This window comes from Aquimarina sp. KJ22-3 (genome assembly GCF_055808215.1).
In genome coordinates this window covers 2,479,874-2,710,559 of the sequence record NZ_CM147859.1, presented here as the reverse complement: position 1 = coordinate 2,710,559, position 230,686 = coordinate 2,479,874, and the positions used below count along the sequence as shown (strand labels likewise).

Sequence of the window (230,686 nt, the reverse complement as noted above, 5' to 3'; positions counted from 1 at the left end):
CGAAATGTTCCATCTGGATTCGCCAAAGGATTGATCCATACTTCACTAGTATCCAAAAGGTTTTTGATCTCTGCGTGACGAGGATGAGAAGTATCCTTATATGCTGTTAATAATAAATCAATTAGATTAAGCATCATTGGATATCCTGCTATTTCGTCTCCATGCATTGAAGAGGTGTACATGACCCTGGGTTCTTGTTCATTACTATCTACATTATCCGATAATTTTACAAACAACAAAGATTTATCACCTTCGGTTGTGGCTCCTATATTTTCAACTTTACATAAGGTGGGATTGTTTGTTGCAAAATCGTTCATGATGCTCACATAATCTGCATATGTTGGATAGGCTGTTAACGGAAATGTTGCTGCCTTTACTGTGAGATCAGAAGTCATCGTTCTATACCCAATCACATTATCCTCTGGATTTACCGAGAAAGGGATTTTTTTAGCTAAAAAAGAAGCGAATTGATTAGCATCAGCCATTACTTTAACCGTTCTTGTAAGATCATCGTAATAAACAATTGCTAGTTCTTTGGTAATCGTATTGAGTTCTGATTTGTTGGAGATTACAAAATCAAAAATAACTTCTCCTTTAGTATTTAAATACGTTTCAGCGAGTTGTTGGTCATTTTGTTGCCCGAATAGTGTGCTACTTACGGTAATTACCACCATAAGCAACAGAATTACACTTTTTTTCATGGTTTTAAGAGTGAATTAAGTGAGTTAAAAATTGGTTTTAATTGTGTAAAAATATTGTTAATACTAAAGGTACTGTGAATTCTTCAGAATAAAAAATATGATTTAAACGATTGACTTTAAAACAAATACTACGAATAAGTGTAAACATCAAATCTCTGGCAAAAAAATATCCGATCAAAATAGTTATCTTAGAAGAGTCTAATTACCTCAGATTTTTGCATGTCTTATAGGGCGATGCTGATAACCAACTTTTGAAACACATATATTATGGCTTACGACGATATTTTTCTTATTGCAGTACAAGAACATTTACTATTTCATAAGATCATTGAAGACGATGAATCGGTAACAAACCGTAACTTAAAAAACCATATTATTGACTTTCAAGATAAGGCTGGTATTTATACCGATGGTATCATCGGCCCAGAAACGCTTTGGGAGCTTCAGTATCCTTATGTAACCAATACCAATAAATTAAATTGGGTTCGATGCGATGCTGATAAAATTGGAGGCATCGAAGGCTTTGATCATTTTATATTACGAGAAGATGCTGCAAGGCAATACGACTTACTAAGACGAGAAATTGTAGATCGTGGCGGTAAAATTACCAGTAGTGGGGGTAAAAGATCATTAACCGCAGGTGTAAGCAGCCATAGATCTGCCAAATCGATGCATTATCCGGGGCTAGCATTCGATTTATCTGTTAACTCTGGTTTTTTCTCTCCAAAGACAGACCCTTTTGTAATGGTAAAAAACAAAGGTGCTAATCCTGAAAGTTATTGGCAAGTATATTGTCGTGCCAGCGGAGGGGATCTTATTGAAATTGAAGCTACCTATTGGGATAGCTGGGGATCTGGTAAGGATAAAAAAGTTAAAATTAAGGATCGGTTTGTTGATTTTACGAGTACCGCAAAGAAATATGGTTTCTATCCAATCCCGCCTAGAAGAGGATACACCAGACCAAGCAACAAAAAATACCTAAGCTCAGAATGGTGGCATTTTCAGGCGAATCCTCTACTTATTCCTGGGTTTTCGCAGTTTGGTATAGAGTTATTAAAACTGGAAGACTACAGCGCTTCATTTATCAAAATGCAAAATCGTAGTATTTGGGAAAATCGAAAATCTATTTTTAGAAAAACCTGGTGGTAAAGAAATTTTTGTTGAATTATCGTATGTGACTCCCTGCATTGACATCGATGGTGGCGCCTGTAGCGTGATCCATTAAACCACTGCACATCAATCCTACCAAGGCGGTAAGATCTTCGGGTGTGGTGAGTTCATTCAATGAAATTTCATTTAATATTTTCTCTTCTCCATATATTTTTATAAAATCCTCCGCCATTCGTGTTTTTGTAAAACCAGGTGAGAGTACAAAAGACTTGATATTATCCTTTCCAAAAGATCGGGCCACGCTCCTGGCTAAAGAAACGAGTCCTCCTTTTGAAGCTGCATACCCCAAAAATTCTTCGGTTTCTCCCCTAAAGACTGCTCTACTCCCAATAAAAATAAACCTTCCCTCTCCGTTCTTTTTAAAATGATCAATCCCAAGCTTGGTCAATAATCCAACAGCATGTAAGTTAATATCTATCGTTTTTTTCCAGATACTCCACCACTCTTCTGTATCCAAATTGGTAGAATGTGCTTGAAATACGCCCGCATTCAGAATTACTACGTCAATGTTACCAAATGTGCTTTCTACGGTCTCAAAAAGGGATATCACCTCATTTTCATTTACCAAATCTGCTTGAAAAGCCTTAGAATTAGTGTTATAGCTACTTACCAAAGCTTCTGCAGCACTCCTATTCGTATTATAATGCACAGCTACAGTAGCTCCCATCTTCATCAAAAACCCTGCAATAGCCTTACCAATTCCATCTGATGCTCCCGTGACCAAAATTACCTTCTGATCGAGATCAATTTGTATCATAAAATATATTTCCTATAAATATACTAATGGAATAGCAAATTCCTTATAAAAACAAAGACCAGATTTTACTTTAAATCTGGTCTTCGCAATTCAATGGAAAGGTACTTGGTCTAATTCGCTTTTTCTTGAAATGCTTTTAAATTGTTTTGAAACAACTCTAATTGGTCATCATTGTTTTTGGCAGCTGTTTTTACAGCCTTTTGATAATTAATTAATGCTAAATCATTTTGGTTGTTTGTTGCTAATGCTTCTGCATAACTATCATAAACATTTGCTGAATCCGGAAATAATACGGTGTTTGCATTAAATATTGCAATAGCAGTATCTTTTTGACCTCTTAGCAAATATGAATATCCTAACCCATTGATTTCAAACTCATCCAGAATTCCTGAGGTGATTAAATATTCCAATTGTTTAATCAATTCTTTATTATCCTTTTCTAGTTTGGTAATAGCGTTCTCCAAAGGTTTGAAAAGTGTATTACTATACGTTATGGCATCTTGTTTGGCTAGTTCTTTAGCCTTCTTTAAGGCTTCATCTGCATTCATTTTTATATCAGGAGTCACTCCTGTTCCTTCCCAATTGGTTTTGGTAACCGTATTTACGGTTCTGGCAAAAGGAATACGTATTCCAAAATCTGTCCCGTCAATACCATGATATCTGGTAGGGTGTGCTCCACCACCGGTCACTTCACCAATAACGGTGGCTCTTTTTCTACTTTGCATAGTATAAGAAAAGTCTTCTGCCCCAGAAAAAGTATCTGCACTTGTTAGTATATAAACAGGAACGTTCGGCCGTTTTAGTCCTTTTGTATCCACTACCCACATTTCTTCAGAATGATTGTTGGCTCTAGAATATATCGTATTCAGTAATAATTTCTCATTAAAAAAATAGCTGGACAAATAGTTCACAGTTACTGGGCTTCCTCCTCCATTTCTTCTCATATCTATAATTATAGCATCGGCAATTTGCATTTCACTCATTACCTGATCTATCTTAGAAGTATGAAAAGGAGCTCCCCCGAAATAGGCCAAATCTATATATCCAATATTTCCTTTCATCAATTTAAAACCTCTTAACATAGGAGTCCTATACCGACTAAAATTATCTTTAAAAGAAAGCTCTTCTTTACGTGATTTACGTGGTTCTTTATTCCAGATAAAACGAAGATGTTTGTCTTTTGTTATACTTCTCATTTCTTGGGTAAGCAAGCTGGCAAAATCACTAGGTGTCTTTCCCTCAAAACTACCATTCTTCATTAATTTATCAAGATGGGCATTGGTTTCTTTTGCTTTATCCAAAAATATGTAGTTCGCTTCCAATAGCTCTTGAACTTTCTCTACTGTTTGGTGATATGATGTCTGTCCGTAATTGATTGATTGATATAAAAACGCTATTAAAAGTGAAGCTAGTTTTGCAAGCGCAAGAATTCTTTGCATAATATTGTTTTTTAGGTTAATACTATTGATTTGTTGTACAATTGGTAATGATTTTATCTAATATTTTTTCGACTTGATCAATTTCTTCTTCTGTTATTCCTTCCAGGGCAGTTGTCCGATTCTTTATAATAACAGGAGGCAACTTTTCTAATATTTTTTTCCTTTGTTAGTAATTTCGATGTTATATCTCCTCCTATCTTCACTATGGGTCGATCTAACTAAATATTGTTTCTTCACCATCAAGTCTATCATACGGGTCATAGAGGCATTATCTTTAAATACCAATGCAGCAATTTCTTTTTGCGATAGCTCTGGGTAATGTTTTAGAAATAGTAAGATCAAACCTTGATCTACCGTGATGTCACTTACTGTCTCTGATATTCTTTTCTGAGCATACTTCCTATACTCTTTTATAGCGCGTTCAATTTTATAAAAAACTACCTGAGTCGGAATTTCAATATTCATATACATCTATTTGATACAAATATATTTGATATATCAAATAAATAGATATACTCTAAGATTATTTTAACACTAAACCTATTAATATCCAGTTCATACATCAAATTACACAACCAAATTAAGACATAATATTAACAGCATTCCTAACTATAAATACCTTAAAAAAATGTATATTTAAGCATAGACCTTTTCTTGTCAGGAAGCATCACTTTTTTTGGCAAAACATACACACATATTACATTTCTTACTTCATCTTCAACTCTAAAATCAAAACTATGAGTATTTCTCAGGCATCCCCCAAAAGCAGGATAGAAAAGCCTAATTTTAAAGACCAATACGACAATTACATCAATGGTAAATGGACTGCGCCGGTAAAAGGACAATATTTTGACAATGTCTCTCCGGTCGACGGTACCAGTTTTACCAAAATTGCCAGATCCACTTCAGAAGATATCGAACTTGCTATTGATGCTGCATGGCAAGCGGCACCCAACTGGAACAACTCTTCGGCTACATTTAGAAGCAATTGTCTCTTAAAGATTGCTGATGTAATCGAAGAAAACCTAGAAACCCTTGCACGGGCAGAAACCTGGGACAACGGAAAAGCCGTGCGAGAAACCCTGGCTGCGGATATGCCACTAGCAGTTGATCACTTCAGGTATTTTGCTGGTGTAATTCGCGCAGAAGAAGGTTCTGCCAGCGAGTTAGATGATCAAACTGTATCTATTAATATTCCTGAACCTTTGGGTGTGGTTGGACAAATCATTCCATGGAATTTTCCAATCCTAATGGCCACCTGGAAAATTGCTCCTGCACTCGCAGCGGGTAACTGTATCGTTTTGAAACCTGCCGAACAAACTCCTGTGGGTATTATGATATTGATGGAACTCATAGAGGGTATCCTACCTGCTGGTGTATTGAACGTTGTAAATGGTTTTGGTCCAGAAGCAGGTAAGCCTCTTGCCTCTAGCCCTAGAATCAATAAAGTTGCTTTTACAGGAGAAACCACTACTGGGCAATTAATTATGCAATATGCATCTAAGAACATCACACCGGTTACCCTAGAATTGGGTGGAAAATCTCCGAACATTTTCTTTGAGAGCATTATGGATGCTGATGATGATTTCTTTGACAAAGCTATAGAAGGGGCCGTAATGTTTGCATTGAATCAAGGAGAAGTATGCACTTGTCCGTCCAGAATATTGATACAAGAAAATATTTATGATCAGTTTATTGAGCGCGTTATCGAGCGTACAGAAGCTATCAAACTTGGTCATCCACTAGATCCTCAGACCATGATGGGAGCTCAGGCGTCTAATGATCAATTCGAAAAAATACTCAACTACATCAATATTGGTAAAGACGAGGGGTGTGAAGTACTAACCGGAGGTGAGGAAGCATATATTGAAGGACTTGAAAAAGGATACTATGTAAAACCGACCTTACTTAAAGGAAACAATAAAATGCGTGTTTTCCAGGAAGAAATATTCGGTCCGGTAGCTTGTGTAACTACGTTTAAAAATGAAGCTGAAGCCATAGAAATCGCCAACGATACTTTATATGGACTTGGAGCAGGTGTTTGGACACGGGATATGCATCAGGCTTATCAAATATCCAGAGCGGTAAAAGCCGGTAGAGTTTGGGTAAATTGTTATCATAATTATCCAGCACATGCTCCTTTTGGAGGATATAAGAAATCTGGAATCGGGCGAGAGAATCATAAAATGATGCTCAGTCACTACCGTCAAACCAAGAATATGTTGATTTCTTATGATAAAAAAGCATTAGGCTTTTTCTAAACTATTAAAAAATGATAAAAAGGGTTCTTATTAGTGATGCTGCTATAGCCATAGTAGATACCCTGAAAAAACAATACGGGGAGTTGATGTTTCATCAAAGCGGAGGTTGCTGCGATGGCTCCTCCCCGATGTGTTTTGAAAAGGGTGAATTATTGATCAATGAAACCGACATTTGGCTGGGAACTATCCATGACTGTGATTTTTACATGTCTAGTGATCAGTTTGAATATTGGAAACACACACAACTTACTGTAGATGTTGCTCCCGGCCGAGGTGCTAGTTTCTCTCTGGAAATCCCCCTTGGTGTTCGTTTTGTGATTAAATCAAGAATATATGATGAAACAGAGATGAATCAGCTAAGCCCCATCAAAAAAGGAAATGAAGTGAATCAAGATATTAACATCCCCTAGGGATGGCATAGATGATCACATCAAATTCTATGGTGTCTGATATCACATCATCTCCTAGATTATCATAAAAACTTCCGGAACCGTATTTGATATTCCATCGTGTTCGATTAATCGATATTTTGGAAGTAAATACGGTTTGTCCTTTTATGACATTAAATTCTCCGGTAAATTCTATGGGTTGTGTAATTCCTTTTATGGTCAGCTCTGCTTCAATGTTAAATTTTGGGTGCAACGAATAATCAATCCGATTGATTTTCAATTTTGACAATGGGTATACCGAAGTCTCAAAGAAATCTTCATTTTTTAAATGATCTACGAGCATTTCATTATATTTTCCATCGGTATTGGTAATCGTTTCCATATCCATTAGGAACTCCCCTCCTGTGATCATTCCTTCGTGCATCACCCAATTTCCTTTTTGAATTTTACCGTACCAAAATGTTTATCCAGCTTTAATGCATAAAAGCCTGTCCATTTAATACTACTTTCCAGGGTATCAATAGGTATCACTTGACCTTTTTCAGGCAATATGGATTGTTTTTGTACAATATCGATCAACTCCACCTCATACACCAATGTTGAATCTGGGTGTGGAAAACGAACTTCACCAGTCCTTTTGCTTAAAGCTGGTGGTACTATAAGTTTACGTACCTCTCCTACTTTCATGCCTACTACGCCTTCATCAAGACCTTTTATTACCTGATTACCTCCTACCAAAATTTTTAAGGGTTCTCCATTATCCCTTGAGGAAAAGACTAACGAGTCATTCTGATATCTTGTGGATTCGTGGATCAAAATTTCTTGTCCAGAAGATACAGAAGCTCCCATACCTTGTTTCAGGATCATATATTGAAGACCAGATGTGGTAGTAATGTATGGATTAATAGTACTGCTTTTCTTACATGCAGATATCAATACCCCCATAATTATCGTATACAATGCTATTTTTAAATTCTTCATGTTTTCCGTGTTTAGTTTCATTTTTTATTATAATTTGATTGAGAATTTTGAACGCCTTTTCAATATAAAATTGGAAAGGTGTATACTTTTCAAATCAATTGTAAAAAAGTGTAACCAAATTGTAAAAACATATTCATTGACGCTCTATACATTTCATAAAAAACTAATTATCAATAGATTAATATTTATCCTGTTTTTTTTATCGGGAATATTGATCAATCATGCACAAGAAGAAACTCAGTATATCCCAGAGAAAATTAAAATTAGTTTACGCCAATTGGGTAATGAGTTGCTATTGTCTAATCAAGACTCGGTATCCAGAATACTACCAATTACAAAAATCAATGATCAGGAATATCGATTATCTTTTCAAGAAAACCTTTTTATAGATCCGGATGTATTAACCGAAAAGTCGAAAAATCTAATTTCAAATTCTGTCTTGTGGAAAGATCACATCATTGAGGTTATCGAATGCCGTTCTTCTGAAGTGGTATACAGTTATCAGATCAGTGGCGTGCGGGAACAGAATATAGTTCCGTGTATAGGTCGTAAAATACCTAAGAATTGTTATGAAATTCGGGTTATCTTTCCTAAAGCACAGCTAGTTTCTACGAATAATGCAGATGTTAATACTACGCCTGTATTATGGATACTAATTGGTATAGGGTTACTATTTGCCATACTATTAGGGATAAAGTATACGATTTTAGATAAAAAGAAGGATACTCAAAGAAAGCTTCAATTAGGTAACACTTCTTTTTTCTATGATCAACAATTACTCAAATACAATAATGAGGTTACCAAACTTACTACTAAAGAAGCGGAACTGCTTAAGATTTTTGCGGATACCCCTAATCAAATTATCAAAAGAGAACTACTGATCAAATTGGTGTGGGAAGATCAAGGGGTCATTGTTGGACGTAGTTTGGATATGTTTATTTCGAAACTAAGGAAAAAATTGAATGGAGATACTTCTGTCAAAATCACCAACATTCATGGTGTAGGTTATAAAATGGAAATATAAATAACACCATCTAACTATTCTGGTAATGTAGCGACAAGAATCCACATCTGTTTATCCTTTTCATTTTTCCAGTTCCCAAAATTGGCTATTTCTTCTGAAATCGCGAAGCCAGCTTCTTCTAGTTCAGCTTTTACATATTGTGATGATAAGGTATGCGCATCTGTTTGTTCGTCTCTAGACTTATCGCGCATATGTTTCTTCAATTTCTCAAGAATAAGAATATGTCCTCCTGGTTTCAGTGCTTTTTTTACATGTTTGAGGATGGTCATATAAGATTCCATTTCATGATAGGTATCCATAATGATTACGCTATCTAGTTGTCCCAATGGCAATTTTGGGTTGTCATAATCACCCAAAACCGTTTGAACGTTTGTCAATTTTCTGTCTTTAAGATGTTCATCTAATCGTTCCAATCGGTTCTGTCGAACATCTACTGCATATACTTTACCCAAATTTCCGACTTCGTTTGCAAGACGAATGGATAAATATCCTTCATGACATCCAATATCTGCTACAGCACTTCCTTGATCTATTTGAGCCAACTTCATCAATTCATTTACCTTCATCCAAGTATCTCTTTTTGCCCAATCAGACTCTTTATATTGAGCAAAACAGAAATTTCCTAAAGTCATAAAGAACAAAAGCAGTATTCCATATCTCCAATTTTTCATATACTTATTTTATAACAAAAGTTTTGCATTCTAAAATGTAACATTTAATCGTTTTGCTTGTATATACTTTATGAAAAGTTTGTGTTTATCATGCTAACTATGTTCGAATATATACAAAGGACAACACTTACTACAAACTTTTAAAAGCCTCTTACTCCCCTATTTTCGGGGAATTTCACCCAAAAATTGTTAATTAATGTTAAAATAGTACCTTTTTATGCATAGTACTGTAACAAAATCAAAGTTTCGTTGTCTTATAGGTAAACAACAATCATAAAACAGTACAACATGAGAACTTTAGACAACAATCAAATTAGTAAGAAATTATCAGGAACAAGAGGATACATCTGGAATACGAAAAGAAGATACAGATAATCATCATCAAAAATATTTATCAATCAAAAAACCATCATAACATGAGAACTTTAGACAGCAATCAAATCAGCAAGAAATTACCAGCAACAAAAGGATATATCTGGAATACGAAAAGAAGATACAGATAATCATCATCAAAAAAACAATCATTCATCAATCAATCAAAATATATACATCATGAGAACTTTAGACAACAATCAAATTAGTAAGAAATTACCAGCAACAAAAGGATATATCTGGAATACGAAAAGAAGATACAGATAATCATCATCAAAAAACAATTATTTATCAATCAATCAAAATATATACATCATGAGAACTTTAGATAACAATCAAATCAGCAAGAAATTACCAGCAACAAAAGGATACATCTGGAATGCTAAAAGAAGGTATAGGTAATTATTTCAACAACAACAATCAAAAAAATCTGCCATGAAGACATTAAGAAATATAAGAAAGAAAATAAGTATTGCGGTTAGAAATCCCAAGACTATTTTAGATCAGACATCGAATGAGTATGCATACGAATATGTGATGCAAAAACGAATCAAATTATATGTATAAAAGTAAGTTGAGTTTAGTTAGTTAGTTATTAAAAAAGCTGAATGCTATAAAAACATTCAGCTTTTTTTATGCTCGACAGTTAATACATTCAATATTACTCTGTTTTGTCTGATTCAAACTTTGCCCCTACTGGTGCTCTGTATCCTTCAAAAGGAAGTTTCAATAACTTTCCGATTTTGGCATTAGAATCTACATCAGGATACGTATCTACACCGTATACCAAGTCTTCATTCCGAATTTTAGCAAAAGTACCGAATACTCTATCCCAAATTGAGAAAATGTTCCCATAATTAGTATCTGTATACGGCAGTACGTAATGATGATGTACCTTATGCATATCTGGTGATACAATAATCCAACTTATTACATCATCTAATTTTTTGGGTAAGGATATATTGGCATGATTAAACTGAGACAACACTACCGATATGGATTGATACAACATAATAATCCCTACCGGTGCACCAACGATAAATACTCCTAAAGTGGTAAATATAAAACGGATCAGACTTTCACCCGGATGATGTCTATTTGCGGTGGTAGTATCTACATGATTATCGGTATGGTGTATCAAATGAAACATCCAAAGTGGTTTGATCATGTGTTGTACATAATGTGCCAACCACGCTCCTATCAAATCTAATAAGGCTACACCCAGCAAAATAGTTGCCCACAAGGGTAATTCTAACCATTGCAATATGCCAAATTGATTTTCTACAGTCCAATCACTGGTCTTTAATAAAATAAAAGCCAAGAAAAAATTGACCAAAATGGTGGTTAGCGTAAAGAAAATATTAGGCCAGGCATGTTTAAACTTTTTATAATTAAATTTAAACAATGGTGCTGCATATTCTATCAACCAAAAAAAGGCGATCCCTCCTACCAATATCAGGCTTCGGTGCGATGAGGGAATAGTTTCAAAGTAATTTATAATCTCTTTCATAGGCACAAAATATTCTATTTTTCCGGATTTGACAAAACTTTAATCAACATTATAGTTCTAAAATCATGTGTTTTAAGCAAAAAAGCAACCAGAAAGTTGCATTTCAATAAAATTGATTTATATTTGCAACTATATAGTTGCATTTTTAATTAAAATCAAATTACAATGAAAGATTTCATCATCAAAGAACACACTTTTACCCATACCATAGACAAGGTATGGAATGCTATTACCAAGGCCGAGGAAATATCCACTTGGTTCATTAAAGCAGATTTTAAAGCTGAGGAAGGATACCAATACACCTTCTACTCTTCTGGAGAAGACTGTACTCAAATCTCTGGTGTCGTGAAAGAGGCTGATCCTTATACCTTGGTATACACTTGGGTAGTGCAAGACACCGAAGTAGAAACCCTTGTAAAATGGCAATTAGAAACTACTGATAGCGGAACCAAATTATACCTCAAACACTCCGGAATATCTAATTATCCAGGAGATACCGCAGTAAAGATGTTTAGTAGTTTTGACGGTGGTTGGACGAACTGTGTTAACGAACTAGAAAAATATCTAATTCAAGAAGTACATGCAGGATAAGATCACTAAGATATTGAAAGCGGTTTCAGACCCTACTCGACGAGAAATTTTTCATGCGTTGGTAGTTGCTGCTACCGCATTACCGATTACACAAATTTCTAGCCAGTTTGATATGAGCAGACAAGGAGTTACAAAACATCTTAAAACTCTAGAAACAGCAGGGTTGGTACATATCGATACCCAAGGAAGAGAACGGTTTTGTTATGCAAATGCTAATCCGCTGAAAGAAATCAATCAATGGTTACATTTTTATGAACAGTTCTGGGATAATGCCATCACCGATCTTGGTAATTATCTGGACACCAAAAACGAGCAGTAAAAACAGATTCCATTTTTAAGAGAGTTGTTCTCTAATCCAGGCTTCTGCGGTAACAAGGTCATCAAATGTCATGATTCCATCTTCGAAGAACATATTTTCTATTCGAACACTGGATTCCTGAACTCGATTAAAAACCACAACAGCAAATGCTTCTAGATTAGGGAACACTTCTTTTATTTTGGTGTAATCTGTAGCTTCTATAGAATATGAATTGATTCTGTGCGATATATATCCAAAAGGACGACCCTCAAAATGTAGATTAGTTAGCCTAGAGAGTTCTTTGGCTTTTTGATAATCAAAAGAGACTCCTTCTGCCACCTCAATGATTAAGTAATTGTCATAAAAAGTCACTTTTCCAACTTCAAGATTGTATTCTTTAATCGCATTTTCTTTATTCATGCAGCGTGACTTTGTTTTCTAGAAACAAGATACGCAAAAAAGATAGAGTGTAACAACTATTAATCAACTTCACTTATTTCTTTGATCAAGTTTTCTGCCGCATTAATACTGCTGTTGTAAGATCTCATTACCCACTTTGCAAAGAAGATTACAAAAGCGATTGCTAATGGAATTGCTACTACGAATGGCCATACAGATTTGGAATCGGCTATCAGATCTTTGTTATTCAAAACTTTAGCACTTACGGGAAGAATGGCAAACATTAGAACAAAACTCAAATAATATCCCCATTTAGCCACAGTTTGAAATCTTTTCTTCGCTTTTGTATAAGACAAAAGAGTTTGTTGATAACTATTTTTTGCGATATCTATACGCTTCATTCTATGAATAGATCGTAAAGATAAAACGGGCAAGATTAAAAGAATCGCTATAGATATCAATCCAGATAACATGTTGTACCAATTATCCAGTCTACTGAAATTGGCTAATATCAACACAATAGTTCCATAACAAATTACTGTTCCCAAAATTTCCGGAATAGCAATCTTGTTGATTTTACTTCTATATTTTTCTTTAGTCATCATAATGATCATTTTATTGGTTAACTTTTTTTGCGTTTCCAACTGGTCGCTAAGTTCAGACCAAACAGCCTGCATTTCTTCTAGTTCCATACTTCTTTATTTTATGATCTGTGTTTTCAGTTTTTGTTTGATTCGGGAAATCCTAGTCCCTACATTGGTTGGCGACAATCCGGTAATTAATGCTATCTCCTCATATTTTTTACCTTCTAACAACAAAAGCATTAATCCTTTTTCTAGTTCATTAAGTCTTTTTATGTGTGAGTATACTAGTTGTAATCGTTCTTCAAATACTTCATCATAAGGTTCTGTTTTACGTTTGACCAGGGAATCCATTGGTATTTGAATACCACGTTTTTTCTTTTTTGAATCTGGTAATTGCTGTATTTAAGGCTACGCGATACATCCAGGTACTAATTTTGGCTTCTCCTCTGTAGCTATCATATGCTTTCCATAATTGATACACAATTTCCTGATATAAATCTTTCTTGTCCTCATGAGTATCGGTATATATGGAAGTAATCTTATAGATTACTCCTTCATGTTTTTTAACAACCTGAGTAAATTCACTCTCTTTTTGCATTTTGAGCTCGTATTTATACCATTAGTACAGCATCCTTCTATAAAATCACAAATACCATCAAAAAAATAATGAAAAGTTGAAAAAGAGGCATAAAAAAAGAGCATAATACTATGCTCTTTTCTTTTGATATTATTGATTTTATATCTTATTGATCTTTCACTACAATCAATGAAGCTTTTACACCAGTAGTAAGATTCCATTCATTACCAGTAATTAAATTACCCAATTCATCATACAACTGAAACTGAGCTGTATTAGGTCCTGATTCTCCCTGATTTAAAGCTTGTATGTCAATTTTATTAAACCCTTTGATTAAATTAATTTTAATCCCCTGAAAATTGGCCGTTAAAAATACTCGAGGAGCGATAACATCGTCATTTACAAAAATTCGAACAATGTCACCATCTACTTGCTCATGATCTCTATATACGAGACTTACAAATTTTCCATTGTTTCTGAAGTCTCCCAAATATTGATCACTTTTATACTCGTCCTTGATATCTTTATCTTTTCCAAACCATTTGGGAGTATCCTCTGCCTGAGGTGCTAGCAGATTATTATTGGTATTCATGCTAAAGGTTTGTTTTTTTTGCCTGATATCAGAACCGTCTTCTGGCTTTTTGGAGAGCGTGAATCTATTATTGGGATTTGCATTAGGTTTGGCAGTAGACAATCGATATTTGTCAGTATTTAAATCTCCTTGATCAATACGTAAACCTGAAGTCTTCTCTATCTGGGCATTTACATGAATGCCTATTCCTAGAAGCAAAAGAAAAAAGAATTTCATTTTCATATCCATAATGCATTAAAATCTTTTAAAGTAAATATACTTATTATAAACCTTAAGTCTGTTAATTCGTTGCAAAACCTACAATTTTCTTGCCATTTTATAAAAAACCCATTTCAAATTTGTAAGATAAACCTTATATAGCTTATTTTAGTTATACTAAACAAATAACAATGACTTACTACGTAATCGGTGGAATTCTGCTTGTTATCATCGCCTATTTACTGGTGCAATGTATTAAAGTAAAGAGAACTCTTGGGAATAAAAACAAAGAATTACTGCAGTTGCAAGAACAAACGCAAAAGCAGTATGAGGCGCAACAAAGTTACATTTCATTGCTAAGTCAGGAGTTAAGAGTCCCATTATATGGTATCATGGGGCTTACCCATCTTATAGAAGAGGAAAATCCCAAACTAAAGGACAATAAAAAAATAAAGTCTTTAAAATTTAGTAGTAACTATTTACTAATGCTGATTAATAACGTACTGCATATCAATTATATGGATGCAGAAGAAATTGAACTTCAGAATACCATTTTTGATGTAAAGGAAATCACGCAAAACTTGATTCATTCGTTTAGTTATGCTACAGAGAATAGTGATAATAAGTTAGAATATCATTTTGATCCTGAGATTCAGAATCAGGTAGTTGGCGACCCTACCGTGTTAACTCAAATACTTATGAATCTTTTAAGTAATGCGCTTCGCTTTACAGAAAATGGTAGTGTTCACTTTTCGGTAGATCTAATTAAAAATCAGGAAAACACCTATACCATATCGTTTAAAGTTCATCATAACGGGTTTGAAATTTCAAAAGAAGATCAAAAATCTATTTATAAGGAGTTTATGAACATCGATCAGGCCAAAACCTCTTATCTGGGCACTGGATTAAACTCTAGAATTGTAAATAAGTTGGCCAATTTACTGAACGGTGAAGTGATTAAAGAAAATAACGCGAAGACTGGTTCAGAATATGCTTTTGTAGTAAACCTACCTATACATCAGACTGAAAAGACCGCTGAACAGCCTGCTACTTCAAGTATGGCCTCTAAAGACGAAGAAACGTCAACTATACCAGAACAAGTAAGAGCTTTGGTGGTAGATGATAATAAACTGAATCTCCTGGTTGCAGACAAAATGCTTTCCAAAGAGAACTTTAATTGCACCACTATCGATAATGGTTTTGATGCCATCGAACTGGCAAAAAATAATACCTATGATGTAATCTTAATGGATATTAACATGCCGAAGCTTAATGGAATTGGCACTACAAAACGAATTAGAGAATTCGATCCCAAAACACCAATCATTGCGCTTACTGCCGTTGATGTTACCCAGTTGAATCGACAGATCTTACATGCTGGATTGAATGATTATATTCTGAAACCTTACAGTAAAGGACAGTTGTTAGAAATTATAGACAAACACTTGAAGGATACCAGCCCTTCATAACATACAACTTATTGCACCTCGCTGTTTACCAAAATAATTTGCTGTCCAATTTTAAGAACAGAATTACGCCTTATAGCATTCATTTTACAAATTTCTGAAAGTGGTAAGCCGTGCCTATTGGCTATGGCGTAGAGTGTATCTCCTTTTTTGACGGTATACACTTTCTTTTGGTCTTCTTTAAATTTGTCCAAACCTTCTAATGAAGTAATTAAGTCGATATTACTCTTTCTTGTGGATCTATGATATCGAGCTACTGCCCATTTACGTGTTATAAAAACGGTCTCGGCTCGTACCTTGGTGTCTGGAGAAAAATCAAAGACATATTCTGGGTGTATGGCTTTTCCTCGATATTTGACTTCCAAATGCAAATGACTTCCTCTAGAATTTCCTGTGATACCGCCAATACCAATGGCCTCACCTTTTTTAACTTCCTGATTCTCTTCTACCAAATATTTAGATAAATGCGCATATACTGTTTCTAATCCATTGTTGTGTCTTACTACCACAGTTTTTCCATGTCCCCCATGATATCCTATATAACGTATCTTACCATCAAGGATGGTATTTACACTATCCCCGACCACTAAGTCAATATCAATACCTCTATGAGGCCTTCCCCTACGCCAGCCATATCGAGAGGTTACTACCATTTTACGATTTACCGGGGCGGCAAAATTTTCATCCTTAAAATGAAGTTCTAATGGGAAGTCCAAAAGTTCATTACCATAAGGATTAAAACGAACATTGTCCCAATGATCTTCATATACATTATATGCAACGTCATCTTCAATATCATTTGAGATGCTATCTGCAGTGATCATTTTATGTTCTGGAACTATCGGTAAATAGATGATCTTACCGTTACTGGCTAGCGGTTTGTACTTTATACTATGAATTTCTTGCTGACTGTATAGACCCTGTAAGGATAACAGAGTTATGGACACGGTTAGAATATAATAAGATACTCGCCTATTATTAATTATAAACATTAATGTTACTTCTTTTTTCTAGTTTATAGGTAAATCTGGGCTATGAGGTATCTTTTACAACAAATGACCGTAAAAATAATACAACGTTGCAATATAAGGATAATTTAAAATAGAATTAAATTCTTTCATTTTTTCGTCATTCTTATTACTCTTTTGAAAATCAAAATTTTAAATAAATCCAAAAATACTCTGCAACCATAAAAGAATTACGGGACTACATTTTAAAGGGTATTTATTAACACTTTTTAAGAAATTGATGTGAAAAAATTAGTAATCGTAGGAGCAATAAATATGAGTTGAACCAGTTAAAAAAGCATAAAATATTAATTAAATAACCATGAAAAAATCATTCACATTAATCGTTTTCTCAGGAGCTTTATTATTAACCTCCTGCGTATCAAAGAAAAAGTATGTGGCTTTAGAACAAGAGTTACAAGACACCCGTAGCTCTTTGCAAAAGACTGTCGTGGAAAAAGAGGAATTGGAGGAAAAGTTTGCAAAAATCGAAGCCAGAGTAGCAGATTACAATTCCAAAATCAACTCGTTAAGAGAGTCTAACGATGAAAAAATGGTGATGGTAGATGATATTGCAATGATATCTAATGTTACCAAAGAAAAAATGAAGCAAACTTTAAGCAAAGTGGATGCTCAAAAACTTCAGGGAGCTACTTCCTTAAAAGATTCTATGAACTTGGCAGTTTCATACAATCTTAAAAATTCGCTTGATGATAATTTAAAAGAAGATGAAGATATTTCTATCGATATCGACAATACGGTAGTAATGATTTCTATCTCTGACAAAATGTTATTTAATAGCGGAAGTTTCAGAGTGAGTAACAAGGCAGACGGAATTTTACAAAAACTTGCAGACGTTATTAATTCTGAACCTAGCTTAGAGGTTATGGTTGAAGGACATACCGATCCTAGAACCATTAGCACTGCAGTACTTCAGGATAACTGGGATTTGAGTGTTAAAAGAGCAACTTCTATTGTAAGAAAATTACAGACCAGCTATGATGTAGATCCATCAAAATTAATTGCTTCAGGAAGAAGTAGTTACAAGCCTATCGTAGAAAATGATACTGAGGAAAATATGGCCATCAACCGACGTACCAGAATCGTTCTTTTACCGAATATGGATAAGTTCTTTGCATTATTATCTGCTAACTAGACACACACTAACTATTGACATATAAAAGGATAGCTAACCAATAGCTATCCTTTTTTATACCCAATTCGTAAAAAAACAAATCGAAATTAAACCTTTTTACCACATCATAGTCAAATACATGTTGAATCAAATAATTAGACTATGAAAAATGCAATTACAAAAAGTTCGGTTATAGCTACGCTACTGGTAATCCTATTTGTTGGTAGTAGTTTTACAACAAAAATAGTACGTTGGGAACACCTGGGATCAAGAACGGTAAATTATAGATTGGATAAAGATGTGATCAAGGTAACCGCAAGAGAGGGAGGATTTACCAAACTAAAAGTAAAAGTAACAGGAGGTTCTTTAAACATGCATAAAATGGTCGTTCAATACGGTAACGGTAAAAAAGACATCATTCCGCTACGATATAATTTTTCAAGAAAAAGCGCAACGCGACTTATCGATTTAGAAGGAGGAAAAAGAGTGATAAGAGATATTACATTTTTTTACGACACCAAAAATTTATCGAGAAAAAGAGCAAAAGTACACGTCTTTGGCAGACATTAAAATATCACTAAACTTTATGACAAACACCTGTATATGTTTAGCGTATCAGGTGTTTTTTTATTGTATTTGGTAGTAACCACATTTAAGATAAGCTCCTTCTGGAAAAGTAATTGGATGATCCACGTCATGAAATGTTTTCTCCAGTACTTTAAATGGTTTACCCGAGGCAGTAATTTGTTCTTCTGAAATCCTGAAAAAATCTACAGCCTTTACTCTTGAAGAACAAGAGGCTAATACCAAAATTCCATTACGGGCCACCAATTTGGCTCCCAAAGCAGCCAGTTTTGCATAACTTTTCTCTGCTCTTTTGATTTCGCTTTCTCTCTTGGCAAAAGAAGGAGGATCGATTACTACAATATCAAATTGCTGTCCCTGATTAATAAAATCTTGCAACCCTTCAAATGCATCCGCTACCACTATATTGTGCGTCCCGGTATGAGTATTTAAAGATGCATTTGCTTTAGCCATGTCCAAAGCGTGTTTACTGATATCCAAACTAGTAACACTTTTGGCGCCTTGACTCAAAGCATGAACCGAAAAACCACCAGCGTACGAAAAAACATCTAGCACAGTTTTTCCCTTTGAAAGCTCCCCTACTCGTTTTCTATTATGTCGATGGTCCAAAAAATATCCTGTTTTGTGCCCTTTGATCACGTTAGCAGAAAAAAGCACCCCATGTTCTCTAAATACGACCACCTCGTCTTCTAGATCCCCATAGATAACCTGACCATCATGTAAGTCATAAGTTTCTCCTTTGGATTGAATCAATCGATTGAATCGCATTACTGCTGTTTGAGCTCCAGAGACTTTAATTAACTCTGGAATGATCCAATTGAGATAAGGAAACCAAATATGGGAATATAATTTGATAACCAAAACCTGATCATAAACATCTGCAATAAACCCCGGTAACCCATCATTTTCACCAAAAAGTAATCGATAACTATTGGTATCGGTAGCCAATAATGGTTTACGCATATCAAAGGCAGCTCTTATTTTGTCTGAAAACCAAGCGCCATCGATCCGAGCAGATTTTTTAAACTGAATCAATTTTATACGAATAGGAGAATAAGGATCGTATAAACCACATGCCAAAAAGTTATTTTTTTTGTGATCATAAATAATCGCCAGATCACCAGGATCTCCAGCTACATTCTGCTTTACAATACTATCTTCAAAAACCCATGGATGTTCTTGCCTCACCTTTTTCTCTACAGCAGGTTTAAGTTTGATCGCTATCCTTTTGGTATCTAATTGTGGTGTAATATTCATACATTGACAAGAATAAGAATATTTTGGTAGCTATCATACAATAAAATTAAGTTTCTTATCCTATAAAGAGAAAGCACCTATCCCAAGAAATATCAGGATAGGCGCTCTGCAGATGTATCGTTAAAACTATCTAGGGTTTAGGTATATACTAACTTTAATAGCCTTTACTTACTAGACGAAACAATCCCGATTTCGTTACATCAAAAACTAAAAAAAAATAGGTTTAACATATTTATAAAATTAAATATGTATATTTGATTCATGGATAATGACAAAATATTGAATATCAACAAGGCACTATCTAACCCTACTCGATTGGATATTTTGAGATGGCTAAAAGATCCTGAAGCTAATTTTCCTCCACATCAGGAATTAGGACATTTTGATGATGGTGTTTGTGGACAGTACATTCAGGATAAGTCTGGTTTATCTCAGCCTACTATCTCTCATTATTTATCAGGTATGCATAAAGCTGGTTTGTTGATAACCACGAGGCATGGAAAATGGACCTACTTCAAAAGAAATGAGAAGATGATAGCTGAGTATTTGAATTCTCTACGAGAGTTATAAAAAATTTGAAACAACATATTTATAAAATTAAATATATAATTATGAAAATATTAGTGATCGGTGCCACGGGCACCATAGGAAAAGAAATTTATCATTCGCTAAAAAAACAATACAAAGAAGTATATGCAGCTCATCGCAAGAGCACTTCCCTCCAAGTTGATATAACCGATAGCCAATCCATTAAAACCCTATTTGAAAAACTTCCTAAATTAGATATCGTCATTAATGCAGCAGGAACCGCAACCTGGAAATCTTTTTCGGACCTTACAGAAGAGGATTATTATATCGGAATAAAAAGTAAATTAATGGGGCAAGTTAATTTGGTCCGTATAGCTCAGGATTATTTAAACAACAATGGAGCTATTACGCTAACCACAGGAATCCTTGCAGAGCACTATGAACCCAAAGCTACCGCATTGTCATTAGTAAACGGGGCTATTCATAGCTTTGTACAAGCTGCATCCAACGAGTTAAAAAATAATATTAGACTTAATGTTGTAGCTCCCGGTGCAATTGCTGGAGATTTTCCAGAAAACCAAAAATTTGCAGGCTACTACCCTGTAGACATACAGAAAGTCATCGAAGTATACAAACAAACCATAGAAACAAATAGCACAGGTCAAATCTTAAAAATTTACGAGTAATGAAAATTCCTATCTATCAAATCGACGCTTTTACCAAAACATTATTTGGTGGTAATCCAGCTGCAATTTGTCATTTACCAGAATGGTTAGATGATGAAACACTATTAAACGTTGCCAAAGAAAACAATTTGGCGGAGACCGGGTATTTTGTAAAAAAAGAAGATCATTTTGAAATACGCTGGTTTATGCCATACGAAGAAATTGACCTTTGTGGTCATGCAACTCTGGCAGCGGCATATGTTATCTTTAATCATATCGACACGCATCTCGATGAAGTTACTTTTTCATCAAAAAGTGGTATTCTGAAAGCAAAAAAAGAAGAAAACGGAAGTATAACTTTAGATTTCCCAGCTAACCCACCACAAGAAATTGATATCCCGAAAGAAGTGTATGACGCATTTGATATAACACCCTTGAAAGCTTTTGCAGGTAGAGATTTAATGATCACCGTTTCTTCTGAAGCCGAAATACAAAATGCAACTCCTGACCTTTTCAAACTGAAGGGACTCCCCTATTTGTGTACCATTATTACTGCAAAGGGAGAACAAGCAGATTTTGTTTCCAGAGTATTTGATGCTAATCCAGAGATCCCTTTGGAGGATCCAGTAACCGGTTCGGCACACACTATGCTTGTTCCTTATTGGGCAAACATATTAAACAAAACTGAGTTAAAAGCAACTCAATTATCCGACAGAAAAGGAGAATTACAATGTAGATTAGAAAACGACCGTGTATTCCTTACCGGATACGCTGTACCGTATTTAACAGGAGAAATTGAAGTGAATTCAAAATAACACACATGAAAACAATAGGCTTAATTGGAGGAATGAGCTGGGAGTCATCAGCTATGTACTACCAACTTATGAATACATACACAAAAAATATGCTTGGCGGTTTACACTCTTCCAAGAGTATATTACTAACCGTTGATTTTGCAGAGATCGAACAATTGCAACGTCAAGGAGACTGGGAAACTCTTAATCAATTAATGGTTGACGCTGCAAAACAATTAGAAAACGCTGGAGCTGATTTTATCATACTTTGTACCAACACCATGCATTTAACTAGTCCTGAGATTATCAGCAATGTTTCCATTCCATTTTTACATATTGCTACGACAACTGGTGAGAAAATAAAAGCTTCAGGATTACAAAAAATAGCGCTGCTTGGGACTAAGTTCACTATGGAAAAAGATTTTTATAAAAATACTTTGCAACAGGATTTTGGTCTGGACGTAATCATTCCTAACGAAACGAATAGAGAAATTGTTCATAACATCATATACAAAGAACTAGTACTAGGTAATATTCTTGATGAATCCAGAGAAACCTTAAAAAAGATCATCAAGACCTTAGAAAACCAAGGTGCGCAAGGTGTAATTCTAGGATGTACAGAGCTTCCTTTATTGATCAAACCAGATGATGTCGACATATCTGTATTTGATACCACAAAAATCCATGCTGAGCGTGCTGTAGAATTAGCACTAAACAACTAGATACAAGCACCTATGGCCTTACTAAAAAACCATCAATGGATCTATACCAAACGTCCGCAATCTATAGTTACTAACGAGCACTATACATTAAAAGAATCAACTATAGATACTTCAACCATTAAAGAAGGTGAAGCTCTGTTGCAATCAAAATATTGGAGTGTAGATCCCTATATGAGAATTCAGCAATCTCAGCATAATACCTGGGAGGCACCACACCCTTTAGACACCGTACAAGGAGGTGCTGTGGTAGGTCAAGTCCTTGCGTGTAATGATTCCAAATCCAATATAAAAGCTGGAGATTGGGTATTATCCTATACCGGTTGGCAGGAATATGCTATTGCTAAAACAAGTGAACTAAGGAAACTGGACCCCAACGAAGTTCCAGTAACCACTGCTCTAGGAATATTAGGAATGCCAGCACGCATTGCATACTTTGGATTGATCGAAGCCGGAATACCAAAGAAAGGAGAAACGGTAGTAGTATCTGGTGCCTCGGGAGCTGTGGGGCAAATTGTTATTCAAATTGCAAAAATCAAAGGATGCAAAGTGATTGGTATTGCTGGATCAGATGAAAAATTAGCGTATTTAAAAAACGTACTCGATGTGGATCAAGTGATCAATTACAAAAAACATCCATCTCATCAGAAAATCAAAGAAGCAATTAAAGAGGTATGTCCAGAAGGCATTGATATCTATTATGACAATGTAGGTGGTTTTATTACAGATGCCATCTTTGAATTAATTAACCACAAAGCAAGAATCATTATTTGCGGACAAATATCTCAGTATTCGGGAGGATTAGATACTCCTGAAATGGGACCACGATTTTTGCACCACATATTATACAAACGCGCGACTATTCAAGGTGTATTAGCTCGAGATTATACTGACAGAATGGATGAAATGCTAAAAGAGATGACACCTTGGGTTAAAGATGGACGCTTGAAATATCAAGAAACCATACTAGAGGGTTTTGAAAACCTACCCAATGCTTTGAATATGTTATTTCATGGAAAAAATAAAGGAAAACTTATGGTGAAGTCTACAACTTAATCATCCATAAATAGTTGATTGATCTTGGATCTTAGTTTCCGCTTATAATCATCTTCTAACCAATCCCTGTAGTTCTTGGTACTTTTACTAATACAATAAGAATATCTTCGTACCCTATATTCAATATCTGAAGCCAACAATTTACTGAGGATTCTTGCATCAAAAACATCCTCGCTATTCTCTACACACATACGAGCATGTTGTTCGATCGATTTTTCTAAAACCGTCAAGCTACGTAGATTGTATTTTTTTGTTTTGGAATATTCTTCTTCTATATCAAAGTCAAAATCTGTGGTATTTGCAAATTCTTTTCGGATATCATCGGGCATGACATATTTGAAATTTCTTTCAATTTCTTCATCGCCAATTAGATTATCGTAGTAAAAATCAGGAGATCTAAAGATTGATTGCCAGTCCACATCAGAATTCCATAATCCAAACCTCGCTGTATTATTTCCTAAATCAATGATCGAGAACTCAGGTTTTGTAGGGAGTATTCGAGATCCCCTACCAATCATTTGAAAATATAGCGTGAGTGATTTTGTTGCTCTATTTAGTATAACAGTTTCTACGGTAGGTTCATCAAAGCCGGTAGTCAGAATACTTACGGATGTTAGAATAGCGTCATTAGTTTCTTTAAACCATTTCAAGATATCTTCCCGTTCTTGCTTGCTATGCGTGTTATCCAGATGACGTACGGGGTAACCTGCTCTTTTAAAGGTATCATACACATAAATCGAAGTATTGATCCCGTTGTTAAAAACCAAGGTCTTTTTACCTTTACAGCGCTCCTCGTATGCTCTAAGCAGTTTATCCTGCATCAGCATATTGGTATACAATTCTTCAGAGGATTTTACGGTGTAATCTCCGTTCATCCCTATTTTTAAGGATCCCAAACCTACGTCATAGGTATACGTAACTGGCTTAGCCAAAAATCCATTTCCAATCAAAGAATTAATGGTATCCCCAACGATAAGTTCGTTATAATTATCTTTCATCGGTAGCTTCATATTGGAGCTTAAAGGCGTCGCCGTTACCCCAAGAATAAAGCAATTTTTGAAGAATCTAAATAGCTTTCTGAAGGAATTATAATGCGCCTCATCAATGATCACCATTCCGATATCATTCAGCTCTAATTGATCATCGTTTAAGCGATTGTTCAGTGTTTCGACCATGGCCACAAAACACATATACTCATCCTGATCATATAACTGCTTTACAGAACTATTAATGATCTTATTTTTTACCCTAAACTCGCTGAGCATTTTAGAGGTCTGACCACATAGCTCTATACGATGCGTGAGTACCACCACCTTTTTCTTGGTACTTTCAATGTATCGTCTTACGATTTCAGAAAAAATAACCGTCTTCCCTCCTCCTGTTGGTAGTTGGTACAAAAGATTATATTTCTCAGGAAATTCTTCTAAACGACTAAAGATTTTATCGATATCTCTTTTTTGATAATCGTATAAGACCTTTTTTCCTGTATTTTTTGTTTCGGTGGGGGAAAATCCCATGCAGCTTTGGTTAAAAATAAGCTACAAAATTAAGCACTTTATCAGGTTATACGAAACAAATCTTAAAATATATTTCTTCACGATTACTGCTATGAAATGTTAATTATTGATAATTCTTTCATTTAGAAGTATCTCATGTTTTAATTTTATTGCCCAAACAATATCTAAATAGCACGTGGAAAAAGATCTAATTCCTGTTCAGGCGTTACTCATACCAAAACCCATTCTATATACTGGCAAAATACTGAATTGGATTTCTCCTTTTCTAGCCTCCCGATTTGCAGCTCGCATTTTTCTCACTCCGTTCGGTTACGAAATGCCAGAACGAGAAAAAAGCATGTATGAGCAAAGCAAAAAAGAGTTAGTTCGAGTAAACTCCATCAATCGAGACATTATGGTGTATCATTATGGAGACGCTCCCAAAAAGATACTTTTGGTACACGGATGGTCTGGTAGTGGAACACAATTATCAAAAATTGCAGATCAATTATTAGCTAAGGGATATAGCACAGTGAGTTTTGATGCTCCCGCTCATGGAAAATCTCCAGGAAAAAGAACCCTTTTACCACATTTTATTGAAGCGATCCATTACCTCGAAGAGCAATATGGTCCTTTTGAAGCCGCAATTGGTCACTCTCTGGGTGGTATGTCTTTATTGCGAAGCACAAAACATGGACTCAACATTCAAAAACTAGTTATTGTAGGTACTGCCAATAGTATAACGGCAATCACCAAAAACTTTGCTAAAAATCTACAGTTAACAGAAAAAGTAGCTAAACTGCTTAAATCTTATTTTGATCATCGATATGGGGAGGATCTTAATAATTATTCTGGAGCTGTTTCGGCAAAAGGCATCAAAATTCCAACGCTTGTGGTTCATGACAAAAACGATGTGGATGTACATTATAGTTCGGCTCATGAGATTACCGATGCCTTAGAAAATGGAGAGCTATTGTTAACCGAGCAATTGGGGCATCGCAAAATTCTTGGAGACCAGAAAGTCATTTCCCAAATCGTAAAATTTATTTTGGAATAGTTGTTGATACGTTATTGAAAACGAATTTGTACGACTATTACTAAAACTTTATTTAATTTTAATTAAAAAATATGAAACGATTATTTGTATTATGTTTTGTAGCTTTAGTAGTAGGTTGCGCAGGTAACGCTCAAAAAAATGTCAAAAAGGAAAAGAAAGTATATGCTGTTTCTAAAACCAATGAGGAGTGGAAAGAGATTTTAACACCAGAACAGTACTATATTTTGAGACAAGCAGGAACAGAGCGACCCTATTCTAGTATATTGAACAAAGTATATGACGATGGGACCTTTCACTGCGCCGCTTGTGATACGCCTTTGTATGAAAGCAAGTATAAATTTGACAGCGGTACAGGTTGGCCAAGTTTTGACAGAGCAGTAAAAGGAAATATTGAAAAAGACGTTGACTATAAAATAGGATATGCAAGGGTAGAATTAAAATGTGGAACCTGTGGTGGTCATTTGGGACATGCGTTTAATGATGGTCCTCGAGAAACCACTGGATGGAGGCATTGCATCAATGGAGATGCCTTAGTATTTGTACCAGAAAAAACCAAATAATGAAAAAATACCCTGTAGAGAAAACCGAGCAAGAGTGGAAAGAACAACTTTCTGATGATGAATATGTTGTATTGCGTCAAAAAGGAACAGAAAGACCATTTACCGGTAAGTACAACATGCATTTCGAAAAAGGAACGTACACTTGTATGGCTTGTAGTGCTCCCCTATTTCATAGCAACACTAAATTCGACTCTGGGTGCGGATGGCCAAGTTTTGATGAGTCGATAGAAGGAAGTATCGAATATATAAGAGATACTTCGCATGGGATGATAAGAACCGAAATAGTATGCACAAATTGTGGAAGCCATCTGGGTCATGTCTTTGATGATGGGCCAACAGCAACCGGACAACGGTACTGTGTAAATTCGGTTAGTATCGATTTTGACAAAAAATAATTTACAACAAATAAACACTTAGAATTTATGAAAAAGATTATTGCATTACTTTGTTTCTCTACCTTATTAATTACTTCTTGTACCAGTGATGATGATACAGATTTTGATACTATTGGAAGTACTTTTGAAATTACCAGAAGTTTTAATCCTGCTAATAACTTCACCGTAGAGGCAGTTGTACCCGACAATGTAGATGTATTCGACGCTGATGTGGCACTTGTATATATATTAGATCCTACAAGATCTACTGCACAAGTAGATGTGTGGGAGCCACTACCAAGAACATTCTTCTTCTCACCGAGTGGTTTTGCTCAGTTTCAATTTAATTTCATATTCGATGCAGAGCAAAGTATCGCTAGTATAGAAATATTCTTAGAAAGCGACGACCTGGGAGCATTAGCAGCAGACATTACCGACAATCAGGTATTTAGAATTGTAGTTGTACCTTCTGCATTTGCAGAGAATCCTCCTGTAGATTTAAACAACCTAGAAGCGGTAAAAACAGCTTTAAAACTAGAGTTCTAAAGATTTGATATAAAACTAATATATCACAGAACACACGATAAATCGTACAAAAAATTAACACTATCCTTGGGATAGTGTTTTTTTTATGCTTAAATACATGAAAACCTTGTTTTAAGGAAAATCTAATTCCTTTTTAGAATCGCCGAATTATCCTTAAATTCGTGACTTCAAAAAAATCGACATTTATGAGCACATATGATATCATTGTTTTAGGTAGTGGTCCTGGAGGTTATCCTGCCGCGATTAGAGCTTCACAACTTGGGTTTAAAACCGCAATTATAGAAAAAGAAAGTTTAGGTGGTGTATGCCTAAATTGGGGATGTATTCCTACCAAAGCTTTATTAAAAAGTGCACAGGTTTTTGATTACTTAAAACATGCATCAGATTATGGGCTTACTGTAGAGAATTTTGACAAGGATTTTGGAGCGGTTGTAAAACGTAGCCGAGGAGTTGCTGAAGGAATGAGCAAAGGAGTTCAATTCCTAATGAAGAAAAACAAAATTGATGTAATTGAAGGTTTTGGTAAACTAAAATCAAGCAACACCATCACGGTTACAGATGCAGATGGTAAAGCAACAGATTATCAAGGAAAACACCTAATTATTGCTACAGGTGCAAGATCAAGAGAACTTCCAAACTTACCACAAGATGGTAAAAAGGTGATTGGTTATAGAGATGCGATGTCTTTACCAGAACAACCAAAGAAAATGATTGTAGTTGGATCTGGAGCTATTGGTGTTGAGTTTGCACATTTTTACAACGCAATGGGAACCGAAGTAACTATTGTAGAGTTCCTACCTAATCTTGTTCCTCTTGAAGACGAAGAAGTATCAAAGCAGTTCGAAAGAAGCTTTAAAAAATCTGGAATCAAGGTAATGACTAATTCTTCTGTAGAAAGCGTAGATACCAGTGGAGATGGCGTAAAAGCTACTGTAAAGACTAAAAAAGGAGAAGAAGTTCTGGAAGCAGATATCGTATTATCAGCTGTAGGAATTAAAAGTAATATCGAAAACATAGGTTTAGAAGAATTGGGTATTGCTACTGATAGAGATAAGATTGTAGTAAACGACTGGTACCAAACTAATATCCCTGGTGTATATGCTATTGGAGATGTGGTTCCTGGTCCTGCCCTAGCACACGTTGCTACCGCAGAAGCAATTACTTGTGTTGAGAAAATTTCTGGAATGCACGTAGAGCCTATCGATTACGGAAACGTTCCTGGTTGTACCTATGCTACTCCTGAAATCGCAAGTGTTGGAATGACAGAAAAGCAAGCCAAAGAAGCTGGTTATGAATTGAAGATCGGAAAATTCCCATTTTCTGCATCTGGAAAAGCAAGTGCTGCAGGTACTAAGGATGGATTTGTGAAAGTAATTTTCGACGCCAAATATGGAGAATGGTTAGGATGCCACATGATTGGTGCTGGAGTAACCGATATGATCGCTGAAGCGGTTTTAGGTAGAAAATTAGAAACTACAGGACACGAAGTGTTAAAAGCAATTCACCCTCACCCAACCATGAGTGAAGCAGTAATGGAAGCCGTTGCTGATGCTTACGACGAGGTGATTCATTTGTAATAGATTTTCAAATTATCATAAAAAAAACCTCAAAGTCTTTACTTTGAGGTTTTTTTATTTTTTAAAACTATTATTTAGGAATCAAATCACAATACCAAAAAGAGGTATCCCAATTCTTATCTGCATCATCTTTAAAACAGTCATCGTCATCTTGATCAGATGCGGGCTCATAGCCACGCAGTACCTTCTCTCCTATTTCAAAATCTATCGGTGATTTAAATATGGGACCATCATACACAAAAGTATGAAACTCTCCATTCTCTCCACAAGGATCTACTTCTGAAGGTAATTCTTCAATAAAACTGTGATCCAATACTCTACCACAAAAATGTTCATCCAGATATTTTGCATTTACACAAACGGTGATCGCCTTAAAGCCTAGGTCAATGAATTCTCGAAGTAGTTCTTTGGTATCTTGCTTCCATAATGGAAAAGAAGCCTGTATTCCTACTTCATTTAATTGTTCTTCACGATATTTCCTTAGATCTTCCAAGAAAATATCTCCAAAAACACAATGAGAATATCCTTGCTTTTTCAGCTGTTCTACCTCTCTTCTCATGGTGTCGGTGTAGATTTGCATAGACACTCGAGCAGGAAATTCAATTTTATGTAAAGGAATCCCTATACTTTCCACTTGTCGATCCAATAATTCTACACGCAAACCATGCATAGAAACTCTGTTATAATCTCTATTTACCGTAGTGATCAATTGTGAGATGTCAAATTCTTTGTTTTGAAGCACATGGTATAGTGCGAGGGAAGAATCCTTCCCACTGCTCCAATTAAAATACGTCTTATACATATGTTATTTTAAAAAGCTTTGTATGGCTAATTCATAACTCTGTAACCCAAAGCCTAAAATGACTCCTTTCGCATTTGGCGAAATATAAGATTGATGCCTAAACGCTTCTCTCCCAAAAGTATTGGATATATGTACTTCTACTACGGGAGTAGCAATGGCCTTAATCGCATCTCCAATCCCAATAGAAGTATGTGTATAGGCGCCGGCATTAAGAATTACACCATCAACAGTATCGTCGGCCTCCTGAATTTTATCGATCAATTCTCCTTCAATATTGGATTGGTAATATGACAAGTCAATCGAAGGGAACTGTTCTTGCAATTGCTTAAAGAAGCCTTCAAAAGTTTGGTCTCCGTAAATACCAGGCTCTCTTTTCCCTAGTAAATTTAAATTTGGTCCGTTGAGTATTAACAATTTCATTCTTGTACTGCTGGTTCTTGTCTTCTATTGTTTTTAGTCTTAAATAAATAGCCTACAGATAGCTGGACTAAAGAAGTATTGGTGGATACATCCAGCACATTGGTATCAATCACATCGCTAAGTCCTAGATTATAATGAGCTTGAAGAAACAATCCGCTTTCGAATTTATATCCTACACCTGCAATCCACCCAAAATCAAAATTATTAAAAGAATCAAAAAACTCTTCTGGAGTATCATCATCAGATTCTGTAGCATTAGCTAAAGTAGCAAAACGAGGACCTGTTTCTAAGCTAAAATGATTTCCGAAATAAAACTTTGAAATTAAAGGAAGGGTTAGGTAATTCAAGCTGATCTTGTTTTCTTCACCATTTTCTTCAATGGTATATCCTTGTGCAGAGTATAGTATTTCTGCTTGTATATAAATTTGCTGTGTAATCGGAAACTCGACTACAGCTCCAAGGTGCATTCGGATTCTAGCATCGGTATCCTCAATATCTCCACCGATATTGGCATAGTTAAGTCCGGCTTTAAAACCTGCTCTGGTATACAAAGGTTCCTCATCCTGTGCATAGGATGAAAAAGTAGCAAACAGTACAATTAGGGGCAAAAAGAATGTTTTCTTCATTTTTTTATTCTATAAAACGTACTCAAATGTAGTTTTATTTTTAGAACTATATACATCTATAAAAGAAAAAAGCTTCTCGTTGCTGTGTTTAAGAAGCTTTTTAATCTTTATTTTCTTACGTATTATAAGAACATATATCCCAGAGAAAACTGAAAAGTTCCGTTTTCGATATCAGAATTATTAAATTCTACTTTTGAAATATCAGTAACACCAAGATTGTATCTTGTATCTATAAAGACACCTATTTTCCATTGATACGCTAATCCAAAACTTAATCCAAAATCAACATCTGATAAGAATGATTTAATATCCTCATCCAATGTTTCTGTAATACCCCCAAAACTATCCACAGATTCTCTTCTGGCAGACAGTAAAAACCCTACTTGCGGCCCTGCTTGAAAATTAAAACTTTTGCCAAGATAAAGTTTAAGCATGACCGGAACATTAAGATAATTAAGCTTAAAGATTGCTTCAAAATCAGAGGTTACAGTTTCTCCTCCTTGAGAAGAATATACCAATTCTGGTTGAACTGATATCTTATTTAGTACTGGAATTTCGGTCAACACTCCTACGTGAAAACTTGTTCTATAATCAGTAGAGCCTCGAATCTCTGACAAATTAACCCCTGCTTTACCTCCAAAACGAATTTTTTCTTCTTGAGCCATAAGATGACATGAAATACCAAATAACCAGATTGCTAAAAAAACTTTTTTCATTATTATTTATTGATTTAGTTTAGAAAGCAAATCTACTTGCAAAATAGTACTACAAATAGTATCATTGTTTCATTATCGAGGAGATATGTTTCTCAAAATGAACTTCAAGGAACATATGTTAAAGGTATTAAAGAAAAAGGCGTTATGAATCACATAACGCCCTTTATACTAATCTTTTTCTAAGGATTAGAATTTATACCCTACAGAAACCTGGAATACTGAATTTTGAACATCAAATACAGATTCATCAAAAATATTGGATAATCCTAAGTTGTAACGACCTTCAAAAAACACTCCCATATCCAATTGATATCCAGCTCCAAAGTTAAGACCAAAATCTACCGATTTTAATTCATCTTTGATATCATTATCAAATGGTTGTCCCAAATCTGTACCTTCAGAATTTGCAGATAACAAGAACCCGATCTGTGGACCAGCCTGGATACTAAATCCTTTTGCTGCATAAAACTTAGCCATTAAAGGAATGTTTAAGTAATCTAATTTTGTTTTAGATTCAAAATCATCCTCATCTACCTGGGTTCCCTGAGAAGAATACAATAATTCTGGTTGAAACGCGAATTTTTCAGAGATTGGGATTTCAACAAGCCCACCAATATGGAAACCGGTACGATTATCTGTTCCTTCATTATCTCCTTTTACATTATTGAAGTTTACACCCGCTTTGGCTCCAAAACGAATTGACTCTTCTTGTGCGTTCATACTAACCCCGATAAATGCAATTGCGATAAATGCTAAAATTTTTTTCATAATTAATGTTTGTTTATTTAAAATTTACAGAACCTGATAAAACAAAGACCTTGCCATTTTTATTTTTACTCAGACAATTCACTTCAAATTTGTTAACTAAACAACTCGGATTTTAATCCCTTTCAGTTTGTGTAAAGATGCTTTTCTTTATTATTTTTATCCTAATGAAATGGGAACACGCCTTAAAGGATTATCAACACTATCTTCGAATAGAAAGAGGACTTTCAGAAAACTCAATAATCAATTACACACTGGATATCAGACGCTTATTATCCTTTCTTGAAAATTCTAAAATAGAAACCTCTCCACTATCCATAGATAAAAACATCTTACAACAGTTTGTTTTTGAAACCGCAAAATTGGTGAATGCAAGATCTCAAGCAAGAATCATCTCTGGGTTAAAAAGTTTTTTTAATTATTTAGTGTTTGAAGATTATCGGGAATCCAACCCAATGGAGTTGATCGAGTCTCCTAAAACAGGAAGAAAACTACCCGACACCCTATCTGTGGAGGAGATCGATTTGATCATTTCACAAATTGATTTAAGTACACCCGAAGGAGAACGCAATAGAGCCATTATAGAAACTTTATATGGTTGTGGACTTCGGGTTACCGAACTCATCGAATTGAAGTTATCTCACCTCTTTTTTGACGAAGGATATATAAGTGTAATAGGAAAAGGAGATAAACAACGATTTGTACCTATTGGTGAGACCACTCAAAAATTCATCAATATTTATCACAAGGAAATACGCAATCATATCAATATTCAGAAAGGCCATGAAGATACATTATTTCTAAATCGAAGAGGAAAACAACTAACCAGAGCCATGATTTTTACAATTATTAAGCGTTTGGTAGAAAAAGCTGGTATTCATAAAAAAGTGAGCCCTCACACCTTTAGGCATTCTTTTGCCACTCATTTATTAGAAAATGGAGCAGATTTAAGAGCCATACAGTTAATGTTAGGTCACGAAAGTATTACGACTACAGAAATATACATGCATGTTGATCGTAGTCATTTAAGCGAAGTAATGAATAATTTCCATCCCAGAAGATAATTTATGAAAGTGATTTGTTTAAGGTTTATAGCACTCTTTTTTATTCTCTTAAATCAATCGCTGTACGCTCAAAATCTAAATATTGATGGCGGAATCCTACTGCAGGCAGAGATTACACTCGGAAACCAGAATCAATGGTTAAAACTTGGTGTATTTGGATTTGGGACTATGAATTATGGTGATCTTTCTATAGAAAGCGGTGTCTCTTTTACAACCTATCAATTCATAAAAAGACACACCAAAAAAACTTCTGGATTGGCCTATTCTTATGAGTTTTTCAGTTTGGGAGGTATTGGTAAAAACACTAATTTATTAGGATCAGCGGTTTCTAACACAAATACTGCGATCATCTTCAATCCCGCAGGAAAAGGAGGTTTTAACGGATTAGGTTTTGGTTTCAGTAAAGATCATTTACCCAAAGAATTAAAATCCTATGGGTTAAAGAGAGGTGCACTACTAATGCGCTTCAGTAATGCTAATCATAATATTCATTTTGCATTTATGAATGATTTTAAAATCGGATGGTTTAATGGTGCAGGAACAGATTATGGAGTAACCGGTAGTTTAAACGTTGGATTTACCAAAATTGAAAATCCAAATACCATTTATCAGGTCGGTTTGGGTATAGATATATTTACTGCTCGTCCCGATTATAGCAGATCACCAAGAAATCCTGTGAACTCCGATGATGGACGTAAAAATGTTTGGTATACCTTACCTCCTTTCAAAGATTTATTTTATGGCAATCTATACGCATATGGAACGTATCAGGATGAATATTATAGTGTACACTCCAAACTAGGGATCAACAGTCAAAAAGCAGGTGCTTTTATTCAAAACACCTTACACGATGGTATAGGTTTGAATCCTCGTTTCCCATGGGCAGTGGATACCAAAGACAAAATTTATATAGAAGTTTCAGGAAACGCTTTATACAAAAATGTAACGAATGATTAAAGTTAGGCATACATATCTTTTAGTTCTTGGGATATTATTCTTACTAAGTGGTTGTAATACCTACAAAAGCTTCTATAAGAAAACGCACTATTCCATTACTGAAAACAGTAAGCTAAAAAAGATCTATAGACTTGATTTAAGTGGTCAAAACTTAAGTGCATTACCCAAAGAAGTCCAGAAATTATCAAACCTAAGAATGTTGAACATCAGTAATAATCCAAATCTGGATCTTGAAGAAGTATTCAAAACAATCACTGAGAATAAAGAACTAAGCATTCTAATTATGGACAATATGGATATTGATCGATTACCCGAATCCTTAGGAAAGCTCACTAATCTATCTCAACTATCATTGGTAAACAATCCAGATCTTGATTGGAAGCAGTCCTTTAATGTATTGTCTACACTTCCATTAGATTTTCTCAATCTGAAACAAAATAATATCAAAACGCTACCAGATAACATAGTAGACCTTAAATCGATTAAAGATCTGAATTTATCATACAACCATTTGGAAGGAACTCAAAATTTTGAATTCTTAGCAAAACTTCCAAAACTATATTCGCTATGGTTAGATCATAATGAAATAAAAGAACTCCCAGAAACTATAGGGGAACTTGATCAAGTACGTTTCTTATATATTGATCATAATGAATTATATCAGCTACCTGCGGCCATGAAAGACATGAGAAAGGTATGGGTGATTCATGGAGGATACAATAAGTTCGAAGAGTTGCCTCCGGTTTTTACCGAAATCCCTGGATTGTTTATGGTACATATGAATAACAATCAAATAAGCATGATTCCTGAGGTTTATAGCACTGAAAAATATCCCTTAGCGGGATTACTACTGGACAACAATCCAATCTCTGGGAAGGAAAAAGAAAAAGCCCAAGAGTTATTCAAAGGCTTTTTCCTGTTATCATTTGAGCAAAAATAAATATTTATATTTTGATCATTTTTATTCTTGTGCCTGTTGCTGTGGCTGCCTAAACAACTCCAAATAAGCCTGACCAATATTGTTCACGATATCTCCAGCAATTAACGCTTCAAAGCCATTTTTTTGAGCGATCAGGTCTCCAGCACTACCATGTAAATAGGTACCTAACACCGCTGCGCGAATTGGATCATATCCTTGTGACAAAAGTCCAGTAAGCATTCCTGTTAGCACATCTCCACTACCAGCGGTAGCCATACCAGGATTCCCAGAATTATTAACATACATTTGATCTTCATATATAATAATAGAGTTAGCTCCTTTTATTATAAGAACACAACGATGCTTAGCAGAAAACTCCTGTGCTTTTCTTATTTTGTCAAAATCATCTTCCCACTTCCCTATAAGCCGTTCCAGCTCTTTAGGATGTGGTGTAATGATGGTTTGCAAAGGAAGATGTTCTAAAAGTTCAGGTCTTTTGGCCATACAATTGATAGCATCAGCATCAATAACCATAGGAGCTTTATTTTCCTTCAAAAACTCTTCAAACGCTTTAATCGTTTTCTCATCGGTTCCCAATCCCATTCCTATACCAACTGCAGATGGTTCAAAATCCAAATTGATCTCTTCCAACTCATCATCACTATCGGTAATCACCATGGCTTCTGGTACTGTAGTTTGTAATACGTCATATCCACACTCGGGTATATAAGCGGTAGCCAAACCTGCTCCCATTTTTAAAGCGGCTTTGGTGGCCAATACCATACTTCCTATCTTACCATAACTTCCCCCAATCAATACACAATGTCCAAAAGTACCTTTATGACTATATTTATGTCGAGAACGATATAAAGGAACTACCTCATTTTTGTTAATCAATTCTGCAATACCGGGTGTCTGATGCAAAAAATTTCGATCTAATCCGATATCAATCACCTCTATTTCCTTGGTATAACCTCCAGTTTGCGGTAAGAAAAAGACCAACTTAGGTAACTGAAAAGTGACTGTTACATCTGCAAAAATAACTCCTTCAGGATCATCAGGTTTTTTGTAATCATACAGACCAGAAGGAATATCAACAGAGAGCGTAAAACAACGTGCATTATTGATATGCTTAATAAGCTGGGTCACCCAAGGTACCAACGGTCTATTTAACCCAATCCCAAAGATAGCATCGATCACCATATCCTGATATTGAACAGTGGGAAAATCTTCTTCAGATTTAATCTGGAAAGGCCATTCTTTTGCTATTTCCTTTAATCGATCATAATTCACCAGAAAATCTTTGGATCGATTCTCACTAAAATTAACAATGTAGGTTTTTACATTATAACCATGTTCTACTAATAATCTTGAAATCACCAATCCATCTCCTCCATTATTTCCTATACCACAAAACACATGGATAGGTATTTGTGCTCCCTGTAATCGATGATGCAAAAGATTAAAAATTTGACCTGCAGCCCGTTCCATTAATTCTAAAGAAGTTATTTTCTCTGATTTTATGGTAACTTCGTCTGCCATACGCATTTGTGATGCTGAAAATATTTTCATGAGCTTGCTTTGCTTATTTTTTTTGAGAATTCTACAACGAAACTATACCTATATTATTGAATTAACAAAAGTTTAAGGATAGTTCTAATTTAATTTTCTCTAAAAGTAAAAAATTATACATTTGAACTTATAATATAAAGCAAACTAATGTTAAGTACCGTTTACATCTCGGCTTCATGGATTAGGTTAGAAATGATTACCCTTTCTGGGAGAACTTCTATCACGGGTACTATTATTACCCCTAGGGGTTAATACATTATATATCACCACAGAAAGAGTACGTAGTTTATTAAGATTAAGCTACCGAAAATTAAGCTTTATCACTTTTATTTCAATCTAAAAAACATATTATGAACGTTCTAAAATTTGGAGGTTCGTCTGTAGCCAATGCGGCTACCATAGAAAAGGTAATTCATATCATTGAAAACCAATCTTCTACCACACCTTTGTATGTGGTAGTATCTGCGATGGGAGGAATTACAGACCTATTATTACAGGCAGGAGAAGAAGCCTCAAACAATAATGAAGCATATAAACAAACGCTTGCTACTATCGAGCAAAGGCATTTTGATGCCATAAAAGAATTAATTCCTATCACTTCTCAAAGTGCTATTATCAGTAAAGTAAAATCTGAACTTAATGCGCTAGAATCTCTTTGTGAAGGAGTATTTCTATTAAGTGAATTGTCTGAAAAAACTGCTTCGGTAATTTCAAGTTTTGGTGAAATGCTATCTTCTTATATTATATCCGAAGCAGCTAAAGTAAAAGGACTTGATATTGTTTTGAAGGATTCGAGAGAGCTGATTGTCAAAACAGTAAACTCAAAAGTTTCTATAGATTATACAGAAACCAATCAAAGGATTCAAGATTTTGCTTCTGTTACAAAACATAAGGTATGCCTGTTTCCCGGATTTGTGGCTAGAACACAGGATGGAGAACCCACTACTCTAGGAAGAGGAGGATCCGATTTTACTGCTGCAATTCTGGCTGCTGCAATGGATGCCAATGAGTTACAAATCTGGACAGATGTAAGTGGGATGTACACCGCTAATCCAAAATTGGTAAAACAAGCCAAACCAGTAGCACATATTTCATATCATGAAGCTATGGAGCTCTCTCATTTTGGAGCGAAGGTGATTTATCCACCTACTATTCACCCGGTATTGGATAAAAATATCCCTATAGTTATCAAAAACACTTTCGAACCCGAAGTTAAAGGGACATTAATCACAAGAGAAGTCTCGGACCGGGAAAAACCAGTTACAGGGATTAGTCATATTGACAACATCTCCATTATCTCTTTGGAAGGTAGTGGTATGGTCGGCATTCCAGGTTTTTCAAAACGTTTGTTCGAAACGCTTTTCCTTAATAACATCAATGTGATTCTCATCACTCAGGCATCCTCAGAACATTCTATCTGTTTGGCGATAGAAGCATCTGAAGCTTCAAAAGCCAAAACAGTTTTGGATACTACTTTTGAGTTTGAGATCGCAAAAAAGAGATTAGATCCTGTAAAAATTGAAAACAAGGCAGCCATTGTCGCACTGGTTGGAGATAATATGTATTCTCATCAGGGATTGAGTGGTAAAATGTTTAGCACATTAGGTAAAAACAATGTCAACATTAGAGCCATTGCACAAGGAGCTTCAGAAAAAAATATTTCTGTGGTCATCGAAGAAAAAGATATCAAAAAAGCATTGAATACACTACATGAAAGATTCTTTGAGGTAAAAACAAAACAATTAAACTTGTTTGTTACTGGTGTCGGAAATGTAGGAAGTAAATTATTAGAACAGCTAGATCAGCAGAAAAAATATCTTAAAGATAAATTAAGACTAAAAATTAGAGTGGTCGGTATGTCGAATTCTCGAAAAATGATTTTTGATGAAGGAGGTATTGCTTTAGATCAATGGGAAGAAGCGCTTGCCAACGGAGAAAAGGCAGATGCTAAGGCATTTTTTGAAAAAGCAAAGGAAATGAACCTACGAAACTCTATATTCGTTGATAATACAGCTAACCCAGACATTGCAAAAATTTACAAATATTATCTGGCCGAAAGTATGGCGGTGGTGACCTGTAACAAAATTGCTTGTGCCGACGAGTATAACAACTACGAAGAGTTGAAAAACTTGTCCAGAAAATTCAATGCTTCGTTCCTATATGAAACCAACGTAGGTGCTGGTTTACCGATTATAGATACACTCAATAATCTTATTGCTTCAGGAGATAATATTCACAAAATACAGGCTGTTCTATCAGGAAGTCTCAATTTTGTTTTCAACAATTACAAAGAAGGTGTTACCTTTCATGATATAGTAAAACAAGCACAGCAAGAAGGATATACCGAACCTGATCCAAAAATTGATCTAAGTGGTGTTGATGTAGCTCGTAAAATTCTGATTCTAGCCAGAGAAAGTGGTAAAATCATGGAACTGGAGGATATTGAAAACGATTCTTTCTTACCTGCTGATAGTTTGGAAACCAAAAACGTGGAAGATTTTTTCACTTCCCTAACTGAAAATGAGTCTCATTTTAAATCTATTCTTGAAGAGGCAAATGAAAAAAATAGCCGATTAAAATACGTAGCACAATATGAAGATGGAACTGCAAAAGTAGGACTACAGTTCATTCCTGCCGATCATCCATTTTACAACCTTGAAGGTAGTGATAATATTGTTCTTTTTTATACAGACAGGTATCCTAAACAGCCTCTTATCGTTAAAGGAGCAGGTGCCGGAGCAGATGTAACTGCTTCGGGAATTTTTGCAGATATCATTAGAATTGGTAAAAAATAGTGAATATGAACAAACGTATTAAAATATTCGCTCCTGCTACTGTAGCCAACCTATCCTGTGGATTTGATGTGTTAGGATGTTGTTTGGATACTGTAGGTGACGAAATGGTGATTTCCCTGCATGAAGATCCAGGTGTAAAAATCACCAAAATCGAAGGTGCTGATCTCCCTATCGAGACACACAAAAATGTAGCAGGTGTTGCTGTCGAAGCTTTGCTTAAAAAGTACGGTCAATCCCTGGGAGTAGATATAGAGATTTATAAAAAAATAAAAGCAGGAAGTGGTATTGGGAGCAGTGCTGCCAGTAGTGCCGGAGCTGTTTGGGCGGTTAATCATTTGCTAAGCAATCCTTTTTCGCCTCAGGATCTTGTTGCCTTTGCTATGGAAGGAGAAAAATTGGCAAGCGGTAATGCACATGCAGATAATGTAGCCCCTGCCCTGTTAGGCGGCTTTACCCTAGTACGTAGTTATTCTCCTCTCGATGTGATTAAATTACATACTCCAGAAGATTTAATGATAACCGTAATTCATCCACAGATTGAAGTAAAAACTTCAGATTCTCGTTCTGTAATTAAATCTAATATCACCCTCAAAGATGGGATTCGGCAGTGGGGAAATGTTGGTGGGTTTGTAGCTGGATTGTATACTGAGGATTATGACCTTATTGGTCGTAGTCTGGAGGATGTTATCATCGAGCCATTGCGATCCATTCTGATACCTGAATTTAATGCAGTGAAAGAAGCTGCAATGAGTAAAGGAGCTCTTGGGTGTGGGATTTCAGGATCTGGACCTTCGATCTTTACGCTTAGCAAAGGAACTGAAACAGCTAATCATGTTGCTACTGCAATTCGAGAAGTGTATGATACCACGGGACTTGCGTTTGATATTCATGTTTCAAAAATCAATGATAAAGGCGTTAAAATAATCGATTCATAATGAAAGAAATAAAGAAAATAAGTACTGGAGCTCCCTGGGAAGATATTGTAGGATATTCAAGAGCTATTAAAATAGGAGATATTATTGAAATTTCTGGAACTACAGCCAGTGGAGCAAATGAATATGAGCAAACTGTAGGTATTATCAAAATTGCCGAACAAGCATTAAAGGATCTTGGAGCAGACCTTAATAATGTGGTACGCACTAGGATGTACTGTACCGATATTTCAAAATGGGAATTGATAGGAAAAGCACACGGAGAATTTTTTAAAGAAATACGACCTGTTGCTACTCTTGTAGAAGTAGCTAAACTCATTGATCCCGAAATTTTGGTCGAGATAGAGTTTTCGGCCGTACTCAACCATTAATCGACAAACAAATGTTATATTATAGTTTAAATCATAACGCACCAAAAGTTTCTTTTTCTGAAGCTGTTATCAAAGGTTTGGCGCCAGATAGGGGCTTGTATTTTCCAGAAAACATAACTCCCCTGCCCGATAGTTTTTTTGAAACTATTGATACGCTGGATAACATTGAAATTGCTTTTCGGGCGATCCAACAATTTGTAGGTGATGAAATTCCTGAAGAAGAACTCAAAGATATTTTAAAGGATGTTTTGAGTTTTGATTTCCCTGTTGTAGATATTCAGGACAACATAGGAACATTAGAATTGTTTCATGGGCCAACCATGGCATTCAAAGATGTGGGTGCTCGTTTTATGGCTAGGTGCCTGGGTTATTTTAATCAACATAATAAAAACAAGGTTACTGTTTTGGTGGCGACTTCCGGCGATACAGGAGGAGCCGTAGCAAAAGGATTCTTAGGAGTTGAGGGAGTCGAAGTTGTAATTCTCTATCCTAAAGGAAAAGTAAGTGACATTCAGGAAAGGCAGTTAACGACTCTTGGCCAAAACATTACTGCATTAGAAGTTGATGGCGTTTTTGACGATTGCCAGGATATGGTCAAAACTGCATTTCTAGACACTAGTATTACTGATAGTGTTCAACTAACTTCAGCAAATTCTATCAATGTAGCCAGATGGCTTCCACAATTGTTATACTTTTTGTTTGCCTACAAGCAGGTAAAACACAAAGGAAAAGAAATTACATTTTCGGTACCTAGTGGTAATTTTGGAAACATCTGTGCGGGTATTGTCGCCAAAAAATTAGGTCTTCCGGTAAAGCATTTTATAGCTTCTACCAATATCAATGATACCGTTGTTTCTTATTTACAAACAGAAAAGTACGAACCTAAACCTTCAAAAGCTACCATATCAAATGCTATGGATGTAGGTAACCCTAGTAATTTTATTAGAATTCAAGAGTTATTTGGCAACAACTTTGAAGTACTAAAGGATTCTTTCTCCGCCTATAGTTTTGATGATCTGCAAACCAAAGAGGCAATGAAAAGTGTATTTGACACTAGTGGATATATCACCGATCCACACGGTGCTGTTGGGTATTTAGGTTTAAAGGAACATCAATTAAATGGAACTGATTACGGTATTTTCCTAGAAACCGCTCATCCGGTAAAATTCCTTGATATAGTAGAAGATACCTTGGATGTTACTGTAGAAATTCCTGAGCAGATTCAGAGTGTACTAGACAAAGAGAAACAAAACATTCCTATAGATAGTTATCAAAAACTAAAAGAGTTCTTACTTAAGTAAGAACTCTTTCGTTATAAAATTTTCCGATCTTTCTTATTCCGTGGCTAATGCCTTCATTACATTATAGGTAATCTCTGTAGTTGACGCCAAATATTTAAAATTCACTGTCGTATACTTGTCCTCACTTTGTCTAACAAAAGGAGAATTATCTGCGTTTTTCAATTCTGCGGTAAGGGTAACGGTTTCGTAACCGAAGTTAGAAAAGAATCTACTTTCCGGAGTAGCTACTTCACGCTTATACACCGGAACCGGAGATTCGATACGATATAAGGATTCTAAGCTAATGTTAGACGCCAACAATTCAATCGCACGATCTTCATCATTATCCCATCCCATATAATCCGCTCTGTGCATAGAGTGTATATTATATCCATCGGTTTGTAATTTTTTGGTAAACATTCTTGTACCAATCATATTGCTTTTCCAATGATCGAAGAATACTACCATAAAATTTTTGTTTCTAGTCTCCAGCTCAGCTATTTTTTTGGCAACATAGTAAGCTATAGCTACGCCAGTAGCATTATGAACCGCACCAGGGCTATTTTCTACCGTATCGTAGTGCGCACAAATTAACACCCATTCGTCACTACCATTCGTTGCAGGAATTTCAGCATAAACATTGTTTCCGTTATATTGATTTCCCTTTTTATCCTGAACGTTATAATTTTCTTTCACTGGCTTTAAACCAGCTTCTTTTAAAGAATTTAGTAAATAGTCGGCCGTAGCTTTTCTCTCGGCATTCGTAAATCTACTGCTTAGCTTCTTTTTACCCTTGATAGGTTCGTGACCAGTAAGTTTGGCTACGATATCCCTCTGGATATTAATGATCTCGGCTTCTCTTCTATCTTGTTCAGTTTGAGCTGGGGCTACCTGAACTACGAAAAAGAGCAATAGTAAAAATGTTTTATAATAATTCATTTTGTAGGTTTTGTATTCCATTTGCTTTAACACAAATTTATGAAAATTCTATAATAATACAATTTAGTACTTTTAGCACTAAAATAATACTTCAAAAATGAAATTGACAAAAACCATACCTTTTTTTATATTTTTTTTATTATTCTTACAATGTAGCCCAGAAAAATCTGTCAAAAACAAGCTTTCTGCACCTGATGGTTGGAGAAGTGAAATCCTTCAACTTCCCTTAGATTTTGCACCTTCATTAGCATATACCGGTGTAGAATATGTACAATTTGCTCCCGGATGGGGAACCAAAGGAGCAAAAGACTATTTTTCTTATGTTTTTTTGTGGGAAATTGATCAAGATCCAACGTTATCTGCCAAAAAAATAGAAAAAGAACTTGAAATCTATTACGATGGCCTCATGAATATCGTTGCAAAATCGGATGTCAATGAGAATCAAATTCCTAAATCAAAGGCCTTTTTTGAAAAAATTAGCACAACTACGTTTGTAGGCAAAGTTTTGACCTACGATGCTTTTATCACAAAACAACCCGTTGAACTTTTCATCATCGTGAATCACACACCTTGTCAAAAGGAAAACAAACACTTGGTTCGTTTTGATATTTCACCACAACCTACAAATCATCCGGTATGGAAAAAATTAAATAACGTAGGTGTTAATATCAAGTGTGAATAATAGTTTCAACATAGAAGAAACTTTATTTTAAGATTTTTCTTGATTTTCTAATAAAAAACGTAAATTTTTACATTCAAAAATCATCTGCAATGAATGTTTGCTTTTTAATGTATCCATGGGAAGAAATAGATCCAGAAAAAGACACTTCCCTAACGCTTATTCATGAATGTGCGAAACGTGGTCATGGTGTTGCCCTTGCCACTCCTTATAACTTAACAATCCGAGATAGTGTAACCTATTCGTTTTGTAAAGTGATCAATAGGACCGAAAAGATTTCTTCTTCGATGAAATCCTTTCATGCCAAAACCACTTTTAGAGATGAAATGCTACCGCTGGCAGGATTTGATGTCATCATTTTACGTAGTAATCCTCCTCTGGATATGATCATGCTTAACTTTTTGGATTCGGTAAAAGATGATGTTTTTATCATGAATGATATCGACGGTATCCGTAGATCCAACAACAAGCTATATACTGCAGCGTTTGATGATTTGGAAACTCATTTTATTCCTAAAACTCACGTTACCAAAAATAAAGAGTACCTTATCAAGATGATTAAAGAAGCTCCAAACGATAAAATGATATTGAAACCATTGAATGGTTTTGGTGGTTCTGGAGTGATCCTGATCGAAAAAGGAGCAATGAGTAGTATCAGATCTTTGTTGGATTTCTATATCGATAACAAAGATGGATCCAGTAATTATGTGATTCTTCAGGATTACATAGAAGGTGCAGATCAAGGTGATGTACGTATATTGATCCTCAACGGGAAACCTATTGGGGCTATGCGCAGAATTCCAGGGGAAGATGATCACCGATCTAATGTAACCGCTGGAGGTTCTGTAGTAAAACACTCATTAACGAAGACAGAAAAAGAACTTTGTAGAAAGATTGGTCCCAAATTAGTTAAAGATGGATTGTATTTTGTAGGGATCGATGTCATTAATGGAATGTTGGTTGAAGTAAATGTGATGAGCCCGGGAGGAATTACTTATATCAATAAAAAATATAAAGTACGACTACAAGAAAAAGTAGTTGATTTTATCGAAGATAAGGTAGTGCAACGCGTAAACAGATTCGATCGCAAAGCGAAACTCAGAAAAACTGTAGATGATGCTTAAACTATCCATCGAGGATATTATTGAAAAAATACATCGGGAAGAACCTTTCCATGCTGTTGCCAACGACTATTCTTTTACTTTGAAAATTGAGGCTTATGACTATTATGTTTGTGCCGCTGTGCATGATGGGCATCAATTTCGAAAAGAGCTTTGGGAATACTGCTTACATTCTGAATACGATCGTTGGTATGAAGAGGATCCTGCTACCCGACAAATGGTGCAAAGTCACCCTATTGTTATTGCTGGATGTGACTCAAGATTTGAATATGACCTAAACAGATCTCCTGAAATTGCGGTTTATGAGGATGCATGGAGCAAAAAACTTTGGAAAACCCCATTACCTGCAGAGTTAAAACGCAGATCTCTTGAAAAGCATCATAATTTTTACAAAGTTGTTCAGGCTTTGATTTCAAAAATCGAGTCAAAACACGGAGCTGCAATCGTTTATGATATGCACTCCTACAACTGGCAGCGATGGGATCGAGAAGTACCTATTATCAACTTGGGAACCAAAAATATTGATCACACCAAATACGATGCCTTTGCACAATCCTGGTGTACTGCATTGTCTAACATTAAACTACCGCATATTGAGAAAACATCCGCAGCCATAAATGACACTTTTCAAGGAAATGGTTATTTTCTAAAATACATCACGGCAAACTTCGAAAACACCCTGGTGTTGGCTACAGAATTTTCGAAAATATATTGCGATGAACTGAATTATGTCCTATATCCTGAAGTAGTTCACGCTATAGAAACACAGTTAAAAACCATACTCCCCGATCACGCAAAATCATTTTTTGACCGATTCATTGATTAAATGCTAACCTATTTGTTAATCTGCATTTTTTGCAGTTAGTTTGTGATTCTCGAATCCTTAAAGAATCAACGACAAGATAATGATTGAAGATGTTGTAGCTACCTATAGTGATCTTTTTAAGATCGATCAAAATTTGGATCGTCTGGTCAAGAATATTGAATTACTCAATTTTCTTAATCCTCTGAATATTGAGCAGGAAAAAAAACTGTTTTTTACCAGCAAATACCGAAAAAATCCAACTTTTAAGTATCGCAAGATCAAGTTTAATCCTTACAAATTACAGCGCTTATTTTTTGATCAAAAATTAGAGCGTATCGAGGATAAACAGATCAGAAAGTTATATCAGGATATTATTTATGAATATTCTGGCCTTATACAATGCATAGAAACTATTGGGAGTGGAAAGAATTTTTACTACAATTCCTTAAAAGTGTTTGGAACACCTAAGGAACGTGATGTAGAAAATGCCCGCTTTATTCTTCATTTTGAAGACGAACCCATGCCCGAAAGTATGATCAAGAAGTACTCTGTTGACGAAGCTGAAAGTTATTTTAATGAATTTTCTAAGCGGTATGATTTTGATTTTAATATCAAAAAATCTACTCATATCTCGGCTTCTGCTATGGTACTAAACGCATCAGAAACATTAGTATTAAAAAGGAATTACAAATTCAGTGAAAACGAGTTAAAGGTTTTGGCCAATCATGAAATTGGAGTACATATGGTCACTACTTTTAATGGAAAAAGTCAGCCGCTAAAAGTTTTCTCTAATGGTTTTGTAAACAATACGGAAACTCAAGAAGGACTAGCGGTGTTGAGCGAATATATGTCGGGTAGTTTGACTTTGAAGAGAATGAAAGAACTTGCCTATAGAGTTATTGCTGCTGATAGTCTAATCAAAGGATACGATTTTAAAGGTACTTTTGATTTGTTATATAGTCAATATAAATTAGATCGCGAAGCTGCCTGGCAGATCACACTCAGAGTGCATCGAGGAGGCGGATTTACCAAAGATTACTTATATCTTACCGGATTGAAGAAAGTATATGATTACTACCACTCTGAGCAGGATATGAATCTATTACTTACCGGTAAAGTGACCTTAGAAAATAAAGATAGTATCTTACGTTTACAGGAACTAGGGCTTGCCAATCGCAGTAAGCATGTTACTGACTCTTTTGCTCAAAACTTGAATACTAATAAAAAGCTGGATTTTATTCTAACCAATCTCAAATAGTATATCATCTATCTCCTAAGTTTTATGAAGCAAATACCATTGTAAAGCAATGACTGTTTTTGCATCATTGATGGTTCCTGACAATAAAAGTTCTTTGATTTCGGGGATACTGTATTTGTGCAGCTCAATATCTTCATCTTCATTTGTGTTTCCTCCTCCTTCACCAGTTTTATCATTTTGATCCACCTCTGCGTAATACAGAATCATACGTTCATTAGTAATTCCGGGTGAGGTATAACAAGTAACCATATACTCAAGATTTTTGGTTACGTATCCTGTTTCTTCATATACTTCTCGAATAGCACATTCTTTATGATCCTCTCCTTCTTCTATTCCTCCAGCTGGAATTTCCAGGACCCAACCATCACCATGATGAATGCTGGGATATCGAAATTGTTTAACGAGAATGATTTGTTTCGTATCTTTTTCAAATAGTAATACCGTTGCAAAATCTCCTTTATCCAAACATTCTCGATCGTAAGTAACACTGCTTGCTCCGTTAAAACGGTCGTGTTTGATCCAGGCTTTTTTTATTCTCAAAAAATCCTGGTAAACAGTCATCTCCTTTAGAATATGAAATTTCATATTTTAAAAGTACAGATTAATTCATCCAGAGATCTAAAAAAATCTTTGTTTTTTAAAAGCATATGGATAAAGCAATGCTTTAATCATCAAAATACTTTGATAATGAGTCCAATGTTTTTTACAAAACAATTGAACTCATTACAAAAGGCTAACACAAACTAAACAATTATATAATTCAGTTTATTAATTAAGGCTTAATTACAATGGATTTTGCCTTAATAGAGGGTTAGCATCCAATGCGCGTTGTGGAATAAGCCACTGCCATCTGTTATCTCCAGCAGGAACGTCGAAAACGACTGCCAGAGTTGTAGAATGGTTTGCACCATTTCTATTAAGCGCGGCATTTGTTCGTTTTAGGTCATAAAACCTAAAACCTTCTCCCCATAATTCCCAACGCCTATGTAGTAAAATTTCGTCAACCAAAGCTGTTCCTGTATTTGCTGATCTTATATACGCTGGGTCTCGCTCGGCACCAATCTCCAAGAGAACATCAGCAGCTGTAGGATCATTTAATCTAGCTTTTGCTTCAGCTTCGATCAAATACATTTCAGAAACTCGCATGTAAGGAACATCCATCCTACTATCCCCTACACCTTCAGCAATAAATTTTTGACTGGTAAATGGTCGTTTACGATGTCTTGAGGAAATTACGATTCCAGGAGGTAATACATCATGATCTCCTGTGGGATCAAATAAAGATTTTCGCACATCGGTATCCGACATGGTATCGTACAAAAGACTATTAATAGCCTTTGGATTACCTCGTATGTTAGAAGAACTGAAGTTTCTAGAAATAAAAGCCCCAAAATTACCAAAGGTGTCACTTTGATCTTCTACGATATGACTTCCCCACATCCACTCATCGCTTTCATAATCACTGAAATTATTAAAATAGTCGTCTCTTGACATCAACTGATACCCAGCTCTAGCCGTTTCGGCAAAATCTGCAGCAATCGAATAATTTCCTTGCACCAATGCCACTCTTGCCTTTAATCCCTGAGCTACACTCTGATCCAAATGAGATTTGTTTGGTCTGCCATACCCTTCCAGAAGTACAATAGCTTCATCCAGATCTTCATTGACTTGAGTATACACTTCTTCGACGGTAGAACGAGGCAGTGGTTCAAAAGCAGTAGTTAATACAATAGGAACTCCCATTTGATCATTTACCTGCCCTGCTTGATATCGAATTCCGTATAACTGAACAAGTTGAAAATGTGCCCAAGCTCTATAGACCAAGGCCTGTCCTTTGGCTGCATTTCTTTCTTCGTCAGGTCCTGTTGCATTATCAGCTCCATTGATTACCGTGTTTGCGTTCCTTATAATTCTGTAATAGGTTCTATACGGAAATAAATCATCTGCATCTGTAGCATTAGTATGATCATTCCATTGATACGCATTGATGAACCAACCATTGGCTCTTGAAGTCATTACAAAATCATCTCCGAGTACTTCATTTTGTAACATAAGCGCACCTACTCCTGTTCTTCCTTGCGAACCATACCTAATGTATAGCGATCGATGTATACCATTAACAATCGTAAATAAATTGGTAGTTGTCGCTGTGGCTTCTTCTATAGAAACCGATTCTGTGGGTGTTTCATCCAAGAAATCCTCTGAGCAAGAATTAAATACAAGACCGGATAAAACCATAATGAATATCAATAATCTTCTATATGTTTTCATGATTTCTTTTTTTAAAATGTTGCGTTGAATCCTAATGAAATTACTCTAGATGGAGTAAATCGGTTTGATGTAGTACCATTAAATCTTTGACCAGGTTCAAGGCCTTTGCGTTCGTTAATTACAAAAATATTTTCTCCGCTTACGTATATTCTGGCATTTGCTAATCCTAATTTGTTAACCAAATCCTTGTCAAAATTATATGCCATATTCACTTGTCGTAGTGCAAGAAAATCGGATTTGACCAACCATCTATCAGACGCCGCACCAAAAGCAGCAGTTTGATTTGCATCTAACCTAGGTACATCGGTAATATCTCCTGGTCGTTGCCAACGTCTCAAGATATCAGTACTTAACGCTACTCCAAACTCACCAGATTCCATAAGATTAGCGTAGTTGGTATCATAAGTTTGTCCTCCTATTTGGTAGGTAAACGTAAATCCAAGATCAAAATTCTTATATCTAAACGTATTGGTAAATGCTCCAAACAGATCTGGAATTGCAGTTCCTACAAAATCCCGTAACGCCTTATTTTGATTTGTGGTTACAATGGTTCCATCTGCAGCCGTTCGAACATCACCATCACCAACAGCACCAAGTTCTGGGTCTAACACAAACAAACCAGAACCATCATCAGGATCTACACCATACCAATCTCTAAGGAAAAACGCGAAAATATCACCACCTACGACTAATTTCTTAGTACCATTAATGATTTCTTCTTGTGGTAATTCTGTAATCTCATTGGCTATTGTAGCCGCATTTATGTTTAATTTCCAATCAAAATTTGCACTATTGATGATCCCAAAATTCAAATCAAACTCCCAACCATTATTGACCATGCTTCCGATATTATCCGGTTTAGTATCCAAACCTGAAGCAGTTGGAATAGGCACTAAAAACAATAAATCTTTTGATTCTCTTCTATAATATTCGATCGTTCCCGAAACTCTGTTGTTCAAAAACCCAAATTCTAATGCAGCATCAGATTGGATATTGGTTTCCCAGGTAATATCAGGATTACCAGTGGTAGCCGATAATATACCTCCTTCTAATTGATTATTAAATCCAAGATCAAATAATCCTTGACTAATATAAAAATCGCTTACTCCAGCTGCATCCAGTAGGTTATCGTTACCTACTTCTCCATATGAAGCTCTAAGCTTTAATAAATTAATCCAATCTACACTACTAACGAATGCTTCTTGATCCAGTCTCCAGGAAGCACCAATTGAAAAGAAATCCCCCCATCGGTTACCCTCATCAAATCTTGAAGAGGCATCTCTTCTGTACGAACCGGATAAATAATACGTATTCCGATAGTCGTAGTTAAAACTCCCGAAATATCCCTCTCGTGTTAATCTTCGAGTGTTGGAGTCTACATCTTGAGTGGTTGTAAAATTGATCAATTCTATATTACCATCTACTACCTGTCCTCGCCTATTTGCGGTAAAAAAGTTTCTTTCAGTATCAAAACTTTCATGTCCCAAAAGAACGCTTATCCCATGTTCTCCAATGGTTTTATTGTAGCGTAAAAGTTGATTATAATTGATGGTTGTGTTTGTAATTTCATCTTTTTCTGCTACTCCATCCGGAGCTCCATCACCTACTATTGGATTGTTAAACTGGATATTACTGAAAAAGCGTTTATCCATAGCGGCGTTAAAAGTAAATGTAAAATCATTCAGGAACTTAAACTCTGTGTATGCTCTGGCATTTACAGAGAATATTTTATCAGAATCCCTATTCAATATCGTTTCTTGAATTACATTTCTTCCCGCAGAACTTCCTACTCTACTGTTACTACTATCAAATTGTCTGTCTCCATTTTCGTCCAAAATAAATGCTCCTGTATCGGGATCATGTAAAAACACAGGGTAAATAGATGCAATCAGTCTGGTAGTACGGAACGGATTTACTAAACTCGTATTTCCGGCATCATTAGCATTATTAGATTCTGAAGAAGCTACAGATAAATTAATCCCAGTTTTAAAATTTTTATGTAACTGACTGTTGATATTAATTCTTCCTGTAATTCGTTCAAAATTCGAATTGATGATATATCCGTCCTCTTCCAAATAGCTTAAGGACGCAAAGTAATCTGTAGTTTCACTAGAACCGCTATATGAAAAATTCAAGTTTGAGCGATATCCTGTACGTACCAAAAGTTCTTGCCAATCCAGATCATCATACCGTAAACTTGCATTTGGATTGATATTACCATCTGGTAATACGATTTGATTGTTGGGCACATTAAATGGATTGATCCCCAATTCATCAAAAATCTCATCGGTAGCTTGTTGATTCGCTTCTGCTACAGGAGTAGTACCAGAAATAGACAGGCTATTTCGTAATGCTTCCCACATAGCTTCATAATATTGGGCAGGATCCAGCCTATCATATTCTCCGATACTTCTTGTACTTACACCTTGACTTATATCTATTGAAAAAGTGTCTTTACCTTTTTTACCTTTTTTGGTAGTAATAATTACCACCCCGTTAGCGGCTCTACTACCATACAATGATGTTGACGCAGCATCCTTAAGTATAGTAACGTTGGCTATATCATTTGGGTTAAGGCTGGAAAAATTACCAACGAATTCCACTCCATCTACGACGATCAATGGACTGTTGGACGCATTAATAGAACCAAAACCTCTTACTCGTATAGCAGGACTAGATCCGGGTTGCCCGTTTGCCGGAGTAATTTTTACACCAGCAGCTGCCCCATCTAATACCGTAAGCACATTGGTTACTGGTCTTCTTTCTATATCCTCTGATTCGATCTGAGTAATTGATCCTACTACCGAAGATTTACTTGCGGTACCGTATGCAACCACCACTACTTCATCCAATGTGCTAACATCTTCTTGAAGCGTTACATCTATCTTATTTTTATCTATACTAATTTCTTGAGTAACAAACCCTACGTAAGAGAACACCATAGTTTCACCAAAATTAGCATCCAGTTCGTAATTCCCATCAAAATCGGTTAACGCTCCTCTGTTCGTTCCCTTTATCGCCACATTAACACCAGGTAGAGGAACACCATCGGATCCTCTTACTGTCCCTCTAATTCGATTTTGAGCGAAGCTGAAATTAGTAGGGATTGCAGAACGTTGTATCGAATTTTCTGCATTCTTCTTGATGTAATCCAATACCTTTTTGAAGGTTTCTTCTGAAGTTTTTCCATCATGCGGAAAAAGCACTATTTGATTTTTATAGATGCTGAAATCAATATTTGTCCCTATAAATAAATCGTTTAGGATTCTTTTTACCTTTTCGTTATTCACCGTAAGTGATACCTTTTTGGAGATATCTATCAAACTGTTGTTATAAAAGAAACGAAATTCACTCTTTTCTTCAATTTCTTCGATAGCTACTTTTAACGTTGCTTCTTTTAACGAAATCGAAATATTCTGGGAATAAGTATTGAATGAAAATAACTTCGATAGGGTAATACAAATAAGTAGCGAGTAGATTTTCATAATTCTTATGAGATGTTTTCTCGACAAGAAAACTCCCGAATGGTTTTTTTCATAATTTTGTTTGATTTTAATTATTTCAATTCTGAGTTTAATTAAATGACCGATATGAAGAGGGTGCTGCAACACCCTCTTTTTTTCTTATTCTGAGTTTAGCATAATTTTATTGTTTTTACGTTTATAATCTATTGATGAAGAAAGTTTGATCAACTCCAGAACATCTTCTAAACTTAAGTTGTCAAACTCTCCGGTATATCGATAATGCAATAACGAATCTGATTCTATTACAAATTCAACATCATACTTTCGCTTTAGATCCAGTACCACCTGTTTTAGTGGAGTTTTATCAAACACTAATTTTCCTTGTTTCCAGGCAACTATTTTATTAGAGTCTACTTGATCTACTTTGATATCACTTTCTTCTTTATGAAATGTAGCTCTTTGAGAAGGAGTTAATACAACAAGTGCTTCAGTCTCTTCCTGAATCACCTCTACTTTACCAGAAACTAAAGTTGTTTCTATTTTATCATCCTTGGGATATGATTTTACATTAAAAGAAGTTCCTAGTACTCTTACTTTTAAGTGATCTGTTTGCACTATAAAAGGTTTTGTGACATCTCTTTCAATATCAAAATATGCTTCCCCTTTTAAGGTTACTTGTCGCAAGGTATCTGTAAAGTTTTCGGGATAAGAAATCGAACTTCCCGAATTTAATATTACTGTAGATCCATCTGGTAAGTTGATGGTTTTCTGTCCACCATAATTTGTGGCAATATTTTTTACCACAACAGTAGAAATTTTATCTTGATTAACGATCAGACCATCATTCTGAAAATAAGTATAAGATTGCCAAATCAACAAAGGGAGCAATACCGCTGCAACGGCTGTTTGATACAATACATTTTTCCTCTTATTTCTTTTGGAAGAAAATTTCTCATACCCCAACTCTACATCTTCGTCATCCAAACGATCAAGATTGGAAGCGACGTATTTGGCTTTAAGAATAGCATAACGTTTTTGGTGTTCTTTGTTTTCTCTAATCCATTTCAAGATTTCCTTTACTTCTTCTGGACTAGCTTCACCTTTTATATATTTTATGAGTTCCTTTTCCTGCATCTATATATGTGTTATATATATAAAGACGAGAAAAAAGTAGTACCCCCTATTCAAAGTTTAAAAAAAAGATAAAAATTCGCGAAGATGCAATCTCATATGCTTTAAAGCCTTCGACATATGGTTCTCTACAGTTTTGATAGATATCTCCAATTCTTCAGAGATTTGTTTGTTTTTCAACCCTTCAATTCGGCTTTTCACAAAAACTTTTTTGCACTTTTCTGGTAGCAAATCGATTCCTGCTTGTATTTGAAGTTCTAATTCTTTTTCGATGATCGTATTCGAATCGAGATCTGATAATGCCAGATGATTGATATAAGCCTCAATTTGTGAGGTATTATTAGCCAAAGCACTTAGCTTTCCTTTTTTGGATCTTAAATAATCTAAACATTTATTTTTGGTGATTTTGAAGAGGTATCCATTAATATTTGAAGAAATATTTTTTCTTTTTTTCCACGCTTTTACAAAAACATCTTGTACAATCTCCTCGGCATCTTCTTTGTTGGAAATATAGCTACTGGCCACGAATAACAATTTGGCATAATAAAGCTCAAAAAGCACTTTAAAAGCCTCTTTGTTTCCTTCATTAATACTTTTAATAAAGTAACTGTTTCTTATGTGTATTTCCCTTTCCAACGATACAATAATACATCATAAAGGTAAATATTTTTTTGTTTTCTTAACATTTTACCAACAATCATTTAATAAAAGATGTTCAATTTTCATGAATCCTATTATTATTTAATTTGATTTATGGGAAATCAGCAAAATTTTAAGCCAAAAAACGTTTTGGTTGTAAAATCAATGTAGAAATAATTTGCAAATATTATGTTTTTTGAAGGTATCTTGTATCCTAATCGACCCTTATATACTTAAATGCACATCCTTCAATACAAGGGTAATAAATAATTAGATTTAATGTAGTACGCTCAAAGGTAAGTGTGATCACGTCATCCACACAACCAATTTCCAAAGTATTGGTTTCAAACGAAAACGTACCAGTACTTGTCTCCGCAGATTCGGAAAAAATATTACAAAGTGATCCGTTTTCTGATACCACACTACCTGTTTCAAAAAAAGTGATGGTTTGATTACTTTCTACAGGTTGGAATGTTCCACTACCATCTCCAGGATCAACCAATGCTTCGACCAATTTCCATTTCCCTATAACTATTGCTTCAGGGTTCTGATTGTCATCGTCGTTTGAGCAGGAAACAAAGGCAACACTTAATAATAGAATGATGATATGCTTTTTCATGATATTGATCTTTTATAAAAGAGATGATCTATAAAGAAAAAGGTTGCTTATTGTTCCTTTGTTTTTACTTTCTGTCTTTTATTCGGTACATGAACTTTAATCCGCTCCAATCTTCATCTACAGCAGCTACTTTAACATCTACCAATCCAATATTCAAGAGGTACTCTCTAATAGGATCTCTTTTCAGATCCGTAGTAATTTTAGAACTACCTTTTGGCCAACTCACCCAAAGCATCCCATTTTTTTAAAGCAGATTTGTATTGAGGTATGACTTCTTTAAGTGTTTCTAAAGAGATACAAAAAACATGTATAAAATCAGCCACCTCTTCTGCAACAGCATCAAGTTCTGTCACATCTTCGGGAAAATCTGCGAAAAGCTTATAGTAGTATTTAGGAGCATTATACAACAATATAGTATTCCCCTTTTTAATACCAAGTTTCTTTGCGAGGGGTGTTCCAGAATATCCTGCTGTTGGCATGATCAAACAGTTTAAGGGTTAGATATGTTTTCTAAAGATATTAAAAGTTTGGTTAGGGTGGTTCAAAATACATAATCATTGAGATAGTTGTAAGAAAATTGCGAATATCATAAGTAGCAGTAAAAGCAGAGCACTTTAGTTAACAATTTATCAAGATTATAACAAAAAAGCATTGTGTAGCTACCCAAAGTTTTTTACATTCGGCCTTCAATTAAATAAGCTGCTAACAATGAAAAATACTGCATTAACAGAAACTCATATTGCTCTTGGCGCCAAAATGGTTCCTTTTGCAGGATATAATATGCCTGTATCCTATGAAGGTGTGAATATAGAACACGAAACTGTAAGAAATGGGGTTGGCGTTTTTGATGTTTCGCACATGGGAGAGTTTTTGATCACTGGACCCAATGCATTGGATCTTATACAAAAAGTAACCTCTAATGATGCATCAAAGCTAATTAATGGTAAAGCACAATATAGTTGTTTACCCAACGATCAAGGTGGTATTGTTGATGACTTAATCGTATATAAGATAGCAGACGAAAAATATTTATTGGTGGTTAACGCTTCCAATATCCAAAAGGATTGGGATTGGATCAGTAGTCATAATAGTATGGGAGCGGAAATGCGTGATTTGTCTGAGGATTACTCCTTATTGGCCATCCAAGGACCAAAAGCAGCTGCTGCCATGCAATCTCTAACCTCTGTGGATCTCGAAGCTTTGAAATTCTACACTTTTGAAGTAGCCGATTTTGCTGGTATCGAACATGTAATCATTTCGGCAACGGGATATACAGGAAGTGGAGGTTTTGAAATCTATTGCAAGAATACCGAAGTAAAACAAATCTGGGATAAAGTGCTAGAAGCCGGAGCTGATTTTGGAATCAAACCAATTGGATTAGCTGCTAGAGATACACTTCGTCTGGAAATGGGATACTGTCTTTATGGTAATGATATTGACGACACCACCTCTCCTATTGAAGCTGGTTTAGGGTGGATCACCAAGTTCTCCAAAGATTTTATCAATGCTGAAGAATTAGGAAAGCAGAAAGAACGAGGAGCTGAGAAAAAACTAGTAGGTTTTGAATTGGATGAAAGAGGAATCCCAAGACAAGGATATGATATTGTAGATGGCAATGGAAACGTTATCGGTAATGTAACCTCAGGTACAATGTCTCCTTCTTTGGGTAAAGGGATAGGACTAGGATATGTACCTACTATTTTTGCCAAACCTGATAGCAAAATTAATATTCAGGTTCGTAAAAAGGCAATTCCTGCTACGGTAGTTAAATTACCTTTTTACAAAGGATAATTATATAATAAAAGTAATAGGATTAAGTTTCAAGGTTACAGATATGTAATGTTTGAAACTTAATTTTTTTAGCATCATTTCATTTTGAAAAAAATTCTGATCATAGGAGCCAGTGGTTTTATAGGAAATGCTCTATACAAAGAGCTTAATTCCTATTATGATACCTATGGAACCTATTGTAAGGACAATACGTTCTTTGAAAAAAATCAGAAATTTTTCCAATATGATATGGAATTAGAGGATATTTCTATTCTCCTGGATAATTTAAAACCTGCGATTATTATTTCTGCGATTAGAGGAAATTTCAATTCGCAATTGGATGCTCATCAACGGATCATCAACTGGATCAAAACGCACCGTTCAAGATTAATTTTTATGTCGAGTGCTAATGTATTTGATTCTTTTAGTAATTATCCTTCTTACGAATTTGATAAAACGCTAAGTAATAGTGTGTTTGGTAGATTTAAAATTAAGATCGAAAATGCTTTGATGCGTCTTCCTACTTCCAAATATGTAATTGCCAGAGTGCCTATGATCTTTGGACCTGCTACTCCAAGAATTCAAGAGCTAAAAACTTTATACGATCTTAAAGCACCTATAGAAGTCTTTCCTAATGTGATTATTAATGCTACTACTATTTCTAAACTGACTCAGCAAATCCATTATATCATCAATAGAAATAAAAAAGGGATCTTTCATCTTGGGAGTAATGATTTATCATATCATTTTGATTTGATCAAAGAATTATGCGAGTCTATGGTTCTAGAAAACCCTGTTTTTAAACAGGTATACGATTCTAATAACGATAGATATCTTGCTGTACTGCCTAAAGACAACAAACTCCCAAAAAACCTTCAAATAACTACGCAAGAAGTTATTGAATCCGTTATTGTAAAATAATATATAACAAAATACTAAAGCGCAAAAGCTACTAAATTATTCGTCGTATCTTTGTATTATGATTGAAGAAGGGAAAAAGATTATTCTGTTCGACGGTGTCTGCAATTTGTGCAACGGAGCTATTAATTTTATCATCAAACGTGACAAACACAAAGTGTTTGTGTATGCTTCTTTGCAAAGTGAAATCGGTCAAAAACTAATTGCCGAAAGAAATATTAATACCCAGGAAATAGATTCTATCCTCTTGATTGATCCAGGAATAGCCTATTACCATAAATCTACCGCAGCACTACAAATCGCAAAACACCTAAGAGGTGGGTATCCACTTTTGTCGGTATTCTTTATATTACCCAAATTCTTAAGGGATTGGGTATATGATATTATTGCCCGAAATAGGTACAAATGGTTTGGTAAAAAGGATAGCTGTATGATTCCTACTCCTGAGCTTAAGGCACTGTTCATCGACCAATAAGAACAAGAGTAACCTATTCGTTGACTACTCTGTAAGAAGATGAGCATCTTCTTTCTGCTTCTCTATAGCAGCTTTCTCCTCGTTTATTTTGTTCATATTATCTATATGTATATAGGATAAACAAAAGATAGCAAAGCAAATTAATAATACCGGTAGTAGTAACCTTTTCATTCTATTTTGGGATTAAAACAATTTGGAACAAAAAAAGACCTTACTTTTTTTACGGTATAAAAGTAAAGCCAATATTTAATTCCCTTTTCGACTTTTAGTATTCGTAGAGAATGAATTAGAATTCGTCAATCTAGCTAAGTCTTTGTACTTGGATTTATAGTAAAATCATGTAAACTACTAAATACAAACAGGTTATACCTTAGCTAATATTAGTTAAATTTTTATTCATCCAGTATATATTAAATAACGTGATACTGGACGAATATAAAACGTTAATAAGCCCTACTCATTAATAAGAATGGTATCCTTATCTATTCATTTCGTTTCTGGAGTAGTGGTATTTAATTGTTCTGTTCCATTTTCAGAATTTATTTTCTTTCGCAACTCTTCAGATTGCGCATCAAGCTTATTTACATTGTCTATATGTACAATACTCAAACATATAACAGCAAATGCAATAAGCGCTAAAGGAAGTAACAGCCGTTTCATAATTATTTTTGTTTATTAGTGTGATAAAGTGATGTTTCAAAAGTATAGATTAGGTAAACACGATGTAAGGGGAGTTTAACTAAAATTGGGGAGGGAAAATCCCCCTACTCTATTCCATATTTTCTTGATCGTTTAAGCGATGATCATGTTTACTCAATAAAAATACTACTTCACTCATTTTACATTTCATACGGGTATAGATTAGGATACATTCGTATAGTAACCAAAAATTATACCACTATGAGAGCCATATTACTATCCATATTACTTTTGATTGCTAACCTTACGATGGCAAATACTGGAAAAAAGACGGCATCAACTATTGAAGAAGTCACCGTATATCTCACTGGTGCTCGAATAAAAAGAACCGCTGACGTTTCTTTAAAACCAGGGACTAACGAAATTTTACTCCATGATCTATCTCCTACAATTAATGAGAATAGTATTCAGATTTCAGGACTTAAAAACGTTTCTATATTGTCAATAAATTTTGGAATTGACTATTTGGAAAAAAGAAAAACTTCAGAAGAGTTAACTGCCCTTCAAACGCAATTAGAACAATTATTACTTGAAAAAAACAAGCTAGAAAATATCATAACTGGACTTGGTCAGGAAAAAAATTGTTGGAAAACAATCAGCGTATCGCTAGTACAACAGAATCTCTTTCTTTGGAAAAAGTAAAAGAAATATCTGCCTATTATAGAGATAGAGCAATTGAAATTCAGAATGAAACCTATACGCATACACAAAAAATAGATCGTCTATCTGATGATATATCCGCAATTACCCAACAAATTGACAAGTTGGATGACGATACCAAAGAACAACGGGGAGAGATCAAGGTGAAACTAGATGCTCCGGTAGCTACCACACTGAGTCTTGTGATACAATACAATGTTACCCAAGCGGGATGGTTTCCGTTATATGATATCAAATCCCAAAGCATAAAGGATCCTATCAAAATGGCCTACAAAGCCAATGTATATCAGCAAACAGGAACTCCTTGGAATAATGTAAACATTATACTATCCACAGGTGATCCAAACACTAATAATATCAAACCTAACGTTTCGCCAAAATACTTAAACTTTAGCTATGGTAGTAACCGACAACAAAATGCAATAAAACGATATGGTTATCAATACAATCCAACTGTAAAAACCATTACCGGAATCGTTTTGGATGATGGTGGATTACCTTTACCTAGGGTGAACATTGTAGAAAAAGGCACCTCTAACGGAACACAAACAGATTTTGATGGTCGTTACACCCTTGCTGTTACTGGAGGAAGGGAACTTTCTTTCTCGTATGTTGGTTTCTCTTCACAATCCCTTCCTATTTATTCTTCGGTTATGAATATTTCTCTTGAAGAAGATATCCAAGCTTTAGACGAAGTAGTAATTACAGGGTATTCCACTTCTGGGTCATCTGGTCGTTATTCTCCAAGATCTAGTTATACCAGAAAAAAAGAAAAAAGAATATTATAATGAAGTAGTCGAAGTGAAAGAAGAAGGAATTACCAACACTCGATTCAAAATCAAGAAAAAATACAGCATCCCATCTAATGCTGATATTACGATAATAGAAATCGATAATTTTGAAATCCGAACAGATTACAATCATTATGTTGCTCCAGAATTAAACGAAAATGTATTTCTAACTGCAAAACTTGCCAATTGGGAACAGTTCAATCTACTTGCTGGAGAAGCCAACATCTACTTTGAAGGCAGTTATGCAGGCAAAACAAATATAGATCCATTGAATACTACAGATACTTTGACTGTCTCTTTAGGTGTTGATCCTAATATTGTGGTAAAAAGAGAACAACTTAAAAACTTCAAAAGCAAAAACTTTACTGGTAATAGTAAAATTGTAAATCGAGCTTATAAAATCACCATCAAAAACAACAAAAAAAGCAACATAAATATCACGGTTGAAGATCGTATCCCTGTTTCCCAAAATAAAGATATCAAACTGGATGAAGTTCAAACAGATCAAGCGGTTTACGATTCAAAAAAGGGAATATTGACCTGGAAGCTGGATATGCAACCTAACCAAAAACTGGAAAAACAGTTTTCATACCAGGTAAAACATCCACGCAGCAGAAGAATTAGTCTTTAACGTTGAAATGTAAAACGAAAACCGTCTCTAAAAGTCTCATCTACGATAAATTGATTGCTGGTGAGTTCAAAATTACCGATGTTACGTCCATCAACCAGTATTTCTTGATTACCTCCTTGAGCAGTAATGATCGTATACGTATAGGTCCCTGAAGGGAAAGAATCCTCCAGCGTGGTATCAGTATTGTTATTGGTAATAGTGATGGTTTGGCTACTTTCTTCAAAATCCCAAGTAATTAACCCACTTTCGAAATCATGATCTGTACCCACAAAACCACCTGTAACATTTATCAAATTCCAGACTCCATCTATGCCTGTTAGTGGGATTATAACATTAGTATCATCATCCCCACTGCATCCTAATACAATGGCTAATATCGTTATATAGAGTGCCCTTTTCATTTGTAATAAGTTTTGGTTAATTCTTTCTATATAACTGTAGATGAAGACCTTTTAGTGTTCGTTGCGTTATTAAATGTTAAAAATTAGAGTGAATTAGATACTTTTTCTTTTACAAATGCGGTTCCGAGATGATGCACCTCTTCTATCAATGCTATCAAATCATCCTTGGTTGTTAATGGATTCATCATCGTTGTACGTAAGTATTTTTCTCCATTTATGGTAGTCTGTACTACATAAAATTTACCCGATTGAATAAGAGCCTGTCGTATGTTATTATTCAATGTATTTAAATCAATATTAACCTGTCCCGGAACATATCTGAAATTTACAATATTTGCTTGTGGATGATGAGCAAGTTCAAAACTTTCTTGTTTGTCTATCATTTCAGAAAATGTCTCTGCCAGATCATACAGTGTATTTACATTTTGAGTAAAAGCTTCTTCTCCGTATGCTTTCAAAATCGCATAAACTTTTATAGACATCATCAATTTGGTGCACTCAAAAGTTCGCTTCCCAGAATTATACCATTCTTGAGAATGCTGAGAATCCCATAAATATTGTGCTTTTTGTTCAAAAGTGCGATACGAGTCTCTTGAATTTTTAAATACCAGAGCAGTATTTAATGCAGGAGTCATCAACATCTTATGAAAATCCAAAACTACAGAATCTGCTTTTGCAATTCCTTTTACCAAATGCTTGTATTTTTCTGAAAAAATAACTCCGGCACCATGGGCTCCATCTACATGAAACCACAGGTTATGTGTATTCGCAAAATTTCCTAAAAATTCCAGATCATCATAAGATCCCGTTGCGGTAGAACATGCGCAACCGATAATAGCAATAACATGCAATCCTTTCGATTGAGCTTCTTCTAAACAATTGGCCACCTTTGAAGTATCGATACTATAATCACGGTTTACTGGCACCTTGATGATGCCTTCTTCTCCTAACCCTAAAATCCTTGCTGCTCGATCTATACAGTAGTGTGCTTCTTCTGATACCAGTATCGCTAACTTTTCCTGATGTCCTTTTTCCCATACTGAAGAAGGTGCTTTTGCTTTTCTAGCTGCTAGCAAAGCGGTAAGATTAGCTAAACTTCCTCCCGAAGTAAGCAATCCCGAGGCATTTTGATCGTATCCTATTCGCTGAGCTACCAAATCGGTTACAATTCGTTCTATAGCATTAGCCGCCATCCCCATCTCATAAACCCCTGTGCCATTGCTCATTACATCAGAAATTAATCCTGATAAACTTGAGATAAATGCAGGTACTGCTACCTGATGACCAATATATCTTGGGTGATGTACATTGATCGATTGAGACAAAATATTCCCAAACATATCCATAACTCCGGTATCCGAAGAGAAATCCTTTTTCCAATAATCTAGAACCACTTCAGGATCTTTATACGGTAGTACCGGGTGTTCTCTGTCACTTTGTACTTTTTCCAAATGATCTGCAAGCAAATCAATAAGCTCATGCCCTATTGTTCTAAAAACTGATGGGTCATACACATTCTCCAAAATATTTTTTTTCATAGCAAAAATCTTTCCCATTAGACATCTATTCGTTTTCAAAATTAATCATCATTATTTATAATAAAAAATACTTAATTTTGATAGAATAATAACAAAAATGCATTAATGAATATTCAAACTTTGCGAAATATTATCGTATTGGCAGAAAAATTAAACTTTACACGAGCTGCAGAGGAACTCAATATTGTTCAACCCGCTCTAAGTAGACAGATCAAGCTGTTAGAAGATGAAGTTGGAGCTATATTATTTAAAAGAGATAAACGTAATGTAGCGCTTACTCCGGCAGGAGAATACTTTGTAAAAGAATCGAAAAAGCTCATTGCCAATGCAGATAGGATGACTAAACAGGCTGCATACATTCATCATGGAGATGTGGGAGAGATTAGAATTGGTTTTACACACTCTATTATGCAAACCATATTACCTAACATATTGAAAACCATGAATGCTCAAATCCCTGGAATCAAAACCGTTTTACGAGAAATGAATAACCGGGATCAGTACTTAGCGTTGCAACAAAATGAATTGGATATAGGATTTGCTACCAATCCCCTGATCCCTTTTAATCTAACCAGTAAAGTATTACACATTGATAATTTTGCCGTGCTCTTGCCAGAAGATCATCCTGTAACGATATCCAACTATACTAATTTCTCTGTATTCTCTACTGATCAGTTTATTTTCCCATCAGTTGCCGATGGCCCCAACTATGTACATATTCTGGAATCTATATGTATAGATGCAGGTTTCAATCCTAAGGTAGTTCATGAAACAGATTCTGCTAGTTCCAGTTTTAGATTAGTTGAAGCTGGGTTAGGAATATCTTTAGAGCCTATATCCTCACTACATGACCACAATTTCCCAATAAAAAGTATTGAATTGGATAACATTACGCAAAAAGCCAAATTGACCATGATATGGAATCCTGAAAGAGAATCAGAATATCCTACCTTGTTTGAACTTTTAAAAAATTGGTCGGTAGATTAGTTACTTTCCTTTATTCTCCAGGATAATTATCATCCCAATCTTTAACATGCGGATCTCCTAGTTTACCAACCGACTTAGCTACAATCATAGATACGGTAGCATCTCCAGTTACATTGATAGTTGTACGAAGCATATCTAACGGTCGATCTACCGCAAAGATTAATGCTAATCCAATCGGTAATTTATCTGAAGGAAATCCAATAGCCTCCAAAACGATCACCAACATCACCATACCGGCTCCAGGTACTGCAGCTGATCCTATAGAAGCTAGTAAAGCAGTAAGTACAATAGTAATTTGATTGCTGAATGTTAACCCTTCTGGCCACAACACCTGCATAATAAAAACAGAGGCTACAGCTTGATATAAACTAGTACCATCCATATTAATAGTTGCTCCTACTGGCAATACAAAACTGGAAACTTCCTTATCCACTCCGATATGTTCTTCTACTCGTTCCATGGTAACAGGAAGCGTAGCAGCACTAGAACTGGTAGAGAACGCTAGTAATTGTGCTGGACTTATTTGTTTTAAAAACCAAAAAGGAGATTTTTTGGTAATAACAGCAACCAAAATACAGTAAAAAATAATCATTAAGGATAATCCAAATAATACGACTCCTGCATACTTCAATAACGCTAATAAGATATCCGGATCATCAGAGGTAACTACCACATTGGCCAACAAAGCAAACACTGCGTATGGTGCTGTAAGCATGATCAAGTCGACCATTTTTAGCACAACTTCATTCAAACTATCAAAAAACTTCTTTAGTGGCTCGGATTCTGACGGTTTTACCAACAACATACTTATCCCTAAGAAAATAGCGAAAAATATCACCTGAAGCATTAACTTGTTATTACTCATCGCAGCCACCGCATTTTGTGGTACCATATCCACTATAAATTGCAACGGACCACTTTCCTTCTGTCTACCAGCTTCAGCAATACGCTCAGAAATCTTTGAATTTCCTGCATACTCATTGGTTAACTTTTCGATAGTAGCTTCAGTAATTCCATCCCCGGGTTTTGCCACATTTACAATCAACAATCCTATCGTAATCGCTACCACAGTTGTTAGAATATAAATCACGATGGTTCTTCCACCTATCGCCTTGAATTTTGAAATATCTTTCAGATCAGAAATCCCTTTGATTAATGATGCTAAAATTAAAGGCACTGCAATCAATTTTAAAAGGTTCACAAAGATAGTTCCCAAGGGAGCTATCCAATCTCCTGTAAATCCTTTACCCCAAGAAACAGTTGTCATTATAAATCCGAATACTATCCCCAATAGCATTCCAATCATAATTTTCCAGTGCAGTGCTAGCTTTTTCATAAAAGTCATTTGTATAAAGTGGGTCGAATATATGAATTAAATACAAAAAAAGGTAACCCTATTGAGTTTACCGTAATTAATAATACTGTTATTTTGTATTTACTTTTTTATTGTGCGATTCATTAACCAATAATCTACCAATACCAAAGCGGCCATTGCTTCTACAATGGGCACCGCTCTAGGCACTACACAAGGGTCATGCCTTCCTTTTCCTTGCATGGTCAATGTATTTCCATCTTTATCAATAGTTTCCTGATCTTGCATAATGGTAGCTACAGGTTTAAATGCTACATTGAAATAGATATCCATCCCATTAGAAATCCCTCCTTGAATACCACCAGAGAGGTTAGTTTTTGTACTACCATCTGTATTGAACAAATCGTTGTGTTCACTTCCTTTTAAGGCAGCTCCATCAAATCCACTACCATACTCAAAACCTTTTACAGCATTGATCGAAAGCATAGCTTTACCCAATTCTGCATGTAACTTATCAAAAACAGGTTCTCCCAATCCAACAGATACTCCGGAGATCGCACAACTTACAATCCCACCAACCGTGTCTCCTTCTTTTCGTATCTGTTTGATGTATTGTTCCATTTCACCAGCCATTTCTGGATCGGGACAGCGAACAATATTACTTTCTGTTTGTGATAAATCTAATTCGGTATGACTTTTTTGTAATTTCAAAGTACCTACACCACTTACATATGCATTAATAGATACATCCGATAAGATTTGCTTTGCAATAGCTCCAGCTACTACTCTACTTGCGGTTTCTCTTGCCGAAGACCTTCCTCCTCCTCTGTAATCACGAATCCCATACTTTTGGTCATAGGTATAATCTGCATGCGAAGGACGATAAGAATCTTTGATATGAGAGTAATCCTTGGACTTTTGATTCGCATTTTTAATCACGAAGCCGATAGGTGTTCCTGTAGTAACACCTTCAAAAATACCAGAATAGAACTCCACGGTATCCGGTTCTTTCCGCTGTGTTACGATTGCAGATTGTCCTGGTTTTCTTCTGTCTAATTCTTGCTGAATTGCTTCTAAATCTAATGTAACACCTGATGGGCAACCATCAATAATACCTCCAATTGCAACCCCATGAGATTCACCGAAAGTAGTGAGCTTAAAAAGGTTTCCAAATGTATTTCCTGCCATGCATTTCTTATTTTCAACAAATGTAATTGTTAATCTCTAAAAACCCGCTAGTAATATGACAGAAAAAATGGGTAATGTCTATTCTAAATTAAATCAATTTCAATTTAGCTTTATTTTTTTTGAAAATCTGACATTAGATGAGTCTCAAAAGGGATTAGTATGCCGATACCTACACTAGTTTTTAGAACAAATACCAACAAATCATAGCAGTAAACAGTCCTGTTAAAGCAATCAAAGTGGTCATTACTGTCCAGGAACGGAAAGTTTGTTTTTCTGTGAGTCCCAAATACTGTCCTACTAACCAAAACCCACTATCATTTACATGCGACAAAATTGTAGACCCAGAAGCTACAGCAATTACTGTAAGTGCAATCTGAGCCGGACTGAAATCACCCGAAGCAATTACAGGTGACATAATTCCAGCACTGGCAATCATAGCCGTGGTTGCTGATCCTTGTAACACTCTGATTAATGAAGCAATGATAAATGCAAACAACAAAGGATGTATCGCTGCATCTTGTAAGGTAGACGCCAATAATTCTCCCACCTTGGTATCCACCAAAATTTGTTTGAATGCTCCTCCTGCTCCAGTTAATAGTATAATTGCCCCAGCCGGTTTAAAAGATTCCATAGAAAGTTTTAGGAGTGCATCTTTACCTACAGCTCTCCGAACTCCCAGTACATACCATGCCAATAAGTTAGCTATCAATAAAGCAGAAAAAGGATGTCCTAATAAAGACACTATATAAATTACTTGTTTGGGTAAAGACTCGTGATCAAACCAGTCTCCCAACAACAAAGTTTTTATGACTATCAAAAGAATAGGTAATACAATAATGCCAATTATAGTAAAAGGATTAGGAGATGTAACCTCCTCATCGGCTACCAAATTCATCTCTGGGGGTACTACTTCTATTCGTTTCGAAATATAATTTGCAAAGAGAGGCCCTCCAATTATCGCTGCTGGGATACCCACGATAAAACCAAATACAATAACCCATCCCAAATTTGCACCTAATATATCTGCCACTGCAATTGGGCCAGGTGTTGGAGGTATAAAACTATGGGTAATCGCTAATCCTGCTAACAAAGGGATCGCGTACAACAATAACGATTTCCCGGTCTTTTTTGCTATAGCATATACTAGAGGGATCAGAATAATGAATGCAACATCAAAAAAAACAGGAATAGCCACAATAAAACCTGTAACCATCAAAGCCCAGGAAGCATTTTTATCTCCAAACAATTTCAGGATATAGGTAGCTAATCCTCGTGCACCTCCAGAGTTTTCTAGCAATCCTCCAAAGAGTGCTCCCAAACCCACTACTGTCGCTACAAACCCTAACGTATTTCCCATCCCATTTTTGATACTCTCAAAAATCACATCTGGGGATAGTCCTGCACCAATCCCTACTATTATGCATACAATCAACAATGCAATAAAGGCCTGCATTCTTAATTTTAATATCATAAAAAGTAATGCAAAAACACCTATACCTACTGCAATCAATAAATTGTAATCCATGTGTTATATATTTTTCCAATCTGTATGAAAATAAACTCCCTCTTCATTATCCACCCGCTGATACGTATGAGCCCCAAAATAATCTCTCTGCGCTTGTAACATATTGGCAGACATGGTTTCCGATGTATAATTCAACAAATAATTAGCTGCAGCCGATAATACTGGCAAAGGGCATTTCATACCAATCCCTTTTGACACCACTGTTGTCAATGCATCTATACTTTTGTCAAGAGTTTCTACAACTTTTGGAAGCATCAATAGTGGAGTGTTGTTATTATCTTTAAAAAATAGTTTGAGGTTCTCCATCAGATCGCTTCTTATGATACATCCTCTAGTCCATATTCTGGCAATTTCTGAGAAGTTTAGCTCCCACTTATTTTCTTTAGCGGCTTGTTTCATCAAGTCAAAACCAATAGCGTGATTAACCAAACTAGCTGCATAATACGCCTGCTCCAACATCTCCACAATAGATGGATCAGTCTTTAATGTACTAAAAGATCTAGCATATACTTTTGATGCTTCAATACGTTCTTCTTTTTTTGCTGATAAACACCTAGTCATTACCGCTTCAGAAATCGTAGACACCGGAATACCATAGGTTAATGCTGCTTGCGTGGACCATCCTCCTGTACCCTTTTGCCCTGCCTTGTCCAAAATCTTATCGATCAAGAAATCTTCTCCTTCCTTTTTCTGAAGAATATCTGCTGTAATTTCTAAAAGATAGCTGTCTTTGTTATTGGATCTCCAGGACGTAAAAATTTCATGGATGGCATCAGGTGAATTGCCTAAATGAAATCGAAGAAAATGATAAATTTCGGCCAACAATTGCATCTCTGCATATTCGATCCCATTGTGCACCATCTTTACAAAATGACCGGCTCCATCCCGACTAATATAAGAACAACACGGATTTCCTTTTTCATCTTTGGCGGCAATGGCTTCCAGAAATTGACCACAATTCTCATATCCTTTTTCAGAACCGCCAGGCATAATCGACGGACCATAAAGCGCACCCTCTTCTCCTCCTGATATTCCGGCTCCAACATATAAAATTCCTTTTTTTCTGAGTTTTGCTTCTCTAGTCAAGGTGGCTTTGTAATGTGAGTTTCCCCCATCAATTACACAGTCATTTTCGTCTAACAGAGGTAACAACTGTTCTATCACCACATCAACCGCTGGTCCGGCATTGACCATCATTAAAATCGTTCTGGGTTGTGCTAATGACTCTACAAACATTGACAAATCATCAAACCCTTGTGGGATATTGGAATGCTCACTTACAAAGTTCTTGGCAATATCTTCTTCTTTCCCTGCCAGATGACGATTAAAAACAGACAAACGAAATCCCTTGGATAATATATTTGTTGCCAAACTCTTGCCCATCACGCCTAAGCCGATTACTCCTATTTCTGATTTTTGCATCTTAAGTTTTGATTCTATTTCCTCTACAATTTTTTGTATCTCCTGATCAATATCTACTGAAATTCCATCTTTCCAAACTTCTAAAGTATCAAACTGCGATTGCAGCATTTCTGAAGTAAAAAAATGATTTTTTCTGGATTGCATTCGCTCAAAAATCAGCTCATAACTCCCTTTCAAAAAAATCCATTTCACGGCTTCTGGAACAACAGAAGCTAATATGTTACGATAACTCACCTTGAGAGCAGAGCAAGCCAAAACCGCACCCTCATTAGTACTCCATTTTGAAATGTTATTTGCCAAACCCTGTAACCACGGAGCTCTATCATCATCATTAAGGGGAAAACCTTTGGCCATTTTTTGAATATTCCTTTCAGGATGGAAATCATCAGCATCATAAAATGGAACTTCCATTTTCTTTGCCAACGCTGACCCTATTGTTGTCTTTCCGCTTCCAGAAACTCCATAAACGATATACACTGGTTTTGTAATCATATCTCTATTTTCCCCTTGTCAAAAAGTTGAGTTACTTTCTAGATAAGAGTTCATTATTTGAGTTATATAGACGAATTATCTAAAATTAAATAGTATCCATCGAATGTTAAGAACTTTTTGATAATAATTTTTACGTAATGTTTACGTAATACGAGGTTTAAATCTTTAATTACTGGTAACAATCTCCTTATAATTGGTTAATTATACTTTAACTCAAGAATGTTTTATTTGCAGGAATAAGTCCTGTTTTATGAAAAAACGTGCTGTTGATCTTGTTGTTATTTCTGATGTTCACTTGGGCACCTATGGTTGTCACGCCAAAGAACTTCTTCATTATTTGAACAGTATCAAACCCAAAATATTGATTCTAAATGGGGATATCATCGATATCTGGCAATTTAGGAAACGTTATTTCCCTAAACCTCATCTCAAGGTGATTAAGAAGATCATTTCGTTTGCCTCAAAAGGAACTGAAGTGATCTACATTACAGGAAATCATGATGAAATGCTCCGAAAGTTTAGTAATACCGAGATGGGAAGCTTTAAATTAGTAGACAAATTGGTTTTGGAGCTTGATGGAAAACAAGCTTGGTTTTTTCATGGTGATATTTTTGATGCTTCTATCCAAAATGCAAAATGGTTGGCAAAATTAGGAGGATGGGGATATGACATGTTGATTCTTTTAAATCAATTGATCAACTGGTTTTTGGTAAAATTCGGAAAGGAGAAATTCTCATTATCAAAGAAAATCAAAAATAGTGTCAAAAAAGCAGTAAAATACATCAGTGATTTTGAAGATGTGGCCGCAGAATTGGCGGTAAAAAACAACTACGAATTTGTAGTTTGTGGGCATATTCATCAACCACAAATGAGAACATATACAGATAAAAACGGATCGTGTATATACTTAAATTCCGGAGATTGGATAGAGAATTTAACTTCTTTAGAATATCATGACCAAGAATGGAAGTTAATTCATTACCAACAAGAATTAATGGAATCCTATGAAGAGCCTCAAGAAGAGATTGAAAATATCGGATTGGACTTGGAAGGATTACAGCCCTCCTTTTTGATGAACTCAATTTTGAACAAAAAAATATAAGCTTTACAGATTTCTAATCACACAACGTCTTACTAATACATCTAAATCTTATGAAAACTCTAAAAACCTTGCTACCTGTTGTGGTGGCACTACTCTTGTATTCTTGTGACTACCTCGATGACTATACCGGAGGTCCAATATCTGTTCCACCCCAATTAGTCTTGGAAGAAAATACGCAATACGAATTACCTTTTGATGTGCTAACTACAACTACCGAAGGTGTCGAGATAAGAAATGGAGGATATGGATCTGGTGCTACCGCCCATCCGACAAAGAAGGGAGAATTTTATGCCATTACCGATCGTGGTCCCAATACCGATTTTCTTGATGGAAAAAAATTCCCTGTAGCCAGTTACACTCCAAGAATTGGGTTATTTGCTGTTACAGCTGAAGGCAATATCATCCTCAAAAAAGAAATCTTATTGAAAGACCCCAACGGAAACCCAATTTCAGGAATCCCTAATCCCGAAGGGAAAGGTGCAACCGGAGAAATCCCTTACGATATTGATGGAAATCAATTGCCATTTGATGATTTTGGGTTGGATGCCGAGGGTATTGTAGCCCTACACGACGGTACTTTTTGGATTTCTGATGAATACGGCCCGCATATCGTACATTATTCTCAGGATGGTGTTGAGCTGGAACGTATTTCCCCTATCGGTATTAATGAAGGGAATGGAGGACGGAAAATACCTGCAGTATTTGGTAAACGAAGACCAAATCGAGGAATGGAAGGTTTAGGAATCACTCCAGATGAATCTACATTAGTGGGTATCATGCAATCTACAATGTACAATCCTATACGAATCAGAACTGACCTTACTCGTATTTTGTTTTTTGACTTACAAACAGATGCAACCAAACAGTTTCTGTACAGACAAGAAGATGCTAATTTGTCCAATTCTGAAATTGTTGGCCTGTCCAATACAGAATTCTTGGTCATAGAAAGAGATGGGAAGTTTTCCGGAAGTGGACCAGCACAAAAGCATATCTATAAGATTGACGTTTCTAATGCCACCGATGTTAGTGCAGCAAATGATAGTGATGAGTTTGGGCTCCTAATTAACGAGAAAACTCTGGAAGAGTCAAGCTGGGAAGAACTGGAAGCCGCAGGAATTCAAACAGTTTCCAAGGTTCTGGTTGCGGATTTGGTGAATAAAACTGGATATCCTCACGATAAGCTTGAGGGCATTTGGTTAATCGATAAGCATACATTAGGATGCATTAATGATGATGATTTTGCCGTTACCGATGATGACGATAATGGCATTATCGAACAAAAAATACTTCCTGGTACTACACCTACCATAGACGCTAGTTCACTCTATATGATTAAAGTTAATTTTTAATCAGAGCATCATACAATATAGAGACGGGATGCAGTGCTTCGCGCTGTGTTCCGTCTTTTATTTGATGTCTACAACTTGTCCCGACAGCAGCAATAAGCGTATCTTTTGGAGCCTTTCTTACTGCTGGGAGTAAGGTTTGCTCCCCAACTTTCATACTGATTTCATAGTGCTCCTTTTGATAACCAAATGATCCTGCCATACCACAACATCCCGAAGGGATAATAGTTACTTTGAAGTTTTCTGGTAAATTCAAAGCTGTGAACGTATGATGTACTCCAGACAAGGCCTTTTGATGACAGTGTCCATGTAACTTTACGGTTTTATTTTCTGTTGAAAATTGATTTTGTTTTATATTTCTTAGTTCAATTTCCGAAGCTAAAAATTCATCGATCAAATACGTATTTGAAGCTAGCTGTTTTGCCTTGTTCTTATCTTTCGCTAATCTGGGATATTCATCTCTGAATGTAAGAATAGCAGAAGGCTCAATCCCAATCAATGGAGTGTCTTGGGATACAAAAGGAGCAAAAAGTTCTATATTTTGATTGGCAAACTTCTTGGCATGCTGTAATAACCCTTTTGAAATATATGATCGGCCACTCTCCTTATGATCTGCAATTTTGACCTCATAATTCAGTTTTGTCAGTAATTTTATTGCATCAATTCCTATTTCCGTATCTAAATGATTCGTAAACTCATCTACAAAAAGGTATACAGATTTGATGGGATTTTCTGGTTGTAAACTTTTAAGGTTTTGATCACACCATTTCCGTAAAGACAACTTGCTCAGTACTGGGAGTTCCCGTTCTTTAGCAATTCCAAATGCAGATTTCAAAATTCCCGAAGTGAAACTATTAGTAAAAAAGAAATTAGTGATACCCGTACTTATTCGCCCTAATTCATTCAAACGATTATTGTGCGCAAATAGCTTTGTTCTTAGGGATGTTCCATTTTCTTTTTGGTATTGATATTCGAATTCTGCCTTTAGTGCAGCTACATCTACATTAGAAGGACATTCACTTGCACATCCTTTACAACTTAAACATAAATCGAATACTTCTTTTAATTCCTTGTGATCAAAGTTGTTCTCTTTGTTACCAGTAGTAAGAAACTCTCTTAGCGCATTGGCTCTTCCCCTAGTTGTATCTTTTTCATTTTTTGTAGCCCGATAACTTGGGCACATCGTCCCTCCAGCTTCTACCGATTTCCTACAATCTCCACTCCCATTACACTTTTCTGCGGCTCTTAGAATTCCTAAGGAATCTGAAAAGTCAAGCAATGTATCTATATCTGGTTCCTTTCGATCCACTTCGTAACGCAACTTTTCATCCATTGCATATGCATCAACAATCTTTCCCGGATTAAAAATAGCGTTAGGATCAAATAGTTTTTTGATTCGCTTTACGATTTCAAAATTATCATTACCAATCATATAAGGAATATAACTGGCTCTTACGATACCATCTCCATGTTCTCCACTCATCGATCCCTGGTATTTTTTCACCAAAGTAGCAACATCGTCGGTAATTTTCTTGAAGAGTGTTACATCTTCGCTTTTCTTCAAATCCAATATGGGGCGTAAATGCAATTCTCCTGCCCCAGCATGGGCATAATAAACCGCCTGCTGATCATAAGATTTCATCACTTCGGTAAACTCAGAAATATATGAAGCCAAATCAGGAATGGCTACTGCAGTATCCTCTATGCAGGCTACGGCTTTTTTATCACCAACAATATTACCCAACAACCCCAGACCTGCTTTTCGAAGTTCTAAGGCTTGGTCAATTTCTTTACCTCTCAATATAGGATTTGCATAGCTAAGCCCAGAATCTTGAATTTCAGCAAGCAGTTGTTTTTCCTGGATTTCCAGATCATCTTTGCTATTACTCCTCAACTCTAACATCAATATCGCTTGCGGATCACCATCGATAAAAAATCGGTTTTTCAATTGCTCGATGTTATTAAGTGTACAATCAAGAATCGTTTTATCCATCATCTCACAAGTAAATAACTTATGTTGCATAACAGGGCTAACCGCGTTCATACAATCCTCGATGCTATTAAAGTGTGCAGCGATCATAGAGGATTCTTCTGGCGGGAGCTCATCCAACTGTAATGTAATTTCTGTAGTAAAAGCCAGTGTTCCCTCACTACCCGATAACAGCTTACACATATTAAAGGGTTGGTTATTATCAGAGAAAACTTCAGATTCAATCAATTCATCGATTGCATATCCTGTATTACGACGGTGAATCTCGGCCTTTGGAAAATTGGCTTTGATTTGCTCTTGTATTGCTGTAGGAGAAAGTTCATCATAAATAGTCTGATAAATAGAACCTTCAAATGAAGACAATTGCCTTTTTGCATGAAACTCTTCCAAAGATATATTAGAAAAAGAAGCCTCACTACCATCTGACAATATGATCTTCATTTCTAGCACCTTATCACGAGTAACACCATATTGTATGGAGGTGGTGCCACTACTATTATTACCCACCATTCCTCCTATCATACACCTATTAGAGGTTGAAGTATTGGGACCAAAGAACAGTCCATATGGTTTTAGATATCTATTTAAATCATCTCGAATTACACCTGGTTGAACGGTAACTGTTTTGTTCGCTTCGTCTACCGCAACTATTTTGGTAAAATGCTTGGATACATCTACCACTATTCCTTCTCCAACACATTGACCGGCAAGAGAAGTTCCTGCTGTTCTGGGAATAATGCCTATTTTATGTTTTTCGGCAAAAGTGATTATCTTTTTTATGTCGGCTACCGTCTTTGGAAATGCTACGGCCATTGGTATTATTCTATATACTGAGGCGTCTGTAGCATATAACCGCTTGGAGAGTGAATCAAATCTAAACTCTCCCTCCAGTGTATTCTGAAATTGGTGAAGTAATGCCTTATTGATCATAAACATCTTTCTTCGTTAAAGCTTCTAACGATACGGGTCTTTTGAAATTGGTATCAAAACAAATAAAACTATCAGTTCCTGCTACTCCATCGATATGATGAACTTGCTCATATAGAATTTTTCTTAGGTGGTGGTTATCATATGCAAAAATAAGAATGAAAATAGCATAATTACCAGATACAAAATTACATTCTAAAATTTCTGGTATTTTTTTTAACCCTGCAACCACTTGTTCAGCATATCTGGCCTCTCTAAGACGTATACCCACATATGATTTTGTTCTGAAACCGATCTTTTTTTCATCCACGACAAATTCTGCCTTGGCAATGACTCCTTGTTCTTTTAGCTTTCGAATGCGCTGATGTACAAGCGAATTAGAAATTTTTAAGTCTTCTGCTATCTGAGAGAAAGGTTTTCTTGCATCCTCTCTGATCTGTAACAAAATTTGCTGATCGATATAATCAAAATGATGCATGACAGTATTGTTTTATAGATGAAATTATTCTAAACAGAGTCATTTTTAAATCGTTTACTGTTATTTTAACACAAAAATAAACCTAACAAGATTAAATAGACTACATATAACACTAATTAAAGTCAAAACTAATAATTTTACATCAAAAAACAAGACGTTATGGATACTACTGATTTTTTTAATGAATTATGGAAACAATATACTACCAAGACTCCCTCTGCCCAAAAGGTAAAATCACTATTAGAGCAGGAAGGGAATACCGTTTTTAATGATCATATTGCAATACGAACTTTCAACGATCCCAGAGTAAACATCGATGTACTCTCTAGTGTTTTTATACAAATGGGATATATCTCAAAAGGAGAATATCGTTTTGAAGCTAAAAAGTTATATGCAAAACATTTTGAACATCAAGAGCATCCAAATGCTCCAAAAATTTTTATCAGTCAATTGTTGTTGGAAGAATGCTCTTCTCAATTACAAAACACAGTTAAGGAACTACTAGATGAAGTAGATCAAGAAGTATTCTTGCAGGATGATCTGATTCTGAAAGGTAGGGTTTGGAAAACTCCTTCGTATGCTACCTATACTACATTGCTTGAAGAATCTGAATATGCCGCATGGATGTATGTTAATGGTTTTTGTTCAAATCACTTTACCGTAGACGTAAACAAATTGAGTTCTTTTCATACGCTAGAGCAGGTAAATCATTTCTTGAAAGACAATGGTTTCCAGATGAATACTTCGGGTGGAGAAATCAAAGGTTCTGCAGATCAACTTTTGGAACAATCCAGCATACTGGCGGATAAAATTGAATTCGAGTTTGAAGAAGGAAAGCAAAACATCACTTCATGTTATTATGAATTTGCTTATCGCTACCCAAAACAAGACGGAACGCTATTTACCGGATTTATAGCAAACTCCGCTGACAAAATCTTTGAAAGCACTGACATGCTACTACAAAAATCGTAATAAATGTCGACAAAATACATTAAAAGTAGATATGGAACGTTATATTTGATATCATAAATCTAAAAAACCTATTTAACTATGACAAAACGTATTTTATTTATTGTAGCTTTTATTGTAGCGTCGATAAGTACAGTTCAATCACAAGAAATTTCTAAGCATGCATTAGGTTTGAGGTTGGGAGATGATGATGGTTTTGGTGCAGAAATATCTTATCAATTAGGCTTAAGCGGAAACAATCGACTTGAGTTTGATTTGGGATGGAGAGATTTCGATTTTGGAGATGCTATCAAATTTACAGGGCTATACCAATGGGTATTTAATCTGGACAAAGGATTTAATTGGTATGTAGGTCCTGGTGGAGGATTTGTATATGTAGATCTGGATGATAATTTCCCTGGTGGAGATGATAGTGATACCTATCTATTTATCGCAGGTGACATCGGTATAGAATACAACTTCAATATCCCGATACTCATATCTCTTGATTTTAGACCAGAAATAGGTTTTGGAGACAATGATGATGATCTGGATTTTGACCTAGGGTTAGGAATCCGTTATCAGTTCTAATAGAAAAGAATATAACAAAACAATATAAATCGTTCCTAAGTCATTGCTAATGCACCTTCGTATAAAGCAATGTATTTAGGAACGATTTCGTTTACATCAAATGTTTTTGCTTCTTTGTATGCATTCTCCTTAAACTGTTCTAGTACATCGTCATCTTTAAGAATTTTAATCGCGTTTGCTGACATTTCTTCAACATCACCAACATTACTTAGGTACCCTGATACCCCATGACGATTTACTTCTGGAATTCCTCCAGCATTACTTGATATAACAGGCACTTTATTCACCATAGCTTCTAAGGCCGCTAAACCAAAGCTCTCTCGTTCTGAAGGTAGCAAGAATAGATCCGAAAAGCACAAGATCTTATCAATCTCATTGCTATTACCGAGAAAGATCACCTTATCCTTAATACCCAGCTCTTTACACTTCTGTTCTGCCGGTTTACGCTCTGGTCCTTCTCCAACCATCAACAATTTGGCTGGCATTTCTTTTTGAATATTATTAAAGATATCTATGATATCTGTAATTCTTTTTACTGGTCTAAAATTACTAATATGGGTCACAATACGTTCCTCTGGTGCTGCCATAACCTCTCTTTGGCAATCGGTAAAGCTAGTTTTTTGTTGGCTTACATCAATAAAGTTTGGAACTACCTTAATATCCTGTTTGATATTGAACAAACGCAAAGTATCGTCTTTCAAACTTTGCGAAACCGAGGTAACGATATCACTATTGTTAATACTGAAAGTAACTGCTGGTTTATAGTTTGGATGATTACCTACTAATGTTATATCGGTACCGTGAAGCGTGGTTAGCATCGGGATATAAATTCCTTCTTCCTCTAGCATCTTTTTGGCCATATACCCTGCATAAGCATGTGGTATTGCGTAATGTACATGTAGAACATCTATATTATGTTTCTTAATGATACCCACAAGCTTACTGGATAAAGCCAACTCATAGGGTTGATATAAAAATAGCGGATAGGTTGGAACATGAACCTCATGAAAATGAATGTTAGGATTTAACAAATCCAAGCGTACAGGCTGTTTATAGGTAATAAAATGAACTTCATGGTTCAATTTTGCCAAGGCAATACCTAACTCGGTAGCCACTACTCCACTACCTCCAAAAGTAGGGTAACAAACAATCGCAATTTTCATAGGGTCAATTTCTTTGCCGCACAAGGTACAAGAAATTTAGTATAGCCCATTGTTAAAGTAGTTGTAAAACTTATTTGACCTTGACACGGAGCATTTGTACGAATGAAACTAAGCTTTTGTGTGAGAAACATTATTTACAAAAACTAAAATAAAAAAGCAGATCATAAGCCGGATTCTGTCACCGTCAAAAGACGGGCCTTATCATTTATCTAGGCCAGTAATTACTTACTAGCTCCAACCGCCTACCCTCCAACATTGGGCGCGCAACCCTCAAAAGTTGGTTTACATGGCGTTGCACCGCATAGAGTTTACCTGATTTCACTACAGCATTACCTGTACATTCTTTCTGTTGCACTTGTCCTCGTCTTACAACGGACGGGCGTTACCCGCTATGCTGCGCTATGGTGTCCGGACTTTCCTCGACAGCGTCGCGATAAGGTGATCTGCTTGCTGCAAAAATATTATAAATTCAATAAGTACAACAGCTGTTAATAACTAAATATAAAAACCAAATCCTGAAATGTAATTTATGCTTGCAATTTTTAACTTTGTAACGATGGAACACTTTATAGTATCTGCACGGAAATATAGACCTCAAACCTTCAAGGATGTTGTAGGGCAGCAGGCTATTACCAATACTTTGCTGAATGCTATAGAAAACAACCATTTGGCGCAGGCTTTGCTATTTACTGGTCCAAGAGGAGTTGGTAAAACCTCATGTGCAAGAATATTGGCAAAAACAATCAATCAAGATGGAAACGAACATCCAGATGAAGATTTTGCATTCAATATTTTTGAGCTTGATGCCGCTTCCAACAACTCTGTAGACGATATTCGGAATCTTATTGATCAGGTACGTATTCCTCCACAAGTAGGAAAATACAAAGTCTATATCATCGATGAGGTTCATATGTTATCCCAAGCTGCTTTTAATGCGTTCCTAAAGACATTAGAAGAACCTCCAAAGCACGCTATTTTTATATTAGCTACCACAGAAAAGCATAAGATCATTCCAACGATTTTATCGAGATGTCAAATCTTTGATTTCAAAAGAATCACGGTAACTGATGCCAAAAATCATCTGATGCAGGTTGCAGCTCAAGAAGGAATTAATGCCGATGAAGATGCGTTGCAAATTATTGCGCAAAAGGCGGATGGGGCGATGCGAGATGCGTTGTCTATTTTTGATCGGGTTGTTAGTTTCAGTGGTAAAAACTTAACCAGACAAGCGGTAACCGAAAATTTGAACGTACTGGATTACGAGACCTATTTTAAGGCTACCGATTTGATTTTACAAAATAATATTCCTCAATTACTTATTGAGTTTAATCATATTCTAGCTCAAGGATTTGATGGGCACCATTTTATTGCAGGATTAGCCTCTCATTTCAGAGATCTTTTGGTCTGCAAAAATCAAGCTACCATTAATCTTTTGGAAGTAGGAGAACAAACCAAAACAAAATATCTGGAGCAATCTCAAAAAGCATCACACACCTTTCTTATAAAAGGAATTGAATTGGCCAATGATTGTGATCTGAAATATAAAACCAGTCGTAATCAAAGATTACTGGTTGAACTATGTTTGATGCAGCTTGCCTCTATCCTTACTCCGGATGGAGAAAAAAATGACAAACCCTACATAATTCCTCCTTCTTATTTCAAAGAAAAAGGTATCCAACCCATAAAAATTAATCAAGAGATTAAAGAGAAGGTTGAAACGAAGCCTGTTCCTAATACAGACCCGGTACCTGAACCCATTCCTGTTGCAGTAGAAACAACAGATAGTAATATTCAGGAAAAAGAAAATGTTCAAACCATAGATCGAGAAGTAAGTAGTACAGAAAGTGACATGGTTACTCAAACACCTGCCGCTGAAACTAAAAATAATCTTTCTATATCTTCTCCTCGTAAAAAGACTTCGGGATTATCCTTGAGTAGTATTCGTAAAAAGAAAGAACATCAGGAAAAGAAAGTAGACAGTATTGTAGATCCGAACTCTTTACCGCATGATGAGTTTACAGAATCTGAAATGAAAGATGCCTGGATCGAATATGGTAAATTGCAAGATAAGAAGGGAGAACGTATTATCGGTTCTATGTTTGCAATGAATGTACCAAGTATGAATAGTGAAGGTAAAATTCAGGTAGAGCTTCCAAATCAATCTATGAAAGTAGATTTGGAGAATGCGCTCCCTGGTTTATTTCAGTTCTTATACAGGAAATTAAACAACTATAGCATCGAACTTGTTATTCATGTTAATGAAGAAGCTTCCAAAAAATATGCTTTTACCCCTCAAGACAAATACGAGAAGTTAAAAGAGAAAAATCCACTTATTGATAAGCTACGATCTCTGTTTGACTTAGATCTTTAGATCTACAACTACTCCCTTTTTTTAAATCCACTTTTTTTAGAAGTTCTACAGGATAAGTATCTTTGCTAATACATTTATGGCCCCATATGTCCTGATGGCTAATTAAAAAATAAAAAGATGCTAGGTTTAAAACTTCCTACCGATCCAAGATGGGTAAACATTGTTGAAAAGAATATTGAAGAGATCTTAACGGATCATGCGTTTTGCGAGCAAAAAGCGGCTTCTACTGCAATTTCTTTAATTGTAAGTTTTCCTGAATATACTGACTTGGTTCAAGAAATGACCAAATTGGTAAAAGAAGAAATTAGTCATTTCAAAATGGTACATGATAAAATTATTGCTCGGGGATGGACTTTAGGTAGAGATAGAAAGGATGAGTATGTCAACAAATTACTGAAGTTTTTCCCTAAAGGAGGAAGTAGAGAAACTCACTTGGTACATCGCTTATTATATGCTGCGCTTATTGAAGCCAGAAGTTGTGAGCGATTCAAATTGCTTTCTGAAGAACTTGAAGATCAAGAGCTAGCCAAGTTCTATAGAGACCTTATGGTAAGCGAAGCCAATCATTATACGATGTTTCTGAATTTTGCCCGTAAGTACGGAAAACGAGAAGAAGTAGATAAAAAATGGCAAGATCTCCTCGAATTCGAAGCAGAAATCATGAAAGATCTCGGTACCAAAGAAACAATACATGGTTAAACAAAAAAGAGACTTGTTATTTATAAGTCTCTTTTTTGTTTATATCGTCTACAATTTATTATAATTTATATCCAAAGGAAAGTTGTATAACACTGTTATTCCCATCTGCTCCTCCGGTTACACCCTCATCATCGAAAACATTAGACAACCCAAAGTCATAACGAAGATCTGCAAAGAAATTCTCGGTAATGTTGACTCCGATTCCGGCAACCGCAGCAAAATCAAAAGTATTGAAGTTGGCATCTATACCAGCGTTGTCTTCCCATTCCCATATTTTAAGCCCTACCTGAGGCCCAATATGAACATTAAAAATGTTTGTAAAATTGTACTTGAAGAACAAGGGAAGTTTTAAATAATCCACACGAAGTGCTTCATCATCATTTCCTTGAGAAGAATACTGCAATTCTGGTTGAAAACTTATTCGATCCTTGATAGGATATTCGGCCAGAAAACCAACCACAAAACCGAATCGATTATCTTCCAGGTTTTCTGGAATATCATCAGAACTGATTGAACTAAGATTTGCTCCCAGACGAACTCCATACGTTTTTTCTTGTGCTAATACTCCTGAAAGAGTGAATAAAAAGATACCAACGTAAAGTAAAGTTTTTTTCATAGTAAATATGTGTTTAATTACAATATCAGGGGGAAATCTGGCAGTAAATATACAGATTTTATGGAATTATTTGTCTTTCAATTTTTCATTGTACAAGGATTTAATGATCCCATCCGATAATCCGATCTTTGGAACGTAAATATCTTTGGCTCCGCTCCATTTCATAGCGGACAGATAAATTCTTGCTGCGGGCACAATTACATCGGCTCTATCCTGATTCAAATTAAGCTCCCATATCCGTTCTTCGTAAGTCAACGAATTCAAAAGTTTGTAATACGAACTGAGATATAAGAATGATAAGGGTTTCCCCATGCTTTTTCCGCTATTCTTGAAAATATTATTGATATTCCCTCCAGAACCGATCAAAGATATCCGTTGATAATCTTGGGTAATGTCTTGTATCCAATTTTGGACTTCATTCCAGGTTTGATCCGGAACCAAATTGTTGAGCAATCTTACCGTCCCTAATTTGAAGGATCTTGAAGTCACTGTATTTCCGTTATGATATAGCGTAAACTCTGTACTCCCCCTCCTACATCAACATAGAGATAAGAAGCATCAGTATTGATCAATTGATGAAGATCTGTCATGGCAATAATTGCGGCTTCATCTTTTCCATCAATAATATCGATTTGAATTCCAGTTTGATCTTTTATCAATTGCACAAGTTCTTTCCCATTTTCTGCTTCACGCATTGCGGAGGTAGCACAAGCCTTGTATCGCACTACTTTGTGCGTTTTCATAAGCAATTGATACGCTTGCATGGTATCAAGCATTCGGGCAATATTTGCTTCAGAAACTCTTTTATCTTTAAATACATCAGCTCCTAATCGTATCGGAACACGAACTAAACTAGTTTTTTTGAATCTAGTGGCCTTTCCTTCTTCTTCGTGAACACTGCTTATTAATAATCTAATTGCATTCGAACCGATATCAATGGCTCCGTATTTCTCTATTGTCAACAAAATAATTAATTTCCTAGTTTCTGTAAATAGTAATCATAGGTAGCAACCTGTGATCTTATTTTTTCTTTTTCGTTTCGAATGTAAGCATTATCCTGATCTTTAGAAAGAATCCTGGCTTTTACATTATCGTTCCAGGAGATATCAAAAGTTTCCATAAGTTCTAATTTGATATCTTCGTCGTAGATAGGACATGAGATTTCGACTCTTCGATCTAGATTTCGAGTCATCCAGTCTGCAGATGAAATATACACTTTAGGATCCCCTCCATTCTCAAAAATGAGTAATCGTGGATGTTCCAAAAATTTATCTACTATACTGATAGCTCTTATATTCTCGCTCATTCCGGGGATACCTGGGATTAAGCAGCAAATTCCGCGAATAATTAAATCTATTTTTACCCCAGCTCTACTGGCTTCATATAACTTATCAATCATATCATAGTCACTAAGACTATTGAGTTTCAATCGTATTCTTGCTGGCAATCCATTTCCACTATTCGTGATTTCGTTATCAATCAATTTTACCAAAGAGGATCGCGTGTAATGTGGGGATAACAAAAGGTGTTTGTATCTATTGACTTTGTAATTGATTTCAAAAAACTTAAATACCCGATTGGTTTCCTTAAGAATTGCTTCATTTGTGGTAAACAAGGTATAATCTGTATATATCTTGGCTGTAGACTCATTAAAATTACCGGTACTTATAAAACCGTATCTCTTGGTTTTCCCTTTTTCTTCGCGTTCTATAACACAAGCTTTACAATGCACTTTAAGTCCGGTAACTCCAAAATTAAGATGTACGCCTTCTCGTTGCATCTGTTCTGCATATCTAATATTGGCCGCCTCATCAAACCTGGCTTGCAGTTCAATTTGTACCGTTACCTTTTTCCCATTTTTTACAGCATTAATCAAAGAACTGGCGATATGAGAAATACTAGCCAGTCGGTATATAGTAATTTTTATACTTTTTACTTTAGGATCAATAGCGGATTCTCTTAAAAACTTTACCGTGTAAGAAAACGTATGGTAAGGGGTGTATTGAAGAAAATCCTTTTTCGCAATTTTATCTAACAAACTACCTTGCAATGGTAGACCAGGAATGGTAAGAGGTTGCATGGTTTGATAAGTGAGTTCAGGATTTCCCAAATCAGGAAAGCGCATATAATCTCTTCGGTTGTGGTATCTACCTCCAGGGATAATACTATCGGTATTATCAATTTCCATTTTCTCCATCAGGAATTCTAACGTATCCTTTTCGATCTCTTTATCATAAACGAATCGAACAGGTTCTCCATCCCTTCTGGATTTTACACTACTAGATATTTTTTGGATAAAACTTTTACTAAGATCATTATCAAAATCTAACTGCGCATCTCTTGTGATTTTAATCATATGTGTAGATGCACTTACATAGTCAAAAATGCTGAAGTTAATGCGCATACAGTACCTAATCAAATCGTCAAGAATGATAATATACTGTTTCCCATCTTTTTCTGGTAAGACCACAAATCGGTCCATGTTTTTAGGGATTTCTATAAGTGCATATATCTTCTCTTTGGTCGTTTGTTGTAAAATCTTGGAAATCCTTCCTTCTTTGGGAATTCGTTCTTTCAATACAAGTTTTACTGCCAAATACGCAACACTATCCTTTAGATGGGGAAACTCTTCAAGGTCATTCAAAATATAGGTCACCAAAGCGGGACTTACTTTACTCACAAAGTAATTACGAATAAACTGATCTTGATCCTCATTCACTTGATCTTCGTTAATAATAAAGATATTACGAGATTCCAGCTTTTTGCCAATGGTATCAATGGTTTTTAAACTCTCTGCCTGTTGTTTAATTACGATCTTAGTGATTCTTTCCAACAGATTACTTGCCGTGGTTCCTTTCAAGACATTCTTACCATCTTTTCCAGCCAAATCGATCCTTTTGATCGTAGCATAGCGTACTTTAAAGAATTCATCTAAGTTATTAGAAAATATCCCGATAAAACGTAAACGTTCCACCAAGGGAACACTATCATCTGCAGCTTCTTGTAATACTCTTGCATTAAACTGCAACCAGCTTAACTCTCTATTAATATACTGATTGTTAAATAATTCCATATTTATCGTAAAGATTTAGGAAAAACCATAAGAACGATTTTTCCTACAGAAATTTGATCCCATTGCTCCTCTTCAAACTCAATACCAACAGCTCCAGCGGTAGGTAGGTTATCAATACTTTGATCCCCTAATAAATTTACTATCGAAGTGAATGCATGGTTGTGACCAAAAATAAGAAGCGTATTGATCTTATTCTTGCAGTTTTTAATTACTTCCAAAACTTTATTTCCACCAAAATCATAAAGATCTGGTTCTAAACGAAATACATCTTTATCGATCGACAGATTATCCAAAACAATTTGTGAAGTCTTATATGCCCGTTCCGCAGGGCTACTTAGTACCAAATCTATAGGTTTTACAAGGGTTTTCAGATGTTTCCCAATTAATTCGGCATCTCTAATCCCTCTATTACTTAATGGCCTTTGGTCATCAGGAACATCGTAATCCCAAGAAGATTTGGCATGTCTAATGATATATAAAGTTTTCATGATTTCTATACTATAAGTGGCAAAAATGAGTTATGTAATACAAGTTTACTAATTCGCATTCAATAATTGCTATAACCTAGAATAAAATAACCGTTAAATCAAAAAATTAATTTGATCTGTTTTATTGTGATATAACGATGAATTGCTGTTAAAAGACAAGAACAAGAAGTAATAAGGTGCGATAAACAAGTGAATATGAAGTCGATAGAGGGCTGGTTTTGATCGATAAAAATTGTATTTACATCGAAAACCTGTGTTTTTTCTTATTTATGTAAATGTTAAAATTTAAATTTACATACGGTTTTCCCTTAATTAGGAGTGCTTCCCCCAAGCAAAACTCGCACGAATTAAGTCAAAATGCAAGGGCTAAAAAACTAGAAAAGTGGAAAAAGAGATTATGAAGAAAGGAAATCTTTTTGGATTACGAAGCTTAAACCTACTAATGGTTGCTGCAATTTTTTGCGGTTCATCTATGTACGGACAAGTAGAGGTTCCTTTAGAAAAAAGGGCCGAATTTACTTTCAAGGGGGATTTTAAGTTTGTTTCCAATACAATATTAGGAAAAGTCAGTAATGACGATGGCACTGGGGTTTTTGATCCCAACAAAAGCTACAATGATGGTGGATTGAATAATCAATTCAGAATGGGATTTATCGATATCGATAATGACCCTTCCACTTTTAATTCCAGTAGTGCGGATCTTATTATTGACACAGAATGTAGCACCATAAGGCACGTTGGTCTTTATTGGACTGCTTCGTATGCCGACGAAAATCGAACTGAAGATATTACTTCTATAAAAATTAAGTATCCAGGTCAAAGTGAATACGCTACTATTACGGATGGTAAAATTATTCATGATTATTACAACGATTCTGAAGCATTGTTTAAGCAGTATTCTTGCTATAAGGATATAACAGAAGATGTACTAAACTTAAAGAATCCGCTAGGAACCTATACCTTAGCTAATATCCCTGCCACTACTTCTGAAGTAAATGACGATGCAACTCTTGGAAATGGATTAGCGGGAGGTTGGACTATGGTTGTAATTTACGAAGACCATGCCAAACCTAGAAAAAGATTTTATGTATATGATGGTTTCGTAAATATAGATTCTAAATCCAAACCCGTTGCTTTTTCATTCAACAACTTCCAAACAATACCTAATGGTGCAGTTCATGGAAAAATTGGTGTAATTGCTTACGAAGGAGATAAAGGAATTCGTGGAGATCGTTTTCAAGTAATGTCTAATGAGACGAACAAATACAAGAGTCTTGCAGATGGTACAAATCCTATGAATAATTTCTTTAATGCGAATATTACTGAGAATGGAAGAAATGTTAAAACTAGGGTTCCTGCTAGTCAGAATACGCTTGGTTATGATGCTGACTTATTCGATATTAAAAATGTAAGAAATAGTATTATAGGTAATAATCAAACGGAAGCTAAATTTAGATTAAAGACCGATAACGATGGATACTCTGTAATGGCAGTAGCTTTTAGTGTAGACATCTACGAGCCTGCTATACATATCATTAAAAGGTCTAAGTTTACCGATAATAACAGATATATTCATCCAGAGGATGTATTAGCGCCTAAGCAAGAGATAACATATCACCTTACTATTCATAACGAAGGTAATGATGATGCGAAGAACACTATTATTAAAGATGTTCTTCCCAAAAATGTTATTTTTTCTGAAAAGTCTTTAGAACTACCTAAACGTGTTAAGGCGAAATTCGATAAGAACACCAGAACTATTTTGTTCACTATCCCTAATAAAATGGTGAAAATAGATAGTGAGCCTTTCCATATATCTTACAATGTAACAGTAGATACTAGTTGCGAATCTATTGAAACCATAGACGACATTACCGTAGTTGACCAACCTGTTACTGCAGAGTTTAATGGATCATTGAATGAAACAATAAAGTACTCTAAAGGATATAATCACATTAACAAATGTGACTTGCCAGATTACTATCAGTTCAAATTGGCAATCGACATAAGTACACTAAATTGTCCTAACGCTAGCAGCCTTGTTGCTATACCAAAGAAGAAACTAGATCACGACATTGCTCAGGTTACTCCTGGGGATTTTGATAAAACAGACAAGTCTTCGAATACTAAAAGTGGAGGAATTACACCTGGTGATATCGTGCAAAGCTCTACTCCACCAAAAACAGATTTGGAAGCAAATTCAAAACTAGATAAGACCATAAATGATCTTATTAATTTGAATGAGATCTATTTCGAATTTGATAAATGGGATATTACTGAAAGAGCAGAACTAGAACTAAATAAAATTGTTGAATTGATGACCAAGGACTATCCAGATATGGTGATCAAGATCGAAACTCATTCAGATAGTAGAGGTAATCATGATTATAACCTTGATTTATCCCAAAAAAGAGCAGAGTCTATTTACAACTATTTAGTAAGTCAAAACGTTTCCAGAAATAGAATTTTATCTTATGTTGGATTTGGAGAAACGCGTCCAGTTAACGATTGTCTTGATGGTCAAGATTGTAACGAAGAAGAGTATCGTAAAAACAGAAGATCAAATTTTGTAATTATGGATTAAATCATGGAGAAAGTCTTTTGGTAATCCACTGGTCACTTTCTTTTTGATAACGTATGCGATCGTGTAAACGATTTGCTCTACCTTGCCAAAACTCGAATTCTGAAGGAATAATTTGATAACCACCCCAAAATGAGGGTTTAGGAATGTCTTTCCCTTCAAATTTGTTTTCCAATGATTGCAATTGGTTTTCTAGTACCGTTCTTGAATTGATGATTTCGCTTTGTTGTGAAGCCCAGGCCCCTAATTGACTGCCTCTTGGTCTTGATCTGAAATAGGATTCACTCTTTTCTTCGGATACTTTTTCTACCCTCCCCTTTATGATTACTTGTCGCTCCAGGTTAGGCCAAAAAAAGGAAATACATACTTTATTATTACTATCCATGGCCTTGGCTTTCTCAGACTCGTAGTTGGAGTAAAAAATAAAACCGGTATGATCAAATTCTTTTAATAAAACTACTCTTGCTTTTGGGAATCCATCTAGTCCCAATGTAGTTAAAGTCATTGCATTGGTCTCCTCAACTCCTCCACTTTCTTCTACCTCTTTAAACCAATCTGAAAACAACTGAAATGGTGAATCCTGAAGATTTTCTTCCTCCAGTGTATGTTTTTCATAAGACTTACGATAGTTGGTCAGATCCCGATTCATAGTAACAATTTATAAGCGCAAGTTACCTATTTTATAGAATCAGTACTAACAACAATTCTTATTATTTCTTTAAAATTCGAAGACTTTTCCGTCGTCAGCTACTTCTACATGATCAAAAACAGTATTTGCTTCATCTTTGAATATTTCGATATTTTCATATCGTGTAGAGTAATGACCTAATATCAAAGTGCCTACATTAGCTTTTTGAGCTATTGTAGCCGCTTCGATCGCAGAACTATGCCCGGTTTTGGCACATAAATGTTTATGACTTTCGAGAAATGTAGATTCATGATATAATACCGTTACCTCTTTGATTTGTTCAATTTTGGCTTCATCATAACGAGTGTCACTGCAAAAAGCATAGCTTTTTACTGGTCTTGGATCTAGAGTTAACTCTGAATTTGGTATTACTTCACCATTTTCCAGAACTACATCCTTTCCTTTCTTAATGGAACGGTAATATGCAATATCAATATCATAATTTTGAACCTTACTCAAAACCAACTGTCGTTCTCCTGGCTTTTCACGAAACAAAAACCCATTACAATATACACGATGCTGAAGTGGAATAGTTTGCACCGTTACTTTTTCGTCCTCGAATATTATTTCAGGACCGGTATGAGTCAATTCGTGAAAGTGCAACGGAAAATCAGTCCAGGAATTAGATAGTTTCAGCTGTAAAGTGATCGCTTCTTTAATTCCTTGTGGTCCATAGATATGCAAAGGAGTATCTCTACCTAACAATCTAAATGTAGAAACCAAACCGATGAGGCCAAAAAAATGATCCCCATGCAAATGAGAAATAAAAATGTGCTTGATTCTTGAAAACTTGACCTTGTTTCTTCGCAACGCCACCTGTGTTCCTTCTCCACAATCAATTAAAAAGATATGATTGTTTATTTCAAGTACCTGAGATGTAGGATTAGTAAATGTTCTTGGTGTTGCAGAGTAACACCCTAATATTGTAAGTTTCAAAATTTATTTCACTATTGTATTATCAAAGCGTGAATATAGCGCAATCTCTATTAGAAATCAATATTGATCAAAAGAATCAAAAGAGGTAAGTAATGAAATATAACCGTGTACATCCAAATCTCTTCTGTAACCTGTTGCTCCCAGTACAACACCTTCTTTATTAAGAATTAGAATGGCAGGAAAAACCATCTTCTTATTATATCGGCTGGCAAGCGCTTTATTCTTTTGCTTTTGTTCTTTAGATATTCTGTTTTTCTTTCTTCTAGGGAAATCTGCTTTTAACCAAACATATTTTTGTTGAGTGAAATCTGCAAATTCTTGAGTAGACAGGATTTTCTTTTCCAGTTTGATACAAGGAGGACACCAATCCGAACCTGTAAAAAACAAAACAATTTTTTGGTCTTTTTCTTTGGCTACTGCCAAAGCTTCATCCAGATCATATTTCCAGTCCTGGGCAATACCCTTGAAACTGAAACCTAAAAAAAATATAAATACGAAAAAAGGGGCTAGTTTATTCATATTAACTAAGACGCAATGCTAAACAAAACATTACAAAAAATATAAAAATTTCTTAAAACTCTAAATCTCGTTCAATTTCTTCCATCTCTACCAGATCATAAGCTTCCTGAAGCGTAGGCACAATGGTAATCTCTTCAGAAATATCATCATAAGACAATTTATCGGTAACAATAACGAATGAATGTTTTCCGGCCTTATGTTGATTAGATATTCTCAAGAACTCATTCACATCTGCCACAGAAAGATCCTTTAATGAAAATAAATTAATAATAAGATTATCGTTTTTAAGCGTTTCATACTTATCTTCAAGACCCTTGACAAATTCGATTATGGTAGTCTTTTCTTGTGTGATTATGGTTGTAGAACCATCTTTATTAAAAATCATAAGTTATCGTTTAATTTTAGAAGCTAACAGATAAATCACTGCCATTCTCACTGCTACTCCATTCTGAACCTGATCCAAAATAATGGCTTGATCCGAATCAGCAACATCACTCGTGATTTCTACGCCACGATTGATGGGTCCTGGATGCATTATTACAATTTCTTTATTAAGACTATCAAGTAATTTTTTATTCACCCCAAATTGTTGGGTATACTCTCGAGTAGAAGGGAAATAACTAATTTCCATTCTTTCATTCTGTACTCTAAGCATATTTGCGATATCACACCATTCTAGTGCTTTTCGCAAATTTGTTTCTACCTCTACCCCTAGTTTTTCAATATATTTAGGAATCAAGGTTTTAGGTCCGCAAACTTTTACTTCTGCTCCCTGTAATTTGAGCGCAAAAATATTAGAAAGTGCTACTCTGGAATGCAAAATGTCACCCACAATTACCACTTTTTTGCCTGCCACTTCTCCCAAACGCTCTCTTATAGAATACGAATCCAATAGGGCTTGTGTTGGATGTTCGTGTGCACCATCACCAGCATTAACAATACTCGCATCCACATGTTTTGACAAGAAAACACCGGCCCCAGGGTTAGGATGTCTCATCACTACCATATCTACCTTCATCGAAAGTATATTATTCACTGTATCGATAAGGGTTTCTCCCTTTTTACCGATGAAGAGGCCGCAGAGAAATTGATAACATCTGCAGAGAGTCTTTTTTCAGCAAGTTCAAAAGACAATCTTGTTCTGGTACTGTTTTCAAAGAACAAATTAGCAATGGTAATATCTCTTAATGAAGGGACTTTTTTGATGGGTCTATTGATCACTTCTTTAAAGTGATCTGCCGTCTCAAAAATAAGATCAATATCTTTCTTATTTAGGTATTTTATTCCCAGTAAGTGATTTACACTTAATTCGCTCATAGTATTTTATATTGCTATTCTAAAGTACTTTTGATATTTATTTACCAACCAGATAAACAGCATCTTCTCCTTCATTTTCTTTCCAATGCACCTTTACTTTTTCCTGATTGATCGCATCCACCTGTCTCCCTCTATAGTTAGGCTGAATAGGCAAATGCCTGCTAAATCGTCTATCGATTAGTGTTAATAGTTCTATTTCTGATGGTCTACCAAAGGATTGAACAGCAGTAAGCGCGGCACGAATACTTCTTCCGGTGTATAACACATCATCAATAAACACCACTCGCTTGTCTTCTACTACAAAATCAATATCCGTAGAGTTTGCTGCCAAAGGTTTTTCTCCTCGCCTAAAGTCATCTCTATAAAATGTAATATCCAAATACCCTAAATCTACGGTATCCAGATGATAATCATTTAATAGTATTTGTCTTATTCGGTCTGCTAAAAAAGTACCTCTAGGTTGCACACCAATAAGCACGGTGTCTTTGAAATGGGTATGATTTTCTATTAATTGACAAGCCAAACGGTGCAGTATGATATCTATTTCTTTTGCACTAAGTAGTAGTTTTTGACTCATATTCTCCAAAAGGATATTTGGAATACAAAAATAATGAAAATTTGCAATTAATCATGAGATAAGAACATAGTTTATGATAAATATATAACAAAGAAAAAAGGCTGCTCTAACGAACAGCCTTTTATGATTTAAAAAGTAAGAAAAATCTAGTTTCCTCCTTTTTCCATTTTAGCTTTAAGATCTGCTAAAGCATCAATATCACCAAGCGTAGTCTTTTCTGCCGCACTAGAGGCAGCTTTCTTAGCCGCTTGCTTAACAATCTTAGCTTCTTCTTCCTTGAATAAAGCAGTGTGAGAAGCAACTACTCTCTTGAATTCTTTACTGAATTCAATGATTTGGAATTCTGCTTCTTCTCCTTTTTTAAGCTTGCTTCCATCTTCTTTCTCTAAGTGACGAGAAGGAACAAATGCAACGATATCTTCGTTAAAATCGATAGTCGCTCCTTTGTCTACGATTTCAGCAATCTTAGCAGTGTGCTTAGTCCCTAAACCAAACTCAGTTTCGTACTTATCCCAAGGATTCTCTTCAGTTTGTTTGTGTCCTAAACTTAGTTTACGACCTTCAACATCCAATTCAAGAACGATTACATCAAGAGTATCACCAACATTAGTAAAGTCTGATGGGTGCTTGATTTTCTTAGTCCAAGAAAGGTCAGAGATATAAATCAACCCATCGATTCCTTCTTCTAACTCTACGAATACACCAAAGTTAGTAAAGTTACGTACGATACCAGAATGCTTAGATCCTACAGGGTACTTGGTAGTAATATCTGTCCATGGATCTGGAGTCAATTGTTTGATACCAAGAGACATCTTACGTTCTTCTCTATCCAAAGTAAGTACTACTGCTTCTACTTCATCTCCAACTTTTACGAAATCCTGAGCCGAACGCAAGTGAGTTGACCAAGACATTTCAGAAACGTGGATTAATCCTTCTACTCCTTCTTCTACTTCGATAAATGCACCGTAATCTGCGATTACTACTACTTTTCCTTTAACCTTATCTCCTACTTTAAGATCTTTGTCAAGAGCCTCCCATGGGTGTGGCTTCAATTGCTTAAGACCTAATTGAATACGAGTCTTAGCCTCATCAAAGTCTAAGATTACAACATTCAATTTCTGATCCAACTCAACGATCTCATTTGGATGGTTAATTCTTGACCAAGAAAGGTCAGTAATATGGATAAGTCCGTCAACTCCTCCAAGATCAACGAACACACCGTAAGAAGTAACATTCTTAACAGTACCTTCTAATACTTGACCTTTTTCTAATTGACCAATAATTTCTTTCTTCTGCTCTTCGATATCAGCTTCGATAAGAGCTTTGTGAGAAACAACAACGTTTTTGAATTCGTGGTTGATTTTTACCACTTTGAATTCCATTGTTTTTCCTACATATGCATCATAATCTCTAATTGGCTTCACATCAATTTGAGAACCTGGTAAGAACGCTTCGATTCCGAAAACGTCTACGATCATACCTCCTTTAGTTCTGCACTTTACGAAACCGTTTACGATTTCACCAGAGTCATGTGCTGCATTTACTCTATCCCATGCTTTGATTACACGAGCTTTACGGTGAGAAAGGATCAACTGACCAGTAGCGTCTTCACGTACATCAATTAATACTTCTACTTTGTCACCTACTTTTAAATCTGGGTTATAACGAAATTCATTTAACGAAATAACTCCTTCACTTTTGGCATTGATGTCGATAATAGCATCACGATCAGTAATGTTGATTACTGTTCCCATTACTACTTCGTCATTTAAAGTATCCACGAAATTTTCAGCAACCAATTTTTCAAACTCTTCTAATTTAGAGTCAGCAATAGGATCTATTCCTTCTTCGTAGTTGTGCCAGTTAAATTCTTTTAGAAATTGCTCAGGATTCGCTTGTTGCGGAGAAACTTCCTGAACGTCTGTGTTTTTTGTTTCTTCAGACATTGAAGATAAAATTTGTATTCTGTAAATATTTGAAAGTTAAAGCGAAAACTTCACAGAAGCGTTATCATTCGTTTTATAAAAACCCTTTTCTACTTTCTTACTCGCTAAAAAGGAGTGCAAAAGTACAATTTAATATATTATAAAACAACACACTAGAACAAAGATTATAAAAAAAGCCCGAATATCTCGGGCTATATGATGAATTAGAAAGCTAAATTTCTAGTTCATCAAATAGATCAATTAACTTTGGATTAGATGGTCTTGGCGCGTTGGCACTCACTATTTTTCCTTCAGGATCTACCAAAATAAATCTGGGAATACCTTTTATACCATAGTTCATTACAAAATCAGATTTCCAATCCTTATCGGCAATTAACTGAATACCTCCAAGTTCTTTCTCCTCGACCATTTGTTTCCAGGCATCGTAATCTTTTTTGCGATCGATAGAAATACTTACGAATTCTATATTTTTATCGTGATAGTTTTCTTCCAGCTTTTTCAAAAATGGAATTTCCTTTTTGCAAGGACCACACCAGGTTGCCCAAATATCCATATATACATACTTGCCTTTTAGATCTCCCAAAGCAGTAGATCCCCCTTTAAAGTTTTCATATTCAAAAGAAGGAGAAGGTTTTCCTTTGACCAGCGTTTTATAGATATTGTATTGTCTTTCAAACTCTTTTTGATGCTCATGGTTTGGAGTAGTCTTTAATACCGCGTACAATTCATCAAGTTTGTCTGAATACGCCATATAAAACGACATATTTTGTAAGAAAGCTTCTTTTATCTTACTATCAGCCGGCATCCCTCCTACTAATTCTTGTAATGCTTTTGGTGTATCATCATCATATTTTTTCTCTAAATCTGACAAGCTTCGTTGAAGATATCCTCTTACTAAATTTTTGTACTGAGGTAAGGTTTGATATTTATTTTCATCTGTAAAATCTATTTTCTTTGCTTCTTCAAAAAAATCATCCGGAAGTTCTAACTCCTCTTTTTTGGTATAGTATTTATGAGCACCTGTATAATCAAAAAGCCTTCCTACATGAGCATATGTATTGTTTAAGGTTTCTGATTGAACAAAATCAACATTCAACTGTTTCTTACTATCTAGTAAGTTTTGGATTTCGTTCTTAAGTGCTTTAGATTTTTCCTTGTATGCTTCAGGTTCTAAAGAAAAAAATGCTTTCATATCTGCAGTAACCTCTTCATTCTTCAAGTATTTCTCGGCCAAAAAGTTATTTTCACTCGATCCTACTCCTGTATAGGCAATTGATTCGTCGAATTGACTAGTATCGATGGTTAAGTTTAAATCAGCTCCTTTGGTAAGATATATAGCTGAATATTCTTTACCGATGTTATAATCGTAGTATCCTTCTACATCAATTTTTAAGGTATCAGAAAAAGTACCATCTTCTGCAATTGGAATTTTATGTTCAAAATCGTTACCGAAAATTCTAACCTCGTCAGCGTTTCCTGTTACTTTGCCAGAAAATAGAGCGTAATCCTTTTTTACTTCCTTTTGGCAAGCAACAAGAACCACACATACTAAAAGCATCCATAGTTTATTCATGAGAGTAAGTTTTTGTTTATTACCTATAAAAATACATTTATTGTTTTAATCTTATAGTTAATATGATTTAATATTTCACAATTTCAAACTCACTTCTTCTATTGGTTTGGTGCTCTTCTTCCGTACAAACCTTATCCTCGCAACTGATCAAAGGAACGGATTCCCCAAAACCAACAAATTGCATTCTTCTGGCGTTTACATAACCAATCAACGCCAAATAGTTACGTGTGGACTCTGCCCGTCTCTCTGATAATAGCTGGTTATATGATGCTGTACCACGACTATCGGTATGTGAACTAATTTTAATATATACGGTCTTATACTTTTCTAGTTTCTGCGCTAGTTTGTCCAGTACTTTTTTAGAATCTGATCGGATATTCCATTTATCGTAATCAAAATAAATTGGCGGCATTTCAAAATACAGTTTTCCATTTTTTTCAACTACAGGAGGACCTTCTCTATCATTTAATAACAGTTCTCTAAGTTTTTCTTTAGAAATCTCTTCTTCTTTGGTTCGGGTATTACTACTGGTCACCGTATTTTGATTTCTGATATTGATACTGTCTTTTACGTTTATCTGGTCGGTGTTCTCAGCAATTTTTTCTCGTTGCTTATCCCTATCCAGATAGACTACATAGGTTTCGTTCTGCTTTTCTTTTACCAAAACGGGCTTTGTTCGTGTTTTATAACCAAAAGCCGAAGCCTTGAAGTTATATTTCCCCGAAAAGAGTTTCATTTCAAAACCTGCTATAGAATCTAACTGACTTTCATACAATTTCTCATTATCTTCATCATATAAAATCACCTCTGCATTGGGAATATAACTCTCAGATGCATAATCCCTAACCTCGAAGCGAGCAATGTATTCTTTTGGAAATATTTCCCCTATTTGTGAAAATGCATAAATATCATCTCCTACTTTTTTTCTATTTGATGCAAAGAAACCATCAGTTTCGTTATAATATGCCATAGAAAAGTCATCATAACTAGAATTAATTGGCGCACCTAGATTGATAGGTTTGGTAAACTCCTCTTTTTTTAATTCTGAAACAAAATTATCCATCATTCCCAGTCCTAAATGACCATTTGACGAAAAGAATAAATGGCCTTTGTCTGAAATAAAAGGAAATTGTTCTCTGTTTTTCGTATTGATAACAGGGCCCAGATTCACTGGCTTTCCATAGGTTCCGTCAAGATCAACATCCACATAGTAAATATCAAAATCACCATAGCCACCAGGCATATTGGATGCAAAATACAATTTAGATCCATCTGGAGATAATGCTGGATGTTCTATAGAATAGTTTACATTATTGAATGCTAACTTTTCTGGGGTTGACCAGGCTCCATCTACCTTATTAGCCTTGTATAGGTGCACTGAGTTTTTCCGTAAGCTATCGAATTTTTTCTTCCCTTTTTCTGAATTACTTTTGGAGAGGTACATCGTATTCCCATCCTTGGTAAAGCAAAAATTACCTTCATGTAGCTTAGAGTTTACTTCTTTTGATAACGTCGTTGCTTCATGTGTTGGAATATTCTTTTCATTAACTGCAACCTGGTAGATATCTAAGAAAGGACGATGTGTCCATTTATAGTTTTTATCAAGTGCACTATGAGGGCTTCTATCCGTAACAAAATAGACAATACTATCCCTTTTGACTGCTCCAAAATCAGCAGCATCAGAATTAAAAGACACTGACTTCACCTTATAATCATCATCCTTCAACTTAAAATTCTCTATGGTTGAGATCACATCCTCTTTATCAACGGTATCATCGGAATTGCTGCTAGCATACAACTTCAGATAAGGAATGGACTTATCATATTCTCCTAAAGCAGACAATACCTGATACATCATAAAGTTGTACTTATTATCATAGGTTTTATCACGATCATAAAACTTTCCAGAAGTAAGCACCTTTAAATACCGATAGGCTTTTCTAAACTTAAAAGTACGATAATAGGATGTAGAGATATTATTTAATATATGCTTGGTATATCCTTCTTGATTAAGCTGTTGTTCGTATTGCAAGGCCGCATTTATATAATCACCTTGTTCAAAAAAACGATCTGCTCTACTTTTTTCTGAGAAAAAGCAAATTGAAACGTTACTAGTAGCAGTATAAATATCTTTGTCTTTGTCATCTAGAAAAATCTTGGTGAAGTATGTTGATTACCAAATCGTAGAAGGTCGAAATTATATAACAATACTATTTCATGACTCCCATCATTAAATCCGCTTAGCTCGCTTACACTAAAATCATAGGAGTACCCCACTTTGAGGTTCTGAGTAATATTGAATCCCGCAAGGGCTATAAATGAATCTGTATATCGATACGAAACCCCAAGCTCAAACTTATCATAAATCAAAGAGTTTAAGGATATATCAAATGTAAGTGGCGAATCAATAACCTGTTTTACTACAAAAGAAGGTTTTAGCTTTACTTCGTCTACAAAATCAAAAACATAACCTGCAATACCATAAATATGTGTTTTGGTTTGCGATACTCCTATTCCATCGATATCAATATCGCTCGGCAACAAATTAGGAGAAGAAACGCCAGCATAAAAATTACTAGTGAACAAGTAGACTCCAGCTCCAATATTCAATTGAGTCGTAGAGGTGTTATCTCTAAACGCGGGATCATCGGCCACATCAGACCCTGAAGGATCTATTCTGAAATTATTGATTCCTGCTTTAAGTCCGTAGGATAACTTTGCCTGGTCAGATATTCTGGTGATGTACGCAAAATCCAAATTGATATAATCATTCACTACCGGAATAGCATCTCCAATTTTATCATTTACATAATTGACACTTAATTCAATTTTTTCACTCAAAGGGATATTTCCAAAAACGTTGGTAGTCTCGGGACTTCCTTCGATCCCTGTCCACTGTCTGCGATATAGCAATCCCGTCGAGATCAAACCACTTTGATTGGTTACATACCCGGGGTTTACTGTACTCATATTGTACATGTACTGAGAATACTGAGGTTCCTGCTGTGCATACGCTACCGAGCAGAGAACCAAGGCCAAACTAAAAATTATTTTTTTCATTGATTATCTGCTTAGGTAGAAACTACCTTGTATTGGTAAATTGTTTTCAAAATTAGGTGTAAAAATATAGAAGTATGTTCCCGATGGAAGATCATCCCCTAATCGCACCGAAGTGTTACTTTCTCCTCGAAATTCTTCGGTATCCCGATTACCTTCGTATACCAAGCTTCCGTATCGGTTATAGATCTTGAGATCAAAATCCGGAAATGCTTCTGGGATGTTATACACATCTTCTATAAAAAGGTCAAAAGTGTCATTTTGATTATCTCCATTAGGAGAAACTCCATCCTGAAAATCTAGAGTACACAACTCTCCACTAGAAGAACGTTCACCTGTATTCAAGATATTAATATTGACCGCTACTCGTTCGGACTCACAATTGTCCACATCCACATTGGCGATATAGAGCAATTGGTTATCTAATAGGATTGGATTATCTATAATTGGAGTATCACTTTCTAACGAAGTATACCAATTAAAATTAAGTACATCTACCTCTATATCATCTAATCTGGCTGCATCCAGAATACAAAATTCCTGATCCGGAACATTGGGCTCTGGCAAATCGACAATTTGAACAGCAACGTTAAGCGACGATTCATCACAAGGAACTGCGTTGGTGACCACATATCTAAAGTTATAAATCTCGTTAGTCAACGTCTCGAATTCTAAAACTCCTTCTGGCGAAAGCGCTCCTGTACCATCTGTATCTTCAAAAACTCCAGTTCTTGGAGTATCTCTATCCAAAAGCGTAAACAAATTTACTCTACCATCAATTTTACAAAAGCTATCTGCCCTGTCATTTCCAATCGTTTGAGGCTCTACAACAATAATTCTTACAATCGCTGTATCTTCATCTGGACATCCAGGATTAGCAGGTACAGTATAGGTGTAATTTCCTGGCCCCAATATTGGCAAGGTCTCATCGTTGATATCAAAAGTTCCTAAATGATCGGTAGAAACATATCCAAAAGGACCTGTCCATGTACCGGTTGTATCTGGAGTACCTCCTAGTAAATCAAAAAGAGAAAGACTTAGATTATCAGAACAAACCCGAAACTCGTTATCCTCGCCAGCATCAGGCACAGCGTACACCGTAAATTCTAGATCAGCTTGCTCAACACATCCCGAACTGCTAGTCGTAGTATATGTAAAATTAAAAACCTGAGATACCGCTATATCTGGAAAAACAAAATCATTGTTAATAATAGCACCCGATCCATCGGTCCAAACTCCTGTATCCACCACAGTATCTGTACCATTGGTATTCAAAAGGCTAATAAGATCAACCTGTCCAAGAGAGGCACAAAGATCAATATCATCAGTATCTTCACCCGCATAATCAAAAGCCAATACCTCTATAACCACCTGTGTTGTTAAAATAGCACATGGGTTATTAGAGAAGGTCGGATCTAATGGATCTGTAATAAAAGGATCGCAAATTTGATCTGGAGAAGGACAATTAATATCTGGTGTTACTCCAAATTCGAAAGTGTATACTCCTGGCGGTGCTAATGACAAATTAACAGTCCCCAGGTAATAATCAATACTGGTATCGAAATCCATCAACGAATTCGGCTGTTCTACTAGATCTAAAGAAGATGGACCAGAAACCAATCTCCAGTTTACGTAAAAGCTGTTATCATAAGTGAAATCAAAACCTCCCTCGGTAGTAAATTCTAACAAATCAAATAGATTAAGACTTCCAGAAGTATTTCTACACAATCTTGGCGCAGCAGCTGGTTGATTAAATGACCTCAATTGCTCATAAAAGGTAAAAGACACTGAGGTATTTCTATCGGTACACACCCCTGATCGTTGATCTACATTATAAGTATAGTCTACAGTTTCGCAACCAAATCGTAGGTTGTTTCCTCCATCTACAATTTGCTCATATACCGCTCTAAGATTCACCATAGAGTCATTTTCATCTGCTATTTGTCCTGTTGGATCTGCAATACTCCAATATCCTTCTATATCCTCTCCTAATAAATACTGATCATCCCTTAAATCAATATCGGCATCATATACTCCTGCTAACACATCAGACTCGCAAATTTCTGTGATATCTGATCCCCCGGAATCTACCTGGCGTATCATTGAGATTCTTACTGTGGTCTCTTCAGAAGGATCGCAAGGTGTTAACCCCGGTACTCGATACGTAAACTCAAACACTTCTTGATCTACCAACGGAAGTCCTGGTTGATAAGGTATTCTAGCTGAGAACATAGAACCGCTAAGAGACAAAAAATTGGGGCTACTACCATTATAAATCCACTCTCCGTTAAGATGAGGAGGAGGATTAAGTGCATCTGAAGTAAGTGCATTAAACAAATCAAAAGTCTCATTATCACACGCCTCTACATTTACATTCAGTGTACCGAAAGGAGCCAAAGTAACTCCTGAGTATGGTCCCAAAAACAATCTTGCGGTGCGAATAGGTACATCTCCACAGGCTGCATTCCTTAGTTCGAAAAAATAGTTATTTGGTGTTGTTGCTGTTGTAGAAAATTGTAAATCCCAAGTAGACAGGTTACCAGTTACAGCATCAAAAGCCACACTAAACCTAGGACTTATAGACCAAGTACCATCAGTTGGTGTAGTACCGGTCTCATCATAAATATTAATAATTCCATCTGGATCACCATTCATGTCAAAATCGATAGTTTCCATATCGCATTTCTCTATGGTAATGAGGCCTGGATTGACACATTGGGAAAAAGAACGTTGGGCAAAAAACAACAGCCCAATTAAGAGTATTTTTACAATAGGTTTCCCAAAAACATACTGTAATTCACCTTTGTTATGTTTCAAAATTAGTTGGTTTAGGTCTACGAAATTATAACATTTTGTTAACAAAACAAGTTTTTGTCGGTAAATTTCGCTTTTAATCGATTGTTCAGGTCAAAATACTCAACTTCTTGATTGCAAAACATTTACTATATCATTTAATTTATATCCTTTGGCTTGTAGCAATATTAGATAGTGAAAGAGTAAATCTGCACTTTCGTTCAAAAACAATTCTTCATTATCATCTTTAGCTTCGATGACCACCTCTACTGCTTCCTCTCCTACTTTTTGAGCTACCTTATTAATTCCTTTTTTAAATAATGAGGCTACATACGATTTTTCATTATCCTGATTCTCCTTTCGATTTCGAATTACTTCTTCAAGTTCTGTTAAGAAACCATACTCCTGAACATTCTTATCGTTCCAGCAAGTATCTGTACCCGTATGACAAGTAGGACCTTCTGGTTTAACAGACACTAACAACGTATCCTTATCACAATCCACTTTTATATCGATTAGATGCAAAAAATTGCCACTCTCTTCTCCTTTGGTCCATAACCTATTTTTTGATCTACTGAAAAAAGTAACTTTTTTAAGTGCAATCGTTTTATCATAAGCCTCCTGATCCATATATCCCAACATTAAAACATTCTTGGTCATTGCATCTTGAATGATTGCTGGCACTAATCCATCACTATTTTTATTGAAGTCTATTTCCATGCTTTACTATTACTAGCTGCATATGCAGCATTTTTTCTAAATTTTTAATTTATTTTTTTGTGACAACACCTATTTTTCTCTTAAAAAGTCACTTGGTCAGATTCTAACCGGAATATCATTCTTTTTTAATTCCTGCTTTAAATCACTGATTTCTATTTCTTTAAAATGAAAAACACTTGCTGCCAAAGCTGCATCAGACTTTCCTTTATTAAAGGTGTCTACAAAGTGCAAAATGTTACCTGCTCCACCTGAAGCAATTATTGGAATATTCAATTCTTCAGATAATTTGGCCAAAGCTTCGTTGGCAAATCCATCTTTGGTACCATCGTGATCCATTGAGGTAAATAGAATCTCCCCCGCTCCTCTTTGTTCTACTTCTTTAGCCCATTCAAAGAGATTAAGTTCTGTAGGTACTTTTCCTCCTACCAAATGCACTTTCCATTCCCCATCAATCTTTTTTGCATCGATAGCCACTGTTATACATTGACTCCCAAATTTACCAGCCAATTCATTGATCAAATCAGGATTTTTTACTGCTGAAGAGTTCACAGAAACCTTATCTGCTCCATTCTGCAATAAAATATCTACATCCTCTACAGACGATATCCCTCCTCCTACTGTAAAAGGAATATTCACCTTCTCTGCTACTCGAAGTACCAAATCAGCCAGAGTTTTTCGTCTTTCTTCCGTAGCAGAGATGTCTAAAAACACCAGCTCATCCGCTCCAGCTTTTGAATATACATCTGCCAATTCTACAGGATCTCCAGCATCTCTTAGATCTACAAAATTTACTCCCTTTACTGTTCTTCCGTTTTTTATGTCTAAACAAGGAATTATTCTTTTAGTAAGCATCAGTCATTTTTGTTTTTAATATTCAAATCTATTCCATCATAAAATCCTAAATTGGATTTGTCTTTGAGTTGTTTTGTCCAAAACGCTATTTGTCCTGTATGGTACGAGTAATGTTCGGCAACATGAATGGCAATACCAATTCCTGAAAACGTAAATCCTTGCACCTCTCGCTCTCTAAGCAATTCTGATGTTGAAATGTTACGAAGTGTTTGTCTAGCCTTTTCAACAGTTTCTTGTAGCTTACTCCATAATTCGTCTTTGCTTACCCCTCCTTTGGAGGCAAACTCCTCATCTCGTGCTCTTTGGTCCTCAGTATTTCCCAAAGAAGAAATTGCATATTGGGTAATGTTACCACACAAATGAAGTATAAGGTTGCCCACACTATTTGAGTTTGATGTTGGTTTTTTCCAAATATCTTCTTCATCAAGTTGTTCAAAACTTAATCCGATCATTCTTGTACTTTCATCCCATCTATAGATGATCTGTTCTACGAATTCTTTTGCGACTTTCTCTTCCATATTTATGCTCTTGAAAGAATGAAATTTTCTAATTGAGTAAGACTAATCTTATTTTCATAAATCGCTTTACCAATGATAGTTCCCTCGCATCCCAGTTCAGCTAGCCTAGGGAGTTCTTCAAAATCAGAAATACCACCAGAAGCAATCAATTTCACTCCTTCGGTTTCACTTAAGATTTTTTGATAAAGATCAAAAGAAGGCCCTTGCAACATTCCGTCTTTACTAATATCCGTACAAATCACATAAGTAATTCCTTTTTCTCGATACTCTTTGATAAAAGGAATCAACTCCTTGTCGCTTTCTTCCAGCCATCCACTCACAGCTATTTTCTCATTTTGAGCATCGGCACCCAAAATAATGCGGTCTTCTCCGAAACGCTGTAACCAAGAGGTAAAGGTATCTGGATCTTTTACCGCAATACTTCCTCCTGTGATTTGATTTGCTCCACTCTCAAAAGCTATTCTAAGATCTTCGTCTGTTTTTAATCCTCCTCCAAAATCAATTTTTAGATTCGTTTTGGTTGCGATTTGCTCTAAGACTTTGTGGTTTACAATATGTTTTGATTTGGCACCATCGAGATCTACTAAGTGCAAATATTGTATTCCGTGATCTTCGAACATTTTTGCTACTTCAAGTGGATTTTCGTTATATATCTTTTTGGTTGCGTAATCGCCTTTGGAAAGACGAACACATTTACCCTCGATAATGTCTATAGCTGGTATGATTCTCATAATTCTAGGAAGTTCTTTAATATTTGTTCACCAACATCACTACTCTTTTCTGGGTGAAATTGGGTTCCATAAAAGTTATTTTTCTGCAATGCAGTACTGTAGGCTATTCCATAAGTGGATTGTGCTACCGTTTCTTCAGTAATAGGTGCATAATAGCTATGCACCAAATAGATGTATTCCTTTTCCGCAACATCTTTGAACAATGGTGATTTCAATTCTTCTATTTGATTCCAGCCAATCTGCGGTACTTTCACCCCGTGGTTAAATCGCAATACATTAGTGTCAAAAATCGCTAAACCTTTGGTATTGCCTTCCTCAGTATAGTTGCACATTAGCTGCATTCCCAGACAAATCCCTAAGACAGGTTGTTTTAATTTTGGTACTAAAGTATCTAATCCTGATTCTTTGAGCTTTTGCATAGCACTACTTGCTTCTCCTACCCCAGGAAAAATTACCTTATCGGCTTGTTGTATCTCTTCGGGATCATTGCTTAAAACAGCTTCATATCCCAATCGTTGAATTGCAAACTTTATAGATTGAATATTTCCAGCCCCGTAGTTTATAATTACTATTTTCATGTGTTTATCAAAAAGATTATACAGCTTGTTTTGTTTTACAACATTCCTTTTGTACTAGGCAAAATCATTTTTTCCGGATCTCTTTTTACCGCTACTTTAATGGCTTTGGCAAAAGCCTTAAAAATAGCCTCAATCTTATGATGTTCATTTACCCCTTCGGCTTTGATATTTAAATTTGCTTTTGCGCCGTCTGTAAAAGACTTAAAGAAATGGAAAAACATCTCTGTTGGCATTTTACCGATCATTTCTCTTTTGAAATCTGCTTCCCAAACTAACCAGTTGCGTCCTCCAAAATCAATAGCAACCTGTGCCAGGCAATCATCCATTGGCAAACAGAACCCATAACGTTCGATCCCTAATTTATCTGCAAGCGCTTTTGAGAAAACCTCTCCCAATGCAATAGCGGTATCTTCGATAGTATGATGCTCATCAACTTCCAGATCTCCCTTGACCTTGATTACCAAATCCATTTGCCCATGACGAGCAATCTGATCTAACATGTGATCAAAAAATTCTAATCCAGTAGAGATATCACTCTTACCAGTACCATCCAAATTCAACTGAATAAAAATATCCGTCTCATTCGTTTTTCTAGCAATTTCTGCAACGCGATCCTCTAATTTTAGAAACTCATAAATACGCTGCCAATCATTACTTTCTAAGGCAATATACTCGTCAAGCTCATCTGTATTGATGGTTATTTCTCCAGTTCCCAGGTTGGTATTATCATTTATAAATATCCCTTTGGCACCTAGGTTTTTAGCCAATTCCATATCGGTAAGGCGATCTCCTATCACGAAGGAATTTTTCAGATCGTAAGCATCCGAAAAATATTCTGTTAGCAACCCTGTACCTGGTTTTCTGGTATTGGCATTCTCGTGTGGAAATGTTCTATCCAAAAATACTTTATCGAATACTACTCCTTCGTTTTCAAAAGATTTCAAGATAAAATTATGTACTGGCCAAAAGGTATCTTCTGGAAAGACATCTGTTCCCAAACCATCTTGATTGGTAATCATTACCAGCTCATAATCCAGTTCTTTAGCAATTTTCCCCAAATATGTAAATGCTTTTGGATAAAAGATCATCTTTTCGAATGCATCTATTTGTTCGTCTGCTGTTTCTTTTATGATTGTTCCGTCTCTATCTATAAATAATACTTTCTTTTTCATGTCTAGATATAATGTAAAGCTTAAATCTGAAATATTACTTTACAAGTTTTGCAAGGTTTTAATTAATTTTTTATTTTCTGTTTCAGTACCTACTGTAAACCGTAGGGTATTTTCACATAAAGGTTGTGTGCTTCTATTTCTAACTACGATACCTTTTGCTAGTAATTGCGCATATCGTTTGTCAGCATCATCAACTTTTGCTAAAACAAAATTAGCATCGGTATCATATATAGTCTGTACAAAAGCTACAGCTGATAGCGCCCTAACCAGGCTTTCTCTTCCTTCTAGGATACTGCTAATCTCTGTTTTTACTTTTTCCTGATCCAATACGCGATCCAAAGCCCGTTGCTGAGTCAATTCATTGACATTGTAAGGCGGTTTTATTTTGTTTAAAATTTGGATAATCTCTTCAGAGGCATAACAAATCCCTAAACGTATCCCAGCAAGACCATAAGCCTTAGACAAAGTTTGTGTAACTATCAAATTGGGATACTTTATAAGATTTGACACCCAGCTTTCCTTTTTAGAAAAATCAATATAAGCTTCGTCAACTACTACCAAACCATTGAATGATTCTAGAATAGTTTCTATTTTTTTAGCATCAAAAGAGTTTCCTGTAGGATTATTGGGCGAACACAAAAAGATGATCTTCGAATTTTCATCCACAGCATCAAAAATTCCAGATAGGTCAGGTTGAAAATCTTTTGTTAGCAACACTCTTTTTTCTTCTATATCATTGGTATTTGCCAATACCTTGTACATCCCATATGTTGGTGGTAATGTGATGATATTATCTTTTTTGGGCTCACAAAATGCTCTAAAAATAAGATCCAGCACTTCATCACTGCCATTACCCAACAACATATGATTACTCGACACTCCTTTTTGAGCTGCCAAAGCATCTTTAAGACTGCGTTGCTGAGGGTCTGGATAACGATTCACTCCATTTTCATAAGGATTTTCGTTGGCATCCAAAAAAATCATATCTGACCCATCACTAACGTATTCATCTCTTGCTGATGAGTAAGGCTGTAAGCCTCTAACATTATCTCTTACAATTCTATTTATATCAAATTCTATTTTCTTCATTGTGGTATTTTACGATAACTTATTATAAATTAATGCTCCTAAAAACCCTAGTACAACTGAAACAAAACCAATCACAATTAAAAACCCAATACTCAATAAAATGAATTTTAAAAATTTAAATAGGATTCCTTTAATGGATAGTTCTGCTATTTTTTTGTAGCTAATCAAATAATAGGCAATGGTGATAATTGAACTATACATATATATAGATGGATGTATTGCTACCGAAGCTAAGAAAAACAAAGTCCCTACCAGTAACCCAAATGCTACCAGGTAGGCATTTGCCACCAAATGTTCTCCATAATTAAATGGTTTGCTACCAAACACCAAAAAAGCTAAAAGAGCATATACCGGTGTAAATAGAAATACCGAAATATTGAAATAACGTAATAATATGACATACATGTTTCTACTTGCTTCAATAGACGAATCCCTATATTCGGTATATTCTTGTTGATACTCTGCAGAGTTTTTATCCTTTCCCGGATTGATCATGGCAAATATTTCTTCATACATCGATTCATCTTGAGTGGCATCTATCCTGCTAATATATTCTTCTGAAAAAGTATTAAATACGAATGTTGAAATCGCGGCTACAATCGCCAAAAAAGCAAATGGATTAATGTATCGCTTTCTTGTACCAGTAACATAATCCAAAATCACCTGATACGGTGCTACTGCAAAAGTTCTTATGGTCCTTAAAAACAGATTATCCAATCCCAAAACATCATTAAAAAAATCGTTTCGTAATTGTTTCAAAGTAATCCTTTCACTAATCACCTTGGCTCCGCAATTATTACAGTACCCTAATCCTTCTTCTAGTTGATATCCACAATTTTTACAATTCATCCCAATAATTTTAATTTTCTGATAGGCTTTGTAGTCGCAACGTAACTGCATTTTTGTGTGCTTGAAGCCCTTCTGCTTCGGCCATCAACTCAATAGCATTCCCTATATTTTTTATTCCTTGTTCTGATATTTTCTGAAATGTCATGGATTTCATAAAGCTATCCAGGTTTACACCGCTATATTGCTTTGCATAGCCATTTGTAGGCAAGGTATGATTGGTTCCAGAAGCATAATCTCCTGCACTCTCTGGTGTATAATTACCAATAAAAACAGATCCTGCATTAACGATCTGATCTACATAGAAATCTTCATTTGCTACACAAACAATAAAGTGTTCTGGCCCATATTCATTAATTAGGTCCAAGGCTATTTGATCATTTTCTACATAAATCAATTTAGAGTTTTCTATAGCTGCCGTTGCAATCTCTTTTCTTGGTAACTTTTCTAATTGTCCTGCCACTTCTTTTTCTACCAATTCGATCATACTTTTTGAAGTAGATACCAAAATAACCTGACTATCCTTACCGTGCTCTGCTTGGCTCAATAAATCTGAAGCAACAAAAGCAGGATTTGCACTATCATCGGCTACCACTAATAATTCACTAGGGCCAGCGGGCATATCTATGGCTACACCAAATTTGGTTGCCAGTTGTTTGGCTACGGTGACGAACTGGTTACCCGGACCAAAAATTTTATAAACTTTAGGAATAGATTGGGTTCCAAAGGTCATCCCTGCTACAGCTTGAATTCCACCAGCTTTACAGACTGTTGTTACACCACACAAATCTGCAGTAAATAATATTGCAGGGTGGATTTTACCTTCAGCATTTGGTGGAGAGCACAACACAACCTCTTTACATCCCGCCAAGTTTGCCGGAACAGCGAGCATCAAAATCGTTGAAAATAAAGGGGCTGTTCCCCCAGGAATATAAAGCCCCACCTTTTGTATTGCTCTCTTTTCCTGCCAACAAGAAACTCCATCAGTAGTATCTACTGCTACTCGCTCTGTTTTTTGTGCCTTATGAAAAGCTTCAATATTGGATTTTGCTAATAATATAGCGGTTTTGAGCTCCTCATCGATCAGCATCTTTGCTTCTTCCACTTCGGCAGGAGTGACTAAGATGTCTTGGATAGCCACCCTGTCAAATTTTTGAGTATACGCATTAATAATTTCATCCCCTTCAGCTTTTACTTCATCAAAAATCTGCAAGACAGTGTCTTCAATATCTGCTATAGTTTGAGTAGGTCGTTTTAGTAGTTCTCCCCACTCTTTTATTTCTGGATTATATATTTTTTTCATTTGTTCTTTTCTATTAATTGATTGAATCTACAATTGTTTTTGATAGTGATAGGCTATCAATTTATAACCTTGATCCAACCAAAATTTCTGTCCAGAAGTATTATTTACATAACAGTTTAGTTCGGAAGCTACGCATCCTTTACTTCTGGCATAATCAAATATCCAATTCATCAATAACTTTCCTATTCCTTTACCTTGGTATTCTGGAAGAATATAAACATTATCTGGTTCTACATGTTTCCCCACATAATACTTGGTTAAGAACCACAAACCCGAAATACCTATTAATTTATTTTGATCGTAAACCCCTACACACTCATAATTAGATTGTAGCATATCGTCTAAACGAGCCTTTAGGGTTTGAAATTCCACTTTAGGATTCAACTCTTGCAAGAGTGCTAGTATGCTATCTATATTGCTATTTGGTATTAAGGAAATGGTGTACATGATGATCTAAATCTATTGTGATTATTAAAGCACCATTTTTTCTATTGGGCAAACCAATATTCCCTCAGCACCTTCAGATTTTAGTTCGTCAAGGATATCCCAGAACTTATTCTTTTCTACTACGGTATGTATAGAACTCCATCCTTTTTCTGCAAGCGGCAATACCGTAGGGCTTCGCATTCCAGGTAATATTTTAACGATATCTTCTATCTTGTCATTTGGAGCATTCAACAATACATATTTCGAGTTTCGCGCTTTTAGAACCGCCTGTATTCTGAATTGTAATTTTTCTAAGATCTTTTTAGACTCTTCAGAAATTTTTGGAGAAACTGCCAATACCGCCTCAGAGGTTAACATTACCTCTACCTCTTTTAGATTGTTTTTGAACAACGTACTACCGCTAGACACGATATCACAGATTGCATCTGCAAGACCAATATTAGGTGCAATTTCTACAGATCCAGATATCTGGTGAAGCTCTGCAGTGATTCCTTTTTGTGCCAAGAATTGATTTACTGTATTGGGATAAGAAGTTGCAATTTTTTTACCATCCAAATCCTGAATAGAATTGTATTCGAACTCCTTTGGTACCGCCAGGGAAACTTTACATTTAGAAAAATTTAAACGTTCAGCAATAGAAATATCCTGTCCTTTTTCTATCAGCACATTTTCTCCTATGATAGCAATATCTACCACTCCATCTCTTAAATATTGAGGGATATCTCCGTTTCGAAGAAACATTACCTCCATAGGAAAATTGCGAGTCTGTGCTTTTAATTGATCTTTCCCATTATCAATTGAAATACCGCAATCTTTTAGAATTTTTACAGAGTCTTCATTAAGCCGACCGCTTTTCTGAATAGCAATTTTAATTTTTGACATTTTAATTTTTTGTTGTTGTGTTAGATCAAACCAAACGAGTTTATAGAAAACAAAAAACCCGTTTGAATTGCTCAAACGGGTTTTTATTTATTTGTTATATACACATACCAAACCTACCACGCCTGAGCGAATATGTTTGAATGGTGATGATGTATAAATATGTTTCTCATTGTTTTCTAATACTTCGCGAATTTATAAAAAAATATGTTTTCAAAATGCATTTCAACTTAATTTTTTGTTATTAATCTTTTTATCAGCATAAATCTTCAATAATTATTTGGCGTAATAGGTTGATTATAAACATTTTTATAACTTTAAAAGACAATACTAATCAACAACTTATGAAAAAAATCATTTCATTTCTTATCTTTTTGCTATTCGCATGGCTGGCAATGTGGTGGTATTATTCTTGCGATTGGTGTGCTCGGGAAACCGGACAAAACCTAAAAAACGAGGAAAAAATTAGACTCGAACGCGAAGCTGCTGCAAGGAAAGCTTACGAAGATAGCATTGCCGCTATCGAACAACAGAAACTCAAATTTGTTATCAAAGATGATGACGATCGAGACGCACTAACTCTCAAAGGTCAACTTCAAATCAATAACAAAAACGGTAATGTATTTATACCAGATGCCATTGCTGATATTGGCGATTTGGTTGCTGATTATCTCGGAAAAAATCAAAACAAAGAACTTTTGATTACCGGTTATGAAACCTCAGAGGAAAGCAGCACAGAAAATGAACTTGGATTGGCTCGGGCTAGTTTCATGAAAGACTTGTTCATAAAATCAGGGATTAATTCCGGTAGAATCAGTACCTCTAGCGAGGTAAAGGATTATGAATACGATGCCGATGGTAATCATACAGGAGGTATTTCATTACTTTTTAAAACATTAACCGAAGAACGTACTGTTGAAGTAGAGAAAAGTGTCGCTAACAGAACCTTATATTCCAATTTTGGTGAGAAGACATTTAAACCTGATGCCACGCTATCGAACTACGCTCTGGAATTGAAGAACTATCTCAACAAATATCCAGATAAAAGCGTACATGTGACCGGGCATACCGATGATGTTGGAGATGAGGAAGCAAATCTCTGGTTTGGACAACAGCGTGCGAATAATGTACGACAGTATTTAATATCTCAAGGAATCGACGCTGATAAGGTTAAGGCAACTTCAAAAGGAGAATCTAATCCTATTGTTCCTAATACCAGTGAAGAAAACAGAGCAAAAAACAGAAGAATAGAAATCATTGTAAATTAAATAACCACAACTATGTTAGAATTTTTAAACGAAGCCAATTGGTGGTGTCTGCTTTTACTACTATTCCTAGCATTTTTGTTAGGATGGCTATTATCCCGATGGGCACTAAAAAATAAATACAAAGCTGAACTCGAAGAATGTCAACGACAAAATTCGATATTGAAAAATGCCGAATACACTAAAGCCAAATCGACATTCTCGAACAAAGCTTCTTCAGAAAATGAAATTAAAGCGATCAAAACCAGAGACCATGGTGGTATTCCTATTTCGAGTGCACCAGCTCCTACAGGAGAGCAGCCTAAGTTGAACTTTGCTAGTTTTGGTGAAGCAGATGCTTCGCAAAAGGATGATTTGAAATTAATAAGTGGTATTGGTCCATTTATTGAAGAAAAATTAAATGGAATTGGTATTTACACGTTTGATCAAATTAGCCGATTTACTGCCGAAGATATTGAAACAGTTACACAACTTATTCAATTTTTCCCTGGTCGAATTGAGAGAGATCAGTGGACCAAACAAGCAGAAAAATTAAAGCAGAAATAGTAACACTAACCATTATCTATTTTGCTGGGCCTTCATGATAAATGAAGGCTTTTTTTGTTCCTCATTTCAGAAGACTAAATGAGTACAAAGAAAAAGCCTTGAATACTTGTATTCAAGGCTTTCCTACTATAATTAGTACACTATATGTTAGTTTTTAATAAATCGTTGAGTTTGTCCATTTATTACTATAGTATATAATCCATTTTGAAGTTGTGAAACATCAATTACATTTTCAGCATTTCCTTCGTCAACTAGTTGCCCTAGCGTGTTAAAGATACTGTATGCCTTAGTATTGCTGTTTGCACTTGCTATGAATAAGTTATTCTTAGCCGGGTTTGGATACAAGGTAATTGCTAATGACGTATCAAAATCATTAAGATCTACAAAAGTACCAGCTACCGCTGCTGTAGTCGAACCACAAGTACCTAAGTTAATCCAACCTGTGGTTGTTCTTTCGTACAACGATCCTCTAAATGTTACCTGGTCTCCAGCACTGTAAGCTCTTGAGCTGTCGTATTCTGCAACTCCTGCACAAATATCTGCTGGTGGCGTAGATGTTCCTCCTCCAGAAGAAAGAGACACATTGTCTATAGCTATATCTGCTTGCCACGTACCGCCTGTAATTCTATTAAATCGTACTTTAATACTTCCTCCAACGTAGGATCCCAAGTCAACACTTGCATTTAACCAAGAGTTTCCTTTGTTACCCGTCTCACTCCAAACGCTTGTCCATGAAGAACCATTGTCATCACTTACTTCTAATGCAATACTACCCATATCATTAGCTCCAAACATATGATAGCTGAATGAGAACGTAGCAGCACTAAGTCCAGATAAGTCAAAACAAGGAGAGGTAATTATTGCTTGTTTATTTGGGAAACCTGTTCCATTACCAGAAGCCTCAACAAAAATATAGAAGCTTCCTTGAGTAGCAGAAGATGGCCCTGTATCTCTAGATGGAGTTCCACTTGCGTCTACAGTCCAATTTAGGTCATCTGCTGTAGATTGGCTCCATGCTCCAATCGTGTTTTCAAATCCTTCGTTGTATGGGAATGAAGAAATTCCTGACACACAACCAGAACCTCCTGTTGATCCACCAGTTGTGGTAGCAGAAGCTGTATTACTGAAACCAGACTCATTACCAGCAGTATCTTTAGCTTTTACTCTGAATTGGTATGTAGTATTCGCTGTTAACCCGGTAATATTAGCAGTTGTTCCAGTAACTGATCCTAAAACAGAGTTTCCTTGATAGATATCGTACCCTACAACTCCTACGTTATCCGTAGCAGCATTCCAACTTAAAGTCAAAGTAGTTTCAGCGATATTTGAAGCTGATAAACCTGTTGGAGTACTTGGGGCTTGTGTATCTGCAACTGCGTTAGATGTAAATGATCCCGTAAACACTCCTCTACCGTAAGTAGATGCAATGATTACATTATCATTATCATTTCCATTTTTAGCCCAATAATCAAATGAAGTTACACTTGCGTCACTCATTCCATTATACGCCTGCTCCCAGTTTGGGTTAGCATCATTAAAGTTAGTTGTTACCCAAACACCTAATTGTGTAGCTAGGATGACTTCATTTCTATCTAATGGGTTTTGAAGGATATCTCTAACTGGAATATCTGGTAAGTTACCTTCCTTGTTCAACCAATTTGCCCCTCCGTCATTAGAGAACCAAACACTGGTTACACCATAGTTATGGATAGATACCATGATATCATTTGCAGTAGCTCCTAATCTTACCGAAGAAACCGAACCTACAAATGGAGTAGTAATCTCTGTCCAAGAAGCTGTACCCAAACCAACATTAGTAAGTCTGAATAATTTTCCATCTGCAGCTCCTACATACCAAGTATTATTAGCAAAAGGAGAAGCAATAAATGCAGTTGGTTTTGCCGTTAAGACAGCATTGGTAATATTATTATTACGATTACCAGCAACATCGATCGTTTTGATCGAAAATGAACCACCTGAAGACGCATTCGATAATAAGAAATTAGCATCACTATCGTATCCCATTTGGTTTACGAAATCTCCTGTTGTTCTTTCATTAAGAATAGTAGTCGCTCCACCTTGTCTTCTTCCTCTACCATCCCAAGGTAAGTTATATCTATAGATTACGTTATTTGTAAAAGTTGCAGTCATGTACTGCCCATCTTTATCTACAAACGTATAGAATCCATCACCATCAGATAATTCTTCCGAACCATTAATTCCAGCTGAAGCATTTCTAAACGCCTGAGAACCATTATCCTGCGCACCTGCAGTAAAAATACCAGTAACATCATTTGTCCCGTTTGGACCGATACCTGCTTTTACATATTGCGTAACATTAAAGTTACTATTTCTAGCTCCAAAAACATTCGAACTAGAACCACGAGATAAATCAGATGCATAATATATTCCACCATCATTACCAAAAATCGCTTGATTAGAATTTCCTGGTCTGAAGGTCATCGCATGTTGATCAGCATGTACAAGCGATACACTAAGACTTGCTAATCCAGAATTGTTAGACCATTTAGAAATTTGACTCCAAGAATTACCACTATTGGTAGATCTAAATAAATCAATACCTCCTACATAAACAATATCATCGTTATTAGGATCAGCTTCAATCATTAAATCATAAAATGCCTGTCCTCTGGTAAAATCGTTTGCCGGGATACCACCATCTGCATCATTAGGCAATGCAGTTTCAGTAACCGAAGCAAATTTATTTGTTGTTCTATAAATATGTACCGGATCTGTAGATCCTTGTGTAAGCGCATACAATTTGTTAGCATCTGTTGCAGAAACCTCAATTTCTACACGATTTGAATCTGCTAAAGGAGAGGCAGCTGCTTCGGTCCAAGTACCACCATTGGTAGAACTGAAGACTCTTCCTCCACCTCCACCTCCAATACCTGGAGTTGTGATGGTTCCCATCCATAATGTATTATCTGCTCCTACTTCAAAGTCATTAGGAATCATATAATAGTTCGTTCCCTGGAAATCAAACGCTAAGTTTGAAGACTCAATACGATTCCAAGTAGAACCTCCATCCACAGATCTATATAAACCTGCAGTTTGTAAACCTAGCCAATTTGAAGGGTTACTAGCATCTCCATATACATGAGCACCAACTCCAACAAATAATTCTGTGCGGTTTTGTGATGTGTTATTCCAAGCCACAACGTCATTTACATAAAACAACCCTGAAAGGAATAAGTTATTTGCATTAAAACTAAAAGTAGCAGCTCCGGCAGCAGGAATACTAAGTGCTTGCCAGCTATTACCACCGTCTGTAGATCGATAAACACCGTTACCTACCACATCTCCAGCGGTATATTGCTCTCCCGTACCTACATACCAGATATTCGAATTTCTTGGATCTACAGTAATCGAAGTAACTGATAGATTTCCTGGTACATTTTGTACTCTACTCCATTGAGACGTAGAAGAGGTAATATTATCATTTACCCAAAGACCTCCACTTACACCACCGGCAAATACTCGGCGGTTGGATGAATCATTAGGGTCAAACATGATAGCACGAGTTCTACCTCCTATATCATTAGGACCTCTTTCTATCCATGGATTGTTAGGATCATCTCCTGGAGCTCTTTTCGCAAATTTCGCTTTTAACTGTTCTTGAAGAGAGAAAATGTTCTCTGGGTGAGTACGACCACTTTTTGGGTTCATCGTTAACTCCCACATTTGCTCAAAATACCTGTTTGGAGGTAAGCCTTGAGCTTTACGTTCTTTTTTGATAATTGTAAGGTGTTTTTGAAAGGACTGTTAGCCAAATGCTCTGCATGTTGTGCTCTCAAATTTACAATGTCATCATTCTGATTTTGGGATTTTTCTGTTTTTGGGGCGGTTAGTGTATAAACGAGAAGTGTAACCACCAAGCCTAGGCCCAGTGCAATGGGGCGAAATAATTTTCTATTCATATTAATAAGTTGAGTTTATGGCTTAAAAGTAAAAGAATTACGGTAATTAACCAAATATTAACACCTTAAACCCCATTTCTTAACATATGAATTGCGAATTTAATAAAATAAGCGAATTAAAATCAGATATATTGAAAATAACAAAATTCAGTTATCAAATTGACAACTGAATTTTGTGTACTATATACCTACTGATTCCCCAAAATCAAAGGCATTCCGTCTTTTCCGGACCCTACCACTACTACCTTTGCATTAGGTGATTTGGAAAGTTCTAAAGTAGCCTGAATTCCTTTTTCTCTTAGAATTTTATCGGTAAGTGATTCATTCAAAATTCTGTTGGCTGTTGCTTTACCTTCAGCATCAATTTTTTGTCTTTCAGCCTCTTTTCTGGCTTTTTCTAGTCTAAACTCATACTCCAATGCTTCTTGCTCTTGCTTTAACTTTCTTTCTATCGCTTCTTTTATCGTAGGAGGTAAGGTTACATCACGAACCAAAACTTCATTAAGCTGTATGAATTGATTGCCTACAATCTTTTTGGTCTCCTCAAAAATTTCTTTTTGAATAGCATCTCTCTTGCTAGAATACAATTGTTCTGGAGTATATCTACCTACAACACTACGAGCAGCAGATCTAATTGTTGGTAACAGCACTCTATTTACATAATTCTCTCCCTTTTGCTGGTGTAATAGTCCCAATTTCTCATAATCAGGTTGGAACCACGCCGAAGCATCTAATTTAATCTCTAATCCATTAGATGATAATACTTGCATTTTCTCAAATACTTCTTGCTGTCTTACTTCATAAACAATCACTTTGTTCCATGGAGCTACCAAATGAAATCCTTCTCCTAATGGCGGCTTTTCTGTTACAACACCTCCTCCAAAAGTCTTATATAATACTCCAGCCTCTCCAGAACCAATAGTCACGGTAGACTTAGAAATAAAAACGATACTTAACACAATAAGGATTAAAATTGGCAATCCTATTTTTGGTAATTTTTCCATAATAATTTTGAGTTTTTAATTTTAAATGAGTCCGTTATACTTACGTGCAAACCATTCTATCCCTAGTAACAGGATGATAATGACCAAAAGATATTTCCAGTCAATTAAAGATACCACATTTTCTTTGCTTTTTTGAATAGGTTGATAACGTTGATCTTGAATTAAATCCTGAATTAATTTTTCGTTTTGCCCTATAAAGTATGACTTTCCATTAGTATTAGTAGCTACCTGCTTCAACTTTGTTACATCAGCATTCAAAAATTGTTGTTCTACATTATATTCTAACACTGTAAAACTTCCTGATCGCGAAATATTTTCTCCGGAAACAGCTACCGTAAAATCATAATTTCCAGCTTTCAGGTTACTCAAATCTACCTCGTACAAATTATTTTTTAGTAGCATCGGAATGGTTTGAGTCTCCTCGGTATCCTTATTTTTTAAACTTATTTGTAAGCTTCCTCTATTATCAAACTCGTAGTTCTTCGTAAAGTATTCTGCTTTGATCTTAATATTTGCATTACCATAGTAGAAGGATTCTGAAATGGTATTCAATCTACTTTTTGGTTTGTTTGTAGCCAAATATTGAATCAGCTTGGAAAAGAAATCGTCGAAACTCTCAAAGTCTTTGGTATCCAGAAAATTCTGAGCTCTCCATCTCCAAAAACCTTCTCCAAGAAGTATTGCTTCTCTAATACCATCTTCTTCTATAGTAGCCAGTAAAGGTTCCTCGGTTTGTATGCTCCCAATGGTACGATACAATAGTACATCGTGATTTGAAGAAATTCTAATCTCTCCAAAGTTACCAATCAACGGTGGATACCCTTCATAACCGATATCATCAAATAAAAAAGTACTATAATTAGGATTAAACCTCGGGATATAGTATTCTGTCTGCCGGGTGATCTCCTGATAGTACTTATTTTGTGTTTTGTTCAAAAATACCCAATCTGTTTTAGACCCTACAATAGTCAAATAATTCTTTCGAGCAGTACTTATTTTTTCGTAAACCCCTCTGAATCTACTATTGGGTTGATATAGAATAATTAACTGATAATCATCTATGTTTTTTACTTCAGATGTTCGCTGGATCGTAATGCTTCGTCTTTCATTACTTTCAACACTTTTTTTGATTGCGCCCAAATCAGGATGTACCATATCACTGATAAGCAATACATTGGTTTTTTGATCAATTACTTCAACCGCAAAGGCTTTGGCATTATTTACTTTGTTCTTTTCATTTTCTAAAGGAATCAATCTGGCATTGTATTGCACTACTCCAACTTGAGTAGCTGGCAAGGTAAAATTAAGAACTTTGGAGTTTTCTTCTTCTGTAAATGTGATATTTTGACTAAATACTACTGCATTCCCTAAAGATACTTGAAATCTGGAGGTCACGTCTTGATTTCCTGAATAGGTTAGTATAGCTTCTACCGGAAATTTATTTTTCAAATACGCATATCGATTGACATTTAACTGTGCAACTTTGGTATCTGTTACTATAATAGTATCCCCAACAATAACAGGATATACTTGTTGCTTATATCTAGAACTACTGTATTGATAATCTTTACCATACGTTTGATTTCCATCCGTTAGCAATATCGTTGGCGCAGTCGAACTTTTATAAATCTGACTTAAATCCTCCAGAGTTCTGGAAATATTCGTTTGTTTTCGATCAAAACTTAGCTGTAGAGAGTCTTTTAAATTATCAGAAAAAGAATAGTAATTAATATCAAAACGATCATTAATTTCCTTACTGTTTTTTATACGCTCTACAAAGGAGACGACCTGTTGTTCTTGTTTGAGATAAGCTATAGACGATGAATTATCTATAGCAACAACCAATTTTGGCTTTTCTGTAAAAAAGGTTTTTTTTCTGAAAGACGGATTGATCAACAACAATAAAATTGCAAACACACTTAAAAAACGTAAAAAAGCAAAGAATACACTCTTTTTGGTTGTACTCTTTGCTTTATATAAATACTGATATAACGATACAATCAAAGAGATTATAAAGGCCGCTATGATCAATAAAATTGTTTCTGTTTGCATTGAAAGACATTACAGTTCTTATCTTACCCTACTAATTTTTAGGTAAGCATTCCTCCATCCACATTTAACACCTGCCCTGTAACATAAGCACTTAGATCACTTGCTAAGTACAAGCATGTATTAGCAATATCCTCTGGAGTACCTCCTCTTTTTAAAGGAATAGCATTTCTCCATCCTTCTACTACCTTCTCATCCAGCTTTTGTGTCATTTCAGTTTCTATAAAACCAGGTGCCACCACATTACTTCTTATGTTTCTCGAACCTAACTCGAGTGCAACTGACTTAGAAAAGCCTATAATCCCGGCTTTTGAAGCCGCATAGTTTGCCTGTCCAGCATTTCCTTTTACACCAACAACCGAACTCATATTGATAATACTTCCTTTTCTTTGTTTAAGCATAGTACGCTGTACAGCTTTGGTCATATTAAAAACACTTTTCAGGTTTACTTCGATCACTTTATCAAAGTCTTCTTCTCCCATTCTCATCAATAAATTATCTTTGGTAATACCAGCATTATTGACAAGAACATCAATACTTCCAAAAGTTTCTAATACATCCTTTACCAACTCTTGCGCTTGCTCAAAATCAGCAGCATTACTTTGATATCCTTTTGCCTTAACTCCTAAATCGTTTAGTTCTTTTTCTAATATTTTGGCCGCTTCTACAGAAGAACTGTAGGTGAAAGCCACGTTTGCTCCATTTTGAGCAAAAACTTCAGCTATTCCTTTTCCTATACCACGAGTAGCCCCTGTAATAATTGCTGTTTTACCTTGTAAGAGATTCATTAGCGCTATAAAATTTTGTTGTTTATATATTGTGATATCAAATATAAGAATTACAAACTGCTGACCAAGAATAAACCCCGCGTTTTATCACGGGGTTTACAATATATAATGCAATGATATTATAATTTAATATCTTCTTTTTTCTTCTCGTAATTAAATAAGAAATCAACATCCATTTCCTGAACTTTTCCAAGTTTTGAAAGCGCTTTCATATCTACATCTTTCTTATTACCAATCACTAACACATTATATGTCTCCCCGCTAATGTTTTCATTAAAGAATTTTTTCAGATCTTCAAGAGTCATATTTTTGATGGTGTTATACATCTCCTCACGATTATCGTTATCAATACCTCTTTTCTTAAGACCTTCATAACTCCAGAAAATATTAGATTTTGTAATTCTCTCTGCAGCAATTTTCTTTAGTGTTGCTTCTTTTGCAGCATTAAATTGCTTTTCTGCTTCTGGCATATTGGTCATTAAATCCATCATTGCATCCACGGCCTCAGGCATTTTATTCGCTTGTGTACCGATGTACGCATAGATATAGTTAGATTTATCTTTCTCTGATGCGTTGGAATAGGCAGAGAACGCTGAATATGCTAATGATTTGGATTCTCTAATCTCCTGGAAAACAATAGAAGACAAACCACTACCAAAATAGGAATTGAAAAGTCTGGAAGCAGCTAGTTTTGATGGGTCAAATTGTGATCCTTTGGCTAAGAATACCATTTCACTTTGCACCATATCATAATCTACAAAGTATACATTTCCTCCCGTTTCTTTTTCCAGATAGGTTGTTTCTTCTGGGTAATCTGCAAGATCTCCATTCAAAACATGGTTTTTATTCAATGAAGCAATTGCCGCATCGATATCTTTACCATAATAGAAAATACGATGTTTAAACCCTTTGAGTTCTTTTACCTTTGTTACTAATTCATTTGGATCTATTTCTTGTAGTTCTGCGATGGTATAAATATTACGTAAAGCAGAGTTATCTCCATAAATACCGTAGTTCATCAAACCATTCCACAAGATATTTCCTTTTTGAGTTTTATTATCATCGCGAGACTTCGCTATTTTATCAACATATTTATTATATGTTTCCTGATCTGCGACTGCATTACCCCATAGGTGCTCAAGAAGTGCTAAACCAGCATCTAGATTCTCTTTAAGTCCAGACAATCCTACATAAGTGATATCAGAACCAGCACTTACATAATAATTAATCCCCAACTTATAAAACTCTTTCTTAAGCTCATCTGGAGAATATTTATCAGTACCTAAATAATCCAGGTACCCAGCAGCAAGAGAGGCTTTTCGGTCATTATCTTTACCCATATCAAAAATGATATTTAAACTAAACAAATCATTGTTTGGGTTTTCGATATACGAAACGTCTAAACCATTCTCTGTATTCGATTGCTTGATCGCTGTTTTATAATCAATAAACTTTGGCTGTAATGGAGATGTTTTAATCTCGTAGAAATCAGAAACAAACTTAGATTGTTTATCTCTGTTCAGCTCAACCGGAGTGATTCCAGGGTTTTCAACCTTCGTAACATTTTTATCCTCTCCTTTGCGCTTATAAGTCACTACGTAGTTATCCTTATAAAATTTATTTGCAAAATCTACTAATTCTTGCTTAGTAATTTTTTTAAGATCATCAAGGAACTTTACTCTATCTTCCCAATTTTGATGGTGAATAAAGGCATTATAATACGCACTTGCCAGAGCTGTATTATTCTCGTACTCTTGTGTTTGCGATAGTTTTAAGTCATTAATCACAGCAGACATCATCCAATCCTCGAACTCTCCTTTCTTTAGCTTTTCTATTTCTCCTAGAATCAAATCCTTTACTTCATCCAAAGTTTGTCCATTTTTTGGTGTACCACTAAACCTATGGAAACCATAATCATTTTGAAACAATGGAGAACAACCTGCATTTTGCACCATTTGCTTTTGATTCAAATTTAAATCTATAAGTCCTGCTTTTCCATTGGTTAAAATCATATCTGCCATAGTAAGCAGTTTTTCTTCTTCAGAACCAATCCCTTCAGATCTATATGCAATAGCAACATTTTCTGAGGTTGGTCCAAACACTTCTTTAACGACAGGGCTTGTAATCGGTTGTTCTTTTGGCAAGACAGGATGCGCTACCTCTTTTTTCTCATAGGCTCCAAAAGCATCATTTACTTTTTTAATAGTTTCATCAAAATCTATATCACCCACCAATACTACTGCCATATTATTAGGCACATAATATTTATTGAAGTAATCATGGATAGCAACCATAGAAGGGTTCTTCAAGTGATCAGAAGTCCCGATGGTTCTTTGTTGTCCATAAGGGTGATTAGGAAACAACCCTTCCAGAGTGGCATAATATGATTTTCTAAAGTCGTTATCCTGTGTTCTATTAAATTCTTCATAAACCGCTTCAAGTTCTGTATGGAACAAACGTAATACCAATTGGCTGAAACGCTCACTCTCTACTTTAAGCCATTTATCCAATTCATTTACCGGAATTTTATTTTTATATACGGTTTCTTCAAACCAAGTATGCGCGTTAGTTCCCTGAGCTCCCAAAGAACTAATCATTTTATCATATTCGTTAGATATCGCAATTTTTGAAGCTTCAAGAGAGACTTCATCAATTTTCTTATAAATCGCTTTCTTCTTTTCAGGATCAGATTCCTTTTTATGTTCTTCATACAAATCTGAAATCTGATCAAGCAGCACTTTTTCCTTTGCAAAATCCTGCGTTCCTATTTCATCAGTACCTTTAAAAACCATATGCTCCAAATAATGAGCAAGTCCTGTGGTCTCTTTAGGATCATAATTAGATCCAGCACGTACAGCAATGTAGGTCTGAATTTTTGGCTCTTCTTCGTTTTTTGCCAAATACACTTTCATCCCATTGTCCAAAGTATACAACCTTAGACCTGTTGGGTCGTTAGACACGGTTTCATAATTAAAACCAGCGTTATCAGTATGTTGTTCCGTCTTGATAACATCTGATGTATCCGTTTTTGTTGATGAATCTTTACAATTGCTCAGCAGTAAAACAAAGAGCAATAGTAGCATAGATTTAAAAATCTTCATAAATAATTATTTAGTTTGATTTGTAGTTAACTAAGAGACGTGAAATATACAAACACGTTACAGTTTTCTTAAATTATGTTCAATAAAAAACCTCTTGAACATAAATCCAAGAGGTTTTGTAATTATTTAACAGCTGCTTAGCCTAATACTTCAGCAACTTTTTTACCAATTTCCGCTGGTGAATCCACTACATGGATACCACACTCTCTCATGATTGCTTTCTTGGCTGCAGCAGTATCTTCACTACCTCCAACGATAGCTCCCGCATGTCCCATCGTACGTCCCGCTGGTGCAGTTTCTCCAGCAATAAATCCTACGATTGGTTTTTTAGTTCCACTTTCTTTAATCCATCTTGCAGCATCCGCTTCCAGCTGTCCACCTATTTCTCCAATCATTACAACACATGCTGTATCTGGATCATTAACTAGTAATTCTACCGCTTCTTTTGTAGTGGTACCAATAATTGGATCTCCTCCGATACCAATAGCAGTAGTAATTCCTAATCCCTGTTTTACTACCTGATCAGCAGCTTCATAGGTTAATGTACCTGACTTAGAAACGATACCAACATTTCCTTCCTTGAAAACAAAACCTGGCATAATTCCTACTTTGGCCTCACCTGGAGTAATCACTCCCGGACAGTTTGGACCAATCAATCTACAATCCTTATCTTTTATATAATTTGCAGCTGTTATCATATCAGCTACAGGAATACCTTCTGTAATAGTAATGATTACTTTTATCCCAGCATCTGCAGCTTCCATAATCGCATCTGCAGCAAATGCAGGTGGTACAAATATAATAGTAGTATCAGCTCCTACTTCTTTAACAGCTTCTTCTACTGTATTAAATACAGGTTTATCCAAGTGAGTTTGCCCTCCTTTTCCTGGAGTAACTCCTCCTACAATATTTGTTCCGTATTCAATCATTTGACCGGCGTGAAATGTACCTTCACTACCTGTAAATCCTTGAACAATAATCTTCGAATCTTTATTTACTAAAACACTCATTGCGTTATGATTTTTTTATTGCTTTTTAAAGTTCCAAAAGTAAGCTTTTGAACACTATCGTTAAAATGAAAATGAAATTATTTTGAAAGAAAAGATTTCATACTTTCGGGAGTATTATCCCCTTGTTGACTTATTTGATATCCTCGATACAACTTATCATCTTTGAGTTCCCAAATTGTAATAAAATGAGCTATAGCTTCTTCTTTGTCAGGGTCTTCTATAGTCTTTGCAAAATATGTATAGCGAATTGTCACCTTATCATCTTCTGCCAACAAATGGCTGATCTCACATCTGAAGGTCTCAAAAGATGCTGCCATCTCGCTAAACATCATCTTGATATCGTTAAAATTCTTCTTGTTAAAACCAAAACTACTGTTCCAAAATAGTTCAATTTCCGGGTGTAGAAATTCAGAAAAAACTTCTGAGCTATGTATTAAATCCGTTTCATAAAAAGACCTTACAATGTCTTTTGCCTTTGTATTCATTTAGTATTCAATTTTTCTATTAAATCAGGTACTTGTCGTATAGCAGCAATTTCTTTGTATTTTTTTCTGAAATCATCAGCTGGTGTACCAAAATAACTTTTCTTTCCTTCGAGTGATTTACTTACCCCAGATTGTGCAGAAATTATTGCTTTTGTACCTATGGTGATCCCACTGGTCACTCCTACTTGTCCCCACATCGTTACTTCATCTTCAACAACAACACAACCTGCAATCCCTACTTGTGAAGCAATTAAGCATTTTTTACCAATAACTGTATCATGTCCAATATGCACCTGATTATCAATTTTGGTTCCTTCTTTTATGGTAGTATCTCCGGTTACTCCTTTATCTATAGTACACAGAGCGCCTATATCTACATTATCCTCTACTACTACTCTACCCCCAGAGATCAATTTATCAAATCCTTCCGGACGATTTTTATAATAAAAAGCATCTCCTCCCAACACGGATCCTGCATGAATAGTAACATTATCACCTATAACTGTATGATCATACAAACTAACATTGCTATGAATCAAACAATTTTCTCCAATAACCACATGATTCCCTACAAAAGCTCCAGGTTGTACAATGCTTCCTTTTCCTATCTTGGCAGTTGGTGAAATCTGAGCACTTGCCTTTTCGAATGGTTTAAAATACTTAGTAAGAATATTGAAATCTCTAAACGGATCGTCTGATATTAATAATGCCTTTCCTTCGGGACACGCTACCTTTTTATTAATAAGCACTATAGTAGCTGCACTTTGCAAAGCTTTATCATAATACTTCGGATGATCTACAAAAACAATATCCCCTGGTGTAACCACATGGATCTCATTCATTCCCAGTACTGGAAACTCTGGATCACCAATAAATTCTGAAGATATAATAGTAGCTATCTGCTCTAGGGTATGGGCTTGAGGAAATTTCATTATTCAGATACGAATATTACTTACTCTTTAATTCTTTCTTTATAGGTACCCTTTTCGGTTTCAATCTTAATCTTATCACCTTCATTGATAAACAATGGCACCATTACTTCTGCTCCTGTTTCTACAGTTGCTGGTTTAGTAGCATTGGTAGCAGTATTTCCTTTTACTCCTGGCTCTGTAGCAGTTACTTCCAAAATGACACTAGCTGGCATTTCTACAGACAATGGCATTTGATCTTCAGAATTGATAATAACCGTCACTACTTCTCCTTCTTTCAATAATCCAGGAGCATCCAAGGTAGACTTTTCAAGCGTAATTTGGTTATAATCCTCTGTGTTCATAAAGTGATAAGTATCTCCTTCTGCATATAAATACTGAAACTTGTGAGTTTCAACTCTTACATCTTCAATCTTATGCCCCGCAGAAAATGTGTTGTCAATTACTTTTCCTGTAGTCACACTTTTTAGCTTAGTTCTTACAAATGCCGGACCTTTTCCTGGTTTAACATGTAAAAATTCGATGATTTTATAAATATCATTGTTATACTTTATACAAAGTCCATTTCTAATATCACTTGTACTTGCCATTATCTAGTATTCTTTAATTTTTGTATTACTAATTCGAGAAATATCCTTTCATGATTCCTCGCTGAGAATTCTTAACGAATTCTAATATTTCATCACGCTCTGACGTTGCTTCCATTTCCGCTTCTATAATAGCAACAGCCTGAGAGTTGTTGTAATTTCCTTGATATAAGATTCTATATATGTTCTGAATTTCTCTAATTTTTTCAGTACTGAAACCTCTTCGTCTCAAACCGATTGAGTTAATCCCAACGTAGGATAATGGTTCGCGAGCTGCTTTAACAAAAGGCGGCACATCTTTTCTTACCAAAGACCCTCCCGTTACAAAAGCATGGTTACCTATACTACAGAACTGCTGAACTGCTGCCATTCCTGCCAGCACTACATGATCCCCGACTGATATATGACCAGCCAAAGTACTATTGTTTGAAAAAATACAATTATCTCCAACAATACAATCATGAGCAATATGACAATAGGCCATAATCCAACAATTGTTTCCTATTTTGGTTTTCATTCTATCTGTAGTACCTCTATTAATGGTAACACATTCTCTTATCGTAGTATTATCACCAATCTCGGTAATGGTATCCTCATCATTAAACTTCTTATCCTGAGGGATAGCAGAAATTACAGCCCCAGGAAAAATACTACAGTTCTTTCCTATTCGTGCACCTTCCATAATGGTTACATTAGAACCTATCCAAGTCCCTTCTCCTATAACTACATTATTATGAATTGTAGTAAAAGGCTCAATTACCACATTTTTCGCAATCTTCGCTCCGGGATGAACATATGCTAAAGGTTGATTCATCAGTTTTGGTTTATTTTATATACATCAAATGTAATGTGTATTCAACTATTCTAGATCCACAAGATTACTAAACTTATGGATAATTCTCTTTTAAATTATTAATTATTTTGATTTTACGATTTGTGCCATCAACTCTGCCTCGGTAACTAACCTACCATTGGCATAAGCAAAACCTTGCATATGACAGATACCTCTTCGGATAGGAGTTATCAGCTCTAATTTAAAAATCAATGTATCGCCTGGCAATACCTGTTGTTTAAACTTTACCTTATCAATCTTCATAAAGTAGGTAAGGTAGTTTTCGGGGTCAGGAACCGTGCTTAATGCCAAAATACCTCCGGTTTGCGCCATAGCTTCTACCTGTAATACCCCAGGCATTACCGGTGCTCCAGGAAAGTGCCCCACGAAGAAAGGTTCATTCATGGTTACATTCTTTAACCCTACTACATGTTTGTCCGACATTTCCAAAATACGATCTATCAACAAAAACGGAGGTCTATGCGGAAGCATATCCATAATTTTATTGATATCCATAAAAGGTTCTTTGGACAAATCAAATTGAGGTACTTTATTCCTTTTTTCAATCTTGATGATCTTGGAAAGCTTTTTGGCAAACTGCGTATTTACAAAATGTCCAGGTTTATTTGCGATTACTTTTCCGCGAATTCTAGTACCAATAAGCGCTAAATCTCCTATTACATCCAATAATTTGTGCCTTGCTGCCTCATTTGGATAGTGTAATGTAAGATTATCCAGAATGCCATTAGGCTTGATTGCAATCGAATCTTTACCAAAAGCTACTTTTAGCTTTTCCATGGTTTCTGGACTTAGTTCTTTATCTACATAAACAATAGCATTATTAAGATCTCCTCCTTTGATCAAACCATGCTCCAGTAACATTTCCAGTTCATGCAAGAAACTAAATGTTCTGGCATCAGCTATTTCCTTTTTAAAATCAGATAAATGCTTAAGAGATGCATTTTGTGTTCCTAATACCTTAGTCCCAAAATCCACCATTGTAGTCACCTGATACTCATCTGAAGGCATTACAATGATCTCACTTCCTGATTCTTCATCGGTATAAGAAATCACATCCTTAACGATATACTCTTCTCGTTCTGCCTCTTGTTCTACAATACCAGCCTTCTCTAGAGCTTCAATGAAAAACTTACTTGATCCGTCCATAATAGGAGGCTCAGAAGCGTCTAACTCAATTAAAAGGTTATCGATTTCGAGTCCAACACAAGCGGCCAAAACATGCTCTGAAGTTTGGATACTTACTCCGTTTTTTTCCAGATTAGTACCTCGTTGGGTATTTACCACATAGTTGGCATCAGCTTCGATCACAGGGCTGCCTTCGAGATCAATTCTGCAAAATGCGTATCCGTGATTTTCTGGTGCAGGTTTAAAAGTAAGGGTAACTTCTTTTCCTGTATGTAAACCTACTCCGGTAAGTTTAATTTCCTCTTTAATGGTTCTTTGCTTACTCACAACAATGTCACTCATTATCGTTTATCTTTTTCTCTAATTTGTATACTCTATCTACGATCTTTGGGAGATTCTTGAAATGTACATAAGACTTGTTATAGTCCGAATATCCTAAGGCAGGAGAACCTTGTATTGCTTCTCCATCTTTGATATTTCTACCTATTCCAGATTGTGCTTGTATTCGTACGCCATTACCAATATTAAGGTGACCAGCAATACCTACTTGTCCCCCAATAAGACAATTTTTTCCAATTTTTGTCGAACCTGCAATTCCTGTTTGTGCAGCTATTGCGGTATGTTCTCCTATCTCGACGTTATGTGCGATCTGAATTTGATTATCCAGCTTTACTCCTTTTCTTATAACAGTAGAACCTAAGGTGGCTCTATCTATGGTAGTTCCTGCACCTACGTCTACATTATCTTCAATAATCACATTTCCTGTTTGAGGCACCTTGCTATATTCTCCCTTTTCATTGGGCGTAAAACCAAATCCATCGGCTCCAACAATGGCGCCACTATGGATTACACAATTATTCCCAATAATCGTTTCAGAATAAATTTTGGCACCAGCAAATACGACAACATCATCTCCAATAGTCACATTATCTCCTATATACACATTAGGAAATATTTTGGCGTTCTTACCAATGGTTACGTTTTCTCCCAAATAAGAAAATGCTCCAAAGTAAATATTCTCTCCATATTTGGCAGTTTCTGAAATAAAACTAGGTTGCTCTATCCCAGTTTTATTCATCTTTACCATGTTGTAATATTCTAATAATTGAGAAAATGCTTTGTACGCATCATCTACGCGAATCAATGTTGTTTTGATGTCAGATTCAGCTTCAAAAGTCTTATCGACTATAGTGATGGAAGCATCTGTAGAATAAATAAACTGGGTGTATTTGGGGTTGGCTAAAAAGGTCAGAGACCCTTTAGTACCCTCTTCTATTTTAGCTAGTTTTGATACCTCAACAGATTCATCTCCTTCAATTTCTCCGTTTAAGATACCTGCAATTTGTGTGGCTGTAAAAATCATTCTAGCAAAAGTATAAAAAATGTGTTAATGTTTGTACTTCGGAGAGCACATAAAATATTTAGTTACAGGTTTAGATAGGGCTTCTAAGTTATACTCATCTGTAGCTTTCACAATATCAACTACTTTCCTTGATTTGTATAAAATATTAATATTTTGTTTGTTTTGATGATAGGCCTGATTCGTAATAGTTCCTCCAAAAACAAAATAACGTGCCTCGGCGTCAGAAATTTTATACGCTTGTTTGAATTTTTCGATTTGTTTTTCCTTTTTCTCATTATCAAAAGGCTTCTTTTTGATTTTAATTTTCAACAAATCCCTATTGATGATCATAGCGGATAATGTACGCAACACAAAATCTTCAGAAGACATCCACTCTTTCATTGCTGAAACTACATCATAATCATCTAGTCTAGCAAAAGTCTCTAATACATCTTCGGTAAAATTATCGGCAGTGATTTTATTCTGCAAAAAGAACTTCAACGCTTTACTCGCTTCAAGCTCTACTCCATCATCCACCAATTCCTTTGCTCTTTGCAATACTCTTATCAATACATTTTCGGCAACAATACTGGTCTTGTGCAAATACACCTGCCAATACATCAACCTACGAGCTAACAAAAACTTTTCTACGGAGTAAATTCCTTTTTCTTCGATCATCAATTCATCGTTAACCACGGTAAGCATAGTGATCAAACGTTCACTATTAATATTACCCTCGGCAACACCAGTATAAAAACTATCACGTTTCAGATAATCCAAACGATCCATATCCAACTGGCTAGATATCAATTGGTGTAAAAATTTACGATGATACTCTCCTTTAAAAATTTGAATCGCTAACGTTAAACTCCCGTTAAATTCTTCGTTGATTTTCTCCATAAACATCAACGAAATAGATTCGTGATTGATCTCATTTACGATACTATGCTCCATCGCATGCGAAAATGGGCCATGACCAATATCATGCAAAAGTATCGCCACATATAATCCCTCTTCTTCTTCTTCAGAAATGCTAACTCCCTTAAAACGAAGAACTCTTACCGCTTTTTGCATCAAATACATACAACCCAAAGCATGGTGAAAACGAGTATGGTGGGCACCAGGATATACCAAATACGATAAACCCATTTGAGAAATTCTGCGAAGTCGTTGGAAATATTTATGCTCTATAAGATCAAAAATTAGTTCATTCGGTATGGTAATAAAACCGTAAATTGGGTCGTTTAATATTTTGAGCTTATTTCTTTTTTTCAAGTTTATTTTACTTTTATGAAAGCAAATATACATATATGGCAATCATATAAAGCACTTCCTATAAATTTTAAGTAATAAGTTTATTCAAAAAAGGAACAAAAAAATTATATTAACAGATAATTAATCAAATAAATAATACGATTGATGAGTAAGATAAAGATATTGTGGGTGGATGATGAAATTGATTTACTAAAACCACATATACTATTTCTGGAGCAGAAAAATTATGAGGTTACAAAATGTCAAAGTGGTACCGAAGCATTAGATATATTAGATGACGATAATTTTGATATCATTTTTTTGGATGAAAATATGCCAGGATTATCAGGAATAGAAACGCTTTCTGAAATCAAAGAAAAGAAAGATAGTATTCCTGTAGTTATGATCACCAAGAGTGAAGAAGAATATATTATGGAAGAAGCAATCGGAAGTAAGATTGCTGATTATTTGATAAAGCCGGTTAATCCTAACCAGATTCTTTTAAGTTTAAAAAAGAACTTAGACAATTCCAGGTTAGTTTCTGAAAAAACAACGGCCAATTACCAACAAGAGTTTAGAAAAATAGCTATGGATATGGCCATGGTCAACTCTTTTGAAGAATGGTCAGATCTCTACCAAAGACTTTTATACTGGGAATTACAATTGGAAGACATTGAGGATACAGGAATGTTCGAAATTCTGGAATCACAGAAAACCGAGGCTAATTCTCAATTCTTCAAATTTATCGACAAAAATTATAGAGATTGGTTCAGCGGCCATGACGATGCACCTGTAATGTCACATACTTTGTTCAAAGAAATGGTTGTTCCTGAGATAAGCAAAAGTCAGCCTACTCTATTGGTTGTTATTGATAATCTAAGGTACGACCAATGGAAAGCGTTTGAGCCGATCATAAACAATTATTACAAAAAAGAGCAAGAGATATCCTATTTCAGTATCCTACCAACCGCTACGCAATATGCGCGAAATGCCATTTTCTCTGGATTAATGCCTTCAGAAATGAAAAAGAGACATCCTGACCTTTGGCTGGATGATACCGATGAAGGTGGAAAAAACATGAATGAAAATGAATTTTTGACCGCTCAGTTACAACGTTTGGGATTAGATATCAAACACGAATACTACAAGATTACCAACGAAAGATCCGGAAAGACTCTTGCTGCCAATTTTAAAGGTTTAAAGGACAACGATCTAACCGTGGTAGTATACAATTTTGTGGATATGCTCTCCCATAGTAAAACCGAGATGGAAGTTATCAAAGAATTAGCATCTAATGATAAATCGTATCGATCTCTCACTCAAAGTTGGTTTAAGAATTCTCCTTTACTGGAAATGATACAACAAGCACAACAACTTGGATTTAAACTTCTGATTACTACGGATCACGGTACAATTAATGTAAAGAATCCTTCAAAAGTAATCGGAGACAAAAACACCAGTTTAAATCTGCGATACAAGACAGGAAAAAGCTTAACTTATGAACAGAGGGAAGTTCTTGAAGCTACCAATCCAAAAGAAATCCATTTACCTTCTATAAATGTGAGTAGTTCTTTTATTTTTGCCAAAGGAGATTATTTCTTTGCGTACCCTAATAATTACAATCATTACGTAAGTTATTATCGCAATACGTACCAGCATGGTGGGGTATCGCTAGAAGAAATGATCATACCATTTGCTGTGTTAAATCCCAGATAAAACAAAAATGACCATCACATATTCCCTAGAAGAACTTTCAGATATTGCAGAACAGGTAATTGCCCATACGACCAACAAAATTATAAGCTTTGATGGTGATATGGGCGTCGGTAAAACCACTTTGATTAAACAAATTTGTAAACAACTGGGTGTACAAGACGGTATCACCAGTCCAACCTATTCTTTGGTCAATGAATATGAAGGAGATGAAGGGCCAATTTATCATTTCGATTTCTATAGAATCGAAGATGAAGAAGAAGCCTATCACATTGGTTTTGAAGAATATTTGGAATCAGGTGCCTGGGTATTTATTGAATGGCCTGATCGGGTAAAAAACATATTACCCTTTGATATTGCTACTGTAAAAATTGTTCTTGCCGAAGATGGAAAAAGGAGGATTACTGTTGCTTAATAGGCACTAAAACCGATGTTAATACTTCACCTTATTTGTTTTCTTGGCTTTTTTATTCGTAATTTGAGTTACAGAATTTCACGCAAATGAGTAAACCAACATCTCCTTTTACCAAAGAGCAACTACTGCCACAAGAAGAAACCATCGAAGTAGCACGAAAAAAAGGAAAGCTCTTTATAGGGATCCCAAAAGAGACTAGTTACCAAGAGAAGCGAGTATGTCTTACTCCAGATGCAGTTGCCGCATTAACGGCTCACGGACATAGAGTACTATTAGAAGCCAATGCTGGTATAGGCGCTAGTTTCACGGATAGAGATTACAGTGAAGCAGGTGCAGAAATCACCAATGACAAAGCAAAAGTTTTTGGATGTCCGATTATCCTAAAAGTAGAACCGCCTTCGTTAGAAGAATTGGAACATATCAACCCACAGTCAGTTTTAATCTCGGCATTACAACTAAAAACACAAACCAAAGATTATTTCCAGGCACTGGCAAAAAAGAGAATTACTGCTCTCGGTTTTGAATTTATTCGTGATTCTGACGGAGCCTATCCGGCGGTAAGAGCTTTAAGCGAAATAGCTGGTACTGCTGCAGTTTTAATTGCTTCAGAACTCATGAATAGCGTAAGCACTTCTGGATCAGGATTAATGATGGGAAATATTAGTGGCGTACCACCTGTAGAAGTAGTGATTCTTGGTGCAGGTACTGTTGGAGAATTTGCTGCTCGCTCTGCAGTTGGTCTTGGAGCCAATGTAAAGGTTTTTGACAATTCGATTACCAAATTACGCTGTATTCAAACCAACCTAGGTAGAACACTTTACACCTCCACTATTCAGCCAAAGAACTTATTAAAAGCGTTACGCCGTTGCGACGTGGTGATAGGCGCCGTTCGAGGTAAAAACAGAGCCCCGGTTATTGTGACCGAAACCATGGTAGAACGCATGAAACAAGGGGCAGTAGTTATCGATGTTAGTATTGATATGGGCGGATGTTTTGAAACTAGTGAAGTTACTTCTCACGATCATCCTACTTTTGAAAAGCACGGTGTTGTACACTATTGTGTTCCTAATATCCCATCGCGATACGCTCGTACCTCCTCATTATCGATCAGTAACATCTTTACCCCCTACCTATTACAAATCGGAGAAGAAGGCGGGATTGAAAGTGCGGTACGTTTTGATCGAGGATTAAAAAGTGGGCTCTATTTTTATCATGGTATCCTAACAAGCAAACCTATTGCAGATTGGTTTGACTTATCGTACCGAGATATTAATCTGTTGATAATTTAATATTCTTGGTTAAAAAGCGCTACTACTTTTTTGTGTAAAAAGTCGTTACTTTGCCGTCACAATTTTATAACTGATGAAATTAGCACAGCGTTTGTTTTATTACCTCGGAGGATTTACTATTGGTCTTATTCTGTTATTTTTCTTTTTAGGCGGAAAAAAGACTTCTTGCGACTATGGACCTAATGCTCGAGTACTCAAAAATATTAGAGTCAAAGATCGTGTATTTAAACAAGAGGTTTTAACCAAAATGCAGGCAAACAGCATTGATACAGCAGACATTTCAAAAGTCCTACAAACGGGAAGCGTAGATTTTTCAAAAAGTGACACCAAAAGAGACTCTTGTAATCTTTATTTTATTGAAGGTCAATTAGAGCAGAAAATTATAGAGCTACAGGTAAAAAACTGTGATTCTACAGCTAAGGTGGAAGCTTTGGATATAAAGAGTGAATTAGACTAATTTCTTACCCATTACCCAAAACTCAAACTTTTGTTCTCCTATGGTAAAGGGATGCTCTCCAACTATTTCATAATCATTTCTTTCATAAAACTTTACTGCGCCCACATTTTCTTTTAATGCCGACAGCCAAAGATAATGATTGTTATGCTCCACAGCCTTTTCAAAAACTAGTTGTTGTAAACGGCTACCAATACCTTTGGAAACATGACTCCCTAGAAAATAAATCTTCTGAAGTTTACAGACCTTTGTACTATCAATAAATTCGGAAGGAGCATCAAGTTGCAACTTAGCATACCCCACAGGAACACCATTTTCAGTAGCTAACCAATACACATTCTTTTCTTTTTGTAAACTGCGAAATATTTTTTCTTCAGCAAACGTATCTGTAAGGTATGAATTAAGATCATCCCGTTGAATAAACAAATGCCCAAAAGCTTCATCAAAGGTTGTTGCACCTAAATGAGAAATACTTTGTGTATCCTGTACTGTAGCTCGTCTGATATCAATCATTGTTACCTTTTTCTTGGTTCAATATCTCTAAAAATATTCAAAATTTCTTTAAACTTATCAAACACTACTGGTTTAAACACCTTTTTTTGACTTGCTGGATAGCGATCTACGCAGTTTCCGGTAAAGCAATTCGATGGTCTGGTAGGTCTTTTCTCGAATCCTCCCCCGCAATTTGGGCAAACATTATGAAATATATGATCCACACAATCCTTACAAAACGTACATTCAAAAGAACATATCATTGCCTGATCACTAGTATTGGGTAATGGTGCATCACAGTTTTCGCAACTGGGTCTTATTTGTAACATCGGTCTATTTATTTTGTTCTACAAAACGATTTACAGTATCAGGTATATTTATGCCTGGTTGTAGCAATTCATCAGAAATAGCATCGAAAGCTACTTGGCGAATTGGCACTACTCCGGCCCAAATTGAAGAATTATGATCTTCGGGTTCATCGTTTACTCCTTCTGCCCTAACCTTTGCCGAAGCGTGATCCATACTTATTTCAAGTACTAGTGTAGCATTAAATTCCTTTTCATTAGGTTGTCGAACATGATCCCAATGCCCATCTACCATATGATTCAAAATACAGGCAAGAGCAGCCATTTTTTCATTTGGGTCTTCTAGTTTCCGTACTTTGCCAAATACATTTACAGAACGATAATTTGCAGAATGATGAAATGCAGACCTAGCCAACACCAAACCATCCAGATGAGTTACCGAAACGCTGGCCTCTCCAGCTTCTAATAAACTCAACATCATTCGGTTTTTTAGTGAACCATGAATATAGAGCTTATCCTCTTTTCTTCCATAGGCAGTAGGAATAACAATAGCCTTATTATCCCATATATACCCCACATTACACAAAAAAGCATCATCCAAAATGGCGTTTATAGTTTGTACGTCATAATTCGCTCTTTTAGGTCCGCGAACTACTTTATTCAATGACGAAACCGAATATGTTCCCATAGCTTATTTATTTTGAAACTAAACTTAGCGGCTAATACACTCGCTCTAGCTTCTGATTTTTATTTGATACTCAAAAGTAGTAGCTTTATGGATGCTTATATGCATCCAGTTTTAATATATCTAATAGTCCGGTTATGTTTCCATACAAAAGTTCCATACTACTTGATCGCAAAGTACAACGCAATTTGTATCTACAATTATGCGATCAAATGATTAAACACATCAAATCCGGGAAATTACCTCCCGCTACCCGATTACCAGGGACCAGAACATTGGCAAACGACCTACAAATTCATCGCAAAACGGTAATTGCGGCCTACGACGAACTTATCGCACAAGGCTGGATCGAAACACTACCCTCTAGAGGGACCTATGTAAATAGTATGCTTCCTATTGTGAATCCTGCCGATTTTGATCGTGAAAACTCAAAACAAAAAACTACCACTATCAGCTCTTTTTCGTTTTCAAAAAGACCTAATTTAATGTACAGCTCTGTTACTTTTGATGATTTTTCCAAAATACAGATAGACGACGGATCTCCGGATCACCGACTAGCTCCGATTGAGGAATTATCCAAAACTTATAGAAATATTGCTAAAAAAAGCTACCACCAAAACCTCTTTGCCTACGGCTCTACTTATGGCAATCTTGATCTAAGGGAAAAGTTGGTGAAATACCTTAATCAGACGAGAGGATTAAACATCTCTTTGGATAACATCTTGATTACCCGAGGCAGTCAAATGGGGATTTACCTTGCGAGTCAACTCTTATTCAATAAAAGAGACACTGTTGTGGTTGGAAACACGAATTATCTAACTGCCAACTACACTTTTGAAGAAGCAGGAGCTACTATCGCTCATATCCCTGTTGATGATCAAGGAATTGACACAAATGCTATGGAAGCTTTATGTAAGAAAACCAAAGTGAAAGCTATTTATGTGACCTCTCATCATCACCATCCTACAACGGTAACCCTATCTGCAGAAAGAAGAATGCACTTATTGCAACTGGCAAAGCAATATGGTTTTGCCATTATTGAAGACGACTATGATTACGATTTTCATTACAGCAATGCTCCTATTCTTCCATTAGCGAGTAATGACAACTATGGCAATGTGATTTATATAGGAGGGTTTACCAAAATCATAGCGCCCGCCATGCGTATTGGTTACCTGATTGCCCCCAAGGATTTTATAGACGAAGCTTCCAATATGAGGAGGATCATTGATCGACAAGGAGACATGGTTCTAGAAAAAACTATGGCACAACTTATTAAAGCTGGAGATATACAAAGACATACTAATAAAGTTCTTAAAATCTACAAGAGCAGAAGAGATTTATTCTGCTCCTTACTCAAAGAAAGACTATCCAATTATTTCGAATTTGAAGTTCCAAAAGGAGGATTAGCCGTCTGGGTTACCTTAAACAATAAATACAATTGGGATGATGTTGTTGCTAGGTCCGGTTCTCTAAAACTGGAACTTAACCCAGAATGGCGGAGATACGATCCAAACAACTTAAAACACAACAGTATCCGTATGGGATTTGCCTCGCTGAATGAAGAAGAAATTCACAAAACTATTGACATCCTTGAAGAAGTATGCACTCAATTATAAGTGAAACTGTTATTCTTCTATATCCAAATTATATTTAGTCAACAATCCTTTTAATCCAGACATACTAAACTTAGCTTTTTTCACAGTATTCAATTCTGGATCGATCATAAAATTAAAAGCCGTTCTAAAATCAGTTTTTTCCAATTTTGTTTGATCAAAAATAGTCTGATTCAAATCACATTGATCAAAAACAGCACTGGACAAGTCTGCTTGAGAAAAATCAGTTTCCTTTGCACTACAAGAGGTAAATGGTGTATTTTTCATACTCAAACCATAGAATGATGCATAATCTAGGGTACTATTTTCAAAAGCTACAGAGAACAAGAATGAGTTACAACTACTAAAATCGACACCTAATAATTTACATGCTACAAATACTACAGTTTGTAGTGAAGTTTCCTTTAGCATTACAGACCCAAAATTACAATCTTCAAATCTGCATTCCAGAAAAGTAATCCCAGATAAATTAGCTTCAGTAAAGTCGCAGTGACTAAAAGTGCAGTTATCAAAAGTTCTAGCGGTTAACCGTTTCCCTTTAAAACTTTCTCGTAGAAAAGATTGATCCAGAACATGTTCATCCATAACAAAAGAGTATCTGTTAGTTTATTCTCCAGGGTGGGTTTTTCCGATTATCTCCTGCAAAATATAAAATAACTTTATTTCCATCCGGATCCCGTAATCGAGCCTCTCGCCATAACCAACTTTGATCTACTGGCAATTGATCAAATTGCACTCCTTCTTTACGTAAACGTGCTACTTCTTGATCCAAAGATTCGATTTCAAAATACACATACACTCCTTCTCCTTCTGGCAACTTATCTACCAAATGAACTGAAAATGTAGCATCTCCATCAGGGCATTCAAATCTCGCGTAATGAGGAAGTGCTTCAACGATAAGGTGTAACCCCAAGGTTTTATAAAACCTAATGGATCGTGCAATATCAATAGAAGGTACAGTAACCTGATTAAGATTCATTACAATTTTCTACGTTTTTTTCCTGAGATAACAAATTCAGCTCTCTACTGGTCTGTCCAGCGACAGAGGTATTTTCTTCAGCTCTACGGATCAAATAAGGCATTACATCTCTAACCGGACCAAAAGGAAGATACTTGGCCACATTATAGCCTTCATTTGCCATATTAAAACTAATATGGTCGCTCATCCCATATAATTGCCCAAACCAGACTCTAAAATCACTCTTATCTATACCCACTTCCTTCATCATTTCCATAGCCAAATAGCTACTTTCTTCATTGTGAGTTCCTATAAAAACAGAGATATCATCAATGTGTTTCAGGATATACTTCATGGTATCATTGAAGTTTTGATCAGTATGCGCTTTATCTTTACAGATAGGTGAAGGATAGTTTTTCTCGGCTGCTCTTTCATTTTCCTTCTCCATATATGCCCCTCTTACGATCTTCATTCCAATTTTGAAATTGTATACCCGAGCTTCTTCGTGTAAACGTTGCAAATACGCCATTCTATCGTGGCGGTATAACTGCAGCGTATTGTATACTATAGCTTTTTCCTTGTTATACTTACGCATCATTTTACCCACCAATTCATCCGCCGCATCCTGCATCCAACTTTCCTCTCCGTCAATTAACAAAGCTACATCACAATCATACGCTTTTTTACAAACGATGTCGAATCGCTCCTCTATACGCTTCCACTCTTCTTCTTCTTCAGCGGTAAGTGGTGTTCCTTCGGTTTTCTTTTGCCAAATCAAAAAACGTCCAAAACCTGTAGGTTTGAAAACCCCAAATGGCATTGCATCTTTATTATCTGCAAATTCTAAGATTTCCAGTGTTTTTTGCAACACAGCATCAAACTGGGCCTCTTCCTCTTTTCCTTCAACAGAATAGTCTAATACAGAGCTTACTCCTTTGGTATACATCTTATCTACTACAGGTAAGCAATCCTCTTCATTAACCCCTCCACAAAAATGATCGAACACTGTAGCTCGAATAAGTCCTTGTACTGGTAAATGCGCCTTTATGGCAAAGTTAGTTACTGCTGTTCCTATTCGAACCAAAGGCTCGTTAGAAATCATTTTAAACAAAAAGTACGCTCGCTCTAGTTCAGAATCACTTTTTAATGCGAAAGCCGTTTCAGTATTATCGAACAATTTATTTTGCCCCATCAAGAATTAATTTTAGGAATCAATAAGATTAAATATATTTTGATAAAAATATGATGAATTTTTATCTAAACCTGCTATCGTTTTTACGATATCTGCAAATATAGAACTTGCGAGTTTATTTTATTGCAAATTCTACTTAATTTCGCCCCAAATAATAACCCACGGTATGAAACCTATTATCTCTAAAGATTCTATTGTTTATTTTGGTGAAGAATGCTACTCTGCATTAAATACGTATCTAGAGAAAGCGAACCATTCTAAAATCTTTATTCTGGTTGATAGCAATACTCACGAATTCTGCCTTTCTCGATTGATGGGAGAGATTAAGGAGGTATATGATATCGAGGTTATTGAAATAGAGCCCGGAGAAATTCATAAAAATATTGAAACCTGTAGTGGTGTATGGAATGTACTTTCAGAACTGGGAGCAGATCGTAAAAGTTTGATGATTAACTTGGGCGGTGGTGTAGTTACTGATCTGGGTGGCTTTGTTGCCTGTACGTACAAAAGAGGAATTAACTATATCAACATCCCAACATCACTATTGGCTATGGTGGATGCTTCTGTAGGAGGAAAAACCGGTGTCGATCTGGGAAATCTCAAAAATATGGTAGGTGTGATTAGCGAATCTGAAATGGTTTTGGTTGACACGACCTATCTGGGTTCATTACCTGCAAATCAAATGCGTAGTGGGTTTGCAGAAATGCTAAAACATGGGTTGATTCAAGACAAAGATTATTGGAATCAGATCAGTGACCTATCCAAACTAGACCTTACGGATCTTGAAAAAATGATTTACGACTCGGTAGTGATCAAAAACAATATTGTATTTGAAGATCCTACTGAGCAAAATATTAGAAAGTATCTCAACTTTGGTCATACCTTAGGCCATGCCATCGAATCCTATTACCTGACACATCCCGAACGAGAAACTTTATTACACGGTGAGGCCATTGCAATTGGTATGATCATGGAAGCTTATATGTCTTCCGAATTATTATCTCTCTCCAAGGAAGATCTTGAATCTATCAGTAAGGTAATTCTACATACTTTTCCAAAGGTGACTATCCCGAGCGAGGATCATCAACCCATTATGGATTTACTGGTTCATGACAAGAAAAATGAACAAGGAAATATTTATTTCGTATTGCTAAATACACTGGGAGAAGCCAAATATAATTGTGTGGTGGATGATCAGCTTATCCTAAAGTCTTTTGATTACTACGACTCGTTTTGATGCTTTTTTATACCTTTAGAAGGTAAATTTAATGCACAAAATCCACCATCTTGAGAAAGAAACTTTTTAAGCTACTCAAAATACTTGTTTTAAGCAGTATTGCTTTGATTATCATCACAGCGGCAACACTGTATTTTTCATTACATCATAAGCTACCAGAAGGTAAGTCCGGACCTGAAGCAGACGAATTAGCTTTAAAAATACAAAAGGCTGTAAAGCATGATGCTTATCTGAATACGGATTTTATTCAGTGGTCCTTCAGAAACAAACACCACTATTTATGGAATAAATCCAACGGAACAGTAGAAGTACAATGGGGTGATCACAAGGTTTCACTGGATCTAACTCAACCTGATAACAGCGAAGTATATACAGAAGCAAAAGCAATTACTGACAATACCCAAAAACAAGAACTTATTGATAAAGCTTTAGCTTTTTTCAATAACGATTCTTTTTGGGTTGTGGCTCCACACAAATTGTTTGATCAAGGCGTTACCCGGGAAATGGTAAATTTAAACGATGGCTCTGAAGCACTATTAGTTACCTACCAATCTGGTGGAACTACACCAGGAGATTCATATCTCTGGAAAGTGGATGAGAATTACTTGCCGACCAGCTACCAAATGTGGGTCTCCATTTTACCCATAGGCGGGGTTGAAGCCACCTGGACCGGCTGGACAAATACAGAAAGTGGTGCATATCTATCCCAAAAACATAGATTAGCAGGTTTTGAAATACCTATTTCTAATCTACGTGCCTGGAATTCGAAATAATGAGCTTTAGAAAAGTATTATTTGCTTCTACTACCCACAAAATTTTGAGATTTATTCTTGAAAAGTACATTAAAAGTAGTCAAACTACCATACATACGTGTAATGTACTGTTGTAGATCAATTTTATCTTGTTCATCCAGATTAGAGCTATTGATTTTTTGCTCCATCACACGAATTCGATCTCGTACCATGACGATTTTATGAAAAAAAGTATCTATCGGCATTTCTTTGGCACTCAGGTTCGAGTCTCCAGGTTGTAAAATCAAGTTTCCTCCCTTCCACTTATCAGCGATAGGAACAACTTCAGAAATATCACTATAGCGTTTTAACAAATCTCTAAAGGTTTTTTCTACTTCATAAAAACTTACCGTATCCACTTCATCCTCAACACCTTCGATCACTTCAAATTCTTCATCTATCTCAATGGTTTCTAATCCGTTTTCAATAAAAGTAACCCAATACATTTTTGAAGTTACATTGGTTACCACTCCCATCCCATGCTCTGGATGTTTTATTCTTGAACCTATTCCAAGTATCATATTGTGTTTTTTGAGTAAAAATAAAAACTATTAATCAATACTAAAGAGAAATAAAGATAAACATAATACATGCTTGTTTTTCTTTTAAAATTTATAGTCTTTTAACAAAACTGAAACCAAACCTATTTTACAAAGAGCGAGCAAATAACTACATTTGCAATCTTGGTTAAAAATTTATGGTTGAATCTGAAGAAAATATCGAAGTATTAGGGGCTAGAGTTCACAATCTAAAAAACATAGATGTGACCATCCCAAGAGAAAAATTAGTAGTGATTACTGGTTTGTCGGGATCTGGTAAATCTTCTTTAGCTTTTGATACTATTTATGCCGAGGGACAACGCCGATATATAGAAACTTTTTCGGCCTACGCCCGGCAATTTTTAGGAGGACTAGAGCGTCCGGATGTTGATAAAATTGATGGACTATCTCCGGTAATCGCCATCGAACAAAAAACCACTAGTAAAAGTCCAAGAAGTACTGTTGGTACTATTACAGAAATATATGATTTCCTGAGACTCCTTTTTTCTAGAGCAAGTGATGCTTACAGTTACAATACAGGAGAAAAGATGGTGAGTTATAGTGATGATCAAATCAAAGATCTAATTCTCAAAGATTTCAACGGAAAAAAAATAAATATCCTTGCTCCTATTGTGCGATCTCGTAAGGGACATTATCGAGAATTGTTCGAGCAAATTGCCAAACAGGGGTTTGTAAAGGTACGGACCGATGGAGAAATTCGAGATTTAACCAAAGGGATGAAACTCGATCGATACAAGACTCATGATATCGAAATTGTGATTGATCGATTATTGGTTAACGAAGATCAGGAAAACTCCAAACGTTTGATGGAAACTATCAATACTGCGATGTATCATGGTGATGATGTATTGATGGTGATTGAACAGGGATCAGAGCACCCTCGCTATTTTAGTAGAAGTTTAATGTGTCCTACGAGTGGTATCTCCTATCCCAACCCAGAACCCAATAATTTTTCATTTAACTCTCCAAAAGGAGCCTGTCCAAAATGTAATGGAATCGGGAATCTGTATGAAGTAAATCTCAAAAAAATAATCCCAGATTATTCTAAGTCGATCAAAAATGGAGGTTTAGCTCCGCAAGGTCCGCAAAAGAACAACTGGATATTCAAGCAATTAGAGCTTATTGCACAACGCTTTGATTTTAAGTTGAGCGATCCCATCAAAAAAATACCTGAAGAAGCCATGCAAATCATATTGTATGGCGGAAAAGAAAAGTTTAGCGTAAACAGTAAAACTTTAGGAGTTACACGAGAGTACAAAATTGATTTTGAAGGTATTGCTACCTTTATAGAAAACACTTATAATAATAGTGATTCTACTTCACTAAAGCGTTGGGCCAAAGAGTATATGGATAATATCCAATGTCCAGAATGTGAAGGCTCACGTTTACGTAAAGAATCTCTTTACTTTAAGGTGAATAACAAAAATATCGCCGAGCTAGCGCAAATGGATATTTTGGAATTAGCTGATTGGTTTAAGGATCTCCCGAATCATTTGAGCGAAAAGCAAAAGCAAATTTCTTCTGAAATACTAAAGGAGATTAATGCTCGTATTCAGTTTTTGGTAGATGTAGGTCTTACCTATCTCTCGTTAAACCGAAGTAGTAAATCCTTATCTGGTGGAGAAGCACAGCGTATCCGATTAGCTACGCAAATTGGTTCTCAATTGGTAGGAGTATTGTACATTCTTGATGAACCTAGTATTGGTCTTCATCAGCGAGATAATGAAAAGTTGATCAATTCGCTTATTCAATTGCGGGATATTGGTAACTCGGTAATCGTCGTAGAACATGATAAAGATATGATTGAGCGTGCCGATCATGTGATTGATATTGGTCCGTTTGCTGGAAAACATGGTGGAGAGATCATTAGCGAAGGTACTCCGGAAGAACTACAAAAACACGATACCCTTACCGCGGATTACTTAAGCGGAAAGAAGCAAATTGAAATCCCTAAAAAAGAAGGAAAGGAAATGGCAAGACCATTTCTTTGAAGGGAGCCACAGGGAACAATCTGAAAAATGTTTCTATCGACATCCCTTTGGGAAAGATGGTAGCTATAACAGGGGTTTCTGGAAGTGGGAAATCTACTTTAATAAATGAGACCTTATACCCTATTCTGAATGCGCACTATTTTAATGGGGTAAAAAAACCAATGCCGTATAAGAGCATTTCGGGATTAGAACATGCAGACAAAGTGATCGATATCAACCAATCCCCTATTGGACGAACTCCAAGATCCAATCCTGCCACATACACTGGTGTGTTTTCTGAAATACGAAGTTTATTTGCCAAAACACCAGAAGCGATGATCAGAGGATATAAACCCGGGCGTTTTAGCTTCAACGTAGCTGGAGGAAGATGTGAGACCTGTAAAGGAGGAGGATTACGCGTGATAGAAATGAATTTTTTACCAGATGTGTATGTAGAATGTGAAACCTGCCAGGGAAAAAGATTCAATAGAGAGACCTTAGAAATTCGATATAAAGGAAAATCTATTTCTGATGTTTTGGAAATGACCATCAACGAAGCCTGTGTATTTTTTGAGCATATTCCAAAAATTGCACGTAAGCTAAAAACCATCCAAAGTGTGGGGCTGGGCTATATTACCCTTGGTCAACAATCTACCACCCTATCCGGAGGAGAAGCACAACGTATTAAATTAGCTACAGAGCTTTCTAAGAGAGATACCGGAAATACCTTCTACATCTTGGATGAACCTACTACTGGATTGCATTTTGAAGATATCAGAGTCCTGATGGAGGTATTGAATAAATTAGTAGACAAAGGTAACACGGTACTCATTATAGAGCACAATCTGGATGTGATCAAGATGGCGGATCATATTATTGATATAGGGTACGAAGGAGGTAAAAATGGAGGTCAAGTAGTTGCCAAAGGGACACCAGAAGCTATTATAAAAGATAAAAAGAGTTATACCGCTAAGTTCTTGAAGAAAGAACTAGGCATATTAAATTAAAATCACACAGATTTATGAGAAAAGAACAACATCATAAAGGATGGAACGAAATAAAAACTAACGATTCTTGGGCTATCTTTAAAATCATGGGAGAATTCGTAAACGGATTCGAAAAAATGAGTAAAATTGGCCCATGTGTTTCAATATTTGGATCCGCCCGTACAAAAACCGATGACAAGTATTACGAATTAGCAGTTAATGTAGCTAGAGAAATTGTGAATAATGGGTATGGAGTAATTACTGGTGGTGGTCCTGGGATCATGGAAGCAGGAAATAAAGGAGCACATCTGGGCGGAGGAACCTCTGTAGGTTTAAATATCGACCTCCCATTTGAGCAACATGACAATCCTTATATCGATAGTGATAAAAGTCTGGATTTTGATTATTTCTTTGTTCGTAAGGTAATGTTCGTTAAATACTCTCAAGGTTTTGTAGTAATGCCTGGTGGATTCGGGACTTTGGACGAACTATTTGAAGCGATGACCCTTATTCAAACTAAAAAGATCGCTAAATTTCCGATTATATTAGTAAGTACTGAGTTTTGGGGAGGACTAATCGATTGGATTAAAACAACATTACTAGAAAAATTCGGAAATATCAGTGAAGGTGATTTAGATCTTTTTCATGTGGTTGATACCCCCGAAGAGGTTTTAGAAATACTAGATAAGTTCTATGCAGAATACAATCTAAGTCCTAATTTCTAATATCATTCTCTAAAAAGTAATTATACATTAAAACAGGATTTGGTATTTTTTCTTTATTGAGGAAAAATCAAATTCTGTTATTTTTGGCCTATTAATTGATAATAAAAACTTTTAAGTTACACACAACATCTTGAACAGTACTAAGATTTCTCATATCATAATTGCATTTTTATCACTGCTTACTGCAACAGCTCAACATAGCACGTATATCAATGCAGAGTTAGATACCGAGAAAAAGGTACTTACTATCGAACAAGAAATCACTTATACTAATACTTCTGACAAAGGATTAAAAAAAATAGAGTTTCTTGACTGGGCAAATGCTTTTTCAAGCAAGACCACTCCATTGGGAGAACGTTTTTCTGAAGATTTTCTAAAGCGTTTTTATTTTGCAAAAGACCACGAAAGAGGACACACTACGGTACAACATATCCTTGATGCGAATTCGCAGTCATTAAGCTGGGGCAGACAAGATGGTGCTCCAGATATCATTTGGGTCGAATGCCCCAAAATACTGCTTCCAGGAGAACAACAAACTTTTGTTTTAAAATACAAAGTAAAGATTCCTAGTAGTAAATTCACTAGATATGGATACAAAGAAAATGGGAACTTCGACCTTAAATACTGGTACATCCTACCCGCTGTATTTGACGATGAATGGAAGACGTACAGCCATAAAAACCTGGATGACCTATATGCTCCCCTAATAGATTACAAAATTGATTTTACCGTTCCCGAATCGTACACTGTAGTCTCGGATCTTAAAAAAGAGGTTTTAGTCACCTCGCAAGAAAAAGACATCAAAAAGATACAGTTTACCGGAAACAATAGAACAGAAGTTAACCTATATATTAATCGTGGGGTAAGTACATTTTACAACTTTGATTTTAATGGAATCCAATTTGTAAGTGATATTGATGACAATAAATTGATGTCCAAAATGAAAATGGTAGCTACCAGTAGAGTTATCGATTTCTTACAAAAAAAATTAGGCTCCTACCCTTTTGACAAAATTTTGGTATCCGAAAGTGATTATAAAAACAATCCTGTTTATGGATTAAATCAGCTACCAGATATCGTGAGGCCATTTCCTGATGGGTTTCAGTTTGAAATCAAACAATTGAAGGCAATTACCGAAAATTATCTGGAGAACACCCTAATCATCGATCCAAGGCATGATGCTTGGCTCAAGGATGCCTTACATATCTATTTGATGATGGCTTATACCGAGCAGCACTACCCCGATATGAAAATTATCGGTAAGCTAAGTAAGGTCATCGGAGTTCGATGGTTTCATATTGCTGACTTAGAATTTAACGACCAGTATTTTCTTGCTTATAAAAATATGGCAAGATTGTTTCTGGATCAACCGCTCTCACTACCTCAGGATCAACTGGTAAAGTTCAATCAAAATATTGCTAATGCGTATAAAGCTGGTGTTGGATTCAAGTATCTCGAGGATTATTTAGAAGATGACAATATCGTAGCTGAAAGCATCAGTACTTTTTACAAACAAAACGTATTACAACCCACAAATTCTGAAATATATAGAGAGACGCTCACTTCAATGTCTCCAAAAAATGTAGACTGGTTTTTTGAAGATTACGTAAAGACCAATGCTAAATTGGATTTCAAAATAAAGTCTGTTAAGAAAAGGAAGGACTCGGTAGAGGTTACCATAAAGAATCGACAAAACAATTTAATGCCGATTTCCTTGTATGGGCTTCGTAAAAAAGATGTAGTTTCCAAAACCTGGGTCGAAGGATTTACTGGAACCAAAAAAGTAACCATTGCAAACGATGATCTTAGTAAAGTAGCTCTGGATTATGATCAAAATATCCCTGAAGTTAACCGAAGAAACAACATCAGAAATCTAAATTGGTTCATTAACAAACCTGTTCAATTCAGGTTACTGCAAGATGTAGAAGACCCAAGATATCATCAGATTTTCTTTATCCCAGAATTTGAATTTAATGTTTATGATGGATTTACGATTGCATCCAAATTCTATAATAAAACATTGATAAGAAGAAACTTTGAGTACAATATTTCTCCAGCTTATGGTTTAAAATCCAATAAATTGTTGGGGTCAGCCTCTTTCTTCTTTAGAAATCAAATTGCAGATCACGGATTATATCAAATTCGTTACGGAATAAATGGTAGCATGTTTAGCTATGCTCCTGATTTGTTGTTTAGAAGATTTTCTACTTCAGTAAACTTCTATTTCAGACCCGAAGATCTTCGATCCAATAAAAATGAAAGACTGTCTTTGCGAAATGTAAACGTATTTCGACAAAGGGATGAATTGAATCCTGTAGAAACACCAGATTATAACGTTTTTAATGCAAGATATCGATATTCTGATTTCAACTTAACTGATTTCTTAGGATATACTGTAGATTATCAGATTTCTAAAAATTTCAGTAAACTATCGACTACGGTAAACTATAGAAAGTTATTCCTAAACAACAGACAGCTAAACCTAAGATTTTTTGCCGGTACATTTTTATTCAATGACACAGAAAGGGACGGCGATTTCTTTAGCTTTGCCTTGGATCGACCCACTGATTATTTATTTGATTTTAATTATTTAGGCCGAAGCGAAGACACAGGATTTGTCAGTCAACAAATCATCATTGCAGAAGGAGGATTTAAATCTCAACTGGATGTTCCTTTTGCCAATCAATGGATTACTACGCTTAACGCTAATACCAATATTTGGAATTGGATCTACGCCTATGGAGATGTGGGACTGGTAAAAAACAGAGGTGCGTCTCCCGAGTTTGTTTTTGACAGCGGAGTGCGATTAAGTTTGGTTGCTGATTTCTTCGAAGTCTTCTTCCCTGTTGTTTCTAGTAAAGGTTGGGAAATTGCTCAACCTAACTACGATCAACAGATTCGGTTTATCATTACATTAAGTCCAGAAACACTTATCGGATTGTTCACTAGAGAGTGGTATTAACCCCCTTTTCATCTTTTCAAAATCACAAATGTGAAAATTTTACACATTTGTTAACCAATCCTTAAAAATACTCTCAAAAACAATAATTCATCAACAAAATATCAATTTAACTGAGATATACTCAAAAAATTTAAGAGTATCGGTCTTGCAAATGGTCAGCATTTTAACTAAATTTGCAAACCTTTAAACGTCGTTCGTATGCAATCTGAAACTGTTACTACATCAAATATTTCATTTGAAGAATATAGAAGTCAAATCCTTAGAGACTATAAAATCGCACTTATAAGTAGAGAGTGTAGTCTTCTTGGGCGACGAGAAGTATTAACAGGAAAATCAAAGTTTGGAATTTTTGGTGGTGGAAAAGAATTACCACAACTTGCCATGGCAAGGGTATTTAAAGATGGTGACTTCCGATCAGGATATTATCGTGACCAAACTTTTATGATGGCTATCGACAAATATTCGATAGAGCAATTCTTTGCTGGATTATACGCACACACCGATATAGAAAAAGAGCCTTTTGCTGCAGGTAGACAAATGGGTGGTCACTTTGCCACACATAGTTTGAACGAAGATGGTAGCTGGAAAAATCTTACTCAGCAAAAGAATTCAAGTTCTGACATCTCTCCTACTGCTGGACAAATGCCTAGACTTTTGGGATTAGCCCAAGCCTCGAAGGTATTTCGTAATGAAAAAAGCGTAGCTGATTTCAAAAACTTTTCCATCGATGGTAATGAAGTAGCATGGGGAACGATCGGAAACGCAAGTACAAGTGAAGGTCTTTTTTGGGAAACCATTAATGCCGCTGGAGTACTGCAAGTACCTATGGTGATTAGTATTTGGGATGATGAGTACGGAATCTCTGTACATGCAAAACACCAAACCACTAAAGAAGATATTTCTTTAATTTTAGAGGGCTTTAGACGCACCGAGGATTTAGCAGGATATGAAATCATCAAAGTAAAAGGTTGGGACTACCCTGCTCTTATGGATGCTTATGAAACTGCAGATGAGATCGCAAGAGAAAAGCATATCCCTGTAATTATACACGTAACCGAACTTACACAACCTCAAGGGCATTCTACTTCAGGATCTCATGAGCGCTACAAAAGTGAAGAACGCCTAAACTGGGAAAGAGAGCACGATTGTAACAAAAAGTTCAAAGAGTGGATCATAGACCACAATATTGCTACTGCAGAAGAAATGCTGGATCTTGAGAAAACGGCTAAAAAAGAAGTTCGTCAAGGAAAAACAGCAGCTTGGAATGCGTATATATCTGAAATCAAATCAGAACAACAAGAAGCATTACAACAACTGAAAGCTGTAGAAGCAAAAAGTGCTAACAAAAACTTTATCACTCCATTAGTAAATGCGCTTGCTTCAAAAGAAGAGCCAATACGTAAGGATATTCTTGAAGCTACTAGAAAAGCCTTAAGATATGTTGTAAAAGAAAACTTTGCAGAAAAAATGGCACTGCAACAATGGGTAAATACTTATATAGATAAAATCCAGCCTAAGTATAGCGATCACTTGTATAATGATTTTGAATCCAAAGTCACCAATATTGAAGAGGTACTACCAGAATATCAGGATAATACTGAAACAGTAGATGGAAGAGTGATTATACGTGATAACTTTGAGCAAATTTTTAATAGAGTTCCTGAAGCATTAATCTTTGGAGAAGATAGTGGTAAGATTGGTGATGTAAATCAGGGATTAGAAGGACTTCAGGAAAAATTCGGAGAAATACGAATCTCTGATGCTGGTATTCGAGAAGCCACAATTATTGGACAAGGAATCGGTATGGCAATGCGAGGCCTGCGTCCTATCGCAGAAATTCAATACCTGGATTATATTCTGTATTGTGTACAAGGATTAAGTGATGATCTTGCTACATTGCGTTACAGAACATTTGCAAAGCAAAAAGCTCCTTTGATTGTAAGAACCAGAGGACACCGATTAGAAGGTATATGGCATTCTGGATCACAAATGGGAGGATTAATCCATTTACTAAGAGGTATCCATATTTTGGTTCCTAGAAATATGACAAAAGCAGCTGGTTTCTACAACACTTTATTAGAGAGTGACGAACCTGCAGTAGTGGTTGAGTGTTTGAATGGATATCGATTAAAAGAAAAGATGCCTTCGAACCTATCCGAAATCAGAACGCCTATCGGAGTTGTTGAAACTGTGAAAGAAGGAACAGATATCACATTAGTATCATACGGATCTACACTAAGATTAGTTGAGCAAGCTGCAAAAGAATTGCTTACGGTAGGCATTAATGCCGAAGTAATAGATGTACAATCCTTACTTCCTTTCGATTTGAATCACGATATCGTAAAGAGTGTTGCCAAGACCAATCGACTATTAATCATAGACGAAGACGTACCTGGAGGTGCTACAGGGTATATATTGCACAAACTGATCGATGAGCAAAATATTTATGCCCATCTAGACAGTAAACCCCAAACGCTAAGTGCACAGCCACATCGACCTGCCTTTGGAACTGATGGAGATTATTTTAGTAAACCATCTACCGAAGATATTTTCGAAAAGGTATACGATATCATGAACGAGGTAGATCCTAATTCATATCCACAGCTTAGATAAAAAGAGTAAAAGTTTTACTGAAAGTCTTCTATTTTAATACGTTTACCATCTTTGTATGATATCACAAACACACGTTTGTCATACATACCGGATTGTATCAAGGTTTTTCTAAAATCCTGAGCCTCAGATAAGGTTTCAAAAATACCAAGACTTAACTTATACAACGAAGTATCACTGTATACCAAAGTATTTGTATATTTTTCTGAAATAGAAGCTATTTTACCATCTACTAAGGCCTTTACCTGTACAGAATACACCGTATCCTTATTGATCAAACTTCTATAGAGATACATATCTTTGATATCTTTTATCTCTTGTTTTTGTTTTTTCAATACGGCCAGTTCACTTTTTACAGCGTCCAATTCATTCTGAAGCAAGGATAACTCTTCACTCCTATTGATCTCGACCGCAGCTAATTCATTATTTTTATTTGAATAAAATGCGTTGGCAACTAGAAATATTGCTAGAAGTAGTAACACTAAAGAAAAAGAACCAAACATTCGATTAGAATATTTACTTTTCTTTAATTTTTCGGTCTCGGCGTCCAACAAGTCTTCAAGTTTCTTTTGCTTGATTTCTGCCTTTTCTATTTGATAATGTAATGACAAAAGATCTTCGTCTTTCATAACCTTCATGACTGGGGTAGTTTAATGGGGTTTCAACAAAATTGTATCGCACATATTTACACCACGCTTAAGGGAGTTTCTTCTGAGTAATACTGTAAACAACACCATTATTAGTTTCTAATACAAAAACTTGTTTCTTTTTTATAATTCTTTGAAACGCTTTTAATGGAAACCCATTAGAAATTTGATTGATATCATCAACCCGAACCCTTGCTTTATCGTCAAGTTCTAAAATTCTGGACTTAGAATTCTGGTTATTAATATAATAATTATTATATAAATAATACAACGTATCGCCATCTTTGTCGATATCATACTCCGCTTCACCGAATTCTTTAGCCTTCATTACCGCTTTTCTGCCTTCATAAAACTCTATAAAATCGGCTTCAATAAATTTAGCATCATTACTTTCATAAGCTTTTGTGATATAGCAGTATATTCTTTCAAACTTCAATGTACCTTCTTCTTGAATAGAATCTAATGCCTCCTGACCATTTGCCCCTTCACCATTGTTTTGATTTTGATACGCAGCAACATCCTCCTTTAATTTGTGAAGCGCTTTTTTAAGGGAATCGTTGGTGACTAGCAACTTTTGGATTTCTTCAGAATTATCTTCATTAAGTCCAGAAGCGAATATTTTATCCTTTTTGACCAGGTAAAACCCCGCCCCAGCCGTAATCAACAACAACAGAACAATTAGAACAAAATATAAATTCCGAACGGTTTTACTTTTGTCCAAATCCTTAGAAATAGACCCCAGTCGATCTTCTAATTGTTGTTGCTTGATATCAGTCTTCTCGATCTGATAATGCATCGATAATAATTCCTCTTCTTTTTTATCCATTTCCCCTAATCTTTATGTTTCAACCCCTACGATACCTTTTTATGGTATCCACTTTACATTTTTAAAGTCTGGTTTACGTTTTTCCAGAAAAGCATTTCTACCCTCTTTTGCTTCTTCAGTCATATATGCTAATCGTGTTGCTTCTCCTGCAAAAACTTGTTGCCCTACCATACCATCATCTGTAAGGTTCATCGCAAATTTCAGCATTTTTATAGAAGTAGGTGATTTCTCCAGTATCTCTTGTGCCCATTGATAGGCTGTATCCTCAAGTTCATCATGAGGAATCACAGCATTTACCATTCCCATTTCATAAGCATCTTGAGCAGTGTAATTTCTTCCTAGAAAGAAAATTTCTCTAGCTTTCTTTTGCCCAACCATTTTGGCAAGGTAAGCAGAGCCATACCCACCATCAAAACTAGTTACATCCGCATCCGTTTGTTTAAAAATCGCATGTTCTTTACTGGCTAATGTAAGATCACATACTACGTGCAAACTATGTCCTCCTCCTACTGCCCAACCCGGCACTACCGCTATAACAACCTTTGGCATAAAACGAATCAATCGCTGTACTTCCAGAATATTCAATCGGTGCATCCCATCTTCACCCACATATCCCTGATGACCTCTAGCCTTTTGATCTCCTCCACTACAAAATGAATATACACCATCTTTGGTAGAAGGACCTTCTGCAGAAAGTAATACCACTCCTATCGAAGTGTCTTCTTGTGCGTCGTAAAATGCATCATACAATTCACTTGTAGTATTAGGTCTGAAAGCATTACGCACATTAGGTCTGTTAAAAGCAATGCGAGCAACACCATCACATTTTTTATAGGTTATATCTTTATATTCTTTTGCGGTTTTCCAGTCTATTGAACTCATTAATTTATTTTTTATCTTTCAAAAATAATACAATAAAGCTTATTCATCTCTATTATTTATCAGCTAAATCAATCAAAAAAATGATAAAAACACGGATTCTATCTAGAATTTAGCATAGTTTTTGATGATCTTTTATAGAATAGCATATATATTTACAACATGAAGACTTTGATGATATTATTATTTGGAGGTATTGGATGCCTATCTTTTGGACAAGAAATTGAGATTAAAACTATTTCTTTTGAGAGACTTAGTGAACCCATTTCCTTAATACAAAAGGAAGACCCATCTCAAAAATATCAATTAATGGAAGTCAATCTCACTGTAGATGTACGACAACAGGCGTTACGCAAAAGCGCTCCTATACTAGAACTGCCAAAGGAGCAGTTCATCGCGCCTTTGTATAACGTTTCTATTCCCCAACCCAGAGCATTTTCTTTACGAGTTTCGGGTAGCGGATTCAACAACACCCAAAACAATGGCGGTGTAAAAAATATAGCCTACAAGGATGCAGGCTTTTATAGTGGTGCTTTCTGCCCTATTACAGGTTTAGCATACTAAGAAATTATCTCGATTTCCCGTTGGTATACTCATATGCTTTACCAATCAAAGGGACTTCTTTACGTTCCTGATCATATAAATGGGTTAGTACACTTAGTTCTTCTTTTATTCCGTCTACCTTATCAATCAGCAAATGAATTTCGTCCTTTAAATTGGTACCGTCCTCTTTGTTTTTGCGTTTCACTTTTGCTTTTAATTCAGTTTCTGCCTTCATCTCATCCATACCGTTCATTATCACACCAATAAATAGATTCAAGACAATCATGGTTCCTATAAGTACAAAAGAAACAAAGAACATGGCTGCCAAAATAGGCGATCCACTTGGATTGGTACACAAAGCTTCGTTTCCTCCATATCCATAGTTATCACACCCGTACATATTGATATACATGATATCTGTCCAATCCTCCAGAGTGATTACCCGAAACAAAGACAAGATGGCCATTTGTAAATTCTCGAAGTGAATAGGGTCATTCGCCCCAAACAAAAACACTGCCATTGCTCCATAGATATAGAACAGCAACCCCAATAACAAACTTATATACGCCATAGAAGGAATACTACGCAACAATGCCCCAACTATGAGTTGCAATTCTGGAAGTGCAGTAACGAGTTTAAAAACCCTAAGTATTCTAATTAATCGTAATACAGGAAGGAATTCTGCACTGTCTCCCAAAAATGGACCTGCATAACAAGCTACAACAATGAAGAAGTCGAATAAATTCCAGGCATCTTTAAAATAGTTCTGAGGTTGATTTCCTTCGGCGGTAATCTTTATAACTACTTCTATCGTAAAAATAATGAGGATTAACCAATCGAGTGCATCAATAATTGGTGTCCACTGCATCACTTTATCGCCGTAGGTTTGTATACCAACTAAAACTCCGGCAAGAATAATTACTGTAATAATGAATTGTTGAAACCACCTGGAATCGGCGATTCGTTTGCAAAATGCAACCATGGGTATAAAAGGTTAAGTTAGTGACTATATATTTGAGGATATAAATTTAATAAAATAATTGACTTTAAGCCGATTACCCACAATTGCATACCACTCTTAAAACAAACTTAACTTTACGATATTTAAATTTCAGGTCATTCTACAATCCGTATCCCATCTTTTTCGATGGTTATTTTCCTAGCTTTATAAAGAGCCCCTATTGCTTTTTTGAAACTTTTCTTGCTCAATTGAAAAACTTCTTTAATATCCTCCGGAGCAGACTTATCATTGATATCAATAAACCCTCCACTAGCTCTTAACTCCTTTAGGATTTGTTCGGCATTTGGCTCTATGCTACGATAACCATGTCTTTGAAGGGTAAGATCAATTTTACCGTCGGGACGCACTTTTTTTACAAAGCCTTTCATCTGGTCTCCTACGGTCATCTTTTGAAAAATCTCATCTTCATACACCAACCCTAGATGTTTTTGATTTACAATCATATTCCAACCTTGTGGAGAAGGGTGAGACGCAATTAAATCCACCTCATCATAAGAAGATAATAACACAAGAGAGTTATCCAAGTATTTTTTGGTCTTGCTAGAACCCACTAATCGATTGGTTTCTTCATCCAAATAGATATACACCAGGTACCAACCTCCTGCTTTCATTTTGAATGCTTGTTCTTTAAAAGGAACAAAAAGATCTTTCTCTAATCCCCAATCTAAAAAGGCACCAATATCGGATACACTTGTGCACTTCAGATATGCAAAGGTATTGAGTGTACCATAGGGCTCTAGAGTAGTCGAAACAATACGCTCGGAGCTATCCAAATACACAAAAACTTTAATCTCATCTCCTATTTCAAATTCTTCCGGAACATATTTATTCGGAAGTAATACTTCATTCCCATCATCGTCACCAAGAAATAATCCCGGCTCACGATCTCTCAAAATTTTAAGCGTATTATATACTCCTAAGTTTAGCATTGTATTCTATATTTTGTGCAAAGATAATTTTTAAAAGCGCTTTTTCGCTATTAAAACAAAACAATAAGGGTGAATCGTTACTCGACCCACCCTTATCTCTAAAGCAAAGTATTAATTTTTAGTTGTAGATTGCTTCTTTACCAAAATGCTTGGTTAAAAGATAGTATACTACAGCTCTGTATTTATTGCGGTTTGATTTACCGTACTGCTCAATCACTGAAGCAATAGCTTCATCTAATTTAGGTCCATCAGCAAGACCTAATTTTTTGATCAAAAAGTTCTTCTTTACAGTATCTAACTCACTTTGATCACTTCCTGATACTGTAGCAGCATCAGCATTATAGATAGATGGCCCACATCCGATAGTAACTTTGGTTAATAAATCCATATCTGGTGTTTGACCAATTTTGTCTTTAATGTCCGCAGCATACTTAGCGATTAATTCGTCTCTTTTACTCATAAGATGATAATGTTTTAGGTTTTTAGTTATTTTAATTTGTTTCTCAAATATAGATGAATATTAAATGAATAAATATTCTTTAAAGTATATTAAAGGCCAAATATTAGACAAAACACCTAAAATAATCGATTAACGTACTATCATTTTCTTTTCTAGGTGTAAAAATCTCGAGTAGCTGGGGTTTGCTGTCGTTTTCATATAGCTGTTGAATACTTGCAATGGTATCATTTAATGTATCCGCCTTGTGATATTCAAATCCAAACATGGCACACAAGTGTTCTGCAGATAGACCATGAGTAGTCTCAAAGTATGTACTAAAGTTAACACTTTCTTCTTTACCAGGCAAGATCCTAAAAATCCCTCCTCCATCATTATTAATCAAAATAATTTTGAAGTTTGCCGGGATGTGATCGTTCCACAATGCATTACTATCGTAAAAAAACTGAGATCTCCAGAAATCAAAGTCGTTGGAGTGTTAGTTACTGCAGCCGCTCCAATAGCGGTAGAAGTGCTCCCATCTATCCCACTAGTCCCTCTATTACAAAATACCTGATATGAAGGTTTTAAAGAGAATAATTGTGCATAGCGTACTGTAGAACTATTGCTTAGCTGCACCATTTGACCTTCGGGAATATGATCAAAAATCACTTCGAACGCTTTAAGATCAGTAAATTTTATTTGTTCCAGATATGCTTGATGTCGCTCTCTTCTTTGATCCCGAATGGCTATCCAGGATTGCTTATAATCTCCATTTACATTTTTTGTTTCTGTCAAAAAGGTTTCAAAAAAGTTATTAGGAGTTAGTTTTATATGTTCTGCCAAACAGAAATAAGTGTCAAAAGCTTTTTTCTCATCAATATGCCAATGTGCCTTAGGTTGATATTCCCTTAAAAAAGCCTTGATTCTTTTGGACACTACCATTCCTCCTACCGTCAACAATATATCGGGATGCAATTGCTCAAACTCCTCTTCAGACAAAGAGGTGATCAACTGATCAATACAATTTACATGGGAGTCATGATGTATGTTGGATGTGGTTTCGGTTAACACGAGCACCGAAGGATCATTAGCAAAATGTTCGATCCACTGTTGTTCTATGACTCCAGGAGAGTTTACTCCTATAAGAATCATTTTTCTTTTGGAAGTATTCCATAATTCGAGCATCTCATCCTGAAGGGTTTCTGAAATATGATGCTGCGGAAATTCTACAGGTATATTTTTTGGTATAACTATTGGTTCCTCTAATCGATCATACAAAGGCTCATAAAAAGGAACGTTAATATGTACCGGACCTTTTTTCTCTATAGCTTTGTTTAAAGCCAGATTAATTTCTCTTTCGTTATGCTTTTGGGCTTCCCGCTGTTTCTGTCGTACTTTAGAATCTTTAATTTCGGTTTCTGCAACCACTTCAGAATATAAATTAGCAGAATATAAAATATGATTCTCAAAAACATTTTTTTGACGAATGGTCTGCCCGTCTCCAATATCTATTCGTTCGATAGGGCGATCCGCACTTAGCACTACTAGCGGGATATCACTATAAAAAGCTTCTGAAATTGCAGGATAGTAATTTAACAATGCACTTCCAGAGGTACACACAAGTGCTACCGGCTTTTTTATCTGCTGTGCAATCCCCAAAGCAAAGAAAGCAGCACAACGTTCATCCACAATGCTATAGCACTTCATAGTTGGGTTTTCGGTAAAACCAATAATTAATGGAGCATTACGAGATCCTGGAGAAATTACAATATGATGAACACCTTTGGCTTCGCATAGCGCCACAACACTTTGCGCTAAAGGAATTTTTGAATAAAAACGTCTTTTCATTTGATGAGCTAAAATACAACATCAAACCAATCTAACCCAACCTTTTGATACGAATTTAAAACAGCACCTTTTTCATGGTTTCGGTTTTGCGCACCGTCTCCTCCCATTCTTTTTCCGGATCAGAATCTTTGGTTACTCCTCCTCCAACATACAAGTCAACCTCGTTACCATTAAGTTGCATACAACGTAGATTTACATACATATCAGATATCACCTTCCCTTTGCTATCCTTCATATGTAGCTCTCCAAGAAATCCGGTATAATATTCTCTACTATACCCTTCATTTTGTAAAATAAACTCTTTCGCATCATTTTTGGGTAAACCACAAACTGCTGGTGTAGGATGTAATATAGACAACACATCCTTTAGCCCTGATTTTTCCGGAATTAAATCTCCTTTTATATCTGTTCTAAGGTGCAATAAAGTTCCTGCTTTGTGCGTATAGGTTTTTGAAGAAATAATGTCATTTGCGATCCCGGATAATTGTTCTAGAATAAACGAAGTGACCATCTCTTGTTCTTCAAGCTCTTTATTCCCCCAGTTCACCTGCTCTGTAGATTGGTATGGCAGTGTTCCCGCCAATGCCATAGTAGAAAACTTATTTTCTTTACTATAGAGCAATGTCTCCGGGGTAGCTCCTAACCAAATGCCAACTTTCGGGTGGTACCACAAATACACAAATGCATCATCATAAGAATTGATTAGGCGTTTGAATAATAACAAAGGATTAAAAACTTCTTCACCTACAACAACCTCTTTTCTAGACAAAACCACTTTCTTAAAAGCACCTGTCTTAATTACATCAATTCCTTTTTGTACTAATTGCTTATGTTTATTTTTCTGTTCTTCAGACCAAGAAATTTTTATTTCCTGCTTTTTTGCATAGAATACATCTTCATCTACTACCGGTAACTCAGTAAGTGGTATAGTAATATGTTTACAAACATCCAGCGGAAGTAAAATTGCCTTTTTACTCTGATCAAAAGGAGAGAAAACAAATCCAGACTCCTGATAATTTGCCACCTCATAGATCGTATCATTTTCTTGAAGCAAAACGTTAAGATGCTTCGCTCCTTGTTTTTTATATAAAACCAAGGGCAGGTTTTGGCTCAAATGTTCTTCGATACCAGCAAATTCTGGATGCACATTCATATTACTTTGATTTTGGCAATGCGATAGTGGACAACTTTACAACAGAAATCAAATTTCCTTCCTCATCCCTTATTTTAATATCCCAGAGCTGGGTAGTTCTCCCCTTATGTACAATTTCGGCACGTCCAAACACATATCCTTCTTTTACACTTTTTACATGGTTTGCAGATATCTCAAGTCCTCGTATAAAAAAATCCTTTGCATTGAGAAAAATGTACGAAGCCGCACTACCCACGCTTTCTGCTAGCGCAACCATCGCTCCTCCATGTAATACTCCATCGGGTTGATGAACCTTTGAGGTAACCGGCATTTTAGCCACCAAATAATCCTCACCTACCTCGCAAAAGGAAATTTCCAGGGTTTCCATAAGGGTATTTTTGCACATTCTTGCGCATTGTTCGAGTATCTCTGATTCTGTGAATTTCATAAAAACGAAGTATTATACAGCAAAAATATGTAATGACTTTAAATTATTCTAACTATATTTGATTATTATTTTAACGAACGTTCAATAAAATGCCAAAAGTAAAAACATCCAAAGCTGAAGTTCTAAAAAAGGTCATTCCGGTACTTAGAGCACGTGGTGTACAAAATAGTAGCATGAGCGAATTGTCTAAAGCTTGCCAGATTCAGAAATCACATTTCTATTACTATTTCAGCAATAAAGACGAACTGATTAAAGAAGTACTAGCTACGGTACATAGTTACTTTCATCATAATTTGTTCAAAATCATAGACGATCCTTCTATGAGCATCGAAGAAAAAATTGTAAAAATGAAAACGCTGATGTTCAAAATCTTTCAAGTTTCGGATGGTGGGTGTATTATGGCGAATACTGCTTTAGAAACCATACACCTCGACCCTATTTACAAAAAAGAGATCCAATCTTTCTTTCAAGATTTTATTTCCGGGATTGAACGTTTACTACAACAATCTCAGTACGATGCTAATGAGGCCAAAGAACTCGCAGAACAAATGGTACAAGATATAGAAGGTGGGATTTTGCTGATGCAAGTCTACGATGATTCCAAATACCTAGATAAAGCCATACAAAGAATGGAGAAAATTATCCTTAAAAAATAATCTAATGGATTCTTACACACTACGATCTTTTGACAACTACCCTATATCCGTACATGAATTTGTTCCAGAAACTCCTAATAATATCACTATTGTTTTTGCTCCTGCAGTAGCTGTTCCTCAAAAATTCTATTTCAGCTTAGCAAAAGAACTGGCACAAAAAGGATGTAATGTATTCACTTTTGATTATCGCGGTATTGGCTTTTCTAAATCCAAAACATTACAATCCATAAAAAGTGACGGATATTTCTCCTGGGCAGGAGATTTCAAAGAAGTTTCAAAACACGCAAAAGAAGAATACCCTGAAAACAAACAATATCTAATCGGACATAGTTATGGAGGAAACAGCATTGGTTTTAGTGATGCTCATCAATATTATGATAAGTATTTAACCATTGCTTCTCAGTATGGATATTACAAGCACTTCAAGCTTAAAATGAGACTTTTGATACTTCTCAATTTTGGGCTTTTTGTACCCTTAACCACTTCTGTTTTGGGATATTATCCGTCAAAATGGTTTGGACTGGGAGAATCCTTAACCACACAAGTAGCAAAGGATTGGGCAAAGTTCTTGTTGCACCCTGATTCGATGTTACATTTTACCAAACAAAATAAAGTCACTCATTACGAACATATTAAAGATCAGATGCTATTGGTAAGTATAGAGGATGATCTTTTTGCTCCCAAAAAATCTGTAGATATTTTGGGAGATAAAGTATATCAAAATGCCTCGGTAACCCGCAAACATCTCATACCATCTCAATACAATTTGAGGGCTATCGGGCATTTTGATTTTTTTAGAAAGAAAAACCGGGATATCTTGTGGCCCATTGTATATGATTGGTTCGAATTACATTAAAAAACTTACTTTCTATCCTATGAATCCAGAAGAAAAATCAGCTGTTTACCAAACTACAAACTCTTACTCTACACTAAATCAATTTACTAGTACTACAAAAAATGTTTGGTTGGTTTTTCATGGGATTGGATATCTAAGTAGATATTTCATTAAATTATTCGAAAGCCTGGATAGTACCGAAAACTATATTATTGCACCGCAGGCACCTTCAAAATATTATAAAGGTAACACCTACAACAAAGTAGGTTCGAGTTGGCTTACCAAAGAAAATACCAAAGTCGAGACTATAAACGTATTAAACTATATAGATGCTGTAATGCAAGAGGAAGATATTCCAGAAAATGCTAACCTAATTGTTTTGGGATATTCTCAAGGCGTTAGTATCGCTAGCAGATGGATCGCAAGCAGAAAAATATCTTGTGCAGCTTTTGCAATAGTATCTGGTGGTTTTCCTAGAGAGCTAGGTCCAGATGATTTTGATTTTTTAACCCCTACCACTGAAATAGTGCACATTTTGGGAGAAAAAGATCCCTATTATGAAGAAGACAAGGTCCAAGTAGAAAAGAATAGATTAGAACGTATTTTTCCTGAAATTCAATTCCACATGCATAGCGGCGGGCATGAATTAGACCCTAATACCCTATCTCTAATACTATAAATCTAACTTTTTATTTCGTTTTCTTGATATCCTCTATAGCCTGACGACTGTGTACAGTATCATAAATGATCGTCAATTTTTCTATTTTATTTTCTGGCGATAATTCAATAATATCAACCACCTTAAATTGAACAGTTTCTCCATTGCTAATCTCCCAATAGTAATCAAAAAGCAGAGAAATACGATTGGTATCTTCTTCATAAAATAAACCATCGAACCTAAGTATAGAACGGTTGGTGTCATTTTTCAAAACCGTATAAAAGTCTCTCGCAGACTTTGTACCATATAAAGGTGAGACTACGGTACCATTATCGGTAAACAATTCAACGATCTGATCTATATCTCCATTTTGCAAAAAGTCGAGGTAATTATGGGCAACTTCTTCTTTGGTCATTTTAAAGGTATTTCTCGTTAATCACTTCCAAATGATGTCTTTGATGTCCCGCCAAAATATAACCCAATGCCCTTGCACTCATAGGGCTATCACTTGCTGTTCCTATAAATTGCAACATCTCTTCGGTAAAATTCTTATACATAGTAATAGAACTGTTACGTACTGCTTCATAATCTTCTATGATACCATTCTTTGTTATGTGCTTTGCATTAGAATTTGGTACATATACATCCTGATCAAAACCAGCCAAAGGCGTATTGTCTTTGCGAGCAAATCTTAATGCTCGATATGCAAATATTCTTTCAGAATCAATCAAATGTAGTAACACTTCGGCCACAGTCCACTTTCCTTCTGCATAGGCAAAAGCTAGTTTTTCATCAGGCAAAACGCTCACAAAATCAATAAATTCAGTTTTACCCGCTTTCAATCCCTCAACGATATCAGGAAATTCTGCTTTTTCAATGTACGCGCCATAGTAAGGGTGGTATTCTTCTTTACGGAGTTGGGATATCATAGTATGTAATTAAAATGAGGTAGAAATTTAATCATTCCTACCTCACTTCTAAAAAAACTTAACAGTTCTTTATTACATTATGCAGAGTTACGACTAGCATTAATATTTCCGAATAGTGAGCGTGTCACCATTTTTTCGTAAACTTCACGTAATTCAGTATCAGCATCTTCAGCACGATTCATGTCCTGAATTTTCTTCAGAGCATACTGCTGTATCGTAAGTAACGGAAGTACAATTTTCTCTCGCATATCAATAGAAGCTCTACCCGCTGGTTCGTTTTGCATCAATTCAGAATAGCCAGTCAATTTCATCAATAGCTTTTTTGTGAGTTCGAACTCATCATGGATAATATCCCAAAACTTCCCATACTCACTATCTTCTTTCATATAAGCTGTAAGCTCAAAAAATGACTTAGTCAAACTCATCATACTATTTGCTATCAACGCTCTAAAAAAAGCAGAATCCTTATACAAAGCAACTACTTTGTCAAACTCTCCACGATCTTCAAAAGATTTTAATGCGGTTCCTACCCCATAGAATCCCGGAACATTTTGTTTTAACTGGCTCCAGCTCCCTACAAAAGGAATTGCTCTCAAATCTCCAAAATCCAAGGTAGTACTTTTGCTTCGTTTAGAAGGTCGGCTACCAATATTAGCTTTTCCATAGTACTTTAAGGTACTCATATGCTCTAAATACGGAAGGAACTTTGGATGACTTTTAAAATCTACATAAGTCTGATAACTGATATCTGCCAATTCTTGCATGGTCTTCTTATTCTCTTCAGAAAAACGATTAGCATCATTGGTTGTTAATTGGTTTTCGACACCAGCTCCCAATAATTGCTCCAGGTTATATTGACAAGAATCTAATGTTCCAAAATTAGAACTAATGGTTTGTCCTTGCACCGTGATTTGTATTTGTTCATCTTCAATAGTTGGACCTAGAGAAGCATAAAACTGATTGGTATTACCACCTCCTCTTGCAGGAGGTCCTCCTCGACCATCAAAGAAGATCACATCTACGTCATACTTTCTGGAAACTTTGGTTAGTTCCTCTTTTGCTTTGAAAATACCCCAGTTAGCCATCAGATAACCTCCATCTTTAGTACCATCAGAGAACCCTAACATAATCGTTTGCTTCATTCCTCTGCGTTTTAGGTGATCCATATAAACAGGATTACTATACAGCGACTCCATTACAGTGTGCGCTACTTTAAGGTCTGGCACCGTTTCAAAAAGAGGAATCACATCTACCGTGGGCTGCTGCCAATCACATAAGCGAATCATAGCAAAGGTTTCCATCACATTTAACTCACCTCCATTGTTACTAATGATATATCGATTTGCAGCACGCTCTCCATTATCTTTCTGAATGGTTTGAATCGCATAAATCGACTCTATCGTAGCTCTGGTAATGTCCTCTTCAAAAATCGATGGATCTAATTTCCCCTTTACCTCAGAAAGGACTTTGATTTGCTCTTTTTCTGAAAGTGATTCATAATTCTCAGGAAAAATCCCTAAACCTGCTTCATTGGTCTTTTGAACAATATCTGTCAACACCTTATGATGTACTCTGGAATCCTGTCTTATATCTAAAGTTGCAAAATGAAATCCAAAAACTTTCACCTTGTTGATCATTGCTTGAAGGTCTTCCAAAAATAAAGATTGATGCTCTGCAATCAATTCTTCTTTGATCTCTAGTAAACCATTTAGCAACGTTTCTATAGATAATGGCTCTGCAGTTTTTGAATAATAAAAATTATCATATAACGCAGATTCTAACTTGATGATCTTTTCTTGTAGATTTCCAAAAGTGATACGCCTTTTTAATTCACGCATATCACGATAGTAATTGATCAATATCGTTTTGCGCAATCTTTTGGCTACTTTGAGTGTAGTTTCTGTAGTAACAAATGGATTCCCATCTCGATCCCCTCCTGGCCAAAAACCAAGATTAATCAAATCGTTATCCATCTCTTCTCCTTCAAAAATATTCTCCTGAATATAGTTATATATGGTACTGGCAGAATGATAAAATACATTCTCCAAATACCATATCAAACTTACAGCTTCATCAAAGGGTGTTGGCTTTTCTTTCTTGAAAAAAGCGGTCTTCCCCAATTGCGCCAGCAATTTTTTGATTTTTGCCAAATCATTTACGCGTATTGCACTATCCAAATCATGAATGATCCCAAGAACAGTTCCCGGGTAAAATTGAGTTGGGTGTGCCGTAAGCGTTGGACGAATTTTGAATCTTCTAAGATAATCTTTCAATTCTTCCAGTTGTCCTTTTGCTTGCGCTTCTTCTTTGATACTACGCAATGTTCCCCTACCGTCCATATTATTCACTACAGGAAAAGCCGCATCTTCAATTGCATCAAACAATACTACTTGTCGCTCTATGTATTGAATAAAACGGAACAAAAGATCATGTTTATCTTTTTCAGAAGGATTATCCTGATATTGTGCAAAAAACTTTTCTACAATTTCTGTAGGATTCTTATGAAGCTCGTAGCCCTTTTCGCAAACGTCCTTAAAAAGTGGTAGTAATACTCCGGTATTGGTAATCGTATCAAAAGGCAAGGTCATGAATATACTATTGTATATCTGATACTTTGCTAGAACGTTCTCATTAAAACGTTCGATTTTTGGTTTTCTAGCCATTGTTGTGGTGGTAAAATGGTTGTGGTTAACAAAAATTAAAAAGCCCTCTAAGATCTAGTCTCAAAGGGCTTATACTATTAAGAAAGAGAAACCCTTTACAATTCCTGAAAAATAGAATGCATTAAGCGTTTCTTATCATTGATGCTTTCTTCTAAAGAAATCATGGTCTCTGTACGATATACACCATCGATATCATCTAGTTTAAAAATAATTTCTTTCGCGTGGTTAGTGTCTTTTGCTCTTACTTTACAAAAGATGTTGAATTTTCCTGTAGTAATATGCGCTACAGTAACATATGGTATTTCGTTAATGCGCTCCAAAACAAATTTGGTTTGAGAAGTGTTTTGAAGATAAATACCTACATAAGCTATAAAAGAATATCCTAATTTTTTATAGTCTAATGTTAGAGAAGACCCCTCGATAATTCCAGCTTCTTCCATTTTTTTAACACGTACGTGAACGGTACCTGCGGATATCAACAATTTCTTTGCGATATCAGTAAATGGAGTACGTGTATTTTCAATCAACATATCCAGAATTTGGTGGTCAACTTCGTCTAATTTGAACTTTGCCATAGTAACAATTTAATATTTTTCCCGATTATTTACATTGCAAAAATAACAGAAAAATACAGTTTTCACACATTTTAATTCACCTTTTTGTCAATTCTATTGAGAATAATTCAGAATCTAGGTGAAATTTTAACATCTCAACCTCTGGAACTATCTCTACTGTAACGTTTTCGTGACGAATTACTCTCTTTTTACCCTCTATTTCGCGATGACCATAAAATTTTCGTAAATCATCAATTTTAACAATTTTAGGTACAAATTTGACAGTATTTTCCTCTAATTTTTCAGAGAATTGAATCGCTATATCTACATTTTTATCCTTTAAAAGGACATCTCGAATGATAATATCGTAAAAACATTTTCCATTTTCAGGAATTGAAAAATAGTCTTGATAATAAGCTCCAGTCACTGATGTACTAGCTAGATACTCTAAAGAACTGACTAATGCATAGAATATATATTTGCGAGTATGCTCGCGATCATAATCCTCTTTATAATGACCAGCTTCAAAAAGAATAGTTGGAATCCCTAGAGACTCTAAAGTATCTCCTATACAATTGATATTAAACCCATCATCATAACGCCCCACTTGGTCAGGAATATGCTGTTGAAGAATACCATTCATATGAGCGATGATCTCCATACCTATTTTTCGGCTAGCAGTAATGGTTCGCTCTGGATCACCTGCTGGGGATAAAAAAGACACTGTAGCTGTATGATTAGTTTCTCCTGCACTGAAGATAGTTCGTTGCCCATGTAGATTAAAAGCTACATCTGGTTGAATCTGGCTGATAATCTTATTTAATACAACACTTTCCTTTTGTGTTTTTGCTTGAGCATCCCTATTAAGATCTACTTGATTGTAGTTTAACCTCGTATATGCCTTAGCTCCATCCGGACTTAATATAGGAATAATATAGAGCGTACAGGATTCTAAGAGTTCCTTTACCGAAGGTTCTTTAGCATCATTTAGAAAGTTAAGGACATCAAACACCGCTTTTGTAGTCGTACTTTCATTGCCATGCATTTGAGACCAGTATAATAGTTTTTTGGGGCCAGTACCCAAAGTAATTAAATGAATAGGTGCATTGTTTTCAGATTCACCTATAACTTCAATTTTCATTTTAGAAGCGTGTCTATCTAAAATAGGGGCTATATGATCATAAGAAATATAACGTCCAAATAAGGAAGTTTCTTTGTGTTGTAAGAACCAATTTTCTAATCTATCAATGTTGCTCATATCTAATTATATGCCACGAAATTAGTATAGTTTATTGAAGATTCATAACAAAACAAATTATTATTTACATCTGTAAACCAACAACTAATTTACAATTGTAAATACCGTCAAGTTACATTTGTAAACATGTGAAATTATTTAGTTTGTTTACGATTGTAATCAATTATATTTGTACAGTTTCCAATTGTATTTTAGTTATTAACAATCAATGTTTTAAATATTTATATATTAAATTAAATTATTGTTAATCAGATAATTAAGAATAATAATCTAAATAATCACTTTATTATTCAATAATCACTGTTTACAAATGTAACTAGGAGAATTTCATTAAATTGTTTACCTTTGTAACACAATATTAACCTTCTATTCGTTTACAATGGTAAACAACAAAGATTTTGGTATAAGAATCCAAAAAATAATGGATCATTATGGTGTATCCGCCTCATCTTTTGCAGATTATATGGGTGTAGGACGTTCGTCTATATCACATATCCTTAGTGGACGAAATAAACCCAGTCTTGACTTTGTTATGAAAATAACTGAAGCGTATAGTGATGTGGATATGCAATGGTTATTATATGGAAAAGGGAGCTTTCCTAAATCAGAAGAAATTGTACAGGAAAAACAATTGGTAACAGCAACACCTCCTCAGGAAAAAATACAACCTACTCCACTTCCTATTGATAAAGAAGATCAGGATTTATTTTCGCAACACACACCTGCTCCCGTTCAAGAAAATGAAACCCCTACTCCTATACCTCAAACTTCTCAGGAAGCAATTCGTAAGATTACCTATGATGAGGAAAAAATTGAAAGAATTGTCATTTTCTACAATGATGGTTCCTTTAGATCATATACCACAAAAAAATCTTGATATTTTTTTAGTGCTTACTATTAACTTTCTGGAAATAAATTTATTTTCGCTTTTAGTTAAACCAAACTATGAAGTACTTTCTTTTTACACTTTTCTGCGGCTTACTCTTTACCGGGTGTTATCAACAAGAACGAAATTGTACAGAATTTCATACTGGGACATTTGAGTTCGAAACCCTTCTCGATGGAGAACTAGCAAAAACCACATTTGTTAGAAATGATTCTATCGAGATAGATTATTTCAGAGGGAAAAGTGATACGGCAACTATCCGATGGATTAATGACTGCGAGTACATCGTCAAAAAATTACATCCTAAGAGTATGTCTGAAGAAAAATCAATCCACATGAAAATATTATCTACAGATGGTGATATCTATACTTTTGAGTACGGATTAGTGGGTAGTGCCAACAAGCAAAAAGGAACTGCCAAAAAAATAAAATAAGATGTTTGAAATTTTCGCTTCTGCAGATGCATGGGTTGCATTACTAACACTTACCTTTTTAGAAATTGTATTAGGTATCGATAATATTATTTTTATTTCGTTAGCCTCAAGTAAGCTTCCAGATCAACAGCAAAAAAAAGCAACCAATATTGGTTTATTGTTGGCCATGATTATGCGAATCGTATTGCTATTCGGTATTTCACTTCTTGTAGCCATGGAAGCCCCATTCTGGCATATCAATTTGCCATGGGTCGAAGCAGGTATTAGCGGACAAGCATTAATATTGTTTGGGGGTGGTATTTTTCTCTTATACAAGAGTGTTCATGAAATTCATGAAAAAGTAGAAGAAAAAGGAGAAGAAGAAAAAGAAATCCAGGCCAAGAGTTCTTCTACGCTTTCAAAAGCAATTCTACAAATCACATTGATCAATATCGTTTTTTCTTTTGATTCTATTCTTACCGCAGTAGGAATGACAAATGGTTTAAGCGAAAATCCCAATGATGCATTAATTATTATGATTGTAGCCGTGGTGATTTCAGTTTTAATCATGATGCTCTTCGCCGCTCCTGTGGGAAGATTTGTAAACAAACACCCATCAATTCAAATCTTAGGGCTTTCTTTTCTAATACTTATTGGTTTTATGCTTATTGCAGAAGCTGCTCACCTAGCACATTTTAAAATATTTGATACCGAAGTGGGAACTATTCCTAAAGGGTATCTCTATTTCACCATTGCTTTTTCTTTGTTTGTAGAGTTCCTAAACTTTAAAATTAGAAAAAAGCAACGTGTCTAATCTTTTTAGAATACAACTATATTCTTATTAAGTACTAAACAATTCATTACCCAACAAAATAGGTTAAATAACTATACTTCACTCAATTATTAGTGATATTTGTACTTTATTACCTACGTAATTTTGTAATCTATTACACACATAACACGTGTTAATTTAAGTGTAAATTCCTACAAATTTTTTAAATCCTGCAATAAACTAGATGAAAGATTCGTTTTCTTCTTTAGTAAACATTTAATCTATCAAAAATGAATTTCAACGAAAAGTGAGTGATTGTTAAATGGATCAATTGTAGATTCTTCTTGTTAAAATTTACTTTAGATCCAATCACAAAACATTTTGGTTGAATTTTAAAATCACCCCGAAATATGAAAACTCACACACTATTTGCCATTTTATGGCTTACCACTATGGGCTTGCAAGCTCAAGAAAATCAACAAATTGCTACAACAAAACTCACTAATATTACCATTGAAGTACAACAATTTGAAGAAACACCCAAGGTCGAAAGAGACCAACCTACCTACCCCGTAGAGGAATATGAAGCGATGATCGCACGATGCAAAGAATTATCTCTCAAAATTATAGCATACGATAAGATGATTCAAGACGGCACTATGAAAAGGTCACAAAGAAAAGCTTGGAAAAGGGATCTTATGGAAGCAAAATTACTCAATTTCAGAATTGACGATTTTACAAATGCATATATTAAACGAAACTATTCCCTTATAGAGCATGTAGACAATAAATCTTTAAGTGACTACTACGATTTTTCGAAAGTCTTGGAGAATGCTAACAAATATGCTGGTTTTTAAACAAATACATTCTTCCTAGATATGATGAACACGGTTTGAAAGTTACAAACCGTGTTTTTTTTACCTATATTTATAAGATCATCTATTAAACCTAATCCCTATGAAATTTACATGTAGTGTAGTAATAGATGCCCCAATAGACCAAGTCATTCAGCTTTTTGATAATCCAGATCACCTAAAAGAATGGCAAGACGGTTTTATAAGTTTTGAACCGCTAAGTGGAACACCTGGAACCCCAGGAGCCAAATCCTTACTCACTTACAAACATGGAAAACGGGAAATGCAGCTCATAGAGACCATTACTGCAAAGAATCTTCCCAAAGAATTCAGCGGTACCTACGAACACAAGCACATGGATAATGCTGTTACCTGCAGTTTCAAGGCGCTTTCTCATAATTCTACAAGAATGGATTATCTAGTCCACTATACCAAATTTAAAGGGTTTGTACCCAAGTTAATAGCCTTCTTAATGCCCGGATTATCCAAAAAGTATATACAAAAGTGGCTGGATCAGTTTAAAGATTTTGTAGAACGAACTGTTAACCAATAAATTCTATATAAGCCATAAAATTATTTCTATTTTAGTGATCATAAATCTTATAAGTGATCTATGGAAAACAAACACATGGGGTGGATACGAGTCCTGTTATTAATCATCCCCTATTTCTTTATAGTTGGAGGTTTTCAGCTCTTAGGTTCTTTGATAGCAGGTATTAAAATAAGTGACTCAGATCCTATAACATCTTCAGAACAACAATTAATCACTTCTCTTTTTAATCTCCTGGGTAACTTCTTACTGTTATGGGTTTTTATGAGATTTGTAGACAAAGAAAAGTTTGTTACCCTTGGTTTTCAGATAAAAAATAGAGGTAAAGAATTTATTGTTGGAATTATAGCAGGTGCTGTTATTATGGGAGTAGCTTATATCACCTTATTACTTCTCAATGAAATTGAGTTCGTAAAATTGACGTTTTCAATTAGAGAGCTTTTTATTTCTATTTTGATTTTTTTGATTGTAGCAGTAGTTGAAGAAGTGCTATTACGGGGATATGTACTCAGAAATTTTATGGTTTCTTTCAACAAGTATGTTGCACTTATTCTATCTTCAGCCATTTTTGCTTTATTACATGGGTTTAACCCCAATATTAGCTGGTTCAGTCTTCTAGTTATATTTCTAGCTGGCATACTCCTGGGGATCTCATACATTCATACCAAAAACCTATGGTTTCCTATTGCATTACATTTTAGTTGGAACTTTTTTCAAACGCATTTTGGTTTTAATGTAAGCGGTTTAGACACATACTCTATAATCCAGACTCAAATCATTGAAAACAACTTGCTCAACGGAGGTGCTTTTGGGTTTGAAGGCTCAATATTTTCTGTAGCTACGGAAATTGTAGGTATTGTGGCTATTGGATATTATTATACTAAACAACAAACGATAACCTCTACTTCTACTACCAACATAGAATAAACCATCGGTCTGCTTTCTTTTATCCCCCAAAAAATCGCATTTTTGTAGGCATTAAAAAAAGAATTCTGCACGATATGAGTTTAGAGAGAACATTGCAAAAACGTAGTCAGCAAAAATGTGAATTATCTGGTGATACCGAAAATCTAATGGTATATCAAGTTCCTAAATCCCCTGGAAACGGAATAGAAAGTCATATTCTGATCTCTAAAACTTGTTTAGAACAGATAGAAAACCCAGAAAAGATAGATCCTAATCACTGGAGATGTCTAAACGAAAGTATGTGGAGTGAGGTCCCTGCAGTGCAAGTAGTTGCATGGAGAATGTTACATAGAATTAAAGCCGAAGGTTGGCCACAAGACTTACTGGACATGCTATATCTGGATGATGACACTTTGCAATGGGCAAAAGCAACTGGAGAAGGAGATGAAAATGAAGATGCTATAAAACATATCGATGCAAACGGAGCGCTGTTACAAGCAGGAGACAATGTAGTACTGATTAAAGATTTAAACGTTAAAGGCGCCAATTTTACAGCAAAACGAGGCACAGCAGTACGTAACATTACCCTGGTACACGACAACGAAGAACATCTAGAAGGCAAAGTAAACGGTCAAAACATTGTAATTCTTACCAAATATGTAAAGAAATTATAAAGTGTTGACAACTAGTATCTTTCTTTCAATCTGTTATTGAGTATTGGACATAAAGCCTACTCTTACCAAAATAAAAGCTTAGAATAAACTACCTTGTTCCCCTTCTTCAGGTTCTTCAGTATTTTTTGCCTCAGAATTGCTGGATGTAGTGTCTGCAGTCTGTCCTCCATTCTCGGGAGATACATTTTCTTCTTCAACAACCTCAATTTCTTCTGCAGGAAGTGGTTCTGGCTCTTCATAAGGTAACGAATCCAATAGATTTATTTGTCGTACTTTATGAGTAGTCAATTGATTACCAAGTGCTTTTATCCCTTTTATTGCAATAAACTCTTCTAGATTTACCTCTTCATTAGGACGTTGCTCTTTCCCTCTTATTTTGGTAAAAACAATTTCGGCCAAAGGTCTATAATCTGTAGATACTACTTCCAAAAATGATTTAGGATGATCTGTGATAAACGACTCTTCTTTTTCAGGGTTTTCAATCACAAATCGCTTCACATAGTAACGCTCTTTTTCTCCATCCCAATAGATTGCTGAAATTGGTTTTTTAGGTTTCCATTTTTCCAACACAATCATATCTGTATTAAAATGCAAGCTCATCTCAGGAATCAAAGTTTTTACTCCACCTTTTTGATCGATGATCAACAGGCGATCTTCTCCTTTAAACTCTCCCAGAAGCTCTCCTCTTCCATCAACATTCAATCGTTGCACCGTATCATCAAACCAAATCTTACGCGGCTTCAATGTTGATACTCCTGCTTCTTTTAGCTCTACTCGTTTAATATTATACTTGGTAACAATATTCCCCTTTACTCCTCTACCTTTTATTAGTAAATCAGAAAAATCCAGATCAAACTTTAGTTTTTTGATACTCCCAGCCTGACGTAGCAAAATAGTAATTACTTCGGCTTCGCCATTAGGGTTAGCAGAAAAATAAGTGACTTTTGAGCTCTTTTTCCCTTGGGTAAGATCGTACTCTTTATCACGTGTTACTGCCGTTACCGCAAATCGTTTTACAAACGAAGCTCCTCCTCTACCATCTTGATAAATCATATTGTAAATGGTACGTTTATCCTTCTTTTTGAATACGGCAACATGGATAATGTTTTTACCAATAAAGGTTTTAGAATCTACCTTGGTAACCATCATCTTACCTTCTGCAGTAAAACAGATAATATCATCAATATCCGAACAATCGGTTACATATTCATCTCGTCGTAATGACGTACCCACAAATCCTTCTTCACGATTTACATAAAGCTTGGTATTTCTGATTACTACCTTGGTAGCTTCTATATCATCAAAAATCTTAAGCTCTGTTTTACGCTCTTTACCTTTTCCGTAAGTGGATTTTAATCGTTTGAAGTAATCTATAGCATATTCGATAAGATGCTCCAAATTATGCTTTACACTGGCGATATCATCTTCTAGGGCCTCAATTTTTTGTTGTGCTTTATCAATATCGAACTTAGAAATACGCTTGATTCGTATTTCTGTTAATCGCACAATATCTTCCTCGGTTACAGCACGCTTTAGGTGTTTGATATGCGGTTTTAACCCTTTATCGATCGCCTCTATCACTCCTTCCCAGGTTTCTACCTCTTCAATATCCCGATAAATTCGATTTTCGATGAAAATTCTTTCTAGAGAAGCAAAATGCCATTGCTCCTGAAGCTCGTTTAACTGTATTTCGAGCTCTTTTTTTAGTAATTCTACCGTATTGTCGGTAGAACGGCGAAGCATCTCGGAAACACCAATGAAATTTGGTTTGTTCTCCTCGATCACACACCCAAGAGGAGAAATGGAAACCTCACAATTGGTAAATGCATATAGTGCATCAATAGTTTTATCAGGAGAAATACCCGAAGGAAGATGCACTAAGATCTCCACCTCTGCTGCAGTATTATCTTCTATTTTCTTGATCTTGATCTTTCCTTTTTCATTTGCTTTCAGGATAGAATCAATCAAACTTGTGGTGGTCGTTGAGAAAGGAATCTCAGAAATCACCAATGTATTTTTGTCTTGTTGCGCAATTTTTGCTCGTACTCTAACTTTACCGCCTCTATTACCATCATTATAATTCGTGCAATCGGCAATACCAGAGGTAGGAAAATCAGGCAGTATCGTAAATCGTTTTCCTTGCAGATGTTTTACCGAAGCATCGATAAGCTCGATAAAGTTATGAGGAAGTATCTTGGTACTTAATCCAACGGCAATACCTTCTGCTCCCTGCGCTAACAATAGTGGAAACTTAACCGGTAAATTAATGGGTTCCTTTTTTCTTCCATCATAAGATAACTGCCAATCGGTTACCTTGGGATTATACACTACATCCAAGGCAAACTTAGACAAACGCGCTTCGATATATCTCGAGGCTGCTGCTCTATCCCCAGTAAGGATATTACCCCAGTTTCCTTGCATATCGATCAATAGATCTTTTTGACCTATTTGCACCATGGCATCAGAGATACTGGCATCACCGTGAGGGTGATATTGCATGGTATGCCCTACGATGTTAGCGACCTTATTATATCGTCCATCATCCAAATCCTTCATAGAATGCAGGATACGGCGTTGTACCGGTTTTAAACCATCTTCTATAGCGGGTACCGCACGTTCCAGGATTACATACGAGGCATAATCCAAAAACCAGTCTTTATACATTCCTGTAACCTTAGTGATCACCTCTTGTGGTTGGTGATCTTCGGGAGTTGATTCGTGATGTAGTTCTTCGTTTTCGTTTTCCAAATCCATATTTATCCTAAGGGGCGCTTAAACTATTATAATTCTTCCTCTACTGCGTCTAATTCTACTTTCAAATTGTCGATAATGAACTCTTGTCTTTGCGGAGTGTTTTTCCCCATGTAAAATGACAATAGCTCTTCTATAGACTTCTCTTTATCCAGCATCACCGGATCCAAACGCATATCATCTCCTATAAAATGTTTGAATTCATCTGGAGAAATTTCACCAAGTCCCTTAAATCGTGTGATTTCAGGTTTTCCTGATAATTTATTAATTGCATCTCTTCGTTCTTGTTCAGAATAGCAATAGATGGTTTCTTTTTTATTTCTTACCCGAAATAGCGGTGTTTGTAAAATATAAAGGTGACCTTCTTTGATCACTTCGGGGAAAAATTGCAAAAAGAACGTGATCAATAGTAATCGAATGTGCATTCCATCGACATCGGCATCGGTTGCGATCACTATGTTGTTATATCGCAGATCTTCTAAAGACTCTTCTATATTTAAGGCAGCTTGTAAAAGATTGAATTCCTCATTTTCATACACAATCTTTTTGCTCATGTTATAGCTATTCAAAGGTTTCCCTCGTAAACTAAAAACTGCCTGCGTATTTACATCTCTGGATTTGGTAATCGATCCACTCGCCGAGTCTCCCTCGGTAATGAATAGCGTACTCTCCAAATTTCTCTCTTTCTTACTATCACTTAGGTGTACACGACAATCTCTGAGTTTTTTGTTGTGTAAACTTGCCTTTTTTGCTCTTTCACGAGCTAATTTTCGGATTCCAGAAAGGTCTTTTCTTTCCCGTTCTGCTTGTAAAATCTTACGTTGTAAACTCTCTGCAGTAGCCTGATTCTTATGTAAGAAATTATCCAGTTTATTCTTTACGAAATCATTAATGTATGTTCGTACGGTGGGCAAACCATCTCCCATCTCTGTAGATCCCAATTTTGTTTTGGTTTGACTCTCAAAAACGGGTTCCATTACTTTGATACTGATGGCAGCTACAATCGATTTACGAATATCGCTGGCCTCATAGTTTTTACCATAGAACTCTCTAACGGTCTTTACAACGGCTTCACGAAAAGCAGCTTGATGCGTTCCTCCTTGTGTGGTATGTTGACCGTTTACGAACGAATGATACTCCTCGCTATACTGCGTTTTACTATGCGTAATCGCCACTTCGATATCATCTCCTTTTAAGTGAACGATATCATATAAGCGATCTTCTTGATTGATATTGTCTGAAAGAAGGTCTTTTAACCCATTTTCAGAAATGAACTTTTCCCCATTGAAGATAATGGTTAAACCAGGATTAAGATACACATAGTTTTTAAGCATTTTGCTTACATACTCTGTACGATATTTGTAATGCTTAAAAATAGAATCATCTGGAACAAACGATACTTTGGTTCCTCGTCTTCTAGAAGTTTCTTCTAGCGTATCCTGATTGGTAAGATTTCCTTTCTCAAACTCTGCTGAAGCTGATTTCCCATCACGAGTAGATTCAACACGGAAATAAGTAGACAACGCATTTACTGCCTTGGTACCTACCCCATTTAATCCAACAGACTTTTTGAAGGCTCTGGAGTCATACTTACCCCCTGTATTCATTTTGGAAACCACATCCACTACTTTACCTAGAGGAATACCACGACCGTAATCTCTTACAATCACTTTATCTCCTTGTATCGAAATTTCAATGGTCTTACCAGCACCCATCACATATTCGTCAATCGAATTGTCGAGTACCTCTTTCAATAAAATATAAATTCCATCATCTGGAGATGATCCATCTCCCAGTTTCCCAATATACATCCCTGGTCGCATACGGATATGCTCTTTCCAATCGAGGGATCGTATATTATCTTCAGTATATTTGGTTTCCTTACTCATAAAATTTTGGGTAGAATGCCAGCTAATATAAGGTTTCACTTACAAAATTAAAATAGCCAACCTACAAAGTAATTAACAAATACATAGCTAAATTTGTTGATTATTTGGCTTACAAGCTATTAAAATACATTTCAACCAAAGTACACCTTCAATTTTGTCTAAATCTGACGGGAGAGCATCAAATTATATAAACGTAAAATGAGATTGGATTCTATTTTAAACAATAAGAGACATTCATATACTAAACGACCATTACTGAAAAAGTAATGGTCGTTCTAAATCTCATTAAACACTTGTTGTAATCTTTTGATTTTAAGAATGATAATATCTTTCCTCAATAATTTCCCCTGCATCATTCCATTTTGTTCGTACCACTTGTTCGAAAGTATGTTTTTGTCCGTCTGCAGTATCAAATTTCATTACCGCTTCATAGAATGAAGTATCCCCTTTTACTGCAGGACCACTTACAACTTCGTATCCATGAAATGCAGTAACCGTAGCTAGTAATTCTTCTTCTTGACGAATACAAAATTCCTTACCCACCTTAGGCTCGTTATTTCCTTCGCGCAGAATAACATCATCTGCCAAATACTCATTCATTGCATCCAGAAATTTACCTTCTGAAAGTAGATTTAATATGGCGCTTACATTTTCTTTGATTGTCTGTTCTTTTGTAGTTGAATTATTCATAATAGTTTTTAATTAAAAGTTTTGTTTATTGTGTACACCACAAAAGTATATCCTGAATAAGCATGGGTACATTATGATTCTTCCCATGCTGATGTCAATTCTTCCTTATGTTCAATAAAGCTCTCCAAAAATTAAATTTAGCTACTGACATACAGTTGTCAGTGACACCAGATACCTTTATCTTTAATCCTTTTGAAATCACAACATCCTTTCTAGTAAATAACAATTCATGAAAGATTTTAAACTGAACACCTCCCAAAACGTAAAAACCGTTTTTGATAATTATCCGGAGACTATTAAAGATAAAATGCTGAATCTTCGTGAGTTGATTTTGGAAACTGCTAAAGAAACTGAGGAAGTAATAGAATTAGAAGAAACTCTAAAATGGGGAGAACCAAGCTATATTACTAAACATGGAAGTACGCTTAGAATTGATTGGAAGAAAAAAACTCCAAATCAATACGCCATGTATTTTAACTGTTCAAGTCTATTAGTGGCTACTTTCAGAATCGTTTTTAAGCAAACTTTTGATTTTGAAGGAAATAGAGCCCTGGTGTTTCAAATTAACGAACCACTACCCGAAAATGAGCTAAAGCAATGCGTTAAAGCTGCTTTACGTTACCATAAAATTAAAAAACTTCAACTTCTTGGATTGTAATCATTGACTTACCTCCACTTCGAATCCAAAAATTAACCCACAATTAATTTGCGTAACCGAATGGTTACACATATATTTGTAACCAAACGGTAACATATTTATGAGAAGAGACGTTTTTCAAGCTATTGCCGATCCGGTACGACGTGATATCATTCAATTGTTATCACAAAAAACCTTATCAATCAACGAAATAGCTCATCAGTTTGATGTAAGTCGACCTGCGATATCTAAACATCTAAAGATTCTTAATGAGTGTGGTATTATTGACATCCAACAACAAGGGCGAGAACGCTATTGCCTAATTCGTCCTAAGAGTTTGATCCCAGCCTTCTTATGGGTTGAACAGTATCAAAGTTTATGGGAAGAAAAAATAGACTCTTTCGAAGCCTACTTAAAACAACTACAAGCAAAATCCAAAAACGATAATAAAAATGAGTGATCTTAACAACCGAACGTTAACCATTGAAAAAACTTTTGACGCTCCCATCGAATTGGTTTGGGAGGCCTGGACACAACCCGAGCATATTGCACAATGGTGGGGACCAAAAGGAATGAAAACCAGAATTATTGAGCATAATTTTGTAGAAGGTGGTGCCTGGGAATATGCAATGACCATGCCCGATGGAAAAGATTTTATTGCAGATGGTGTTTATATCGAAATCATTGAACTTCAAAAAATTCGAACTTCTGCCAATTTCAAACCGATGACCGAAGGTGTCGAACTGCAAGTGTTACTCAAGAAAATTGGTGACAAAACACAATTTACATTTCATGTCATTCATGAGACCGAAGAGTACTGCAAGCAACAAGAACAGATGGGCTTCTACAACGGTTGGGGTTCTACTTTTGAAAGATTAACTTCGTACTTACAGGAAAAAGTAAGCTAAAATCATCCCAAAAATATTTAGAAGCAGGCACATATCAAAATGTACCTGCTTTCTTTTTCCGAAAATACCTTCCAGACATTACATTGTTTATAAAGCGATTATCTTTTCAAATCCAGAAAAGGCAACACGGGGGTTGTACCAAAGCTTGCTTAATGCTATATTTACCATACAACTTCAACAAATCCTAATAAACATGTTCACCCTCGAGGAACTTAATCAAATAAAAAAACGAAAACAGCTTGTAGCACTTGCCCAGGAAAAGGATATTGATATCCAGAAAATAATGCGCAAGTTTCAATATGAAGAAGAACTACGGTTTTTACAAGCTGAATTGGTAAACCTTCAGCAATGGATCGCCAAGAAAAAAATGAGGGTAGCCATTATTTTTGAAGGAAGAGATGCTGCTGGAAAAGGAGGATCTATTAAACGGTTTACAGAACATCTCAACCCTCGTTCTATGCGAATCGTTGCATTATCCAAACCTACAGAAGAAGAACAAGGGCAATGGTATTTCCGCAGATATATAAAAGAATTACCAAACCCAGGAGAAATTGTTTTTTTTGATCGTAGCTGGTATAACCGTGCTGTAGTAGAGCCAGTAATGGGGTTTTGTACCAAAAAGCAATACAATAAGTTTATGGTGCAGGTTCCCGAATTTGAACATATGCTCTATGAAGATGGTGTTATTGTGATCAAATTCTGGTTTTCGATATCCAAAGAAGAACAACAAAAACGATTTGATGCGCGAATAGAAAATCCTTTGAAAGCCTGGAAATTTAGCCCTGTAGATATGAAAGGACAGCAATTATGGAGTAAATACACGCTCTATAAAGAACAAATGTTCTCTAAAACACATACTACCTTTAGCCCTTGGATCATCGTTAAAACCAATAGTAAAAAAACAGCTCGTCTGGAAAGTATGCGTTACGTGCTATCCAAATTTGAATACACTGGTAAGACCAGAGCCAAAACCAGGCTATTTCCCGATCCAAATGTGATATTGAGGTATCATCGATATGTTGAACAAATTGATATTTAATCCCCTATGAAAGAAGCAAAACAAACAGAAGCCTTATATCTTTCAGAAAGGGATATAGAACTCCTCAATTCTCCAATTGGATTGCGATATCTTCTTGCAGACAAAAAGACGGATGTAGAAAAGGCATTAAGAATGACCAAGTACGAGATTGAGCTTAAAGAATTACAAGCCGAGTTGGTTAAGTTACAAAGCTGGGTAATTGCTAATAACAAAAAGATCGTAATTCTATTCGAAGGTCGGGATGCTGCAGGTAAAGGTGGAGCCATCAGAAGAGTTACTGCTCATATTAATCCCAGACACTTCAAAATCGTTGCTCTGCCAAAACCAACCGAAGAAGAAGGAGGACAATGGTATTTTCAACGCTATGTTAACCAACTTCCCAAACCCGGGGAGATTGTCTTTTTTGATCGTAGTTGGTATAATAGAGCTGTAGTAGAGCCTGTTAATGGTTTTTGCACACAACAACAGTACGAGACTTTTATGGGGCAAGTCAATGAGTTTGAAAGAATGATCATGGAATCTGACACCTACCTCATCAAGTTCTATTTTTCGATCACTAAGGAAGAACAAGATTATCGTTTTAAAGATATCAAATCCAATCCATTGAAAAAATGGAAAATGACAAAGGTCGATGAACGAGCACAGGAACTTTGGGATGAGTACACCAAATACAAAGTCAAAATGTTTGAACATACTAATACCAAAGATTCTCCCTGGATCATTATAGAAGCAGATCGAAAAACCAAAGCTCGTCTTGAGGCCATACGATACATCTTAGATAAAATCCCTTATAAATCGGAGTAAAACCGTCTATATTTTAAACAGAAACAACTCTTATATATACCACATCGGTAACACATTAACTAAAGCACATTGATTTATGAAACGTTATCTAATTCTTGCAGCACTTCTAATTTCCTCATTTAGTTTTGCACAACAAGATGAATCAACAACAAAACCAACTAAAACCATAGACGGGAAACTAGTACACACTGTACTATTTTGGTTAAACAATCCAGATAATAAAGAGGAAAGGAAAACTTTTGAAAAAGGAGTAAAAGAACTTTTAAATGGTTGTGAATTTATTACCTCAAGTCACTTTGGAACACCCGCCAACACGGAAAAACGCCCTGTTGTTGATGCTTCCTTTACCTATTGTGTGGTAATCACTTTTGAATCCAAAGAAGCTCATGATAACTACCAGGTGGCTCCTATTCACAAAAAATTTATTGCAGAAAATAAAGATTTATGGAATAAGGTATTGGTATACGATTCTTCTTCTTTAAAATAAATAGTATGTAATTATCATAAAAAAAGCTGTAAAGCATATGCTTTACAGCTTTTTTTAGTTTATGTTATTACAAATTATCCTTTCAACCAGGCTTTACGAAGCGCCAATTGTTCTTCTGTAGGATTATCTGACGGAGACAGTGTTTCTCCTTGTGTATACGATTTAGCCACTTTGGTTTTGATTACAACCTCTTCTCCTGCTCTATCCAATTTTACCTCCAAATCATCTCCTTCTTTCCATTGAAAAGTACCTCCAAGTACATTATTCGCATTCTGTACAGTCAGCTTGGTACCATTAATTTCTACGATATTATCATTCGCTTTTACTCCATTTTCTGCCCAAAAACTATTATCTGCTACCAAATCAGTAAAGAAGATCGTTCCAGTGGCCTGATCACCTGCCACGATGAGCGCTCCCGAATTTTGGATATAATTCGTTTCTACTTTTTCTTTACTAATCGAAAGTCCAACTTTGTTAAAAAACTCTCTGTAGTTGATCGGAGTCTTCCCTACTACATGAGTATTCAAAAATTCACCTATAGAAGGGTACGTCATTTCTGTAATTTCGGCTATGATGTTATCATCTTCAAAAGGTTTATTTTTTCCATATTTCAAGGATAATTCTTTCATCAAGGACAAAATTCCTCTGTTCCCGTTACTCTCTTCTCTCATCAGAATATCAATACACATACCAATAAGCGCTCCTTTTTCGTATACATTTACATAATTAGAAGCATAAGGTTGATCCAAGATATTCTCACTCATTTCTGTAAAACTCATGGTATCATCAAAACCATTGGCACTTTGGATTTTACCCATCACCTTTTCATAAAACTCATCTTCACCAACGATATCCTGATTCACTTGAAATAAGGTAGCAAAATATTCGGTTACTCCTTCATACATCCATAAATGCTTAGAAAACGTAGGATCATTGTAATCGAAATAGTGTACATCTTCAGAATGCACCGAAAGCGGAGTTACAATATGAAAAAACTCATGAGAAACTACATCAATCATAGCACTTGCTAATGCTTCGTCTGGCATCTGTTCAGGTAATACTACTACAGTTGATGTGTGATGCTCCAGAGCTCCAAATCCTGTTGGTGATTCCTGAGTACCTTCGGCTAAATACAAATAGATATCGTACCTAGGTGTACTATTGATATCACCCAGATATGCCTTTTGTCCCTTCATCATCTTAAAAACAGTTTCCTTTATTTTTGAAGCTTTATGAACTCCATTTGGTGAATATACACTCAATACAATTTTGATATCCCCCACCATAAATTCTTCTACATCCAATTTCCCATACATCATAGGGTTATCAGTGATCTCAAAATAACGTGAGGCAAAATATTTATCAGTTACTACACTCCCATCTTCACTAGTTTCTTCTCCTACTTTTTGTAGCGCAGAAGTTCGTTTCATCTCTTTTGGGGCGATAACCTCTAGTGTATACTGATTGTTCTTGAGCACATCAAAATAACCGATAAAACCGTGAAGGTTCAACACGTAATTCTCTGGTTCGATATTGGTTCCTGAAGGGGAAAACGGTGTAGCCTCTCCAGAGTTTTCAATATCATAGGTATCATTGACTAGATATTGGATTTGGTCTAATTGTTTTGCATTAGGAATTACCCAGGTATTTGCATCTAATTTGTTCGTGATAATCTCATTTCCTTCATAATCCAACGCTTTGAAGTTATCCACAAATTTCCCAAAATCACTTACTGCATAGGTTCCTTGTACCACTTTGGGCAAGTAATAGGTTACCGTATCTTGCGCAAACCTCCCCGGATTAATAACTACGGGTACTTTGTCTTCTGCAGACTTTGTTAAATCTACAGACGATGCAATAGGCACACCTGTAGCGATATCGTTAGACGGTTTGGGAGTTCCACATCCCACTAGCATCACACCAATGAAGATTTTGGCAAAAATATTTTTCATCTGATCAAATTAATTATTTACTATTGCTAGACTAAGAAAAGTAATCTATGTTACAATTTTGAAGGCGTAAAATATGCATTTTGTATAGACTTTAGCTTATTTTTAGCACTTTTTACCATAAACCTATCAATTTGGATATTAAAATTAATCATCATCGTCTCAGATTCTCAGACAACCCTAACCTATTTAATACAGATCAACCCACTATTATCTTTCTTCATGATTCTCTGGGGTGCATTGAATTATGGAGAGATTTCCCTAACAAAGTAGCAGACCAGACAGAGTGTAATGTACTATCCTATGATCGTCAGGGCTACGGACAATCTGATCCTTTTTCTATTCAAAAAAGAGACAAAAACTACCTCCTAAATGAAGCAGAGGTATTGGTACAAATCATCGATCAACTACAACTTACCAAGGTTATTCTTTTTGGGCATAGTGATGGTGGAAGTATTTCGTTACTAGCAGCGGCACTATCTCCAGATATGATTTCTGGTGTTATCACAGAAGGTGCTCATGTTTTTGTCGAAAAAGAAACGATAGCTGGTATCAAAGAAGCGGTAATCGCTTACCAAGAGACCAATCTTCGGGATAAACTTATAAAATATCATGGAGACAAAACAGATGATGTGTTTAAAATGTGGACAGAGACTTGGTTATCCGAAGACTATCAATCCTGGAATATCGAGGAATTCCTACCCAAAATCAAATGCCCGTCTCTAATCATACAGGGAGAAAAGGACGAATACGGGTCCTTGGATCAGGTATACTCAATTGTAAATAACACGACTGGACCTTCGGAAGCATTGATTATTCCTGACATTGGTCATACTCCGCATAAGGAGAATTCGGAGGTGGTTTTAAAAAATGTACAGAGATTTATCGGTAATGTAATTAATACTACATCAAATTCTTCGCGATAATATCTTTGAGATCATCTTTATTTAGTGGTTTATTGATAATATCGTTCATCCCGGCCTCCAAACATTCAGACTTCACTTCACTTAATTCTGAAGCAGTAAGTGCTATGATAGGCGTCTGCGTATTAAATTCTCGTATCCGTTTAGTGGCTTCCATCCCATCGAGATAAGGCATATTCAGATCCATCAAAATAAGATCAAAGTCTTCTTTTTTAACCATTTGCAAGGCATTGAAGCCATTCTCCACAATGGTGCAACTATACCCTATAATATCCAATAGGTTTTTGGTTACGATTTGATTGATCTTGTTATCCTCTGCTACAAGAATCTTCTTAAATGTTTGTGCAGTATCTTCACCATTAAGATCGAGTTTCTCTGCTTGTTTTTCATCGACAATCTCAACATCTAAATCAAAATAAAACCGGGTTCCTCTCCCCTCTTTACTGTCCAAATGAATTTGGCTATCCATCATCTCAAGTAGATTTTTCACAATAGAGAGTCCAAGACCGGTACCTTCAGATTTATTAACTTCTCTCCCTAGCTGAGAAAACTTTTCGAAAACAAACTCTTGTTTATCTTTCGGAATACCCAATCCATTGTCTTCTACTTCGTACCTTATTTTAATTTGATCCTTATCTATAGATACGATTTTAATTCTCAACCAAATCGTTCCATTTTCTGTGAACTTTGTTGAATTCCCTATTAAATTAATTAATACTTCTGACAACTTTAGGGAATCAACACTTACGATTTTAGGCACTTCTTTCTGAATATCTAATACCAGTTTATTATTTTTATTTTTAGCTTGGTATTCAAAAGAATGCAATAAATTTTGAGACAATTGCGCTAAGTCAGTTGGAGTTTTGGTTAGTTTTTCTTTGTTGGATTCAATTTTACCAATCTTCAATACCTTATTGATCAAATCAAGTAGATAATCCCCAGAAAACTTTAAGGAATTAAGCAGTTTTTTATGCTTTTCTGGCATATCTTTTTCTTCTAGTAGCAAAGAGGTAATACCAACTACACCATATAACGGAGTTCTTAATTCATGACTTACCGTGGAGATAAACTGTGATTTTACTGTAGTTAATTTCTCAGCTTCAGTTTTTGCAACTTCTAGCTGTGTATTTTTCTCTCTTAATACATTATTCAGTTTTTTCTTAGAACGATACCCCATATAAAAGAAAAATGCAGTTCCCAATACAAAAATCAATCCTGCTATCGAAATAAAAGTTATTGTCTTGTTATTCTTTGCAATACTTGCTTGATAATCCTTTTCTTTATTAGCAATTTCCAATTCTCTTTTGTATTCATCAACGCTAAAACTTACTCTAGCAATCTCTATTTGCTTTAATTTCTCTTTGTCATAGAGTTTATTCGTAAATTCCTGATATTTCTTAATATCCTTATAAGCTTGATTGATATTTCCTCTTTTCTCATTCAACTCTGCTCTTCCTTCATATAGATAAGACAATTCAAGAATCATATCGTGCTTTTCTGCGATATCAATAGCTTCCTCAAAAAAGTCACCAGCTTCTACAAAATTCCCTTTATACATCGCATATTTACCTTTCAGATAAAACACCTCACAATACCCTTGTAATTCTCTATGCTCTACTACCAATTGATGTGCCTCTTCTATAAAGGGCAATGCTTCTTCAAATTGTTCAATATCAATATAGGTCCATGCTAAATTTATTACTGGGGTCATGTATTCGTAAGAGTCTTCAAGATTTTTCCCCAACTCTTTGGCTTTGTCATAAAAAATCAAAGAAGTTTTCAGGTCTTTATATCCATCAGAATAGACATTCCCCAAACCATTATTACTTCGTAAAATCAACAATGTATCTTTTGAAATCTCTCCAAAGTGTAATGATTTTCGGTAACAGGTTTCAGCATTTTTGAAGTCAACCAAAACTTCATAATTATAAGCCATTAAATAATAGGCCTGCCCTTTGTAGTAATTATTATTTAGTTCATGAGCATAATTTACAGCTTTAATCGCATAATCCAATGATTCTTTGATCTTGTACTCATAACTCAAATCGCTAGACTGATCAATTAATGACTGTAGGCTATCATTATGGGTTTCGGTCATGGTGTTTTGACCGTAAGACAGATAGCTAAGAGCTACCACAGAAAATATTAGCACATAAGTTCTCAAGGCTCACTAATTATTAATGCACGAGCAATTTATACAATGAATATTTTGTTTACGTTAAAGAGTCCCCATATAAGCAAAAACCTGCTTATCAATACGTTAATTTAATAAAAAAACCGTAAACACACAGTAACGAAGTGTCGATTTCATCTCTTTTTTAAAGAATGTTTATCCTTTTTATGGTAGGAAATTTTATAGTTATAAAAGATACCAGATTACCTATAAAGTATGATAATCACACTCATAACGGCAATTAAAAAAGCCTTCTAAAGAGCATCAGAAGGCTTTTTTCTATCTAAATATAATTGTACTAAACGTTAAACAGAAAATGCATTACGTCTCCATCATTTACAACATATGCCTTTCCTTCAACTCCTAGTTTACCTGCCTCTCTGGCTTTAGATTCACTGCCATAGTGTACGAAATCATCGTATTTTATTACCTCTGCACGGATAAACCCTTTTTCAAAATCGGTGTGAATTACTCCTGCAGCTTGTGGTGCAGTGGCTCCAACAGTTACTGTCCATGCTCGTACCTCTTTCTGACCTGCAGTAAAATAGGTTTGCTGATTTAACAGTTTATAGGCTGCACGAATAAGTACAGAAGCACCAGGCTCCTCTAATCCCATATCCTGTAAAAATAGTTGACGTTCTTCATAATCTTCTAATTCTGTGATATCTGCTTCGGTACCTACAGCAAGAACGATCACCTCTGCATTCTCTGAAGCAACAGTTTCTTTTACTTTATCTACATAATGATTTCCATTTACCGCAGATCCTTCGTCCACATTACAAACATATAATACTGGTTTATCTGTGATTAACTGTAATGGTTTCACATAAGCTTCACGATCATCTTCAGAAATAGCTATTGCTCTCACTGAAGTTCCGGCCTCAAGACCTTCCTTCAATTGCAATAAAATAGATTCTTCTTTCTGCGCTTCTTTATTTCCTGTCTTTGCAGCTCGCTTTACCTTATCCAGTTTTTTATCTATACTTTCAAGGTCCTTTAACTGCAATTCTATATCAATAGTTTCCTTATCACGTATAGGATCTACAGAACCATCAACGTGTACTACATTATCATTATCAAAACATCTAAGCACATGAATGATCGCATCGGTTTCTCTGATATTCCCCAAAAATTGGTTTCCTAACCCCTCTCCTTTACTTGCTCCTTTAACCAAACCAGCAATATCAACAATCTCTACCGTGGCTGGTATCACTTTCTCAGGATTAACTAATTCTTCTAATTTCTCTAATCTGGGATCAGGAACATTGACCACTCCGATATTGGGTTCTATAGTACAAAACGGAAAGTTTGCACTTTGCGCTTTGGCATTGGACAAACAGTTAAATAAAGTTGATTTTCCAACATTTGGTAATCCTACGATACCTGCTTTCATAATTCTATTGCGTTATTTTGAACAGAGATTTCTTATGTATTATCTCGTTTTTGAGAGTGCAAAGATACTATTATTCCTAGTTAGGAAACAAATCTGAAGAATTAGATTAACGAATCGCTACTTACGCTTCAGATTATGGCGATGAAAGTGCATATTTTATTGTTTTTAGCATTTTTTTTAATTTTGAATCCCAATTATAAACAAATGAATACTTTTAAAATTTTAACCTCAGTCATCCTTTTAGGATTTACAAGCATCGGTTTTTCTCAAACTACAGAAAAACCGAAAGAAAACTCTTCTCAAGAAACAGTAACCAAAATTATTAGAATTAAGGGAGCTAACGGTGAAGAGAAAGTGATTACGAAACAAGAAGTCATTACCAAAAAAAGTAAAATCAAATTAAACCCTGGTGATGAAGACAAAACCAATCAATCTGCAACCTATTCAGATCAGGAAGTTCAAGTTCAAAAATCAGAATCTTCTTCGGATATGGATGCATATACCAAAGTTACCGATGGAAAAGGTTTTGTAATTACTCTTTTGAACAAAACGGGCAATCAAGTATGCAAAGCAAGACCGCTTAGTAATGGATATTACATCATAAATGCCGGAGGAAAAGATAATACTGTTGGACATTTTGATAGTGACAAAAATCTTATTTTGGAATCTTATGACAATAACACAGACGAAGTCATTACCACCATCTATAAGTTGAAATAATATCAAAAATACAATTGATCGTATTGGCCGGAAGTAATTCCGGCCTTTTTTGTGTCTACTCTTTTTTAATCAAATCGAAGTAAAATATTTTAGATATATTTAAGGTAACAATCAACATAAATAAACATCACTTCATGAAAAAATTCACACTCATTTTATTGGGGGTATTCACTACGTACCTAAGTTATGGTCAGCAAATTGTATCAGGAACGGTAACCGACCCCGCAGGACTTCCTATCCCTTATGTTAACATTCTGGAAAAAGGCTCAGAAAAAGGGACCACCACCGATGAGCAAGGTAAATATACCATTGCTGTCGACGAAGGAGCCGTATTAGTTTTCAGCTTTATTGGCTATGAAACCAAAGAGGTAGAAGTTGGAAATCAAGAAATCATAGATGTTGTTCTACAAGAAGGAGAAGCCTTAAGTACCATTATTGTAGTTGGATCCAGAAGCCCAAAAAGAACAGCAACCGATACTCCTGTAGCTATCGATATTATTGATATGCAGGAGATTATTACCAAAAGTGGTAAAATTGAAATCAATGAACTACTTCAATATACAGCTCCTTCGTTCAACGCCAACAAACAATCAGGATCTGATGGAGCTGATCATATTGATCCTGCCTCTCTTCGTGGATTAGGGCCTGATCAGACTTTGGTTTTGATTAATGGTAAAAGAAGGCATTCTTCTTCTTTAATTAACATTTTTGGTACACGAGGAAGAGGAAATTCGGGTACAGATCTTAACGCGATTCCTGCCACCGCTATCAAAAGAATCGAAGTATTACGAGACGGTGCTGCCGCACAATACGGTTCTGATGCGATTGCAGGAGTTATCAATATTGTACTTAAGAACAATGTAAATACCATCTCTGGAAGTGTGAGCTACGGAGCTTACAACACCAATGCCAAAGGAGATTTTCCCGACGGTACTCCCAATACAGATGGAAATCGATTAGATACCGATAATGACGGAAATCGTATTGCTGATGACCAGGATTTTGATGGCGGATCCGTAAAGGTAACTGCCAATTATGGAGTAGAAATCGGCGATGGGGGTTATGCCAACTTTACCACTGAATTCTTGAGCAAAAATAAGACACTTCGTCCCGGGTTTGATTTCAGGAGAGGTTTTGGTGAAGCGGCTATCGATGGGTTTAATTTCTTCGTAAACGCGGCTGTACCTATTTCCAAAAAAACAGAAGCTTATGCCTTTGGAGGAAGAAACTACAGAGATACCGATGCTTTTGCTTTTACTCGTAATGACGGTGAAAGAGTAGTAACCGCAATATTCCCTAATGGTTTTACACCAAGAATTACTTCAAACATCATCGATAACTCAGTATCTGTTGGGGTTCGCACAGAGACCGAAAACGGTTGGAAAATTGACGTAAATAACACATGGGGTAAAAACAATTTTCATTATTTCATACAAGGTACGTTAAATGCTTCTTTGCAAGAGTCCTCTCCTACTGACTTTGATGCTGGTGGACACAGTTTAAGTCAGAATACCACAGGTCTTGATCTCTCTAAGTACTATCCAAACATTATGAAAGGATTAAATATCGCCTTTGGATCTGAGTACAGAACTGAAAACTTTATCATTTTTGCCGGAGAAGAAGGATCATATGCGACGTATGATGTAAATGGATTGCCCATTATTGATCCTGCTAATCAAACACAACCTACAGACCCTATTTCTGGAGAACTTCGCCCGGGAGGATCACAAGGTTTCCCGGGATATAGTCCTGCGAATGAAGTAGACAGATCCAGATCCAACTTCTCTTTGTACACAGATGCAGAATTAGATATAACCGATAGCTTTTTATTAGGTGTCGCAGCACGATTCGAGAACTATAGTGATTTTGGAAGTACTATAAATGGAAAATTAGCCTTTAGGGTGAAAGCATCAGAAAATATCAATGTTCGTGGATCTGTGAGTACTGGTTTTAGAGCACCTTCTTTGGCTCAGATATATTACAACCTACGATTCACCGATTTTCAAGGAGGTGTGGCTACAGAGACGCTTTTATCACCAAATAACAGCCCAGTGACTGCTTCTTTTGGTATCGAATCCCTTGAAGAAGAAACAGCAATAAATGCTGCGGTGGGAGCTACAGCTAGTTTTGGTGGGTTTACCGCTACCATAGATGGATATTACATCAATGTAAAAGACAGAATTGTATTAACTGGTACTTTTGCTGCTCCTCAAATTCCAAATGTAAATGAAGCACAATTCTTTGCTAATGGAGTGGATACCGAAACTGTAGGGCTTGATATAATCTTATCCTGGAAGGGTAATTTTGATTTTGGTAATATCTCTGCCACCCTTGCAGGAAATATCAATAACATGACTATCGAAGAAGTTAAAAATGGAAATTTGGACGAAAGTATATTCTTTGGGGAACGAGAAAAGGCTTTTCTTTTGGCTTCTGCTCCTGATAGTAAATTTGCTTTTAATGCTAACTACAGCAAAGATAAATTCAATGCTGGATTAGGATTGACTCATTTTAGCGAAATTGTATTGATTGATTTTGCAGATACCGAAGATGTGTATGGCGCAAAAATAACTGCAGATCTTAATGCAGGGTATCAACTAAGCGATAACCTAAAACTCACCTTAGGAGGAAACAACATTTTTAATGAATATCCAGACCAACAAAATGATGGAGAAACTGAAGCAGGTGGATACTGGGATGCAGTACAAATGGGATTCAGTGGTGCATATTATTATGCAAGACTAGATTTCAACTTCTAGATTACAAAAACACGTTATCAAAGCCGCCATATCACTGTATATGGCGGTTCTTGTTTTTATACGTTAAATTAATTCATAAATCCTTATAATAATTTTTTATTACTATCCGTATACCCTTAATTTTGCGCTCAAACTAGTATTCCTTTTCTATGGAAGATATTACCCGATACTTTTATCAGCTTTTTGTTTCCAAAGGCTTTTCAGAGAACACTTCAGAGTATTTAAATTTAGTTATTGGTCTTGCTATATTGATCGTTTCTTTATTCGTGATACACTTTATCATGAAAAAAGTCTTTATCACTATTTTTAAGAAATACGCATCAAGATCAAAAAACACCTTCGACGATTATTTGGTAAAGAACAATACCTTTGACTATCTGGCGCATATTGTACCGCTATCTATTACAGTCTGGATTGTACCTCAATTATTTGCGGCTTTTCCAACTACAGAAAAGTACCTTGAGATCCTTTTTGATATTATGGTAATCGTATTAGCGATTTGGATTTTGCGAAGTATACTTAGAACATTTAGGGATTTCCTGAAATCTTTGGACTCTTTTAAAGACAAGCCTATCGATAGTTACGTACAGGTTTTTATGATCTTTGTCTGGGTTATCGGGGGTATCTTTATATTCTCTTCGGCTACCGGAAAATCCATTTGGACATTCTTAACCGCGCTTGGAGCAATGTCTGCGGTAATTCTGTTGATTTTTAAGGATACCATTCTTGGATTTGTTGCCAGTATCCAGGTAGCTGTAAATGACACAGTACGTATCGGAGATTGGATTACTATGGAGAAATATGGTGCCGATGGCGATGTAATAGAAATCAATCTTTCTTCGGTTAAAGTTCAGAATTTTGACAAAACCATTACTACCATTCCTACCTACCACCTTACTTCAGAATCGTTTCGAAACTGGAGAGGGATGATGGATTCTGGTGGGAGAAGAATCAAAAGATCACTTTTGATCAAAACATCGAGTATTAGTTTCCTTTCTGAAGAAGACGTGCGTAAACTTCAAGAAATTGAAGTGATCAAAGCGTATCTTCAGAATATAAAAGTTGAAATCGACACCTTCAATAAAGAACACAGTATCGATAAAAGCATTATGATTAATGGAAGAAATCTTTCCAATATGGGAGTATTTAGGACCTATGTAGAGCTATATCTAGAAAACCACCCTTATATCAACAAAGATATGACGATCATGAGCAGACAACTAGCTCCTACAGCTCAAGGAACTCCACTGGAGATCTATGCTTTTAGTAATGATAAGGTTTGGAAAAACTATGAAAATATAATGGCAGATATCTTTGACCACTTACTATCTGCTATCCCTTATTTTAAACTTGAAGTTTTCGAGTTGGATTATAATATCAATACATAATTTATGATAAAAGGTTTTAGACTCATCAGTTATCTAGAAGGTATCTCATACCTGCTTATTTTATTTGTAACCATGCCTCTAAAGTATATGTTCGAATCACCAGAACCCAATAAAGTGATCGGTATGGCACATGGGTTGCTATTCTTGTTGTATATCGTATTTGCCATTGTTGTAAAGTTCGAAAAACAATGGAATAACAAAACCCTAGCTATCGTATTACTTTGTTCTATCATTCCTTTCGGAACGTTTTGGATGGATAAGAAATACCTGGCTAAAACACAATAGTACCATTAAAGTCACCATCATAAATACTATGAAGGTTAATCACACTATGTAGTCTGCCATTGACTTCTGGTTGTAGCGATATGCTTCCATTATGCAATGGGATTTCCTCCTGATTCATAGAAACAGCAACGATGCTGTTATTAGTTGTCCAACAATCACCACAATTGGCATCATAATAATGGTAGTTATAATCATTGGGATTAACCGTATGAATAACGAGTTCTAATACATCTCCAGAGTCTAAATAATATAGTATACGTTCTTCTTGGTTAGATACTGGTTGTAATCTTGCCCCTGTTACCTCATAAATATGTCTTCCGTAAGGCCCATTTTGATGATGAATCGAACCATAGTTATGGACTATTGGGCGTCTGTTTTGAGGTTGTGGACACCTTGTACCTCCTACAACCACAGCAATTTCTGGTAGTGGAAGATCAATATTTACTCCTATAGATATCCCACCTCCTATACGTAGTTGTGCATTAGAAACATTCGTAAACGGTAAACTAAGTAAAGCCAATAAAAAAAGATAATTCTTCATGCTGATTGTGTTTGAAACTTGCTAGGGTTACTGCATCAAACAATATGCCGTAAACCAGTAGCAACGAAAAAAACACAATTACTCCGGATATTCGATCCGCAAATGATAGATATTCGTAAGCTTGCGTTTAAAAACCTTCTTCACCTGTTGAATTTCCTTGAAGGTAATATTAGCATTTAGAAATTGCTCATCTTCCATTTGCTTATTGACTATCTTTTCTACGAAAGAATCAATCAGACTACTGGTAGGGTTTTTAAGACTCTTTGATGCGGCTTCTACACTATCACTCATCATCAAAATTGCAGTTTCTTTTGAAAATGGTTTGGGTCCAGGATATTGAAAATCTTCAATATTCACATTTTCATTACTTTCTTTTTCTTTGGTATAGAAATAATACACCGTACTTGTACCGTGGTGCGTTCTTATAAAATCGATTACCCGATCAGGAAGCTTATACTTTTTAGCGATTTCAATCCCTCTTATCACATGATTGATAATAATTCTTGCACTTTCTTTAGGAGATAGTACATCATGTGGATTTCCAGATGCCGATTGATTTTCGGTAAAATAGGTAGGATTTGCCATCTTACCTATATCATGATAGAGTGCTCCTACCCTAACCAACATGGCATTTGCACCGATTTCATTAGCTGCTGCTTCGGCAATGTTTGCTACATTTAAAGAATGGTGAAATGTACCAGGGGCTTTGTCTGACAATTCCTTCAACAATACAGAATTGGTATCACTAAGTTCTAACAAGGACACATCAGAAATAAGACCGAAAATCTTTTCGTAAGCATAGATCAACGGATGCACAATAAGCGTAGCAAATCCACTAATCACAAACAGAACAACAGTAGTCCAATCGATATTACTTACACTCCCCTCATGTATAATGTGAAAAGATATATAGGCAATGATATAGATGATAGTGATTTGACCCACTGAGATAAAAAGATTAGCTCTTTTAAAAGATTCTGAAATCGTCAAAATGGTAACAATACCAGCAATAATTTGTAAAAATGTGTACTCATAGCTGTTGGGTACTACAAAACCTAAGATTAACACCGTAATTACATGAGTGAACAAACCTAAACGCGAATCGAAGAAAGCTTTGAGCACCAAAGGCAATATACATAAGGGCACTACATAGATATATTCGGAGCGATATTTCACCACCAAAGTAGATACCAAAACAATGAACAAAATATTAAAGAAAATAAAGGTGACCTGAGTGTTATTTTCATAAATATCGTTCCTATATTTTCTGATAAATAATAAAAGCATCATTAACGCCAAGGATACCAAAAGACTATACCCCAAAACAATCCAGTAAAAGTTTTTGGCACTCCATACCTGAGATTCGTATTCTGCTTTTAATGAATTTAAGATCTGCAACTTACCCCCTTCTACAACCTCTCCTCTGGCGATGATCCTACTACCTCTAGACACTCCTCCTCTTGTCGTGAGCACCTTGGCTAACTCATTCTCAAGTGTACTTTGCGTTAATCTTTCGTTGAGTTTTACATTGGGTTTCACCAAATCATAGAACAAGGCGACAAAATCACTTTTAAACTTTGCATATTCACTCTTATCTATTCTGGAGTTAATGAGGTTAGTCACCTCATTAGAAGTTAAAATTTGCCCATAAGTGATGGCTTCGGCTTCGTTTCCTTTGTTTAAAAAAATCTGTCGCTGCTCATCATAAGGGCTCGTACTTTGTAAAACTCCGTATCGATAAATATCGTTAAGCAGGATTCGACCAAACAACTTTGCCTGATCCCTGGCACTAGTTTGATTGAAGACTTTTAAATAGTTATTAAACGATTCGTCATACGATTCTTTTGCTGTATTAGAAACAATGGTGTCGTATTCAAAATATGGGATAATATTGTCTGTAATCTCTTTCTTTTCATCTTCAATTTCCTGTTCTGTTTTGGCAATAGCAAAATCAAACGGAGCATATAAGTTTTCGTATTGCCAAGGTTTTCCTTTGGTAAACTCGTACTTAAATATCCCTCCTTTAGGAAACAAATAGACAATAAGTGCAGTAGTAGTTATAAAAAGAAAAATCCTGTAAATAAAAGATTGTCTTTTATAAAATTTATTCAAAAAGCGTCTCACAAATTACGTTCTATTGATTACTCAAAAGTAGTAAATCAAACTTAGATGTACGAAGTATCCATCTAGAATTAAGAATTATACTTGGATTACAGCTAACTCTTAACTTTTTACTTAGTTTTTATCCTACAAAAATCCTTAAATTCGCAGCAAACAATACACACAATTTAAATTACATATAATGAGTAAAGAAGTAGTAATTGTATCTGCAGCAAGAACACCAATTGGAAGTTTCTTAGGAAGTTTATCTACCGTGCCGGCAACCCAATTGGGTGCTATTGCCATAAAAGGAGCATTGGATAAAATCAACCTGGACCCTTCTCTTGTACAAGAAGTTTTTATGGGAAATGTAGTACAAGCAGGAAACGGACAAGCTCCAGCAAGACAAGCCGCACTTGGTGCTGGTATAGGTGATCATGTTCCTTGTACTACGGTAAATAAAGTTTGTGCAAGTGGTATGAAAGCTGTAATGCATGCTGCTCAAGCTATTGCTTTGGGAGATGCAGATATCATCGTTGCCGGAGGTATGGAAAACATGAGTTTAATTCCGCATTACGTTCGACTAAGAGCAGGACATAAATTTGGCCCTCAAACACTGGAAGATGGAATGCAGCGAGATGGTTTGGTAGATGTTTATGATGGAAATGCTATGGGAGTTTGTGCTGATTTATGTGCCAATGAGTATGAATTTAGTCGTGAAGATCAGGATGCTTTTGCTATCCAGTCTTACGAAAGATCTGCAAAAGCATGGGCAGATGGTAAATTTAATAATGAAGTAGTACCTGTACCTGTTCCACAACGTCGTGGAGAGCCTGTTATGGTTACTGAAGATGAAGAGTACAAAAACGTAAAAATGGAGAAAATTCCAGCTTTACGACCTGCATTTAGCAAAGATGGAACGGTAACCGCTGCTAATGCTTCTACTATTAATGATGGTGCCGGAGCTGTAGTAGTAATGAGTGCTGATAAAGCCAAAGAACTAGGATTACAACCTCTAGTTAAAATTAAAAGTTATGCAGATGCAGCTCACGAACCAAAATGGTTTACTACTGCTCCTGCAAAAGCGTTACCAAAAGCTATCGAGAAAGCAGGTATTAGTTTAGATGATGTTGATTTCTTCGAATTCAACGAAGCATTCTCTGTAGTAGGTTTAGCAAATCTTAAAATTCTTGGACTTAGTGATGAGAATACCAACGTAAATGGAGGAGCTGTTTCTTTGGGACATCCATTAGGATGCTCTGGGGTTCGTATTTTGATCACCTTGATGAATGTTCTGGATCAAAACAACGCTAAAATTGGAGCCGCAGCAATCTGTAATGGTGGTGGTGGTGCCTCTGCTATGGTAATAGAGCGTTTATAATTTTATTGATCAAGAGCGTAGCTCTATAACATTGCTAATCCCTAATTACCGATAATGCAATACGGCATTTGTAACCTAAGTATTGTTCCTTTACGTGCAGAACCCAGTGATCCAAGTGAAATGGTTACTCAGGTCTTGTATGGAGAACATTTTAAAGTACTCGAAAAACGCAAAAAGTGGAGTAAGATTCGTCTGGCCTATGATAAGTATGAAGGTTGGATCGATAATAAACAATATCTAGATATCACTGAAGAGCAGTATAAAAACTTTGATGACCAAGATATCTGCTTATCTGGTGATTTGGTAGAATTTGTGAATTGTGATCAAAATCAACTGATGCCCATTCCACTAGGCGCTTCTCTTGGAGCTTTAGATTTTTTTCAACATACGTTTGAAGGATATACCATTACACAAAAAAGTGAAAAAGAACACTTGATAGAAACTGCATTGATGTTTCTAAATACTCCATATTTATGGGGAGGTAAGACTAGTTTTGGGATAGACTGTAGTGGTTTTACCCAAATTGTGTACAAATTAAATGGATATCAACTACTTCGGGACGCCTCGCAACAAGCAACTCAGGGAGAAGCATTAAGTTTTATAGAAGAAAGTGAACCCGGCGATCTGGCTTTTTTTGACAACGAAGAAGGTAACATCATACATGTCGGTATCATGATGAAAGATAACTATATCATCCACGCGCATGGCAAAGTGCGTGTGGATCGTATAGATCATACGGGGATTTATAATGCCGAAAGAAGAACGCATACCCATAACCTACGCGTAATCAAAAGAATTATTTAGGCCTTATGGTGCCTCAAGATGTAGAAATAGTAAAAGTTACCCTAGAAGACAAAGAAAAACTATTAGAAATAGGTTATAATACCTTCTACGAAGCCTTTGGTCCTCCTGTAAATACCGAAGAAAATATCCAAAGCTATCTTGAGCAAAAGTTTACCCTGGATCAAATCACCAAAGAACTTCTGCACCCTCACTCCCAGTTTTATTTTGCGTGTATACAAAATACTGTGGTAGGATATATCAAGTTAAATACTCAGACCGCTCAAACCGAAGCCGTAGATCTTAATGCCCTGGAAATAGAACGTATCTATGTTGTAAAAGAACAACAAGGAAAAAGTATTGGTCAGGCATTACTGCATAAAGCCATATCAATTGCCAAAGAATTACAATCAAATTGTGTTTGGCTTGGGGTTTGGGACCAAAATACAAGAGCTATTCGTTTTTATGAACGTTGGGGATTTAAAGCTTTTACTACACATAAGTTTGTGCTAGGTACTGAGATTCAAACCGACGTAATGATGAAACTGGAGTTATAAACTTTATGATTTTCATAACAGTTCATAGTTTTTTTTATTTAATTTTGAAACGAACATTTCAATTAAAATGCCAAAAGTAGAAACCTTCGATAGAAAACAAGTATTGCAAAATGCAACTGAAGTATTCCATAAAAATGGATACAACGGGACCTCTATGCAAGATTTGGTAGATGCCACTTCGCTAAATAGATCTAGTATCTATAATTCTTTTGGAAGTAAATTGGGGATGTTTATGGAAGTGCTAAATCATTACAGATCTTGTGGTAAGGACAACATGAAAAAAGAGTTGATTCATACCCATAACGCCTCAGACTCTATTAAAGCAATTTTCAACATGTATGTTGAGGACATCCTAAATGATACCAACAAAAAAGGTTGTCTTTTGGTGAACTGTAAATCAGAAATGACCAATCAGGAACCAATGATCAAATCCTTTATGGAACAAAGTCAGGACCAAACCACAGCCATGTTAGAGGACATCGTGTACAAAGGTCAAATGGAAAAAATCTTTAATCAAGATCAAACTGCAGCTCAATATGCTTTATATCTATATTCAGCCATCCAAGGGTTACGCATGACAGGCATATTAAACAACAATAAAGAAGAACTAGACAATTTAGTAAACACCATACTAAAGGCATTATATTAATTTTTTTACTCTAATATGAAACGATCGTTTCAAATAAAACAAAAACAAAATGAAAACCTTATTAAGAATAGACAGTAGTCCAAGAAAATCAACCTCTATCAGTAGACAATTGGCAGATGTGTTGCAAAGCAAACTAGAAGCTGAAGCAAGCTATACTACCAAAAATAGAGACACCTATTATGACCAACTTATCCATTTGGGTAACGAAGACAGTGTAACTGCATACTTTACTCCGGAAAATGAACAAACTGCTGCCCAGAAAGAAGCCATTAAAGCTTCTAACATTCTGGCAACAGAGTTTGCAGAGGCTGATACTTATCTATTTGCGGTTCCTATGTACAATTTTAGCGTTTCAGCTGGTTTAAAAACGTATATCGATCTTATTTCCCGAGCGGGAATCAGCTTTCAATACACTGAAAACGGACCACAAGGATTACTAAAAAACAAAAAAGCCTATGTGATCATCACTACTGGCGGTACCAAGCTAGGTACCGAAGTTGATCACGTAACAGGGTACATGACCACTTTTCTCAATTTCTTAGGGATTACTGATATCGAATTTATTAATTCCGATTTAATCATGACCAATGCCGAAGAAATTCTGGAAGGAGCTAAAACTAAAATTCAAAACTTATCACTATAACATTAAAATAAAAAATGAAAAAATTAGAAAACAAAGTAGCCGTTATTACAGGAGCGAATAGCGGTATTGGATTAGCCACAGCAAAATTATACTTAGAAGAAGGTGCCAAGGTGGTAATTTCAGGAAGACGTCCGGAAGCACTAGAAGAAGTAGCTAACGAACTTGAAGGAGATTTTATAACCGTTACTGCAGATGTTTCAAAACCTGAAGACAATACAAAACTCATTCAGGAAGCGGTAGCAGCTTACGGAAAAATTGATGTACTTTTCCTGAATGCAGGAATCGCACCTCCTACTCCTGCTCATGAAGTAACCGAAGCACATTACGATTCACTATTCAACACTAATGTAAAAGGGCCTATTTTGGCAACAAAAGAAGCATTACCTCATATTAATGACGGGGGTACTATTTTATTCACTAATTCTATTGTTACACAAAAAGGATTTGATGGTTTTAGTGTATATTCTGCTACCAAAGGAGCTTTAAGAGCTTACCAAAGAGTATTAACTTCTGAAGTGAAATCACGCAAAATACGAGTAAACTCTATTGCTCCAGGACCAATTGCTACTCCTATCTACGACAAAATGGGATTACCACAAGAAACTATCGAAGAAATGGGATCAGGATTTGGAGAACAAGTACCACTAGGAAGATTCGGAACGTCTGAAGAGATTGCAAAAACTGCATTGTTTTTGGCTTCTGAAGACGCATCCTACATCAACGGTATTGAAATAGAAGTTGACGGTGGTTTAAGTCAAATCTAAATCAAAACAATAACAACTAAAAAAGGCCGCATTGTTTATGAGCAATGCGGCCTTTTTATATCTTATTCGATTACAGCCTATAATTCTTTGATCTGACGAATCATTTGATTGGTAAATCCCCATTCGTTGTCATACCAGATCATCAGTTTTACCAAATCTCCATCTACCACTCTGGTCATAGAAGCATCAACAGTTGCAGCATACGGACTTTGTTGAATATCAGAAGATACAATAGGCTCATAAGTAACATCCAATACTTTTGCATATCGATCTGTTTCTGATTCTTTTTGCAATATCTCATTGATTTCTTCAGGCGTTGTTGCTCTTTCTGATATGAAAGTTACATCACTTATAGAACCAACAGGAACAGGCGTTCTTACTGCCACCCCATCAAACTTACCTTGATATTGTGGTAAAGCTTTGGTTGTAGCAATCGCAGCTCCAGTTGTCGTTGGTGTTAGATTAACCGCACCAGCTCTTCCCATTCTTGGATTCTTTTTGGACGGAGCATCTACTAAAGTTTGTGAAGCGGTATACGCATGAATAGTATTCAAAATTGCTTTTTTAATACCTATAGTTCTTCCTAGTATTTCTACTACCGGACTTATGTTGTTTGTTGTACAACTTGCGCAAGAAAATATACTGGTTTTTCCATCTTCGGTATTTACTCCGTGCACTACAGTTGGAGTATCTACACTTTTTGTAGGACCAGATATCACCACATTTGTGGCTCCTGCTTTAATATGTTTTTCGGCATCTTCTCTATTCGTAAAAAAACCAGTACTCTCTATAACAATATCGATGTTGTTTTCTTTCCAGGGTAGTTGCTCTGGGTCACGCTGATTGAGATATATTACTTTTTGATCACCAATGATTAGGTGATTCCCATCCACACTCACCTCTTTATTATATACGCCATATACACTGTCGTATTTCAAAAGGTATTTTGCATTTTCAATGGTCATCAAATCATTAACGGCCACGACTTGCATATCTGGCTCTTCCATAATTACTTTCAATGCGGCTCTTCCTATCCGTCCGAACCCATTTATGGCTATTCTTTTCATATTTTTTTAAGTTAATGTTGGTAAAAAAGTTAAAGAGAAAACATCTGTTTTTCTCCACTATTTTTGTCGAAAAAAGATTATTAAAATTACTATTAAAAGCTTCAATCTTCTAATAAAGATACTCCATTCAAATCGGTGGTAAGCACATCACTCATATAATCAAAAAAAGGTCTTAACAACTCATAGTGATAGATGACTTTATCCAAAAAGTCATCGGCAAAAACTTCTTGATCTGTGAAGCTATGAGATACAAAAAAAGATTTGTTTTTGATGAGATCTATAGCAGGATGTTCTTTACTAAAACCCTTTGGAGCAGTCTTTACCTGAAACTCAGTATTAAACCCACCAAAAGCCTTATCAAAATCAGGAGCTGATAATATTTCTCTAATTTCCTGATCATCCATTTCAAACTCTTTGCGAATCCGCAATAAATCTGCTGGTTGAGGACCAAAAAAACCCCCAGCTACCAAAGAGTTACCTGGTTCTAAACGCAGGTAATATCCACCTCTTCTATGAGCCCCTGCTCTACTGAAACTTGCACTTCGATGTACATTATACGGGGTTTTATCTTTACTGAATCTAATATCTCTATTGATACGAAATACCTTTGTTTTCTCTATCTCATCATTTTCATTCAATCGTTCTACTATGGAAGCATAAAAAGCTTTTAATACCTTTTCTCCCGCTTGATATTCCTTTTTATTTTCGGTCATCCAATCCCGATGGTTATTCTTTTTTAGTTTTTTTAAAAATTCAAATGCTGATTTTGGTATGGTACTCATAAGTTTTTCTTTACCACTAAATTTATCTAAAATCTACCTCCCAGTTTTAAGTTTAACTAAAAATTATGCATTTATGCTATTTTTAGGTTGGAGTTGTTATATTTCCTTTAAAAATGTAATGATTTGTAACTTATTGTGACTTATGTATTCTTTATTCTATATATTTACTAGAGTTTTAAACGTAAGATGATGTCCAAAGAGCGAGATGCTATTATAGCAAGAATAGAAGAGCAAAAGAAAAATCCGAATTTACGCCTGCGTTTAAAAGAACGTACAGAGTATTTTACGAACTTGCTTTTTTATACCCTATTTGATTCAGATACCGAAGTAGCCAAAAATGTTGACCTTCTTGAAGAAACTTTTGAAGAGTTGATTGATTTGGCGTGTTGGGAAACTGAAAAGCCTTGCAGCAAACTTTGGCAATCTTATCTGGAAAAACTACCCGGTATTTTACAAAAATTGAATAGAGATGCCGAGGCTTTTATGAAAAGTGATCCAGCCGCAAATTCTATTGAAGAAGTGTATCTGGCCTATCCTGGTTTTTATGCTATAGCGATTTATAGACTCAGTCATGAACTACTGAAATTTGGATTACCTATGGTACCGCGATTAATGACTGAGTATTCTCATCGACTCACAGGTACAGATATCAATCCAGGAGCAGAAATAGGAGAATCCTTCTTTATTGATCACGCTACGGGAATAGTAATTGGAGAAACTGCCATCATCAAAGACAATGTGAAGATCTATCAAGGTGTTACATTAGGTGGTCTTTATGTGGATCGGAAACTACGAAACGTAAAGCGACATCCTACCGTAGAAGATAACGTTACTATTTACGCCAATGCCACAATTTTGGGTGGTAGTACAGTTATTGGTGCCAATAGCACCATTGGTGGTAATGCTTGGATTACTTCTTCGGTACCAGAAAACTCGATCATTTCAAATACTTCAGAAATCAAGATTAAAAAAGTTGTTTAATGTCTCATAGCATTTTAGACCTGATTGGTAACACGCCTTTGGTAAAGGCAAAATCCCTTGTTAAAAACCCGAATATCACACTATATTTAAAACTGGAAGGTCACAATCCCGGTGGCAGCGTTAAAGATCGTGCGGCATTTAATATGATCAAATCTGCACTTGATAGAGGAGATATAGATCAAAACACAAAATTGATTGAAGCAACTAGTGGTAATACCGGTATTGCCCTAGCTATGATTGCAGGAATTTTTGATCTCAATATTGAACTGGTCATGCCGGAGAACTCTACCAAAGAGCGGGTACAAACCATGAGAGCCTATGGAGCAAAAGTAACTTTAACCTCTGCAGATATTGGTATTGAAGGATCAAGAGACTACGCCGAAGCAAAAGTAAACAACGAAGGGTATGTAATGCTGAATCAGTTTGGAAATGATGACAATTGGAAAGCACATTATAAAACCACCGGTCCTGAAATATGGAGAGATACCAAAGGTAAAATCACCCATTTTGTTTCTTCTATGGGGACCACAGGTACAATTATGGGCACTTCCACTTTCTTAAAGGAACAGTCTCAAGATATCCAAATTGTGGGGGTACAGCCTACAGATGACTCTAGAATACCAGGTATTAGAAAATGGCCAAAAGAATACTTGCCCAAAATTTTTAATCCGCAAAAAGTAGATCAGGTCATTGAAGTAAGCCAGGAAGAAGCCACGGCAATGGCTAAAAGATTAGCCAAAGAAGAAGGGGTCTTTTCTGGAATGAGCAGCGGTGGATCTGTTACAGCTGCCTTAAAGCTTGCCGAAACTTTAGAGAGCGGTGTTCTTGTTGCTATTATTTGTGATCGCGGAGATCGATACCTAAGTTCTGATCTTTTTGAGTAGATTTAGGGTAAACTTTCTCTTATGAACTTACAGCAAAATAAAGATAATGCCATTGCCTTCTACAAAATGGCATATGAAGGCAATCCCAAAGAAGCGATAGAAAAATTTGTAGGTGCAGATTATATTCAACACAATCCTGACGTAAAAGACGGTAAATCTGGGTTTATAGCATATTTTGAACGTATGCAACGTGAATATCCAGAAAAAACCATAGAATTTGTGCGTTGCATCGCCGAGGGAGATTTGGTCTCCTTGCATACCCATCAAACATGGCCGGGAAATGATCAATACGTAACCATGGACTTTTTTCGTTTTGACGAACAAGGAAAAATTGTTGAACATTGGGATGCCATACAACAAATTCCTGAACATTCTGCAAATAAGAATACCATGTATTGATCTGTAATCAATACCTTAACTCTGGAATTGATCAAAAATAAACACAGTTTCAAAAAATAAAACTGAACACTTCTATTATTGTAATTTAATTTATTATACTACAGCTTTTACCGAATACAGTATTGCTAATACTATGCCTGAATCACAACTGATACTAAACACCCTTAAAGAGTATTTTGGATACGATAGTTTTCGTGATCTCCAAAAGGAAATTATACATGCTGTTTTTGAAGGAAAAGATAACCTGGTCATCATGCCTACCGGCGGAGGGAAATCAATTTGTTATCAACTACCTGCACTATTACTACCTGGTATCACTTTAGTCATTTCTCCACTGATTGCTTTAATGAAAGATCAGGTAGATGGGTTAAAGGCTAACGGAGTTAACGCTGCCTTTGTGAATAGTAGTCAAGACGAAGCAGAACAACAAGAAATATTTCAGGATATCGCTAATCAGGCTATTAAAATACTCTATGTTGCTCCGGAAAGCTTACACTTTTTGGAAGGGCTACTCAGCGAAATAGAAATTAGTCTAATCGCCATTGATGAAGCCCATTGTATTTCGGCCTGGGGCCACGATTTTAGACCTGCCTACACCCAACTCGGATATCTGAAAAAACAATTCCCCAAAACCCCAATAATCGCTCTAACTGCTACGGCGGATAAGGCTACCAGAAAAGATATCTGTGATCAATTAAATATCCCAAATGCCAAATTACATCTGGCATCTTTTGATCGTAAAAACCTGGCGCTAGAAGTACGACCGGGAAATAAGCGTATCGAGCAAATCTATACTTTCCTTTCTGATAAACCTTTTCAAAGTGGTATCATTTACTGCTTGAGTAGAAAAACTACAGAGGCGCTCGCAGAAAAATTAAACAACAAAGGTTTTAGTGCTGCCGCATATCATGCTGGGGTCGAACATCAAAAACGAGCCGAAGTACAAGAAAAGTTTATTAATGACAGTATACAAATAGTATGTGCTACTATCGCCTTTGGTATGGGGATCGACAAATCCAATGTACGATGGGTAATTCATTATAACTTACCCAAAAACATAGAAGGGTACTATCAAGAGATTGGTCGTGCCGGTCGTGACGGGCTTCCCTCTTCTACCCTATTGTTTCATAGTTATGCCGATGTTGTACAACTACAAAAGTTTGCAGATATGTCGGGTAATAAAGAAATCCAATTGGCAAAATTGGATAGAATGAAACAATACGCAGAATCCTTGAGTTGCAGACGCAAAATACTATTGAGCTATTTTGGAGAATTGATAGAAAAAGATTGCGGTAATTGCGATGTTTGCAATAATCCTCCTACTATAATCGATGGAACAATCCTGGCCCAAAAGGCTTTATCCTGTGTCACCAGAATTAAAGAACAGGAACCTATTGGAACGGTAATAGACGTTCTAAGAGGAGCACAAAATGCTATTATTGTTGATCAAGGATATCAAAACCTTAAAACCTACGGTATTGGTCGCGACATTGCCTGGAGAGATTGGCAACAATACATCATACAACTTATCAATCAAGGATATCTTGAAATTGCATTTCATCAAAATAACAAACTAAAGCTGACTACTTTATCCAAGAAAGTATTGTTTGAAGGCGAAAAGGTACGTCTTGCACATTTAAAAGAATTGGAGAAGGCAAAACAGCCCGTGATCAACACGAATCAGGCTGCGAGTAATGATTTATTTGAAAAGCTAAGATTATTACGCTTAGAACTTGCCAAAAAAGCAGGAATTCCTGCATATCAAATTTTCAATGATGCTACTTTACGGGAAATGGAAAAGCACAAACCTTTAACCGATGAAGAATTTATACAGATTAATGGTGTAGGACGCCAAAAGATGCAAAATTACGGCTATCAGTTCATCAAAGAAATTCAAGCTTTTGTAGACCCTCCAAAAAAGAAAAAGAAAACCACCAAAAAGGGAAAAACCCATGCAGAAACATTAACCCTTTTGAAAAATGGGCTTTCTTTGGAAGAAATTGCAGTCGAAAGAAAATTGACGGCTAGTACAATTTTTTCTCATATCTTCAAACTATACGAAGATGGTGAAGCCATAGATCTACATCAATTTATCGATAAGGAAAACATTACTGCTATTCAAAAAGCTAAAGAGCTATTGAACAGTCCCGAAACCCTCAAACCCTATTACGAACATTTTGAAGGAGCAATAGATTACAATACCATAAAAATTGGTTTGGCTATATTAGACAAAAAAGACTCTACTACTTAACTATAATTTTATGTCTTCACATATCGTTTTTGGTGCTGGATTGATCGGAGGTTTTCTAGGAGGTATACTTACTTCTTTGGGGCAGGATACTCGGTTGGTTTGTCGCCCACAAACCAAAAAAAATTGGCAAACGGGCTTCGATTGACTGACTATCATAAAAATGAAGTCAATATTCCTAAGTTATATTTTATCGATTCAGAAACACCTTCGGCAACCGACAATAATATGTTTTGTCGTTTTCTTTGGGTTACCGTAAAGTGCACTGCAATTCAAAAGGTAAGCAATGATATCAAACCATTTGTAGGTCCAAATACTATAATTTTATGTTGTCAAAACGGTTTGGGATCTGAGCAAATCATTAAAGAACAATTTCCAAACAATCAGGTTTTACGAGTCATGGTTCCTTTTAATGTGGCAGAACCTGGTCCTGGTCATTTGCATCGGGGATCAGAGGGGACTTTACATATCGAAACACCAGTAGAACAGTCTGAGGTGATTACCGAATTGGTCAAAACTTTGGATAATAAAATGTTACCAGTTAAAGCAACCAAAGCCATGCTGGAATTACAATGGGCTAAATTACAACTCAACCTAGGGAATAGTGTAAATGCATTGGCTGATATCCCGGTCAAGAATATGCTCCAGCAGCGAGGCTATCGTTTGGTGATTGCAGCATTGATGAAAGAGTTGTTTAAGGTTACTAATTCTTCGGAAATTCAATTACCTAAACTCACATCTTTACCTGCAAAGTATCTCCCTTTGGTACTAAGTTTACCCAATTTTCTTTTTAATCTGGTGGCCAACAAAATGCTAGCTATTGATCCAACAGTACGAACATCAATGTGGTGGGATCTTTCTCAAGGAAAAAAGACAGAAATCGATTATTTGAATGGTGCTATTATCAAAGCTGCTCAAAAACATGAAATAGCATGCCCTGCCAATACAAGAATCATTCAATTGATCAAAGAAAGTGAAATTGCAAATGTTTCTTCTCTTCCCAGAAAAGGGATAACTGCAAGGACTTTATTAAGAGAAATTACCAAGAAACTATAAAAGTACCTTTAGTCCTTCGGAAAATACTTTTTATCACCATCAGACACCAAAGGATCTTCAACTGCCTTCTTTAAAAGCTCAACGTGTTCTTCAGCGTTATAATGAAATAATAAAGTATTTAATTCTTTGATAGAGATCCCTTGAGTATTTTCTTTATCCAGAATGAACTCATCGCCTGCACTTACAGATCCAGGTTCGATTACTCTCACATAGACTCCAGACAACTTAGAATCGATAAATTGTTTGATAATCGCAGGATTTCCGAATCGTACACCTAACTTATAGCACGGTTGCCTGGGTCTCGAAATCTGCACCTTTGCAGTCCCTAGTTGATAAACAGACCCTATTTTAATCGCTTCTTCCTGAAAACCGGAAACCGTTAGATTTTCTCCAAACATTCCATAATTCCAGTCTAAATCAGGATATTTTTCTTTCCAAAATGGATAATGCTCTGCCGCATACAAATAGCAAGCCTTATCAACCCCACCATGATATCTTCTATCAATAACGTGATCTCCAGCTACATCTTCTTTGTCTAAAAATATAGGTTGGTCCACTGGGTATTTATAAATCCCTGTTTTCACTTCTTTTCCTCTCCAGAGTATGGTTGTAGGTTCACCTATATTTGTTGATAAAACTTTCATTATATTATGGTTTTAAGTCTACTTTATTCAGAATCAAGCCTGATCCTGGTACAATATGCTCTAATACAATTTCTTCTGCATCTGGGTTTAACGTCTGTTTTATAAAATGCAAATCCACTTTTCCTTTACCCAAATCCAACAAAACTCCCATCATTAAACGAATCTGATTTCTTTTAAACCCTTCTCCTTTTACTCGTAAAAGATAACTCTCTTCTGGAAAAAAATTAGCCGTGTAGACATCATTTTTTTCTATTCTGCAATAAAGTATTTCTCCTTCCAAAATCGTATGCTCAGAAGGACGATGGCAATACGATCTAAAGTTGTGTTTCCCGACAAACAATTGGGCCGCTTTTTTCATGATTTCTATATCGAGGTCTTCCAAAACATTGTACATAAATGGAGCACAAAACGGATGAAACTTTGAACCAAAAGAAAACAAGTATAAATATTCCTTGATTTTTGGAGATTGAATGATATTAAAATGCTCGTCGGTAACACTTATCTTCAAAGCTCTAATATCCTGTGGAAGATTTCTGTTGAAAATGGGCAAAAATTCTTCGACATCCAAAGCAGCATGATCTATGAACAATTCTACAAATGCATGATTAGCAGACACCTTTGCATCCGTTCTTCCCGCTGCCAACACCTTAAAATCTTTGTGCTCTAAAACATAGGCAACGGTGCGTTCTACCATTCTCTGTAATGTATTTACCGTAGGTTGTTTTTGCCAACCGTGATATCTAAACCCTAAGTATTGTAATTCTAATAAATAATAGAAACGTTTTCTAAACATTGATTTTTATTATGTAGTTCCCGAATATAGATAAATTATGCATTTCACCGATAAAACACTCTTTTTTAATCCTAAAACTTTCAAAAAAATAGGTGAAGAATCACTATATTTGAGTAAATCTAATTAATAATTTAAAATCAACTTTGTTATGGTAAAAGCTAAGTATCAAGAAGTTTTGGATCTAGGACAACAATTAAATATCCAAGGCGGTGATGTCTCTGAAGAGAACGGAACTCTTAAAATAAAGGGAACGGCAAAGACTCAATACGAGAAAAATCTACTTTGGGACAAAATTAAAGAAATTGGTGGTGAATCTCCATCAGATATTATGGCTGACATCGACGTATCAGATAATTCTGTTTATCATAGACATACGGTAAAAAGTGGAGAATCATTAAGTAAAATTGCTAAACACTATTATGGTGACCCAATGAAATATAAAGAAATCTTTGAGGCGAATACTAACATTCTTAAAAATCCAGATGTGATCCATCCTGATCAGGAATTAGTAATCCCAAATCTCTAAGAAAGTATTTTCCATACTATAAAAAACAACAGAAAAGTCGCAATAATAATGCTATTGCGACTTTTTTTGAATAAAAACACCTCTAAAAAGTAGCTTTTTTATGTATTATATCGATTTTTTGCTCTTTTTACCCTGAAAAACAAGTAAATTCTGCCAATTACCCTAATTATTTTGTGGTTTTACCGTATTTTTATACTTTGAAACCAAAGCTCAACTTGTATGAACAGGATATTACTATTTATTGTACTATGCTATTCAATACCTACATGTGCCCAATCTCTGTCAAAAACAGACATAATTTACGAACGTAAAGATCAGGTGGTATTGAATACCGGAAAGTCTTATCAAATTGTCAACGAAAAGGCTTTTTATGAAGTGACGGATATCTCTATAAAAAGGTTCATCACTGTCCAGAATAATGATCTGATGCTAAATCGTGTATTGGTCATTCGTGGAGGTGATGAATATATAGAGATTATAGAATGGACCAAAAATACCCTAAGGTATTATGAATCCAGAAACATTATCAAGTACACCAATGAACACGATTATGTTTCGGATACCAATTAACTAAGAGTTCTTAATTTTTGTTTGTGCCAATACCAGTATCTGCTCAAACTGTTGATCAAGAGTAAGGTTGGAGTTATCTATTTTGATAGCATCGCTAGCTTTTCTCAACGGTGAATCTTTACGTGTACTATCGATATGATCACGGTTGACTACATTTTTTAGAACATCTTCGTAACTTACATCGTCCCCCCTTTCCTTTAGTTCTAAATAGCGTCGTTCTGCTCGATCCTTTGCCGTCGCTGTCATAAATAATTTCAATTCTGCATTAGGAAATACTACCGTTCCTATATCTCTACCATCCATGACAATACCTTTATCTTTCCCCATTTCTTGTTGTTGTTCGACCAATTTTTTACGAACAGCAGATACTGCAGCAATCTTACTTACATGTCTGGATACCGATAACCCTCGTATTTCTTTTTCAATATTTTCGTCATTCAAAATCACTTCTGCCAACCCGCTATTAGCGTTTCTTTCAAATCTAATACGTATCAAAGGTAATTCACTTTCCAAGGCTTCCGCATCAAAATGATCAACATCTATATACCCCTTCCGCATTGCGTATAGTGTAACTGCCCTGTACATAGCTCCAGTATCCACATATATATAGCGCAAAGCTTTTGCCAACTGTTTGGCTACTGTACTTTTTCCTGTAGATGAATGCCCATCTATTGCAATAATGATTTTATTATTTTCCAAGCTGTATTCCTGTTTTCAGAATTTAATTGTACATCAAAAATACCTTAAACAATCCAAACTAACTCATATTCGAGTAAAAAGTTAAAATCCTACCCCCTTATTTCAAGAACTCAAACCGCCCTCAACGACATTGGATGCATCCTAATACATCAGTTGCAGCTTTGTATACAATATTTAAGTAATTGTAAAGTTATTACATGAAACGCCCTTTTGCATGACAAGAAGTTACTTTTAAGACCTTAAATCGACATCTATTAACCTAAACACGCAAATATGGGCTTCTTTGATTTTCTTAATGAAAAGATCGCCATAGATCTTGGCACTTCAAATACTTTAATCACCTACAAAGGAAAAATAGTAATCAACCACCCTTCTATAGTTGCCATCAACAGATTAACTGGTAAAATTATCGGCGTTGGTAAGGAAGCTGGCATGATGAAGGGAAAGATCAACAAAAATATACAGACGTTGCACCCTTTCAAAAATGGAGTTATTTCTAATTTTGATGCCGGAGAAAAAATGCTGAAAGCATTTATCAAGCAACTATCTACGCTTAAATCTTCTTTATTTACTTCCTCTTACAATATGATTATATCCATACCCTGCGGAAGCACAGAAGTAGAAATGAGGGCAGTAAAGGAGTCGGCAAAAAGATTGAATGCAAAAAATGTTTTCCTCATACACGAGCCTATAGCTGCTGCAATTGGCGGCGGAATCAATGTATTGGAACCCAAAGGAAACATGGTTGTCGATATCGGAGGAGGAACTACAGAAATTGCAGTAATCTCTATAGGAAGTATCATTAGTGGGCAATCTGTAAAAATAGCAGGTAATGTTTTTAACGAAGACATTATGCAGTACGTAAGAGAACATCGTAATCTTCATATTGGAGAGTCTATGGCAGAAAAAGTAAAACTACAAATTGGTTCTGCAGTACCTGATTTAAAAAAACCACCACCCGACATGAAAATTGAAGGTAGAGATTTGCTTACCGGAAAGCCAAAACAAATTTCTTTGTCTTATAAAGAAATTGAAAGAAGTTTGGATAAATCTATATCTCAAATAGAAAATGCTATCATGGAAACATTGTCTGAAATCCCACCAGAAATCTCTGCCGACATTTATAATTCTGGTATTTATTTAACTGGAGGTGGATCTATGCTTAGGGGATTAGACCAACGTTTATCTTGGTCAACAGAACTACCTGTGCATCTTGGAGATCAACCTTTGAAAACCGTTGTAAAAGGAAGCGAAATTGTACTCAAAAATTTAGATCGCTATACCGGAGTATTGGTGAGAAAAAATAAAAAAAGCAGAACATTATGTTCTGCTTTTTTGTTTATAGTTTTTTAGGTTTTTTCACCTTGGTGTTTGTTATTGCTATTTTAAGAACATCATCCATATCCTTGATATAATGAAAAGTCAGTCCCTTTAGGTATTCTGCCTTTATCTCTTCGATATCTCTTCTATTGTCTTCACAAAGCAGGATCTCTTTGATGTGAGCACGTTTTGCCGCAAGGATTTTCTCTTTAATACCTCCTACTGGTAGTACTTTCCCTCTTAACGTTATTTCACCCGTCATAGCGAGGCTTTTCTTTACTTTACGTTGTGTAAATAAAGAAACCAAAGAGGTTAGCATGGTAACACCGGCGCTGGGTCCATCTTTGGGAGTTGCACCTTCTGGTACATGGATATGCACATTGTATTTATCAAAAATCTCAGGATTAATCCCTAGTACATCTGCATTAGCTTTGATATACTCCATGGCTATGGTGGCAGACTCTTTCATCACTTTACCTAAGTTTCCGGTAATCGTAAGATTTCCTTTTCCTTTGGATAAAATAGACTCTATAAATAAAATATCTCCTCCAACGCTGGTCCACGCCAAACCGGTAACCACTCCTGCTACTTCATTACTTTCGTATTTATCTCTCTCTAATCTAGGAGCTCCCAATACTTCAATAACATCCTCGTTGGTTACTTTTATATTATACTCCTCCTCCATCGCAATATTTTTTGCAGCATAGCGAACCATTTTTGCGATTTGTTTTTCCAGTCCTCTAACACCAGACTCACGAGTATACCCTTCTATGATTTTTTCTAACTGTACTTTTCCTATTTTAAGGTGGGTATTGGTTAACCCATGCTCTTCTAATTGTTTGGGAAGTAAATGTTGCTTAGCAATCTCCACTTTTTCCTCTATAGTATATCCAGTAACGTTAATGATTTCCATTCGATCTCGTAACGCAGGTTGGATTGTAGCCAGACTATTTGAGGTGGCGATAAACATTACCTTAGACAAATCGAATCCCATCTCCAGGAAGTTATCATGAAACTCCGAATTTTGCTCAGGATCCAATACTTCTAACAAGGCAGAAGACGGATCTCCCTGATTCCCTACAGAAAGTTTATCGATCTCATCTAATACAAAGACAGGATTGCTTGTTCCTGCTTTCTTAAGACTTTGAACGATCCTACCTGGCATTGCGCCGATATAGGTCTTTCTATGTCCCCGTATCTCGGCTTCATCTCTCAAACCACCCAAGGATATTCTCACATACTCTCTTCCCAAAGCTTCGGCTACAGACTTCCCTAATGAGGTTTTACCCACGCCTGGAGGTCCATAAAGACAAAGGATAGGAGATTTCATATCATTACGCAGTTTTAATACTGCTAAGTATTCTATGATTCTGCGTTTTACTTCGTCCAGACCATAATGGTCTTTATCCAATATTTTCTTTGCTCGTTTCAGGTCGAACTTATCTGTACTGTATTCATTCCAAGGCAAATCAAGAAACAGATCCAAATAGTTACGTTGTATCGAATACTCTGCCACTTGAGGATTCATACGTTGCATTTTTGAAAGTTCTTTTTCAAAATGCTTCGCTACCTTATCATCCCATTTCTTTTCTTTGCTTCGCATCCGCATATCCTCCAGCTCATCTTCATGCGAAACCCCTCCAAGTTCTTCTTGAATCGTTTTCATTTGTTGATGCAGAAAATATTCGCGTTGCTGCTGGCTCATATCATGCTGCACCTTACTTTGAATCACGTTTTTAAGTTCCAGTTTTTGGAACTCAACATTCATGAACTTCAATGTTGCCAATGCTCTCTCTTGCAGATCGTTGATCTCTAAAAGTTTTTGTTTTTCCTCTACAGGAAGATTCAAATTAGAAGAAACGAAATTGATCAAAAAAGAATTACTCTCTATATTCTTGATGGCAAAAGAGGCCTCAGAAGGAATATTAGGACTTTCCTTAATAATTTCTAGCGCAAGATCTTTAATAGACTCGATAATTGCACTAAACTCTTTATTTTCTTTTGTAGGTCTTGCTTCTGGTACTTCTTTTACCTTTGCTTTGATATAAGGATTTTCTGCGACTACATCTTCTATTTCAAATCTCTTCTTTCCTTGCAGAATCACTGTAGTATTACCATCAGGCATTTTCAAAACTCGAAGAATACGAGCTACCACTCCAATTTTGTTGATATCTTGTAAAGAAGGGTTTTCAACTCCTTCTTCTTTTTGAGAGACTACACCTATTGTTTTATTTCCGTTGTTTGCTTCGTTGAGCAATTTTATGGATTTGTCTCTTCCAGCGGTAATAGGAATTACCACCCCAGGAAACAATACCGTATTTCTAAGTGGTAAAATTGGTAAAATCTCAGGTAACGATTCCTTATTAATTTCTTCCTCATCTTCTGGAGTCAATAATGGTATCAACTCTGCTTCCTCATCTATCCCTTGAAATGACAAACTGTCAAGTGTTGTAAATTTGGTTTTCGCCATAAGTATATATAAAAGTCATTTTGTCATTAAGACAATTGACATATCTTTTAAAGTTACTATAATCAGATTAAAAAAATCAATAAAAACCCAATAAAATCAGATTCTTAGCCTGTAATGTTAGTTCTATATTTCAATTGTTATGCCACAAACTTTAAAAAAAATATTTAAAAACTGTAACAAACTCCATCATTCTATATCTTTAGGTTAAAGTAAACTAATTTTTTTGTCACTAACCGAACTAAATACAGAGCAATTAATTGCTAGATGTCGTAAACAAGATCAAGGTGCGCAACTTGAGATTTACAACCGCTATTGCAAAGCTATGTTCAATGCAGCGTTACGAATCGTAAAAGATTCTGTAGAAGCGGAAGACGTTATGCAAGAGGCCTTTTTAACGGCCTTTACAAAGCTGGAGATGTTAGAAGACAATAAAATGTTTGGTGCCTGGTTAAAGAAAATTGTTGTGAACTCAAGTATCACTGCCTTACGCAAAAAGAATACTCTTAATGAGGTTGCGTTAGAAACCGTTGAATATGGTTTGAGCGATACTGATGGGGTCGCAGAAGAAGATTTGACACAAATAAGGGCCAATACAGTTCTAAGTACGCTAAAACAACTAAAAGAGAGTTACAGTACTGCATTATCATTACACCTTATTGAAGGGTATGATTATGAAGAAATCTGTGAGATCATGAATATATCATATTCTAATTGTCGTACGCTTGTTTCGCGCGCAAAAGAAAGCTTACGAAAAAAATTACAGCCGGTATGAAAGAGGATAACATTGAAAAACTGTTTGAACGAATGAAAGGTCAGCTAGACATATTTGAACCTGCTGATGGCCATGAAACAAGATTTTTGGATAAACTACAACAACAGAATAAAGTTGTTAAACTATCAACCAAAAAGAAAAGTTGGTACAAACCATTGGCCATTGCCGCTTCTATCGCAGTCCTTTTGGGTGTTGCTACATTGTTTACACCTTTTGAGCCCAAAGAGAAAGCAGATCTGGCTAGTGTTTCACCTCAAATGGAAGAAACTCAGACATTTTTCACCTCTGCCATTCAGCAACAACTAGAAGAAATTGATCAAATTTCTTCGGCAGAAACCAATGCATTAGTAAAAGATGCAATGAACATGTTAGAACAACTTGAATCTGATTATGAAGATCTAAAAAAAGATCTAGTACACAGTGGAAATGATAAACGTGTAATTAGTGCAATGATTAGAAACTTTCAGAAAAGAGCAAGTTTACTTGAAGAGGTACTTCAAAAAATCAACCAAATAAATGAATTAAAATTATCCGAAAATGAAAACGCTATTCTATAAGATAACACTATTACTCTTGTTCCCGATTGCTGTAATAGCAAACAATGGCGAGCTAAAAGGAAAATATACCAAAGAGAAAACACTAAACAAAGAATTCTCTGTGAGTCCCAATGCCATGTTAAAAATCAGCAATGATTACGGAAACCTTGATGTCACTTCTTGGGATCAAAATCGCATAGTAATGCAAATCAGTATAAAAGTAAGTGGTAATAATGAAGAAAAAGTGATTAAAAAGCTGGAATCCATAGATGTAGATTTTGAATCTTCATCGCAAATGGTAAGTGCTAAAACAACGTTCAACAAAGGGGATCGTTCCTGGTGGGAAAAATGGACCAACAATATAAATAATAACTTAAAATTAGAAATTAACTACACCGTAAAAGTCCCTGTAACCAATAGTGTTGATCTTAACAATGACTACGGAAGTATTACCTTAGATAAGATTGAGGGAGATGCTAACATTAACTGTGACTACGGACAAATTATTTTGGGTGAATTACTGGGAAAGAACAATGATATTAACATTGATTATACCAATAATAGCACGATAAAGTACATGAAGACCGGTAAGATCAATGCAGATTACTCAAACTTTGAAGTGGGAAGCAGTGAAAAAATAAACCTGAACGCTGATTATACTCAATCGAAATTCAAATCTGTAAAAGCCATTAACTATAACTGTGATTATGGTGGAATAAGAATTCAAAATGCAGATAAGATTATAGGAAATTCTGACTACGTAGATACCAAAATAGGAAGTGTATCAAACACCCTAAATATAGAATCAGATTATGGTTCGATTGATGTTGAAACACTAAAATCATCTATAAGCACTGTAAGTATTGACACTGATTATACCGGAGTCGATATTGGATACGAAGCTGGGGGTAGCTTTAATTTTTACATCAAAACCTCTTATGGTGGTATTAAATTGGATGACAGTATCAACGTTCAGAAAAAGTACAGTAAAGACTCTAAAAAAGAGTATCAGGGATATGTAGGTGAGCCCAATAGCGGAAATACGATGAACATCTATTCTAGCTATGGAGGAATCAGAATCAGAAAAAATTAAAACACTAATCTAATATTTCAATCAAATGAGAACAGTAACAATCATTTTAAGTTTAGCTTTATGCAGTATCACTTCTGTAAATGCACAGTGGTGGGGAAATGGAAAGAAAATTGCCGGAAACGGTAATATGGTTTCCAAAAACAGAACCGTATCAGACTACGATGTAATCAAGGTAAAAGGATCTTTGGATGTATCTTTGGTAGCAGGATCTGAAGGTAAATTAACCATCGAAGGTGAAAGTAACCTAATCGAGTACGTAAATACCGAAGTAGATGGAGACGCACTAAAAATTTATGTAGAAAAAGGATATTATCTAAAAGTATCAAGAGGTAAAAAATTAGTGATCACTGTTCCTTTTGAAGATATCAGTAAAGTCACCTTATCAGGATCTGGAGATGTCTACAGCAAAGACCCAATCAAAGCAACAAATTTTAAAACCGGTGTTTCAGGATCTGGTGATGTAAAATTGATGTTGGATGCAGAAACCACAGAAGGTTATGTAACAGGTAGTGGAGATCTGGTGCTAAGCGGTTCTTCAAACAATTTTGATTGTAGCGTAACAGGTTCTGGTGATCTAAAAGCATATAGTCTGGATGCCAAAGAAGTTAGTGCTTCTGTAACTGGATCTGGAGATGTACAAGTAACTGCAACTGCTTCATTAAAAGCAAGAGTTACAGGATCTGGTGACATTATGTATAAAGGAGACCCAAAAATAGAAGACAAAAAGGTTTCTGGATCAGGAGACATTACAAGATATTAATAGACAGTTTTTTAACAACATCAGACTGCTTATGATCATAAGGAAATCATAAGCAGTTTTTTTTATGTATAATAATCTTTATTTTTACATCATGATTATCTTAATTTATTAAAAGATAAGCATAAAGGAAATATTGTTCACCCCCAAATACCTGCCGCATTGCTGTTTTTATCTAAAAAAGAGATTCCTTTTAAGGACATTGTTCCTGATGGCTATGTGGATATCCATTCGCATTTAATTCCAGGAATTGATGATGGTGTAAAAACCATGTATCAATCTGCCTATATATTAGAACAATTTCAAAAGCTTGGAGTAAAAAAAGTAATCACCACGCCACACGTGCTACAACAAATTTGGCCAAATTCTACGGAAACCATTCTACAAAAATATGAGGAAGTAAATGCTATACTGCCCACTCTAGGGATTGAAGATATTCAATTGAAGGTAAGTGCAGAATACATGTTGGATGATTTGTTTTTTCAAAGAATAAAGAAAAAAGACATTCTTCCTTTACACGACAAATATGTATTGGTAGAGATGTCTACTTTTAGTCCACCAATGAATTTGAATGAAATGCTGTTTGAAACCAAATTGGCTGGATATATTCCGATACTTGCTCATCCCGAGCGTTATACATTTTACCAAAAAGATATAAAGAAGTTTGATGAGCTTAAAGAAGCTGGTGTTCTGTTTCAACTTAATTTATTGTCTTTGTCCGGTTTTTATGGAGATCAGGTCAAAGAATTTGCCAAGAAAATGATCGATAGAGGTTATATAGACTTCACCGGATCTGACGTTCATAACTACCAGCAATTTATGGTACTGGAAAAAGGCTTCCAACCAAAAATAGCAGAGCAAATCAAAAACTTAATGAAAAAGAACTTTATATTCTCTTAGTTCTTTTTTCCGTATCCATAACCGTAGTTATACCCTGCCTGACTACCCGCTGCATTAAGAAGTACAGCAATATTCGGTAAACGTTTTTCTCTGTAGAAATTTTCAGGTACTTGCAGAATTCTCTTATCTGAGTAGTTCTCTCTTACGATATATATACTAAGATCAGAAAACTTACCGATCAACAAGGTATCTGCAACCAAGCTTACAGGTGCGGTATCCACAATTACGTAATCATAATTCTCTTCAAGATAATCGAACATCGTTTTTACCCTATCCTGCATCAATAACTCGGCAGGATTAGGAGGAATCGCTCCAGAAGGGATATAATCAAAAGAATCTTCATCTTTTTGACTGTAGATCACATCCGTGGTCTTCAATTCAGAATCCATGATGAAATTAGTAAGTCCTTTGGTATCTTTCCCTTGGGGCAACTCTAATATTTTATGAAACTTAGGATCTCTAAGGTCAGTCCCCAAATACACCACTTTTTTACCAGAAATGGACAGTGCTTTAGCCAAATTAGAAGATATCATGGTCTTACCTTCTCCCGAAATTGTGGAGGTAATAAAAATAACTTTTCCTTTATCCTTTTTGATTCCTGCGAGTAAGAAATCCAAATTGGTACGTAATATCCTAAACGCTTCTGCAATTCCTGATCTGTCATTTTGAGAGATCAAAATTTTGCTCTTTCCTTTTACCTTTGGAATAGAACCTATAATAGGCATAGAAAGCACTTTTTCGAGGTCCTCTCTAGAGTTGATTCTTACATTCAGCAAATCTGATAGGTAAATAATCATAAACGGAATCACTAACCCCAGGAACAACGCTCCTGCATAGATCATTTTTTTATTAGGAGATACCGGGAATGAACTTAAGGTTGTCGCTTTATCAATTACACGTGCATTAGACAAAGTAATATGACTTGTGATCTCTGCTTCTTCCCTTTTTTGTAATAAATAAAGGTAAAGTTGTTCTTTAATGGTTTGCTCACGCTCAATAACTCTCAGGTCTTTTTGACGTAAAGGCGCGCTATATAGCTTACCACTGAAATACTGATCTTGAGTTCTTAAGCTCTGCAATCTAATATTGATATTGCTTCGTAAACTATTTAAACTACCGATCAAAACCTGTCGTAACCCATCGATTTGTTGATCAATGTTGACAACCACAGGGTTTTGTGCACTAGAGGTTTTTAATAATCGCTTTCTTTGTAAAATCAAACCGTTGTACCTGGTAACGGTTGTTGTAATCGTACCGTCACTAAACCCAAGATTGGCAGGAATGAGATCATATCGTCCTTCCTGACTCAATACAAACCTTCTCATCGATTCGATCAGGTTCAGTTGTGTATTCAGCTGTGCTATTTCTTGTACGTTTCTAGAATCAATATCTGCAACACGTTGTGTTTGTGCCTCTACATCATTGGTCAAACCAAACTTAGATTTATACCCTGCTGCTTCGTCATCCACTTGAGATAAGTCTCCTGATATCAAATCCAGACGTTCATTGATAAAATCTGCTGTTCTGGCAGAGATTTGTTTTTTATTCTCGATGGTTGCCTTATTGTACTCTTCTACCAGATTATTCAAAATATCCTTTGCTTTTTCCTTAACAGGATCGTTAAGTGCCAAACGAACTATGGTAGAGTTTTTCATTGGCGATATGGCGATTCGATTTCTATACGACTCTGCCACTATTTTTACAGGAGCAATTTGGATTTTTATGATCTTACCAATATTCGCGTCGAGGTTATCTACACTTGGAGTGATCACAATATCACCAACAGTACTGCTTACGGTATTTCCAAAAGAATGGTCACTGATCTTATTCCCTTTCTCATCCAAAAATGAAAAGGCAGTAGACGAGTTTATTTTTACATGAAAAACTTTAGACTTTGTGTGTACAATAGAATCATCTGCCAAAAAGTTGATTTCTATCAAAGATTTAGGGTAGTTCTCTACTTCTAAGATGCGACCTTCAGAAAAATATCTAACGTTAAGTTTCAAATTATTAACCACGTTGGTAATCAAAGTTCTTGATCTAATAATCTGAATCTCGTTTTGAATACTATTTTGAGAAGACTCTATCAGTCCCAAATCCTTGAAAGCAGCAAGCTCTGATTCGCTTATACTTTCATCCTGAGAAATCATGATAGATGAAGACACATTATACTGCGGAATCGTATATCTAACCTTTAAAAAAGCTCCTGTTACAAAAATGGCTACACTCAAAGCGAACCAATACCATTTTTTGAGGTACTTAATTATTTGATCACGTAGATTGAAACCAAAACCATTATTGGCATCAAAAGTATTATTTTCGACGGGGGCATTATTAGTAATCATAGAATACCTACTATTATCTTATGATTAATGTTACTGCAGACAAGACTAGACCAACCACACTGATAATAATTCCTAAGGCATTATTATTAGTTTTAGAAGTTCTTACTCTAGAATCATTAGGCTCAATATACAACACATCATTTTGTGCTAAATAGTATACTGGAGATTCAAAAATTGATTTTGATGTAAGGTCCACACGATGATAGGTATTTTCACCTTCGTTTTCTCTAATCACCATCACATTTTCTCTCTTTCCTTTAATGGTCATATCACCAGCTAGACCTAGTGCTTCAATTATAGTTACTCTTTCATTTGGTATGGTATAAGAACCTGGTCTGGCAACCTCACCCAAAACGGTGATTTTGAAGTTCATAAGTCGTACACTTACTATAGGATCGTTGATATAAATTTTCAACTTCTCTTTGATCATATCTTTTACCTGAACTCTGGTAAGCCCAGCTATTTTTAGTTTTCCAAGAACTGGAAAATCGATATTTCCGTTTTCGTCGATTAAGTAATTAGGCTCTACTCCGCTTCCTCCGCCTGCTGCAGCTGCTCCAGCATCTCCTGCCGCACTAATGTTTGATCCCTGACCCAAATTAAAAGGTCTTGCGGCGTCCATATCAGCAGCAGAAATAAATATGCTAACAATGTCATCTACTTTAAATACCGGTGTAAATGAATTTGGAGAGCTTATTTTTTCCAAATTCGCAGAATCCTGAAAATATACTACGTCTTTTGGAGCTTTGCATGAAACAATTGAAATCAATAATAATAGAAGTAATAATAAAAATCTATATCGCATATTTACAACACTTTTAAGGTAAGCCTATCGTATAAGTCACAAAAATATAACTTTATTTAATTCGACAATAGAATTTTGTGTCATCTGTTTCCCTTAAAATTCCTTTTAATGACACAAACTCAATTATTGTCCTATGGCAAACCTTGTTTTCCCTAAATCCCTATGCCAAAATCTCTTCTTTTGCTCTATTAGATTCTTTATTGATTTTATCAATACTTTCGAAGGTAGAGTTATTAGAAATATATTCGGGCACAATTTCTTTTAATTTTCCAACAATTTGATGATCCTGATTTAATAAATTCATGATACACAAATCATCGATTTTATCTTTCACCAATGCACAATCATTATCATCATGCTTGCTGATCATAATTTTCTTGTGATAAGTAGGTAATGTATTTTCGGTATCCGCCAATAATTCTTCGTACAACTTCTCCCCTGGTCTTAGTCCAGTAATCTGGATATCAATATCGTTTGGATATTGTAATCCTGAAAGTCGAATCATCTTTTTGGCCAGATCAAATATCTTAACTGATTCCCCCATATCAAATATGAAGATCTCTCCTCCATTACCCATAGTACCTGCTTCAATCACTAATTGTGATGCTTCAGGAATAGTCATAAAGAAACGTGTTACATCTTTGTGAGTAACCGTTAACGGACCTCCTTTTTGGATTTGCTTTTTGAATAAAGGAATTACAGAACCATTAGAACCGAGTACATTACCAAATCTTGTTGTGATAAACTTAGTTTTACTAGTTCTATGAAGACACTTGATATACATTTCTGCAACTCTCTTGGTTGCCCCCATTACATTTGTTGGGTTCACCGCTTTATCGGTAGAAACAAATACGAATTTATCTACACCAAATTCTGAAGAGAGATCAGCTAATTTTCTAGTTCCTAAAACATTAATCTTAATTGCTTCGCAAGGATTAGATTCCATAAGCGGTACGTGCTTATACGCTGCCGCATGAAATACCATATTAGGTCTATATTTTTCGAATATAGTTTCTATTCTTTGGTGATCTCTAATATCAGCTATGATAGGAGTAAATTTAGTAACCCCTTTACTTAACAATTCTTGTTGTAAATCATACAAAGCAGATTCTGCCTGATCTACCAAAATCAAGTTTTTGTAGTTATAGTATGAAGCTTGTCTCACAATTTCACTACCAATAGAACCTGCAGCACCTGTAATCATAATTACCTTACCTTCAAGCTCTGCTTTAATATTTTGGTTATCCATATTGATAGGCGCTCTATCCAACAAGTCTTCGATCTGGATTTCTTTGATTTGTGAAACATTCAACTTACCATCGATCCAGTCATTAACCGCAGGAATAATTTTTACTTTAACCGATAGTTTCAATAACTCATCAGAAATCTCGGAAAGCCTTTTCTTGCTAATGTGAGGTATCGACACGACGATTTCCTGAATGTTATTCTTATTGATAAAACTCTGCGTTAAGCACTTTGAAGAGAACACCTTGATACCGTTGATGGTCTTTCCTATTTTTTGTGCATTATCATCTACAAAACCAACCACCGAAAGAGAGCGGCTAGAATCATTCGTAATTGCTGCCAAAGTGATTAAACCAGAATCTCCTGCACCGTAGATTAAAATTCTAGAAGTCTCTCCTAATTTTGATTTTATGTAGTAGAAACAATATTTAAATATCAAACGACTAGTAGTAAGCGTAATGATATTCAAAAGATAGTGAATACAAATAATCGATACTGGAATATTCAATAGCTCAGGGATCAATGACATTCTACTAGACACCATCAAAAAGCCAGTTAACGCAATTAATACGGTAACTGATAGGAATAAATTGTACGCATCTCTCATCCCAGTGTGCCTTACTACACCTTTGTAAGATCCGATGGTCAAAAAGCTTAACGTTGCCAATACCGCAACCACAGGGATTTGGTATAACAAACTTGATGTATCAAAATTTAGCGTAATACCAAAACGTATTACATAAGCTAAAAAGAAATTAAAAATCGTAATAGATACATCTATAGACAATACTAACCACTTGGAAGCATGTTTATGTGAATTATTTATTAGGTAATTTTTAATCATCGTAATACATTTTTAATTACTGAAACTACTCTTTGTAAATCGTCTTCTTCAAGATTTGATCCGCTTGGCAGACATAGTCCACGCTCAAACAGATCTTCTGAAACTCCATTTAAATACGCATCGCATTCTGCAAACACAGATTGGAGATGCATCGGTTTCCATAATGGTCTGGACTCAATATTCTCTTTGGCCAGGGCTCCTCTAATTGCTTCTCTTAGTTCGTACGAAGTGGTTTCGATACAACTAAGCCATCTATTTGATAACATTCCTTTAGGCTCATCCAAAAACTTTATTTCTGAAGAATCTGATAAATGTTCTTTATAAAATTCAAAATTTCTTCTTCTATAAGACACATGCTTATCCAATACTTGCATCTGTCCTCGACCGATTCCCGCTGTAATATTGCTCATACGATAGTTATACCCTATCTCTGAATGCTCATAATGTGGAGCATTATCCCTTGCTTGTGTCGATAAAAAGATAGCTCTCTTCTTTTGTTCTTCATTCTTGGTAACCAAAGCACCACCACCTGATGTAGTGATAATTTTGTTTCCATTAAAAGATAAGATGGCTAAATCCCCAAAAGTACCACACTTAATCCCGTGATACGTACTTCCCAGAGCCTCTGCACTATCCTCAAGAACAGGTATCTTATACTCTTTCGCTACTTGATGAACTGCTTCTACATTGTAAGGCATTCCATATAAATGAACCGCCACAATTGCTTTCGGCTTTTTCCCCTTGGCTATTCTGTCTTTAATTGCAATTTCTAATTGCTCTGGACAGAATGTTCCAGGTATCGCTTTCGCTATCAATAAATATTGGCTTTGCTCCCAGGTAAACAATTGGATTCGCTGAAGCCGCAAAGGTCATACTCTGGCATAATACCTCATCCCCATGAGATACCCCAAGCATGATCAAACCAAGGTGCAGCGCTCCTGTACCAGAACTTAGTGCTGCTACATTTGCATCATTTTCTAGGTAAGTTTCCAGGTCTTGTTCAAACCCATCAACATTTGGCCCCAGTGGAGCAACCCAGTTTGTACGAAAAGCTTCATTGACGAAATCTTGTTCCGTTCCACCCATATGCGGCGATGAAAGCCATATTCTTTTTGAGTCAATTATATTCATATTTTCCCATTAATAATGAACAAATAATCTCTGAGCGATTAAACGATACCGACTAAATTGTATCATCTATCCACTTCTTTTTCATGACAATCTAAAAAAACGCTGGAAGAGGGGGTAGAACTTCCTTATAATTTTATTTTCCGATAGCTAAAATAGTTCAGATAGATCAATTATCAATTCAAAAATCTATTTTTTAGACAGAATACTTAAAAAAAACGTTTAACGGTTAAAATTCCCTTACTTACTTACACCAAATACGTGTTTCCCGTAAGAAAAGTATGATGAAAACCAAGCTTTTACAAGTAATACTGTTCAAAGAACTTATGCTGCAATTACGCTAATGTCATTTTGATCAAGGATAAACAAAAAAATAATCAGGAGATGACATTATCAGCTAACCACTAATAAACACTGCAATAATAGGCATACTTTTTTTAAATATTACAGTGCAATACCTAAATATGGATGGGGTATTTTCCCCTTACCGCAGACTGTTTAGAACCTAACACTCAGGTTTACAGGTGCAATTCAAAAAAAACATAGATAAATTTTGATTTATTTAATTAATTATATAAAATTTACTCCTTCAAAGTAGTTATCTATTGTTATAAATATAACTATTACCCTCCCCAAGAATTTTATAATTATAAACCATCTAGATGTTATTTAATTCTATAGATTTTTTCATTTTTCTACCGATAGTTTTTGTTTCCTATTGGTTTCTTTTTCACAAAAAGAACAAGATTCAAAACACCTTTCTTCTAGTTGCTAGTTACATTTTTTATGGGCTTTGGGATTGGCGATTTTTATTCCTCATTCTAGCAAGCACCTTAGTAGATTTTTTTGTAGGTCAAGCGATACACAACTCTGATAATCAACCAAAAAGAAAAACCTGGCTATGGATTAGTGTAATCTTCAATATCAGCCTTTTAGGTTTTTTTAAATACTATAATTTCTTTGTGAATTCCTGGGTTGATTTTATATCCATCTTAGGCTATGATTTAAAAAGTACCTGGACGTTACAAATCATATTACCAGTAGGAATTTCCTTTTATACTTTCCAGACCATGTCATATTCATTGGACATCTATTATAAAAGACTATCTCCTACCAAAGACTTTATTGCTTTTGCCACTTTTGTAAGCTTCTTTCCGCAACTAGTTGCCGGACCTATTGAAAGGGCATCAAACCTACTATCACAAATCACTACCAAAAGGGTGTTTAACTACGTACAATGTACAGAAGGGTTAAAATTGATTCTTTGGGGACTGTTTAAAAAAGTGGTTATTGCAGATTCGATAGCGCCTATCGTAGATGATATCTTTGCCAATTACCATTCGTACCCCGCTTCAACATTGATCTTGGGAGTGTCTCTTTTTAGTTTTCAGGTGTATGGGGATTTTAGCGGATACTCTGATATCGCCATTGGTACCGCAAAACTATTTGGTATAGAACTGATGTCGAATTTTAAATTTCCTGTTTTTTCCAGAAATGTAGCAGAATACTGGCAACGTTGGCATGTATCACTCTCTACATGGTTTAGACATTATGTGTACATCCCACTTGGAGGAAGCAGAGTAAGCAAACTTAAATCCGTTAGAAATATCATCATCATATTTTTGGTCAGTGGCTTTTGGCATGGCGCTAATTGGACATTCATTGCCTGGGGGCATTACATGCGGTATTGTATATCCCTGTATTTTTGATGGGAAGAAACCGAATTTACATGAACAATGTAGTAGCAGAAAACAGCTGGTTTCCTTCTGTAAAAGAAATCATACAGATAATGATCACATTCTCTCTGGTTACTTTTTCTAGAGTGTTTTTTAGATCAGAATCCATTTCTGATGCTTTTGGTTTTATAAAACAGTGTTATACTAATTTTTCTTACGAAAGCTATCATCATCCTTTAGGATATAGAATGATCGATTATTATATTTTACTTGGTATTTTTGTATGGTATGAATTTAGGATACGTAGAGATGAAAGAGCTCCGTTTAAATTTAAATCCAAGTACGTTCGATTTTTGGTATATGCCCTCGTAATACTGGCTATGTTATTGTTCTACGACGATAATGTGGATCGATCTTTTATTTACTTTCAATTCTAAAACACGATGAAAAAACTTATTCTAAAAAGCGGTTTATACTTTTTTCTGATCCTAATTTTTCTGGAAGGTTTGGTACGTGTTTTTCATTTGGGAAAGGATACTCCTACTCGATTTCTTGATGAATATGAAGTTGAAAAATGGGTTCCGAATCAAAACGGTTTCTCTGTAACCGGAAATCGAAGGCAAAACTTTTCTGAATATAAAATTAATAACTCGGGATATAATTCTTATCGAGAATTTAACCCTACAGCAAATAAGACAGAACTGGCACTAGTGGGAGACTCTTTTATAGAGGGATTTCATCAAAACTACTACAATTCTATTGGTAAAAAAATAGAGCAGCAATTCGCAGATATTGAAGTATATGAATATGGTTATGCGGGGTATGATTTTGCAGATCAATTGCATCTTGTACACTCCTACAAAGAACAGTTTGATCATATTGATCAAGTGATATTGGGAATCAAGTTTTCTAATGATTTAACACGCTCCAAATATGAAGTAATGACAGGAAGACTGGCTCTAGAATCTCCTTTAAACAAATTACTCAAAAAGAGTAAATTATTGGTCTATACCAAGAGTATTGGACTTCTTGACCCTCCGCAAAAACTGATCTACAGGATGAGAAGTTTTCTAAAATCAAAGCAGGAACCCGATGCTGTTAGCGAAGAAGAAACTTTACGAATCCAAAAAGAGAAAGAACGACAATATTTAGCCAATTTTGAAAGCCTGGTTAATCTTTATGGTTTTGACAAAGAACGGTTTACGCTCTTACTAGATTCCAGAATCACCCCTCCTCTATTTTTAGAATACTTGGAAACGAATAACTTTGATTATCTGGATTTTGCCTCTTTATTTGAAGCGTCAAAAAAACCCACAACGTTAATTTATGATCGCCATTGGAACAACCATGGTAGAAGTTTGATTGCTAAAGTGATCACAGATCATTTGCAGCAAAACAAAGGCTGGAAATAAAGTCTACGAGAAATTACTGAAATCTTTAATCTGCAAAAATGATTTTTTGCATTTTGGAAACTCCACAAATGTAAAAACTATCCTTTTCTTCGGGTACTTGAATCACTTTTACCTGATCTACATGTTCGATACTAGTGTATAGAAAATCAAATACGTTTCTTCGTAGGTACAGATGTTCATCCTGATTGTAATCGATTTCTTGGTAGGTTTCGAATGTTTTTAATTCTTCTATTGCATGGGTCTCAAAAGACCTTTCCTGAATAGGATGTTCTTTTTTACGTTTTGCTTTAAAGTTTTTGTAGCGTACATAAGCTATTTTAAAAATAAACTCTTTTGCACTAGCTTTCAAGTATTCTGTAGTAGCCGTCAACCATCCCGAGAAGGATTTTTTGGGATATAATATTTGTTGTTCGAATTGATAGATATGATTGCACCATTCTCTTTTGTAGCTCAAATCTCCCATTCCCATTTCATAAGACAAGTGATCATTTGCTATACACCAATCCAATTTCTTAAATATCTCTACACTACCCAAGCTGAATTTTCCAAAATCAATATCAAAGGAAGATATCGCACTAAACAATCTTCCGTGAAAATGATGATTTAAGGAAACTACTATAGGCGTGTTTTTTTCATAAACTACAAACAGAGAAGCTTTCTTTTCATTGATCAAAGAAAAGTACATCTTTTTATAGCGATCCCACTGTTTTAAACTTTGGCTTACATCATTGCGTTGCTCAAATCTTCTAACCAACATTTTC

At 35.7% G+C, this 230,686-nt stretch carries 221 protein-coding genes, 1 other RNA gene and 4 pseudogenes (2 of these 226 cut by a window edge); 103 read left to right on the top strand and 123 right to left on the bottom strand.

Features of this window, described 5'->3' with window-relative positions; all coding sequences use genetic code 11:
- Nucleotides 1–701: the 5' end (the start) of a M14 family zinc carboxypeptidase gene (locus tag AC0L3Q_RS12460; protein ID WP_473279668.1), read on the bottom strand. 2,542 nt of this gene lie to the left of the window's left edge; the window shows 701 of its 3,243 coding nt (coding positions 1–701); its start codon is at nucleotides 699–701; its stop codon lies beyond the left edge, outside the window.
- Between the two features lie 267 nt (nucleotides 702–968).
- Here AC0L3Q_RS12460 and AC0L3Q_RS12455 point away from each other — a divergent pair, with 267 nt between their 5' ends.
- On the top strand, nucleotides 969–1,850 hold the full coding sequence (locus tag AC0L3Q_RS12455) for a hypothetical protein (RefSeq protein ID WP_473279666.1): 882 nt from the start codon (nucleotides 969–971) through the stop codon (nucleotides 1,848–1,850).
- Between the two features lie 16 nt (nucleotides 1,851–1,866).
- Here the strand turns inward: AC0L3Q_RS12455 and AC0L3Q_RS12450 are convergent, their stop codons facing one another.
- From AC0L3Q_RS12450 to AC0L3Q_RS12440, 3 genes are all read right to left on the bottom strand, one after another.
- Complete coding sequence (locus AC0L3Q_RS12450) at nucleotides 1,867–2,628, bottom strand: SDR family NAD(P)-dependent oxidoreductase (protein ID WP_473279664.1); 762 nt, start codon at nucleotides 2,626–2,628, stop codon at nucleotides 1,867–1,869.
- A gap of 110 nt (nucleotides 2,629–2,738) precedes the next feature.
- Nucleotides 2,739–4,067 carry a S41 family peptidase gene (locus tag AC0L3Q_RS12445; RefSeq protein WP_473279662.1) on the bottom strand — a complete coding sequence of 443 codons (1,329 nt, stop codon included), beginning with the start codon at nucleotides 4,065–4,067 and terminating at the stop codon, nucleotides 2,739–2,741.
- Nucleotides 4,068–4,214: 147 nt separating this feature from the next.
- Nucleotides 4,215–4,532 carry a MarR family winged helix-turn-helix transcriptional regulator gene (locus AC0L3Q_RS12440; protein ID WP_473279660.1) on the bottom strand — a complete coding sequence of 106 codons (318 nt, stop codon included), beginning with the start codon at nucleotides 4,530–4,532 and terminating at the stop codon, nucleotides 4,215–4,217.
- A gap of 272 nt (nucleotides 4,533–4,804) precedes the next feature.
- Between AC0L3Q_RS12440 and AC0L3Q_RS12435 the strand changes: the two genes are divergently transcribed.
- Both AC0L3Q_RS12435 and AC0L3Q_RS12430 read left to right on the top strand, forming a co-directional pair.
- On the top strand, nucleotides 4,805–6,328 hold the full coding sequence (locus tag AC0L3Q_RS12435; protein ID WP_473279658.1) for an aldehyde dehydrogenase family protein: 1,524 nt from the start codon (nucleotides 4,805–4,807) through the stop codon (nucleotides 6,326–6,328).
- 11 nt (nucleotides 6,329–6,339) lie between these two features.
- Entirely contained in the window at nucleotides 6,340–6,738 is a 399-nt protein-coding gene (locus AC0L3Q_RS12430) for a DUF779 domain-containing protein (RefSeq protein ID WP_073313516.1), read from the top strand.
- On the opposite strand, the gene AC0L3Q_RS12425 is transcribed toward AC0L3Q_RS12430, so the two are convergent.
- Together AC0L3Q_RS12425 and AC0L3Q_RS12420 are read right to left on the bottom strand one after the other, a co-directional pair.
- Complete coding sequence (locus tag AC0L3Q_RS12425; protein ID WP_473286939.1) at nucleotides 6,725–7,141, bottom strand: YceI family protein; 417 nt, start codon at nucleotides 7,139–7,141, stop codon at nucleotides 6,725–6,727. The two genes, AC0L3Q_RS12430 and AC0L3Q_RS12425, sit on opposite strands and share 14 nt — an antisense overlap.
- Nucleotides 7,141–7,698 (bottom strand): FKBP-type peptidyl-prolyl cis-trans isomerase, encoded by a 558-nt coding sequence (locus AC0L3Q_RS12420; RefSeq protein ID WP_473279656.1) that lies wholly within the window; start codon nucleotides 7,696–7,698, stop codon nucleotides 7,141–7,143. The genes AC0L3Q_RS12425 and AC0L3Q_RS12420 overlap by 1 nt, the downstream gene beginning before the upstream one ends.
- A 136-nt stretch (nucleotides 7,699–7,834) precedes the next feature.
- On the opposite strand from AC0L3Q_RS12420, the gene AC0L3Q_RS12415 reads away from it, so the two are divergent.
- The gene (locus AC0L3Q_RS12415; RefSeq protein ID WP_473279654.1) at nucleotides 7,835–8,722 is read left to right on the top strand and encodes a helix-turn-helix domain-containing protein; all 888 of its coding nucleotides are present in this window, start codon (nucleotides 7,835–7,837) and stop codon (nucleotides 8,720–8,722) included.
- Between the two features lie 14 nt (nucleotides 8,723–8,736).
- On the opposite strand, the gene AC0L3Q_RS12410 is transcribed toward AC0L3Q_RS12415, so the two are convergent.
- Entirely contained in the window at nucleotides 8,737–9,393 is a 657-nt protein-coding gene (locus tag AC0L3Q_RS12410; protein WP_473279652.1) for a class I SAM-dependent methyltransferase, read from the bottom strand.
- Nucleotides 9,394–10,200: 807 nt separating this feature from the next.
- On the opposite strand from AC0L3Q_RS12410, the gene AC0L3Q_RS12405 reads away from it, so the two are divergent.
- Entirely contained in the window at nucleotides 10,201–10,332 is a 132-nt protein-coding gene (locus AC0L3Q_RS12405) for a hypothetical protein (RefSeq protein WP_280174012.1), read from the top strand.
- A gap of 94 nt (nucleotides 10,333–10,426) precedes the next feature.
- Here AC0L3Q_RS12405 and AC0L3Q_RS12400 read toward each other — a convergent pair whose 3' ends face one another.
- Entirely contained in the window at nucleotides 10,427–11,275 is an 849-nt protein-coding gene (locus AC0L3Q_RS12400; RefSeq protein WP_473279650.1) for a sterol desaturase family protein, read from the bottom strand.
- A 165-nt stretch (nucleotides 11,276–11,440) separates the two neighbouring features.
- On the opposite strand from AC0L3Q_RS12400, the gene AC0L3Q_RS12395 reads away from it, so the two are divergent.
- On the top strand, nucleotides 11,441–11,866 hold the full coding sequence (locus tag AC0L3Q_RS12395; protein ID WP_473279648.1) for an SRPBCC family protein: 426 nt from the start codon (nucleotides 11,441–11,443) through the stop codon (nucleotides 11,864–11,866).
- Entirely contained in the window at nucleotides 11,856–12,185 is a 330-nt protein-coding gene (locus AC0L3Q_RS12390) for an ArsR/SmtB family transcription factor (protein ID WP_073313506.1), read from the top strand. Before AC0L3Q_RS12395 ends, AC0L3Q_RS12390 begins: the two co-directional genes overlap by 11 nt.
- A gap of 15 nt (nucleotides 12,186–12,200) precedes the next feature.
- Here the strand turns inward: AC0L3Q_RS12390 and AC0L3Q_RS12385 are convergent, their stop codons facing one another.
- From AC0L3Q_RS12385 to AC0L3Q_RS12365, 5 genes are all read right to left on the bottom strand, one after another.
- Complete coding sequence (locus tag AC0L3Q_RS12385; RefSeq protein WP_473286883.1) at nucleotides 12,201–12,584, bottom strand: hypothetical protein; 384 nt, start codon at nucleotides 12,582–12,584, stop codon at nucleotides 12,201–12,203.
- A 59-nt stretch (nucleotides 12,585–12,643) separates the two neighbouring features.
- The gene (locus AC0L3Q_RS12380; protein ID WP_473286882.1) at nucleotides 12,644–13,255 is read right to left on the bottom strand and encodes a hypothetical protein; all 612 of its coding nucleotides are present in this window, start codon (nucleotides 13,253–13,255) and stop codon (nucleotides 12,644–12,646) included.
- A 6-nt stretch (nucleotides 13,256–13,261) separates the two neighbouring features.
- Nucleotides 13,262–13,498, bottom strand: coding sequence for a sigma factor-like helix-turn-helix DNA-binding protein (locus AC0L3Q_RS12375; protein WP_473286880.1), 237 nt, complete (start codon nucleotides 13,496–13,498; stop codon nucleotides 13,262–13,264).
- Complete coding sequence (locus AC0L3Q_RS12370) at nucleotides 13,476–13,745, bottom strand: RNA polymerase sigma factor (RefSeq protein WP_473286878.1); 270 nt, start codon at nucleotides 13,743–13,745, stop codon at nucleotides 13,476–13,478. The genes AC0L3Q_RS12375 and AC0L3Q_RS12370 overlap by 23 nt, the downstream gene beginning before the upstream one ends.
- A gap of 145 nt (nucleotides 13,746–13,890) precedes the next feature.
- On the bottom strand, nucleotides 13,891–14,532 hold the full coding sequence (locus AC0L3Q_RS12365; RefSeq protein ID WP_473286877.1) for a hypothetical protein: 642 nt from the start codon (nucleotides 14,530–14,532) through the stop codon (nucleotides 13,891–13,893).
- Nucleotides 14,533–14,705: 173 nt separating this feature from the next.
- Between AC0L3Q_RS12365 and AC0L3Q_RS12360 the strand changes: the two genes are divergently transcribed.
- A complete protein-coding gene (locus AC0L3Q_RS12360; protein WP_473286875.1) occupies nucleotides 14,706–15,983 on the top strand; it encodes a response regulator in 1,278 nt (425 codons plus the stop codon).
- A gap of 8 nt (nucleotides 15,984–15,991) precedes the next feature.
- Here AC0L3Q_RS12360 and AC0L3Q_RS12355 read toward each other — a convergent pair whose 3' ends face one another.
- A complete protein-coding gene (locus tag AC0L3Q_RS12355) occupies nucleotides 15,992–16,972 on the bottom strand; it encodes a peptidoglycan DD-metalloendopeptidase family protein (protein WP_473286873.1) in 981 nt (326 codons plus the stop codon).
- 337 nt (nucleotides 16,973–17,309) lie between these two features.
- Between AC0L3Q_RS12355 and AC0L3Q_RS12350 the strand changes: the two genes are divergently transcribed.
- Both AC0L3Q_RS12350 and AC0L3Q_RS12345 read left to right on the top strand, forming a co-directional pair.
- Nucleotides 17,310–18,143, top strand: a complete 834-nt coding sequence (locus tag AC0L3Q_RS12350) for an OmpA/MotB family protein (protein ID WP_073313473.1) — start codon at nucleotides 17,310–17,312, stop codon at nucleotides 18,141–18,143.
- A gap of 141 nt (nucleotides 18,144–18,284) precedes the next feature.
- Nucleotides 18,285–18,692, top strand: a complete 408-nt coding sequence (locus AC0L3Q_RS12345) for a DUF2541 family protein (protein WP_473286872.1) — start codon at nucleotides 18,285–18,287, stop codon at nucleotides 18,690–18,692.
- Between the two features lie 57 nt (nucleotides 18,693–18,749).
- On the opposite strand, the gene AC0L3Q_RS12340 is transcribed toward AC0L3Q_RS12345, so the two are convergent.
- Nucleotides 18,750–19,964, bottom strand: coding sequence for a class I SAM-dependent rRNA methyltransferase (locus tag AC0L3Q_RS12340; RefSeq protein WP_473286871.1), 1,215 nt, complete (start codon nucleotides 19,962–19,964; stop codon nucleotides 18,750–18,752).
- 261 nt (nucleotides 19,965–20,225) lie between these two features.
- Between AC0L3Q_RS12340 and AC0L3Q_RS12335 the strand changes: the two genes are divergently transcribed.
- The 5 genes from AC0L3Q_RS12335 to AC0L3Q_RS12315 are packed head-to-tail and all read left to right on the top strand — an operon-like array spanning nucleotide 20,226 to nucleotide 23,726.
- On the top strand, nucleotides 20,226–20,534 hold the full coding sequence (locus AC0L3Q_RS12335; RefSeq protein WP_473286869.1) for an ArsR/SmtB family transcription factor: 309 nt from the start codon (nucleotides 20,226–20,228) through the stop codon (nucleotides 20,532–20,534).
- A gap of 41 nt (nucleotides 20,535–20,575) precedes the next feature.
- Nucleotides 20,576–21,178, top strand: coding sequence for a short chain dehydrogenase (locus AC0L3Q_RS12330; protein ID WP_473286868.1), 603 nt, complete (start codon nucleotides 20,576–20,578; stop codon nucleotides 21,176–21,178).
- Complete coding sequence (locus tag AC0L3Q_RS12325) at nucleotides 21,178–21,972, top strand: PhzF family phenazine biosynthesis protein (protein WP_473286867.1); 795 nt, start codon at nucleotides 21,178–21,180, stop codon at nucleotides 21,970–21,972. The genes AC0L3Q_RS12330 and AC0L3Q_RS12325 overlap by 1 nt, the downstream gene beginning before the upstream one ends.
- A gap of 5 nt (nucleotides 21,973–21,977) precedes the next feature.
- The gene (locus AC0L3Q_RS12320) at nucleotides 21,978–22,673 is read left to right on the top strand and encodes an aspartate/glutamate racemase family protein (protein ID WP_473286865.1); all 696 of its coding nucleotides are present in this window, start codon (nucleotides 21,978–21,980) and stop codon (nucleotides 22,671–22,673) included.
- Nucleotides 22,674–22,685: 12 nt separating this feature from the next.
- Nucleotides 22,686–23,726: an NADP-dependent oxidoreductase gene (locus tag AC0L3Q_RS12315; protein ID WP_473286864.1), complete on the top strand. Its 1,041-nt coding sequence runs from the start codon at nucleotides 22,686–22,688 to the stop codon at nucleotides 23,724–23,726.
- Here the strand turns inward: AC0L3Q_RS12315 and AC0L3Q_RS12310 are convergent.
- The gene (locus tag AC0L3Q_RS12310; RefSeq protein ID WP_473286862.1) at nucleotides 23,723–25,243 is read right to left on the bottom strand and encodes a DEAD/DEAH box helicase; all 1,521 of its coding nucleotides are present in this window, start codon (nucleotides 25,241–25,243) and stop codon (nucleotides 23,723–23,725) included. The genes AC0L3Q_RS12315 and AC0L3Q_RS12310 overlap by 4 nt on opposite strands.
- A 175-nt stretch (nucleotides 25,244–25,418) precedes the next feature.
- Here AC0L3Q_RS12310 and AC0L3Q_RS12305 point away from each other — a divergent pair, with 175 nt between their 5' ends.
- The 5 genes from AC0L3Q_RS12305 to lpdA all read left to right on the top strand — a co-directional run bounded on the left by AC0L3Q_RS12305 (nucleotide 25,419) and on the right by lpdA (nucleotide 29,336).
- Nucleotides 25,419–26,279 (top strand): alpha/beta fold hydrolase, encoded by an 861-nt coding sequence (locus tag AC0L3Q_RS12305; RefSeq protein WP_473286861.1) that lies wholly within the window; start codon nucleotides 25,419–25,421, stop codon nucleotides 26,277–26,279.
- Nucleotides 26,280–26,350: 71 nt separating this feature from the next.
- On the top strand, nucleotides 26,351–26,839 hold the full coding sequence (gene msrB, locus AC0L3Q_RS12300; RefSeq protein WP_473286859.1) for a peptide-methionine (R)-S-oxide reductase MsrB: 489 nt from the start codon (nucleotides 26,351–26,353) through the stop codon (nucleotides 26,837–26,839).
- On the top strand, nucleotides 26,839–27,234 hold the full coding sequence (msrB, locus tag AC0L3Q_RS12295) for a peptide-methionine (R)-S-oxide reductase MsrB (RefSeq protein ID WP_473286858.1): 396 nt from the start codon (nucleotides 26,839–26,841) through the stop codon (nucleotides 27,232–27,234). The genes msrB (AC0L3Q_RS12300) and msrB (AC0L3Q_RS12295) overlap by 1 nt, the downstream gene beginning before the upstream one ends.
- Before the next feature lie 27 nt (nucleotides 27,235–27,261).
- Nucleotides 27,262–27,759, top strand: coding sequence for a hypothetical protein (locus AC0L3Q_RS12290; RefSeq protein WP_473286856.1), 498 nt, complete (start codon nucleotides 27,262–27,264; stop codon nucleotides 27,757–27,759).
- A gap of 185 nt (nucleotides 27,760–27,944) precedes the next feature.
- Nucleotides 27,945–29,336 (top strand): dihydrolipoyl dehydrogenase, encoded by a 1,392-nt coding sequence (gene lpdA, locus AC0L3Q_RS12285; protein ID WP_073313440.1) that lies wholly within the window; start codon nucleotides 27,945–27,947, stop codon nucleotides 29,334–29,336.
- 70 nt (nucleotides 29,337–29,406) lie between these two features.
- Here the strand turns inward: lpdA and AC0L3Q_RS12280 are convergent, their stop codons facing one another.
- The 5 genes from AC0L3Q_RS12280 to AC0L3Q_RS12260 form a co-directional block, all read right to left on the bottom strand.
- A complete protein-coding gene (locus AC0L3Q_RS12280) occupies nucleotides 29,407–30,138 on the bottom strand; it encodes a Dph6-related ATP pyrophosphatase (RefSeq protein ID WP_473286855.1) in 732 nt (243 codons plus the stop codon).
- A gap of 3 nt (nucleotides 30,139–30,141) precedes the next feature.
- The gene (aroQ, locus tag AC0L3Q_RS12275; protein WP_473286853.1) at nucleotides 30,142–30,558 is read right to left on the bottom strand and encodes a type II 3-dehydroquinate dehydratase; all 417 of its coding nucleotides are present in this window, start codon (nucleotides 30,556–30,558) and stop codon (nucleotides 30,142–30,144) included.
- Nucleotides 30,555–31,184 (bottom strand): porin family protein, encoded by a 630-nt coding sequence (locus AC0L3Q_RS12270; protein WP_473286851.1) that lies wholly within the window; start codon nucleotides 31,182–31,184, stop codon nucleotides 30,555–30,557. Before AC0L3Q_RS12270 ends, aroQ begins: the two co-directional genes overlap by 4 nt.
- 122 nt (nucleotides 31,185–31,306) lie before the next feature.
- Nucleotides 31,307–31,900 (bottom strand): porin family protein, encoded by a 594-nt coding sequence (locus AC0L3Q_RS12265; protein WP_473286850.1) that lies wholly within the window; start codon nucleotides 31,898–31,900, stop codon nucleotides 31,307–31,309.
- Nucleotides 31,901–32,086: 186 nt separating this feature from the next.
- Nucleotides 32,087–32,668 (bottom strand): porin family protein, encoded by a 582-nt coding sequence (locus AC0L3Q_RS12260; RefSeq protein WP_473286849.1) that lies wholly within the window; start codon nucleotides 32,666–32,668, stop codon nucleotides 32,087–32,089.
- A gap of 164 nt (nucleotides 32,669–32,832) precedes the next feature.
- On the opposite strand from AC0L3Q_RS12260, the gene xerD reads away from it, so the two are divergent.
- Genes xerD through AC0L3Q_RS12245 form a run of 3 tightly spaced genes read left to right on the top strand, consistent with a single transcriptional unit; the run spans nucleotide 32,833 to nucleotide 35,626 of the window.
- The gene (gene xerD / locus AC0L3Q_RS12255) at nucleotides 32,833–33,729 is read left to right on the top strand and encodes a site-specific tyrosine recombinase XerD (RefSeq protein WP_473286847.1); all 897 of its coding nucleotides are present in this window, start codon (nucleotides 32,833–32,835) and stop codon (nucleotides 33,727–33,729) included.
- A gap of 3 nt (nucleotides 33,730–33,732) precedes the next feature.
- Nucleotides 33,733–34,686, top strand: a complete 954-nt coding sequence (locus AC0L3Q_RS12250) for a hypothetical protein (protein WP_473286845.1) — start codon at nucleotides 33,733–33,735, stop codon at nucleotides 34,684–34,686.
- Entirely contained in the window at nucleotides 34,679–35,626 is a 948-nt protein-coding gene (locus AC0L3Q_RS12245; protein WP_473286843.1) for a leucine-rich repeat domain-containing protein, read from the top strand. Before AC0L3Q_RS12250 ends, AC0L3Q_RS12245 begins: the two co-directional genes overlap by 8 nt.
- A gap of 21 nt (nucleotides 35,627–35,647) precedes the next feature.
- Here AC0L3Q_RS12245 and AC0L3Q_RS12240 read toward each other — a convergent pair whose 3' ends face one another.
- On the bottom strand, nucleotides 35,648–37,177 hold the full coding sequence (locus AC0L3Q_RS12240; RefSeq protein ID WP_473286841.1) for an NAD(P)H-hydrate dehydratase: 1,530 nt from the start codon (nucleotides 37,175–37,177) through the stop codon (nucleotides 35,648–35,650).
- A 350-nt stretch (nucleotides 37,178–37,527) separates the two neighbouring features.
- On the opposite strand from AC0L3Q_RS12240, the gene thrA reads away from it, so the two are divergent.
- Genes thrA through thrC form a run of 4 tightly spaced genes read left to right on the top strand, consistent with a single transcriptional unit; the run spans nucleotide 37,528 to nucleotide 42,576 of the window.
- Nucleotides 37,528–39,972 carry a bifunctional aspartate kinase/homoserine dehydrogenase I gene (gene thrA, locus AC0L3Q_RS12235; protein WP_473286839.1) on the top strand — a complete coding sequence of 815 codons (2,445 nt, stop codon included), beginning with the start codon at nucleotides 37,528–37,530 and terminating at the stop codon, nucleotides 39,970–39,972.
- Nucleotides 39,973–39,977: 5 nt separating this feature from the next.
- Nucleotides 39,978–40,907, top strand: coding sequence for a homoserine kinase (locus tag AC0L3Q_RS12230; protein ID WP_473286837.1), 930 nt, complete (start codon nucleotides 39,978–39,980; stop codon nucleotides 40,905–40,907).
- Nucleotides 40,907–41,275: a RidA family protein gene (locus AC0L3Q_RS12225; RefSeq protein WP_473286835.1), complete on the top strand. Its 369-nt coding sequence runs from the start codon at nucleotides 40,907–40,909 to the stop codon at nucleotides 41,273–41,275. Before AC0L3Q_RS12230 ends, AC0L3Q_RS12225 begins: the two co-directional genes overlap by 1 nt.
- An 11-nt stretch (nucleotides 41,276–41,286) precedes the next feature.
- Entirely contained in the window at nucleotides 41,287–42,576 is a 1,290-nt protein-coding gene (thrC, locus tag AC0L3Q_RS12220) for a threonine synthase (RefSeq protein WP_473286834.1), read from the top strand.
- Between the two features lie 33 nt (nucleotides 42,577–42,609).
- Here thrC and AC0L3Q_RS12215 read toward each other — a convergent pair whose 3' ends face one another.
- Nucleotides 42,610–43,494, bottom strand: a complete 885-nt coding sequence (locus AC0L3Q_RS12215; protein WP_473286832.1) for a M28 family metallopeptidase — start codon at nucleotides 43,492–43,494, stop codon at nucleotides 42,610–42,612.
- A 97-nt stretch (nucleotides 43,495–43,591) separates the two neighbouring features.
- On the opposite strand from AC0L3Q_RS12215, the gene AC0L3Q_RS12210 reads away from it, so the two are divergent.
- The 4 genes from AC0L3Q_RS12210 (at nucleotide 43,592) to AC0L3Q_RS12195 (ending at nucleotide 47,357) form a co-directional block, all read left to right on the top strand.
- Nucleotides 43,592–44,176 carry a hypothetical protein gene (locus tag AC0L3Q_RS12210; RefSeq protein WP_473286830.1) on the top strand — a complete coding sequence of 195 codons (585 nt, stop codon included), beginning with the start codon at nucleotides 43,592–43,594 and terminating at the stop codon, nucleotides 44,174–44,176.
- Nucleotides 44,177–44,265: 89 nt separating this feature from the next.
- Complete coding sequence (gshB, locus tag AC0L3Q_RS12205) at nucleotides 44,266–45,297, top strand: glutathione synthase (RefSeq protein WP_473286829.1); 1,032 nt, start codon at nucleotides 44,266–44,268, stop codon at nucleotides 45,295–45,297.
- Complete coding sequence (locus AC0L3Q_RS12200) at nucleotides 45,290–46,120, top strand: N-formylglutamate amidohydrolase (protein WP_473286938.1); 831 nt, start codon at nucleotides 45,290–45,292, stop codon at nucleotides 46,118–46,120. Before gshB ends, AC0L3Q_RS12200 begins: the two co-directional genes overlap by 8 nt.
- A gap of 79 nt (nucleotides 46,121–46,199) precedes the next feature.
- Nucleotides 46,200–47,357, top strand: a complete 1,158-nt coding sequence (locus tag AC0L3Q_RS12195; protein WP_473286827.1) for a flavohemoglobin expression-modulating QEGLA motif protein — start codon at nucleotides 46,200–46,202, stop codon at nucleotides 47,355–47,357.
- A gap of 15 nt (nucleotides 47,358–47,372) precedes the next feature.
- On the opposite strand, the gene AC0L3Q_RS12190 is transcribed toward AC0L3Q_RS12195, so the two are convergent.
- The 8 genes from AC0L3Q_RS12190 to AC0L3Q_RS12155 form a co-directional block, all read right to left on the bottom strand.
- Complete coding sequence (locus AC0L3Q_RS12190) at nucleotides 47,373–47,942, bottom strand: NUDIX domain-containing protein (protein WP_473286826.1); 570 nt, start codon at nucleotides 47,940–47,942, stop codon at nucleotides 47,373–47,375.
- A gap of 198 nt (nucleotides 47,943–48,140) precedes the next feature.
- Nucleotides 48,141–49,628, bottom strand: a complete 1,488-nt coding sequence (locus AC0L3Q_RS12185; RefSeq protein ID WP_473286824.1) for a RagB/SusD family nutrient uptake outer membrane protein — start codon at nucleotides 49,626–49,628, stop codon at nucleotides 48,141–48,143.
- 11 nt (nucleotides 49,629–49,639) lie between these two features.
- A complete protein-coding gene (locus AC0L3Q_RS12180; protein ID WP_473286823.1) occupies nucleotides 49,640–53,113 on the bottom strand; it encodes a SusC/RagA family TonB-linked outer membrane protein in 3,474 nt (1,157 codons plus the stop codon).
- A 138-nt stretch (nucleotides 53,114–53,251) separates the two neighbouring features.
- Complete coding sequence (locus AC0L3Q_RS12175) at nucleotides 53,252–54,226, bottom strand: FecR family protein (RefSeq protein WP_473286822.1); 975 nt, start codon at nucleotides 54,224–54,226, stop codon at nucleotides 53,252–53,254.
- A 57-nt stretch (nucleotides 54,227–54,283) separates the two neighbouring features.
- On the bottom strand, nucleotides 54,284–54,859 hold the full coding sequence (locus AC0L3Q_RS12170) for an RNA polymerase sigma-70 factor (RefSeq protein WP_473286820.1): 576 nt from the start codon (nucleotides 54,857–54,859) through the stop codon (nucleotides 54,284–54,286).
- Between the two features lie 217 nt (nucleotides 54,860–55,076).
- Nucleotides 55,077–55,481 carry a lipocalin family protein gene (locus AC0L3Q_RS12165; RefSeq protein WP_473286819.1) on the bottom strand — a complete coding sequence of 135 codons (405 nt, stop codon included), beginning with the start codon at nucleotides 55,479–55,481 and terminating at the stop codon, nucleotides 55,077–55,079.
- Between the two features lie 64 nt (nucleotides 55,482–55,545).
- Nucleotides 55,546–55,707, bottom strand: a complete 162-nt coding sequence (locus AC0L3Q_RS12160) for a hypothetical protein (RefSeq protein ID WP_473286817.1) — start codon at nucleotides 55,705–55,707, stop codon at nucleotides 55,546–55,548.
- On the bottom strand, nucleotides 55,688–55,960 hold the full coding sequence (locus tag AC0L3Q_RS12155) for a hypothetical protein (protein WP_473286816.1): 273 nt from the start codon (nucleotides 55,958–55,960) through the stop codon (nucleotides 55,688–55,690). The genes AC0L3Q_RS12160 and AC0L3Q_RS12155 overlap by 20 nt, the downstream gene beginning before the upstream one ends.
- Before the next feature lie 229 nt (nucleotides 55,961–56,189).
- On the opposite strand from AC0L3Q_RS12155, the gene gcvT reads away from it, so the two are divergent.
- The 3 genes from gcvT to AC0L3Q_RS12140 all read left to right on the top strand — a co-directional run bounded on the left by gcvT (nucleotide 56,190) and on the right by AC0L3Q_RS12140 (nucleotide 58,644).
- Entirely contained in the window at nucleotides 56,190–57,272 is a 1,083-nt protein-coding gene (gene gcvT / locus AC0L3Q_RS12150) for a glycine cleavage system aminomethyltransferase GcvT (RefSeq protein WP_473286815.1), read from the top strand.
- Between the two features lie 84 nt (nucleotides 57,273–57,356).
- Nucleotides 57,357–58,172, top strand: coding sequence for a sugar nucleotide-binding protein (locus tag AC0L3Q_RS12145; protein ID WP_473286813.1), 816 nt, complete (start codon nucleotides 57,357–57,359; stop codon nucleotides 58,170–58,172).
- Nucleotides 58,173–58,230: 58 nt separating this feature from the next.
- Entirely contained in the window at nucleotides 58,231–58,644 is a 414-nt protein-coding gene (locus AC0L3Q_RS12140) for a thiol-disulfide oxidoreductase DCC family protein (protein WP_473286811.1), read from the top strand.
- Nucleotides 58,645–59,130: 486 nt separating this feature from the next.
- Here AC0L3Q_RS12140 and AC0L3Q_RS12135 read toward each other — a convergent pair whose 3' ends face one another.
- The gene (locus tag AC0L3Q_RS12135; protein ID WP_473286809.1) at nucleotides 59,131–59,304 is read right to left on the bottom strand and encodes a hypothetical protein; all 174 of its coding nucleotides are present in this window, start codon (nucleotides 59,302–59,304) and stop codon (nucleotides 59,131–59,133) included.
- A gap of 240 nt (nucleotides 59,305–59,544) precedes the next feature.
- Between AC0L3Q_RS12135 and AC0L3Q_RS12130 the strand changes: the two genes are divergently transcribed.
- Genes AC0L3Q_RS12130 through AC0L3Q_RS12120 form a run of 3 tightly spaced genes read left to right on the top strand, consistent with a single transcriptional unit; the run spans nucleotide 59,545 to nucleotide 61,425 of the window.
- The gene (locus tag AC0L3Q_RS12130; RefSeq protein ID WP_473286808.1) at nucleotides 59,545–59,985 is read left to right on the top strand and encodes a DUF4140 domain-containing protein; all 441 of its coding nucleotides are present in this window, start codon (nucleotides 59,545–59,547) and stop codon (nucleotides 59,983–59,985) included.
- Nucleotides 59,973–60,791 carry a DUF4139 domain-containing protein gene (locus AC0L3Q_RS12125; protein WP_473286806.1) on the top strand — a complete coding sequence of 273 codons (819 nt, stop codon included), beginning with the start codon at nucleotides 59,973–59,975 and terminating at the stop codon, nucleotides 60,789–60,791. The genes AC0L3Q_RS12130 and AC0L3Q_RS12125 overlap by 13 nt, the downstream gene beginning before the upstream one ends.
- A 13-nt stretch (nucleotides 60,792–60,804) precedes the next feature.
- Complete coding sequence (locus AC0L3Q_RS12120; RefSeq protein WP_473286805.1) at nucleotides 60,805–61,425, top strand: DUF4139 domain-containing protein; 621 nt, start codon at nucleotides 60,805–60,807, stop codon at nucleotides 61,423–61,425.
- On the opposite strand, the gene AC0L3Q_RS12115 is transcribed toward AC0L3Q_RS12120, so the two are convergent.
- Together AC0L3Q_RS12115 and AC0L3Q_RS12110 are read right to left on the bottom strand one after the other, a co-directional pair.
- The gene (locus AC0L3Q_RS12115; protein ID WP_473286803.1) at nucleotides 61,422–61,826 is read right to left on the bottom strand and encodes a hypothetical protein; all 405 of its coding nucleotides are present in this window, start codon (nucleotides 61,824–61,826) and stop codon (nucleotides 61,422–61,424) included. The genes AC0L3Q_RS12120 and AC0L3Q_RS12115 overlap by 4 nt on opposite strands.
- Nucleotides 61,827–61,909: 83 nt before the next feature.
- On the bottom strand, nucleotides 61,910–63,364 hold the full coding sequence (locus tag AC0L3Q_RS12110) for a pyridoxal phosphate-dependent decarboxylase family protein (protein WP_473286801.1): 1,455 nt from the start codon (nucleotides 63,362–63,364) through the stop codon (nucleotides 61,910–61,912).
- Between the two features lie 105 nt (nucleotides 63,365–63,469).
- On the opposite strand from AC0L3Q_RS12110, the gene AC0L3Q_RS12105 reads away from it, so the two are divergent.
- Nucleotides 63,470–64,351 carry a LysR family transcriptional regulator gene (locus AC0L3Q_RS12105; protein WP_473286799.1) on the top strand — a complete coding sequence of 294 codons (882 nt, stop codon included), beginning with the start codon at nucleotides 63,470–63,472 and terminating at the stop codon, nucleotides 64,349–64,351.
- 10 nt (nucleotides 64,352–64,361) lie between these two features.
- On the opposite strand, the gene AC0L3Q_RS12100 is transcribed toward AC0L3Q_RS12105, so the two are convergent.
- The 4 genes from AC0L3Q_RS12100 to gndA all read right to left on the bottom strand — a co-directional run bounded on the left by AC0L3Q_RS12100 (nucleotide 64,362) and on the right by gndA (nucleotide 70,290).
- Nucleotides 64,362–65,687, bottom strand: a complete 1,326-nt coding sequence (locus AC0L3Q_RS12100) for a dicarboxylate/amino acid:cation symporter (RefSeq protein ID WP_473286798.1) — start codon at nucleotides 65,685–65,687, stop codon at nucleotides 64,362–64,364.
- A gap of 99 nt (nucleotides 65,688–65,786) precedes the next feature.
- A complete protein-coding gene (aroC, locus tag AC0L3Q_RS12095) occupies nucleotides 65,787–66,851 on the bottom strand; it encodes a chorismate synthase (RefSeq protein ID WP_473286796.1) in 1,065 nt (354 codons plus the stop codon).
- A gap of 181 nt (nucleotides 66,852–67,032) precedes the next feature.
- The gene (locus AC0L3Q_RS12090) at nucleotides 67,033–68,376 is read right to left on the bottom strand and encodes a GntP family permease (protein ID WP_473286794.1); all 1,344 of its coding nucleotides are present in this window, start codon (nucleotides 68,374–68,376) and stop codon (nucleotides 67,033–67,035) included.
- A gap of 3 nt (nucleotides 68,377–68,379) precedes the next feature.
- A complete protein-coding gene (gene gndA, locus AC0L3Q_RS12085; RefSeq protein ID WP_473286792.1) occupies nucleotides 68,380–70,290 on the bottom strand; it encodes an NADP-dependent phosphogluconate dehydrogenase in 1,911 nt (636 codons plus the stop codon).
- Nucleotides 70,291–70,540: 250 nt separating this feature from the next.
- On the opposite strand from gndA, the gene AC0L3Q_RS12080 reads away from it, so the two are divergent.
- Nucleotides 70,541–71,392: a UDP-2,3-diacylglucosamine diphosphatase gene (locus AC0L3Q_RS12080; protein ID WP_473286790.1), complete on the top strand. Its 852-nt coding sequence runs from the start codon at nucleotides 70,541–70,543 to the stop codon at nucleotides 71,390–71,392.
- Nucleotides 71,393–71,442: 50 nt separating this feature from the next.
- Entirely contained in the window at nucleotides 71,443–72,741 is a 1,299-nt protein-coding gene (locus AC0L3Q_RS12075; protein WP_473286789.1) for an esterase-like activity of phytase family protein, read from the top strand.
- Here the strand turns inward: AC0L3Q_RS12075 and AC0L3Q_RS12070 are convergent.
- Together AC0L3Q_RS12070 and AC0L3Q_RS12065 are read right to left on the bottom strand one after the other, a co-directional pair.
- On the bottom strand, nucleotides 72,731–75,658 hold the full coding sequence (locus tag AC0L3Q_RS12070; protein ID WP_473286788.1) for an FAD-binding and (Fe-S)-binding domain-containing protein: 2,928 nt from the start codon (nucleotides 75,656–75,658) through the stop codon (nucleotides 72,731–72,733). The genes AC0L3Q_RS12075 and AC0L3Q_RS12070 overlap by 11 nt on opposite strands.
- Nucleotides 75,648–76,133 (bottom strand): Lrp/AsnC family transcriptional regulator, encoded by a 486-nt coding sequence (locus AC0L3Q_RS12065; protein ID WP_073313354.1) that lies wholly within the window; start codon nucleotides 76,131–76,133, stop codon nucleotides 75,648–75,650. The genes AC0L3Q_RS12070 and AC0L3Q_RS12065 overlap by 11 nt, the downstream gene beginning before the upstream one ends.
- A 159-nt stretch (nucleotides 76,134–76,292) precedes the next feature.
- On the opposite strand from AC0L3Q_RS12065, the gene AC0L3Q_RS12060 reads away from it, so the two are divergent.
- Both AC0L3Q_RS12060 and AC0L3Q_RS12055 read left to right on the top strand, forming a co-directional pair.
- Nucleotides 76,293–77,105, top strand: coding sequence for a 2-oxoadipate dioxygenase/decarboxylase family protein (locus AC0L3Q_RS12060; protein WP_473286787.1), 813 nt, complete (start codon nucleotides 76,293–76,295; stop codon nucleotides 77,103–77,105).
- A 78-nt stretch (nucleotides 77,106–77,183) separates the two neighbouring features.
- On the top strand, nucleotides 77,184–77,672 hold the full coding sequence (locus AC0L3Q_RS12055) for a hypothetical protein (RefSeq protein WP_073313330.1): 489 nt from the start codon (nucleotides 77,184–77,186) through the stop codon (nucleotides 77,670–77,672).
- A gap of 35 nt (nucleotides 77,673–77,707) precedes the next feature.
- Here the strand turns inward: AC0L3Q_RS12055 and bshA are convergent, their stop codons facing one another.
- The gene (gene bshA, locus AC0L3Q_RS12050; RefSeq protein WP_473286785.1) at nucleotides 77,708–78,835 is read right to left on the bottom strand and encodes an N-acetyl-alpha-D-glucosaminyl L-malate synthase BshA; all 1,128 of its coding nucleotides are present in this window, start codon (nucleotides 78,833–78,835) and stop codon (nucleotides 77,708–77,710) included.
- Nucleotides 78,836–78,984: 149 nt separating this feature from the next.
- An RNA gene (rnpB, locus tag AC0L3Q_RS12045) (RNase P RNA component class A) lies at nucleotides 78,985–79,285 on the bottom strand.
- A 106-nt stretch (nucleotides 79,286–79,391) separates the two neighbouring features.
- Here rnpB and AC0L3Q_RS12040 point away from each other — a divergent pair.
- Together AC0L3Q_RS12040 and AC0L3Q_RS12035 are read left to right on the top strand one after the other, a co-directional pair.
- Entirely contained in the window at nucleotides 79,392–81,206 is a 1,815-nt protein-coding gene (locus AC0L3Q_RS12040; protein WP_473286783.1) for a DNA polymerase III subunit gamma/tau, read from the top strand.
- Nucleotides 81,207–81,323: 117 nt separating this feature from the next.
- Entirely contained in the window at nucleotides 81,324–81,905 is a 582-nt protein-coding gene (locus tag AC0L3Q_RS12035; protein WP_073313318.1) for a MiaE family protein, read from the top strand.
- Nucleotides 81,906–81,963: 58 nt separating this feature from the next.
- Here AC0L3Q_RS12035 and AC0L3Q_RS12030 read toward each other — a convergent pair whose 3' ends face one another.
- From AC0L3Q_RS12030 to AC0L3Q_RS12015, 4 genes and pseudogenes are all read right to left on the bottom strand, one after another.
- Nucleotides 81,964–82,521: a porin family protein gene (locus AC0L3Q_RS12030; protein ID WP_473286781.1), complete on the bottom strand. Its 558-nt coding sequence runs from the start codon at nucleotides 82,519–82,521 to the stop codon at nucleotides 81,964–81,966.
- A 66-nt stretch (nucleotides 82,522–82,587) separates the two neighbouring features.
- A pseudogene (locus AC0L3Q_RS12025) lies at nucleotides 82,588–83,486 on the bottom strand (Ppx/GppA phosphatase family protein).
- A 5-nt stretch (nucleotides 83,487–83,491) separates the two neighbouring features.
- The gene (ppk1, locus tag AC0L3Q_RS12020; RefSeq protein ID WP_473286779.1) at nucleotides 83,492–85,594 is read right to left on the bottom strand and encodes a polyphosphate kinase 1; all 2,103 of its coding nucleotides are present in this window, start codon (nucleotides 85,592–85,594) and stop codon (nucleotides 83,492–83,494) included.
- A gap of 2 nt (nucleotides 85,595–85,596) precedes the next feature.
- Nucleotides 85,597–86,082, bottom strand: a complete 486-nt coding sequence (locus tag AC0L3Q_RS12015; protein WP_473286777.1) for a SixA phosphatase family protein — start codon at nucleotides 86,080–86,082, stop codon at nucleotides 85,597–85,599.
- 382 nt (nucleotides 86,083–86,464) lie between these two features.
- On the opposite strand from AC0L3Q_RS12015, the gene AC0L3Q_RS12010 reads away from it, so the two are divergent.
- Nucleotides 86,465–88,666: an OmpA family protein gene (locus tag AC0L3Q_RS12010; RefSeq protein ID WP_473286776.1), complete on the top strand. Its 2,202-nt coding sequence runs from the start codon at nucleotides 86,465–86,467 to the stop codon at nucleotides 88,664–88,666.
- Nucleotide 88,667: 1 nt separating this feature from the next.
- On the opposite strand, the gene pdxH is transcribed toward AC0L3Q_RS12010, so the two are convergent.
- The 22 genes and pseudogenes from pdxH to hisG form a co-directional block, all read right to left on the bottom strand.
- Nucleotides 88,668–89,312: a pyridoxamine 5'-phosphate oxidase gene (gene pdxH, locus AC0L3Q_RS12005; RefSeq protein ID WP_473286775.1), complete on the bottom strand. Its 645-nt coding sequence runs from the start codon at nucleotides 89,310–89,312 to the stop codon at nucleotides 88,668–88,670.
- Between the two features lie 69 nt (nucleotides 89,313–89,381).
- Nucleotides 89,382–90,287 (bottom strand): ribonuclease Z, encoded by a 906-nt coding sequence (locus tag AC0L3Q_RS12000; RefSeq protein ID WP_073313263.1) that lies wholly within the window; start codon nucleotides 90,285–90,287, stop codon nucleotides 89,382–89,384.
- Between the two features lie 57 nt (nucleotides 90,288–90,344).
- A complete protein-coding gene (locus tag AC0L3Q_RS11995) occupies nucleotides 90,345–90,806 on the bottom strand; it encodes a thioredoxin family protein (RefSeq protein ID WP_473286773.1) in 462 nt (153 codons plus the stop codon).
- Between the two features lie 52 nt (nucleotides 90,807–90,858).
- A complete protein-coding gene (locus AC0L3Q_RS11990) occupies nucleotides 90,859–91,191 on the bottom strand; it encodes a ribonuclease Z (protein WP_473286771.1) in 333 nt (110 codons plus the stop codon).
- Nucleotides 91,192–91,194: 3 nt separating this feature from the next.
- Nucleotides 91,195–92,123, bottom strand: a pseudogene (locus tag AC0L3Q_RS11985) (aspartate carbamoyltransferase catalytic subunit).
- Between the two features lie 37 nt (nucleotides 92,124–92,160).
- Complete coding sequence (gene pyrR / locus AC0L3Q_RS11980; RefSeq protein ID WP_073313253.1) at nucleotides 92,161–92,700, bottom strand: bifunctional pyr operon transcriptional regulator/uracil phosphoribosyltransferase PyrR; 540 nt, start codon at nucleotides 92,698–92,700, stop codon at nucleotides 92,161–92,163.
- Nucleotides 92,701–92,846: 146 nt separating this feature from the next.
- The gene (gene rpsA, locus AC0L3Q_RS11975; RefSeq protein WP_073313251.1) at nucleotides 92,847–94,646 is read right to left on the bottom strand and encodes a 30S ribosomal protein S1; all 1,800 of its coding nucleotides are present in this window, start codon (nucleotides 94,644–94,646) and stop codon (nucleotides 92,847–92,849) included.
- A gap of 211 nt (nucleotides 94,647–94,857) precedes the next feature.
- A complete protein-coding gene (locus tag AC0L3Q_RS11970) occupies nucleotides 94,858–96,219 on the bottom strand; it encodes a TlpA family protein disulfide reductase (protein WP_473286770.1) in 1,362 nt (453 codons plus the stop codon).
- 67 nt (nucleotides 96,220–96,286) lie between these two features.
- Nucleotides 96,287–98,251, bottom strand: a complete 1,965-nt coding sequence (locus AC0L3Q_RS11965) for an OmpA family protein (RefSeq protein WP_473286768.1) — start codon at nucleotides 98,249–98,251, stop codon at nucleotides 96,287–96,289.
- A gap of 113 nt (nucleotides 98,252–98,364) precedes the next feature.
- A complete protein-coding gene (locus AC0L3Q_RS11960; protein ID WP_473286767.1) occupies nucleotides 98,365–99,279 on the bottom strand; it encodes a PorP/SprF family type IX secretion system membrane protein in 915 nt (304 codons plus the stop codon).
- 3 nt (nucleotides 99,280–99,282) lie between these two features.
- Nucleotides 99,283–102,093 carry a gliding motility-associated C-terminal domain-containing protein gene (locus tag AC0L3Q_RS11955; RefSeq protein ID WP_473286766.1) on the bottom strand — a complete coding sequence of 937 codons (2,811 nt, stop codon included), beginning with the start codon at nucleotides 102,091–102,093 and terminating at the stop codon, nucleotides 99,283–99,285.
- 99 nt (nucleotides 102,094–102,192) lie between these two features.
- Entirely contained in the window at nucleotides 102,193–102,789 is a 597-nt protein-coding gene (hisIE, locus tag AC0L3Q_RS11950) for a bifunctional phosphoribosyl-AMP cyclohydrolase/phosphoribosyl-ATP diphosphatase HisIE (protein WP_473286765.1), read from the bottom strand.
- A gap of 96 nt (nucleotides 102,790–102,885) precedes the next feature.
- A complete protein-coding gene (gene hisF, locus AC0L3Q_RS11945; RefSeq protein WP_473286764.1) occupies nucleotides 102,886–103,641 on the bottom strand; it encodes an imidazole glycerol phosphate synthase subunit HisF in 756 nt (251 codons plus the stop codon).
- Nucleotides 103,641–104,159 (bottom strand): DinB family protein, encoded by a 519-nt coding sequence (locus AC0L3Q_RS11940; RefSeq protein ID WP_473286763.1) that lies wholly within the window; start codon nucleotides 104,157–104,159, stop codon nucleotides 103,641–103,643. The genes hisF and AC0L3Q_RS11940 overlap by 1 nt, the downstream gene beginning before the upstream one ends.
- A gap of 2 nt (nucleotides 104,160–104,161) precedes the next feature.
- Nucleotides 104,162–104,890 (bottom strand): 1-(5-phosphoribosyl)-5-[(5-phosphoribosylamino)methylideneamino]imidazole-4-carboxamide isomerase, encoded by a 729-nt coding sequence (gene hisA, locus AC0L3Q_RS11935; protein ID WP_473286762.1) that lies wholly within the window; start codon nucleotides 104,888–104,890, stop codon nucleotides 104,162–104,164.
- Nucleotides 104,887–105,468 (bottom strand): imidazole glycerol phosphate synthase subunit HisH, encoded by a 582-nt coding sequence (gene hisH / locus AC0L3Q_RS11930; RefSeq protein WP_473286761.1) that lies wholly within the window; start codon nucleotides 105,466–105,468, stop codon nucleotides 104,887–104,889. Before hisH ends, hisA begins: the two co-directional genes overlap by 4 nt.
- A 35-nt stretch (nucleotides 105,469–105,503) precedes the next feature.
- Nucleotides 105,504–106,640 (bottom strand): bifunctional histidinol-phosphatase/imidazoleglycerol-phosphate dehydratase HisB, encoded by a 1,137-nt coding sequence (hisB, locus tag AC0L3Q_RS11925; RefSeq protein WP_473286760.1) that lies wholly within the window; start codon nucleotides 106,638–106,640, stop codon nucleotides 105,504–105,506.
- Between the two features lie 39 nt (nucleotides 106,641–106,679).
- On the bottom strand, nucleotides 106,680–107,729 hold the full coding sequence (hisC, locus tag AC0L3Q_RS11920; RefSeq protein WP_473286759.1) for a histidinol-phosphate transaminase: 1,050 nt from the start codon (nucleotides 107,727–107,729) through the stop codon (nucleotides 106,680–106,682).
- Between the two features lie 9 nt (nucleotides 107,730–107,738).
- Entirely contained in the window at nucleotides 107,739–108,578 is an 840-nt protein-coding gene (locus AC0L3Q_RS11915; protein ID WP_473286758.1) for a DUF3667 domain-containing protein, read from the bottom strand.
- 10 nt (nucleotides 108,579–108,588) lie between these two features.
- Nucleotides 108,589–109,878: a histidinol dehydrogenase gene (hisD, locus tag AC0L3Q_RS11910; protein ID WP_473286757.1), complete on the bottom strand. Its 1,290-nt coding sequence runs from the start codon at nucleotides 109,876–109,878 to the stop codon at nucleotides 108,589–108,591.
- 27 nt (nucleotides 109,879–109,905) lie between these two features.
- Entirely contained in the window at nucleotides 109,906–110,325 is a 420-nt protein-coding gene (locus AC0L3Q_RS11905; RefSeq protein ID WP_473286756.1) for a GNAT family N-acetyltransferase, read from the bottom strand.
- A gap of 24 nt (nucleotides 110,326–110,349) precedes the next feature.
- Nucleotides 110,350–111,207: an ATP phosphoribosyltransferase gene (hisG, locus tag AC0L3Q_RS11900; protein WP_473286755.1), complete on the bottom strand. Its 858-nt coding sequence runs from the start codon at nucleotides 111,205–111,207 to the stop codon at nucleotides 110,350–110,352.
- Nucleotides 111,208–111,548: 341 nt separating this feature from the next.
- On the opposite strand from hisG, the gene AC0L3Q_RS11895 reads away from it, so the two are divergent.
- Nucleotides 111,549–112,472, top strand: coding sequence for an OmpA family protein (locus AC0L3Q_RS11895; RefSeq protein ID WP_473286754.1), 924 nt, complete (start codon nucleotides 111,549–111,551; stop codon nucleotides 112,470–112,472).
- Nucleotides 112,473–112,484: 12 nt separating this feature from the next.
- On the top strand, nucleotides 112,485–113,015 hold the full coding sequence (locus tag AC0L3Q_RS11890) for a hypothetical protein (RefSeq protein WP_473286753.1): 531 nt from the start codon (nucleotides 112,485–112,487) through the stop codon (nucleotides 113,013–113,015).
- Nucleotides 113,016–113,162: 147 nt separating this feature from the next.
- Here the strand turns inward: AC0L3Q_RS11890 and AC0L3Q_RS11885 are convergent, their stop codons facing one another.
- From AC0L3Q_RS11885 to AC0L3Q_RS11820, 14 genes are all read right to left on the bottom strand, one after another.
- On the bottom strand, nucleotides 113,163–116,705 hold the full coding sequence (locus AC0L3Q_RS11885) for a T9SS type A sorting domain-containing protein (RefSeq protein ID WP_473286752.1): 3,543 nt from the start codon (nucleotides 116,703–116,705) through the stop codon (nucleotides 113,163–113,165).
- A gap of 2 nt (nucleotides 116,706–116,707) precedes the next feature.
- Nucleotides 116,708–116,956: a hypothetical protein gene (locus AC0L3Q_RS11880; RefSeq protein WP_473286751.1), complete on the bottom strand. Its 249-nt coding sequence runs from the start codon at nucleotides 116,954–116,956 to the stop codon at nucleotides 116,708–116,710.
- 188 nt (nucleotides 116,957–117,144) lie between these two features.
- Complete coding sequence (locus AC0L3Q_RS11875) at nucleotides 117,145–117,960, bottom strand: prohibitin family protein (protein WP_073313199.1); 816 nt, start codon at nucleotides 117,958–117,960, stop codon at nucleotides 117,145–117,147.
- Nucleotides 117,961–117,981: 21 nt separating this feature from the next.
- Complete coding sequence (locus AC0L3Q_RS11870) at nucleotides 117,982–120,012, bottom strand: VWA domain-containing protein (protein ID WP_473286750.1); 2,031 nt, start codon at nucleotides 120,010–120,012, stop codon at nucleotides 117,982–117,984.
- A gap of 38 nt (nucleotides 120,013–120,050) precedes the next feature.
- The gene (gene fabG / locus AC0L3Q_RS11865; protein ID WP_073313194.1) at nucleotides 120,051–120,797 is read right to left on the bottom strand and encodes a 3-oxoacyl-[acyl-carrier-protein] reductase; all 747 of its coding nucleotides are present in this window, start codon (nucleotides 120,795–120,797) and stop codon (nucleotides 120,051–120,053) included.
- A gap of 119 nt (nucleotides 120,798–120,916) precedes the next feature.
- Nucleotides 120,917–123,898 (bottom strand): M16 family metallopeptidase, encoded by a 2,982-nt coding sequence (locus AC0L3Q_RS11860; RefSeq protein ID WP_473286749.1) that lies wholly within the window; start codon nucleotides 123,896–123,898, stop codon nucleotides 120,917–120,919.
- A 137-nt stretch (nucleotides 123,899–124,035) separates the two neighbouring features.
- On the bottom strand, nucleotides 124,036–124,908 hold the full coding sequence (gene sucD, locus AC0L3Q_RS11855) for a succinate--CoA ligase subunit alpha (protein WP_473286748.1): 873 nt from the start codon (nucleotides 124,906–124,908) through the stop codon (nucleotides 124,036–124,038).
- A 77-nt stretch (nucleotides 124,909–124,985) separates the two neighbouring features.
- Nucleotides 124,986–125,393, bottom strand: a complete 408-nt coding sequence (locus AC0L3Q_RS11850) for a nuclear transport factor 2 family protein (protein ID WP_473286747.1) — start codon at nucleotides 125,391–125,393, stop codon at nucleotides 124,986–124,988.
- Entirely contained in the window at nucleotides 125,390–126,325 is a 936-nt protein-coding gene (locus AC0L3Q_RS11845; protein WP_473286746.1) for a UDP-3-O-(3-hydroxymyristoyl)glucosamine N-acyltransferase, read from the bottom strand. The genes AC0L3Q_RS11850 and AC0L3Q_RS11845 overlap by 4 nt, the downstream gene beginning before the upstream one ends.
- Nucleotides 126,326–126,345: 20 nt before the next feature.
- Nucleotides 126,346–126,912 carry an elongation factor P gene (efp, locus tag AC0L3Q_RS11840; RefSeq protein ID WP_073313180.1) on the bottom strand — a complete coding sequence of 189 codons (567 nt, stop codon included), beginning with the start codon at nucleotides 126,910–126,912 and terminating at the stop codon, nucleotides 126,346–126,348.
- A gap of 28 nt (nucleotides 126,913–126,940) precedes the next feature.
- The gene (lpxA, locus tag AC0L3Q_RS11835; RefSeq protein ID WP_073313178.1) at nucleotides 126,941–127,723 is read right to left on the bottom strand and encodes an acyl-ACP--UDP-N-acetylglucosamine O-acyltransferase; all 783 of its coding nucleotides are present in this window, start codon (nucleotides 127,721–127,723) and stop codon (nucleotides 126,941–126,943) included.
- A 102-nt stretch (nucleotides 127,724–127,825) separates the two neighbouring features.
- The gene (locus AC0L3Q_RS11830) at nucleotides 127,826–129,229 is read right to left on the bottom strand and encodes a bifunctional UDP-3-O-[3-hydroxymyristoyl] N-acetylglucosamine deacetylase/3-hydroxyacyl-ACP dehydratase (protein WP_073313176.1); all 1,404 of its coding nucleotides are present in this window, start codon (nucleotides 129,227–129,229) and stop codon (nucleotides 127,826–127,828) included.
- On the bottom strand, nucleotides 129,222–130,250 hold the full coding sequence (gene lpxD, locus AC0L3Q_RS11825; RefSeq protein WP_073313174.1) for a UDP-3-O-(3-hydroxymyristoyl)glucosamine N-acyltransferase: 1,029 nt from the start codon (nucleotides 130,248–130,250) through the stop codon (nucleotides 129,222–129,224). Before lpxD ends, AC0L3Q_RS11830 begins: the two co-directional genes overlap by 8 nt.
- A gap of 24 nt (nucleotides 130,251–130,274) precedes the next feature.
- Entirely contained in the window at nucleotides 130,275–131,504 is a 1,230-nt protein-coding gene (locus tag AC0L3Q_RS11820) for an HD domain-containing protein (RefSeq protein ID WP_473286745.1), read from the bottom strand.
- Nucleotides 131,505–131,648: 144 nt separating this feature from the next.
- Here AC0L3Q_RS11820 and porX point away from each other — a divergent pair, with 144 nt between their 5' ends.
- The 4 genes from porX to AC0L3Q_RS11800 all read left to right on the top strand — a co-directional run bounded on the left by porX (nucleotide 131,649) and on the right by AC0L3Q_RS11800 (nucleotide 135,357).
- A complete protein-coding gene (gene porX / locus AC0L3Q_RS11815; RefSeq protein ID WP_473286744.1) occupies nucleotides 131,649–133,199 on the top strand; it encodes a T9SS response regulator signal transducer PorX in 1,551 nt (516 codons plus the stop codon).
- Between the two features lie 7 nt (nucleotides 133,200–133,206).
- The gene (tsaE, locus tag AC0L3Q_RS11810) at nucleotides 133,207–133,611 is read left to right on the top strand and encodes a tRNA (adenosine(37)-N6)-threonylcarbamoyltransferase complex ATPase subunit type 1 TsaE (RefSeq protein ID WP_473286743.1); all 405 of its coding nucleotides are present in this window, start codon (nucleotides 133,207–133,209) and stop codon (nucleotides 133,609–133,611) included.
- Nucleotides 133,612–133,697: 86 nt separating this feature from the next.
- Nucleotides 133,698–134,900, top strand: a complete 1,203-nt coding sequence (locus AC0L3Q_RS11805) for an alanine dehydrogenase (RefSeq protein ID WP_473286742.1) — start codon at nucleotides 133,698–133,700, stop codon at nucleotides 134,898–134,900.
- A gap of 73 nt (nucleotides 134,901–134,973) precedes the next feature.
- Nucleotides 134,974–135,357, top strand: coding sequence for a DUF4258 domain-containing protein (locus tag AC0L3Q_RS11800; RefSeq protein WP_073313165.1), 384 nt, complete (start codon nucleotides 134,974–134,976; stop codon nucleotides 135,355–135,357).
- Here the strand turns inward: AC0L3Q_RS11800 and AC0L3Q_RS11795 are convergent.
- The 3 genes from AC0L3Q_RS11795 to AC0L3Q_RS11785 are packed head-to-tail and all read right to left on the bottom strand — an operon-like array spanning nucleotide 135,349 to nucleotide 136,839.
- Entirely contained in the window at nucleotides 135,349–135,867 is a 519-nt protein-coding gene (locus tag AC0L3Q_RS11795; RefSeq protein ID WP_473286741.1) for a GNAT family N-acetyltransferase, read from the bottom strand. The genes AC0L3Q_RS11800 and AC0L3Q_RS11795 overlap by 9 nt on opposite strands.
- A gap of 2 nt (nucleotides 135,868–135,869) precedes the next feature.
- Nucleotides 135,870–136,175, bottom strand: a complete 306-nt coding sequence (locus AC0L3Q_RS11790; protein WP_073313161.1) for a DUF1272 domain-containing protein — start codon at nucleotides 136,173–136,175, stop codon at nucleotides 135,870–135,872.
- A gap of 4 nt (nucleotides 136,176–136,179) precedes the next feature.
- Nucleotides 136,180–136,839: a pyridoxamine 5'-phosphate oxidase family protein gene (locus AC0L3Q_RS11785; RefSeq protein ID WP_473286740.1), complete on the bottom strand. Its 660-nt coding sequence runs from the start codon at nucleotides 136,837–136,839 to the stop codon at nucleotides 136,180–136,182.
- 134 nt (nucleotides 136,840–136,973) lie between these two features.
- On the opposite strand from AC0L3Q_RS11785, the gene pdxR reads away from it, so the two are divergent.
- Nucleotides 136,974–138,455, top strand: coding sequence for a MocR-like pyridoxine biosynthesis transcription factor PdxR (pdxR, locus tag AC0L3Q_RS11780; protein ID WP_473286739.1), 1,482 nt, complete (start codon nucleotides 136,974–136,976; stop codon nucleotides 138,453–138,455).
- A 9-nt stretch (nucleotides 138,456–138,464) separates the two neighbouring features.
- Here pdxR and AC0L3Q_RS11775 read toward each other — a convergent pair whose 3' ends face one another.
- The 3 genes from AC0L3Q_RS11775 to AC0L3Q_RS11765 are packed head-to-tail and all read right to left on the bottom strand — an operon-like array spanning nucleotide 138,465 to nucleotide 140,602.
- The gene (locus AC0L3Q_RS11775) at nucleotides 138,465–139,037 is read right to left on the bottom strand and encodes a pentapeptide repeat-containing protein (protein WP_473286738.1); all 573 of its coding nucleotides are present in this window, start codon (nucleotides 139,035–139,037) and stop codon (nucleotides 138,465–138,467) included.
- 16 nt (nucleotides 139,038–139,053) lie between these two features.
- Nucleotides 139,054–139,431, bottom strand: coding sequence for a VOC family protein (locus AC0L3Q_RS11770; RefSeq protein WP_473286737.1), 378 nt, complete (start codon nucleotides 139,429–139,431; stop codon nucleotides 139,054–139,056).
- Entirely contained in the window at nucleotides 139,421–140,602 is a 1,182-nt protein-coding gene (locus tag AC0L3Q_RS11765; RefSeq protein WP_473286736.1) for a proline dehydrogenase family protein, read from the bottom strand. The genes AC0L3Q_RS11770 and AC0L3Q_RS11765 overlap by 11 nt, the downstream gene beginning before the upstream one ends.
- A gap of 166 nt (nucleotides 140,603–140,768) precedes the next feature.
- Here AC0L3Q_RS11765 and aroB point away from each other — a divergent pair, with 166 nt between their 5' ends.
- A complete protein-coding gene (gene aroB / locus AC0L3Q_RS11760; protein ID WP_473286735.1) occupies nucleotides 140,769–141,839 on the top strand; it encodes a 3-dehydroquinate synthase in 1,071 nt (356 codons plus the stop codon).
- Between the two features lie 50 nt (nucleotides 141,840–141,889).
- Nucleotides 141,890–142,612, top strand: a complete 723-nt coding sequence (locus tag AC0L3Q_RS11755; protein WP_473286734.1) for a hypothetical protein — start codon at nucleotides 141,890–141,892, stop codon at nucleotides 142,610–142,612.
- A 17-nt stretch (nucleotides 142,613–142,629) separates the two neighbouring features.
- Here the strand turns inward: AC0L3Q_RS11755 and AC0L3Q_RS11750 are convergent, their stop codons facing one another.
- Entirely contained in the window at nucleotides 142,630–143,151 is a 522-nt protein-coding gene (locus AC0L3Q_RS11750; RefSeq protein ID WP_473286733.1) for a hypothetical protein, read from the bottom strand.
- 176 nt (nucleotides 143,152–143,327) lie between these two features.
- Between AC0L3Q_RS11750 and uvrA the strand changes: the two are divergent.
- The 4 genes and pseudogenes from uvrA (at nucleotide 143,328) to AC0L3Q_RS11730 (ending at nucleotide 152,446) form a co-directional block, all read left to right on the top strand.
- A pseudogene (uvrA, locus tag AC0L3Q_RS11745) lies at nucleotides 143,328–146,167 on the top strand (excinuclease ABC subunit UvrA).
- A gap of 14 nt (nucleotides 146,168–146,181) precedes the next feature.
- On the top strand, nucleotides 146,182–146,871 hold the full coding sequence (locus AC0L3Q_RS11740; protein ID WP_073313130.1) for an LOG family protein: 690 nt from the start codon (nucleotides 146,182–146,184) through the stop codon (nucleotides 146,869–146,871).
- Nucleotides 146,872–147,001: 130 nt separating this feature from the next.
- On the top strand, nucleotides 147,002–149,833 hold the full coding sequence (locus AC0L3Q_RS11735) for a gluzincin family metallopeptidase (protein WP_473286732.1): 2,832 nt from the start codon (nucleotides 147,002–147,004) through the stop codon (nucleotides 149,831–149,833).
- Between the two features lie 198 nt (nucleotides 149,834–150,031).
- The gene (locus AC0L3Q_RS11730) at nucleotides 150,032–152,446 is read left to right on the top strand and encodes an alpha-ketoacid dehydrogenase subunit alpha/beta (RefSeq protein ID WP_473286731.1); all 2,415 of its coding nucleotides are present in this window, start codon (nucleotides 150,032–150,034) and stop codon (nucleotides 152,444–152,446) included.
- Between the two features lie 14 nt (nucleotides 152,447–152,460).
- Here AC0L3Q_RS11730 and AC0L3Q_RS11725 read toward each other — a convergent pair whose 3' ends face one another.
- From AC0L3Q_RS11725 to AC0L3Q_RS11715, 3 genes are read right to left on the bottom strand one after another with little or no spacing between them, the layout of a single operon-like run.
- The gene (locus tag AC0L3Q_RS11725; protein ID WP_473286730.1) at nucleotides 152,461–153,081 is read right to left on the bottom strand and encodes a hypothetical protein; all 621 of its coding nucleotides are present in this window, start codon (nucleotides 153,079–153,081) and stop codon (nucleotides 152,461–152,463) included.
- A 58-nt stretch (nucleotides 153,082–153,139) separates the two neighbouring features.
- Nucleotides 153,140–153,916: a hypothetical protein gene (locus AC0L3Q_RS11720; protein ID WP_473286729.1), complete on the bottom strand. Its 777-nt coding sequence runs from the start codon at nucleotides 153,914–153,916 to the stop codon at nucleotides 153,140–153,142.
- 39 nt (nucleotides 153,917–153,955) lie between these two features.
- Nucleotides 153,956–154,798 (bottom strand): 1,4-dihydroxy-2-naphthoyl-CoA synthase, encoded by an 843-nt coding sequence (locus AC0L3Q_RS11715; protein WP_473286728.1) that lies wholly within the window; start codon nucleotides 154,796–154,798, stop codon nucleotides 153,956–153,958.
- Nucleotides 154,799–154,969: 171 nt separating this feature from the next.
- Between AC0L3Q_RS11715 and AC0L3Q_RS11710 the strand changes: the two genes are divergently transcribed.
- Nucleotides 154,970–155,359: a hypothetical protein gene (locus AC0L3Q_RS11710; protein WP_473286727.1), complete on the top strand. Its 390-nt coding sequence runs from the start codon at nucleotides 154,970–154,972 to the stop codon at nucleotides 155,357–155,359.
- Between the two features lie 4 nt (nucleotides 155,360–155,363).
- On the opposite strand, the gene AC0L3Q_RS11705 is transcribed toward AC0L3Q_RS11710, so the two are convergent.
- The 7 genes from AC0L3Q_RS11705 to AC0L3Q_RS11675 form a co-directional block, all read right to left on the bottom strand.
- Nucleotides 155,364–156,320 (bottom strand): ion transporter, encoded by a 957-nt coding sequence (locus tag AC0L3Q_RS11705; protein WP_473286726.1) that lies wholly within the window; start codon nucleotides 156,318–156,320, stop codon nucleotides 155,364–155,366.
- A 134-nt stretch (nucleotides 156,321–156,454) separates the two neighbouring features.
- Nucleotides 156,455–157,288: a CvfB family protein gene (locus AC0L3Q_RS11700; RefSeq protein WP_473286725.1), complete on the bottom strand. Its 834-nt coding sequence runs from the start codon at nucleotides 157,286–157,288 to the stop codon at nucleotides 156,455–156,457.
- Nucleotides 157,289–157,406: 118 nt separating this feature from the next.
- Complete coding sequence (locus AC0L3Q_RS11695) at nucleotides 157,407–157,748, bottom strand: DUF2853 family protein (RefSeq protein WP_073313105.1); 342 nt, start codon at nucleotides 157,746–157,748, stop codon at nucleotides 157,407–157,409.
- A gap of 103 nt (nucleotides 157,749–157,851) precedes the next feature.
- Nucleotides 157,852–158,130 (bottom strand): hypothetical protein, encoded by a 279-nt coding sequence (locus AC0L3Q_RS11690; RefSeq protein ID WP_473286724.1) that lies wholly within the window; start codon nucleotides 158,128–158,130, stop codon nucleotides 157,852–157,854.
- On the bottom strand, nucleotides 158,127–159,575 hold the full coding sequence (gene menD / locus AC0L3Q_RS11685; RefSeq protein WP_473286723.1) for a 2-succinyl-5-enolpyruvyl-6-hydroxy-3-cyclohexene-1-carboxylic-acid synthase: 1,449 nt from the start codon (nucleotides 159,573–159,575) through the stop codon (nucleotides 158,127–158,129). The genes AC0L3Q_RS11690 and menD overlap by 4 nt, the downstream gene beginning before the upstream one ends.
- A gap of 55 nt (nucleotides 159,576–159,630) precedes the next feature.
- Nucleotides 159,631–160,728 (bottom strand): isochorismate synthase, encoded by a 1,098-nt coding sequence (locus AC0L3Q_RS11680; RefSeq protein ID WP_473286722.1) that lies wholly within the window; start codon nucleotides 160,726–160,728, stop codon nucleotides 159,631–159,633.
- A gap of 1 nt (nucleotide 160,729) precedes the next feature.
- Complete coding sequence (locus AC0L3Q_RS11675) at nucleotides 160,730–161,155, bottom strand: PaaI family thioesterase (RefSeq protein ID WP_473286721.1); 426 nt, start codon at nucleotides 161,153–161,155, stop codon at nucleotides 160,730–160,732.
- A gap of 89 nt (nucleotides 161,156–161,244) precedes the next feature.
- Between AC0L3Q_RS11675 and AC0L3Q_RS11670 the strand changes: the two genes are divergently transcribed.
- Genes AC0L3Q_RS11670 through AC0L3Q_RS11660 form a run of 3 tightly spaced genes read left to right on the top strand, consistent with a single transcriptional unit; the run spans nucleotide 161,245 to nucleotide 163,325 of the window.
- Nucleotides 161,245–161,811: a TetR/AcrR family transcriptional regulator gene (locus tag AC0L3Q_RS11670; protein WP_473286720.1), complete on the top strand. Its 567-nt coding sequence runs from the start codon at nucleotides 161,245–161,247 to the stop codon at nucleotides 161,809–161,811.
- Nucleotides 161,812–161,815: 4 nt separating this feature from the next.
- A complete protein-coding gene (locus tag AC0L3Q_RS11665) occupies nucleotides 161,816–162,667 on the top strand; it encodes an alpha/beta hydrolase family protein (protein ID WP_473286719.1) in 852 nt (283 codons plus the stop codon).
- 19 nt (nucleotides 162,668–162,686) lie between these two features.
- Entirely contained in the window at nucleotides 162,687–163,325 is a 639-nt protein-coding gene (locus tag AC0L3Q_RS11660; RefSeq protein ID WP_473286718.1) for an alpha/beta hydrolase, read from the top strand.
- Nucleotides 163,326–163,335: 10 nt separating this feature from the next.
- Here AC0L3Q_RS11660 and AC0L3Q_RS11655 read toward each other — a convergent pair whose 3' ends face one another.
- The 5 genes from AC0L3Q_RS11655 to AC0L3Q_RS11635 all read right to left on the bottom strand — a co-directional run bounded on the left by AC0L3Q_RS11655 (nucleotide 163,336) and on the right by AC0L3Q_RS11635 (nucleotide 168,708).
- Nucleotides 163,336–163,719 carry a nuclear transport factor 2 family protein gene (locus AC0L3Q_RS11655; RefSeq protein ID WP_473286717.1) on the bottom strand — a complete coding sequence of 128 codons (384 nt, stop codon included), beginning with the start codon at nucleotides 163,717–163,719 and terminating at the stop codon, nucleotides 163,336–163,338.
- Between the two features lies 1 nt (nucleotide 163,720).
- Nucleotides 163,721–164,233 carry a DinB family protein gene (locus tag AC0L3Q_RS11650; RefSeq protein WP_473286716.1) on the bottom strand — a complete coding sequence of 171 codons (513 nt, stop codon included), beginning with the start codon at nucleotides 164,231–164,233 and terminating at the stop codon, nucleotides 163,721–163,723.
- Nucleotides 164,234–164,310: 77 nt separating this feature from the next.
- On the bottom strand, nucleotides 164,311–166,896 hold the full coding sequence (locus AC0L3Q_RS11645) for a phosphoenolpyruvate carboxylase (RefSeq protein WP_473286715.1): 2,586 nt from the start codon (nucleotides 166,894–166,896) through the stop codon (nucleotides 164,311–164,313).
- A 95-nt stretch (nucleotides 166,897–166,991) separates the two neighbouring features.
- A complete protein-coding gene (locus tag AC0L3Q_RS11640) occupies nucleotides 166,992–167,471 on the bottom strand; it encodes an Lrp/AsnC family transcriptional regulator (RefSeq protein ID WP_073313016.1) in 480 nt (159 codons plus the stop codon).
- A gap of 76 nt (nucleotides 167,472–167,547) precedes the next feature.
- Complete coding sequence (locus tag AC0L3Q_RS11635) at nucleotides 167,548–168,708, bottom strand: M14 family zinc carboxypeptidase (protein ID WP_473286714.1); 1,161 nt, start codon at nucleotides 168,706–168,708, stop codon at nucleotides 167,548–167,550.
- A gap of 379 nt (nucleotides 168,709–169,087) precedes the next feature.
- On the opposite strand from AC0L3Q_RS11635, the gene AC0L3Q_RS11630 reads away from it, so the two are divergent.
- From AC0L3Q_RS11630 to AC0L3Q_RS11600, 7 genes are all read left to right on the top strand, one after another.
- On the top strand, nucleotides 169,088–169,585 hold the full coding sequence (locus AC0L3Q_RS11630) for a helix-turn-helix domain-containing protein (protein ID WP_473286713.1): 498 nt from the start codon (nucleotides 169,088–169,090) through the stop codon (nucleotides 169,583–169,585).
- Between the two features lie 68 nt (nucleotides 169,586–169,653).
- Entirely contained in the window at nucleotides 169,654–170,028 is a 375-nt protein-coding gene (locus tag AC0L3Q_RS11625) for a DNA topoisomerase IV (RefSeq protein WP_073313010.1), read from the top strand.
- A gap of 1 nt (nucleotide 170,029) precedes the next feature.
- Nucleotides 170,030–170,821: a TerC family protein gene (locus tag AC0L3Q_RS11620; RefSeq protein ID WP_473286712.1), complete on the top strand. Its 792-nt coding sequence runs from the start codon at nucleotides 170,030–170,032 to the stop codon at nucleotides 170,819–170,821.
- Nucleotides 170,822–171,189: 368 nt separating this feature from the next.
- The gene (locus AC0L3Q_RS11615; protein WP_473286711.1) at nucleotides 171,190–171,636 is read left to right on the top strand and encodes a hypothetical protein; all 447 of its coding nucleotides are present in this window, start codon (nucleotides 171,190–171,192) and stop codon (nucleotides 171,634–171,636) included.
- 100 nt (nucleotides 171,637–171,736) lie between these two features.
- On the top strand, nucleotides 171,737–172,186 hold the full coding sequence (locus tag AC0L3Q_RS11610) for an SRPBCC family protein (protein WP_473286710.1): 450 nt from the start codon (nucleotides 171,737–171,739) through the stop codon (nucleotides 172,184–172,186).
- A 60-nt stretch (nucleotides 172,187–172,246) separates the two neighbouring features.
- Nucleotides 172,247–173,110 carry a lysostaphin resistance A-like protein gene (locus AC0L3Q_RS11605; protein WP_473286709.1) on the top strand — a complete coding sequence of 288 codons (864 nt, stop codon included), beginning with the start codon at nucleotides 172,247–172,249 and terminating at the stop codon, nucleotides 173,108–173,110.
- 74 nt (nucleotides 173,111–173,184) lie between these two features.
- Complete coding sequence (locus AC0L3Q_RS11600) at nucleotides 173,185–173,763, top strand: PhnA domain-containing protein (RefSeq protein WP_473286708.1); 579 nt, start codon at nucleotides 173,185–173,187, stop codon at nucleotides 173,761–173,763.
- A gap of 78 nt (nucleotides 173,764–173,841) precedes the next feature.
- Here AC0L3Q_RS11600 and AC0L3Q_RS11595 read toward each other — a convergent pair whose 3' ends face one another.
- The 3 genes from AC0L3Q_RS11595 to AC0L3Q_RS11585 form a co-directional block, all read right to left on the bottom strand.
- The gene (locus tag AC0L3Q_RS11595) at nucleotides 173,842–176,517 is read right to left on the bottom strand and encodes a DNA gyrase/topoisomerase IV subunit A (protein WP_473286707.1); all 2,676 of its coding nucleotides are present in this window, start codon (nucleotides 176,515–176,517) and stop codon (nucleotides 173,842–173,844) included.
- A gap of 26 nt (nucleotides 176,518–176,543) precedes the next feature.
- A complete protein-coding gene (locus AC0L3Q_RS11590) occupies nucleotides 176,544–178,403 on the bottom strand; it encodes a DNA topoisomerase IV subunit B (RefSeq protein ID WP_473286706.1) in 1,860 nt (619 codons plus the stop codon).
- A 312-nt stretch (nucleotides 178,404–178,715) separates the two neighbouring features.
- A complete protein-coding gene (locus tag AC0L3Q_RS11585; RefSeq protein WP_473286705.1) occupies nucleotides 178,716–179,093 on the bottom strand; it encodes a hypothetical protein in 378 nt (125 codons plus the stop codon).
- 229 nt (nucleotides 179,094–179,322) lie between these two features.
- Between AC0L3Q_RS11585 and AC0L3Q_RS11580 the strand changes: the two genes are divergently transcribed.
- The 6 genes from AC0L3Q_RS11580 (at nucleotide 179,323) to AC0L3Q_RS11555 (ending at nucleotide 182,968) form a co-directional block, all read left to right on the top strand.
- Nucleotides 179,323–179,751, top strand: coding sequence for a DUF1801 domain-containing protein (locus AC0L3Q_RS11580; protein WP_473286704.1), 429 nt, complete (start codon nucleotides 179,323–179,325; stop codon nucleotides 179,749–179,751).
- Nucleotides 179,752–179,851: 100 nt separating this feature from the next.
- Nucleotides 179,852–180,190, top strand: coding sequence for an ArsR/SmtB family transcription factor (locus AC0L3Q_RS11575; RefSeq protein WP_073312993.1), 339 nt, complete (start codon nucleotides 179,852–179,854; stop codon nucleotides 180,188–180,190).
- Complete coding sequence (locus AC0L3Q_RS11570; protein WP_473286703.1) at nucleotides 180,183–180,638, top strand: SRPBCC family protein; 456 nt, start codon at nucleotides 180,183–180,185, stop codon at nucleotides 180,636–180,638. Before AC0L3Q_RS11575 ends, AC0L3Q_RS11570 begins: the two co-directional genes overlap by 8 nt.
- Before the next feature lie 193 nt (nucleotides 180,639–180,831).
- Entirely contained in the window at nucleotides 180,832–181,677 is an 846-nt protein-coding gene (ppk2, locus tag AC0L3Q_RS11565; RefSeq protein WP_073312989.1) for a polyphosphate kinase 2, read from the top strand.
- Nucleotides 181,678–181,683: 6 nt separating this feature from the next.
- Nucleotides 181,684–182,481, top strand: a complete 798-nt coding sequence (gene ppk2 / locus AC0L3Q_RS11560) for a polyphosphate kinase 2 (protein ID WP_473286702.1) — start codon at nucleotides 181,684–181,686, stop codon at nucleotides 182,479–182,481.
- A 76-nt stretch (nucleotides 182,482–182,557) separates the two neighbouring features.
- Nucleotides 182,558–182,968, top strand: a complete 411-nt coding sequence (locus AC0L3Q_RS11555; RefSeq protein ID WP_473286701.1) for a Dabb family protein — start codon at nucleotides 182,558–182,560, stop codon at nucleotides 182,966–182,968.
- Nucleotides 182,969–183,042: 74 nt separating this feature from the next.
- Here the strand turns inward: AC0L3Q_RS11555 and AC0L3Q_RS11550 are convergent, their stop codons facing one another.
- Nucleotides 183,043–184,920: a M61 family metallopeptidase gene (locus AC0L3Q_RS11550; RefSeq protein ID WP_473286700.1), complete on the bottom strand. Its 1,878-nt coding sequence runs from the start codon at nucleotides 184,918–184,920 to the stop codon at nucleotides 183,043–183,045.
- A 131-nt stretch (nucleotides 184,921–185,051) separates the two neighbouring features.
- On the opposite strand from AC0L3Q_RS11550, the gene AC0L3Q_RS11545 reads away from it, so the two are divergent.
- Nucleotides 185,052–185,843: an alpha/beta fold hydrolase gene (locus tag AC0L3Q_RS11545; protein ID WP_473286699.1), complete on the top strand. Its 792-nt coding sequence runs from the start codon at nucleotides 185,052–185,054 to the stop codon at nucleotides 185,841–185,843.
- Here the strand turns inward: AC0L3Q_RS11545 and AC0L3Q_RS11540 are convergent.
- A complete protein-coding gene (locus tag AC0L3Q_RS11540; RefSeq protein ID WP_473286698.1) occupies nucleotides 185,821–188,004 on the bottom strand; it encodes a tetratricopeptide repeat-containing hybrid sensor histidine kinase/response regulator in 2,184 nt (727 codons plus the stop codon). The two genes, AC0L3Q_RS11545 and AC0L3Q_RS11540, sit on opposite strands and share 23 nt — an antisense overlap.
- 307 nt (nucleotides 188,005–188,311) lie before the next feature.
- Entirely contained in the window at nucleotides 188,312–189,406 is a 1,095-nt protein-coding gene (gene ychF, locus AC0L3Q_RS11535; protein WP_473286697.1) for a redox-regulated ATPase YchF, read from the bottom strand.
- Between the two features lie 204 nt (nucleotides 189,407–189,610).
- Here ychF and AC0L3Q_RS11530 point away from each other — a divergent pair, with 204 nt between their 5' ends.
- The 4 genes from AC0L3Q_RS11530 (at nucleotide 189,611) to AC0L3Q_RS11515 (ending at nucleotide 194,558) form a co-directional block, all read left to right on the top strand.
- Nucleotides 189,611–190,126 carry a hypothetical protein gene (locus tag AC0L3Q_RS11530; protein WP_473286696.1) on the top strand — a complete coding sequence of 172 codons (516 nt, stop codon included), beginning with the start codon at nucleotides 189,611–189,613 and terminating at the stop codon, nucleotides 190,124–190,126.
- Nucleotides 190,127–190,260: 134 nt separating this feature from the next.
- On the top strand, nucleotides 190,261–192,885 hold the full coding sequence (locus tag AC0L3Q_RS11525) for a TonB-dependent receptor (RefSeq protein WP_473286695.1): 2,625 nt from the start codon (nucleotides 190,261–190,263) through the stop codon (nucleotides 192,883–192,885).
- 149 nt (nucleotides 192,886–193,034) lie between these two features.
- Nucleotides 193,035–194,273, top strand: a complete 1,239-nt coding sequence (locus AC0L3Q_RS11520) for a mechanosensitive ion channel family protein (RefSeq protein WP_473286694.1) — start codon at nucleotides 193,035–193,037, stop codon at nucleotides 194,271–194,273.
- A gap of 3 nt (nucleotides 194,274–194,276) precedes the next feature.
- On the top strand, nucleotides 194,277–194,558 hold the full coding sequence (locus AC0L3Q_RS11515) for a DUF3817 domain-containing protein (protein ID WP_473286693.1): 282 nt from the start codon (nucleotides 194,277–194,279) through the stop codon (nucleotides 194,556–194,558).
- On the opposite strand, the gene AC0L3Q_RS11510 is transcribed toward AC0L3Q_RS11515, so the two are convergent.
- On the bottom strand, nucleotides 194,545–195,099 hold the full coding sequence (locus tag AC0L3Q_RS11510; protein ID WP_473286692.1) for a hypothetical protein: 555 nt from the start codon (nucleotides 195,097–195,099) through the stop codon (nucleotides 194,545–194,547). The two genes, AC0L3Q_RS11515 and AC0L3Q_RS11510, sit on opposite strands and share 14 nt — an antisense overlap.
- Before the next feature lie 78 nt (nucleotides 195,100–195,177).
- Complete coding sequence (locus tag AC0L3Q_RS11505) at nucleotides 195,178–197,223, bottom strand: HD family phosphohydrolase (protein ID WP_473286691.1); 2,046 nt, start codon at nucleotides 197,221–197,223, stop codon at nucleotides 195,178–195,180.
- 178 nt (nucleotides 197,224–197,401) lie between these two features.
- Between AC0L3Q_RS11505 and AC0L3Q_RS11500 the strand changes: the two genes are divergently transcribed.
- The 6 genes from AC0L3Q_RS11500 (at nucleotide 197,402) to AC0L3Q_RS11475 (ending at nucleotide 201,973) form a co-directional block, all read left to right on the top strand.
- Nucleotides 197,402–198,580, top strand: coding sequence for an acetyl-CoA C-acyltransferase (locus AC0L3Q_RS11500; protein WP_073312965.1), 1,179 nt, complete (start codon nucleotides 197,402–197,404; stop codon nucleotides 198,578–198,580).
- 54 nt (nucleotides 198,581–198,634) lie between these two features.
- Entirely contained in the window at nucleotides 198,635–199,384 is a 750-nt protein-coding gene (locus tag AC0L3Q_RS11495) for a C40 family peptidase (RefSeq protein WP_473286690.1), read from the top strand.
- A 5-nt stretch (nucleotides 199,385–199,389) separates the two neighbouring features.
- A complete protein-coding gene (locus tag AC0L3Q_RS11490; RefSeq protein ID WP_473286689.1) occupies nucleotides 199,390–199,917 on the top strand; it encodes a GNAT family N-acetyltransferase in 528 nt (175 codons plus the stop codon).
- A 67-nt stretch (nucleotides 199,918–199,984) separates the two neighbouring features.
- Complete coding sequence (locus AC0L3Q_RS11485; protein WP_473286688.1) at nucleotides 199,985–200,566, top strand: TetR/AcrR family transcriptional regulator; 582 nt, start codon at nucleotides 199,985–199,987, stop codon at nucleotides 200,564–200,566.
- 49 nt (nucleotides 200,567–200,615) lie between these two features.
- Nucleotides 200,616–201,209, top strand: coding sequence for an FMN-dependent NADH-azoreductase (locus AC0L3Q_RS11480; RefSeq protein ID WP_473286687.1), 594 nt, complete (start codon nucleotides 200,616–200,618; stop codon nucleotides 201,207–201,209).
- 14 nt (nucleotides 201,210–201,223) lie between these two features.
- Complete coding sequence (locus AC0L3Q_RS11475; protein WP_473286686.1) at nucleotides 201,224–201,973, top strand: SDR family NAD(P)-dependent oxidoreductase; 750 nt, start codon at nucleotides 201,224–201,226, stop codon at nucleotides 201,971–201,973.
- Between the two features lie 77 nt (nucleotides 201,974–202,050).
- On the opposite strand, the gene gap is transcribed toward AC0L3Q_RS11475, so the two are convergent.
- Together gap and AC0L3Q_RS11465 are read right to left on the bottom strand one after the other, a co-directional pair.
- Nucleotides 202,051–203,040 carry a type I glyceraldehyde-3-phosphate dehydrogenase gene (gene gap, locus AC0L3Q_RS11470; RefSeq protein ID WP_473286685.1) on the bottom strand — a complete coding sequence of 330 codons (990 nt, stop codon included), beginning with the start codon at nucleotides 203,038–203,040 and terminating at the stop codon, nucleotides 202,051–202,053.
- A gap of 101 nt (nucleotides 203,041–203,141) precedes the next feature.
- Nucleotides 203,142–203,822, bottom strand: a complete 681-nt coding sequence (locus AC0L3Q_RS11465) for a DUF2461 domain-containing protein (protein WP_473286684.1) — start codon at nucleotides 203,820–203,822, stop codon at nucleotides 203,142–203,144.
- A 189-nt stretch (nucleotides 203,823–204,011) separates the two neighbouring features.
- Between AC0L3Q_RS11465 and epsC the strand changes: the two genes are divergently transcribed.
- The 6 genes from epsC (at nucleotide 204,012) to AC0L3Q_RS11435 (ending at nucleotide 209,390) form a co-directional block, all read left to right on the top strand.
- Entirely contained in the window at nucleotides 204,012–204,803 is a 792-nt protein-coding gene (gene epsC / locus AC0L3Q_RS11460) for a serine O-acetyltransferase EpsC (protein WP_073312951.1), read from the top strand.
- Entirely contained in the window at nucleotides 204,803–205,687 is an 885-nt protein-coding gene (gene cysM / locus AC0L3Q_RS11455; RefSeq protein WP_473286683.1) for a cysteine synthase CysM, read from the top strand. The genes epsC and cysM overlap by 1 nt, the downstream gene beginning before the upstream one ends.
- Before the next feature lie 21 nt (nucleotides 205,688–205,708).
- Nucleotides 205,709–206,086 (top strand): nuclear transport factor 2 family protein, encoded by a 378-nt coding sequence (locus AC0L3Q_RS11450; RefSeq protein ID WP_073312948.1) that lies wholly within the window; start codon nucleotides 205,709–205,711, stop codon nucleotides 206,084–206,086.
- 133 nt (nucleotides 206,087–206,219) lie between these two features.
- A complete protein-coding gene (gene recQ / locus AC0L3Q_RS11445) occupies nucleotides 206,220–208,337 on the top strand; it encodes a DNA helicase RecQ (protein WP_473286682.1) in 2,118 nt (705 codons plus the stop codon).
- Between the two features lie 10 nt (nucleotides 208,338–208,347).
- Nucleotides 208,348–208,482, top strand: coding sequence for a hypothetical protein (locus tag AC0L3Q_RS11440; RefSeq protein WP_473286681.1), 135 nt, complete (start codon nucleotides 208,348–208,350; stop codon nucleotides 208,480–208,482).
- Nucleotides 208,461–209,390 carry a 2-dehydropantoate 2-reductase gene (locus AC0L3Q_RS11435; RefSeq protein ID WP_473286680.1) on the top strand — a complete coding sequence of 310 codons (930 nt, stop codon included), beginning with the start codon at nucleotides 208,461–208,463 and terminating at the stop codon, nucleotides 209,388–209,390. Before AC0L3Q_RS11440 ends, AC0L3Q_RS11435 begins: the two co-directional genes overlap by 22 nt.
- A gap of 8 nt (nucleotides 209,391–209,398) precedes the next feature.
- On the opposite strand, the gene AC0L3Q_RS11430 is transcribed toward AC0L3Q_RS11435, so the two are convergent.
- A complete protein-coding gene (locus AC0L3Q_RS11430; protein ID WP_473286679.1) occupies nucleotides 209,399–210,034 on the bottom strand; it encodes an MOSC domain-containing protein in 636 nt (211 codons plus the stop codon).
- A 4-nt stretch (nucleotides 210,035–210,038) separates the two neighbouring features.
- A complete protein-coding gene (locus tag AC0L3Q_RS11425) occupies nucleotides 210,039–210,827 on the bottom strand; it encodes a tRNA pseudouridine synthase A (RefSeq protein WP_473286678.1) in 789 nt (262 codons plus the stop codon).
- Between the two features lie 148 nt (nucleotides 210,828–210,975).
- Here AC0L3Q_RS11425 and AC0L3Q_RS11420 point away from each other — a divergent pair, with 148 nt between their 5' ends.
- A complete protein-coding gene (locus AC0L3Q_RS11420) occupies nucleotides 210,976–211,353 on the top strand; it encodes a LysM peptidoglycan-binding domain-containing protein (protein WP_473286677.1) in 378 nt (125 codons plus the stop codon).
- Between the two features lie 219 nt (nucleotides 211,354–211,572).
- Nucleotides 211,573–211,923, top strand: coding sequence for a hypothetical protein (locus AC0L3Q_RS11415; protein ID WP_473286676.1), 351 nt, complete (start codon nucleotides 211,573–211,575; stop codon nucleotides 211,921–211,923).
- On the opposite strand, the gene cmk is transcribed toward AC0L3Q_RS11415, so the two are convergent.
- Nucleotides 211,924–212,622, bottom strand: coding sequence for a (d)CMP kinase (gene cmk, locus AC0L3Q_RS11410; RefSeq protein ID WP_473286675.1), 699 nt, complete (start codon nucleotides 212,620–212,622; stop codon nucleotides 211,924–211,926). It lies immediately after the preceding gene.
- Between the two features lie 273 nt (nucleotides 212,623–212,895).
- Between cmk and mreB the strand changes: the two genes are divergently transcribed.
- On the top strand, nucleotides 212,896–213,975 hold the full coding sequence (gene mreB / locus AC0L3Q_RS11405) for a rod shape-determining protein MreB (protein WP_473286674.1): 1,080 nt from the start codon (nucleotides 212,896–212,898) through the stop codon (nucleotides 213,973–213,975).
- Here the strand turns inward: mreB and lon are convergent.
- Entirely contained in the window at nucleotides 213,962–216,412 is a 2,451-nt protein-coding gene (gene lon / locus AC0L3Q_RS11400) for an endopeptidase La (RefSeq protein WP_473286673.1), read from the bottom strand. The two genes, mreB and lon, sit on opposite strands and share 14 nt — an antisense overlap.
- Nucleotides 216,413–216,635: 223 nt before the next feature.
- Between lon and AC0L3Q_RS11395 the strand changes: the two genes are divergently transcribed.
- The 5 genes from AC0L3Q_RS11395 (at nucleotide 216,636) to AC0L3Q_RS11375 (ending at nucleotide 220,470) form a co-directional block, all read left to right on the top strand.
- Nucleotides 216,636–217,184: an RNA polymerase sigma factor gene (locus tag AC0L3Q_RS11395; RefSeq protein ID WP_473286672.1), complete on the top strand. Its 549-nt coding sequence runs from the start codon at nucleotides 216,636–216,638 to the stop codon at nucleotides 217,182–217,184.
- Nucleotides 217,181–217,741 (top strand): hypothetical protein, encoded by a 561-nt coding sequence (locus AC0L3Q_RS11390; RefSeq protein ID WP_473286671.1) that lies wholly within the window; start codon nucleotides 217,181–217,183, stop codon nucleotides 217,739–217,741. Before AC0L3Q_RS11395 ends, AC0L3Q_RS11390 begins: the two co-directional genes overlap by 4 nt.
- Nucleotides 217,722–218,813, top strand: coding sequence for a DUF4097 family beta strand repeat-containing protein (locus tag AC0L3Q_RS11385; protein ID WP_473286670.1), 1,092 nt, complete (start codon nucleotides 217,722–217,724; stop codon nucleotides 218,811–218,813). The genes AC0L3Q_RS11390 and AC0L3Q_RS11385 overlap by 20 nt, the downstream gene beginning before the upstream one ends.
- 25 nt (nucleotides 218,814–218,838) lie before the next feature.
- Entirely contained in the window at nucleotides 218,839–219,573 is a 735-nt protein-coding gene (locus AC0L3Q_RS11380) for a head GIN domain-containing protein (RefSeq protein ID WP_473286669.1), read from the top strand.
- 159 nt (nucleotides 219,574–219,732) lie between these two features.
- Complete coding sequence (locus AC0L3Q_RS11375) at nucleotides 219,733–220,470, top strand: tyrosine-protein phosphatase (RefSeq protein ID WP_473286668.1); 738 nt, start codon at nucleotides 219,733–219,735, stop codon at nucleotides 220,468–220,470.
- On the opposite strand, the gene AC0L3Q_RS11370 is transcribed toward AC0L3Q_RS11375, so the two are convergent.
- The 4 genes and pseudogenes from AC0L3Q_RS11370 to AC0L3Q_RS11355 all read right to left on the bottom strand — a co-directional run bounded on the left by AC0L3Q_RS11370 (nucleotide 220,467) and on the right by AC0L3Q_RS11355 (nucleotide 226,840).
- Nucleotides 220,467–222,815, bottom strand: coding sequence for a GumC family protein (locus AC0L3Q_RS11370; RefSeq protein WP_473286667.1), 2,349 nt, complete (start codon nucleotides 222,813–222,815; stop codon nucleotides 220,467–220,469). The genes AC0L3Q_RS11375 and AC0L3Q_RS11370 overlap by 4 nt on opposite strands.
- Nucleotides 222,816–222,828: 13 nt before the next feature.
- Nucleotides 222,829–223,620: a polysaccharide biosynthesis/export family protein gene (locus AC0L3Q_RS11365; RefSeq protein WP_473286666.1), complete on the bottom strand. Its 792-nt coding sequence runs from the start codon at nucleotides 223,618–223,620 to the stop codon at nucleotides 222,829–222,831.
- A 160-nt stretch (nucleotides 223,621–223,780) separates the two neighbouring features.
- Complete coding sequence (locus tag AC0L3Q_RS11360) at nucleotides 223,781–225,709, bottom strand: polysaccharide biosynthesis protein (RefSeq protein ID WP_473286665.1); 1,929 nt, start codon at nucleotides 225,707–225,709, stop codon at nucleotides 223,781–223,783.
- Nucleotides 225,706–226,840, bottom strand: a pseudogene (locus AC0L3Q_RS11355) (DegT/DnrJ/EryC1/StrS family aminotransferase). The gene AC0L3Q_RS11360 and the pseudogene AC0L3Q_RS11355 overlap by 4 nt, the downstream one beginning before the upstream one ends.
- Nucleotides 226,841–227,799: 959 nt before the next feature.
- Here AC0L3Q_RS11355 and AC0L3Q_RS11350 point away from each other — a divergent pair.
- From AC0L3Q_RS11350 to AC0L3Q_RS11340, 3 genes are read left to right on the top strand one after another with little or no spacing between them, the layout of a single operon-like run.
- Nucleotides 227,800–228,546, top strand: coding sequence for an MBOAT family O-acyltransferase (locus AC0L3Q_RS11350; protein WP_473286664.1), 747 nt, complete (start codon nucleotides 227,800–227,802; stop codon nucleotides 228,544–228,546).
- Between the two features lie 20 nt (nucleotides 228,547–228,566).
- A complete protein-coding gene (locus tag AC0L3Q_RS11345; RefSeq protein WP_473286663.1) occupies nucleotides 228,567–228,950 on the top strand; it encodes a hypothetical protein in 384 nt (127 codons plus the stop codon).
- Nucleotides 228,951–228,956: 6 nt separating this feature from the next.
- Nucleotides 228,957–229,925 (top strand): hypothetical protein, encoded by a 969-nt coding sequence (locus tag AC0L3Q_RS11340; RefSeq protein ID WP_473286662.1) that lies wholly within the window; start codon nucleotides 228,957–228,959, stop codon nucleotides 229,923–229,925.
- A gap of 25 nt (nucleotides 229,926–229,950) precedes the next feature.
- On the opposite strand, the gene AC0L3Q_RS11335 is transcribed toward AC0L3Q_RS11340, so the two are convergent.
- Nucleotides 229,951–230,686, bottom strand: the 3' portion of a protein-coding gene (locus tag AC0L3Q_RS11335; RefSeq protein WP_473286661.1) for a GNAT family N-acetyltransferase. 410 nt of this gene lie beyond the right edge of the window; 736 of the gene's 1,146 nt are visible here — the last part of the coding sequence; the start codon falls outside the window, past its right edge — the gene reads right to left on this strand; its stop codon occupies nucleotides 229,951–229,953.

What these genes read in the sequence shown, in the direction of transcription:
- AC0L3Q_RS12455 (WP_473279666.1), top strand. Translation starts at nt 969, where the DNA reads ATGGCTTACGACGATATTTTTCTTATTGCAGTACAAGAACATTTACTA.
- AC0L3Q_RS12450 (WP_473279664.1), bottom strand. Translation starts at nt 2,628, where the DNA reads ATGATACAAATTGATCTCGATCAGAAGGTAATTTTGGTCACGGGAGCA.
- AC0L3Q_RS12445 (WP_473279662.1), bottom strand. Translation starts at nt 4,067, where the DNA reads ATGCAAAGAATTCTTGCGCTTGCAAAACTAGCTTCACTTTTAATAGCG.
- AC0L3Q_RS12440 (WP_473279660.1), bottom strand. Translation starts at nt 4,532, where the DNA reads ATGAATATTGAAATTCCGACTCAGGTAGTTTTTTATAAAATTGAACGC.
- AC0L3Q_RS12435 (WP_473279658.1), top strand. Translation starts at nt 4,805, where the DNA reads ATGAGTATTTCTCAGGCATCCCCCAAAAGCAGGATAGAAAAGCCTAAT.
- AC0L3Q_RS12430 (WP_073313516.1), top strand. Translation starts at nt 6,340, where the DNA reads ATGATAAAAAGGGTTCTTATTAGTGATGCTGCTATAGCCATAGTAGAT.
- AC0L3Q_RS12425 (WP_473286939.1), bottom strand. Translation starts at nt 7,141, where the DNA reads ATGCACGAAGGAATGATCACAGGAGGGGAGTTCCTAATGGATATGGAA.
- AC0L3Q_RS12420 (WP_473279656.1), bottom strand. Translation starts at nt 7,698, where the DNA reads ATGAAGAATTTAAAAATAGCATTGTATACGATAATTATGGGGGTATTG.
- AC0L3Q_RS12410 (WP_473279652.1), bottom strand. Translation starts at nt 9,393, where the DNA reads ATGAAAAATTGGAGATATGGAATACTGCTTTTGTTCTTTATGACTTTA.
- AC0L3Q_RS12405 (WP_280174012.1), top strand. Translation starts at nt 10,201, where the DNA reads ATGAAGACATTAAGAAATATAAGAAAGAAAATAAGTATTGCGGTTAGA.
- AC0L3Q_RS12400 (WP_473279650.1), bottom strand. Translation starts at nt 11,275, where the DNA reads ATGAAAGAGATTATAAATTACTTTGAAACTATTCCCTCATCGCACCGA.
- AC0L3Q_RS12395 (WP_473279648.1), top strand. Translation starts at nt 11,441, where the DNA reads ATGAAAGATTTCATCATCAAAGAACACACTTTTACCCATACCATAGAC.
- AC0L3Q_RS12390 (WP_073313506.1), top strand. Translation starts at nt 11,856, where the DNA reads ATGCAGGATAAGATCACTAAGATATTGAAAGCGGTTTCAGACCCTACT.
- AC0L3Q_RS12385 (WP_473286883.1), bottom strand. Translation starts at nt 12,584, where the DNA reads ATGAATAAAGAAAATGCGATTAAAGAATACAATCTTGAAGTTGGAAAA.
- AC0L3Q_RS12380 (WP_473286882.1), bottom strand. Translation starts at nt 13,255, where the DNA reads ATGGAACTAGAAGAAATGCAGGCTGTTTGGTCTGAACTTAGCGACCAG.
- AC0L3Q_RS12375 (WP_473286880.1), bottom strand. Translation starts at nt 13,498, where the DNA reads ATGGATTCCCTGGTCAAACGTAAAACAGAACCTTATGATGAAGTATTT.
- AC0L3Q_RS12370 (WP_473286878.1), bottom strand. Translation starts at nt 13,745, where the DNA reads ATGCAAAAAGAGAGTGAATTTACTCAGGTTGTTAAAAAACATGAAGGA.
- AC0L3Q_RS12365 (WP_473286877.1), bottom strand. Translation starts at nt 14,532, where the DNA reads ATGAAATTCTTTTTTCTTTTGCTTCTAGGAATAGGCATTCATGTAAAT.
- AC0L3Q_RS12360 (WP_473286875.1), top strand. Translation starts at nt 14,706, where the DNA reads ATGACTTACTACGTAATCGGTGGAATTCTGCTTGTTATCATCGCCTAT.
- AC0L3Q_RS12355 (WP_473286873.1), bottom strand. Translation starts at nt 16,972, where the DNA reads ATGTTTATAATTAATAATAGGCGAGTATCTTATTATATTCTAACCGTG.
- AC0L3Q_RS12350 (WP_073313473.1), top strand. Translation starts at nt 17,310, where the DNA reads ATGAAAAAATCATTCACATTAATCGTTTTCTCAGGAGCTTTATTATTA.
- AC0L3Q_RS12345 (WP_473286872.1), top strand. Translation starts at nt 18,285, where the DNA reads ATGAAAAATGCAATTACAAAAAGTTCGGTTATAGCTACGCTACTGGTA.
- AC0L3Q_RS12340 (WP_473286871.1), bottom strand. Translation starts at nt 19,964, where the DNA reads ATGAATATTACACCACAATTAGATACCAAAAGGATAGCGATCAAACTT.
- AC0L3Q_RS12335 (WP_473286869.1), top strand. Translation starts at nt 20,226, where the DNA reads ATGGATAATGACAAAATATTGAATATCAACAAGGCACTATCTAACCCT.
- AC0L3Q_RS12330 (WP_473286868.1), top strand. Translation starts at nt 20,576, where the DNA reads ATGAAAATATTAGTGATCGGTGCCACGGGCACCATAGGAAAAGAAATT.
- AC0L3Q_RS12325 (WP_473286867.1), top strand. Translation starts at nt 21,178, where the DNA reads ATGAAAATTCCTATCTATCAAATCGACGCTTTTACCAAAACATTATTT.
- AC0L3Q_RS12320 (WP_473286865.1), top strand. Translation starts at nt 21,978, where the DNA reads ATGAAAACAATAGGCTTAATTGGAGGAATGAGCTGGGAGTCATCAGCT.
- AC0L3Q_RS12315 (WP_473286864.1), top strand. Translation starts at nt 22,686, where the DNA reads ATGGCCTTACTAAAAAACCATCAATGGATCTATACCAAACGTCCGCAA.
- AC0L3Q_RS12310 (WP_473286862.1), bottom strand. Translation starts at nt 25,243, where the DNA reads ATGGGATTTTCCCCCACCGAAACAAAAAATACAGGAAAAAAGGTCTTA.
- msrB (WP_473286859.1), top strand. Translation starts at nt 26,351, where the DNA reads ATGAAACGATTATTTGTATTATGTTTTGTAGCTTTAGTAGTAGGTTGC.
- msrB (WP_473286858.1), top strand. Translation starts at nt 26,839, where the DNA reads ATGAAAAAATACCCTGTAGAGAAAACCGAGCAAGAGTGGAAAGAACAA.
- AC0L3Q_RS12290 (WP_473286856.1), top strand. Translation starts at nt 27,262, where the DNA reads ATGAAAAAGATTATTGCATTACTTTGTTTCTCTACCTTATTAATTACT.
- lpdA (WP_073313440.1), top strand. Translation starts at nt 27,945, where the DNA reads ATGAGCACATATGATATCATTGTTTTAGGTAGTGGTCCTGGAGGTTAT.
- AC0L3Q_RS12280 (WP_473286855.1), bottom strand. Translation starts at nt 30,138, where the DNA reads ATGTATAAGACGTATTTTAATTGGAGCAGTGGGAAGGATTCTTCCCTC.
- aroQ (WP_473286853.1), bottom strand. Translation starts at nt 30,558, where the DNA reads ATGAAATTGTTAATACTCAACGGACCAAATTTAAATTTACTAGGGAAA.
- AC0L3Q_RS12270 (WP_473286851.1), bottom strand. Translation starts at nt 31,184, where the DNA reads ATGAAGAAAACATTCTTTTTGCCCCTAATTGTACTGTTTGCTACTTTT.
- AC0L3Q_RS12265 (WP_473286850.1), bottom strand. Translation starts at nt 31,900, where the DNA reads ATGAAAAAAGTTTTTTTAGCAATCTGGTTATTTGGTATTTCATGTCAT.
- AC0L3Q_RS12260 (WP_473286849.1), bottom strand. Translation starts at nt 32,668, where the DNA reads ATGAAAAAAATTTTAGCATTTATCGCAATTGCATTTATCGGGGTTAGT.
- xerD (WP_473286847.1), top strand. Translation starts at nt 32,833, where the DNA reads ATGAAATGGGAACACGCCTTAAAGGATTATCAACACTATCTTCGAATA.
- AC0L3Q_RS12250 (WP_473286845.1), top strand. Translation starts at nt 33,733, where the DNA reads ATGAAAGTGATTTGTTTAAGGTTTATAGCACTCTTTTTTATTCTCTTA.
- AC0L3Q_RS12245 (WP_473286843.1), top strand. Translation starts at nt 34,679, where the DNA reads ATGATTAAAGTTAGGCATACATATCTTTTAGTTCTTGGGATATTATTC.
- AC0L3Q_RS12240 (WP_473286841.1), bottom strand. Translation starts at nt 37,177, where the DNA reads ATGAAAATATTTTCAGCATCACAAATGCGTATGGCAGACGAAGTTACC.
- thrA (WP_473286839.1), top strand. Translation starts at nt 37,528, where the DNA reads ATGAACGTTCTAAAATTTGGAGGTTCGTCTGTAGCCAATGCGGCTACC.
- AC0L3Q_RS12230 (WP_473286837.1), top strand. Translation starts at nt 39,978, where the DNA reads ATGAACAAACGTATTAAAATATTCGCTCCTGCTACTGTAGCCAACCTA.
- AC0L3Q_RS12225 (WP_473286835.1), top strand. Translation starts at nt 40,907, where the DNA reads ATGAAAGAAATAAAGAAAATAAGTACTGGAGCTCCCTGGGAAGATATT.
- thrC (WP_473286834.1), top strand. Translation starts at nt 41,287, where the DNA reads ATGTTATATTATAGTTTAAATCATAACGCACCAAAAGTTTCTTTTTCT.
- AC0L3Q_RS12215 (WP_473286832.1), bottom strand. Translation starts at nt 43,494, where the DNA reads ATGAATTATTATAAAACATTTTTACTATTGCTCTTTTTCGTAGTTCAG.
- AC0L3Q_RS12210 (WP_473286830.1), top strand. Translation starts at nt 43,592, where the DNA reads ATGAAATTGACAAAAACCATACCTTTTTTTATATTTTTTTTATTATTC.
- gshB (WP_473286829.1), top strand. Translation starts at nt 44,266, where the DNA reads ATGAATGTTTGCTTTTTAATGTATCCATGGGAAGAAATAGATCCAGAA.
- AC0L3Q_RS12200 (WP_473286938.1), top strand. Translation starts at nt 45,290, where the DNA reads ATGCTTAAACTATCCATCGAGGATATTATTGAAAAAATACATCGGGAA.
- AC0L3Q_RS12195 (WP_473286827.1), top strand. Translation starts at nt 46,200, where the DNA reads ATGATTGAAGATGTTGTAGCTACCTATAGTGATCTTTTTAAGATCGAT.
- AC0L3Q_RS12190 (WP_473286826.1), bottom strand. Translation starts at nt 47,942, where the DNA reads ATGAAATTTCATATTCTAAAGGAGATGACTGTTTACCAGGATTTTTTG.
- AC0L3Q_RS12185 (WP_473286824.1), bottom strand. Translation starts at nt 49,628, where the DNA reads ATGAAAACATATAGAAGATTATTGATATTCATTATGGTTTTATCCGGT.
- AC0L3Q_RS12180 (WP_473286823.1), bottom strand. Translation starts at nt 53,113, where the DNA reads ATGAAAATCTACTCGCTACTTATTTGTATTACCCTATCGAAGTTATTT.
- AC0L3Q_RS12175 (WP_473286822.1), bottom strand. Translation starts at nt 54,226, where the DNA reads ATGCAGGAAAAGGAACTCATAAAATATATAAAAGGTGAAGCTAGTCCA.
- AC0L3Q_RS12165 (WP_473286819.1), bottom strand. Translation starts at nt 55,481, where the DNA reads ATGAAAAAGCATATCATCATTCTATTATTAAGTGTTGCCTTTGTTTCC.
- AC0L3Q_RS12155 (WP_473286816.1), bottom strand. Translation starts at nt 55,960, where the DNA reads ATGCCAACAGCAGGATATTCTGGAACACCCCTCGCAAAGAAACTTGGT.
- gcvT (WP_473286815.1), top strand. Translation starts at nt 56,190, where the DNA reads ATGAAAAATACTGCATTAACAGAAACTCATATTGCTCTTGGCGCCAAA.
- AC0L3Q_RS12140 (WP_473286811.1), top strand. Translation starts at nt 58,231, where the DNA reads ATGATTGAAGAAGGGAAAAAGATTATTCTGTTCGACGGTGTCTGCAAT.
- AC0L3Q_RS12135 (WP_473286809.1), bottom strand. Translation starts at nt 59,304, where the DNA reads ATGAAACGGCTGTTACTTCCTTTAGCGCTTATTGCATTTGCTGTTATA.
- AC0L3Q_RS12130 (WP_473286808.1), top strand. Translation starts at nt 59,545, where the DNA reads ATGAGAGCCATATTACTATCCATATTACTTTTGATTGCTAACCTTACG.
- AC0L3Q_RS12115 (WP_473286803.1), bottom strand. Translation starts at nt 61,826, where the DNA reads ATGAAAAGGGCACTCTATATAACGATATTAGCCATTGTATTAGGATGC.
- AC0L3Q_RS12110 (WP_473286801.1), bottom strand. Translation starts at nt 63,364, where the DNA reads ATGAAAAAAAATATTTTGGAGAATGTGTATGACCCATCAGTTTTTAGA.
- AC0L3Q_RS12105 (WP_473286799.1), top strand. Translation starts at nt 63,470, where the DNA reads ATGAATATTCAAACTTTGCGAAATATTATCGTATTGGCAGAAAAATTA.
- AC0L3Q_RS12100 (WP_473286798.1), bottom strand. Translation starts at nt 65,687, where the DNA reads ATGAAAAAGCTAGCACTGCACTGGAAAATTATGATTGGAATGCTATTG.
- aroC (WP_473286796.1), bottom strand. Translation starts at nt 66,851, where the DNA reads ATGGCAGGAAATACATTTGGAAACCTTTTTAAGCTCACTACTTTCGGT.
- AC0L3Q_RS12090 (WP_473286794.1), bottom strand. Translation starts at nt 68,376, where the DNA reads ATGGATTACAATTTATTGATTGCAGTAGGTATAGGTGTTTTTGCATTA.
- gndA (WP_473286792.1), bottom strand. Translation starts at nt 70,290, where the DNA reads ATGATTACAAAACCAGTGTATATCGTTTATGGAGTTTCTGGAAGCGGA.
- AC0L3Q_RS12080 (WP_473286790.1), top strand. Translation starts at nt 70,541, where the DNA reads ATGAAAAAACGTGCTGTTGATCTTGTTGTTATTTCTGATGTTCACTTG.
- AC0L3Q_RS12075 (WP_473286789.1), top strand. Translation starts at nt 71,443, where the DNA reads ATGAAAACTCTAAAAACCTTGCTACCTGTTGTGGTGGCACTACTCTTG.
- AC0L3Q_RS12070 (WP_473286788.1), bottom strand. Translation starts at nt 75,658, where the DNA reads ATGATCAATAAGGCATTACTTCACCAATTTCAGAATACACTGGAGGGA.
- AC0L3Q_RS12065 (WP_073313354.1), bottom strand. Translation starts at nt 76,133, where the DNA reads ATGCATCATTTTGATTATATCGATCAGCAAATTTTGTTACAGATCAGA.
- AC0L3Q_RS12060 (WP_473286787.1), top strand. Translation starts at nt 76,293, where the DNA reads ATGGATACTACTGATTTTTTTAATGAATTATGGAAACAATATACTACC.
- AC0L3Q_RS12055 (WP_073313330.1), top strand. Translation starts at nt 77,184, where the DNA reads ATGACAAAACGTATTTTATTTATTGTAGCTTTTATTGTAGCGTCGATA.
- bshA (WP_473286785.1), bottom strand. Translation starts at nt 78,835, where the DNA reads ATGAAAATTGCGATTGTTTGTTACCCTACTTTTGGAGGTAGTGGAGTA.
- AC0L3Q_RS12040 (WP_473286783.1), top strand. Translation starts at nt 79,392, where the DNA reads ATGGAACACTTTATAGTATCTGCACGGAAATATAGACCTCAAACCTTC.
- AC0L3Q_RS12035 (WP_073313318.1), top strand. Translation starts at nt 81,324, where the DNA reads ATGCTAGGTTTAAAACTTCCTACCGATCCAAGATGGGTAAACATTGTT.
- AC0L3Q_RS12030 (WP_473286781.1), bottom strand. Translation starts at nt 82,521, where the DNA reads ATGAAAAAAACTTTACTTTACGTTGGTATCTTTTTATTCACTCTTTCA.
- ppk1 (WP_473286779.1), bottom strand. Translation starts at nt 85,594, where the DNA reads ATGGAATTATTTAACAATCAGTATATTAATAGAGAGTTAAGCTGGTTG.
- AC0L3Q_RS12015 (WP_473286777.1), bottom strand. Translation starts at nt 86,082, where the DNA reads ATGAAAACTTTATATATCATTAGACATGCCAAATCTTCTTGGGATTAC.
- pdxH (WP_473286775.1), bottom strand. Translation starts at nt 89,312, where the DNA reads ATGAATCGGGATCTGACCAACTATCGTAAGTCTTATGAAAAACATACA.
- AC0L3Q_RS11995 (WP_473286773.1), bottom strand. Translation starts at nt 90,806, where the DNA reads ATGAATAAACTAGCCCCTTTTTTCGTATTTATATTTTTTTTAGGTTTC.
- AC0L3Q_RS11990 (WP_473286771.1), bottom strand. Translation starts at nt 91,191, where the DNA reads ATGATTTTTAATAAAGATGGTTCTACAACCATAATCACACAAGAAAAG.
- pyrR (WP_073313253.1), bottom strand. Translation starts at nt 92,700, where the DNA reads ATGAGTCAAAAACTACTACTTAGTGCAAAAGAAATAGATATCATACTG.
- rpsA (WP_073313251.1), bottom strand. Translation starts at nt 94,646, where the DNA reads ATGTCTGAAGAAACAAAAAACACAGACGTTCAGGAAGTTTCTCCGCAA.
- AC0L3Q_RS11970 (WP_473286770.1), bottom strand. Translation starts at nt 96,219, where the DNA reads ATGAATAAACTATGGATGCTTTTAGTATGTGTGGTTCTTGTTGCTTGC.
- AC0L3Q_RS11960 (WP_473286767.1), bottom strand. Translation starts at nt 99,279, where the DNA reads ATGAAAAAAATAATTTTTAGTTTGGCCTTGGTTCTCTGCTCGGTAGCG.
- hisIE (WP_473286765.1), bottom strand. Translation starts at nt 102,789, where the DNA reads ATGGAAATAGACTTCAATAAAAATAGTGATGGATTAGTGCCAGCAATC.
- hisF (WP_473286764.1), bottom strand. Translation starts at nt 103,641, where the DNA reads ATGCTTACTAAAAGAATAATTCCTTGTTTAGACATAAAAAACGGAAGA.
- AC0L3Q_RS11940 (WP_473286763.1), bottom strand. Translation starts at nt 104,159, where the DNA reads ATGGAAGAGAAAGTCGCAAAAGAATTCGTAGAACAGATCATCTATAGA.
- hisA (WP_473286762.1), bottom strand. Translation starts at nt 104,890, where the DNA reads ATGAGAATCATACCAGCTATAGACATTATCGAGGGTAAATGTGTTCGT.
- hisH (WP_473286761.1), bottom strand. Translation starts at nt 105,468, where the DNA reads ATGAAAATAGTAATTATAAACTACGGGGCTGGAAATATTCAATCTATA.
- hisB (WP_473286760.1), bottom strand. Translation starts at nt 106,640, where the DNA reads ATGAAAAAGAAAGTATTATTTATAGATAGAGACGGAACAATCATAAAA.
- hisC (WP_473286759.1), bottom strand. Translation starts at nt 107,729, where the DNA reads ATGAAGAAAATAGAATTTGATATAAATAGAATTGTAAGAGATAATGTT.
- AC0L3Q_RS11915 (WP_473286758.1), bottom strand. Translation starts at nt 108,578, where the DNA reads ATGAATTGTAAAAATTGTGGATATCAACTAGAAGAAGGATTAGGGTAC.
- hisD (WP_473286757.1), bottom strand. Translation starts at nt 109,878, where the DNA reads ATGAAAAAAATATATAATCCAGAAATAAAAGAGTGGGGAGAACTACTA.
- AC0L3Q_RS11905 (WP_473286756.1), bottom strand. Translation starts at nt 110,325, where the DNA reads ATGTACACCATTTCCTTAATACCAAATAGCAATATAGATAGCATACTA.
- hisG (WP_473286755.1), bottom strand. Translation starts at nt 111,207, where the DNA reads ATGTCAAAAATTAAAATTGCTATTCAGAAAAGCGGTCGGCTTAATGAA.
- AC0L3Q_RS11895 (WP_473286754.1), top strand. Translation starts at nt 111,549, where the DNA reads ATGAAAAAAATCATTTCATTTCTTATCTTTTTGCTATTCGCATGGCTG.
- AC0L3Q_RS11890 (WP_473286753.1), top strand. Translation starts at nt 112,485, where the DNA reads ATGTTAGAATTTTTAAACGAAGCCAATTGGTGGTGTCTGCTTTTACTA.
- AC0L3Q_RS11885 (WP_473286752.1), bottom strand. Translation starts at nt 116,705, where the DNA reads ATGAACCCAAAAAGTGGTCGTACTCACCCAGAGAACATTTTCTCTCTT.
- AC0L3Q_RS11880 (WP_473286751.1), bottom strand. Translation starts at nt 116,956, where the DNA reads ATGAATAGAAAATTATTTCGCCCCATTGCACTGGGCCTAGGCTTGGTG.
- AC0L3Q_RS11875 (WP_073313199.1), bottom strand. Translation starts at nt 117,960, where the DNA reads ATGGAAAAATTACCAAAAATAGGATTGCCAATTTTAATCCTTATTGTG.
- AC0L3Q_RS11870 (WP_473286750.1), bottom strand. Translation starts at nt 120,012, where the DNA reads ATGCAAACAGAAACAATTTTATTGATCATAGCGGCCTTTATAATCTCT.
- fabG (WP_073313194.1), bottom strand. Translation starts at nt 120,797, where the DNA reads ATGAATCTCTTACAAGGTAAAACAGCAATTATTACAGGGGCTACTCGT.
- AC0L3Q_RS11860 (WP_473286749.1), bottom strand. Translation starts at nt 123,898, where the DNA reads ATGAAGATTTTTAAATCTATGCTACTATTGCTCTTTGTTTTACTGCTG.
- sucD (WP_473286748.1), bottom strand. Translation starts at nt 124,908, where the DNA reads ATGAGTGTTTTAGTAAATAAAGATTCGAAGATTATTGTTCAAGGATTT.
- AC0L3Q_RS11850 (WP_473286747.1), bottom strand. Translation starts at nt 125,393, where the DNA reads ATGAATACAAAGGCAAAAGACATTGTAAGGTCTTTTTATGAAACGGAT.
- AC0L3Q_RS11845 (WP_473286746.1), bottom strand. Translation starts at nt 126,325, where the DNA reads ATGAAATTTCCTCAAGCCCATACCCTAGAGCAGATAGCTACTATTATA.
- efp (WP_073313180.1), bottom strand. Translation starts at nt 126,912, where the DNA reads ATGGCAAGTACAAGTGATATTAGAAATGGACTTTGTATAAAGTATAAC.
- lpxA (WP_073313178.1), bottom strand. Translation starts at nt 127,723, where the DNA reads ATGAATCAACCTTTAGCATATGTTCATCCCGGAGCGAAGATTGCGAAA.
- AC0L3Q_RS11830 (WP_073313176.1), bottom strand. Translation starts at nt 129,229, where the DNA reads ATGAGTGACATTGTTGTGAGTAAGCAAAGAACCATTAAAGAGGAAATT.
- lpxD (WP_073313174.1), bottom strand. Translation starts at nt 130,250, where the DNA reads ATGATTTTTACAGCCACACAAATTGCAGGTATCTTAAACGGAGAAATT.
- porX (WP_473286744.1), top strand. Translation starts at nt 131,649, where the DNA reads ATGAGTAAGATAAAGATATTGTGGGTGGATGATGAAATTGATTTACTA.
- tsaE (WP_473286743.1), top strand. Translation starts at nt 133,207, where the DNA reads ATGACCATCACATATTCCCTAGAAGAACTTTCAGATATTGCAGAACAG.
- AC0L3Q_RS11805 (WP_473286742.1), top strand. Translation starts at nt 133,698, where the DNA reads ATGAGTAAACCAACATCTCCTTTTACCAAAGAGCAACTACTGCCACAA.
- AC0L3Q_RS11800 (WP_073313165.1), top strand. Translation starts at nt 134,974, where the DNA reads ATGAAATTAGCACAGCGTTTGTTTTATTACCTCGGAGGATTTACTATT.
- AC0L3Q_RS11795 (WP_473286741.1), bottom strand. Translation starts at nt 135,867, where the DNA reads ATGATTGATATCAGACGAGCTACAGTACAGGATACACAAAGTATTTCT.
- AC0L3Q_RS11790 (WP_073313161.1), bottom strand. Translation starts at nt 136,175, where the DNA reads ATGTTACAAATAAGACCCAGTTGCGAAAACTGTGATGCACCATTACCC.
- AC0L3Q_RS11785 (WP_473286740.1), bottom strand. Translation starts at nt 136,839, where the DNA reads ATGGGAACATATTCGGTTTCGTCATTGAATAAAGTAGTTCGCGGACCT.
- pdxR (WP_473286739.1), top strand. Translation starts at nt 136,974, where the DNA reads ATGTTTCCATACAAAAGTTCCATACTACTTGATCGCAAAGTACAACGC.
- AC0L3Q_RS11775 (WP_473286738.1), bottom strand. Translation starts at nt 139,037, where the DNA reads ATGGATGAACATGTTCTGGATCAATCTTTTCTACGAGAAAGTTTTAAA.
- AC0L3Q_RS11770 (WP_473286737.1), bottom strand. Translation starts at nt 139,431, where the DNA reads ATGAATCTTAATCAGGTTACTGTACCTTCTATTGATATTGCACGATCC.
- AC0L3Q_RS11765 (WP_473286736.1), bottom strand. Translation starts at nt 140,602, where the DNA reads ATGGGGCAAAATAAATTGTTCGATAATACTGAAACGGCTTTCGCATTA.
- aroB (WP_473286735.1), top strand. Translation starts at nt 140,769, where the DNA reads ATGAAACCTATTATCTCTAAAGATTCTATTGTTTATTTTGGTGAAGAA.
- AC0L3Q_RS11750 (WP_473286733.1), bottom strand. Translation starts at nt 143,151, where the DNA reads ATGATACTTGGAATAGGTTCAAGAATAAAACATCCAGAGCATGGGATG.
- AC0L3Q_RS11740 (WP_073313130.1), top strand. Translation starts at nt 146,182, where the DNA reads ATGAGAAAAGAACAACATCATAAAGGATGGAACGAAATAAAAACTAAC.
- AC0L3Q_RS11730 (WP_473286731.1), top strand. Translation starts at nt 150,032, where the DNA reads ATGCAATCTGAAACTGTTACTACATCAAATATTTCATTTGAAGAATAT.
- AC0L3Q_RS11725 (WP_473286730.1), bottom strand. Translation starts at nt 153,081, where the DNA reads ATGAAGGTTATGAAAGACGAAGATCTTTTGTCATTACATTATCAAATA.
- AC0L3Q_RS11720 (WP_473286729.1), bottom strand. Translation starts at nt 153,916, where the DNA reads ATGGATAAAAAAGAAGAGGAATTATTATCGATGCATTATCAGATCGAG.
- AC0L3Q_RS11715 (WP_473286728.1), bottom strand. Translation starts at nt 154,798, where the DNA reads ATGAGTTCAATAGACTGGAAAACCGCAAAAGAATATAAAGATATAACC.
- AC0L3Q_RS11710 (WP_473286727.1), top strand. Translation starts at nt 154,970, where the DNA reads ATGATATTATTATTTGGAGGTATTGGATGCCTATCTTTTGGACAAGAA.
- AC0L3Q_RS11705 (WP_473286726.1), bottom strand. Translation starts at nt 156,320, where the DNA reads ATGGTTGCATTTTGCAAACGAATCGCCGATTCCAGGTGGTTTCAACAA.
- AC0L3Q_RS11700 (WP_473286725.1), bottom strand. Translation starts at nt 157,288, where the DNA reads ATGCTAAACTTAGGAGTATATAATACGCTTAAAATTTTGAGAGATCGT.
- AC0L3Q_RS11695 (WP_073313105.1), bottom strand. Translation starts at nt 157,748, where the DNA reads ATGAGTAAAAGAGACGAATTAATCGCTAAGTATGCTGCGGACATTAAA.
- menD (WP_473286723.1), bottom strand. Translation starts at nt 159,575, where the DNA reads ATGAAAAGACGTTTTTATTCAAAAATTCCTTTAGCGCAAAGTGTTGTG.
- AC0L3Q_RS11680 (WP_473286722.1), bottom strand. Translation starts at nt 160,728, where the DNA reads ATGAATGTGCATCCAGAATTTGCTGGTATCGAAGAACATTTGAGCCAA.
- AC0L3Q_RS11675 (WP_473286721.1), bottom strand. Translation starts at nt 161,155, where the DNA reads ATGAAATTCACAGAATCAGAGATACTCGAACAATGCGCAAGAATGTGC.
- AC0L3Q_RS11670 (WP_473286720.1), top strand. Translation starts at nt 161,245, where the DNA reads ATGCCAAAAGTAAAAACATCCAAAGCTGAAGTTCTAAAAAAGGTCATT.
- AC0L3Q_RS11665 (WP_473286719.1), top strand. Translation starts at nt 161,816, where the DNA reads ATGGATTCTTACACACTACGATCTTTTGACAACTACCCTATATCCGTA.
- AC0L3Q_RS11660 (WP_473286718.1), top strand. Translation starts at nt 162,687, where the DNA reads ATGAATCCAGAAGAAAAATCAGCTGTTTACCAAACTACAAACTCTTAC.
- AC0L3Q_RS11655 (WP_473286717.1), bottom strand. Translation starts at nt 163,719, where the DNA reads ATGACCAAAGAAGAAGTTGCCCATAATTACCTCGACTTTTTGCAAAAT.
- AC0L3Q_RS11650 (WP_473286716.1), bottom strand. Translation starts at nt 164,233, where the DNA reads ATGATATCCCAACTCCGTAAAGAAGAATACCACCCTTACTATGGCGCG.
- AC0L3Q_RS11645 (WP_473286715.1), bottom strand. Translation starts at nt 166,896, where the DNA reads ATGGCTAGAAAACCAAAAATCGAACGTTTTAATGAGAACGTTCTAGCA.
- AC0L3Q_RS11640 (WP_073313016.1), bottom strand. Translation starts at nt 167,471, where the DNA reads ATGGCAAAGTTCAAATTAGACGAAGTTGACCACCAAATTCTGGATATG.
- AC0L3Q_RS11635 (WP_473286714.1), bottom strand. Translation starts at nt 168,708, where the DNA reads ATGAGCAACATTGATAGATTAGAAAATTGGTTCTTACAACACAAAGAA.
- AC0L3Q_RS11630 (WP_473286713.1), top strand. Translation starts at nt 169,088, where the DNA reads ATGGTAAACAACAAAGATTTTGGTATAAGAATCCAAAAAATAATGGAT.
- AC0L3Q_RS11625 (WP_073313010.1), top strand. Translation starts at nt 169,654, where the DNA reads ATGAAGTACTTTCTTTTTACACTTTTCTGCGGCTTACTCTTTACCGGG.
- AC0L3Q_RS11620 (WP_473286712.1), top strand. Translation starts at nt 170,030, where the DNA reads ATGTTTGAAATTTTCGCTTCTGCAGATGCATGGGTTGCATTACTAACA.
- AC0L3Q_RS11615 (WP_473286711.1), top strand. Translation starts at nt 171,190, where the DNA reads ATGAAAACTCACACACTATTTGCCATTTTATGGCTTACCACTATGGGC.
- AC0L3Q_RS11610 (WP_473286710.1), top strand. Translation starts at nt 171,737, where the DNA reads ATGAAATTTACATGTAGTGTAGTAATAGATGCCCCAATAGACCAAGTC.
- AC0L3Q_RS11605 (WP_473286709.1), top strand. Translation starts at nt 172,247, where the DNA reads ATGGAAAACAAACACATGGGGTGGATACGAGTCCTGTTATTAATCATC.
- AC0L3Q_RS11600 (WP_473286708.1), top strand. Translation starts at nt 173,185, where the DNA reads ATGAGTTTAGAGAGAACATTGCAAAAACGTAGTCAGCAAAAATGTGAA.
- AC0L3Q_RS11595 (WP_473286707.1), bottom strand. Translation starts at nt 176,517, where the DNA reads ATGGATTTGGAAAACGAAAACGAAGAACTACATCACGAATCAACTCCC.
- AC0L3Q_RS11590 (WP_473286706.1), bottom strand. Translation starts at nt 178,403, where the DNA reads ATGAGTAAGGAAACCAAATATACTGAAGATAATATACGATCCCTCGAT.
- AC0L3Q_RS11585 (WP_473286705.1), bottom strand. Translation starts at nt 179,093, where the DNA reads ATGAATAATTCAACTACAAAAGAACAGACAATCAAAGAAAATGTAAGC.
- AC0L3Q_RS11580 (WP_473286704.1), top strand. Translation starts at nt 179,323, where the DNA reads ATGAAAGATTTTAAACTGAACACCTCCCAAAACGTAAAAACCGTTTTT.
- AC0L3Q_RS11575 (WP_073312993.1), top strand. Translation starts at nt 179,852, where the DNA reads ATGAGAAGAGACGTTTTTCAAGCTATTGCCGATCCGGTACGACGTGAT.
- AC0L3Q_RS11570 (WP_473286703.1), top strand. Translation starts at nt 180,183, where the DNA reads ATGAGTGATCTTAACAACCGAACGTTAACCATTGAAAAAACTTTTGAC.
- ppk2 (WP_073312989.1), top strand. Translation starts at nt 180,832, where the DNA reads ATGTTCACCCTCGAGGAACTTAATCAAATAAAAAAACGAAAACAGCTT.
- ppk2 (WP_473286702.1), top strand. Translation starts at nt 181,684, where the DNA reads ATGAAAGAAGCAAAACAAACAGAAGCCTTATATCTTTCAGAAAGGGAT.
- AC0L3Q_RS11555 (WP_473286701.1), top strand. Translation starts at nt 182,558, where the DNA reads ATGAAACGTTATCTAATTCTTGCAGCACTTCTAATTTCCTCATTTAGT.
- AC0L3Q_RS11550 (WP_473286700.1), bottom strand. Translation starts at nt 184,920, where the DNA reads ATGAAAAATATTTTTGCCAAAATCTTCATTGGTGTGATGCTAGTGGGA.
- ychF (WP_473286697.1), bottom strand. Translation starts at nt 189,406, where the DNA reads ATGAAAGCAGGTATCGTAGGATTACCAAATGTTGGAAAATCAACTTTA.
- AC0L3Q_RS11530 (WP_473286696.1), top strand. Translation starts at nt 189,611, where the DNA reads ATGAATACTTTTAAAATTTTAACCTCAGTCATCCTTTTAGGATTTACA.
- AC0L3Q_RS11525 (WP_473286695.1), top strand. Translation starts at nt 190,261, where the DNA reads ATGAAAAAATTCACACTCATTTTATTGGGGGTATTCACTACGTACCTA.
- AC0L3Q_RS11520 (WP_473286694.1), top strand. Translation starts at nt 193,035, where the DNA reads ATGGAAGATATTACCCGATACTTTTATCAGCTTTTTGTTTCCAAAGGC.
- AC0L3Q_RS11515 (WP_473286693.1), top strand. Translation starts at nt 194,277, where the DNA reads ATGATAAAAGGTTTTAGACTCATCAGTTATCTAGAAGGTATCTCATAC.
- AC0L3Q_RS11510 (WP_473286692.1), bottom strand. Translation starts at nt 195,099, where the DNA reads ATGAAGAATTATCTTTTTTTATTGGCTTTACTTAGTTTACCGTTTACG.
- AC0L3Q_RS11500 (WP_073312965.1), top strand. Translation starts at nt 197,402, where the DNA reads ATGAGTAAAGAAGTAGTAATTGTATCTGCAGCAAGAACACCAATTGGA.
- AC0L3Q_RS11495 (WP_473286690.1), top strand. Translation starts at nt 198,635, where the DNA reads ATGCAATACGGCATTTGTAACCTAAGTATTGTTCCTTTACGTGCAGAA.
- AC0L3Q_RS11490 (WP_473286689.1), top strand. Translation starts at nt 199,390, where the DNA reads ATGGTGCCTCAAGATGTAGAAATAGTAAAAGTTACCCTAGAAGACAAA.
- AC0L3Q_RS11485 (WP_473286688.1), top strand. Translation starts at nt 199,985, where the DNA reads ATGCCAAAAGTAGAAACCTTCGATAGAAAACAAGTATTGCAAAATGCA.
- AC0L3Q_RS11480 (WP_473286687.1), top strand. Translation starts at nt 200,616, where the DNA reads ATGAAAACCTTATTAAGAATAGACAGTAGTCCAAGAAAATCAACCTCT.
- AC0L3Q_RS11475 (WP_473286686.1), top strand. Translation starts at nt 201,224, where the DNA reads ATGAAAAAATTAGAAAACAAAGTAGCCGTTATTACAGGAGCGAATAGC.
- gap (WP_473286685.1), bottom strand. Translation starts at nt 203,040, where the DNA reads ATGAAAAGAATAGCCATAAATGGGTTCGGACGGATAGGAAGAGCCGCA.
- AC0L3Q_RS11465 (WP_473286684.1), bottom strand. Translation starts at nt 203,822, where the DNA reads ATGAGTACCATACCAAAATCAGCATTTGAATTTTTAAAAAAACTAAAA.
- epsC (WP_073312951.1), top strand. Translation starts at nt 204,012, where the DNA reads ATGTCCAAAGAGCGAGATGCTATTATAGCAAGAATAGAAGAGCAAAAG.
- cysM (WP_473286683.1), top strand. Translation starts at nt 204,803, where the DNA reads ATGTCTCATAGCATTTTAGACCTGATTGGTAACACGCCTTTGGTAAAG.
- AC0L3Q_RS11450 (WP_073312948.1), top strand. Translation starts at nt 205,709, where the DNA reads ATGAACTTACAGCAAAATAAAGATAATGCCATTGCCTTCTACAAAATG.
- recQ (WP_473286682.1), top strand. Translation starts at nt 206,220, where the DNA reads ATGCCTGAATCACAACTGATACTAAACACCCTTAAAGAGTATTTTGGA.
- AC0L3Q_RS11440 (WP_473286681.1), top strand. Translation starts at nt 208,348, where the DNA reads ATGTCTTCACATATCGTTTTTGGTGCTGGATTGATCGGAGGTTTTCTA.
- AC0L3Q_RS11430 (WP_473286679.1), bottom strand. Translation starts at nt 210,034, where the DNA reads ATGAAAGTTTTATCAACAAATATAGGTGAACCTACAACCATACTCTGG.
- AC0L3Q_RS11425 (WP_473286678.1), bottom strand. Translation starts at nt 210,827, where the DNA reads ATGTTTAGAAAACGTTTCTATTATTTATTAGAATTACAATACTTAGGG.
- AC0L3Q_RS11420 (WP_473286677.1), top strand. Translation starts at nt 210,976, where the DNA reads ATGGTAAAAGCTAAGTATCAAGAAGTTTTGGATCTAGGACAACAATTA.
- AC0L3Q_RS11415 (WP_473286676.1), top strand. Translation starts at nt 211,573, where the DNA reads ATGAACAGGATATTACTATTTATTGTACTATGCTATTCAATACCTACA.
- mreB (WP_473286674.1), top strand. Translation starts at nt 212,896, where the DNA reads ATGGGCTTCTTTGATTTTCTTAATGAAAAGATCGCCATAGATCTTGGC.
- lon (WP_473286673.1), bottom strand. Translation starts at nt 216,412, where the DNA reads ATGGCGAAAACCAAATTTACAACACTTGACAGTTTGTCATTTCAAGGG.
- AC0L3Q_RS11390 (WP_473286671.1), top strand. Translation starts at nt 217,181, where the DNA reads ATGAAAGAGGATAACATTGAAAAACTGTTTGAACGAATGAAAGGTCAG.
- AC0L3Q_RS11385 (WP_473286670.1), top strand. Translation starts at nt 217,722, where the DNA reads ATGAAAACGCTATTCTATAAGATAACACTATTACTCTTGTTCCCGATT.
- AC0L3Q_RS11380 (WP_473286669.1), top strand. Translation starts at nt 218,839, where the DNA reads ATGAGAACAGTAACAATCATTTTAAGTTTAGCTTTATGCAGTATCACT.
- AC0L3Q_RS11370 (WP_473286667.1), bottom strand. Translation starts at nt 222,815, where the DNA reads ATGATTACTAATAATGCCCCCGTCGAAAATAATACTTTTGATGCCAAT.
- AC0L3Q_RS11365 (WP_473286666.1), bottom strand. Translation starts at nt 223,620, where the DNA reads ATGCGATATAGATTTTTATTATTACTTCTATTATTATTGATTTCAATT.
- AC0L3Q_RS11360 (WP_473286665.1), bottom strand. Translation starts at nt 225,709, where the DNA reads ATGATTAAAAATTACCTAATAAATAATTCACATAAACATGCTTCCAAG.
- AC0L3Q_RS11345 (WP_473286663.1), top strand. Translation starts at nt 228,567, where the DNA reads ATGAACAATGTAGTAGCAGAAAACAGCTGGTTTCCTTCTGTAAAAGAA.
- AC0L3Q_RS11340 (WP_473286662.1), top strand. Translation starts at nt 228,957, where the DNA reads ATGAAAAAACTTATTCTAAAAAGCGGTTTATACTTTTTTCTGATCCTA.